212 protein-coding genes, 1 tRNA gene and 1 pseudogene (2 of these 214 cut by a window edge) are annotated in these 227,156 nt (G+C 62.7%); 78 read left to right on the top strand and 136 right to left on the bottom strand.

Features of this window, described 5'->3' with window-relative positions:
- The 4 genes from ASD07_RS14810 to ASD07_RS14795 form a co-directional block, all read right to left on the bottom strand.
- Positions 1–391, bottom strand: the 5' portion of a protein-coding gene (locus ASD07_RS14810; RefSeq protein ID WP_055931436.1) for a M14-type cytosolic carboxypeptidase. It extends 734 nt beyond the left edge of the window; 391 of the gene's 1,125 nt are visible here — the first part of the coding sequence; the start codon lies at positions 389–391; the stop codon falls past the left edge of the window.
- Positions 392–510: 119 nt separating this feature from the next.
- Positions 511–1,974, bottom strand: coding sequence for a catalase (locus ASD07_RS14805; protein WP_055931433.1), 1,464 nt, complete (start codon positions 1,972–1,974; stop codon positions 511–513).
- 87 nt (positions 1,975–2,061) lie between these two features.
- On the bottom strand, positions 2,062–3,123 hold the full coding sequence (locus tag ASD07_RS14800; RefSeq protein ID WP_055931431.1) for a patatin-like phospholipase family protein: 1,062 nt from the start codon (positions 3,121–3,123) through the stop codon (positions 2,062–2,064).
- Between the two features lie 8 nt (positions 3,124–3,131).
- Positions 3,132–3,875 (bottom strand): transporter, encoded by a 744-nt coding sequence (locus ASD07_RS14795; protein ID WP_055931429.1) that lies wholly within the window; start codon positions 3,873–3,875, stop codon positions 3,132–3,134.
- 62 nt (positions 3,876–3,937) lie between these two features.
- Here ASD07_RS14795 and ASD07_RS14790 point away from each other — a divergent pair, with 62 nt between their 5' ends.
- Positions 3,938–4,291, top strand: a complete 354-nt coding sequence (locus tag ASD07_RS14790) for a VOC family protein (protein ID WP_055931426.1) — start codon at positions 3,938–3,940, stop codon at positions 4,289–4,291.
- Here the strand turns inward: ASD07_RS14790 and ASD07_RS14785 are convergent.
- The 4 genes from ASD07_RS14785 to ASD07_RS14775 form a co-directional block, all read right to left on the bottom strand.
- The gene (locus tag ASD07_RS14785; RefSeq protein ID WP_055931423.1) at positions 4,288–5,025 is read right to left on the bottom strand and encodes a metallophosphoesterase; all 738 of its coding nucleotides are present in this window, start codon (positions 5,023–5,025) and stop codon (positions 4,288–4,290) included. The genes ASD07_RS14790 and ASD07_RS14785 overlap by 4 nt on opposite strands.
- 11 nt (positions 5,026–5,036) lie before the next feature.
- Positions 5,037–7,244 carry a LamG-like jellyroll fold domain-containing protein gene (locus ASD07_RS14780; RefSeq protein ID WP_082507323.1) on the bottom strand — a complete coding sequence of 736 codons (2,208 nt, stop codon included), beginning with the start codon at positions 7,242–7,244 and terminating at the stop codon, positions 5,037–5,039.
- A gap of 131 nt (positions 7,245–7,375) precedes the next feature.
- A complete protein-coding gene (locus ASD07_RS30835) occupies positions 7,376–7,540 on the bottom strand; it encodes a hypothetical protein (RefSeq protein WP_156397998.1) in 165 nt (54 codons plus the stop codon).
- A gap of 134 nt (positions 7,541–7,674) precedes the next feature.
- Positions 7,675–8,079 (bottom strand): VOC family protein, encoded by a 405-nt coding sequence (locus ASD07_RS14775; RefSeq protein WP_055931417.1) that lies wholly within the window; start codon positions 8,077–8,079, stop codon positions 7,675–7,677.
- A 268-nt stretch (positions 8,080–8,347) separates the two neighbouring features.
- Here ASD07_RS14775 and ASD07_RS14770 point away from each other — a divergent pair, with 268 nt between their 5' ends.
- The 3 genes from ASD07_RS14770 to ASD07_RS14765 all read left to right on the top strand — a co-directional run bounded on the left by ASD07_RS14770 (position 8,348) and on the right by ASD07_RS14765 (position 9,435).
- Positions 8,348–8,581 carry a membrane lipoprotein lipid attachment site-containing protein gene (locus ASD07_RS14770; protein WP_055931414.1) on the top strand — a complete coding sequence of 78 codons (234 nt, stop codon included), beginning with the start codon at positions 8,348–8,350 and terminating at the stop codon, positions 8,579–8,581.
- Between the two features lie 96 nt (positions 8,582–8,677).
- Positions 8,678–9,040, top strand: coding sequence for a hypothetical protein (locus ASD07_RS30830; protein ID WP_156397997.1), 363 nt, complete (start codon positions 8,678–8,680; stop codon positions 9,038–9,040).
- Positions 9,037–9,435: a VOC family protein gene (locus tag ASD07_RS14765; RefSeq protein WP_055931411.1), complete on the top strand. Its 399-nt coding sequence runs from the start codon at positions 9,037–9,039 to the stop codon at positions 9,433–9,435. The genes ASD07_RS30830 and ASD07_RS14765 overlap by 4 nt, the downstream gene beginning before the upstream one ends.
- 58 nt (positions 9,436–9,493) lie before the next feature.
- Here ASD07_RS14765 and ASD07_RS30825 read toward each other — a convergent pair whose 3' ends face one another.
- The gene (locus ASD07_RS30825; protein ID WP_156397996.1) at positions 9,494–9,823 is read right to left on the bottom strand and encodes a DUF5710 domain-containing protein; all 330 of its coding nucleotides are present in this window, start codon (positions 9,821–9,823) and stop codon (positions 9,494–9,496) included.
- Between the two features lie 140 nt (positions 9,824–9,963).
- Positions 9,964–10,040: transfer RNA gene (locus ASD07_RS14760), tRNA-Pro, on the bottom strand.
- A 64-nt stretch (positions 10,041–10,104) separates the two neighbouring features.
- Between ASD07_RS14760 and ASD07_RS14755 the strand changes: the two genes are divergently transcribed.
- Positions 10,105–10,944, top strand: a complete 840-nt coding sequence (locus ASD07_RS14755; RefSeq protein ID WP_055931408.1) for a Sir2 family NAD-dependent protein deacetylase — start codon at positions 10,105–10,107, stop codon at positions 10,942–10,944.
- Positions 10,945–10,993: 49 nt separating this feature from the next.
- On the opposite strand, the gene ASD07_RS14750 is transcribed toward ASD07_RS14755, so the two are convergent.
- Both ASD07_RS14750 and ASD07_RS14745 read right to left on the bottom strand, forming a co-directional pair.
- A complete protein-coding gene (locus ASD07_RS14750; RefSeq protein WP_055931405.1) occupies positions 10,994–11,701 on the bottom strand; it encodes a fumarylacetoacetate hydrolase family protein in 708 nt (235 codons plus the stop codon).
- A gap of 11 nt (positions 11,702–11,712) precedes the next feature.
- Entirely contained in the window at positions 11,713–12,318 is a 606-nt protein-coding gene (locus ASD07_RS14745) for a TetR/AcrR family transcriptional regulator (RefSeq protein WP_055931402.1), read from the bottom strand.
- Between the two features lie 93 nt (positions 12,319–12,411).
- Between ASD07_RS14745 and ASD07_RS14740 the strand changes: the two genes are divergently transcribed.
- Positions 12,412–12,909, top strand: coding sequence for a GNAT family N-acetyltransferase (locus ASD07_RS14740; protein WP_156397995.1), 498 nt, complete (start codon positions 12,412–12,414; stop codon positions 12,907–12,909).
- Here ASD07_RS14740 and ASD07_RS14735 read toward each other — a convergent pair.
- From ASD07_RS14735 to ASD07_RS14725, 3 genes are read right to left on the bottom strand one after another with little or no spacing between them, the layout of a single operon-like run.
- Positions 12,906–14,291 carry an efflux transporter outer membrane subunit gene (locus ASD07_RS14735; protein ID WP_055931396.1) on the bottom strand — a complete coding sequence of 462 codons (1,386 nt, stop codon included), beginning with the start codon at positions 14,289–14,291 and terminating at the stop codon, positions 12,906–12,908. The genes ASD07_RS14740 and ASD07_RS14735 overlap by 4 nt on opposite strands.
- A 1-nt stretch (position 14,292) precedes the next feature.
- A complete protein-coding gene (locus ASD07_RS14730) occupies positions 14,293–17,433 on the bottom strand; it encodes an efflux RND transporter permease subunit (protein WP_055931393.1) in 3,141 nt (1,046 codons plus the stop codon).
- Positions 17,434–17,448: 15 nt separating this feature from the next.
- Entirely contained in the window at positions 17,449–18,645 is a 1,197-nt protein-coding gene (locus tag ASD07_RS14725; RefSeq protein ID WP_082507322.1) for an efflux RND transporter periplasmic adaptor subunit, read from the bottom strand.
- Positions 18,646–19,011: 366 nt separating this feature from the next.
- Between ASD07_RS14725 and ASD07_RS14720 the strand changes: the two genes are divergently transcribed.
- From ASD07_RS14720 to ASD07_RS32080, 6 genes are all read left to right on the top strand, one after another.
- Positions 19,012–20,937, top strand: a complete 1,926-nt coding sequence (locus ASD07_RS14720) for an SPFH domain-containing protein (RefSeq protein ID WP_082507321.1) — start codon at positions 19,012–19,014, stop codon at positions 20,935–20,937.
- Between the two features lie 185 nt (positions 20,938–21,122).
- Positions 21,123–21,725 (top strand): hypothetical protein, encoded by a 603-nt coding sequence (locus ASD07_RS14715; protein ID WP_055931390.1) that lies wholly within the window; start codon positions 21,123–21,125, stop codon positions 21,723–21,725.
- Positions 21,726–21,770: 45 nt separating this feature from the next.
- Positions 21,771–22,421 (top strand): hypothetical protein, encoded by a 651-nt coding sequence (locus ASD07_RS14710; protein WP_156397994.1) that lies wholly within the window; start codon positions 21,771–21,773, stop codon positions 22,419–22,421.
- A gap of 10 nt (positions 22,422–22,431) precedes the next feature.
- On the top strand, positions 22,432–23,007 hold the full coding sequence (locus ASD07_RS14705; protein WP_055931384.1) for a hypothetical protein: 576 nt from the start codon (positions 22,432–22,434) through the stop codon (positions 23,005–23,007).
- 36 nt (positions 23,008–23,043) lie between these two features.
- The gene (locus ASD07_RS14700; RefSeq protein ID WP_055931381.1) at positions 23,044–23,313 is read left to right on the top strand and encodes a hypothetical protein; all 270 of its coding nucleotides are present in this window, start codon (positions 23,044–23,046) and stop codon (positions 23,311–23,313) included.
- A 54-nt stretch (positions 23,314–23,367) separates the two neighbouring features.
- Positions 23,368–23,496 carry a hypothetical protein gene (locus ASD07_RS32080; RefSeq protein WP_255357004.1) on the top strand — a complete coding sequence of 43 codons (129 nt, stop codon included), beginning with the start codon at positions 23,368–23,370 and terminating at the stop codon, positions 23,494–23,496.
- A gap of 6 nt (positions 23,497–23,502) precedes the next feature.
- Here ASD07_RS32080 and ASD07_RS14695 read toward each other — a convergent pair whose 3' ends face one another.
- From ASD07_RS14695 to ASD07_RS14650, 10 genes are all read right to left on the bottom strand, one after another.
- On the bottom strand, positions 23,503–23,961 hold the full coding sequence (locus ASD07_RS14695; protein ID WP_055931377.1) for a YaiI/YqxD family protein: 459 nt from the start codon (positions 23,959–23,961) through the stop codon (positions 23,503–23,505).
- A gap of 40 nt (positions 23,962–24,001) precedes the next feature.
- A complete protein-coding gene (locus tag ASD07_RS14690) occupies positions 24,002–25,378 on the bottom strand; it encodes a reverse transcriptase family protein (RefSeq protein WP_055931375.1) in 1,377 nt (458 codons plus the stop codon).
- Between the two features lie 220 nt (positions 25,379–25,598).
- A complete protein-coding gene (locus tag ASD07_RS14685) occupies positions 25,599–26,318 on the bottom strand; it encodes a hypothetical protein (protein WP_055931372.1) in 720 nt (239 codons plus the stop codon).
- A 118-nt stretch (positions 26,319–26,436) separates the two neighbouring features.
- Positions 26,437–28,323 (bottom strand): MFS transporter, encoded by a 1,887-nt coding sequence (locus ASD07_RS14680; RefSeq protein WP_055931369.1) that lies wholly within the window; start codon positions 28,321–28,323, stop codon positions 26,437–26,439.
- Between the two features lie 106 nt (positions 28,324–28,429).
- A complete protein-coding gene (locus ASD07_RS14675) occupies positions 28,430–29,482 on the bottom strand; it encodes an AbrB family transcriptional regulator (protein ID WP_055931367.1) in 1,053 nt (350 codons plus the stop codon).
- A complete protein-coding gene (locus tag ASD07_RS14670; protein ID WP_055931364.1) occupies positions 29,470–30,531 on the bottom strand; it encodes an ABC transporter ATP-binding protein in 1,062 nt (353 codons plus the stop codon). Before ASD07_RS14670 ends, ASD07_RS14675 begins: the two co-directional genes overlap by 13 nt.
- Before the next feature lie 28 nt (positions 30,532–30,559).
- Positions 30,560–32,335 (bottom strand): iron ABC transporter permease, encoded by a 1,776-nt coding sequence (locus ASD07_RS14665; RefSeq protein ID WP_055931357.1) that lies wholly within the window; start codon positions 32,333–32,335, stop codon positions 30,560–30,562.
- Positions 32,336–32,345: 10 nt separating this feature from the next.
- Positions 32,346–33,428 carry an ABC transporter substrate-binding protein gene (locus ASD07_RS14660; protein WP_055931354.1) on the bottom strand — a complete coding sequence of 361 codons (1,083 nt, stop codon included), beginning with the start codon at positions 33,426–33,428 and terminating at the stop codon, positions 32,346–32,348.
- 29 nt (positions 33,429–33,457) lie between these two features.
- A complete protein-coding gene (locus ASD07_RS14655) occupies positions 33,458–34,402 on the bottom strand; it encodes a tripartite tricarboxylate transporter substrate binding protein (RefSeq protein ID WP_055931352.1) in 945 nt (314 codons plus the stop codon).
- A gap of 13 nt (positions 34,403–34,415) precedes the next feature.
- A complete protein-coding gene (locus ASD07_RS14650; protein ID WP_055931348.1) occupies positions 34,416–35,489 on the bottom strand; it encodes a porin in 1,074 nt (357 codons plus the stop codon).
- Between the two features lie 100 nt (positions 35,490–35,589).
- On the opposite strand from ASD07_RS14650, the gene ASD07_RS14645 reads away from it, so the two are divergent.
- Complete coding sequence (locus ASD07_RS14645) at positions 35,590–36,276, top strand: response regulator (protein ID WP_055931345.1); 687 nt, start codon at positions 35,590–35,592, stop codon at positions 36,274–36,276.
- Complete coding sequence (locus tag ASD07_RS14640) at positions 36,276–37,715, top strand: sensor histidine kinase (RefSeq protein ID WP_055931343.1); 1,440 nt, start codon at positions 36,276–36,278, stop codon at positions 37,713–37,715. Before ASD07_RS14645 ends, ASD07_RS14640 begins: the two co-directional genes overlap by 1 nt.
- Here ASD07_RS14640 and ASD07_RS14635 read toward each other — a convergent pair.
- Positions 37,678–38,937, bottom strand: coding sequence for an ATP-binding protein (locus tag ASD07_RS14635; RefSeq protein ID WP_055931340.1), 1,260 nt, complete (start codon positions 38,935–38,937; stop codon positions 37,678–37,680). The two genes, ASD07_RS14640 and ASD07_RS14635, sit on opposite strands and share 38 nt — an antisense overlap.
- On the bottom strand, positions 38,937–39,575 hold the full coding sequence (locus ASD07_RS14630; RefSeq protein WP_055931338.1) for a response regulator transcription factor: 639 nt from the start codon (positions 39,573–39,575) through the stop codon (positions 38,937–38,939). The genes ASD07_RS14635 and ASD07_RS14630 overlap by 1 nt, the downstream gene beginning before the upstream one ends.
- A 142-nt stretch (positions 39,576–39,717) precedes the next feature.
- On the opposite strand from ASD07_RS14630, the gene ASD07_RS14625 reads away from it, so the two are divergent.
- The 5 genes from ASD07_RS14625 to ASD07_RS14605 all read left to right on the top strand — a co-directional run bounded on the left by ASD07_RS14625 (position 39,718) and on the right by ASD07_RS14605 (position 44,258).
- Entirely contained in the window at positions 39,718–40,362 is a 645-nt protein-coding gene (locus ASD07_RS14625; RefSeq protein WP_055931335.1) for an energy transducer TonB, read from the top strand.
- Between the two features lie 75 nt (positions 40,363–40,437).
- Positions 40,438–41,859: a HAMP domain-containing sensor histidine kinase gene (locus ASD07_RS14620; RefSeq protein WP_082507318.1), complete on the top strand. Its 1,422-nt coding sequence runs from the start codon at positions 40,438–40,440 to the stop codon at positions 41,857–41,859.
- Positions 41,849–42,397, top strand: coding sequence for a hypothetical protein (locus ASD07_RS14615; RefSeq protein ID WP_055931329.1), 549 nt, complete (start codon positions 41,849–41,851; stop codon positions 42,395–42,397). The genes ASD07_RS14620 and ASD07_RS14615 overlap by 11 nt, the downstream gene beginning before the upstream one ends.
- Positions 42,394–43,758, top strand: a complete 1,365-nt coding sequence (locus ASD07_RS14610; RefSeq protein ID WP_055931326.1) for a sigma 54-interacting transcriptional regulator — start codon at positions 42,394–42,396, stop codon at positions 43,756–43,758. The genes ASD07_RS14615 and ASD07_RS14610 overlap by 4 nt, the downstream gene beginning before the upstream one ends.
- A gap of 188 nt (positions 43,759–43,946) precedes the next feature.
- Positions 43,947–44,258 (top strand): BON domain-containing protein, encoded by a 312-nt coding sequence (locus ASD07_RS14605; protein WP_055931323.1) that lies wholly within the window; start codon positions 43,947–43,949, stop codon positions 44,256–44,258.
- 137 nt (positions 44,259–44,395) lie between these two features.
- On the opposite strand, the gene ASD07_RS14600 is transcribed toward ASD07_RS14605, so the two are convergent.
- The gene (locus ASD07_RS14600) at positions 44,396–45,718 is read right to left on the bottom strand and encodes a homoserine dehydrogenase (protein WP_055931320.1); all 1,323 of its coding nucleotides are present in this window, start codon (positions 45,716–45,718) and stop codon (positions 44,396–44,398) included.
- A 21-nt stretch (positions 45,719–45,739) separates the two neighbouring features.
- Positions 45,740–46,972 (bottom strand): pyridoxal phosphate-dependent aminotransferase, encoded by a 1,233-nt coding sequence (locus ASD07_RS14595; RefSeq protein ID WP_055931894.1) that lies wholly within the window; start codon positions 46,970–46,972, stop codon positions 45,740–45,742.
- Between the two features lie 133 nt (positions 46,973–47,105).
- Between ASD07_RS14595 and ASD07_RS14590 the strand changes: the two genes are divergently transcribed.
- From ASD07_RS14590 to map, 5 genes are all read left to right on the top strand, one after another.
- The gene (locus tag ASD07_RS14590; protein ID WP_055931317.1) at positions 47,106–47,480 is read left to right on the top strand and encodes an Mth938-like domain-containing protein; all 375 of its coding nucleotides are present in this window, start codon (positions 47,106–47,108) and stop codon (positions 47,478–47,480) included.
- A gap of 24 nt (positions 47,481–47,504) precedes the next feature.
- Entirely contained in the window at positions 47,505–47,960 is a 456-nt protein-coding gene (locus ASD07_RS14585) for a peroxiredoxin (protein ID WP_055931315.1), read from the top strand.
- Between the two features lie 237 nt (positions 47,961–48,197).
- A complete protein-coding gene (locus ASD07_RS14580; RefSeq protein WP_055931313.1) occupies positions 48,198–49,976 on the top strand; it encodes a PhoH family protein in 1,779 nt (592 codons plus the stop codon).
- Between the two features lie 156 nt (positions 49,977–50,132).
- Complete coding sequence (locus ASD07_RS14575) at positions 50,133–50,345, top strand: ParD-like family protein (RefSeq protein ID WP_055931311.1); 213 nt, start codon at positions 50,133–50,135, stop codon at positions 50,343–50,345.
- On the top strand, positions 50,342–51,109 hold the full coding sequence (map, locus tag ASD07_RS14570; RefSeq protein WP_055931309.1) for a type I methionyl aminopeptidase: 768 nt from the start codon (positions 50,342–50,344) through the stop codon (positions 51,107–51,109). The genes ASD07_RS14575 and map overlap by 4 nt, the downstream gene beginning before the upstream one ends.
- On the opposite strand, the gene ASD07_RS14565 is transcribed toward map, so the two are convergent.
- Genes ASD07_RS14565 through ASD07_RS14555 form a run of 3 tightly spaced genes read right to left on the bottom strand, consistent with a single transcriptional unit; the run spans position 51,106 to position 52,598 of the window.
- Complete coding sequence (locus ASD07_RS14565; RefSeq protein WP_055931306.1) at positions 51,106–51,528, bottom strand: VOC family protein; 423 nt, start codon at positions 51,526–51,528, stop codon at positions 51,106–51,108. The genes map and ASD07_RS14565 overlap by 4 nt on opposite strands.
- Positions 51,525–51,839, bottom strand: coding sequence for an ATP-grasp domain-containing protein (locus tag ASD07_RS14560; RefSeq protein ID WP_255357008.1), 315 nt, complete (start codon positions 51,837–51,839; stop codon positions 51,525–51,527). The genes ASD07_RS14565 and ASD07_RS14560 overlap by 4 nt, the downstream gene beginning before the upstream one ends.
- 42 nt (positions 51,840–51,881) lie before the next feature.
- Positions 51,882–52,598, bottom strand: coding sequence for a DUF4349 domain-containing protein (locus ASD07_RS14555; RefSeq protein WP_055931301.1), 717 nt, complete (start codon positions 52,596–52,598; stop codon positions 51,882–51,884).
- A 139-nt stretch (positions 52,599–52,737) separates the two neighbouring features.
- Here ASD07_RS14555 and ASD07_RS14550 point away from each other — a divergent pair, with 139 nt between their 5' ends.
- Positions 52,738–52,941, top strand: coding sequence for a heavy-metal-associated domain-containing protein (locus tag ASD07_RS14550; RefSeq protein WP_055931297.1), 204 nt, complete (start codon positions 52,738–52,740; stop codon positions 52,939–52,941).
- Here ASD07_RS14550 and ASD07_RS14545 read toward each other — a convergent pair.
- Complete coding sequence (locus ASD07_RS14545; protein ID WP_055931294.1) at positions 52,922–53,671, bottom strand: glutathione S-transferase; 750 nt, start codon at positions 53,669–53,671, stop codon at positions 52,922–52,924. The genes ASD07_RS14550 and ASD07_RS14545 overlap by 20 nt on opposite strands.
- Positions 53,668–54,546, bottom strand: a complete 879-nt coding sequence (locus tag ASD07_RS14540) for a LysR substrate-binding domain-containing protein (protein WP_156397993.1) — start codon at positions 54,544–54,546, stop codon at positions 53,668–53,670. The genes ASD07_RS14545 and ASD07_RS14540 overlap by 4 nt, the downstream gene beginning before the upstream one ends.
- 109 nt (positions 54,547–54,655) lie before the next feature.
- Here ASD07_RS14540 and ASD07_RS14535 point away from each other — a divergent pair, with 109 nt between their 5' ends.
- Positions 54,656–55,354 carry an FMN-dependent NADH-azoreductase gene (locus ASD07_RS14535; protein WP_055931289.1) on the top strand — a complete coding sequence of 233 codons (699 nt, stop codon included), beginning with the start codon at positions 54,656–54,658 and terminating at the stop codon, positions 55,352–55,354.
- A gap of 39 nt (positions 55,355–55,393) precedes the next feature.
- Positions 55,394–56,140 carry a sulfite exporter TauE/SafE family protein gene (locus ASD07_RS31700; protein ID WP_055931286.1) on the top strand — a complete coding sequence of 249 codons (747 nt, stop codon included), beginning with the start codon at positions 55,394–55,396 and terminating at the stop codon, positions 56,138–56,140.
- Between the two features lie 15 nt (positions 56,141–56,155).
- Here ASD07_RS31700 and cueR read toward each other — a convergent pair.
- The 8 genes and pseudogenes from cueR to ASD07_RS14495 form a co-directional block, all read right to left on the bottom strand.
- A pseudogene (cueR, locus tag ASD07_RS30175) lies at positions 56,156–56,521 on the bottom strand (Cu(I)-responsive transcriptional regulator); the annotation flags it as partial.
- 3 nt (positions 56,522–56,524) lie between these two features.
- On the bottom strand, positions 56,525–58,702 hold the full coding sequence (locus ASD07_RS14525) for a cation-translocating P-type ATPase (protein ID WP_200953797.1): 2,178 nt from the start codon (positions 58,700–58,702) through the stop codon (positions 56,525–56,527).
- Between the two features lie 69 nt (positions 58,703–58,771).
- Entirely contained in the window at positions 58,772–59,524 is a 753-nt protein-coding gene (locus tag ASD07_RS14520; protein ID WP_055931283.1) for a FecR domain-containing protein, read from the bottom strand.
- Entirely contained in the window at positions 59,493–64,223 is a 4,731-nt protein-coding gene (locus ASD07_RS14515) for a filamentous hemagglutinin N-terminal domain-containing protein (RefSeq protein ID WP_162246559.1), read from the bottom strand. Before ASD07_RS14515 ends, ASD07_RS14520 begins: the two co-directional genes overlap by 32 nt.
- A 10-nt stretch (positions 64,224–64,233) precedes the next feature.
- The gene (locus tag ASD07_RS14510) at positions 64,234–65,817 is read right to left on the bottom strand and encodes a ShlB/FhaC/HecB family hemolysin secretion/activation protein (RefSeq protein ID WP_055931277.1); all 1,584 of its coding nucleotides are present in this window, start codon (positions 65,815–65,817) and stop codon (positions 64,234–64,236) included.
- A 132-nt stretch (positions 65,818–65,949) separates the two neighbouring features.
- Positions 65,950–66,573: a hypothetical protein gene (locus ASD07_RS14505; protein ID WP_055931275.1), complete on the bottom strand. Its 624-nt coding sequence runs from the start codon at positions 66,571–66,573 to the stop codon at positions 65,950–65,952.
- Positions 66,574–66,701: 128 nt separating this feature from the next.
- Positions 66,702–68,957 (bottom strand): CHASE2 domain-containing protein, encoded by a 2,256-nt coding sequence (locus ASD07_RS14500; RefSeq protein ID WP_200953806.1) that lies wholly within the window; start codon positions 68,955–68,957, stop codon positions 66,702–66,704.
- Complete coding sequence (locus ASD07_RS14495) at positions 68,957–70,561, bottom strand: HD family phosphohydrolase (RefSeq protein ID WP_055931270.1); 1,605 nt, start codon at positions 70,559–70,561, stop codon at positions 68,957–68,959. Before ASD07_RS14495 ends, ASD07_RS14500 begins: the two co-directional genes overlap by 1 nt.
- A 134-nt stretch (positions 70,562–70,695) precedes the next feature.
- Here ASD07_RS14495 and ASD07_RS14490 point away from each other — a divergent pair, with 134 nt between their 5' ends.
- From ASD07_RS14490 to ASD07_RS14480, 3 genes are read left to right on the top strand one after another with little or no spacing between them, the layout of a single operon-like run.
- Positions 70,696–71,541: an MBL fold metallo-hydrolase gene (locus ASD07_RS14490; RefSeq protein ID WP_055931267.1), complete on the top strand. Its 846-nt coding sequence runs from the start codon at positions 70,696–70,698 to the stop codon at positions 71,539–71,541.
- 7 nt (positions 71,542–71,548) lie between these two features.
- The gene (locus tag ASD07_RS14485; RefSeq protein WP_055931264.1) at positions 71,549–73,906 is read left to right on the top strand and encodes a GspE/PulE family protein; all 2,358 of its coding nucleotides are present in this window, start codon (positions 71,549–71,551) and stop codon (positions 73,904–73,906) included.
- Positions 73,903–74,295 (top strand): VOC family protein, encoded by a 393-nt coding sequence (locus ASD07_RS14480; protein WP_055931261.1) that lies wholly within the window; start codon positions 73,903–73,905, stop codon positions 74,293–74,295. Before ASD07_RS14485 ends, ASD07_RS14480 begins: the two co-directional genes overlap by 4 nt.
- On the opposite strand, the gene ASD07_RS30170 is transcribed toward ASD07_RS14480, so the two are convergent.
- From ASD07_RS30170 to rpsF, 9 genes are all read right to left on the bottom strand, one after another.
- Positions 74,292–75,254: a GNAT family N-acetyltransferase gene (locus ASD07_RS30170; RefSeq protein WP_082507314.1), complete on the bottom strand. Its 963-nt coding sequence runs from the start codon at positions 75,252–75,254 to the stop codon at positions 74,292–74,294. The two genes, ASD07_RS14480 and ASD07_RS30170, sit on opposite strands and share 4 nt — an antisense overlap.
- Positions 75,242–75,802 (bottom strand): helix-turn-helix domain-containing protein, encoded by a 561-nt coding sequence (locus tag ASD07_RS14465; protein WP_055931257.1) that lies wholly within the window; start codon positions 75,800–75,802, stop codon positions 75,242–75,244. Before ASD07_RS14465 ends, ASD07_RS30170 begins: the two co-directional genes overlap by 13 nt.
- 71 nt (positions 75,803–75,873) lie before the next feature.
- The gene (locus tag ASD07_RS14460) at positions 75,874–76,884 is read right to left on the bottom strand and encodes an inorganic phosphate transporter (protein WP_055931254.1); all 1,011 of its coding nucleotides are present in this window, start codon (positions 76,882–76,884) and stop codon (positions 75,874–75,876) included.
- 16 nt (positions 76,885–76,900) lie between these two features.
- Positions 76,901–77,527 (bottom strand): DUF47 domain-containing protein, encoded by a 627-nt coding sequence (locus ASD07_RS14455; RefSeq protein ID WP_055931252.1) that lies wholly within the window; start codon positions 77,525–77,527, stop codon positions 76,901–76,903.
- A 66-nt stretch (positions 77,528–77,593) separates the two neighbouring features.
- Positions 77,594–78,985 (bottom strand): replicative DNA helicase, encoded by a 1,392-nt coding sequence (locus tag ASD07_RS14450; protein ID WP_055931884.1) that lies wholly within the window; start codon positions 78,983–78,985, stop codon positions 77,594–77,596.
- Between the two features lie 96 nt (positions 78,986–79,081).
- Positions 79,082–79,534: a 50S ribosomal protein L9 gene (gene rplI, locus ASD07_RS14445; RefSeq protein WP_055931250.1), complete on the bottom strand. Its 453-nt coding sequence runs from the start codon at positions 79,532–79,534 to the stop codon at positions 79,082–79,084.
- Between the two features lie 34 nt (positions 79,535–79,568).
- On the bottom strand, positions 79,569–79,859 hold the full coding sequence (rpsR, locus tag ASD07_RS14440) for a 30S ribosomal protein S18 (RefSeq protein ID WP_028104935.1): 291 nt from the start codon (positions 79,857–79,859) through the stop codon (positions 79,569–79,571).
- A 15-nt stretch (positions 79,860–79,874) separates the two neighbouring features.
- Complete coding sequence (gene priB, locus ASD07_RS14435) at positions 79,875–80,183, bottom strand: primosomal replication protein N (protein ID WP_055931247.1); 309 nt, start codon at positions 80,181–80,183, stop codon at positions 79,875–79,877.
- 18 nt (positions 80,184–80,201) lie between these two features.
- Positions 80,202–80,582 carry a 30S ribosomal protein S6 gene (gene rpsF / locus ASD07_RS14430; RefSeq protein WP_028104933.1) on the bottom strand — a complete coding sequence of 127 codons (381 nt, stop codon included), beginning with the start codon at positions 80,580–80,582 and terminating at the stop codon, positions 80,202–80,204.
- Positions 80,583–80,737: 155 nt separating this feature from the next.
- On the opposite strand from rpsF, the gene ASD07_RS14425 reads away from it, so the two are divergent.
- Positions 80,738–81,850, top strand: a complete 1,113-nt coding sequence (locus ASD07_RS14425) for a DUF4351 domain-containing protein (protein ID WP_055931244.1) — start codon at positions 80,738–80,740, stop codon at positions 81,848–81,850.
- On the opposite strand, the gene ASD07_RS14420 is transcribed toward ASD07_RS14425, so the two are convergent.
- The gene (locus ASD07_RS14420; protein WP_055931241.1) at positions 81,839–82,300 is read right to left on the bottom strand and encodes a hypothetical protein; all 462 of its coding nucleotides are present in this window, start codon (positions 82,298–82,300) and stop codon (positions 81,839–81,841) included. The two genes, ASD07_RS14425 and ASD07_RS14420, sit on opposite strands and share 12 nt — an antisense overlap.
- Before the next feature lie 131 nt (positions 82,301–82,431).
- Here ASD07_RS14420 and lexA point away from each other — a divergent pair, with 131 nt between their 5' ends.
- The 3 genes from lexA to ASD07_RS14405 all read left to right on the top strand — a co-directional run bounded on the left by lexA (position 82,432) and on the right by ASD07_RS14405 (position 85,965).
- Positions 82,432–83,121 (top strand): transcriptional repressor LexA, encoded by a 690-nt coding sequence (lexA, locus tag ASD07_RS14415; RefSeq protein ID WP_055931238.1) that lies wholly within the window; start codon positions 82,432–82,434, stop codon positions 83,119–83,121.
- A 246-nt stretch (positions 83,122–83,367) separates the two neighbouring features.
- Positions 83,368–84,396 carry an alpha/beta fold hydrolase gene (locus tag ASD07_RS14410; RefSeq protein WP_055931235.1) on the top strand — a complete coding sequence of 343 codons (1,029 nt, stop codon included), beginning with the start codon at positions 83,368–83,370 and terminating at the stop codon, positions 84,394–84,396.
- Positions 84,397–84,501: 105 nt separating this feature from the next.
- Positions 84,502–85,965, top strand: a complete 1,464-nt coding sequence (locus ASD07_RS14405) for a hypothetical protein (protein WP_055931229.1) — start codon at positions 84,502–84,504, stop codon at positions 85,963–85,965.
- Here the strand turns inward: ASD07_RS14405 and ASD07_RS14400 are convergent.
- Positions 85,959–86,600 carry a TetR/AcrR family transcriptional regulator gene (locus ASD07_RS14400; RefSeq protein WP_055931226.1) on the bottom strand — a complete coding sequence of 214 codons (642 nt, stop codon included), beginning with the start codon at positions 86,598–86,600 and terminating at the stop codon, positions 85,959–85,961. The genes ASD07_RS14405 and ASD07_RS14400 overlap by 7 nt on opposite strands.
- An 80-nt stretch (positions 86,601–86,680) precedes the next feature.
- Here ASD07_RS14400 and ASD07_RS14395 point away from each other — a divergent pair, with 80 nt between their 5' ends.
- Positions 86,681–87,226, top strand: a complete 546-nt coding sequence (locus tag ASD07_RS14395; protein WP_055931223.1) for a CPBP family intramembrane glutamic endopeptidase — start codon at positions 86,681–86,683, stop codon at positions 87,224–87,226.
- 144 nt (positions 87,227–87,370) lie between these two features.
- On the opposite strand, the gene ASD07_RS14390 is transcribed toward ASD07_RS14395, so the two are convergent.
- The 18 genes from ASD07_RS14390 to ASD07_RS14310 form a co-directional block, all read right to left on the bottom strand.
- A complete protein-coding gene (locus ASD07_RS14390; protein ID WP_055931220.1) occupies positions 87,371–88,600 on the bottom strand; it encodes a cystathionine gamma-synthase family protein in 1,230 nt (409 codons plus the stop codon).
- A complete protein-coding gene (gene purF / locus ASD07_RS14385; protein WP_055931217.1) occupies positions 88,600–90,123 on the bottom strand; it encodes an amidophosphoribosyltransferase in 1,524 nt (507 codons plus the stop codon). The genes ASD07_RS14390 and purF overlap by 1 nt, the downstream gene beginning before the upstream one ends.
- 39 nt (positions 90,124–90,162) lie before the next feature.
- A complete protein-coding gene (locus tag ASD07_RS14380; protein ID WP_055931214.1) occupies positions 90,163–90,651 on the bottom strand; it encodes a CvpA family protein in 489 nt (162 codons plus the stop codon).
- A gap of 24 nt (positions 90,652–90,675) precedes the next feature.
- The gene (locus ASD07_RS14375; RefSeq protein WP_055931211.1) at positions 90,676–91,608 is read right to left on the bottom strand and encodes an SPOR domain-containing protein; all 933 of its coding nucleotides are present in this window, start codon (positions 91,606–91,608) and stop codon (positions 90,676–90,678) included.
- Between the two features lie 11 nt (positions 91,609–91,619).
- A complete protein-coding gene (folC, locus tag ASD07_RS14370) occupies positions 91,620–92,909 on the bottom strand; it encodes a bifunctional tetrahydrofolate synthase/dihydrofolate synthase (RefSeq protein ID WP_055931208.1) in 1,290 nt (429 codons plus the stop codon).
- A gap of 67 nt (positions 92,910–92,976) precedes the next feature.
- On the bottom strand, positions 92,977–93,849 hold the full coding sequence (gene accD / locus ASD07_RS14365) for an acetyl-CoA carboxylase, carboxyltransferase subunit beta (protein ID WP_028104921.1): 873 nt from the start codon (positions 93,847–93,849) through the stop codon (positions 92,977–92,979).
- 89 nt (positions 93,850–93,938) lie between these two features.
- Positions 93,939–94,742 carry a tryptophan synthase subunit alpha gene (trpA, locus tag ASD07_RS14360; RefSeq protein ID WP_055931205.1) on the bottom strand — a complete coding sequence of 268 codons (804 nt, stop codon included), beginning with the start codon at positions 94,740–94,742 and terminating at the stop codon, positions 93,939–93,941.
- Positions 94,743–94,755: 13 nt separating this feature from the next.
- Positions 94,756–95,997: a tryptophan synthase subunit beta gene (gene trpB, locus ASD07_RS14355; RefSeq protein WP_055931202.1), complete on the bottom strand. Its 1,242-nt coding sequence runs from the start codon at positions 95,995–95,997 to the stop codon at positions 94,756–94,758.
- A complete protein-coding gene (locus ASD07_RS14350; protein WP_055931199.1) occupies positions 95,981–96,673 on the bottom strand; it encodes a phosphoribosylanthranilate isomerase in 693 nt (230 codons plus the stop codon). Before ASD07_RS14350 ends, trpB begins: the two co-directional genes overlap by 17 nt.
- Positions 96,674–96,684: 11 nt before the next feature.
- Positions 96,685–97,488 carry a tRNA pseudouridine(38-40) synthase TruA gene (truA, locus tag ASD07_RS14345; protein ID WP_055931197.1) on the bottom strand — a complete coding sequence of 268 codons (804 nt, stop codon included), beginning with the start codon at positions 97,486–97,488 and terminating at the stop codon, positions 96,685–96,687.
- Between the two features lie 58 nt (positions 97,489–97,546).
- Positions 97,547–100,471 carry a FimV/HubP family polar landmark protein gene (locus tag ASD07_RS14340; RefSeq protein WP_082507313.1) on the bottom strand — a complete coding sequence of 975 codons (2,925 nt, stop codon included), beginning with the start codon at positions 100,469–100,471 and terminating at the stop codon, positions 97,547–97,549.
- A gap of 249 nt (positions 100,472–100,720) precedes the next feature.
- Positions 100,721–101,848: an aspartate-semialdehyde dehydrogenase gene (gene asd, locus ASD07_RS14335; RefSeq protein WP_082507312.1), complete on the bottom strand. Its 1,128-nt coding sequence runs from the start codon at positions 101,846–101,848 to the stop codon at positions 100,721–100,723.
- A gap of 26 nt (positions 101,849–101,874) precedes the next feature.
- Positions 101,875–102,942, bottom strand: a complete 1,068-nt coding sequence (gene leuB / locus ASD07_RS14330; RefSeq protein ID WP_055931187.1) for a 3-isopropylmalate dehydrogenase — start codon at positions 102,940–102,942, stop codon at positions 101,875–101,877.
- A 14-nt stretch (positions 102,943–102,956) separates the two neighbouring features.
- Positions 102,957–103,604, bottom strand: coding sequence for a 3-isopropylmalate dehydratase small subunit (leuD, locus tag ASD07_RS14325; RefSeq protein WP_055931184.1), 648 nt, complete (start codon positions 103,602–103,604; stop codon positions 102,957–102,959).
- Positions 103,605–103,661: 57 nt separating this feature from the next.
- Entirely contained in the window at positions 103,662–103,781 is a 120-nt protein-coding gene (locus ASD07_RS30165) for an entericidin A/B family lipoprotein (RefSeq protein WP_082507346.1), read from the bottom strand.
- A 22-nt stretch (positions 103,782–103,803) separates the two neighbouring features.
- A complete protein-coding gene (gene leuC / locus ASD07_RS14320) occupies positions 103,804–105,207 on the bottom strand; it encodes a 3-isopropylmalate dehydratase large subunit (RefSeq protein ID WP_055931881.1) in 1,404 nt (467 codons plus the stop codon).
- A gap of 223 nt (positions 105,208–105,430) precedes the next feature.
- Positions 105,431–107,299 (bottom strand): chemotaxis protein CheA, encoded by a 1,869-nt coding sequence (locus tag ASD07_RS14315; protein WP_055931181.1) that lies wholly within the window; start codon positions 107,297–107,299, stop codon positions 105,431–105,433.
- On the bottom strand, positions 107,299–108,144 hold the full coding sequence (locus tag ASD07_RS14310) for a protein phosphatase CheZ (protein WP_055931178.1): 846 nt from the start codon (positions 108,142–108,144) through the stop codon (positions 107,299–107,301). Before ASD07_RS14310 ends, ASD07_RS14315 begins: the two co-directional genes overlap by 1 nt.
- 342 nt (positions 108,145–108,486) lie before the next feature.
- On the opposite strand from ASD07_RS14310, the gene ASD07_RS14305 reads away from it, so the two are divergent.
- The 7 genes from ASD07_RS14305 (at position 108,487) to ASD07_RS14275 (ending at position 113,842) form a co-directional block, all read left to right on the top strand.
- A complete protein-coding gene (locus ASD07_RS14305; protein WP_055931170.1) occupies positions 108,487–108,954 on the top strand; it encodes a universal stress protein in 468 nt (155 codons plus the stop codon).
- Between the two features lie 77 nt (positions 108,955–109,031).
- Positions 109,032–109,676 (top strand): response regulator transcription factor, encoded by a 645-nt coding sequence (locus tag ASD07_RS14300; protein WP_055931169.1) that lies wholly within the window; start codon positions 109,032–109,034, stop codon positions 109,674–109,676.
- Between the two features lie 136 nt (positions 109,677–109,812).
- Entirely contained in the window at positions 109,813–110,625 is an 813-nt protein-coding gene (locus ASD07_RS14295) for a Crp/Fnr family transcriptional regulator (RefSeq protein ID WP_055931166.1), read from the top strand.
- A 128-nt stretch (positions 110,626–110,753) separates the two neighbouring features.
- Complete coding sequence (hemP, locus tag ASD07_RS31425; RefSeq protein WP_055931162.1) at positions 110,754–110,951, top strand: hemin uptake protein HemP; 198 nt, start codon at positions 110,754–110,756, stop codon at positions 110,949–110,951.
- 71 nt (positions 110,952–111,022) lie between these two features.
- Positions 111,023–111,352 (top strand): hypothetical protein, encoded by a 330-nt coding sequence (locus ASD07_RS14285; protein ID WP_055931159.1) that lies wholly within the window; start codon positions 111,023–111,025, stop codon positions 111,350–111,352.
- 8 nt (positions 111,353–111,360) lie between these two features.
- Entirely contained in the window at positions 111,361–112,599 is a 1,239-nt protein-coding gene (locus ASD07_RS14280; protein ID WP_055931156.1) for a DUF2325 domain-containing protein, read from the top strand.
- Positions 112,600–112,837: 238 nt separating this feature from the next.
- Positions 112,838–113,842 (top strand): IS110 family transposase, encoded by a 1,005-nt coding sequence (locus tag ASD07_RS14275; RefSeq protein WP_055931153.1) that lies wholly within the window; start codon positions 112,838–112,840, stop codon positions 113,840–113,842.
- Between the two features lie 63 nt (positions 113,843–113,905).
- Here ASD07_RS14275 and ASD07_RS14270 read toward each other — a convergent pair whose 3' ends face one another.
- The 6 genes from ASD07_RS14270 to ASD07_RS14245 form a co-directional block, all read right to left on the bottom strand.
- Positions 113,906–116,674: a TonB-dependent receptor gene (locus ASD07_RS14270; RefSeq protein ID WP_055931150.1), complete on the bottom strand. Its 2,769-nt coding sequence runs from the start codon at positions 116,672–116,674 to the stop codon at positions 113,906–113,908.
- A 401-nt stretch (positions 116,675–117,075) separates the two neighbouring features.
- The gene (locus tag ASD07_RS14265; protein ID WP_055931147.1) at positions 117,076–118,443 is read right to left on the bottom strand and encodes a sulfite reductase subunit alpha; all 1,368 of its coding nucleotides are present in this window, start codon (positions 118,441–118,443) and stop codon (positions 117,076–117,078) included.
- Positions 118,440–119,480 (bottom strand): FAD:protein FMN transferase, encoded by a 1,041-nt coding sequence (locus tag ASD07_RS14260; RefSeq protein ID WP_055931146.1) that lies wholly within the window; start codon positions 119,478–119,480, stop codon positions 118,440–118,442. Before ASD07_RS14260 ends, ASD07_RS14265 begins: the two co-directional genes overlap by 4 nt.
- Before the next feature lie 4 nt (positions 119,481–119,484).
- The gene (locus ASD07_RS14255; RefSeq protein ID WP_055931142.1) at positions 119,485–120,312 is read right to left on the bottom strand and encodes a DUF4198 domain-containing protein; all 828 of its coding nucleotides are present in this window, start codon (positions 120,310–120,312) and stop codon (positions 119,485–119,487) included.
- 9 nt (positions 120,313–120,321) lie between these two features.
- Complete coding sequence (locus ASD07_RS14250; RefSeq protein WP_055931139.1) at positions 120,322–120,837, bottom strand: DUF2271 domain-containing protein; 516 nt, start codon at positions 120,835–120,837, stop codon at positions 120,322–120,324.
- 10 nt (positions 120,838–120,847) lie between these two features.
- Complete coding sequence (locus ASD07_RS14245; protein WP_055931136.1) at positions 120,848–121,495, bottom strand: PepSY-associated TM helix domain-containing protein; 648 nt, start codon at positions 121,493–121,495, stop codon at positions 120,848–120,850.
- 170 nt (positions 121,496–121,665) lie between these two features.
- Here ASD07_RS14245 and ASD07_RS14240 point away from each other — a divergent pair, with 170 nt between their 5' ends.
- Positions 121,666–123,957, top strand: coding sequence for a catecholate siderophore receptor Fiu (locus ASD07_RS14240; RefSeq protein WP_200953796.1), 2,292 nt, complete (start codon positions 121,666–121,668; stop codon positions 123,955–123,957).
- 55 nt (positions 123,958–124,012) lie between these two features.
- Here ASD07_RS14240 and ASD07_RS14235 read toward each other — a convergent pair whose 3' ends face one another.
- From ASD07_RS14235 to ASD07_RS14205, 7 genes are all read right to left on the bottom strand, one after another.
- Positions 124,013–124,249 carry a hypothetical protein gene (locus tag ASD07_RS14235; protein ID WP_055931132.1) on the bottom strand — a complete coding sequence of 79 codons (237 nt, stop codon included), beginning with the start codon at positions 124,247–124,249 and terminating at the stop codon, positions 124,013–124,015.
- Positions 124,250–124,274: 25 nt separating this feature from the next.
- On the bottom strand, positions 124,275–124,619 hold the full coding sequence (locus tag ASD07_RS14230) for a KGG domain-containing protein (RefSeq protein WP_055931129.1): 345 nt from the start codon (positions 124,617–124,619) through the stop codon (positions 124,275–124,277).
- A 129-nt stretch (positions 124,620–124,748) separates the two neighbouring features.
- A complete protein-coding gene (gene pdeM, locus ASD07_RS14225) occupies positions 124,749–125,405 on the bottom strand; it encodes a ligase-associated DNA damage response endonuclease PdeM (RefSeq protein WP_055931126.1) in 657 nt (218 codons plus the stop codon).
- Complete coding sequence (locus ASD07_RS14220; protein ID WP_082507310.1) at positions 125,402–127,933, bottom strand: ligase-associated DNA damage response DEXH box helicase; 2,532 nt, start codon at positions 127,931–127,933, stop codon at positions 125,402–125,404. Before ASD07_RS14220 ends, pdeM begins: the two co-directional genes overlap by 4 nt.
- Positions 127,930–129,564, bottom strand: a complete 1,635-nt coding sequence (locus tag ASD07_RS14215) for an ATP-dependent DNA ligase (RefSeq protein ID WP_055931123.1) — start codon at positions 129,562–129,564, stop codon at positions 127,930–127,932. The genes ASD07_RS14220 and ASD07_RS14215 overlap by 4 nt, the downstream gene beginning before the upstream one ends.
- Positions 129,557–130,579, bottom strand: a complete 1,023-nt coding sequence (locus ASD07_RS14210) for a ligase-associated DNA damage response exonuclease (RefSeq protein WP_055931119.1) — start codon at positions 130,577–130,579, stop codon at positions 129,557–129,559. The genes ASD07_RS14215 and ASD07_RS14210 overlap by 8 nt, the downstream gene beginning before the upstream one ends.
- 2 nt (positions 130,580–130,581) lie before the next feature.
- Positions 130,582–132,006: an ATP-dependent DNA helicase RecQ gene (locus tag ASD07_RS14205; RefSeq protein ID WP_082507309.1), complete on the bottom strand. Its 1,425-nt coding sequence runs from the start codon at positions 132,004–132,006 to the stop codon at positions 130,582–130,584.
- Between the two features lie 63 nt (positions 132,007–132,069).
- Here ASD07_RS14205 and ASD07_RS14200 point away from each other — a divergent pair, with 63 nt between their 5' ends.
- Positions 132,070–132,579 (top strand): GAF domain-containing protein, encoded by a 510-nt coding sequence (locus ASD07_RS14200; RefSeq protein WP_082507308.1) that lies wholly within the window; start codon positions 132,070–132,072, stop codon positions 132,577–132,579.
- Positions 132,580–132,766: 187 nt separating this feature from the next.
- Here the strand turns inward: ASD07_RS14200 and ASD07_RS14195 are convergent, their stop codons facing one another.
- Complete coding sequence (locus ASD07_RS14195; protein WP_055931113.1) at positions 132,767–133,531, bottom strand: sulfite exporter TauE/SafE family protein; 765 nt, start codon at positions 133,529–133,531, stop codon at positions 132,767–132,769.
- An 88-nt stretch (positions 133,532–133,619) separates the two neighbouring features.
- Between ASD07_RS14195 and ASD07_RS14190 the strand changes: the two genes are divergently transcribed.
- Positions 133,620–134,519: a LysR substrate-binding domain-containing protein gene (locus ASD07_RS14190; protein ID WP_055931110.1), complete on the top strand. Its 900-nt coding sequence runs from the start codon at positions 133,620–133,622 to the stop codon at positions 134,517–134,519.
- On the opposite strand, the gene ASD07_RS14185 is transcribed toward ASD07_RS14190, so the two are convergent.
- On the bottom strand, positions 134,508–135,344 hold the full coding sequence (locus ASD07_RS14185; RefSeq protein WP_055931107.1) for an HDOD domain-containing protein: 837 nt from the start codon (positions 135,342–135,344) through the stop codon (positions 134,508–134,510). The genes ASD07_RS14190 and ASD07_RS14185 overlap by 12 nt on opposite strands.
- A gap of 8 nt (positions 135,345–135,352) precedes the next feature.
- Complete coding sequence (locus ASD07_RS14180) at positions 135,353–137,374, bottom strand: methyl-accepting chemotaxis protein (protein WP_055931104.1); 2,022 nt, start codon at positions 137,372–137,374, stop codon at positions 135,353–135,355.
- Between the two features lie 234 nt (positions 137,375–137,608).
- On the opposite strand from ASD07_RS14180, the gene ASD07_RS14175 reads away from it, so the two are divergent.
- Positions 137,609–138,334, top strand: a complete 726-nt coding sequence (locus ASD07_RS14175) for an ABC transporter substrate-binding protein (protein ID WP_055931101.1) — start codon at positions 137,609–137,611, stop codon at positions 138,332–138,334.
- Here ASD07_RS14175 and ASD07_RS14170 read toward each other — a convergent pair.
- Positions 138,328–140,535: a TonB-dependent receptor gene (locus tag ASD07_RS14170; RefSeq protein WP_055931098.1), complete on the bottom strand. Its 2,208-nt coding sequence runs from the start codon at positions 140,533–140,535 to the stop codon at positions 138,328–138,330. The genes ASD07_RS14175 and ASD07_RS14170 overlap by 7 nt on opposite strands.
- Positions 140,536–140,670: 135 nt before the next feature.
- On the opposite strand from ASD07_RS14170, the gene ASD07_RS14165 reads away from it, so the two are divergent.
- The 9 genes from ASD07_RS14165 (at position 140,671) to ASD07_RS14125 (ending at position 152,945) form a co-directional block, all read left to right on the top strand.
- Positions 140,671–143,763, top strand: coding sequence for a ligand-binding sensor domain-containing diguanylate cyclase (locus tag ASD07_RS14165; RefSeq protein WP_162246558.1), 3,093 nt, complete (start codon positions 140,671–140,673; stop codon positions 143,761–143,763).
- Positions 143,764–143,866: 103 nt separating this feature from the next.
- On the top strand, positions 143,867–146,011 hold the full coding sequence (locus tag ASD07_RS14160; protein WP_229207157.1) for an ATP-binding protein: 2,145 nt from the start codon (positions 143,867–143,869) through the stop codon (positions 146,009–146,011).
- On the top strand, positions 146,008–146,610 hold the full coding sequence (locus ASD07_RS14155) for a response regulator transcription factor (RefSeq protein ID WP_055931089.1): 603 nt from the start codon (positions 146,008–146,010) through the stop codon (positions 146,608–146,610). Before ASD07_RS14160 ends, ASD07_RS14155 begins: the two co-directional genes overlap by 4 nt.
- A gap of 48 nt (positions 146,611–146,658) precedes the next feature.
- Positions 146,659–147,042, top strand: a complete 384-nt coding sequence (locus ASD07_RS14150; RefSeq protein WP_055931086.1) for a response regulator transcription factor — start codon at positions 146,659–146,661, stop codon at positions 147,040–147,042.
- A 20-nt stretch (positions 147,043–147,062) separates the two neighbouring features.
- Complete coding sequence (locus tag ASD07_RS14145; protein ID WP_055931083.1) at positions 147,063–149,174, top strand: EAL domain-containing protein; 2,112 nt, start codon at positions 147,063–147,065, stop codon at positions 149,172–149,174.
- Positions 149,175–149,183: 9 nt separating this feature from the next.
- Complete coding sequence (locus ASD07_RS14140) at positions 149,184–150,080, top strand: cytochrome-c peroxidase (protein WP_055931080.1); 897 nt, start codon at positions 149,184–149,186, stop codon at positions 150,078–150,080.
- Positions 150,077–151,885, top strand: coding sequence for a DAHL domain-containing protein (locus ASD07_RS31695; RefSeq protein ID WP_082507304.1), 1,809 nt, complete (start codon positions 150,077–150,079; stop codon positions 151,883–151,885). The genes ASD07_RS14140 and ASD07_RS31695 overlap by 4 nt, the downstream gene beginning before the upstream one ends.
- Before the next feature lie 50 nt (positions 151,886–151,935).
- On the top strand, positions 151,936–152,352 hold the full coding sequence (locus ASD07_RS14130) for an ester cyclase (RefSeq protein ID WP_055931078.1): 417 nt from the start codon (positions 151,936–151,938) through the stop codon (positions 152,350–152,352).
- 8 nt (positions 152,353–152,360) lie between these two features.
- Complete coding sequence (locus ASD07_RS14125) at positions 152,361–152,945, top strand: Crp/Fnr family transcriptional regulator (RefSeq protein WP_156397992.1); 585 nt, start codon at positions 152,361–152,363, stop codon at positions 152,943–152,945.
- A gap of 14 nt (positions 152,946–152,959) precedes the next feature.
- Here the strand turns inward: ASD07_RS14125 and ASD07_RS14120 are convergent, their stop codons facing one another.
- Genes ASD07_RS14120 through ASD07_RS14090 form a run of 7 tightly spaced genes read right to left on the bottom strand, consistent with a single transcriptional unit; the run spans position 152,960 to position 160,390 of the window.
- Positions 152,960–153,541, bottom strand: a complete 582-nt coding sequence (locus ASD07_RS14120) for an energy transducer TonB (protein ID WP_055931072.1) — start codon at positions 153,539–153,541, stop codon at positions 152,960–152,962.
- Between the two features lies 1 nt (position 153,542).
- A complete protein-coding gene (locus ASD07_RS14115; protein ID WP_156397991.1) occupies positions 153,543–157,205 on the bottom strand; it encodes a pilus assembly protein in 3,663 nt (1,220 codons plus the stop codon).
- A 15-nt stretch (positions 157,206–157,220) separates the two neighbouring features.
- Positions 157,221–157,844: a PilX N-terminal domain-containing pilus assembly protein gene (locus ASD07_RS14110; protein ID WP_057245468.1), complete on the bottom strand. Its 624-nt coding sequence runs from the start codon at positions 157,842–157,844 to the stop codon at positions 157,221–157,223.
- Complete coding sequence (locus ASD07_RS14105) at positions 157,841–158,962, bottom strand: PilW family protein (protein ID WP_055931062.1); 1,122 nt, start codon at positions 158,960–158,962, stop codon at positions 157,841–157,843. Before ASD07_RS14105 ends, ASD07_RS14110 begins: the two co-directional genes overlap by 4 nt.
- 8 nt (positions 158,963–158,970) lie before the next feature.
- A complete protein-coding gene (locus tag ASD07_RS14100) occupies positions 158,971–159,348 on the bottom strand; it encodes a hypothetical protein (RefSeq protein WP_055931059.1) in 378 nt (125 codons plus the stop codon).
- Between the two features lie 11 nt (positions 159,349–159,359).
- The gene (locus ASD07_RS14095; RefSeq protein ID WP_055931056.1) at positions 159,360–159,950 is read right to left on the bottom strand and encodes a GspH/FimT family pseudopilin; all 591 of its coding nucleotides are present in this window, start codon (positions 159,948–159,950) and stop codon (positions 159,360–159,362) included.
- Positions 159,950–160,390, bottom strand: a complete 441-nt coding sequence (locus tag ASD07_RS14090; protein WP_304438631.1) for a type IV pilin protein — start codon at positions 160,388–160,390, stop codon at positions 159,950–159,952. The genes ASD07_RS14095 and ASD07_RS14090 overlap by 1 nt, the downstream gene beginning before the upstream one ends.
- 215 nt (positions 160,391–160,605) lie before the next feature.
- Here ASD07_RS14090 and mutS point away from each other — a divergent pair, with 215 nt between their 5' ends.
- Entirely contained in the window at positions 160,606–163,281 is a 2,676-nt protein-coding gene (mutS, locus tag ASD07_RS14085; protein WP_055931050.1) for a DNA mismatch repair protein MutS, read from the top strand.
- Positions 163,278–164,228, top strand: coding sequence for a hypothetical protein (locus ASD07_RS14080; RefSeq protein WP_055931048.1), 951 nt, complete (start codon positions 163,278–163,280; stop codon positions 164,226–164,228). Before mutS ends, ASD07_RS14080 begins: the two co-directional genes overlap by 4 nt.
- A gap of 34 nt (positions 164,229–164,262) precedes the next feature.
- Here the strand turns inward: ASD07_RS14080 and ASD07_RS14075 are convergent, their stop codons facing one another.
- A complete protein-coding gene (locus ASD07_RS14075; RefSeq protein WP_055931045.1) occupies positions 164,263–164,823 on the bottom strand; it encodes a peptidylprolyl isomerase in 561 nt (186 codons plus the stop codon).
- A 57-nt stretch (positions 164,824–164,880) separates the two neighbouring features.
- On the opposite strand from ASD07_RS14075, the gene ASD07_RS14070 reads away from it, so the two are divergent.
- The 3 genes from ASD07_RS14070 to ASD07_RS30150 all read left to right on the top strand — a co-directional run bounded on the left by ASD07_RS14070 (position 164,881) and on the right by ASD07_RS30150 (position 167,050).
- On the top strand, positions 164,881–166,008 hold the full coding sequence (locus ASD07_RS14070) for a cupin domain-containing protein (protein ID WP_055931042.1): 1,128 nt from the start codon (positions 164,881–164,883) through the stop codon (positions 166,006–166,008).
- A gap of 11 nt (positions 166,009–166,019) precedes the next feature.
- Positions 166,020–166,490 (top strand): hypothetical protein, encoded by a 471-nt coding sequence (locus ASD07_RS14065; RefSeq protein ID WP_055931039.1) that lies wholly within the window; start codon positions 166,020–166,022, stop codon positions 166,488–166,490.
- A gap of 287 nt (positions 166,491–166,777) precedes the next feature.
- Positions 166,778–167,050, top strand: a complete 273-nt coding sequence (locus ASD07_RS30150; protein WP_082507302.1) for a hypothetical protein — start codon at positions 166,778–166,780, stop codon at positions 167,048–167,050.
- Positions 167,051–167,483: 433 nt separating this feature from the next.
- Here the strand turns inward: ASD07_RS30150 and bamC are convergent, their stop codons facing one another.
- The 9 genes from bamC to ASD07_RS14020 form a co-directional block, all read right to left on the bottom strand.
- Positions 167,484–168,641: an outer membrane protein assembly factor BamC gene (bamC, locus tag ASD07_RS14060; protein ID WP_055931036.1), complete on the bottom strand. Its 1,158-nt coding sequence runs from the start codon at positions 168,639–168,641 to the stop codon at positions 167,484–167,486.
- 13 nt (positions 168,642–168,654) lie between these two features.
- Complete coding sequence (gene dapA, locus ASD07_RS14055) at positions 168,655–169,533, bottom strand: 4-hydroxy-tetrahydrodipicolinate synthase (RefSeq protein WP_055931033.1); 879 nt, start codon at positions 169,531–169,533, stop codon at positions 168,655–168,657.
- Positions 169,534–169,607: 74 nt separating this feature from the next.
- A complete protein-coding gene (locus tag ASD07_RS14050; protein WP_055931030.1) occupies positions 169,608–170,165 on the bottom strand; it encodes a bifunctional 2-polyprenyl-6-hydroxyphenol methylase/3-demethylubiquinol 3-O-methyltransferase UbiG in 558 nt (185 codons plus the stop codon).
- On the bottom strand, positions 170,158–171,360 hold the full coding sequence (locus ASD07_RS14045) for a tryptophan--tRNA ligase (protein ID WP_055931028.1): 1,203 nt from the start codon (positions 171,358–171,360) through the stop codon (positions 170,158–170,160). The genes ASD07_RS14050 and ASD07_RS14045 overlap by 8 nt, the downstream gene beginning before the upstream one ends.
- A gap of 4 nt (positions 171,361–171,364) precedes the next feature.
- Positions 171,365–172,030, bottom strand: a complete 666-nt coding sequence (locus tag ASD07_RS14040; protein WP_055931025.1) for a site-2 protease family protein — start codon at positions 172,028–172,030, stop codon at positions 171,365–171,367.
- A gap of 75 nt (positions 172,031–172,105) precedes the next feature.
- Entirely contained in the window at positions 172,106–172,729 is a 624-nt protein-coding gene (locus ASD07_RS14035; RefSeq protein WP_055931022.1) for an L-threonylcarbamoyladenylate synthase, read from the bottom strand.
- 3 nt (positions 172,730–172,732) lie between these two features.
- Positions 172,733–173,602, bottom strand: coding sequence for a protease HtpX (gene htpX, locus ASD07_RS14030; RefSeq protein WP_055931020.1), 870 nt, complete (start codon positions 173,600–173,602; stop codon positions 172,733–172,735).
- A 69-nt stretch (positions 173,603–173,671) separates the two neighbouring features.
- Positions 173,672–174,505, bottom strand: a complete 834-nt coding sequence (locus ASD07_RS14025; RefSeq protein WP_055931017.1) for a 3',5'-nucleoside bisphosphate phosphatase — start codon at positions 174,503–174,505, stop codon at positions 173,672–173,674.
- A 42-nt stretch (positions 174,506–174,547) separates the two neighbouring features.
- Entirely contained in the window at positions 174,548–175,423 is an 876-nt protein-coding gene (locus ASD07_RS14020) for an alpha/beta fold hydrolase (RefSeq protein WP_055931012.1), read from the bottom strand.
- A gap of 103 nt (positions 175,424–175,526) precedes the next feature.
- Between ASD07_RS14020 and ASD07_RS14015 the strand changes: the two genes are divergently transcribed.
- Both ASD07_RS14015 and hslO read left to right on the top strand, forming a co-directional pair.
- Entirely contained in the window at positions 175,527–176,051 is a 525-nt protein-coding gene (locus tag ASD07_RS14015; RefSeq protein WP_055931000.1) for a gamma carbonic anhydrase family protein, read from the top strand.
- A 5-nt stretch (positions 176,052–176,056) separates the two neighbouring features.
- Complete coding sequence (gene hslO / locus ASD07_RS14010) at positions 176,057–177,004, top strand: Hsp33 family molecular chaperone HslO (RefSeq protein ID WP_055930997.1); 948 nt, start codon at positions 176,057–176,059, stop codon at positions 177,002–177,004.
- A 65-nt stretch (positions 177,005–177,069) separates the two neighbouring features.
- Here hslO and ASD07_RS14005 read toward each other — a convergent pair whose 3' ends face one another.
- Complete coding sequence (locus tag ASD07_RS14005; protein ID WP_055930991.1) at positions 177,070–178,200, bottom strand: hemin-degrading factor; 1,131 nt, start codon at positions 178,198–178,200, stop codon at positions 177,070–177,072.
- Positions 178,201–178,213: 13 nt separating this feature from the next.
- The gene (locus ASD07_RS14000; RefSeq protein ID WP_055930988.1) at positions 178,214–180,448 is read right to left on the bottom strand and encodes a TonB-dependent receptor domain-containing protein; all 2,235 of its coding nucleotides are present in this window, start codon (positions 180,446–180,448) and stop codon (positions 178,214–178,216) included.
- 152 nt (positions 180,449–180,600) lie between these two features.
- Here ASD07_RS14000 and ASD07_RS13995 point away from each other — a divergent pair, with 152 nt between their 5' ends.
- Both ASD07_RS13995 and ASD07_RS13990 read left to right on the top strand, forming a co-directional pair.
- The gene (locus tag ASD07_RS13995; RefSeq protein WP_055930985.1) at positions 180,601–182,430 is read left to right on the top strand and encodes a DUF885 family protein; all 1,830 of its coding nucleotides are present in this window, start codon (positions 180,601–180,603) and stop codon (positions 182,428–182,430) included.
- A gap of 46 nt (positions 182,431–182,476) precedes the next feature.
- Positions 182,477–182,992: an energy transducer TonB gene (locus ASD07_RS13990; RefSeq protein WP_162246557.1), complete on the top strand. Its 516-nt coding sequence runs from the start codon at positions 182,477–182,479 to the stop codon at positions 182,990–182,992.
- Here ASD07_RS13990 and ftsB read toward each other — a convergent pair.
- The 4 genes from ftsB to ASD07_RS13970 form a co-directional block, all read right to left on the bottom strand.
- Positions 182,989–183,297 carry a cell division protein FtsB gene (gene ftsB / locus ASD07_RS13985; RefSeq protein WP_055930980.1) on the bottom strand — a complete coding sequence of 103 codons (309 nt, stop codon included), beginning with the start codon at positions 183,295–183,297 and terminating at the stop codon, positions 182,989–182,991. The two genes, ASD07_RS13990 and ftsB, sit on opposite strands and share 4 nt — an antisense overlap.
- Before the next feature lie 48 nt (positions 183,298–183,345).
- Positions 183,346–184,629, bottom strand: a complete 1,284-nt coding sequence (eno, locus tag ASD07_RS13980; RefSeq protein ID WP_055930976.1) for a phosphopyruvate hydratase — start codon at positions 184,627–184,629, stop codon at positions 183,346–183,348.
- 105 nt (positions 184,630–184,734) lie between these two features.
- On the bottom strand, positions 184,735–185,589 hold the full coding sequence (gene kdsA / locus ASD07_RS13975; RefSeq protein ID WP_055930973.1) for a 3-deoxy-8-phosphooctulonate synthase: 855 nt from the start codon (positions 185,587–185,589) through the stop codon (positions 184,735–184,737).
- Positions 185,586–187,247, bottom strand: a complete 1,662-nt coding sequence (locus tag ASD07_RS13970) for a CTP synthase (RefSeq protein ID WP_055930970.1) — start codon at positions 187,245–187,247, stop codon at positions 185,586–185,588. The genes kdsA and ASD07_RS13970 overlap by 4 nt, the downstream gene beginning before the upstream one ends.
- Before the next feature lie 136 nt (positions 187,248–187,383).
- Between ASD07_RS13970 and ASD07_RS13965 the strand changes: the two genes are divergently transcribed.
- Positions 187,384–187,818: a PRC-barrel domain-containing protein gene (locus ASD07_RS13965; RefSeq protein ID WP_055930967.1), complete on the top strand. Its 435-nt coding sequence runs from the start codon at positions 187,384–187,386 to the stop codon at positions 187,816–187,818.
- On the opposite strand, the gene ASD07_RS30145 is transcribed toward ASD07_RS13965, so the two are convergent.
- Genes ASD07_RS30145 through ASD07_RS13945 form a run of 4 tightly spaced genes read right to left on the bottom strand, consistent with a single transcriptional unit; the run spans position 187,815 to position 193,224 of the window.
- Entirely contained in the window at positions 187,815–188,273 is a 459-nt protein-coding gene (locus ASD07_RS30145; protein WP_229207155.1) for a GNAT family N-acetyltransferase, read from the bottom strand. The genes ASD07_RS13965 and ASD07_RS30145 overlap by 4 nt on opposite strands.
- Complete coding sequence (locus ASD07_RS13955) at positions 188,266–189,144, bottom strand: hypothetical protein (protein WP_055930963.1); 879 nt, start codon at positions 189,142–189,144, stop codon at positions 188,266–188,268. Before ASD07_RS13955 ends, ASD07_RS30145 begins: the two co-directional genes overlap by 8 nt.
- Positions 189,134–190,033 (bottom strand): hypothetical protein, encoded by a 900-nt coding sequence (locus ASD07_RS13950; RefSeq protein ID WP_156397990.1) that lies wholly within the window; start codon positions 190,031–190,033, stop codon positions 189,134–189,136. The genes ASD07_RS13955 and ASD07_RS13950 overlap by 11 nt, the downstream gene beginning before the upstream one ends.
- Before the next feature lie 38 nt (positions 190,034–190,071).
- Complete coding sequence (locus tag ASD07_RS13945) at positions 190,072–193,224, bottom strand: error-prone DNA polymerase (RefSeq protein WP_055930957.1); 3,153 nt, start codon at positions 193,222–193,224, stop codon at positions 190,072–190,074.
- 221 nt (positions 193,225–193,445) lie between these two features.
- Between ASD07_RS13945 and ASD07_RS13940 the strand changes: the two genes are divergently transcribed.
- Both ASD07_RS13940 and ASD07_RS13935 read left to right on the top strand, forming a co-directional pair.
- Complete coding sequence (locus ASD07_RS13940) at positions 193,446–195,821, top strand: TonB-dependent siderophore receptor (protein WP_055930954.1); 2,376 nt, start codon at positions 193,446–193,448, stop codon at positions 195,819–195,821.
- Positions 195,822–196,028: 207 nt separating this feature from the next.
- A complete protein-coding gene (locus tag ASD07_RS13935; RefSeq protein WP_055930951.1) occupies positions 196,029–196,220 on the top strand; it encodes a hypothetical protein in 192 nt (63 codons plus the stop codon).
- On the opposite strand, the gene coaD is transcribed toward ASD07_RS13935, so the two are convergent.
- The 5 genes from coaD to ASD07_RS13910 form a co-directional block, all read right to left on the bottom strand.
- The gene (gene coaD, locus ASD07_RS13930) at positions 196,203–197,333 is read right to left on the bottom strand and encodes a pantetheine-phosphate adenylyltransferase (RefSeq protein ID WP_055930948.1); all 1,131 of its coding nucleotides are present in this window, start codon (positions 197,331–197,333) and stop codon (positions 196,203–196,205) included. The genes ASD07_RS13935 and coaD overlap by 18 nt on opposite strands.
- 29 nt (positions 197,334–197,362) lie before the next feature.
- Positions 197,363–198,703: an ATP-binding protein gene (locus ASD07_RS13925; RefSeq protein ID WP_082507342.1), complete on the bottom strand. Its 1,341-nt coding sequence runs from the start codon at positions 198,701–198,703 to the stop codon at positions 197,363–197,365.
- Positions 198,703–199,362 (bottom strand): response regulator transcription factor, encoded by a 660-nt coding sequence (locus tag ASD07_RS13920; protein WP_055930945.1) that lies wholly within the window; start codon positions 199,360–199,362, stop codon positions 198,703–198,705. Before ASD07_RS13920 ends, ASD07_RS13925 begins: the two co-directional genes overlap by 1 nt.
- Before the next feature lie 23 nt (positions 199,363–199,385).
- Positions 199,386–200,870 carry a DegQ family serine endoprotease gene (locus ASD07_RS13915; RefSeq protein WP_055930942.1) on the bottom strand — a complete coding sequence of 495 codons (1,485 nt, stop codon included), beginning with the start codon at positions 200,868–200,870 and terminating at the stop codon, positions 199,386–199,388.
- Positions 200,871–200,987: 117 nt separating this feature from the next.
- Complete coding sequence (locus tag ASD07_RS13910; RefSeq protein WP_055931863.1) at positions 200,988–201,443, bottom strand: Hsp20 family protein; 456 nt, start codon at positions 201,441–201,443, stop codon at positions 200,988–200,990.
- A gap of 178 nt (positions 201,444–201,621) precedes the next feature.
- On the opposite strand from ASD07_RS13910, the gene ASD07_RS13905 reads away from it, so the two are divergent.
- Positions 201,622–203,514: a M61 family metallopeptidase gene (locus ASD07_RS13905; protein ID WP_055930940.1), complete on the top strand. Its 1,893-nt coding sequence runs from the start codon at positions 201,622–201,624 to the stop codon at positions 203,512–203,514.
- A gap of 67 nt (positions 203,515–203,581) precedes the next feature.
- Positions 203,582–204,193 (top strand): glutathione S-transferase family protein, encoded by a 612-nt coding sequence (locus ASD07_RS13900; protein WP_055931861.1) that lies wholly within the window; start codon positions 203,582–203,584, stop codon positions 204,191–204,193.
- On the opposite strand, the gene ASD07_RS13895 is transcribed toward ASD07_RS13900, so the two are convergent.
- The 4 genes from ASD07_RS13895 to ASD07_RS13880 are packed head-to-tail and all read right to left on the bottom strand — an operon-like array spanning position 204,178 to position 208,075.
- Complete coding sequence (locus tag ASD07_RS13895; protein WP_055930938.1) at positions 204,178–204,939, bottom strand: S9 family peptidase; 762 nt, start codon at positions 204,937–204,939, stop codon at positions 204,178–204,180. The genes ASD07_RS13900 and ASD07_RS13895 overlap by 16 nt on opposite strands.
- Positions 204,940–204,968: 29 nt before the next feature.
- Positions 204,969–206,435, bottom strand: coding sequence for a DNA polymerase Y family protein (locus ASD07_RS13890; protein WP_057245448.1), 1,467 nt, complete (start codon positions 206,433–206,435; stop codon positions 204,969–204,971).
- Positions 206,365–207,051: a translesion DNA synthesis-associated protein ImuA gene (imuA, locus tag ASD07_RS13885; protein ID WP_055930934.1), complete on the bottom strand. Its 687-nt coding sequence runs from the start codon at positions 207,049–207,051 to the stop codon at positions 206,365–206,367. The genes ASD07_RS13890 and imuA overlap by 71 nt, the downstream gene beginning before the upstream one ends.
- Before the next feature lie 34 nt (positions 207,052–207,085).
- Positions 207,086–208,075: a DUF4351 domain-containing protein gene (locus ASD07_RS13880; RefSeq protein WP_055930931.1), complete on the bottom strand. Its 990-nt coding sequence runs from the start codon at positions 208,073–208,075 to the stop codon at positions 207,086–207,088.
- 112 nt (positions 208,076–208,187) lie between these two features.
- On the opposite strand from ASD07_RS13880, the gene ASD07_RS13875 reads away from it, so the two are divergent.
- The 4 genes from ASD07_RS13875 to ASD07_RS13860 all read left to right on the top strand — a co-directional run bounded on the left by ASD07_RS13875 (position 208,188) and on the right by ASD07_RS13860 (position 212,181).
- Positions 208,188–209,423 carry a putative Na+/H+ antiporter gene (locus ASD07_RS13875; RefSeq protein WP_055930928.1) on the top strand — a complete coding sequence of 412 codons (1,236 nt, stop codon included), beginning with the start codon at positions 208,188–208,190 and terminating at the stop codon, positions 209,421–209,423.
- A gap of 89 nt (positions 209,424–209,512) precedes the next feature.
- On the top strand, positions 209,513–210,043 hold the full coding sequence (locus tag ASD07_RS13870; protein ID WP_055930925.1) for a PRC-barrel domain-containing protein: 531 nt from the start codon (positions 209,513–209,515) through the stop codon (positions 210,041–210,043).
- A gap of 86 nt (positions 210,044–210,129) precedes the next feature.
- Entirely contained in the window at positions 210,130–211,191 is a 1,062-nt protein-coding gene (locus tag ASD07_RS13865; RefSeq protein ID WP_055930923.1) for a DJ-1/PfpI family protein, read from the top strand.
- Positions 211,192–211,200: 9 nt separating this feature from the next.
- Positions 211,201–212,181 carry a GlxA family transcriptional regulator gene (locus ASD07_RS13860; protein ID WP_055930920.1) on the top strand — a complete coding sequence of 327 codons (981 nt, stop codon included), beginning with the start codon at positions 211,201–211,203 and terminating at the stop codon, positions 212,179–212,181.
- A 5-nt stretch (positions 212,182–212,186) separates the two neighbouring features.
- On the opposite strand, the gene ASD07_RS13855 is transcribed toward ASD07_RS13860, so the two are convergent.
- Both ASD07_RS13855 and hrpA read right to left on the bottom strand, forming a co-directional pair.
- Complete coding sequence (locus ASD07_RS13855) at positions 212,187–213,044, bottom strand: hypothetical protein (protein WP_055930918.1); 858 nt, start codon at positions 213,042–213,044, stop codon at positions 212,187–212,189.
- A 17-nt stretch (positions 213,045–213,061) separates the two neighbouring features.
- Positions 213,062–217,126: an ATP-dependent RNA helicase HrpA gene (gene hrpA / locus ASD07_RS13850; RefSeq protein ID WP_055930915.1), complete on the bottom strand. Its 4,065-nt coding sequence runs from the start codon at positions 217,124–217,126 to the stop codon at positions 213,062–213,064.
- 56 nt (positions 217,127–217,182) lie between these two features.
- On the opposite strand from hrpA, the gene argA reads away from it, so the two are divergent.
- Both argA and ASD07_RS13840 read left to right on the top strand, forming a co-directional pair.
- A complete protein-coding gene (argA, locus tag ASD07_RS13845; protein WP_055930912.1) occupies positions 217,183–218,493 on the top strand; it encodes an amino-acid N-acetyltransferase in 1,311 nt (436 codons plus the stop codon).
- Between the two features lie 24 nt (positions 218,494–218,517).
- Positions 218,518–218,790, top strand: a complete 273-nt coding sequence (locus tag ASD07_RS13840) for an oxidative damage protection protein (RefSeq protein ID WP_055930909.1) — start codon at positions 218,518–218,520, stop codon at positions 218,788–218,790.
- Between the two features lie 111 nt (positions 218,791–218,901).
- Here ASD07_RS13840 and ASD07_RS13835 read toward each other — a convergent pair whose 3' ends face one another.
- Both ASD07_RS13835 and rpiA read right to left on the bottom strand, forming a co-directional pair.
- On the bottom strand, positions 218,902–219,264 hold the full coding sequence (locus ASD07_RS13835) for a hypothetical protein (RefSeq protein WP_055930907.1): 363 nt from the start codon (positions 219,262–219,264) through the stop codon (positions 218,902–218,904).
- Positions 219,265–219,285: 21 nt separating this feature from the next.
- Positions 219,286–219,963: a ribose-5-phosphate isomerase RpiA gene (rpiA, locus tag ASD07_RS13830; protein ID WP_055930905.1), complete on the bottom strand. Its 678-nt coding sequence runs from the start codon at positions 219,961–219,963 to the stop codon at positions 219,286–219,288.
- 68 nt (positions 219,964–220,031) lie between these two features.
- On the opposite strand from rpiA, the gene ASD07_RS13825 reads away from it, so the two are divergent.
- Genes ASD07_RS13825 through ASD07_RS13815 form a run of 3 tightly spaced genes read left to right on the top strand, consistent with a single transcriptional unit; the run spans position 220,032 to position 221,982 of the window.
- Complete coding sequence (locus tag ASD07_RS13825; RefSeq protein ID WP_055930902.1) at positions 220,032–220,397, top strand: response regulator; 366 nt, start codon at positions 220,032–220,034, stop codon at positions 220,395–220,397.
- A gap of 2 nt (positions 220,398–220,399) precedes the next feature.
- On the top strand, positions 220,400–221,029 hold the full coding sequence (locus tag ASD07_RS13820) for a chemotaxis protein CheC (protein ID WP_055930899.1): 630 nt from the start codon (positions 220,400–220,402) through the stop codon (positions 221,027–221,029).
- Positions 221,026–221,982, top strand: coding sequence for a GGDEF domain-containing protein (locus tag ASD07_RS13815; RefSeq protein ID WP_055930896.1), 957 nt, complete (start codon positions 221,026–221,028; stop codon positions 221,980–221,982). The genes ASD07_RS13820 and ASD07_RS13815 overlap by 4 nt, the downstream gene beginning before the upstream one ends.
- 14 nt (positions 221,983–221,996) lie before the next feature.
- Here the strand turns inward: ASD07_RS13815 and ASD07_RS13810 are convergent, their stop codons facing one another.
- From ASD07_RS13810 to eda, 8 genes are all read right to left on the bottom strand, one after another.
- Positions 221,997–222,347: a DUF3147 family protein gene (locus ASD07_RS13810; protein ID WP_055930894.1), complete on the bottom strand. Its 351-nt coding sequence runs from the start codon at positions 222,345–222,347 to the stop codon at positions 221,997–221,999.
- Positions 222,348–222,357: 10 nt separating this feature from the next.
- Positions 222,358–222,738, bottom strand: coding sequence for a hypothetical protein (locus ASD07_RS13805; RefSeq protein WP_055930891.1), 381 nt, complete (start codon positions 222,736–222,738; stop codon positions 222,358–222,360).
- A complete protein-coding gene (locus ASD07_RS13800; protein ID WP_055930888.1) occupies positions 222,735–223,790 on the bottom strand; it encodes an acyl-CoA dehydrogenase in 1,056 nt (351 codons plus the stop codon). Before ASD07_RS13800 ends, ASD07_RS13805 begins: the two co-directional genes overlap by 4 nt.
- Before the next feature lie 81 nt (positions 223,791–223,871).
- A complete protein-coding gene (locus tag ASD07_RS13795; RefSeq protein WP_055930885.1) occupies positions 223,872–225,128 on the bottom strand; it encodes a DUF3667 domain-containing protein in 1,257 nt (418 codons plus the stop codon).
- 47 nt (positions 225,129–225,175) lie between these two features.
- Entirely contained in the window at positions 225,176–225,466 is a 291-nt protein-coding gene (locus ASD07_RS13790) for a hypothetical protein (protein WP_055930882.1), read from the bottom strand.
- Between the two features lie 46 nt (positions 225,467–225,512).
- A complete protein-coding gene (locus tag ASD07_RS13785; RefSeq protein WP_055930879.1) occupies positions 225,513–226,121 on the bottom strand; it encodes an RDD family protein in 609 nt (202 codons plus the stop codon).
- A 31-nt stretch (positions 226,122–226,152) separates the two neighbouring features.
- Entirely contained in the window at positions 226,153–226,665 is a 513-nt protein-coding gene (locus ASD07_RS13780; protein ID WP_200953795.1) for a Rhs element Vgr protein, read from the bottom strand.
- A protein-coding gene (eda, locus tag ASD07_RS13775) for a bifunctional 4-hydroxy-2-oxoglutarate aldolase/2-dehydro-3-deoxy-phosphogluconate aldolase (protein WP_082507298.1) crosses the window boundary here: on the bottom strand, positions 226,665–227,156 show its 3' portion. It continues 129 nt past the right edge of the window; 492 of the gene's 621 nt are visible here — the last part of the coding sequence; its start codon lies beyond the right edge, outside the window; its stop codon occupies positions 226,665–226,667. The genes ASD07_RS13780 and eda overlap by 1 nt, the downstream gene beginning before the upstream one ends.

The following is a 227,156-nucleotide window of genomic DNA, read 5'->3' as shown; positions in this document are numbered from 1 at the left end:
TCGGGTTCTCGGCCACTTCGCCCAACAGGCGCAGGTGGCGCTCCCACGAGTACGGCTCGAAGTAAGCGTAGTACACGCTGTCGTTATGCGGCGTGTGTTTGATGGTCATTACATGGCCATCGAAAGAGGTCGGGACGCGGAACCAGTTTTCGCCATCGTAGCTGGCGGCAGCGTTGTAGTCTTCGAAGCCTTTGGCGTAGGTTGCATCGCCGGCGTTCAGGAACTTCATCGTCACCGCTTCGCCACGTGCGCCCTGCAGGCGGAAGTGGAACCACTGGTGGATGTCGGCGGCGTTGTCCTTGCGAAGTTTCAGTTCGATGTTCGCGGCATTGTCGGCGCGGACTACTTCGATGGCGCCAGAGTCGAAATTCTGGCTGATTTTGATGGTCATTACTGTCCCGTTCAGAGGCTTGGGTTGATCGGAAACGATATTGTACACACCCAAACCGGTAATCCGGTGCCAGACCCTTACGGCCTGACACCGGATACGCGACTGCCGCAGGCCGGTTTTCAGTCGACGTTGCGGCCCCGTGCCTTCAACGCCGCCCGCACGCCCGCGCCATAGCCCGCATCGGCCTTATCAAAATGCCCCAACTGGCGCTGGATAATCTCATCACTCACCTGGCTCAGCGGCCCGGCAATATTGTCAAACAGGTTCAGCTTCTCCTGCTCAGGCAGCAAGCGGAACAGGTTCCCCGCCTGGGTGTAGTCATCTTCCTTGCCCCGCCCATCGTAGCGCCCTGCCCCGCCGCCCAATGCCAGCTCCGGCTCGCCATGCCCCATCCCCTGTGGATTGGAACCCGCCGCCTCGGTCGCCGCATAATTCTGCTCCGCACCGCCAAAGCCCGCAGCCATGGCGCCATCGCGCTGCTGGTTATGGAAAGGACAGCGCGGCGCATTCACCGGCAAGTGCTGGTGATTAGTACCCACACGGTACAGCTGCGCATCGTGGTAAGCGAACAAACGCGCCTGCAGCATCTTGTCCGGGGAATAGCCCAGGCCAGGCACCACGTTGGCAGGCGACAGCGCCGCCTGCTCCACTTCCGCGTGATAGTTGACCGGATTGCGGTTCAGTTCCAGCACGCCGACAGGAATCAGCGGGAAGTCCGCATGCGGCCACACCTTGGTCAGGTCGAACGGGTTCCACCCGGTGCGCTGCTCCCATGCCGCCAATTGCTGCTCGCTCGCCACCTGCACCTTCACCTCCCATTGCGGGAAGTCGCCGGAAGCGATGGCGCTGAACAGGTCGCGCTGCGCATGGTCCGGATCAGAGCCGGCCAGGCGCGTCGCATCCGCCGCGCTCAGGTTCTTGATGCCCTGCCTGGTCTTGAGGTGCCACTTCACATACACGCGTTCGCCGGCAGCGTTAATCAGGCTGAAGGTATGGCTGCCGAAACCGTCCATATGGCGGTAGCCGTCCGGCGTGCCGCGATCGCTGAACAGCATGGTGACCTGGTGCAGGGACTCCGGCGTCCTGCTCCAGAAATCGAACATCATGGTCGGCGATTTCAGGTTGGTCTGCGGGTCGCGCTTCTGGGTGTGGATGAAGTCCGGGAACTTGATGCCGTCCTTGATGAAGAACATCGGAGTGTTATTGCCGACCAGGTCCCAGTTGCCTTCCTCGGTGTAGAAACGAACCGCGAAGCCGCGCGGATCGCGCTCGGTATCGGCGCTGCCACGTTCGCCGCCAACCGTGGAAAAACGGACGAAGGTTTCGGTCTGCTTGCCGATGGCCGCAAACAGCTTGGCTTTGGTGTATCTGCTGATGTCGTGGGTGACGGTGAAGGTGCCGTAGGCGCCGGAGCCTTTGGCGTGCACCACGCGCTCTGGAATGCGCTCGCGGTTGAAATGCTGGAGCTTTTCAATCAGGTGGAAGTCCTGCAGCAGGACGGGCCCACGCGGGCCGGCAGTCAGGGAGTTCTGGTTATCGACGACTGGAATGCCGGATGCGGTGGTGATAGGGGTCTGGCTCATTTACTGGCTCCTTCATGTGATCGGTGAAAATCATTCTAAAGAGACACGGTCGATTAATAAATTTGATTAAATCTATGAAATCGATAGCTAAAATTGCTCGTGAATGGCGATCCCCTCGAAAGTGTCCGCTGCCGCGGCCCACGGCTTTGCCATGAACGCCCGCTGCGCATCCGCGTAGCCGGCCTGCCAGCGCTGGCTGATGCCGGCGCTCGAAAAGTCGATATCTTTGGTATGGTCTTCGCAGCTCAAGTGCGGCGCCTTCAGCAGCACCACGTGCATCGAAGTGCCGCAGCCCCACAGCGCCAGCACGCGTACTTCCGGCGTGGCGCGCACGTCCTCTGGAAGCTTCATCGCCAGTTCGCGAATCACGCGCCGCAGGCGGTGCAGCTTGCGCTGCTGCTCAATATGGCTGGCGCGGCTGGCATACTGGATTTCCTTGTGCTTCTCCAGCACATCCAGCACGCTTTGCGGCTCGCTGCCGTCCGGGTTCCACACCTGAACCGAGAAAATCACCGAATCGCGCCGCGGTTCGTCATCCAGCACCGCCTCGATCGGCGTATTGGAATAGATGCCGCCATCCCAATACGGTTCGCTGCCGATGCGCACCGCGGGAAAAGCCGGCGGAATCGCGCCGGACGCGATCACATGCGACAGTTCCAGCGCTTCCTTGCGCGTGTCGAAGTAGCGCATCACACCATTGCGGGCATTCACCGCGCCTACGGTCAGGCGCGTGTGGCGCTCGTTCAGGTAGGCCAGGTCCACTAGCCCTTCGAGGGTATTGCGCAGCGCATTGGTACGGTAGAACGAGGCGTTCTCCACGCCCAGCGGCGCGGCGGGGTTCCACCAGGCGAGCGGGTTGGGATCGAAGAATGCCGGAATGCCTTGCGCCAGCGTGAGCGCGTTGGCAAACGCCGGCGGCAGGCTGCCGAAAATATCGTGGCGTTCCATGGCCTCCCAGAAGGCGCGCAGGCGAGGCAAACGCTGCTCGGGCGGATTACCTGCGATGATGGCGCCATTCAGGGCACCGATCGAGGTGCCGATCACCCAGTCCGGTTCCACGCCGGCTTCGTGCATGGCCTGGTAAACGCCCAGCTGGTAGGCGCCCAGCGCACCGCCGCCCTGCAGCACCAGCACTACCTGCCCTGGCATGCTCTTCTTCACAGGCGCACCGAAAGGCCAACGGTGAAAGCCAGGTCCGGCGTGCGGCGGTTCAGGCCGAGCATGACGCCTGCATCGACGTGCAGGTCGCGCGTGAACGAATAGCCGCCGCCGAAGTCGAAGCTGGCCGTGGTGCCGCCGTCGCGCGCACGCGAGATGCGCGGCGCCGCCACTTCGACGAAGGTGTAGGCGCGCTCGCCCAGGTTTTTCGCCAGCGTAATGCCGAATTGTCCAGTGGAGACATGGCGTCCGCGTTCATCGCGATCGAGGTAGTAGCCGGGCATGACGCCCAGCTCCAGGTCGTGCGGCAGTTCCCATTCGAGCGGGACGCGGAAGGAAGGCCGGGTTCCGTTGCCTTTGAATTCGCGCGATCCCGTTGCGAAATCCGACTGCATGATCAAGCCGACCGACGGAGTCCCGCCCTCCCCTTCGCGCACCTGCCATTTGAAGCTCACGGCGGCATCGCCCCAGCCACGCGTGCGCGCCGGGTCGCCGCGGTCAGTCAGGCGGCCGTCGGATTCCAGACGCAGCTCAAGATCATCGGTTACGCCGATGCGCAGCAACGTGGGCGTGCTGCGCGCCTCTTTGGATTGCAGCACACCCGTCTCCAACTGTATGCGCCCCTTGCCCACCACTTCGGGGGCATCCACAAAATCGGGACGATCGGTGGTGATCCAGCTATCGGGTTCCGCCGCCGCACAGCACAAAGGCAGCGCAAGCACACACAGTACACGTTTCGGCATTTCGCTCTCCAAAGCAATTCCGGCTTAGGATAGGAATATGCCATTAATACCGGAGATCAACAATGAAGCTTAACCATATTGATTTGCCCGTCACAGAACTCGAAGCGGCTACCGATTATTTCGAGCGCGGTTTTGGCTTTGAACGGATGCGGGCCCCGGCTGAAGGCATGGCGATCTTGCGTGGCGAAGACGGCTTCGCCCTGGTCCTGCAAGAGGCAAAGCAGGTGCATTACCCGGCCGGTTTTCACATCGGCTTCCTGCAGGCTTCCGACGCAGCCGTGCACGCGGGCTATCAGCGGCTGGCCGATGCAGGACTTCCCTTACCGCCTGCCCCGGCGGTGAGCTACGGCTGCCTGTCTTTCTGGTGCCAGGCTCCCGGCGGCATCCTGATTGAAGTCAGCCACCGCCCCGGTTAGCCCATTCGCCCGGTGCGCAGGGCGAACGCCCACTCAGGACGACCGTGGCGCTGCGCCACTTCCGCCGCGGCATGCCAGTCGTAGGCAACGGCATACTGCTCGAGCGCCCAGCCGCTGGCCGTGCGCTCGACAATCGCGTAGCGTGCGTGCGGCGAGCCGTTTTCCGCTTTGTGCGGATACGGCAGATCATCGCCATACGCCTGCAAGCCGACACTGCCGGGATTGACGATCAGCCGGCCATCGTCCAGCAATACCGAACGCGGTACGTGGGTATGTCCGCACAGGATCAGGGATGCCTGTGCATCGCCTGCCCGCTCCAGCACTTCGCCGTAGCTGGCAGTGCGCTGGCCTTCGGGATCCACGGACTCCATCCAGTACACCAGGTCCGAGCCCGGTGTACCGTGCACCATCAGCACATCGTCGTGCAAGCGCATGGCCCCGGGCAGCGACGCGATCCATGCGCGATGCGCCGGCCCGATGTGCTCGTGCGCCCACAGGTCCGAAGCTCCCATGCGCGCCGGATCATGCTCCAGCACCTGGCGTTCGTGATTGCCGCGAATGGTCGGCAACCCAAGCGCCATCAAGCGTTCGGCAGTTTCGGCCGGCAGCAGAGGGCCGGACAGGATATCGCCCAGGTTGACCGTCACTTCAACATTGCGCCTGGCGATGTCGGCCAATACCGCATCCAAAGCCCACAGGTTCCCATGGATATCCGACATCACCGCAATGCGCATCGCTTAAACTCCTAGGTGGCCAAGGCAGCGACTTCCGCCGCGCTGAGGGCACCATTATAGATCCGGAAATCGTCGATCTTCCCGTTGAAGTAAGGATCGGAGGAATACTGCGAACGGCCGATCCAGTTTTGCGTCGTGCTGCGCATGCGGAACGGTGCATGGGTCATCTGGGTATTGGTGGCAACCGCACTGCCGTTCACATACAAGGTGCCGGTGCTGCCGGACAGCGTCACCGCCACATGCACCCATTGGCCCGATGGCAGCGGCGCCGAAGTCAGCGCCTGGTCACCCCAGCCGTTGGTAAGGCTGATGGCGAAGCGCAGGCCGGCGCCCGCCGCTTGCGGCGTCAGGAACATGTTATGCGTGGTACCCGAGCCAAAGTCGAAAATGCGCGCCCAGTTACGGCCGCCGTCCCAGAACACCCAGGCAGCGATGCTGAAGTCGGCCACCCCATCCATCAATTTGGCCGGCAGCGCCACATAGTCGTCAACGCCATCGAGCAGGACCGCATTGCCTTGCTTGCCCGCGGTCCACTGGGCTCCGTTCATCAGCATTCCATGGCGGGCATTGCCGCTGGTATCCGCGGCCGTCGTGCCCTGTGTCTCGCTGAACTGGAGCAAGGTATGCGGCGCAACCGCCGTGACAACGCGCGCTTCGTTGGAAGCTTCACTATTGCCGGACGGCGTCTGCGCAGTAATCGCGTAGTAATAAGTGTTGGGCGCCATGCCACTGTCGGTGTAGGTAAGCAAACCGCTGATGCCGCTGGCAACAGTAGTGTATGGGCCGCCAGCGGCCGTCGAGCGCAAGACTGTGTAGCTGCTGGCCTTTGCGGTTCCCCACCAGGACAGCTCGACCTTCCCTCCCACCAGGCGTGCCGTCAGCCCGCTCGGCGCCACGTTCGAAGCGAGCGGGTCGCGGCTGAACGTAAGCGTTCCCAAGCCAAGCTGGTCGCCGGCGCCGCCATCGCCTTCTGCGCGCATCCTGGCTGCCATCTGCGCGCAGAACGGCGCTGCCAGCCCAAGCCGGTTGACGTAGTGGTGATTGATCATTTCCCAGACCGGCCGGAAATGCGGCAAAGCGCCTGGCGAGATGGCAGTACCCGTGCCCTGCCTGTTAATGTAGGTATCGAATGGCATCGAGGTGTAGTACGGAACACCGCTGGCATCCGACAAATTGGACTTGGCCACATACTCGGCACCCGCAAGGAAACGGTTATTGTCGTAGCCGTAGAAATCATCGCCCTGGTTCCAGGCCATTTCGCAAAATGCGCCAGCGAGGCCGATGCCGAGCGTGCAGTGCCCCTGGTCGCGCGAACTCTCCTGCCATTGCCCCAGATAGCCCGGATGGATAAAAGGCACAGTCTGGCTTGAGGCGCCGTTGCCGCGGCCAGTCAGGTAATAAGACACCGCCTCGCCGTACACGTCCTCCCGGTCGCATAGCACGCCGATGGCCAGCATGCAGGCCAGGTTGCACAGGTCCCAGTTGGCCCAAAAATTGGTGATCTCGGAGCCGTTATGCGTTGTCAGGAACTGATGGTTCAGGGGATAGAACACGGTCAGCATCATGTTCTGGAAACGCGCAAAGTCCGCAGCGGCCCACCCGGAATATGTCCGCATGATTTCAGCTGCATTGGCGAATTGGTAGCCGTAAATACCGGCGGCCAGGAAACGGTCGGAATTGCCGGTGACTGTCGTCAGCGTGGACGACCAGGCGTTCAGGAACTCCACCGCCTTGTCGGCATAAGCAGTGTCGCCAGTCACCTTCCAGCGCAACGCCAGTTGGTAGCTGCGCGCCACGTCGATAAATAACTGGCCGAAATTGCTGCCATCGCCGCCACGGATCACGGTCTGCAAGGGGCGCGGACTGGTATCCAGGTTCGAGCGTCCCGTGCGCAGCAGCGCGTTCCAGCCATCCAGCCACGGTTGCGCGCCTGCCGAGACCTTGGCGCGCATGCGCGAGAAATCCGCTTCAGTATGCAGCAGGCCGGGATGCACAAAGGTGCGCCCCGCCGTCGTCGGTGCAGGTACGGCCGGTTGCGCGGGCTGCCCGGTTTGCGGACCCGACGATCCTGCTGCACCGGACGCGCCCGGCTCACCGCTACCGCTACCGCTACCGCCACCGCAACCCGTGAGATGAAATGAGCTGACAGCCACCAGGCTCAGCGAGCCGGCGCAAAAGGTCCTGCGGGGAAGGGAAATAGCTTGGTCTTGCTTGGACATTGTCACCTTTCGAACGACGCGCGGACGGGACGCCGCGCGCACTCGATGGTAACTTACCTCAAGGCAACATTTCTATGAATACATTGATGAAATTTTGTGTATCAGATCGCAAAATTCAGCATGATTTGGAATCAGTTACCTGCCAGCGCATCCGCCACTTTGTCCATTTGGGACGCCTTGGCGATAGCATTTGCAGGTTTCTTCACGTTCTTCTGCGATTCCTTGGCCTGCGCCGGTGGCGGCACTGGCAACGTCGAGGCCACGCGGACCGTATCCATGGCGTACATGGACACCATCAGCCCTACAGTTCCAATCAATAACCAGCGTACCCATGAGGACAACACGATAACCTCCGGCAAACTTTTCTACTAATGAGTTTAGTGTCGAAATTTGCCGGGATTCTATTCTATTGTCACAGCAGCTGAAGATTTTATTGCTGAGGTTGCTGAGCCATGTAAACCAGTTCCCAGATATGGCCATCCAGGTCTTCAAAGCCGTGCGCGTACATGAAGCCATAGTCCTTCGGCTCACGCGGCGTCTTGCCCCCTGCCGCAACTGCCTTGCGCACCAGCTCATCCACTTCGTCCTTGCTCTCGCAGGACAGGCAGACCAGCACCTCGGTCGCTTCCTTGGCATTGGCAATCGGCTTCGAGGTGAAGGTGCGGAAGAAGTCCTCCACCAGCAGCATCGCGTAAATGCTGCCGTCATGGATCACCATACTGGCGGCATTTTCGTCGGTGAACTGCGGGTTGAAGGTGTAACCCAGGGCGGCGAAGAAAGCCTTCGACTTTTCCAGGTTCTTGACGGGCAGGTTGACGAAGATTTGCTTGTTCATATTGGCCTCTCAAAAAGAATTAACAAGGTGGTTGGTAATCCTATGACGCGCCAGCTTTTCTCAAATCGACATCCACCGCAAAAAAAGTTTCAGGGGCGCACGGGTGCGCGAATATAGCACTCCGTTTCCTGTAAGAAGTTCTCAGATTGTCACAAACATAAATATTAATAAAAAATACAAATATGAGACATTTGACATGTTAGATTCTTGGTTACACCTTGAGCGCGAGCGCTCCGGGTTTCAACAATCCAAGAGACAGGAAATAAGTATGAAGAAGATGATTTTTGCTGCGGTGACCGCAATCCTGATGTCCGGCTGCGCTGATTTGCCACAGAATGACCACGCGACTGCAAGCGTCAGGGAACAATCGTATGAGACCACCGGCTCGCGCATTCCGCGCAAGGCAAGCAGTACGACTCGCGCCGACGCAAGCGTTGTAGATAAAGACGAAATGGATCGCCAGGTGCGCAGCCAGGGCACTACCGGCACTCTCGGCCAGTAATATTCGCCAACTGAACCCCGAAAGCTGGAAGCCAGCTTTCGGGGTTTGTCATTTCAGTCCTGCGCCCTGACCAGGCCGGGGCAGTGCGGATGCTGCATGGCCGGTTATGTAATCGAGTTTTACACGTCGTTCGGACAATTGCGACACACCCTTCGTGCGCAACCAATTACGTCCGGCAGTTGTTCGAACAGCTTCCGGGTGGGCAAGAGCTATACCTTCGTTCGCCGGGCACATGCGGGCGCCGAGCAGGCAGGTATCGATACGCGGCGCCAGGTCAAATCAGTCGCCCCACCTTTCAACCCAATCGAGTTGCACATCCTCTCCTTCATACGGAGATGGGGGTTCGCATCCAGAAACGCTGGCTTGATTTTCGAACACATGTCGATTTTGCGCTTTGTTATTCGTCGTATGGGTGAAGCACCGATTGCCCATTCAACCCTAGCCAAGGATACGCCATGAAAAAGCAGATCATCTTCAACCTGCCCGTGAAGAACCTGGACAGCTCCAAAGCCTTCTTTTCCGCTCTCGGCTTTTCATTCGATCCCAGATTTAGCGGAGAGCATGCGGCGTTTATGAACATCGTCGACGGCGCCATACAAGCCATGTTGACGACCGAGCCCTTCTTCAAGTCCCTGATCGACAAGCCGGTCGCGAATGCCAAGGAAGCCAATGAAGTCGTCATCTGCCTGAGCTGCGACAGCCGGGAAGAAGTCGACGGCCTCATTGCGAAGGCCCTCGCTGCGGGCGGCCGCACACCACATCCGCCTGAGGATCATGGCTTCATGTACGACCAGGGTTTCGAGGACATTGATGGTCACTTGTGGAACCTGGTGTGGACGGCGCCAGAAGCTTAAGGAAAAATAGCGTGCAGTCTCGGCCTGAAGCCAGCCTAGTCCGAAACCGCGTTTTTCCTTAACTCGCCGCGACCCAGCGACTAAACGGCTCGGCGTTCAATCCTTGCGGAACGTACCATTTCTTGCGAGTGGCATCCCATTTTGCCCCCAGCTTCTTTGCCTCATCCTTCTCGGCATAAGGCACGTTGAGAATGGTGATTGCGGGTTTCTTGGAATTGGTCGAAGCAGAAGGCGATACCGCCACCATCTCCATGGAATGCAACGGCCAAGCCATTGGTGCCTCGCATGGAACCTGCGATCCGTCCTCGCGTACTTCCACCCAACGATCGCCTTCTGCGCTGTGAATCTTGATAACGTATGGTGGGTCGAAGGGCAAAGACTCGTACATATCTCTACTGTTGAATGGCAGACAGCAAATTGTAGCACTGGCTCCCTGGCTTACTGTGGCCGCTGTTTTTAACGAAGTCTCGCGCCAGCGCATAAAAATCAAAAGGGTTACAGTCAAAAACTGTAACCCTTTGATTTAATTGGTCGGGGCGAGAAGATTCGAACTTCCGACCCCTTGCACCCCATGCAAGTACGCTACCAGGCTGCGCTACGCCCCGACTCGAGCTTCGGATTATATCAGAGCAATTTGTGGTTTTGTCAAAGTTACCTCAAACTATACGAATGACGATCGAACCACAACTGGCTGCGCGTGCGGCCGAACTGATTGCGCAATCCGATGGGCTGGCCATTGCTGCTGGCGCCGGCATTGGCGTGGATTCGGGCTTGCCGGATTTCCGCGGCAATGAGGGGTTCTGGAAGGCCTACCCTGCCCTCGGCCGAGCGCGGATGGAATTCACCAGCGTGGCGTCACCGCGCACTTTTCAAGACGATCCGGCTTTAGCCTGGGGCTTTTATGGTCATCGGCTGAACCTTTATCGCGAGACCGTGCCGCATGCAGGCTTCACGCTGTTGAAGGGTTGGGGCGAGACGATGGAGCATGGCAGCTTTGTTTTTACCAGCAATGTCGATGGCCAGTTCCAGAAGGCGGGTTTCGATCCGCAGGCGGTTTATGAGTGCCACGGTTCGATTCATCACTTGCAGTGCCTGGGGGCGTGCGGCAGCAAAATCTGGGCGGCTGATGATTTCGGGCCGGAAGTGGATGCTGATGCCTGCCGGCTGCGTAATGAGGCGCCGCGCTGCCCGGATTGCGGCGGGCTGGCGCGGCCGAATATCCTCATGTTTGGGGATTGGGGGTGGATTGAGCGGCGTAGCGAGATGCAGGCGGCGCGGTTGGAGGCTTGGCTGGAGAAGGTGCGTCGGCCGCTGGTGATTGAACTGGGGGCGGGGACGGCGATTCCTTCGGTGCGCCATTTTGGGCATGGTGTGGTGCAGCGCGGTGGCAGGATGGTGAGGATTAATCCGCGGGAGTTTGCGGTTGGTAGTGCGCAGGATGTGGGAGTTGCGGCTGGGGCGCTGGAGGGATTGCTGGCGATTGCGGCGGCAATTAATCAAAACCGGTAAACCAGGGTCAGACCCGTAGGGTCTGACCCGCCTGCTCTTGAGACTGGGCTTAAGTGAACTTCACCGAGAGGCTGGGGAGGCCTTCGATGCTGGCGGTGAGGGATTGACCTCGGCCCACTGCGCCGACGCCTTCGGGGGTGCCTGTGAAAATCAGGTCGCCGGGTTCGAGGCGGAATAGCGTGGAGAGGTTGGCGATGGTTTCGGATACCGACCAGATCATGTTATCGGTGCTGCTGGACTGCTTCACCGTTCCATCCAGGGCCAATGCGATGGGGGCGCTTTCAACCCCGGTGGCGTCGGCTGCGCGGCGCAACTCCCCTACCGGCGCAGAATAATCGAAGGCTTTGCCGATCTCCCAAGGGCGGCCGGCGTCCTTCATCCTGCCTTGCAGGTCGCGGCGCGTCATGTCCAGGCCCACTGCGTAGCCGAAAATGTGCTTGGGCGCGTCTGCTACCGAAATGCCGCTGCCGCCGGCGCCGATGGCTACCACCAGTTCGCACTCGAAGTGGAAATTGCTGGTTTGCGGCGGGTATGGCAGTTCGGCCACCGTGCCTGGCGCCACCGGCACCACGGCCGCTGCATCGCCCGGCTTGCAGAAGAAGAATGGCGGCTCACGGTCCGGGTCAGAGCCCATTTCGCGCGCGTGGCCAGCGTAGTTGCGGCCTACGCAGTAAACGCGGCGCACCGGGAAGCACTGGTCGGTGCCGGAAATTTGCAATGCCGCGAGCTGGTGCGGCGCGAATACGTAATCAACCATTCTCAATATCCTCAGGTGAACAAGAGCGCCCTCATGGCGATGCGGAAGGATGAAATCAGCTCCGGAATCGGCAAGTCGGGATAATTCAGCACCCGCAATTGTAGTCCCTGGTGCAGGCAAATCACGGCCTGCATGCGTCCTTCGACGGTGGCGTCGTCGGCAGGCAGGCCATGCTTTTCTCGGCCGGCCTTCAGCAGCGCCAGCAGGCTGGTGCACATCCTGCGGTCGGCATCCTGGCTCAAGGCGGCTATTGCGGGGTTGCGCGCACTTTCCGCGGCGATTTCCAGCGGCAGCGCCCAATGATCGGGGTCGAGGTTGTTATGGACACTCTGCTCGACGTCGTCGATGATCGCCTGCAGCGGGTCCGGCTGGCTGCCGATATTGCTGATGATTTCATGCACCCGCGTCTCGTTTTCCTCCACGAAGGCGGCGATGATCGCATCTTTGCCGGCGAAGTAGTTGTAGATATGGCCGGCGCTCATGCCGGCTGCTTTGGAGATCTCGGACATGCTCGCGCCGTGGAATCCGCTGCGGCGGAAACAGGTGGCGGCGGCGTCCAGTACCTGGCGGCGGCGATTAGCGGCGCGCTCTGGGTCGATGTGGCGTTTTTCAGTCATAAGGCGATACTCTGGCCAAGGGAATGAGCTTTGTCAAATTACAACGTGCTATGATTGAAAGGCAGTTACTTCATTCTTAAAGGAAAGAGTGATATGCCCTCCCGTACCTCTCGCTCGATTGAGATGCGGCCCGCGGAAGCGGGCGACCTGGCGTTCATGCAGCAGCTTTATTCCAGCACGCGCAGCGCCGAAGTTCGGATGGGGGGCTGTGACCTCGCCACCGAAACCCTGCTGCAAGGCTTGCAGTTCAAGGCGCAGCAAACCTGGTACGAAACCCAATACCCCAATGCCGACCTGGCCGTGATCATGGATCGTGAACGCCCGATGGGGCGCCTGTACGTCGATTACGGTCCGGACGAATTGCGCATCCTGGATATTTGCCTGCTGCCCGAATACCGCAACCGCGGCATCGGCCTCGGCTTGCTGCGCAGCCTGCAGGCCCAGGGCGAGCGCCTGCGCTTGCCGGTGCGGATCAACGTTCCGCTGGGCAGTCCGGCCCAGCGCCTGCTGCTGCGCTGCGGCTTCGACATCCTGGCGGCGGACGGCATCTACAACATCATGGAATGGATGCCGCCCGCCGGCATTGATTAAGCCCAGCCTCCCAGTACTTTGTACAAGGTGACCTGGTTCGTCGCCTTGGCCAGGCGCACGCTGATCAGGCTTTGCTGCGCCGAGTAAAAGGTACGCTGCGACACCAGGGCATTCAGGTAAGACTCCGCCCCTTTCTGGTAGCGCGCTTCGTGGATGCGGTAGCTGCGGCTCGCCGCTTCGGTCAGCGCAGTTTGCGATTCGACGCGTTCGTCCAGCGTGCCGCGCTGTACCAGCGCATCTGCCACTTCGCGGAAAGCCGACTGGATCGCTTTTTCATAGCGCGCCACGGCAATGCCGTTGTCCGCCTTGGCGATATCAAGCCTTGCCTTGTTGGCGCCGGAGTCGAACAGCGGCAGCGTCAGTTGCGGCAGGAAGGTCCAGGCACCGGTACCAGCCTTGAACAGGTTGCCCAGGCTGCTGCTTGCGCTGCCTGCGCTTCCGGTCAGGGTAATGCTCGGGAAGAACGCTGCGCGCGCCACGCCGATATTGGCGTTGGCGGCTCGCAGCGAATGCTCGGCTTCCAGCACGTCCGGGCGTTGCAGCAGCACGGAGGACGGCACGCCTTCCGGCAGTTCGGCCAGCGTGGTCAGCGCGGTCGGCAAGGCTTGCGGAAGCAGGCTTGCCGGCACTTGGGTACCGACCAGCAGGGCCAGCGCGTTCTCGCCGGCCGCTACCTGGGCGGTGTACAGGGCCATGTCGCTGCGCGCGGCTTCGACACTGGTTTGTGCTTCGTACATATCGAGCCCCGAGGTGGCGCCGGATTCGAAGCGGCGCTTGCTCAGCTCATAGGTGATCTGCTGGCTTTTCAGCGTGTCCTGCGCCAGCAGCAGGCGTTCCTTGTCGGCTGCCAGGCCAAGCCAGGTGCTGGCGACTTCGGCCACCAGGCTTAGACGCTGGGCGCGCTGGGCTTCCTGCGTGCCGAGATAGGTTTGCAGGCCCGCTTCCGAAGCGTTGCGCAGCTTGCCGAACAGGTCCAGCTCATAGGCAGGAATTGCCAGGCCACCGGTGTACTGGCGGCTGATGTCGCCGCCCGGTGCACGCGCGGCGCTCTGGCTTACTTGCGCATTCACCTTGGGCAGTTGGGCGGAACGGTCTATGCCGTACTGCGCCCTCGCCTTTTCAATGTTCAGCGCCGATACGCGCAGGTCGCGGTTGTTCTTCAGCGCCAGTTCCACGACTTCCCGTAGTTGCTGGTCGCCGATGAAGTCCTGCCAGGCGATTTCGCTGGCCGGCTTGGCATCGGCCGCCGCTTTAGCTGGCTTATAGGCCTCGCCCTGCGGCCAGGCCGCAGCGACCGGCGAGTCCGGACGCTGGTAAGTTGGCGCCAGGCTGCAGCCGGCCAGCAAAGCTGCCGCTGCAAGGGTAAAGAGAGTCTTGTTCATTTCAATTCGCCTCCGAAGCGATGGCCGGTGCGGCTGGTGCGGCGCTGGCGGCCCTGCGGCCAACCCATGCGCGCACCACCACGAAGTACACCGGCACAAAGAAGATGCCGAGGAAAGTAGCCGTCAGCATGCCGCCCAGCACGCCAACGCCGATCGCGTTCTGGCTGCCGGAACCTGCGCCGCTTGCCAGCGCCAGCGGCAGCACGCCGAGGCCGAAGGCGATGGACGTCATCAGGATCGGGCGCAGGCGCAGCTTGACCGCCTGCAGCGTGGCTTCACGCAGCTCGATGCCTTTTTCCTGCAGCTCCTTGGCGAATTCCACGATCAGGATCGCGTTCTTCGCCGACAGGCCGACCACGGTCAGCAGGCCGACCTGGAAGTACACGTCGTTCGCCAGGTGGAAGCCCCAGGTGGCGAGCACGGTACCGATCACGCCGAGCGGCACCACCAGCAGCACCGAGAACGGCACCGACCAGCTTTCATACAGGGCGGCCAGGCACAGGAACACGATCAGCACGGAGATGGTGTACAGCACCGTGGTCTGCGAGCCGGAATCGCGCTCTTCCACCGACAGGCCGGTCCATTCGAAACCGATACCGGCCGGCAGTTGCGCCACCAGCTTTTCCATTTCAGCCATGGCGACACCGGAGCTGACGCCCGGTGCCGGCATGCCCTGCACGTTCATCGAGGGCACGCCGTTATAACGTTCCAGGCGCGGCGAGGCATAGATCCAGCGGCCGGTAGCGAAGGCGGAGAACGGAACCATCTCGCCCTGCGCATTGCGCACGAACCATTTGTTGAGGTCTTCCGGCGCCATGCGCGACTCCGGCGTGCCTTGCAGGTAGACGCGCTTGACGCGGCCACGGTCGACAAAATCGTTCACGTAGGACGAACCCCAGCCCACGCTCAGAACGCGGTTCACGTCTGCGACCGACAGGCCCAGCGCAGTGGCTTTCTGCTGGTCGATATCCAGCTTGAACTGCGGCGTATCTTCCTGGCCGTTTGGACGCACCGCCATCAGCAGCGGGTTCTTGGCCGCCATGCCCAGCAACTGGTTACGCGCACCCATCAGCGCTTCGTGGCCGACGCCGCCCTGGTCCTGCAGTTGCAGGTCGAAACCGCTGGCATTACCCAGTTCCATCACGGCTGGCGGAGCAAAGGCAAATACCATCGCTTCGCGGATTTGCGAGAACGCGCCCATGGCACGGCCGGCAATCGCTTTCACCTTCTGGTCCGGATTCTTGCGCTCGGACCAGTCTTTCAGCCGCACGAAGGCAAGACCGGCATTCTGGCCGTTACCGGCAAAGCTGAAGCCCGCCACGGTGAACACGGAAGCCACGGAAGCTTTTTCGTCTTCCAGGAAGTGGTGCTCCAGCTTCTCCAGCACTTTCAAGGTGCGTTGCTGGGTAGCGCCGGTTGGCAGCTGCACCATCGAGAACAGCACGCCCTGGTCTTCTTCCGGCAGGAAGGAAGTCGGCAGGCGCATGAAGGACACGGCCAGCACTGCCAGCAGCGCGCCATACACCAGCAGCGAACGGCCGCTGCGGGCAATCATCTTGCCAACCCAGCCCTGGTACTTGGTGCTGCTGCGGTCGAAGCTGCGGTTGAACCAGGCGAAGAAGCCTTTCTCGGAAACGTGGGAACCAGGTTTCAGGAAAGTCGCACACAGTGCGGGAGTAAACACCATTGCCACCAGCACCGACAGCACCATGGCAGACACGATGGTCACAGAGAACTGGCGATAGATCACGCCGGTGGAACCGCCGAAGAATGCCATCGGCACGAACACGGCGGACAGCACCAGCGCAATACCTACCAGCGCGCCGGAGATCTGGCCCATGGACTTGATGGTCGCCTCTTTCGGCGACAAGCCCTCTTCCGTCATCACACGCTCAACGTTCTCCACCACCACGATGGCATCGTCCACCAGCAGGCCGATCGCGAGCACCATCGCGAACATGGTCAGCGTGTTGATCGAATAGCCCAGCGAGAACAGTACGCCGAAAGTACCCAGCAACACCACCGGTACCGCAAAGGTCGGGATCAGCGTGGCGCGGAAGTTCTGCAGGAAAACGTACATCACGATGAACACCAGGATCACCGCTTCAACCAGGGTCTTGACCACTTCTTCAATGGACAGCTTGACGAAGGGCGTGGTGTCGAATGCCACGGCAGCCTTCATCCCTTGCGGGAACTGCTTGCCCATCACTTCAATTTTCTTCTTCACCGCGTCGGCCGTATCAAGGGCGTTGGCGCCGGTGGCCAGCTTGATCGCCACACCTACCGCAGGCGAGCCGTTGTAGCGTGCCACGGTATTGTAGTTTTCGTTGCCCAGCTCAATGCGAGCCACGTCGCGCAGGTGCACTGTGGCGCCGCTGGCCGTGGTCTTCAGCAGGATGGCGTCGAACTGCTCCGGCGTCTGCAGGCGGCTTTGCGCAGTCACGGTGGCATTCAGCTGCTGGTCCGGCATGGCAGGAGCACCGCCCAATTCACCGGCCGAGACTTCGGCATTCTGCGCCTGGATGGCGGCCGTTACGTCGGCGGGTGTGAGCTGGAAGCTTTGCAGCTTCTGCGGGTCGAGCCATATGCGCATGGCGTACTGGGAGCCGAACAGGGTCACATCGCCCACGCCTTGCACACGGCTCAGCGGATCAATCACATTGGCGGCCACATAGTCGCCAAGGTCGGACTGTTTCATCTTGGCGTCTTCGGACACGAAGCCCAGCACCAGCAGGAAGTTGCGGGTCGCTTTCGACACCACCAGGCCTTGCTGCGTCACGGCGCTAGGCAGCAACGGGGTCGCCAGTTGCAGCTTGTTCTGCACCTGCACCTGTGCGATGTCCGGGTTGGTGCCGCTGTTGAAGGTCAGCGTGATGTTGATGCCGCCGGTCGAATCGCTGTTCGACGACATATAACGCAAGCCGTCGATACCCTTCATCTTCTGTTCGATGATCTGGGTCACGGCGTCTTCCACCGTCTTGGCCGATGCGCCCGGATAGGAACCGGTGATCGAAATCGATGGCGGAGCAATACTTGGGTACTGCGAAATAGGCAGCCCTTTGATCGCCATCACACCGGCCAGCATTACAACGATGGCGAGCACCCAGGCGAAAATCGGGCGATTGATAAAGAAGCGGGACATAATTGAAACCTCCGCTTAGCGCGCCGCGACTGCTGGCTTGTCCGCAGCTGCGGCGGTGGCAGTGCCTGTGGTGTTCTTCGCCACTACGGCCGGAGCACCAGGCTTCACTTTCTGCAGGCCTTCCACGATCACGCGGTCGCCGGCAACCAGGCCGGATTTCACCAGCCATTTATCGCCGATGGTGCCGCCGGTCTGCAGCACGCGCTGTTCAACCTTGCCTTCCTTGTTCAGCACCAGGGCGGTGGCCTCGCCTTTCGGGTTGCGGGTCACGCCCATTTGCGGCACGGCGATGGCGTGCTCGCTGACGCCCGTTTCCAGGACGGCGCGCACAAACATCCCGGGCAGCAGGTCATGCTTCGGATTCGGGAACAGCGCGCGCAACGTCACATTGCCGGTGCCAGGATCAACGCTCACGTCGGAGAACTGCAGCTTGCCTGGCAGCGCATACTTGCTGCCGTCGGCCAGCAGCAGCGTCACCGCGGCCTGGCCGTCGCCCTTCTTGAGCGAGCCGCTATCCATTTCACGTTTCAGGCGCAGCAATTCTTCGCTCGACTGGGTGACGTCGACGTAGATCGGATCCAATTGCTGCACAGTGGTCAGTGCAGTGGCCTGGCCGGCCGTCACCAGCGCGCCGGGCGTTACGTTGGAACGGCTGATGCGGCCGGAGATCGGCGAAGCCACCTTGGTGTAATCGACATTGATGTGCGCAGAATCAACTGCGGCTTGCGCGGCTTCCACTTCGGCCTTGGCCTGTTCGTATGCGGCCACGGCATCGTCGTAATCCTGGCGGCTCACGCCTTCAATTGCGACCAGCTCTTTATAGCGGGCGACTTTCGGCGCAGCGGCAGCCAGGTTGGCCTTGGCCTTGGCCAGGTTCGCCTTGGCGGAGTTGAAGGCCGCCACGTAGGTCGCTGCATCGATCTGGTACAGCTGGACGCCGGCCTTGACGTCGCCACCTTCGGTGAACAGGCGCTTCTGGATCAAGCCACCAACCTGCGGACGCACCTCGGCGACCAGGAATGCTGCAGTGCGGCCGGGCAGTTCGGTGCTCATGGCCAGCGCTTGCGGCGCCACGGTAAATACCGCCACTTCCGGCGCCTGCTGGGCGCCGCCCTGCGCCGGACCAACCTGTTTGCCGCCGCAGCCGGCGACCATTGCGACTACCGCAGCAGCGGTACCTAGCAGTATGAAATTCTTGTGCATGTTTTTCATCTTTTTTCCAGAAAGACTTAGAATGAACGATCATTCTAACACGATTTGGGATTCCGACTTACCAGTCAGTAATTCTACGTAGCCCTTAGAGGCGCCACTCTAATCGCAGTGCAGCATCTTTAAGTTTTATCAATATCTGCCAGAATGAGTTCATGCACTCACTTAAGAGCAATAATAAGAACCGTGTTTGACCTCGTGTCACCAGCGCTTCGCGCGCAACCGCAGTTCCTCCCGCTGGCATATGCCAACCATCTCCCTGCCCTTTTGCCTGTCACGGCCCCGCCGCGTCGCTGACTTCACGCGCGCCTGCTTGCGTCGCCGTGACGCACATCTGTTTCCAGCTTTATCCACAACCGAAAGGTCTGTATGTCAAGCCAGCTGTTTGGCCTCATCGTAGTAGCAGCGATCCTGTTTACTGCACTGCTGTTGTTGTTGATTTCTGGTGTCATCAAGTACATTCCAAACGACCGCACCGGGGTCGTTGAAAAACTCTGGAGCCCATCCGGCTCCGTGCAAAGCGGCCTGCTCGCACTGAATGGCGAGGCAGGCCTGCAGCCGGAACTCCGGCGAGGCGGTTTCCACTTCTTCGCGCCGTTCCAGTACCGCGTCCACATACATCCAATGGTGTCCGTAACCCAGGGCACCATCGGCTACGTTTTCGCGCGCGACGGCATCGACCTGCCCGCCGGACAGACGCTGGCCGACAACTCGGGCATCGACGATTTCCGCGACGTTCGCGCTTTCCTGAATAACGGCGGCCAGAAAGGCCCGCAACGCAAGATCCTGCGCGAAGGTACGCACATCATCAACCCCGCCCTGTTTGTGGTGATGACCGGCGAAGCCACGTATTCGATGTCGCTCGACGCCAAGGAAAAGATCTACTACGAACAAATGCGCGGCCTGCTTGATGAACGCGGCGGCTTCACGCCCGTGGTGATCAAGGAAACCACCGGTTCGCACGACTCCGACCAACTCGCCGTGGTGACGGTGCAGGACGGCCCTGGCCTGCTGAAGGACGAACTGCTGGCGCCTGACGTGGGCGATACCCACAACTCCTACCAGGAACCTGAGAAATTCCTGTCAGCAGGCGGCCGCCGTGGCCGCCAGGAACGTGTGCTGGTGGAAGGTACCTACTTCATCAACCGCCTGTTCGCGACGGTGGAGTTCATCAAGAAAACCGTGATCCCGGTCGGCTTTGTCGGCGTGGTGGTGTCTTACACCGGCCGCAAAGGTCATGACTTGTCCGGTACCGACTACTCGCACGGCGAGCTGGTGGAAAGCGGCTGCCGAGGTGTGTGGCGCGATCCGCTCATGCCGGGAAAATACGCCTTCAACACCTACGCCGGCAAGATCGAGCTGGTGCCGACCACGAACTTTGTGCTGATGTGGAAATCCGGTGAAAGCGGCTCCAGCTTCGATAAGAACCTGCGCGAAATCACGCTGATTACCAAGGACGCATTTGAACCGCAGCTCCCGCTGTCAGTGGTGGTGCATATCGACTACCGCAAGGCGCCGATGGTGGTGCAGCGCTTCGGCAATGTGGCGCAACTGGTGGAGCAGACGCTGGACCCGATGGTCTCCTCATACTTCAAGAACGTCTCCCAAACCAAGACCTTCATTGAACTGATCCAGTCACGCAGCGAATTGCAGCACAACGCTTCGGAAGACATGAAGCAGCGCTTCCAGGCCTATTCGCTGGAGTTCCAGGAGGTGCTGATTGGCACGCCTAAACCGCAGCAAGGTGATAACAAAATCGAGAACATCATGGCCCAGCTGCGCGACCGCCAGATCGCGCGTGAGCAGGTAGAGACTTTCGCGCAGAAACAGATCGCAGCCGACAAGGAGCGCGAACTGAATGAAGCCGAACAGCGGGCCGCCAAGCAGAAAGAGCTCACCGGTTCCCTGGTCGACATATCAATTAAGGAAAACCAAGGTGCTGCAAACGTAAAAGCCGCCGAGAAACGCCGCCAGGAGATCGAAGCTCTGGCGCAGGCCGAACGCTTCAAGCAGGAGATGGAAGGCTCCGGCCGCGCATCCGCCATCCGCTCGGTGGGTGAAGCGGAAGCTGCCGCGATCCAGGCCAAATCAGAAGCGATGCAAGGCGAAGGCGCCGACAAGCAGCTGACGCAAACCGTGATGCTGCGCCTGGCCGAAGCGTTCGAAGTCTCGAAGGTGCCGCTGGTGCCTCAGATCCAGATGGGCGGCGGCGACAACAACGCCTTCAACACATTGCTCGGCCTGATGAGCGCCATCAAGGCAGGTGAACTGACTGCAACCACCGAGAAGGTATAACCTACAACACGGGCCGGTACTAGAGTGCCGGCCAACTTTCTCCTTTACGTGAAATGAAACGACTCCCCCAAACTACGTTTGTACCGGAACTAAGAACCTGCAGCACTTTGCGGGATGTCTGTGCTTTCCTAGGCAGGTCGCGCGGAGCACGTGCCAACGTGTGGCATTATTCGGCCCAGTACGGAATGGCCCTTGCCGCACGAGGCGCAGTTGGCAGCGCAAACGATCATGACGCCGCGTTATCAGTGGCAAACAGCCTGGCGCGCGCCAAAGCCGAAATCGACATCGTGACATGCCATTCCCACGAGGTGATTTCGGAGACCCAGTCCATTCTGCGCGCTGCCCAAGACTTCCTCGAGAAGAACACGATTCCACCCACCGAATGGCCGCTCCCGCAAGAGATTGCCGATGAGGTGGAACGCTTCGTCACACAGCGCGTCCCTGGACCTCACATGCTGAAGCACTTCCGAATAAATTGCGAGCCAAGCGGCTTTCCACCACAAGCTATCGAATCACTGGAAATGTCTATCGAGTACTCTAACGCCAATGATATCTTGCACATCTTCGACATCCTCAACGTCAAACCTGAAGCTCATGACAGCACCGGCGCATGGATCGCAGAGCCCAGGCACTGCGAGATATTTGGTATAAAGGCATACATCTCATACAACGACGGCGCAATCAAGATTACGGCCAGCCACGGGGCTTATGACATCACAGATATCGATTACAAAAATGCGGAAATCATTGAAGCCAACCTGGCAGGCATGAACCTCAAAATAAGATGAATATTCACAACCTCGCCGCACTGCTGTAAGAACATGACTCAAAATGTGAATGAAGCGAACACGCCGCACATCTGCGAAATCTGCGGGCTTTCTTGCCAATCCGAATTGACATCCTGTCCGTATTGCGGCAATCCATTGGAGGAGCCGGATCATGGATTCCCCGCCACCAGTGAGGCGTTTAGACAAACCGTTGCAGAATTCGGTTTCCGGCTAGCCGAAACCGATTCGGCCATTTTCGACAGCGCTGAAGCGCTGTTCCTCTCCCAACTATCCTCCGAAGCCGCAAAAGAGTTTGGCTATGCACGAGAACACGTACTCGAAAACGATGATGCCTTCTACATTCCGTTGGGATGGATCGGTTGCTGCGGTCATTTGATCAGCAAATTCCCCCTTCACCTGATTTCCTTCGGCTCATACATTGGTCCGGAAACGCATCTCTGGGCCTATTACCAGGGCATCAGCATGTCTCCGTTGGGCAAGGACCGCAAGAACCAGTTGAGGATACTGAGCATCTGCGACTATGAAAATACCGTGACTGTGCTGAAGACCTTCCTGGATCACCGCTGGCTGGAGCGCAAGTCGGCTCCCAGGCTGTCTTCCTTGCCAGTTGAGTTGAATGAAGTCGACCTATACTTCGGAATCAGCGGTCTGCTCCAGGCAAAGAAAAACAACTGGTTCCAGTTCGAGATTTCATAGAAAGGCGTATATGTTCGTCCCGGTTAGTCAATCACACAAATCTGTCGTCATCCAGGGGGCGCCGTTTGACACGTCGATCAGTCATCTCTCGCTCCACTCGAAGCTGGACATGGAGGAACTCAGGCTGCTTGCGGAATTCAAGCACCTCTCCTCCGCTAGTTTTTCCGGAACCAACCTGGATGACATAGGACTAGGCCACGTCTGCCGAGTCACGAGCATTGAAAACCTCGATTTGCAATTCACTGAAATTTCCAATCAAGGTTTAAGCAGTCTTGAGAATTTGCCCCGACTTGCGAAACTCCGGTTGAAGGAGAATGATCAATTGACCAACGACTGTATTGGATACTTGACCAGGCTTGACAGCTTGGTCGAATTGCAGATTCATGAAACCTCCATCGATCAGCAAGGAATCAAGCAGTTCGCATTGATGGGGAAATTGAGAAATTTTCTCATCGACTTTGACAACTGCAATGGTTCCTTCGAGACCGTGAAAGAGCTGTCATTAGAAATGGCTGATTGCGAAATCCTCGTCAAAGGGCATGGTGAATTCCGTAATGGAGAATTCTTCGGCAAGTGGCTCACCTGAAACGCGTAGAATGGCGCTTTTGAATTGGAGAGCAATATGAAAAAGACTGATTTGGCAAAGAGCGACGCGAAAAAATTGATGGGTAAGATGGCCGTACCAGGCGCTACTTCGTTCGGAACCTCCACCAATCCTGCCATCGACAAGCGCGAGCAGCGCAAACGCGATCAAGCACTTGGCCTGGTACCGTTTGCAGTCAAACTTAACGGCGATTTGGTAAAACGCCTGCACGATTTGGCTAATGAAGGTGGGCTTGACCTTAATACCGTTGTCGCGGAGCTTCTTGTCAAAGGTCTCGACGCACAGTAACCAGGGAGAACTCGATACTTGATCTCCAGTGAGACTGCAAAACCCAGGGATGACATGCGTCCGTTTCCTGGCTTTGCCAAGGGCAAGCGAATCATGCTCGCCATCGGAAAACGCCGCTACGACGCAGCCAAGAAAGAAGATGTGCTACGCGTTCACTGGCATGGCATGGTCGACGTCAAGTAAATCGAATCAGCCTCGCGCAATCTTTCTGCGCGCCAGCTCGCGGTCGAGCGCATTGGCGAAGTTCTGCCGGTCGCCTTGACTGAAGGCCGCTGGTCCGCCGGTATCGACGCCGGCGCCGCGCAGTTCTTCCATGAAGGCGCGCATCGTCAGCTGCTGCGCGATGGTGTCCTTGGTGTACCAATCTCCACGAGGATTGAGTGGGAGACCGCCCTTCTCCAGTACCAGGGAAGCCAGCGGGATATCCGCGGTAACGACAATATCACCGGCGCTCACACGCTCGACAATTTCGGCATCGGCTGCATCGGCACCCGCCGGAACTTGGAGCGCGCGGATAAAGCGCGAGCCGGGAACACGGATCAATTGGTTGGCCACCAGCGTGACATTGATCTGCGTGCGCTCCGCTACGCGGAACAGGATGTCCTTGATTACAGCGGGACAGGCGTCCGCATCTACCCAAATGTGCATGAATTACATCGAATACGATTAAAAGAATCGGACATTGTAATCAAGTTGGCCAAACTATATCGTCCAAAAGCCGCTGGAGCTTAGCTGCGCGGTCGGAATTTACCATCGCAACATAAGAAATCCTGCCTGCGAGATAGGCCTGGAAGTTGGGGTGACTCTCCCGGTTCTGGGATTCCGGCCCATGACGCACGCAATTGGTCAGCGTCGCCTTGAGTTTATCGTACTCGTCGCGAGCAATGTTCGGATGCGCATTGACGACGATGCCCGTCACTTGCTGCCGCGTTCCTTCGCGCATCAGCCGCGTTTTGCGGGTGTTCACACGGAAGCCCTCTTCCAGGGCGATTGCGGCAACCTGGATATGAAAGCGCTCTGCGCACCGCGCAAACTCGTCCCCGCCAGAAAAGGCCAGGTCGTCGGCATAGCGACTATATGACGCGCCGAGCGAGCGCGCCAGCGATTCAAGCCGTATATCAAGCCGGTAGGCGCAGAGATTGGCCAGCGCAGGCGAACAAGGAGAACCCTGCGGCAGGTGCGGCGATTTCAAGGCCTGGCGTTCGGACCAGGCAAGTGAGCCTCCGGATTGCTTGTCGCGGAACAGGTCATGGGGTGCGCGGTTAACGCAGATGCGCGCCAATGTTCCAGCGACGCTCTCCGGGTAGCCGAGCTTTTCAAACAGCGCCTGGACGCGCGCGTGCTGGATGCTGGGGAAAAAATCCTTCAGGTCCATGCGCACAACGGCGTGCTGGCCGGCGTGCCGTGCAGCGTGCGTGACGCAGGAATGCCCGCGCCGGAAGCCGTGCGCCGATGCATGCGGCGGCACCAGGTCCAGGATCTGGCGCAGTATTTTCTGCTGGATGCGGCGTAGCCGCTCTTTCGGAATTTCGATCAGGCGCAGGCCGCCGCTACGCTTTGGCACCCAGCGATAGTGGTAATGCTGGAGGCGCGATTGCTCGTCGCGCGCGATGCGCCACTGGTCTGCGAACCAGCGCAGCGCGCCGACCGGCTCGTTCAGCCATACGGCCAGGTCGCCGACAGTCGGCAGGTCCGGCAGTGCGAGTTCGGCCAGCCATGCGGGTTTTGGCGGGCGAATCGGCTGCTCGAGGCAATAGCGCCGCACATCCTGCAGCTTGATGAATGGGGGCGCATCGGCGCCGCCCTCTTCTTCATCCTCATCTTCGTCATCGTAGTCAACGTGACCGCGACCGAGGAGTTGCAACAAGATGTCGGCCAACTCGTGCCGGCTGAAGTAATGGAAGTTCTCTCCGGTCCGCATGACGAGCGCCATGCAGACGCCAGGGGCCCAGGGCTGCGTCGCGTCGAAAACGCGGTCGCACGCCGCGATCAGGTTCTCCGGGCTACCGTCCGTGGCCAGCATCGTGTCGGCAAGCGCAAGCGCGGTAAGTTTTTCGTTATCCATGAATTGAAAAGGGGCAGAGAGCCGCCAACGAGTCTCGTGAAGCGTGCGTATGGTTGCGCGAAGCGCAATGCCACTCATGCGGCGAAATGCAGAACATCAAACATCCCGCGGGGTAACCCCGCAGAGGCTGTCCCTGCACGAAGCAAAGACAGGCCGGCTTGGCGGTTCCGCCCCGCCGACACAGTAGGTTAATTTTCCGTGAAGGTCAACACCGAGGCGATTACAGCGTCGCCGGCGTCGCGTCGAGCTGAACGTTTTGCAGGTAGACCTGCGAATACGCCTCAAAGCCGGAATCGATGCCAAGGATGATCCACACCGCGCCAGTCGCATCGGTCGTCACCTTCTGCGCCTTATCGTTCTTCACTGTCTTGCTGGCATAGGAAACAGCGGTGCCGCAAGTCTGGCCATTGGCGATGTTGCCGATGACTTGCGCGTCCTTGCCGCCTTCGGCCTGGTTGCCGCGATCGATGTTCATGCGGATCGCGTTATTGGCAGTAACCGCCTTAGGCTCGGTCGCCGTGGCGCCCGCATAGACCCATACTGCTTCGCCTGGCGCACCGCCCACGCCCATGCATCCGGTTTGCGCATTGCTGGCAAATTTGAGCGAGAAGGTGATGTTGTACGTGGTGTTCTTTTCCAGGCCGGAGAACTGCTTCTTCACGAACAGGAAAAGGTCGTCGCTGCGATTGGTGCCGCCAACCAGGTAGCCCTTGCCGGTCAGCGGAGTTGGCAGCGCGCGCTGTTCGAAGACGACGTTGGTTGGTGCGGTCTCAGGTGTGTAGTCGGAGGAGCTGCCGGTCCAGCCAGTAATGCCATCCTTGTCGAAGTCCACAGCCGCCGAGACCTGCTTCGGCCGTTTGTCGTCTTCGCCGCCGCCGCCGCATGCCGCCAACACAGACAGCATGGCAACGGAGAAACCGGTTTTCAGGATTGTTTTCATTGACTGTCCTTCTCACATTAGTTTTTGGAAAACCAATTGTAGAAAGGAGCAAAGGCGCCGTGACGGCGCCTTTGTATGTAGAGGTATGTAGCCCGCTTGGACCATTAACTACATTTCTCTACTTCCAGTCGCCGCGCAGTTCTGCTACCTGGCGATACAGCAGTTCCGGGCTTACTTCGGTAGGTTCGACCGGTTGGCCCACCGCCAGCGAAAGATGCGAACGGAAGCCTTTGCGGAAAGCGCGTTCCAGCAGGCCGTCCTTGCTGCGGCTAAGCAGGTGGCCCCACAAGCCGCGCAGCGCCATCGGGATCACCGGCACTTGGGTGCGTTCAATGATCTTGCTGATGCCGCCCTTGAACTCATTCATCTCGCCGGTGCTGGTCAGCTTGCCTTCCGGGAAAATGCAAACCAGCTCGCCCTCATGCAGCGCTTGTGCGATATCGACAAAGGCTTTCTCCATCAGCCATGGGTCTTCCTTGGCAGGTGCAATCGGGATCGCCTTGGCGGTACGGAAGATCCAGCCAAAGAACGGCGTCTTGAAGATGCGGTGGTCCATCACGAAGCGGATCGGGCGCGGGCTGGCTGCCACGATCACAATCGCATCGACGTAGCTGACGTGGTTGCACACCAGGACAGCGCCGCCCTCTTCCGGAATGCGGTCGGCATCGATGGTCTTCACGTTGTGCACAGTATGGATCAGGAGCCATGCCAGGAAACGCATCAGGAACTCGGGCACCAGCGAGAAGATGTACGCCGCCACGAGGGCGTTCATGATTGCGGTTGCCAGGAATACTTGCGGAATCGTGAAACCCTGGGCCAGCAGCAGAATCGCTACGCCGGTCGCCACCACCATGAACAGCGCGTTCATGATGTTCATGCCGGCGATGGTGCGCGACAGATGCTGCGGGTCGGCACGCAACTGGATCAGCGCGAACAATGGAACGATAAAGAAACCGCCGAACACGCCGATCATCACGACGTCGAGGATGATGCGCCATGCGCCGGGCAGCATCACCATGGCGTAGGCATTCACTTCGCCCGGTGCGCTGTAGCCCTGGCTGGCCAGGTACAGGTCGATGCCGAATACGGACAGGCCAATCGAACCGAAAGGCACCAGGCCGATTTCCACCTTGCGGCCGGAAAGCTTTTCGCACAGCAGCGAACCGGCGCCGATCCCCAGCGAGAACATCGTCAGCAGCAGCACGAAGACGCTGTTATCGCCTTTCAGGTAATCCTTGGCATACACGGGGAACTGCGCCAGCACGATCGCGCCATAGAACCAGAACCAGGAATTGCCCAGCATGGAGAGGAAGACGGAGCGGTTGCCGGCCGAGAAGCGCAGGTTGCGGATCGATTCAGTGAACGGGTTCCAGTTCACTTTCAGGTCCGGCTGCGGTGCAGGCGTTTTCGGGATGCCATGCGCGGTGACCAAGCCTATCACTGCGAAGAATACGGTAGCAGCAGCCAGCCAGACGATCCCGTCAGGCTTGTAATTGACGATGATTGCGCCGAACACCTGGCCAAGCAGGATGCCGACGAAGGTACCCATTTCAACGATGCCGTTGCCGCCCGTGAGTTCCTCTGCCTTCAGGTGCTGCGGCATATAGGCGTATTTAACAGGGCCGAACAGCGTCGAGTGCATGCCCATGCCGAAGATGGCGACCAGCAGCAATACCAGCGTGTGTGTGAACCAGCCGATAGCTGCCACGCCCATGATGCCGATCTCCAGCCATTTAATAAGACGCGCCAGCTTGCCCTTCTCGATTTTTTCAGCGATCTGGCCGGAAGTGGCCGAGAACAGCACGTACGGCAGGATGAACAGGCCGGGCACCAGGTTGGTGATCAGCGACGAATCGAGGTCGGTCCAGCTGGAGGCTTCATAGGTCAGCGCTACAATCAGGGCGGTCTTGAACAGGTTGTCGTTAAACGCGCCGAGGAATTGGGTCCAGAAAAACGGCGCGAAGCGACGTTGTTTCAGTAGATCGAACTGGCTGGGATGGCTCATGTTGCGGCACGGGAATAGTGAAAATATCGACAACATACAGCACATTGCGCAAGCTCTCAACCCGGCGCGCCAAAGTATCGCATTTTAATACTTTGCGACAACTGCATCACATGCGTAGCAGGCGCCGAAATGCCGGACCGACCGCCAGGACCAGCACCACCATCCGGCACACATGGAAAGCCGTGACCACAGGCACTTCGACGTACAGCGCGCGTGCGGTCAGGGCCATTTCCGCGATTCCGCCGGGAGAAGTCGCCAGCAAGGCCGTGGCGGGGTGCAGGTTGCCGATCTTCGCAAGCAGCAGCCCGAAAAGCGCGGCCAAGCCCAGCGCGGTCGCGGTGCAGGCGGCCACTGCTGCCATGAAGCGCGGCGCGGTATGCAGGAAGCCGGGCGTGAAGCGGGTACCGAGCGAAAGTCCGATGCAAAGCTGGCCGCTGCGCACCATCCATTCAGGCACGCCGCCGACCGGCACTTGCGCCGCGGCCAGCAGCCCGGCGCCGAACAAGGGGCCGAGCACCCAGGCGTTCGGCACGCCGCGCTTCCACATTAGCCAGCCCGCCGCGCAAGTGGCCGCAGCGAGCAGGCCGAAGGCGCCCAGTGCCGCGGGCGATGCCAAAGGTGCCGCGGCGGCAACCGCAGGCAATGGCGGCATGCCATGCCCGCTCCAATAGCGCAGCACAAACGGCAGGAAGCTGACCACGAACATCAGCCGCACGCCCTGCGCCGCCGCCACGTGCTGCGCTGCCGCACCGTGGCGCTCGCCCTGCACTGCCATCTCGGAGGCACCGCCCAGCGCCATCGAGAAGAATGCTGTAGCGGCGCTGACATCGGCCAGCCGCTTGAGCAGCCAGGCGCACAAGCACCCCAGCGCCAGCGCAAACGCCACCGCCCCCGCGATATAGCCGGCACGCGCAGCCACCACCGCCAGCACCGCGGGCGTAAAGTACAGTCCAAGCACGGTTCCGATCGCCCACTGCCCTGCCGCGCGTGCCGCGACCGGGCAGCACAGGTCAACACCCGCGATGCGCAGCGCAGCACTGGCGAACAGCGGCCCAATCAGCCAGGGCAGCGGAGTATCAAGCCACCTGCAAAAAAAAGCGGCCAGCAAGCCGGCCGCCAAAGCTTGGAGGAAGCAACGGTGTCGGGTCAGAAGACCCACAGCTTGTCGGCCGGCAGTTGCAGCCAGTACTGGCCATCCTGCAGACGGTACTTGGAATGGGCGCGCACGCTGATATCGCCGCGTTTGAACAGGCATTCCCAACGGTCGCCCAGGTACATGCAGGTGATCAAAGCAAGCTGCAGCGAATTTTCAACCTGGGAGGTGTTCACACGCACCTCTTCGACGCGGATCAGCGGGGCAATCGAATCGCCGCCTTTGCCACGTGCCGTTGCCTGCAGCTTGCTGCCTGCAACATCGATCACTACCTTGTCGCCTTCGCGCGACAGCAGGGTGCCCGGCAGGCGGTTGTTGCTGCCCATGAATTCGGCCGTGAACAAGGTCTCAGGTGTTTCGTACATCGACTGCGGCGTGCCCTGTTGCTCGATCTTGCCGTTATTGAGCAGCAGGATGCGGTCGGAGATCGCCATCGCCTCGCCCTGGTCGTGGGTCACCATCAGCGCCGACAGGCCCAGGCGCACGATCAACTCGCGCAGGAACGCTCGCGCCTCTTCGCGCAGCTTCGCGTCCAGGTTCGACAGCGGCTCGTCCAGCAGGATCACCGGCGGGTTGTACACCAGCGCCCGGGCAATCGCCACGCGCTGCTGCTGGCCGCCCGACAACTGGTGCGGGAAGCGCTCGCCCAGGTGGCCCAGGCCAAGCTGTTTCAGCACCTCGCCCACGCGGCGGCCGATTTCTTCCTTGTTCATCTTGCGCAGCTTCAGGCCGTAGGCCACGTTCTCCGCCACGGTTTTGTGCGGCCACAGTGCATAGGACTGGAACACCAGGCCCAGGTTGCGCTGTTCGGCCGGCATTTCAAAACCCTTGCTGCCATCGAATACGCGGCGCTCGCCGATGTCGATCGAACCCTGGCGTGGGCTCTCCAGGCCGGCCACGGCGCGCAGCAGCGTGGTCTTGCCGCTGCCCGAAGGGCCCAGCAGCGCCACCACTTCGCCCTTCTGCAGGTGCATCGACACGCCCTTCAGGATAGGGTTGGCGTGGGCGCCGGTGCCGTAGTCCAGGTGCAGGTCTTCGACGGACAGTTCATTCATTTTGAGGTCTCGTTTCATGATCGTGGTCTCAGTTATGCAGCTTGACGCCGAAGCGCAGCGCTATGCCCAGGCCGATGCCGACCAGGGTGATATTGATAAAGGACAGTGCCGCCACCAGGTCGGTCGAACCACCCGCCCACAGCGACACGATCAGCGCGCCAATCACTTCGGTACCCGGCGACAGCAGGTACACGCCTGTCGAATATTCACGCTCGAAGATCAGGAAAATCATCAGCCACGCGCCCAGCAAGCCGTATTTGATCAGCGGCAGGGTCACGTCGCGGGTTACCTGGCCGCGGCGGGCGCCAACCGCGCGTGCCGCTTCCTCCAGCTCAGGGCCAACCTGCAGCAGAGCGGTGGAAATCAGGCGCATGCCGTAAGCCATCCACACCACGGAATACGCCAGCCACACCGCGAAGATGGTGGTGCGCAGGCTGCGCAGCGCAGGGATCGCGTTTTCCACCAGCCACACCGCCAGGCCGTTGTCGGAGCCTTTAAGCATGCCATCGAGCCAGCTGGGGACGAACAGGAACACCCACAGGAAAGCCAGGCCAGCCAGCAGGCCTGGCACCGCACGCGGCACCAGCACGCTGTAATCGAGCACGCGGGTCAGCAGGTCAGGTTTGCGGTGCATGGCCAGCGCAATAAAGCTATAGCAGAAGACCGCCAGGCCGCCGCCGATCACGCCGATCAGCACCGTGTTGATAATGCCGCGGATCAGCGCATGCTGTTCGAAGATGTCGCGGAAGTGCTGCAGCGTCAGGACGTCGGCCAGCTTTACGCCCTCGCCCCAGTACTGCACGAAGGAGCGCAGCGCTATGCCGGACAGCGGCATCACAATGGTGACCAGCAGCCAGGCGCCCAGCACGGCAAACGCCAGCCATTTCCAGCGGCCCAGCGGCAGCGCCTTGCTGCGCGCGCCCTTGCCTTTGATCGACACGTATTTATTGGCCGATTTCAGCAGCCAGCGCTGGATCATCACCAGCGGCATGGTCACCGCCACCAGGCACACCGCCACTGCCGCCATCAGGTGGTAGGACGGGGTACCCAGCTTGTTGGTCAGCTTATACAGGTAGGTCGGCAGTACCAGGTGGCCTTCCGGATCGCCCAGCACCAGCACCAGCCCGAACACCTCGAAGCCGAGGAAGAACACCAGCACGCCGGCATAGGCCAGCGCCGGCATGATCATCGGCAGCGACACGTTGAACATCACCTGCAGCGGCGAGGCGCCGGCCACGCGGGCCGCTTCTTCCACGTCCGAGCCGAGGCTCTTCAGCGCCGACGAAGCGTACAGGTAGACGTGCGGCACGTGGGTCAGGCCGGCGATGATCACGATGCTGGTGAAGGAATACACATTCCACGGGATGAAGCCGATCAGGTCTTTCACCCAGGTCGAGTAAAAGCCCACAGGGCCCATCGACACCACATAGCCGAAACCCATCACCATTGGCGACACGAAGATCGGCACCAGCAGCAGCGGGGAAATCCAGCCGCGACCCGGCAGGTCGGTACGCACCATCAGGAAAGCCAGCATGCCGCCCAAAGGCACGGCGATGGCGGCCAGGCCGGCCGCCAGCAGCAGGCCGTTCTTGAATGCCACTGCAAAATCCGGGTCATCGAAGATGAAGCGGAAGGCGTCCAACCCTACTTCCTTGCCGGGCATGAAGAACGGCGCCGACAGGAAACTCTGGTAAAAGATCAGGAACAGCGGCAGGAAGATGGCGGTGCAGGTCAGCACTGCCACGATCCAGCGCGGCCAATTGATGCTGGCGCGCCCCGTTCCCTGCAAAGTCGCGGTGGTCATTGACAGCTCCTTATTTCTTGCCGGCGGTTTCTTTCCACTGCTTCAGGAAGGCCATGCGTTTCTGCGGCCCCAGGAACTGCAGCAGGATCGGGTGCACCGGCACTGGCTTGATCTTGTCCTGGCCGATCTGCTTGACCAGGTCGGACGAAGTGGTTTCGCCGCTCACGTCGGCGCGGATCGCGAACAGCTTGGATTCGTTGGCGATGATGGTCTGGCCGCGGTGCGACAGGGTATAGTCCAGCCACAGCTTGGCGGCGTTGACATTCTTTGCACCTTTGTTGATGAAGATCACGCGCGACATCACCAGGGTGTAGTCCTTCGGCAGTTGCACGCCGATCGATGGGTCGGTCTTGGCGCGCACCAGGGCGTAGGAACCCAGCACGTTGTAGCCGATCAGGTTTTCGCCGGAGGAGATACGCTCCATCATGGTGCCGGTGGAAGACTGCACGCGCACTTTCGCTTCACCGAAGGCGTTTTCCAGCTCCAGGAACTTCGGGTATTCCTTGGCATCCTGGCTCATGAACATGAAGCCGACGCCGGATTTTTCGATGTCGTAGGTGGTGACCTTGTCCTTGAACTTCGGCTGCTGGATCAGTTTCACGAAGTCGGCGTGGGTCTGCGGCACTTCCTTGGCATCGACCAGGCGCTTGTTGTAGACGATGGCTGCCGGCTCGAACGTGGTGCCATATGCCTGGTCGTCCCACACCGCCCAGCCAGGGATCTTCGACGCTTCCACCGATTTGTATTTCAGTGCGTAGCCGTCGGAGGCCAGGCGCATCTGCAGGTCCATGGCGGACGACCACATCACGTCGGCGGTATTGCCGCCGGCTGCCATCTCGGAGATGAAGCGGTTGTACACCTCGGTCGAATTCATATCGTTGTATTCGACGGTAATGCCGGGGTACAGCGCGTTGAAGTCGCGGATCAGCGGCTGCGCAGCCTTGCTGTCAGTGGCGCCGTACACCACCAGCTTGCCCTCTTTTTTCGCCGCATCGATCACTTTCTGGTAGTCGGCAGGATAGCCTGCAGGCGATTGTGCGAAAGCGGTGCACGCGAACAGGCCCGCGGCGGCCACCAGGGTCGTCTTGATCATTTGTGTCTCCTAGAATTTTTGAGGAATGTTTAGCGCACCAGGCCCAGATGGCTGGCGCGTTTGCCGTAATCGTCCACGGCTTTATGCACATACTCGTTGAGCGCCTGTCCTGTCAGGCTGAAGGGATATAGTCCCGCTTCCGTTCGCAGTTTCGCGAATTCCGGCGTCGCCATGAGGTGCTCGAAGGTTTTCACCCACTGCTGGTAATCGGCATCTGCCACCTGGGGGCCCATCCAGACCCCGCGAATCACCGGCCAGACAATGTCGTAGCCCTGCTCGCGCGCCGTCGGCACCGCAGCCAGTTTTCCCGGCAAGCGCTCTTCCGACATCACGGCCAACACGCGGATCGTGCTGCCGGCCAGGTTGGCTTCGGAAGCATCGCCCGACACTACCTGCACGTAGTTCGCCTGCATCGCAGTAAACGACTCGCCGCCGCCCTCCAGCGCCACGAAACGCAGCACTTTCGGGTCCAGGCCGGCCTGGCGTACCAGCAGGGCCACCTTCAGCCAGTCCTGGCTGCCGATCGTGCCGCTGACGCCGATCAGCACCTTCGACGGATCGCGCTTGAGCGCCGCCACCAGGTCGGCCAGCGACTTGAACGGCGAATCGGAGCGCACCGCGATCATGCCGTAGTCCGCCCCCAGCGCCGCAACCCAGCGCACATCGTCCGCCTTGGCCTTGCCGAATTTGCCTTGCGCGAGGTTCAGCAGCGAACCGCCGGAAAAAGCCACCAGGGTGTTCGGTTCGGCGCGGCGCTGCGAAACCAGCGAGTGCCATGCCACGGCGCCGATCCCGCCCGGGCGATACACCAGCTTCATCGGCTGCCCGCCCGCCATCGTCGCCAGGCCCTTCTGGGCCAGCTTGCACGTCAGGTCCATCGCACCGCCCGGCTTGGACGGCACGATGCATTCAGCTGCGTGCACCTGACCTGCAAGCAGCAGGACAGAAGCGAAGATGGAGAGCAGGATCTTCATGGCTTCATTATTATCAGAAGCGGTGCTGGATGCCAACCATTACACCGTGCTGGCTGTCGCCGAAGGCTGCATCGTCGCGCGACAGGCCAACCAGCTGGTCATGCTTGCCCTTGGTGTAACCGACAGTCGCATACAGGTCGGTGCGCTTGGATGCGGCGTAGCGATAGCGCAGCACATACATGGTCGGATCGGCGTCCTTGCCGGCGGCCAGGTTGCGCTGGTCGATGTGGTACACGGCGCCCGTGATGGTGACGTTTGGCTGCGGTTTGTATGCCACGCCAGCCCACAAGGTGTTGCCTTTTACATCAGCCGTAGCGGCCTTGCCCGCCACCAGCTTGTAGGTACGGCCGCCGAGCCAGAATTTGAAATCGCCGGTGGCGTAATAGCCGCCCAGGTGGTATGCGGTGGTCTCGTCACGGTTGCCGGTGGCGACCACATTGTTACCGTTGATGCGCTCCGCGGTGAACATGGCGCCCAGCGACTCGGACTGGTAGCTGACCGCGCCGGCGTACTTGGCGCTGTCAGCCGAGCTGGCGCCTGCGCCCTGCTGCTCGCCCATGCCGTAGCTGAAGCCATAGTTCCAGTCGCCGGTCTTGCCGGAGTATTTGATCAGGTTATCGAAACCGGTGGTCATGCCGTACTTGCTTGGCAACGTGGCGCTGCCGCCGGTCGCCCAGGAGTAGTAAGGCGCAAAGCCCATCGGGTCGAAGCGGATAACGGTGTCGTACACGCTGGTGAAGGAACGGCCCAGGATCACGCGGCCCCAGTTGCCTTCCAGGCCGACGTTGGCCTGGCGCTTGAACAGGTTGCCATCCTGCGCGCCGGTATCCATCAGGATGCCGCTTTCGAGCTGGAACACGGCTTTCAGGCCGCCGCCCAGGTCCTCACTGCCTTTGATACCCCAACGCGAAGTATTCATGCCGCCGGAGCTGACGTGGGTTACGCTGCCGCCGCCCGCCTGGGCATTGTTGGAAATGTCGACCCCCATGTCCAGCAGGCCGTACACCTGCACATTGGATTGGGCGTGGGCGGAAGTATAGGCGGCAAACATCATCGCGACGGCCGCTGCCATCGAAGTTCTTTTCACAATCAGTCTCCTGGGTTTATAGTTATTTCAGTCATGCCTCGCTCTGGCACGGTTCAACTATAAAATCGCCAACCTTTCAAACGCCTTTCAGGCAAATGCCATGCGAATATTGTTAGTGGAAGACCACACCGAATTACAACACTGGCTTTCCAAAGCCCTGCGCGATGCCAACCTTTCTGTCGAATGCGCCGACAACGGCGCCGACGCCGACTCCCTGCTGCTGACCCAGGAATATGCCCTGGTCATCCTCGATTTGACCCTGCCCCGCATGGACGGGCTGGAAGTGCTGAAACGCCTGCGCGCGCGCGGGGGCAAGACGCCCGTATTGATCCTGACCGCGCGCGGCGGGCTGGAGGATCGCGTGCAGGGCCTGAACCTGGGCGCCGACGATTACCTCGCAAAACCTTTCGAACTGGCCGAACTGGAAGCGCGCGTGAAGGCTTTGCTGCGCCGCAGCGCGGGCAATGAATCGCTGGTGTACGAATGCGGCGCGCTGCGCTTCGATACTGTCAGCCGCATGTTTTCCTATTTCGGCGAGAACCTGCAGCTCACGCCGCGCGAACACGCCGTGCTGGAAGCGCTGATCACCAAGGGCGGCAAGCCGGTCGCCAAGGAAAAACTGTTCGACCAGGTGTTCTCGCTGGCCGATGACGCCAACCTCGACGCCATCGAGCTGTATATCCACCGGGTGCGCAAGAAGCTTGACCGCAAGGAGCCCGGCGCTGCGGCCATCACAACCCTGCGCGGCATCGGCTACCTGCTGCAGCCGGCCGAAGCGAAAGCCTGATGAAGGCCATGCTCGCCATGGGCAGCCTGCGCGGCCAGTTGCTGCGCTGGCTGCTGTTGCCGCTGGTTCTCTTGGAAATCATCAACACCATCTCTGTCTACTACAATGCGGTGGACGCGGCCGACATGGCGTACGACCGCTCGCTGCTGGCCTCCACGCGCGCGCTGGCGGAGCGCGTGTCGGTAGAAGGCGGGAAAGTGGTGGTCGACGTGCCCTACGTTGCGCTGGACAGCTTTGAGACCGACACCCTGGGCCGCATCTACTACAAAGTCACCGGCATCAAGGGCGAGACGGTTTCCGGTTACGACGACCTGCCCGCAGTACCGGCCAATGTGCCGCGCTCGGAGAACTACCCTGCCCTGGTGCGCTTTTACCACGCCAACTACAACGGCCAGCCGATCCGCATTGCTGCCCTGCTGCAGCCGGTATATGACGACAATATGCGCGGCATCGCGCTGATCCAGGTAGGCGAAACGCTTGATGCCCGCAAAGGCCTGACGCTGAAGATCCTGTACGACACCATTGCGTGGCAGGCCAGCGTGGTGCTGTTGGCCGGCTTGCTGGTGTGGTTCGCGGTCAAGCTGGTGCTGCGTCCATTGATGCAATTGAAGCACGAGGTGGAATCGCGCAATGTATCCGACCTGTCCGACCTCGATCCTGCGCTGGTGCACAAGGAAGTGCGGCCGCTGGTGCAGGCCATGAATGCCTCGACCACCCGCATCGCGGGATTGATCGCCAGCCAGCGGCGCTTCATCGCCGACGCATCGCACCAGTTGCGCACGCCGCTGACGGTACTGAAGACCCAGGCCGAGCTGGCGCAGCGCGAATTGGCGCGCGATTCCTCCGCCTCGCCGGAGCTGCGCAATGTGGTGGCCAGCATGGCCGCCACCACCGACTCCACCGTGCACCTGGCAAACCGCCTGCTGATGCTGGCGCGCATCGAGCACAGCGAAAATCGCGAGCCGGTGCCGGTGCCGCTGCGCGAGACGGTGCAGCAGGTCGCGCTGGAACTGGCACTATCCGCCGTCACCCGCGGCATCGACCTTTCGCTGGAGGGCGACGGCGAAGCCAGCGTGAATGGCCAGGCTTTGCTGCTGCATGAGCTGGTGTCGAACCTGGTCGACAACGCCCTGCACTACACGCCGCGCGGCGGCAGCGTGGTGCTGCGCGTGCTGCCGGGCGACGCGCATGTGGTGCTGGAGGTCGAAGACAGCGGCCCTGGTATTCCGCCCGAAGACCGCGACCGCGTGTTTTCGCCCTTCTACCGCGCCGCTTCCACCATGCAGGCGAATCCGGGCGGCTCAGGCCTGGGGCTGGCAATCGTGCGCGATATCGCGGTCTTGCACCACGCCGCGCTTGAACTGGACCAAGGCGTTGCCGGCCACGGCCTCTTGGTGCGCGTCAGGTTGCCGCGCGCCACGCCTCCACCGGCAGCGTAATCGCAATACGGGTGCCTGACGAGCAGTCCATCGCAAAGCTGCCGCCCAGCGCCTGCACCCGCTCGCGCATGCCCGCCAGGCCAACGCCGGCCGCAGTGCGCGCCGGGTCGAAGCCGGTCCCGTCGTCGGCCACCGAAATCCGCAGGGCGTCGCCATGCCGGGCCACTTCAACGCTGGCTGCGCTGGCGCGAGCGTGCTTCACAATGTTCGACAACGCTTCCTGCACGATACGATAGGCCGAGATCGCAGCATCGCCATCGAGTCCGCCGAAATCGCCTTCGGTATGCAGCGAAAAGCGGCAGGAAGGATGGCTGCTGCCGACCTGGCGCACCATTTCTTCCAGCGCGCCCTGCAGGCCAAGCATGTCGAGCATCTCCGGCCGCAGACGGCGCACCAGCGTGCGGCCGCTGTTGTACAAGCCCAGCGCAAGCTTGGTGATCGCCTGCGCCTTTTCGCGAACCTGGGCCGCAGGTTCGGCTGGCTGCAGCGCGCCGGCCAGGCCCGCGATCTGCTGCGCCTCCAGCCGCACGGCGATCAGCGTCGCATTCAATTCGTCGTGGATCTCGAGCGCGATTGCCTTGCGTTCATCCTCCACCACCGTAGTCACGCGTTGCAGCAGGCGGCGCTTCTCGGCATCCGCCGCACGCACTGCCTGCATGGACGCCTGCAGCGACAAGGCGAAGCCGCTGGTCATCTGCCATGCTACGCCCGCGCATACCAGCAGGCCCGCCAGCGCCACCCCTAATTCCAGCTGGAAGCGCGCGCGGGCCTTGCGCAGCAAGGCAGTCGCCGACATCCTCACCTGCACATAGCCCATCGTGCCCACATTGCGGTTTCCGCCCCCCGTCACGTAGAGCAGACGCTTGTGCACTGCCGCTTCGTAATAGCGCGCTTCGGGCGGCGCGTCGCCGCGCGCCGCAACTTCCAGCAGCGGCTTGCGCTCCGCATCGAGCAAGGTCACGCGATGAATCGCGCCGTCGGTTTGCAGCATGCCGTTGATCGTTGCCCGCAGCTCGTCGAACTGCCCGTGCACCAGGCTGATTTCGCTGCTCGCCACCAGCGCACTGGCAAGCAATTGCCCGCGCTCTGCCAACTCGGCATGCACCTCCGACTGGCGCGACTGGTAGCTGTACCAGGTCAGCGTAGCAAACAACGCCAGCACCGGCAGCAAGGTAATCGCCAGCAGCCGCCCGCGCGTGCCGACGCGCCACTTGGCCCGCATCAGGCTTGCAGCACGCCGTGGCGCACCGCCAGGCGGGTGATATCAGCCGCACGCTCAACGCCCAGTTTGTCCTTGATGGCCTGGCTGGAGTTGCTGATCGTCTTGCTGGAGACGCCGAGTTTATCGGCGATTTCGGCATTGGTCAGGCCCTCCGCCATCAGCTTGAAAATTTCCAGCGAGCGCTCGTCGAGCAGCGCTTGCGGCGATTGCTCGCCCAGCACTGACAGGCTGGCCAGGCGTTCCGCGATGGCGGGCATGAAGTACAACTCGCCCTGGGCGGCGCGCTGCACGGCGGTGAAAAGCTCGGCCGGGTCGCAATCCTTCGTCACCAGCGCCCGCGCGCCAATACGGTAGGCCTCTTTGACCAGCGCATCCTGGTCGAACTGGGTCAGGAAGATGAAGTGTGCTTTAGGGGCCACGGCCAGGATCTGGCGCGCCGCATCGAGGCCCGTCATCTGCTCGCCAAAGCGCATATCCAGGATAGCAACGTCCGGTACCAGGGCCTGGTAGGCCTCGACCGCCTCAGCCGGCGTCCTTGCCTGAGCTACAACTTCCACGCCAAAACCGGCCAGCGCCGTCGCAAAACCGCCCATTACCACGGGATGATCATCTGCCAGCAGTACCCTGATCTTATTCATAGCATTCCTCGTTTCCAGATGATGGAAGGATACCACGCTAAGACATAGCAAGAAAAATTGCTTGCTTATTTCCATCAGATGGAAGAATATCTTGCCATGGACTGGCAATTCAGCCTACCAACAAGAAGAAAGGAGCATTTCCATGAACTTCGACACCTCCCGCAAGAACTACTCCGGCCTGGCTTTTGTCGCCGTCTTGCACCTTGTTGCCGCAGGCATCGCGCTGAAGCACTCAACGATCCTGGTCAACCGTGTCACGGAGCCGGAGCCGGTCACGGTGACCCCGTTGCCGCCAGAGCCGAAAGTCTTGCCGCCCAAAATGCCGGACATCGCACCGCCAAAACTGCCGGTCATCACGCTGCCCGAGTTGCCGATCCTGATAACGCCGGTCGATCCGCCGATCACCACCGCGCCGCCCGATAGTAAGCCGCGTGACAAGACGCCGCCGGTCCCGCCAGGTCCCGACACAACGCGCGATCCGATCGAACCTGTGCGCCACAAGCCGCTGAACGTGGCCGCAGTGATCGACGCCGCAAGCTGCGCCAAGCCGTCCTACCCTGCGGCAGCCTTGCGCAACGGCGACGAAGGCACGGTCACCCTGGCCTTCCTGATCGGCAAAGACGGCCACGTGGCCAGCGCCAAGGTCGAACGCACCAGCGGTTTCCGCGACCTGGACCGGGCTGCGCTGCAAGGCCTCTCGATGTGCGCCTTCAAGCCCGGCAGCATCGATGGCGTAGCGCAGGAATCGTGGGCCCGCATGCAATACGCCTGGCGCCTCGACGGGTAAGCAATAGAGCGCGGCAGTAAAGCGAATTCCCCTATCATGCGCCGGTTAACCCTTGCGGTTGCCGGCGCATGCCCTATGTTCATCAAGCTTTCTTTCCGCCAATTATTACTGGGCGTCTTCCTGCTGATCGCCCTGCTGCTCAGCGCGACCTCGATCCAGGCCCTGTTCACGCTGGACCGGCTGGCCGCTGAAAGCCGCGAAGTCGGCCAGCACGCCGTCGTGCTGACCGCGAACGTGCAACGCCTGGCCGAACGCAGCGTGGCCATGGAACGCAGCGCGCGCCAGTTCCTGGTGCTGGACGACCCCGCCTTCCGCGACCGCTACGCCGCCGCCTGGCGCGATGGGGAGGACGCGCTCTCCGCATTGTCAGCCGGCCTGCCCTCCGTACCCAAAGCCAGTTTTACCGCCTGGCGCGACCAGGGCGAGCAAGCCTGGCATGCACTGCAGGCGCCGAACACCAAGCGCGCCCAGCGCCAGCACATGTTGAACACCGCGCTGGCCGGCCTGTCCCCGATCAACGAGGAACTGGCGGACGAGGTCAAACGCGAAGTCGACCAGCGCAACCAGCGCATCCTGCTTGGCCTGGAACACCGGCGCAGCGTCCTGGCCGGGCAACTGCTCGCCTCCATCAGCCTCGCCGCCGCACTGGCGCTCGGCTGCGGCATGTGGCTGGCGCGCCCATTGGCACAAATCGAAGGCGCCATCGACCGCCTGGGCGGCAACCGCTACGACCAGCCGATCGAGGTCGAAGGCCCGGACGACCTGCGCCGCCTCGGCCAGCAACTGAACTGGCTGCGCCAGCGCCTGGCCAGCCTGGAGGCCGACAAATCGCGCTTCCTGCGCCACATCTCGCATGAACTGAAAACCCCGCTGGCCGCGCTGGTGGAAGGCGTGGCCCTGCTGGAAGATGAGGTAGCCGGCACGCTGACGCCGAACCAGCGCGAGGTGGCCGGCATCCTGCGCCAGAACACGGCCTCGCTGCAAAACCAGATCGAAGACCTGCTGCGCTATAACACCGCCACTTTCGCCGCCCAGCACCTGCAGCGCCAGTCCACCGATATCGCGGCCCTGCTGCGCGACACGGTCGACGCCCAGCGTCTGCAATGGCAGGCCCGCGGGCTCGATGTAGCGGTGGAAGGCGGCGCCCCGCCCATTTCCGTTGATCCCGGCAAGCTCGCCATCGCGACCAGCAACCTGCTCACCAACGCCGTGCGCTACAGCCCTGAAGGCGGCACGGTGCGCTTCATCATCGGCGAACAGGCCGGCACGCTGGCGATCGACTGCATCGACCAGGGCCCCGGCGTGGCGCCGGAAGACGCGGCCCATATTTTCGAACCTTTCTACCAGGGGACGCGCCAGCCGCCCGGCGCGCGGCGCGGCAATGGCGTCGGCCTGTCCATCGTGCTCGAATACATCAGCGCCCACAGCGGCTCACTGCAATTGCTGCCGGCCAGCACCGGCGCCCACTTCCGGATCGAACTTCCTTATGAATATTAAATCGCCCTTGCTGCCGGTCTTCCTGCTAGCGCTGCTGCTCGCCGCCTGCGCTCAGCGACAGCCCATTGCACCGGCGCTGCCGCCCTTGCCGCCGCCGCCCGCTCCCGCGCCGCTGACATTGCTGGTCGCGCCGCAGGACGAGGTGGCGCCGCTGCTGGCCTATCACCAGTCGCTGCGCCGCATGACGCAAGGCGAATTGCTGAAGGAGTTGAGCGGCCTGTCGCAGCAACAGAAGACGCCGAAGGTGCTGCTGCAATCGGCCATGGTGCTGTCCCTGACGCGCGGCGGCGGCGACCTGGCAAAGGCGCAGGCGCAATTCGACGTCGTAGCCACGGCGCCGGAGCCGGAAGCCCAGGGATTGCGGCAACTGGCGCAGCTCCTGTCAGCCCAATGCGCAGAAACGCGCCGCCTGATCGATGACGGCGACCGCCTGCGCGCGCAATTGAAAGATAACCAGCGCAAGAACGAGCAATTGAACGAAACCCTGGAAGCGCTCAAAGAGATCGAGCGCGGCCTGCCTGCGAGAGCCAGTAAATGAACGCACCTATCTCCCCCCGCCTGCTGCTGGTCGACGACGACGCCGACCTCCTGCGCCTGCTGTCGATGCGCCTGAACGCCAATGGCTACCAGGTCACCGCCGTCGGCAGCGCCGAAGCCGCGCTGGCCAACCTGTCGATCGCCCTGCCCTCGCTGGTGATCAGCGACGTGCGGCTGCCGGAACGGGACGGCATGTCCCTGTTCCAGCAGATCCGCAGCCAGCATCCCGCATTGCCGGTCATCCTGCTCACCGCCCACGGCACCATTCCCGATGCGGTCGAAGCCACTTCGCTCGGCGCCTACGCCTACCTGACCAAGCCCTTCGACGCCAAGGTACTGCTCGACCGCATCGGCCAGGCGCTAAGCGTCGCCGCCCCCGAAGCCGCACCGGATGCCGGCAGCGGCACATGGCGCGCCGACATCATCAGCCGCAGCCGCGCCATGGAAGAAGTGCTGCATGAGGCGCAGCTGGTCGCAGCCTCCGACGCCAGCGTGTTAATACGCGGCGAAAGCGGCACCGGCAAGGAGTTGCTGGCGCGCGCCATCCACCGCGCCAGCCGCCGCTGCGCCGCACCCTTCATCGCCGTCAACTGCGGCGCCATCCCCGAGCAATTGCTGGAATCCGAACTGTTCGGCCACGTGAAAGGCGCCTTCACCGGCGCCGTCGCCAGCCGCGAAGGCCTGCTGCAGGCGGCCGACGGCGGCACGCTGTTCCTCGACGAGATCGGCGACATGCCGCTACTGCTGCAGGTGAAGCTGCTGCGCGTGCTGCAGGAACGCGTGGTGCGCCAGGTCGGTTCCGATAGCGGCCGCCCGGTCAATGTACGCGTGCTGTCCGCCACCCACCGCGACCTGGAAGCTGCCATGCTGGAGGGGCAGTTCCGCGAAGACCTGTATTACCGCCTGAACGTGATCACGCTCACCCTGCCATCGCTGTCAGAGCGGCGCGAAGACATCGGCCTGCTGGCCACACGCTTCCTGCAAATGCTGGCCGACAAATACGGCAAGACAATCAACGGCTTCGCCCCCGAAGCGTTGGAAGCACTGTCGCGCGCCTCCTGGCCGGGCAATGTGCGCCAGCTGTATAACGTCGTGGAACATGCGTGCGCCCTGGCCACCGCGCCGCTGGTACCGCTCTCCCTGGTGCAGCGCGCCTTGCGCGTGCCCTCGCTGGAAGTGCTCAGCTACACCGAAGCCAAGCAGCGCTTCGAACGCAACTACCTGGTGCAGCTGCTCAAGCTTACCGACGGCAACGTCGCCGACGCCGCCCGCCTGGCAGAGCGCAACCGGACCGAGTTCTATCGCCTGCTGCAAAAGCACGAATTGAACGCATCACAGTTCCGCAATGAACCTGTCGCCTAGGGGCGACAGGCATAAAGCCCGTCAAATCAGGGCCTTGCGCATCGAGGCCGGCAGCCTGTCGCTTTGCGGCGACAAACTTCATGTTGCCACACAGCTAAGTCATTGATTTCTTTACCTGGCACGCGCCTTGCAATACCAATGACAACGCACAAGCGTTGACTGCCAACTTGAAAATGGAGAGATAGACCATGAAGGATTCCAAACTGATCGCAAGCCTGTTCGCCGCCGCCGCATTCGCCCTCGCCTCGCTGTCCGCCCATGCGCAGCAGGAAGGCGCCATGGCCGGTGCCGCAGTCGCTACCGCCGACTCCACGCTGCAGGCCAAGGTCAAGGCAGCCCTGTCGGAGCAGAAAGAGATCATCGTGTCGGCTAACCAGGGCGTAGTGGTCCTGAGCGGCACTGTGGCTAACACCGACGCCGGCGCCAAAGCGATCCAAACGGCATCCGCCGTGGCTGGAGTGAAGGAAGTGAAGAGTGAGCTGACTGTCGCCGGCAAATAATGCCTTTGCTGCAGTAGTACCTCCCTTATCGGGCGACCCAGCGCCGCCCGTTTTTTTATGAAAGTCGGGGTCAGCTCCGGCAATCGGACATTTCGCTACGCGAAATGTCCGATTGCCGGAGCTGACCCCGACTTTTATTACGCGAGGTTCTCGAGGCGGATCTTGGTGACGTTGCCCACCACGCTGGTCAGCTTTTCGATCTTCTCGATGGCCGCCACCACGTTCTTCTCCTGCGTCTGGTGCGTCAGCAGGATGATGTCGGTGTGGGTCTCGCCTTCTGCCGGTTCCTTCTGCATCATGGCGTCGATGGAGATCGAAGCGTCGGCCAGGATGCGCGTCAGTTCCGCCAGCACGCCCGGACGGTCAGCCACCGTCATGCGCAGGTAGTAGCTGGTGGTGATCTCGGCCATCGGCATGATCTTGATGTCGGTCATCGCGTTCGGCTGGAAGGCCAGGTGCGGAACGCGGTGTTCGGGATCGGCTGTCGCCAGGCGGGTGATGTCGACCAGGTCGGCAATCACGGCGGAAGCGGTCGGCTCCTGGCCGGCGCCTTTGCCGTAATACATGGTGGCGCCGATCGCGTCGCCTTGCACCAGCACTGCATTCATCGCACCTTCCACGTTGGCGATCAGGCGCTTGGCCGGGATCAGGGTCGGGTGCACGCGCAGCTCAATGCCTTCGCCGCCAGTCGCTTGGGCGCGGCGCGCGATGCCCAGCAGCTTGATGCGGTAGCCCAGTTGTTCGGCGTACTTGATGTCGATCGCCTGCAGCTTGGTGATACCCTCGATATGGGCTTTTTCAAACTGCACCGGAATGCCGAAGGCAATCGCCGACAGGATGGTCGCCTTGTGCGCCGCGTCCACCCCTTCGATATCGAAGGTCGGATCGGCTTCAGCGTACCCCAGGCGCTGCGCTTCCTTCAGCACGGTGGCGAAGTCCAGGCCCTTGTCGCGCATCTCGGACAGGATGAAATTGGTGGTGCCGTTGATGATGCCGGCAATCCATTCGATGCGGTTGGCCGTCAGGCCTTCGCGCAGCGCCTTGATGATCGGGATGCCGCCTGCGACAGCCGCCTCGAAGGCGACCATCACGCCCTTGGCGTGGGCCGCGGCAAAGATCTCGGTGCCATGCATGGCCAGCAGCGCCTTGTTGGCGGTGACCACGTGCTTGCCGTTGGCGATGGCCTGCATCACCAGTTCCTTGGCGGTGTCATAGCCGCCAATCAGCTCCACGACGATATCGATTTCCGGATCGTTGACGATCGCGAATGGGTCTGCCACTACTTTGCACTGGCCTTCGGTGCGCTCTTTTGCGCGCTCCAGGTTGCGGGCCGATACGGCCACAATCTCGATACCGCGGCCGGCGCGGCGGCGGATCTCTTCCTGGTTGCGTCGCAATACACTGAACGTCCCGGCGCCTACATTGCCTACGCCCAGCAAACCTACTTTAATCGATTTCATCTCTCAAATTCCCTGGTTTTGTTAGCTGTGCCCGTGCCGTTTTCGGTAGCTTTCCATGAAGCGTGCGATGCGGCCGAATGCATCTTCCATATCGTCCGAGTTCGGCAGGAACACCACGCGGAAGTGGTCCGGGCTATGCCAATTGAAGCCCGTGCCCTGCACGATAAGGACCTTGGTTTCTTCCAGCAGTTCGTATGCGAATTGCTGGTCGTCCGCGATCGGGTAGATCTTCGGATCGAGGCGGGGGAACATATACAGTGCAGCTTTTGGCTTGACCACGCTGACACCCGGAATCTCGGACAGCAGCTTGTATGCAAGGTCGCGCTGCTTGAGCAGGCGCCCGCCAGGGGCCACCAGGTCGTTGATGCTCTGGTAGCCGCCGAGCGCAGTCTGGATCGCAAACTGCCCCGGTGCGTTGGCGCAAAGGCGCATCGAGGCCAGCATATTCAGGCCCCAGATGTAGTCCTTCGCATATTTCTTGTTTTCGCCCGAGAGCACCATCCAGCCCGCGCGGTAGCCGCAGGAGCGGTAGCTCTTGGACAGGCCGTTGAAGGTCACGCAGAACACGTCTTCGCACAGCGCGGCGATCGAGGTGTGGGTGACGCCGTCGTACAGCACCTTGTCGTAAATTTCGTCGGCGTAGATGATCAACTGGTGCTGGCGCGCCAGTTCGATAATCTGCAGCAGTACTTCGTCGGGGTACAGCGCGCCAGTCGGGTTGTTCGGGTTGATGACCACGATCGCCTTGGTATTCGGCGTGATCTTCCTGCGCATGTCGTCGATGTCCGGGAACCAGTCCTGCTGCTCGTCGCAGACATAATGCACCGGCTTGCCGCCGGACAGGCTGACTGCCGCGGTCCACAGCGGATAGTCCGGCGCGGGCACCAGCACCTCGTCGCCGTTGTTCAGCAGCGCGTTCATGGACATGACGATCAGCTCGGACGCGCCGTTGCCCAGGTAAATGTCGTCCATCGTCACGTTGGCGACTTTCTTCTGCTGCGTGTAGTGCATCACCGCCTTGCGCGGCGCAAACAGGCCTTTGGAATCGGTATAACCGGCCGCATTCGGCAGGTTGACGATCATGTCGTGGACGATTTCGTCAGGCGGATCGAAACCGAACGGCTGCATATTGCCGATGTTCAGCTTGATGATCTTGTGGCCCTCTTCCTCCATCAGGCGGGCCTTCTCCGGCACAGGGCCGCGGATCTCGTAACAAATCTCGTTAAGCTTGTTGGATTTCTGAACCGGACGCAAAATCAATCCCTTACGTATAAATGCTGCATTGCGAAAATACCCATTCTGCCGAATTAAATTGGTTTAATCAACCATCGATATGCGCAAAACGTTACAATAAGATCTCTATTGTATTTAAATATAGCGAAAAGTTATGAAGCTCCACTCCAGCACCACCGGCCAGTACCAGACCGTTTCCGGTTATTTCGAAGGTGGAGTCGAGATCAACGGCAAGCCTTACGACTACAGCCTGCTGGTGCTGCCGGAAATTGCCCCGCGCCCCTGGCCGGTGGCGCAGTTCGAGGAACTGACAGTCGAACATTTCGAACAACTGCTGGCCGAGCAGCCGGATGTGGTCATCCTCGGCACCGGCGAGCGCCAGCGTTTCGTCCATCCGCGCCTGGCCGCGCCGCTGACCGCCAGGCAGGTCGGCGTCGAATGCATGGACACCAATGCCGCCTGCCGCACCTATAACATCCTGATGGGCGAAGGCCGCAAAGCCCTGCTGGCATTGATCATTGAAAAATAACACTTCGCCCCCATATAAACGCGCATGAGCCAAACCATCCCCGACTTCAGCGCCGCCATGACCAGCGGCCAAACCTTCCAGCTTTCGGGCCGCCCCGCCAAATCCACCGTGCTGTTCTTCTACCCCAAGGACAACACCCCGGGCTGCACCACCGAGAACATGGCCTTCCGCGACCTGCACGAGCAGTTCACTGCCGCCGGCGCTGAAATTTATGGCATCAGCCGCGACTCGCTGCGCTCGCACGAGAACTTCAAGGCGAAACTGGGCCTGCCGTTCGAACTGATCTCCGATCCGGAGGAAGCGGTATGCCTGGCCTTCAATGTCATGAAGATGAAAAAAATGTACGGTAAAGATGTACGCGGCGTTGAGCGCAGCACGTTTGTGATTGACGCAAAAGGCCGATTGGTGAAAGAATGGAGAGGCGTGAAAGTACCAGGTCACGTCGATGAAGTGCTGGAATTCGTGGCAAACCTGGGCTGATGGCAAGGCCCTCGCTGCGAATGTGTTAGCTCAACGGGAGCTTTACATTTGAACGTGTCAGCCAGATTTTGAGTCGAGCAAGTCCTTCCACCCACTGTCCCCGGTGGCATGCCCACCGGCTTTCGGGCGACGCAGACGCCCGCCAGGCATCCTTTAGTTTTTCCGATTCACCCCACAGTACGTCCATGCCGGGCATTCGCCCTCGCGTGGGCGCATCTTTTTTAGATTGAGATCCTGATGCCACTGCCAAAACTGCCTAGCAAGCCAGCCACCCTGCTGCTGGCTAAAGACTACCCGAAGGCTAGCGGAGCAAATCCGGTTCCCTTCCCTACTGAAGAAAAGGCAGCACCCGCGCCGAAGAAAGCGGCGCCCAAGACTGCTGCCAAAGCAGTAAAAGAACCGGTTGCGAAAAAGACCGCAGCCAAGAAGGCGCCTGCATTGAAGGCCGTCAAGCTGCCGGACGACGTCCCGGCGCCACCGCGCACCAAGGCCGCGCCGCAAGCCCGCGCCAAGGTCACGCCGATCAAGGCCGATGCGCCGCACCCGGCCAAGCACAAAGAGCACGAAGTGGTGCTCAAGTCCGCCAGCAGCCGCAAGGCCGACGTGGTGGGCAGCACCAAGCTGTTCGTGCTCGATACCAATGTGCTGATGCACGACCCGTCTTCGCTGTTCCGCTTTGAAGAACACGATGTCTTCCTGCCGATGATGACGCTGGAAGAACTGGACAACCACAAGAAAGGCATGACCGAAGTCGCGCGCAATGCACGCCAGGTATCGCGTACGCTGGATGCCCTGGTCAGCAACACCGACGACGACGACATGGAAAACGGCATCCCGCTGAACAAGCTGGGTAACAAGGATGCCAAGGGCCACCTGTACTTCCAGACCAAGGTGCAGGTAGCCGACCTGCCGGAAGGCCTGCCGCAAGGCAAGGCCGACAACCAGATCCTGGCCGTGGTGCGTTCGCTGGAAGCGGAACAGCCGGAGCGCGCCGTGGTGCTGGTGTCGAAAGACATCAACATGCGCATCAAGGCGCGCGCCCTGGGCCTGCCGGCGGAAGACTACTTCAACGACCACGTGCTGGAAGACACCGACCTGCTGTACTCGGGCATCGTCCAGCTGCCGGACGATTTCTGGAACAAGCATGGCAAGGACATGGAGTCATGGCAGGAGAACAAGCACGGCCAGTCGAGCACCTTCTACCGCGTGACAGGCCCGTTCATCCCGTCCCTGCTGGTGAACCAGTTCGTCTACCTGGAACCGAACAACGGCGAGTCGCCGTTCTACGCGCAAGTGAAGCAGATCAACGGCAAGACTGCCGTGCTGCAGACCCTGCGCGACTACTCGCACAACAAGAACAGCGTCTGGGGTGTCACTGCCCGCAACCGCGAGCAGAACTTCGCGCTGAACCTGTTGATGAATCCGGACTGCGACTTCATCACCCTCTTGGGCCAGGCCGGCACCGGCAAGACCCTGCTCGCGCTGGCCGCCGGCCTGGCGCAGGTGCTGGAGACCAAGCTGTATAACGAGATCATCGTCACCCGCGTCACGGTGCCGGTGGGCGAAGATATCGGCTTCCTGCCGGGTACCGAGGAAGAGAAGATGGGTCCCTGGATGGGCGCCTTCGACGACAACCTGGAAGTGCTGAACAAGTCCGACGGTGAAGGCGGCGAATGGGGCCGCGCGGCGACGCAGGACCTGATCCGCTCGCGCATCAAGATCAAGTCCCTGAACTTCATGCGCGGGCGCACCTTCGTCAACAAGTTCCTCATCATCGACGAGGCGCAGAACCTGACGCCGAAGCAGATGAAGACCCTGGTGACGCGCGCCGGTCCTGGCACCAAGATCCTGTGCCTGGGTAATATCGCCCAGATCGACACGCCTTACCTGACTGAAGGTTCGTCCGGCCTGACCTATGTGGTCGACCGCTTCAAAGGCTGGGCGCACAGCGGCCACGTAACGCTGGCACGCGGCGAACGTTCCCGCCTGGCAGACCACGCGAGCGACGTGCTGTAAGCACTCCCGCCTCCCCGAAAAAGCCCCGCCCAGTGCGGGGCTTTTTTTTCTGGCGCGCCGGCTCCGAGCCAAGGGTCGCCCCCTTGTTCACCCGCGTTGCGCGGCCGCTCGAACTGATATATGATTCATATACGTTTCATATATACGGAAAAGCAAATGGGAATTGTAAACATCGAAGACGAACTGCACGACCAGATCCGCAAAGCCAGTGCAGTGTCGTGCCGCTCCATCAATGCGCAAGCAGGTTTCTGGATCAAGATCGGCATGTTGTGCGAAATGAACCCGACCTTGACCTTCAACGAAGTCGTTACGCAGGAATTGCGCGCCGCGGGCGTCGAGGTTCCGCCCCTGCGAATGACACCAGCATGACCAAGCGGCCGGAAGAAATCGCCTTGATGGCGGAATCCGGCAGGCTGCTGGCGAGCGTGTTCGGCTTCCTGGACGGGTTCATCCTGGCCGGTATGTCCACCATGCGGGTCAATGACCTGGTAGAAGACTTCATAGTGAATGAACTCAATGCACGCCCCGCAAGTAAAGGGCAGTATGGATACGCCTACGCCTTGAACTCCTCCCGTAACGCCGTCGTTTGCCACGGCGTCCCATCGCCGAGTGAAATCCTGCTGGATGGCGATATCGTGAACTTCGATATCACTCTGGAGAAGAATGGTTTTATCGCAGATTCCAGCAAAACCTACTTGGTCGGCGATGTCTCTCCATCTGCCAGGCGGCTGGTGCAGGTGACGTATGAGGCCATGTGGAAGGGGATCCAGGCCGTACGCCCTGGCGCACGGCTTGGCGACATCGGGCATGCCATCGAGCGTCACGCGCGGCGCAGCAACTACTCGGTGGTACGCGACTTTTGCGGACACGGCATTGGACGCGAAATGCACGAACCGCCCCAGGTACTACATTGGGGACGGCCAAGGACCGGGCTCGTTCTGCGCGAAGGCATGACATTCACCATCGAACCAATGATCAACGAAGGCCGCCACGCAGTCCGGACCGAGGATGATGGCTGGACTGTCGTTACAGTGGACGGAAAATTATCCGCGCAGTTCGAGCACACTGTGGCTGTAACACGAAACGGCGTGCGGGTCCTGACGCTGCGTCCCGGCGAAAGCCGCCCAAATTAGGCCACTCGGCGTGCGATCGGGTGGCCGGGATTCAGTTGCAGGAGGTCCCACAGGTTGCCGTACAAGTCTGCGAAGACCGCAACCATGCCGTAGTCCTGCTGCTTCGGCTCGCGCACGACCCGCACGCCTTTTGCTTTCAAGCGCTCGAAGTCGCGCCAGAAATCGTCCGTGTTCAGGAACAGGAATACCCGGCCGCCAGCCTGGTTACCGACAAAGGGCTCCTGCTCCGGCCTGGAAGCGCGCGCCAGCAGGATCGTGGTGCCACTGCCACCGGGCGGCGCCACCACTACCCAGCGCTTGTCCTGCTCCGCCTGATAGGTATCATCGAGCAGCTCGAAGCCGAGCGTGTTGACATAGAAATCGATCGCCTCATCGTAATCGCGCACGACAAGGGCAATGTGGACAATTGATTGTTTCATTCCATCTCCATCATGTAATCCTGGACCGCGTGGAAAATCCTCGCGGCATCAGACGCGTAAAGGCGCGATGCATTCCAGCAGTTGTATTCAATGATACGGATCCCGTCCGCGGTCTCGGCAAGATCCATGGTGAATACCGCGTGCGGCTGGTATAGCTGCGCAACCGCGCCAGCCGCGGCCATTAACTCGCCCGGGATGTTCGCGCTGAAGGTCGCCTTTCCTGCAAAACGGTACATCGATCCTCTCACAACTTCGCCCTTCACCACCAAGAAGCGGTACTCCGCGGTGACCGGCTTGCCAGCCTGGAGGATACCGGCATCGAATGCCTTTTCATCTTTGCTCGGTTTGATGAATCATTGCTTGCGCAACTTGCGCCAGACTTTGCGCACCAACAGGCCAAGCGCGAACAGGATCAGCACCCATGGCAGCATGTATGCCGTGCCGGTAATTGCGGTGGCGATTCCTTCCGACAGGTTGCTACCGAAATCGCTGAGCGAACGCTTGACCGGCGACCAGAAGCCGCGCTGGGTGCGGGACTGGATCGAGATGTTCAGCAGGTCCATATTGACCCGTTCCATCAGGCGCGCTTCGGCGCCGGTCGCGGATTCGAGTTCGCTTTGCACCGTCGCCAGTTCCTGCGACAGTTTGATCAGGGCTTCGGCGTTGCTGCCTACTTTACTCTCCAGCGCCAGCAGCTTTTCGCGATAGGAGCGCAGCATGTCAAGCCGCTTGGCGTTGTCACGGATCGGGCCTTCCAGGTCTTCCGCCGAAGTGTTGCGCGATGCGACTTCGCCGCCGGTCGCTGCCAGCGCAATCAGCTTCTCGATGCCGGCGCGCTTGACGCGTACCCGGATATGCGCGCTCGACTCCCGGCCGCCGGCCACGCCGGATGCCAGCAGCGTGCATTGGTTAGCCGCGTCGGCCTGGCAAGCCGCGACCAGTTTATCGAGCAGCGGCTTAACGCCGCCCTCCGGCGAATCGACTGTGACCGAGTGTTCATAGGCGAGATACTTGCCGCGCTGCGCTTCGACCGCCGACGCTGGCGAACCGTCGGCCGCATGCGCAGCCATTTCCCTGGCTGCGCCTGCCGATCCCGGCGGAGCATACTTCGCGGAACAGCCCTGAAGCAAAAGCAGCGCCAGCACGCTTGACCTTACAATGGCAGGAAGGATTAAAGTACGTTTACCCATATGACGAAAGGAACTCCAAATGTATGAACTGACTGTGGAAAATATGACTTGCGGCCACTGCGTCTCGGCCGTAACGGAAGCCGTACACACCGTCGACCCGGCAGCCTTTGTCGAGGTAGACCTGAAGGGCCGGCACGTCAAGGTCAACTCGACTGCAGCGCTGGAGCCGATCAAGGCCGCCATTGTGGACGCCGGCTACCCGGTCACCCGCGCGTCGGCCTGACGCGCACGCCCTGCTCCAGTTCCGGGTAATGCCGGAACACGTCATCCTCGTTGTTGGCGAGGCGGCGCTTTGATGCGAGGTAGGCGGCGATATTTGGACGCGCCGCCACTTTCGCCGATAGACGCTCCAGTCCAGGCCAGCGGCCTGCGTATGCCGCCATCGCTTTCGGGAAGGCATAACGCAAGCCGTCCAGCAACTGGAACAGCGACAGGTCGACGTAGCTGAGGCGCGAGCCAACCATCCAGCCGCCCCGGCCGCCATTGGCCTGCAGCACCGACTCAAAATAATCGAGGTATTTCGGAATACGCTCCGTCACGAAATCGCGCGACCTGGCTTTCGCCTCGCGCGCCTGCTCCTCGTAATACTGGTTGAGCGAAATCGGGTGATGCGTGTCGTGCGCCTCGCCCACGATGTCGGCGATAGTCGACTGCAGCTGGTTGCACCACAGCCGCCCCGCCTCCGAACGCGGCGCCAGCTTGTGGCGCGCACCAAGGAACAAAAGGATGTTGGCAGTCTGGCCGACCAGCAGTTCGCCGGCACGCAGCACCGGCGGCGCAAACGCTGCGCGCTCGTCGCTGCCGCCGGCAATCACCTCGTTCATCGCCTTCATGCCCCCTTTGCCGCGCGCCACGTCGACGTAGGGAACGCCCGCCTCTTCCAGCGCCAGGCGCACGAATTCGCCACGCCCCTGGATCGTCGGCCAGTAGTAAAGCTTGTAAGGCTCCATCATTGCACCTCCTGTGCCAGCAGCCATGCTTCGACGGCGCGTACTTCGTCGCGCGGATCGTCGCCCTCCGGCCGAACCACATAAAAATCGAATCCGCCGAGCACCGGGCCAACCGGGGCCTCCAGCAGTCCCATGCCTATTTCTTCACGCACCAGCGGCAATGCAGTCAGCACCACGCCCTGCCCCGCGATCGCCGCCTGCACCGCGTGCGACTCTTCGGAGAAGTGTGCACCGGCGCTGAGGTCCAGCGCGATGCCGGCTGCCTTCGCCCACTTGTCCCAGGTGATGGCGCTTTTCAGGCCGCGCTGCCAGTCGAAATGGATGAGCGGGTGGCGCGCCACGTCGCTCGCCTTGCGCAGCTTCAAGCGGGGGCTGGCGACCGGCGCGAATCCCGCCCGGAGCAATCGTTGTGCATGCAAACCCGCGAAGTGCCCGCCGCCGCCGCGTACCGCCAGGTCCGCCGCGCCGCCGGCCAGGTCGACCGGACTGTTGCTGGCCTGGATGTTGAGGGCGATCCCAGGATGGGCCGCATTGAACGACGCCAGGCGCGGCACCAGCCAGCGTGCCGCAAAGGACGGCGTGGTCGACAAGGTGACCGTGCGGCGCTGCTCCCGCCGCAGCCGCTCGACGCCGGCGGCGATCGCGTCAAGGCCATTGCCCGTCGCCTGCAGCAGAATACGGCCCTCCGCTGTCAACTCTACCGCCCGGGTTTTGCGCAGGAACAGCCGCACCTCCAGCGCCTCCTCCAGCGCACGCACCTGGTGGCTGATCGAAGTCGCGCTGACCGACAGCTCCTCGGCTGCGAGCTTGAAGCTTTGCAGCCGCGCAGCTGCTTCAAAGCTGCGCAGGGCGGACAGGGATGGCAGGCGGCGTTTCATGTTAAACACTATACATGAATCCAGTTCATCCATCCGCTGAGAATTGCTCGTTTGTCACTGGTCGCGGGCCGGCGCACAGTACGGTCATCGCAACCCAATGGAGAGAACTATGACCACCATCCTGCATATCGATTCAAGCGCCCGGCCGGGGCGTTCCGGCGAACAGGCGCATGGCTCGCATACACGCCGCCTGACGGCACGTTTCCTCGAGCGCTACCTCCAGCTTGATAGCAGAACAGAAGTCATCTATCGCGACGTTGGTGCTGAGCCGCCATCGCCAGTCACAGGCGGCTGGGTGCATGCTGCGTTCACCCCGCCTGCGGCGCGCGAGCCGTGGATGCAGGAAGCGCTGGCGCAAAGCGACACGCTGGTCGATGAAGTGCTGGCGGCCGATATCATCGTCGCCGGCGTGCCGATGTATAACTTTGGCCCGCCGGCCCAGTTCAAGGCCTGGCTGGATAACATCGTGCGCGTCGGGCGTACCTTCGGCTTCGACCGCTCGCGGGCCGGGGAACCGTATTGGCCGCTGCTGGCCGACGCCGGCAAGCAGCTCGTGATACTGTCGTCACGCGGCGACTATGGCTACGGCCCCGGCCAGCGGCTGGAAGGCATCAATCACGTCGAAGCGTCGGTGCGCAGCGTGTTCCGCTACCTGGGCGTGACCGATGCATACGGCGCGGCCATCGAATACGACGAATTCGGCGACGACCGCCTGCTGCGCTCCATTGCCGAAGCCGAAAGCGCCACCGACCGCCTCGCCGAGGCCATCGCCGCCACGCGCACCACGGCCAGCCGCCGCGTCGCCTGAGCGCAGGCAAGACTCGGGCAGCTTGGCTATAATGGCCTGATGCCCGAACTCCACACCATCTTACTGCTCGCCGCAGCAGGACTTTTCGCCGGCACGCAGAATGCGTTGGCCGGCGGCGGATCCTTCATCACCTTCCCCGCCCTGCTGCTGGCCGGCTTGAATCCCGTCGCTGCGAACATGACCTCCACGGTCGCCATGTTCCCGAGCCAGGCGACATCGGCCGTTGCCGGCCGCAAGTTCGCTGACGGCGTCAGCGGCCTGACTTTCCCCCAGCTCTTCACGATCAGCATTATCGGCGGCATTTTCGGCGCCATCCTGCTGTGGATCACACCCCCGACCTTCTTCGCCAGGCTGGTGCCATGGCTGGTGCTGTTTGCCACCACCATGTTCGCCTGGGGCGCCTTCCGCCGCCAGCCGGTGCAGGCTGCCTCCACCATGCCGAAGTGGGTGCTGGCCGTGATCCAAGCCTGTATTTCAATCTACGGAGGCTACTTCGGCGGCGGCATCGGCTTCCTGATGCTGGCCGCGCTGACCATCGCCGGCCAGCAGATCCGCGCCGCGACAGCCACCAAGAACATGCTGGCAATGGCGATGAATGCCTCCGCCACCCTGATCTTCGCCTTCTCCGGCATGATCAGCTGGCCCGCCGCCCTGGCCTTATGTGCGGGTGGTATTGCGGGCGGACTTCTTGGTTCGTGGCTGATCTATCGCCTTCCCCCGCAACTGATGCGCATCTTTGTGGTGATCGTGGGCGCAGTGCTCACCGTGTACATGTTCCTGCGCTGAACCCAGCGTTTGCAGGATCGGGCAATCCGGGCGCTCGTCGCCGTGGCAGGTTTTCGCCAGGCTCGCCAGGGAGTCGCGCATCTCGGTCAGCTCCACGATGCGCTGGTTCAGTTCATTCACATGGCTCATGGCGATAGTCTTGACGTCCGAACTGGCGCGGCCGGTATCCTGCCATAGCGACAACAGGTCGCTGATCTGCTCCAGCGAAAATCCCAGGTTGCGGGCGCGCTTGATGAAGCGCAGCGTGTGCAGGTCGTTCTCGCCGTAGATTCGGTATCCGCTGTCGGTGCGCGCGGTTTCCCGCACCAGGCCGATGCTCTCGTAGTAGCGGATCATTTTGGCGCTGACGCCCGATGCGGCAGCGGCTTGTCCGATATTCATGGCTTACTCCTTCGAAGGCTGCCAGCGGCGCAGCAGCAAGGCGTTGCTGATCACGCTGACCGAACTGAATGCCATCGCTGCGCCGGCCAGCAAAGGATTCAGCATGCCAAGCGCCGCCAGCGGAATCCCTGCCACATTGTAGATGAATGCCCAGAACAGGTTTTGGCGGATTTTGCTGAAGGTGCGTTTTGAAATATCAAAAGCATCCGCCACCAGCAGCGGCTCGCCGCGCATCAGCGTGATGCCTGCGGCATTCATGGCGACGTCGGTACCGGTGGCCATGGCAATGCCCACGTGCGCCGCCGCCAGCGCCGGTGCATCGTTGATGCCATCGCCAACCATGGCGACACGCTTGCCTTCCGCCTTCAGCCTGGCGATGACGGCGGTTTTATCGGCAGGCAGCAGGTTCGCTTCCACGCTGCCGATGCCCAGTGCCTGCGCCACCGCTCGCGCGCTACCCTGGTTGTCGCCGGTCAGCATGACGGTGGCGATGCCGCGGGCATGCAAGCGCTCGACCGCGGCGCGCGCGTGCTGCTTGGGCTGGTCGGCAAAGGCCAGCAGGCCAAGCAACTGCCTGCTGCCGGCGTCGGCCAGCCAGGAAATCGTGTGGCCGGATGCTTCCAGCTCACCCGCGCGCTGCTGCAGCGGCGCCAGGTCGATGTCCCGCTCCGCCATCAGCCGGCTGCTCCCCAGCAGCAGTTCCAGCCCCTCGACCGTCGCCGCCAGGCCGCGCCCAGCCAGCGTGGTCACCGCGTTTGCGGTAAGCGATGCCGCATCGCCGGCTGCTGCGGCGTCGGCATCCAGCACCGCGCGGGCCAGCGAATGTTCGCTGCCGCGCTGGATTGCAGCGGCAAGTTGCAGCGCCCGAGCGGTCGGGATACCGTGCGGCAGCAGCTGCGCCAGCACCGGTTTGCCTTGCGTGAGCGTGCCGGTCTTGTCGAAGACGACGGTATCGACCTGGCGCGCCATCTCCAGCGCCTCGGCATCCTTGATCAGAATCCCATGCTGCGCCGCGACGCCGGTGCCCGCCATGATCGCGGCCGGCGTGGCAAGGCCCAGCGCGCACGGGCAGGCAATCACCATCACCACCACCGCATTGATCACGGCCAGCTCGACACTCCCGCTTGCCAGCCACCAGCCGCCAAAGGTCAGCACCGCGATCACCAGCACCACCGGCACAAACACCGCCGCCACTTTATCGACCAGTTTCTGAACCGGCGCCTTGGCCGACTGCGCATCCTCCACCAGGCGGATGATCCGCGACAGCATGGTCTCGGCGCCCGTCGCGCCGGTGCGAACCAGCAGCAGTCCCTCGCCATTGATCGCACCACCGGTGACGCGGTCGCCGGCATGCTTGGCAACGGGCAGGCTCTCGCCCGTGATCAGCGATTCATCAACGTGGCTGGCCCCATCCACCACTTCGCCGTCCACCGCCACGCGTTCGCCGGCCCGGATCACCACGATATCGCCCACCCGCACCTGGCCAATCGGCAAATCGGCATCCGGTTCGCCTTCGCGGCGTACGCGCGCAGTCGCCGGCCGCAAGTCCTGCAGAGCGCGGATGGCGGAAGCGGTCTGCCGCTTGGCCCGCGCCTCCAGCCATTTCCCGAGCAAGACCAGGGTCAGCACCACCGCCGACGCCTCGAAGTACAGGTGCGCCATGCCCTGCGACGGCGCCAAAGCCAGGTAGACGCTCAAGCCATACGCCGCCGAGGTGCCCAGCGCCACCAGCAGGTCCATATTGCCGGCACGAGCTTTTACTGCCTTCCAGCCCGCGCGATAGAAGCGCGCGCCGAACACGAATTGGACCGGGGTCGCCAGCAGCCATTGCAGCGACGCAGGCATCATCAGGTGTACGCCGAACCACTCCGCCACCATCGGCACCACCAGGGGCACCGACAGCGCAGCGGACAGAATCACCGCCAGGCCTTCAGGAATGCGCGGCGTGGAATCTGCGGCCGGCGCCGCCAGTTCGCTGGCGGTGTAGCCGGCCTTGCCGATGGCCTGCTGCAGGGCGGCAAACGCCAGCGGCGAATCGGAATCGACACGCGCTGTCTCGGTGGCCAGGTTGACGGCGGCATGCGCCACGCCCGGCACGGTCGCCAGCGCTTTTTCGACGCGGCGCACGCAGGATGCGCAACTCATGCCTTCAATACGGACGGTTTGCTGGAACTGACTCATGGGATACTCCTCGCCTATGCTCTGGCGACCAGTATCAAGTATCCCATGATGGGAAGGTCAAGCGCTTTTTTACCGGACTTCGCAGTCGACTGCGCGCGGCGCCTGGTTGCTGGCCGTGGTTTTACCGCCTGGCACGGCGGTATTGAAGATGGGCGGCGGATTGAACTGCATGCCGGGGTTCTGCGGCAGCACCACCGGAGGCAGCGCCGCGCCCGGTGTAAAACCGAACTGTCCGGCATTGAAGGATAGGCTGCCGCCCCCGTTGTTGAGATGAATCATGCCATCCAGCACCTGCACGTACAGGCCGGGCGCGCGTGGCGCCTGCGCCGCTGGCAGTTTGCCGGCCGGCGCCACAATTTCCGCCACAAACAGCGTGCCGCGGATACCGATGGTGGCGGCCGGTGTCTTCAGCTCGAACTTTTCCTTGCTGCGCTTGCCCAGCAGCCCGGACACGGAGCGCAAGCCGCCCTTGACCAGGTTGAACTGGGCCCGGTCCGCTTCCTGCTTGCCGCTATCGAAGCTGAAATTTTCAATAGTCAGCGTGCTGCCGGGCCGCAAAGTGATTTCGCTATTGTCGATAAAACGCACCAGGGCATAAGTACTTTTCTCCGTCACCAGCGTATCGCCATTTTCGACCTCCGACTTGATCGACAGGACTTTTGCCGTGCCGTCGGCCTTGCGCGCCATCAGCGGTCCATTCAACTGGATCACAGTGCCGGCCACGGGGGCTGCCAGCGCCAGCGCGGCAGCCAGCCACAGCGACGCCAGTACCAGGCCATGCCCGGCCAGCTTAGTTGCAGTACATTTTTGCAGGGGCTTCATGCTGTTTCGCTCCGCTGGTTTTTTCCTGGGACAGTTTGTCGCTCTTGTCGTCTTTCTTCGCTTTTTCCTTGCCCTGGTCTGGCGCACTGGCCACTGAAGCCTGGCCGGCTGTGTCGCCGTTGCTGGCGCTATTGATCACCTGGATGGTGTGGTTGACGGCGGCCTGCACCGGGTTGCTAGGCTGCGCTTCCGTCGGCGGCAACACCAGTTGGCAGCCCGGCAAGGTCGGATCCAGCTGGCACTGGTCGATCGAAGTCGGCGGCGTAGCCGGCGGCTTTACGGTCTCGCCGTTGATCCCGATGCTGCCGCCCGGCGCCTGCACGCTCCCGGGAGGATACGTGACCTGGGTAGCGGCAAGCAGCGAAACGTTGCCCTGGCTGCTTTTCACCAAAGCGCCGCTGGCGATCAGCAAATTGTCGCCGCCGCTGCCGCTATCGCCCGCCTCCAGCAGGATGTCGCCCGAGGTGGACAGGACACTGCCGTAAATGCTGAGAGGGCTGTGCGCGCTCAAGCGGATATCGCCGCTGTCGCTGTTCACCAGGGCGCCCGGAGCCAGCGTCGTGGCTCCGTAATTATCGAGCGCGATCGCGCCGCCATTGCCGGGCGCGAGCTTCAACTGCAGGATCGTGAGCGGTGCCGGCGCCCCGGCATTGTTGCTGATGACGATAGCTGCGTTACCACTGGTCGCCGTGCTTTCGGCATCGAGCTCGGACACGAAGGTCTGCAGCGCTGCCGCGGCGCCGCCGATATTGGCGCCCGAACGCGCCACCAGCTTGTTGGCCTTGATGGCCGCCCCATCGGTCGCCAGCGCGCCATCCGCATGCAGCGTGGCCGTCCCCGCAACCTGGATGCCGTTGATATCGTAGCCGCTGCCCTTTGCCGAACTACCCCCTTGCAGCCGCACTACCGACAGTGCTTGCCCGCTGCGGAAGTCGAAATTGCCGGAGCCGACCACGGCCGCGATATGCGCCACCTGGTTGCCGCTGTGGTCCAGCTGCACATTGCCATTGGCTTCGACGCCCAGTTCCTGCACCTTCAGGGCCGCGGCCGCATTGGCGGTATCCTGCGTGATGCCAGCGGTGGTGAGCAGGCCCAGGCGCGTGGTCAGCGGGTTCAGGTTGGCCGCGCCGCCAATGTGGATGGCTCCCGCGCCAAAGTTGTTGCTGGTGCCGGTGTCGGCGCTGGTGGTACCCGCGTTTGTGCCGGGTTTGCTGCCGGGTGTACTACCGGGTATGGGTTCGCCGCTGCCGTCATCGCGGTTGCCGATGCCGACCGTTGCAGCGGCAATCCTGTTCAACTGGGTCAGCGACAGGCAAGCCGTGCCGCAGGAAGCACCGATCGTAATGCTGTGGCCGGCGGTGGCCGGCGTCAGCGAGGCCAGGCTGGCCGTCACGTCGGCTGTGAAATCCATGGCATCCGCATTCAGGTGCACGACATCGGCTTGCAGCGGCGCCGCCACCTGCAGCAGCCCCGCGCGCGCTTCCAGTTCCAGCTCCCGGCCCGGCATGCTGACTGCCCCGCCCACCTTCATGCCGTTGGCGGCCGTGATGAACAGGCGCGGCGTAGCCAGTGTCGCCAGGCCGCTGCCGCCCAGATAGGTGGTGGGCGTGCCGGTCGGGCCGTTGCCGCCAAGCTCGATGGTGCCCGAGCTATCGATCCCGATCATGTCCGCCGCCATGCCGCTGCCGGCCGCTCCGGTCAGGACGACGGAGCCGCCGCGCACCTTAATGCTCTGCGCGGTGAGCATGGCGTTATTGGTCAGCGTGCCCCCCGCCTCGGCCCCCAAGCCGGCAGCGGCCGGCAGCTTGACCGTTCCCAGCAGGTCCACATTACCGCCCGTTTGCAGTACCAGCGAAGTGAGCGCGGCAGAACCGGTGAGGTCGAGCTGGTCCGCCGTGATATTGCCGGCATTGAAAACGGGTTTGCCGCTGGGGTCGAACGCGAAGCCCCCAATCACCAGGTTGGGCGCTACCAGCCGGCCCAGGTCGGCATTGCCCAGCACCAGCCCGCCGCTCTCGCTGGTCGGCGTGCCGCCCACCCGGATGGCGGCGCCGCCAATGCTGGAGACACGAATGCTGTGCTCGGCATTTGCCTGGCCAGCCAGGCTCATCGCATTGGCCTCGAGGCCGATATCGCCCCCGCTGAGCTGGGAGCCGATTTCACTGACCAGGCTGCCGCTCGTGGCACGCAGCAGCATGGAGCCGCCGCTGACCGCGGCAGTCCGGGCCAGCCGCAGCGAGGCGCCCTCCAGCTGCACCGGTTTGCCATTGCCATTGACCGCGCCGTTGACCACCAGGTCGCTGGCGCGCACACGCAGGTTGCCAAATCCGAGGCTATTGACGGCATCGGACTGGCTCAGTGCCAGCACCTCGAGCGTACCGCCATCGACATAGTTCAGGTTGCCTACCCCTTCGGCCCGCAGGCTTCCTGCCAGGTTGCCGCCACTGGCCAGGTTGACCTGGCCGCTCCCGTCCAGCGTCAGGCTGGCGGCGCGCACCGGTGTGCCGGGATCCTGGTTCAAACTGCCCGCCTTCAAGGTCACGTTGCCGGGCGTTTGCACGCCGACCTGGCCGTTGCCAAAGGTCAGGTTCAGGTTGCCGATATTGCTGAAACTGATATCGCCGGAAGCCGAGGCCGCCAGGCCCATCACCTGGTTGGGACCGTTCAACGCCACCGAGCCGGCATTGATCAGCAGGACCGGCGCGGAGATCGACCCGTTGCCGCTGACGGCGCCGCCGCTCTGCAGGTAAAGCCCGGACCTCGGCTTCAGTGCCCCGTTCACCGCAATAGCGCTGCTGGCCAGGGTCAGCATCGCATTGCCGGCATTGCTGCCGGCCAGGTCCAGCATGCCCTCCACGCTGAGCAATCCCCCATACTGGGCCAAGCCGATATTCAGGTTTTGCGTGAAGATGGATGAAAGCTCCGCACCATCCAGGCTCAGCACCCCGGGCGTCCCATCGCTGGTTTGGCCCAGCTTGATCTCCGTGCTGGCGCCATACGGGTTGAGGGAAACGCTGTTGGCGGCCTGTATCTGGGCGCCGCTGCCGATCCGCATGCTGTCGGCCTTCCAGCGCATTTCCTGCCCCGCCAGCAAGACACCGGCGCCGACCTCGATTTCCGCACCGCTCAGTTCGATGGCACCCATGCCGGTCTCGATACCTGCCATCAGCTTCACCGCGCCGCTGCCGGTTGCGGCACCGGATGCCGGGTCATTGGCCTGCAGCCGCAGCATGCCGCCATTGGTGGCCAGCTTGCCCTTGACCATGATGTGATTGCCGGCCTGGGCCAGCAATCCCACACCCGGCGCGCCAATCGCGACCGGATCGACAAAAGTGATGTCGTGCCGCGCCTGCAAGGTGACATCGGCCGTCGCCCCGTTCAACAGCGAGGTGGCGAGTTCCGTCACGCCGGTGGAGGGCCCGGAGAAGAAGCTGGCGACATCGGACAGCGTGGCCGGCACGCCCGGCGCCAGCTTCACTTCGATATCGAAGGGATCAAGCAGCCATCGGCCGCGCCGGCCTTGCGACGCGCCCGCATCAACGCGCAGGCCGCCCAGTTCCAACTGGTGCGCCGAGGTTTCCACCAGGCCGCCATCGCCGCCCAGCGACCCGCCGCGCGCCGAAATGCTGCCCTGCACGCTGGCCCTGTCGTCGGCCCAGACGATCACCTTGCCGCCTTGGCCGCTGCCGCCGGCATCGGCCGCCAGCACCACGTCCTTCCCGACATACACCTGGCGCGCATTCGGCAGCTGCGCATTGGCGCCGCGGTAGTCGCCGCCCACCAGCACGCTGCCGCCGCCTTCCTCGCCGCTGGCGTCCACCCGCGCATCGCCCAGCAGGCCGACTTGCGGCCCCAGCACGGCAACCTCGCCGCCGCCGCGCGCCGTGGTGCGGCTGCCGCCTTCGACCATCGTGCGGCCGCTGGCGCGCAGCAGGACCTGCCCTTGCGCGCCGCGCACCGCGCTGTCGGCGCTGGCCGTGCCGCGCTGGTTGACCAGCGCGCCGAAGATGCCAATGCGCCCGCCCTGCGCCACCACCTGGCCCAGGTTCAGCGCCTGGTCGTCCGGCGCTGACACCACGACCTGCAGGGCCGGGTTGGCGCCGTCCACCAGTTGTACGCTATGGCCTGCCGCCAGCATCACGGCGCCGCCGGGCGCATGGATAATGCCGTTGTTTTCCACCTGCGGCGCCACCAGGTAGACCAGGCCGCCTTGCCCGGTGCTGATCTGCCCCTGGTGCTCCACCTTGCCGGCGCCTGTTCCGCCGCTGAAGTGCAGCCGTCCGGCCAGAAAATCGGCATCGGACAGCGCCAGGCTTGACGCCACCAGGCCCTGCACGTCAATGCGCGCGCCCTGCCCGAACAGCACGCCGTTCGGGTTGAGCAGGTAGACCTGGCCGTTCGACTGCAGGCTGCCCAGGATGCGGCTGGGATCCTGGCCGGTGATCCGGTTCAGCACCTTGCTGCCGGCCCCCTGCTGCACAAAACGCGTCACTTCGTCGGCGCCGATCGAAAAGCTGCGCCAGTTGATGATGGTGTTGGGCGTATTGGCGACGGTGAAGACATTGCCCTGCTGGCTGAAGCTGGCCTGGCCGGTCGCCACTTGCGGCGCCACGGGATTGGCCAGCGCGCCGCCGAAGCAGGAGGCGACCGCCAGGCCAAGCAGCTTGCGCTGCAGTTTGCTGTGCTTGCTGTAGTCCATGTCGATGTCCTCAATAGGCAAGGCCGAGCCGCAGGTGCAGCCTGCCGCTGCCGTCGCGCCCGGTTGGGCCGCCCTGCACCACGTGCCCATAATCAAGTTGCAGGTTGGCCTGGCTGCCCAGCAGCACGCGCAAGCCGAGACCACTGCTGGCCACCGAGGCAGCCGTCAGTTCGCCCGGCAGTGCATCATTGCGCCGCACATGGGCACGGTCATGGAAGGCCAGCAAGCGGCATTGCCAGCGCTCGTTGCACAGGTTGGGCGTGTACAGTTCCAGGTTAAGGCTGGCGCCCTTGTCGTTGGCGATTTCGCGTTCGGGCAAGCCGCGCACCGAAGCGCCGCCGCCGGCGCCGAACTGCTCGCCCGGCACCAGCGCGTCCGGGGTGTACTGGACGTTGGCGATGGCGCGCCATTGCCAGTCGCCGGGCAGCAGCCGGCTGATGCTGGCGCCCGCGCGCGCAATGGTGTAGTCATCCGGCGCCCCGGCACGCGCACGGCTGAAGTCGTCCTGGCCGCCGCGCTTGCCGCCCGGCAGGTTGCGCAGCAGCGTCAGCGACAGCCCGGCATCGCCTTGCGGCGCACTCCAGCTGCCAAGGTAACCCACGCTCAGCGGGCGTACAGTGACGTTGTTGCCGAGCTCCTGTCCCAGCAGCAGCACGCTGTTGCGGAACGCCTTGGATTCCGCGCCGAACAGCAGCTTCCCTTCATAGCCGGGATGGCGCGGCAGGTAATGGCTGTAGCGCGCGCCAAACACCGTGCCCTGGCCGCTGACCGCCACGCTGAAGGCGCCCACCGCCACCGTGCCGGAATCGATGTTCGAGTAGCTGGCGTAAAAGTCGAGCGTGTCGCCCAGTTGATACAGCGGAATGTGGTAGCCCAGGCCGTATACCTTGACCCGCCCCGGCTCTTCGGCCGAGGTGGTGTACTGCAGGCTGGCCAGGTGGTCCAGCCCGAACAGGTTGGCATGCTGCAGGCCGAACCCGATATGGGCGCGGCCGGTCTGCTCGGTGCCGCTGTTGTCGACATTGAGCATGGCCTTCCATTGCCGTTCATCGGCCACCTCCAGCAAGGCGTCGACCTCGTCCTCGCGGCTGCCGCTTTGCAGCTTCATGGTGACCTGGCGGGCGGGATGCTCATTGGCCAGCTTGAGCGCTGCCGAAATTTCTTCCAGGTTCGGCACTTCGCCGGCGCGCAGCGGCGGCAGCGCACGCCGCACATTGGCCTCGTCCACATGGCGCTGGCCGCGCACCAGGACCTGCCCGATACGGGTCTGCACCACCTCCAGCCGCACCGCCCCGCGCGCCAGTTCCTGTTCCGGCAGCGTGACCGCAACCAGGCGGTAGCCGGCTGCCTGGTAGGCCGCCGTCAGCGCCTCCAGCGCCTGCTGTACGTCGCCGAAGTCGCGCCCTGGGCCCGTGTATGGCGCCAGCACCCGCGCCACCTGGTCCGGCGGCAGCAAGGTGTTGCCCCGCACATCGTAGCGCTCGATGTCGAAACGTACGATGCCAGGATCGGGGCCGGGATCGCTGGCGGCATGGGCCGTAGCGGCCAATGTGACGGCAACAAGAAACGCAAGGCGCTGTTGAATTTTTTTCATATCAGGGGAAGGGAATGAACAACAGCCCCGGCCCAGCGCGCAGGCGCAAAGGTCGAGGCTTGCAAATGCCAAGGAAGTTCGGGAGACGCGGGAATGTGGTGTTTTGCCTGCAGTGGAGCGATGTCGGCCCGTTCACCATGCATAGCCATAACGCAGCGTCACGCGGCTTCGCGCATCGTCCGGCATGATGTCCGAACGTACCACGCGGCCAAGGTCAAGCTGCATGCTGGAATTCCTGTCGATCTTCATGCGTACGCCGATACCGGCGCTGCCCACGTTACGGCTGCGTAACTGGCCATTTGTGGCACGGTTGTAGCGCAGGGCATTGCGGTCGTAATACAGCAACGCACGGCAATGGCGGCCGGCCCCCAGGCAGATATCCGGGGAATACAGCTCGACGTTGCTGCCCAGGCCGCCGTCCCGCAGCGCATCGCGGTGGGCCATCAGGCGCAAGGCCGTCGACGCGGCGGGCGCCAGGCTGTCCTGCAGCGACACTTCGCCTGGGGTGTAATGGGTATTGACGCTGGCGCGCACCATCCAATCGCGCGGCAGGGTCTGTGTCAGCGTGGCCGCCAGGCGCGTGGTCGGGGTGGTGCCGGGCAGGCCGGGCAGGTTCGACTGCGGATAAGCGGTGGCGGAAAAATCAAAGGCAGGCGCATTTCGGTCGCGGTCGCGGTCACGGTCGTGGCTGGGCGGCGCGGCAAGCGCTCCGGTGCAGGCTGCAAGGGCCAGGATCGGCACAAGGCTAGGCTTCATGATCGTTCTCCCGGGCATGCGATTGCCTGGCAAAGGAGCAATTCTTGTTACCTTCAGTTTAGGCCATAAAAGCCCCAACCACAGCTTCATTCTACGCCTGCGCGCGGGCGCGCACCGTTGAGTGTTGCTTATTTGCTGTCGAAATTTGTGACCCCGTCCCAGCCTGGTCCGGGCGGCTGTTCCCGGTAGCGGGCGATGCGTTCCAGGTACAGCGCATACAGCATGTTTTGCGGCGATGCGGCAGCCAGTGGCGCCAGCAATGCCTCGGCCGCCAGCCATTGCTGCGCGCGCAGCAGGGCCAGCGCCTGCTGCCATTGCTGCAGTGCAGCCTGGCCCGCCGCATCGAGCTCGCCTTGCAGGCCCAGCGGCTCGAAGATGGCCACCGGCTCCAGCTTGCCCTTGACCCGTACCAGGTCCAGTTCGCGCCAGGCAAATTCAGGCGCCGCCGCCCGCGTCGCAGCGCCCGCCACGATGCCCGCCCCGTACACCTTGGTGATGCCCTCCAGCCGCGAAGCCAGGTTCACCGCGTCGCCCATCACCGTATAGGCGCGGCGGATGCGCGAACCCATGTCGCCCACGTGCATCGGGCCGCTATTGATGCCGATGCCGATGCGCAGCGCAGGCCAGCCGCGCTGCTCGAATTCCAGGCTCAGGCGCGCCGCCGTGGCTTGCATCGCCAACGCCGTCGCCACTGCCCGCCCGGCATGGTCGCTGCAGGCCAGCGGCGCACCCCAGAACGCCATCACGGCATCGCCGATGTATTTGTCCAGGGTGCCGCGGTGGCGGTCCCGGATTTCTTCCGACATGGCAGTCAGGTAGCGGTTGATGTACTCGCGCAGCTCCTGCGGCGACAGGCCCTCGGCAATGGTGGTGAAGCCGCGCACGTCGACGAACATCACGCTCAGCTCGCGGCTCGCGCCCTCCATGCTGTATTGGGACGGGTCTTCCGCCATCTCCGCCACCAGCTCCGGCGCCACGTATTCGCCGAAGCGCGACACCAGGGCGCGCCCGCGCCGCACTTCGAAGAAATAACCCCAGGCCAGGTTCAGCACGAACAGCGCCATTGCCAGCAGCAGCAAGGTGGCCAGGTTCAGCACCGCGTCATAGCGGCGGTACAACAGGAAGTTCAGGGCCACCGTACCGGCCAGCGCCGCCAGCGACAGCAGGATGCCCCAGGCCGGCGCCAGTACCGGCAACGCCAGCGCCAGCACGCCGCCCAGCACCAGCGCCTGCAGCACTTCGATCTGCGTGGCCACGTCGGGCCGCTGCTTGAAGCTGTCGTCCAGAATCGACTTGACCAGGTTGGCGTGGATTTCCACCCCCGGGTATTCGGCGTTGACCGGGGTCGCGCGCAAATCGTTCAAGCCAGGGGCGCTGGTGCCGACCAGCACGATGGTGCCGGCCAGCAGTTCCGGTTTGGCGCGCCCTGCCAGCACGTCGGCCGCCGCCACATAGCGGAAAGCGCCGCCGGCCGGGCCGCCGCGTCCGCGGAACTGCACGGTATTGGTCAAGCCTTCACCGACCGGGATGCGCAGCTTCCCTTCGCTATGGAACAGGGCAATCGCATCCAGCCCGCCGCCCTGGCGCTCGGCCGCGCTCAAGGTATCGACACTACCCTGCCACAACGGCGCAATGGCGCGCCCACCCAGTGCTGCCGACACCGTGGCCAGCGCCAGCGTCGGGTAGTAACCGTCGCCGATGCGCTGCAGCAGGGCCGAGGAACGCACCAGGCCATCGCTGTCGACCAGCGCGGTAAAGATGCCGGCGCCTGCCGCTGCCGCTTGCAAGGGCGCGATATTGGCTTCATAGCCTTGCGCCGTGTAGGCGTCCAGCGTGCGCCCGTTCAGGCTCTCAACCGTGAACGCAGGCGCCGGCAGCACGCCCTTGCGCTGGCTGCCCGACAGGCTGTAACCCAGCACCACCGGCTGGCCGCGCATGGCAGCGGCCAGCCGGCCGTCGTAATCGAGCTGCGGCTGCAGCCCGGCCAGCGCGCGCGCCAGTCCCGGCACCTGGCGCAATTCGCCCTGCGCCAATTGTTCCAGTACGCCGTAGCCGGAGCTGGTGTCGGGCTCGGGGAAGGAGATGTCGAAGCCCACCGCCGCCACCTGGTAAGGACCGGTCAGTTGTTCGACCAGGCGCGCCACCTTGTCGCGGCTCCAGGGAAAGCGCCCCACTTCGGCCAGGCTGCGCTCGTCGATGTCGACGATGACGATGCGCGGATCGAGCTCTGGCACTTCGAGCCGCATGCGCAGGCCGGCGAAAAAGCTGTCCATGCGCGCCAGCGATTCCGACGGCAGCAACTGCACCAGCTGCAGCAGCGCCAGGGCCGTGAGCGCAAGCCCCAGCAGCCAGCGCGCACCGTAGCGTCGCAGCAGGCGGCGCATCACGGCGTGTATCCGGGGATGCGCGACTCGTCGACCGCGTCGACCTGGCGCGGGTCCATGTATTGCCGTGCGAATTCCAGGTAGACCTTGCGGCGGATGAAGATATCGAACAGGTCGGGATCGATATGCCCGTTCAGGCTGAACTTGCCCAGGATGTCGAGCGATTCGGACAGCATCTTGCCCTTCTTGTATGGCCGGTCGCGCGCAGTCAGGGCCTCGAAGATGTCGGCGATCGCCATCACGCGCGCCGGCACCGACATCTGTTCGCGCACCAGCCCGCGCGGATAGCCCTTGCCGTCCATCCGCTCGTGGTGCCCGCCGGCGTATTCCGGCACGTGCTGCAGGTGCTGCGGCCAGGGCAGCGATTCGAGCATGCGCACCGTGACCACGATATGGTTGTTGATCACTTTGCGCTCGGCCTCGGTCAGGGTGCCGAAACGGATGGTCAGGTTTTCCACCTCTTCCTCGCTGAGCAGGGCTTGCTCCTGACCGTCCGGGCCGCGCCAGCGCCGCCGGGCGATCCGGCTGACGCGCTGCTGCGCTTCGGGCGCCATGCCCTCGCCGCCGATATTGGCCTGGCGCAGGAACTCACGCTCGGCGCGCAACTGCTCCTGCTCCGCCGCCAGCGCCGCCTGCAGCGCCGGGCCGTCGCCGCCATCGAGCTCGGCGCGCAAGGCGCGCAATTCGGCGTCGCGCAGCAGCACCTCATAGCGCGTGTCGAGCAAGCCGATACGGTCGTAGATGGTCTGCAGCTTGGTCGCCTTGTCCACGACGTGCACCGGCGTGGTGATCTTGCCGCAATCGTGCAGCAGCCCGGCCAGCCATAGCTGCTTGCGCTCGCCTTCCGACAGGCGGAAAGCGGCCAGAGGCCCGCTCTCGGCAGCATGCGCAGCATCGGCCAGCATCATGGTCAATACCGGCACCAGCTGGCAGTGGCGGCCGGTATACGGAGACTTTTCGTCGATGCCGATGTTGATCAGGTTGACCAGCGCTTCCAGCAGTTGCTCGAGCTGGGCCACCAGTTGCTGCTTGGTCAGCGCCACCGCCGCCTGCGCTGCCAGCGCCTCGATGAAGCGCTGGTCGGTGGCGCTGAACACGCCGTCCGCATTGCCCGCGTTGACCAGCTGCAGCACGCCCAATAGCTGTCCTTCGTGGTCGCGCAGGGGCACCGTCAGGATCGAGCGCGTGCGGTAGCCAAAGCGCTGGTCGAACTGGCGCATGCCGGAGAAATTGAATTCGCCGGCCTGGTAGACATCGTCGATGTTTACCGCGCGGCCCTGGTTGGCCGCGTAGGCGGCTACCGAATCGAGCTTGGGCATGCCGGCCCCGTCCACCAGCGGCACCGGCGCTATGTCGATGGCGCCGCCGCTGCCGCCGCCCAGGTGCAGGCCCAGCGTATCGTTGACGGCGATATGGAACAAGAGCTTGGTGCGCCCGGCATCCGGGCGGTACAGGGTGCCGCCATCGGCATGGGTCAAGTGCTTGGCCGCCAGCAGGATGCGCTCGAGCAGTACCCCGGTATCCTGCCCGTCGCCCAGGGCGACGCTCAGTTCGGTGAGCTGTTCCAGCCGCGCCGCAAGCTGGGTCGGGGTCAAGTCTTCCATGCTTGAAGTGTATCCCTGCCGCGCCGGCGCACACAAGAATCTGCCTGTAACGGGCAAAAAAACGCTATGATCACTCTTGCCAATTCGACTAGCTTTTTAACAGGCAATCAAGTCAACAACACCAGGGGCCTTCGATGAAATTCAAGTTCTGGGGGGTGCGCGGTTCCATTCCCTCCCCCGGGCCGCGAACCGTGCGCTACGGCGGCAATACCACTTGCATTGAAGTACGCAGCGACGACGGCACCTTGATCGTGCTCGATGCCGGCACCGGCCTGTTCCCGCTGGCGCAAGCCCTGCTGGCCGCCCCCCAGCGTCCGATCGAAGCCAACCTGTTCATCAGCCACAGCCACTGGGACCATATCCACGGCCTGCCCTTTTTCTCGCCCTTGTTCGTGAAAGGCAGCCGCTTGCGCATTCACGGCGCCGGCGACCCCGCCATCGGCAAGGGCATCGAGCACGTGATGGGAGTGCAGCTCCAATTCAGCTATTTCCCGGTCGGCGAAGCGCAGATGGATGCCACCATCGAGTACCGCACGCTGGCGCCGGACGAAGCGGTGGAAGTCGGCGATGCCCGCGTGCGCCACGTGCTGATGAACCACCCGGTCACCGACCTCGGCTACCGCATCGACTGCAACGGCAAATCGCTGTTCTTCACCGGCGACCATGAACCGCCCGCCGACGCCGGGCACGCAGCCGCCATCGACGCCCTGGTGCAAGGCGTCGATGTCCTGGTCGCGGATTGTTCCTACACGCGCGACGAATACCCGGCCAAGGTGGGCTGGGGCCACGGCAGCTTCGACAGCGCGCTGGCGCTGGCGCTGCGCTGCGGCGCCGGCAGCCTGTATTGCACCCATCACGAACCGACCCGCAGCGACGACGAGCTGGAAGCGGTGTTCGCCGAAGTCATGGCGCGCCACGCCGGCCAGCTGGGCGGCCTGCAAGTATTCCTCGCCTACGAGGGACTGGAAGTCAACCTATGAGCAAAGCATGAGCGAATACGATCAACAGCCCGCCTCCGGCGCCGAGACGGAGCGCCGCCTGGCCTTCTTCCGCAAGCTGCAGGCCGTCACCACCAAAATCCACGCCACCAGCAACCTGGACGAGATCATGCTCGACCTGGGCATGGAGTTCTGCGACCTGTTCGAATGCGACCGCTTCACGCTGTATGCCATGGACCACGAGAAGAACTACATCGTGTCGAAGGTGAAAACCGGCATGACCAGCTTCCGCGACCTGAAGCTGGCGCTCAATCCCTCCAGCATTGCCGGCTATGTGGCCTTGTCGCGCCAGACCCTGAACATCCGCGACGTCTACGACGCCGACGAACTGCGCAGCATCTCGCCCGAGCTGCATTTCCAGCAGGGCGTGGACCAGCGCACCGGCTACCGTACGCGCCAGATGCTGGTGGCGCCGCTGGTGTCGCTGGCGCACGACAGCCTGCTGGGCGTGGTCCAGTTCATCAACACGCGCGACGGCGCGCCGTTCTCCTCGATCGCGCTGGAAGGCGTGCGCCAGTTGGGCGACACCCTGGCCGTGGCCTTCAGCCAGCGCCTGAAAGCGACACCGCTGCCGCGTACCCGCTACGATGCGCTGGTGGCCGACAGCGTGCTGTCGCCGCAGGAGCTGGAGCAGGCCCTGCGCAGCGCACGCGAAAAAGAAACCGATGTCGAAGCCGTGCTGGTGCAGGACTTCCACGTCAAGCCCGCCGTGCTCGGCGCCGCCCTGGCCAAGTACTACACCATCCCCTACGAGCCGGCGCGTCCCGACCGCGTGCGCCCGGCCGACCTGCTGAAGAAACTGCCGCTGCAGTACCTCGAAGAATCGGGCTGGGTGCCGCTGGAGGAAAACCGCGACGGCCTGCTGGTGCTGACCATCGATCCCGACCGCATTACGCAGTCGCACATCGTCAACCAGGTCTTCCCGCGCCTGCACGTCAACTATCGCGTCACCACGCGCGCCGAATTTGCCCAGACCCTGGCGCAGTTCTTCGGCGCCGGCGGCTCGGCCAGCGTGGATGAACTGCTGTCGGGCATGGGCAACGATGGCGAAGACGAAGGCGATGCGCCGCAGGAAGTGTCGGAGGCGGTGGAGAACGAGCTGGTCAAGCTGCTCAACAAGATCATCATCGATGCCCACCGCCAGGGCGTCTCGGACATCCACATCGAACCCTTGCCGGGCAAGGGCAAGACCGGCATCCGCTTCCGCAAGGACGGCGTGCTGGTGCCGTATATCGAGGTGCCCGCCTCTTTCCGCGCCGCGATGGTGGCGCGCATCAAGATCATGTGCGACCTCGATATTTCCGAGCGCCGCAAGCCGCAGGACGGCAAGATCAAATTCAAGAAATACGGGCCGCTCGACATTGAACTGCGCGTGGCCACCATCCCTTCCGCCGGCGGCGTGGAGGACGTGGTGATGCGCATCCTGGCGGCCGGCGAACCGATCCCCCTCGAGAAGCTGGGCGTGCTGCCGGCCAACCTGGACCGCTTGCGCGCCACGGTGGAAAAGCCGTATGGCCTGTTCTTCGTCTGCGGCCCGACCGGCTCGGGCAAGACCACCACGCTGCACTCGGTATTGAATTACCTGAACACGCCGGAAACCAAGATCTGGACCGCCGAAGATCCGGTGGAGATCACGCAGAAAGGTTTGCGCCAGGTGCAGGTCAACCGCAAGGCCGGGCTGGAATTCGCCACCGTGATGCGGGCTTTCCTGCGCGCCGACCCCGACATCATCATGGTCGGCGAGATGCGCGACAAGGAAACCGTAAGCATGGGCATCGAAGCTTCGCTGACCGGCCACCTGGTGTTCTCCACCCTGCACACCAACAGCGCACCGGAGTCGGTGGTGCGCCTGCTGGACATGGGCATGGACCCGTTCAATTTTGCCGATGCCCTGCTCGGCATCCTGGCGCAGCGCCTGGCCAAGCGCCTGTGCGTCAACTGCAAGCAGTCCTGCCATCCCGGCGAAGCGGAACTGGACCTGCTGCTGTCGGAATATTGCGAAGAGCTGCAAAACACCAGCGCCTTCCAGGGCAACGCCCTGTCCGCGCGCCAGCAGGTGCTGGCCGGCTGGCGCGAGCGCTACGCCGACGCCGAAGGGCGCTTCACGCTGTACCGGCCAGTCGGCTGCGAGCAGTGCAACAAGGGCTACCGCGGCCGCGTCGGCCTGCACGAACTGATGATCGGCACCGACCGCGTCAAGAAGCTGCTGCAGGAACATGCGCGGGTGGCGCAGTTGCTGGCCGCCGCGCTGGAGGATGGCATGCTGACGCTTAAAATGGACGGGATCGAAAAGATCCTGCTCGGGATTACCGATATCAAGGCCGTGCGCCAGGTGTGCATCAAATGATTTCCCATACTTTCCTGGGCGTCGCCGACTTCGACGCAGCCTTCCGTTTTCATGGCGCCGTGATGGCGGCGCTGGGCAACAGCCTGCGTTTTCGCGACGAGACACGGCCCTGGGCCGGCTGGCAGCCTGCCGCAGGCGGCCGCCCGCTGTTCCTGATCGGCAGCCCTTACGACGGCGCCCCCGCCGCGATCGGCAATGGCCAGATGGTGGCCTTGCTGGCGCCCTCGCGCGCCGCGGTCGATGCGGCCTACGCCGCCGCACTGGCAAACGGCGGTGCGTGCGAAGGTCCGCCCAGCCTGCGCCCGCACTACCACGCCAACTACTACGGCGCCTACTTCCGCGATCCCGACGGGAACAAGCTGGGCGTGGTCTGCCACGATCCGGCTTAAAGGGCTTTCTCGAAGCAGGCCGCGGCGGGATTGCCGGCGTAGCGTCCGAAATTCTCCGTGCGCCGGTAGCCGTGCGCCAGGTAAAACCGCACGGCGCGCGTGTTCACCAGCCGCGTTTCCAGCCGCAGCGCGCGATAGCCGATCAGGCGCGCTTCCGCTTCCAGCCACGCCAGTACGGCACTGCCGATGCCCTTGCTGCCGGGCCGCGCATACATGCGCTTGATCTCCGCCACGTTGTCGTCCAGCGGCCGCAACGCACCGCAGCCGACTGCCCGGCCTTGCGCGTCGCGCGCCAGCGCGAAGCGGCCGGCCGCGCCGCGTGCGTCTTGCGCGCTGAACCGGGTGCGGCCGCTGTCGCCGGTCAGCGCCCGCAGCGTGCCGTCCAGCTCCGCCATCAGCGCGACTGATTCCGGGGCGCCCGGATCGGCCGCCGCCACGCGCGGCAGCAGCTTGTACATGAAGGTTGCTGCGCCCAGGCGGCCATCGGGCATGGTGGCGAACTGGGGGATCTCGCCGCAGCGTTGGTAGCCCAGCTTCAGGTACATGCCTTCGGCCGGTTCGCCGCTGCAGGTATCGAGGACCAGCAGCGTGCGGCCCTGTTCGCGCGCGACCGCTTCGGCGTGCAGGACCAGTGCCTGCGCCAGGCCTTGGCGCCGTGCACGCGGGTGCACCAGCATCTTCGACAGTTCGGCGCGATGGCGGCCATTCGGCATGCCGGCCAATACCAGCTGCAGCGTCCCGTCGATCCGGCCGTCATCGCCGCGCACGATGAACAGGCGGCGCTCGCCGCGCTCTGTCGCGCTGTGCAGGCCCTGCCAGAACGCGCGCGTCTCTTCATGCGGGCATGGCAGCTCGAAGCCGACACTGGCGCCGGCCAGCACGCAGGCCCGCAGTACTTCCGCCAGTTGGTCGGCGTGCGCCAGCAGGCCGGCGCCATCCAGTTCTTCTATGGTTCGCATATCGCAATCAGGTAATGGGCCGATTCGGGGCCGGGACAGGAAAAGCGCGTCGCGCCGTACAGGTGAAAGCGCAGGCAATCGCCCGGCTGCAGCCGGTGCGTGCTGCCGTCGATGGTGTAATCGAGCGCGCCGGACAGCATCCACATATGCTGCTCCAGGCCGCGCACCGGCGGTTGCGCGTAATCGATCACTGCGCCGGGCGGCAGCCGCCCCTCGATCATCTCCGCCTTGAAGCCGCGCGCCGGCGGCGATACCATGCGGCGCACGAAGCCGGTGGCAGGATCGTGCCATTGCGCCTGTTCCTGGCGGCGGATCAATTGCACCGGCGCCAGCTCGACTTCCGCGATCAGGCGCGACATCGGCATGCCATATACGGCGCACAGCTTGCCCAGCATTTCCGCCGTCGGGCTGGTTTCGCCGCGCTCCAGGCGCGACAAGGTGGCGCGGCTGATGCCGCTGTGCGTGGCCAGTTCTTCCAGCGACAGCGCACGCTCTTCGCGCAAACCGGCCAGGCGCCGCACCAGGCGGTCTTCAAATGAATTTCCCATAACTGGGAATATATCCCAATTCTGAGACACTGTCGACAAAATAAAGGGGCGCCGCAGCGCCCCTTCCGGAATTACATGATGTGCTTACCGACCCACCAGGCCACCGCCGCAACAAACGCGGAAGCCGGAATGGTGAAGATCCACGCCCACACGATATTGCCCGCCACGCCCCAGCGCACGGCCGACATCTTCTGCGCCGAGCCGACGCCGACGATCGCGCCGGTGATGGTGTGGGTGGTGGAGACAGGCACGCCCCAGAAGGACGCCATCAGCAGGGTGATCGCACCGCCGGTTTCGGCGCAGAAGCCGCCCACCGGTTTCAGCTTGGTGATCTTCTGGCCCATGGTCTTGACGATACGCCAGCCGCCGAACAGGGTGCCGAACGAGATCGCGCCGTAGCAGGACACGATGACCCACACCGGCGGCGCCGTGTCGCCGGCAGCCACGTGGCCGGAAGCGATCAGCAGCATCCAGATGATGCCCATGGTTTTCTGCGCGTCGTTGCCGCCGTGACCCAGCGAATAGCCGGCCGCGGACACCAGCTGCAGGCGGCGGAACCAGCCGTCAACCTTGCGCGGCGTCGACTTCACGAAGACCCACGACACGATCAGCATGATCAGCGAACCAAGCACAAAGCCCAGCAGCGGCGCCACGACGATGAACACCACCGTCTTGATCAAGCCGCCGGAGATCAGCGCGCCGGTGCCGGACTTGGCCACCGCCGCACCCACCAGGCCGCCGATCAGCGCGTGCGAGGACGAAGACGGAATGCCGTAGTACCAGGTGATCACGTTCCAGACAATCGCCCCGATCAGCGCCCCGAAGATCACATAGTGGTCGATCACCGTGGGTTCGATCGTACCCTTGCCGATGGTGGTGGCCACTTTCAGGCCGACCACGAAGATCGCGACGAAGTTGAAGAAGGCAGCCATCATCACGGCGGTCTGCGGTTTCAGCACACCGGTGGATACCACCGTGGCGATCGCATTGGCGGCATCGTGGAAGCCGTTCATGAAGTCGAACACCAGTGCGAGGAAGACCAGTGCCCCCAGCGCCCAGATGCTAATTTCGAGGTTGCTCATGAAATGATCTTTTTAATTATGCGTTTTCGACGATGATGCCTTCGATGATGTTGGCAACATCTTCGCAGCGGTCGGTGACGGTTTCCAGGATCTCGTAGATCGCCTTCATCTTGATCAGGTTGCGCACATCCGGTTCATCGCGGAACAGCTTGGACATGGCAGCGCGCATCACGTGGTCGGCATCCGATTCCAGGCGGTCGATTTCTTCGCAGATGCTGACGATCTTGGAGGCGTTGTCCATGTTCGACAGCAGGGCCACGGCATCCTTCACCTTCTCGCAGCAAGCCAGCACCAGTTCGGCCAGGCGCTTGGCTTCCGGGGTCACGGAATGCAGGTCGTACAGCGATACGGTCTGGGCGGCGTCTTCCATCAGGTCCAGGATGTCGTCCATGCGGGTGATCAGCTTGTGGATGTCATCGCGGTCGAGCGGGGTGATGAAGGTTTTGTGCAGCAGGTCTACCGCCTGGTAGGTGATCTTGTCAGCCTGTTTTTCAATGCTTTCGATGGCGTGGACACGGTTTTCCAGGTCGTCGAAGTTGGCCATCAGGCCCAGCATTTCTTTGGCGCCCTTGACGCAAAGTTCGGCATGCTGGTTAAACATGTCAAAGAATTTGCCCTCCGAGGGCATCAAGCGTCCAAACATTTTTGTTCTCCGTTGGTTGATTCGTTGGTACTGCAGCATGGCCACCCAGCGTGGCCCGCCTGGTAATCAGTCGCCTTGGTAGATCGACAGGTTACCGGTGTAATTGCCAAACTTGGTGTACGCACCGATCCAGGTCAGGCGGATCGCCCCGATTGGACCGTTACGCTGCTTGCCGATAATGATTTCGGCGGTGCCTTTATCCGGCGAGTCCGGGTTATAGACTTCGTCGCGATACAGGAAAATGATCACGTCGGCGTCCTGCTCGATAGCGCCGGATTCGCGCAGGTCGGACATGACGGGACGTTTATTGGGACGTTGTTCCAGCGATCGGTTCAGCTGGGAGAGCGCAATGACGGGGCAATGCAGCTCTTTGGCCAGGCCCTTCAGGGAGCGCGAGATCTCGGAGATCTCGGCCGAGCGGTTGTCGCCCGGCTGGCTGCCCTGCATCAGCTGCAGGTAGTCGACCACGATCAGGCCCAGCTTGCCGCATTGGCGGGCCAGGCGGCGCGCACGGGCGCGCATCTCGATCGGGTTCAGTGCCGGGGTCTCGTCGATATAGACCTGGGCGTCATTCATCTTCTGGATGGCGTGCGTCAGGCGCGGCCAATCCTCGTCGATCAGCTTGCCGGTACGCAGGCGGTGCTGGTCCAGCATGCCTACCGAACCGAGCATACGCATGGCCAGCTGCACGCCGCCCATCTCCATCGAGAACACGGCGACCGGCAGGCCGGCCTCCACCGCCACGTTTTCGGCGATGTTCATCGAGAAAGCGGTCTTGCCCATGGATGGACGCCCCGCCACGACCACCATGTCGCCCGGCTGCAGGCCGGAAGTCATCCTGTCCAGGTCGGTCCAGCCGGTCGGCACGCCGGTGATTTCGGAGCCGCTATCGCGCGAATACAGTTCATCGATGCGCTCCACCACCTGGGTCAGCAGGGGCTGCACCGGCAGCCAGCCGGCGGCGCCGCGCGAGCCGGCTTCGGCGATGGCAAAGATCTTCGATTCCGCCTCGTCCAGGATCTGCTTCACTTCCTTGCCTTGCGGGCTGAAGGCATTGCCCGACACTTCGTCGGCTACCGTGATCAGCTTGCGCAGCACGCCGCGGTCGCGCACGATTTCGGCATAACGGCGGATATTCGCGGCCGAGGGCGTGTTTTGCGCCATGGCGTTCAGGTAGGCCATGCCGCCCACCTCTTCCGCCTTGCCCAGCATGCTGAGCGCTTCGAACACGGTTACCACGTCAGCCGGCTTGCCCGAGTTAATCAGGCGCACCATCTGCTCGAAGATGATGCGGTGGTCGTAGCGGTAGAAGTCTTCCGCATTCATGAAGTCCGCAATACGGTCCCACGCCGCGTTGTCGCGCAACAAACCACCGATGACAGATTGCTCTGCCTCGATCGAGTGCGGCGGGATGCGGAGGGAATCGACTTGTGGGTCGGACTGGGGTGCGGCGTTCATGGCGCGCATTATACCTGCTTCGGCAACGCCGTAAGAATCCCTGGAAATAAAAAAAGCCGGGCGAACCCGGCTTTTTTGCTGTATTTACGACGCTGATTAAGCAGCTTCGCCAACAACAGCTACGGTCACTTCCGCCACGACGTCGGTGTGCAGGGCCACGGCCACTGGGAACTCGCCGGTGGTCTTCAGAGGACCGGTTGGCAGGCGCACAGCGGACTTTTCCACTGCGAAGCCAGCTTTGGTCAGGGCTTCAGCGATGTCGAAGTTGGTCACGGAACCGAACAGACGGCCGTCAACGCCGGCTTTCTGCGATACGGTCACGGTCATGCCGTTCAGCTTTTCGCCTTGGGCTTGGGCAGCAGCCAGCTTGGCGGCAGCAGCTTTTTCCAGTTCAGCGCGCTTGGCTTCGAATTCAGCAACAGCAGCAGCGGTAGCGCGGCGTGCCAGTTTCTGAGGGATCAGGAAGTTACGGGCGTAGCCGTCTTTCACTTTCACCACGTCGCCCAGGTTGCCGACGTTAACAACTTTTTCCAAAAGGATGATTTGCATATTATTTCTCCAGGATCTCTGATCTGATCGCTAATTAAGCGTGGTGCAGATCGGTGTACGGCAGCAGGGCCAGGTAGCGGGCGCGCTTGATCGCGGTGTCAACTTGACGCTGGTAGTGCGCCTTGGTGCCGGTCAGGCGTGCTGGCATGATCTTGCCGTTTTCCTGGACGAAATCTTTCAGGGTGTCTACGTCTTTGTAGTCCACTTGCTCAACGTGAGCTGCGGTGAAGCGGCAGAACTTCTTGCGCTTGAACAGTGGATTTTGTTGCTTGCGCTTTTCTTTCAGCTTGAGCTTGTTTTTGTCGAACTTTTTACCGAATGCCATTTTAGGCTCCTGTATTTAAATGTGCGCTGCTTGGGCAGCACGAAAATCAATGATGTGAAACACCAGGGTTCTGCTATTGCGGTTCTTCTTGGCCAGGAAACCGGTGAACTCGTACAAGCCTCCAAGGGGCGCCTGACTGAAGCGTTTTGACAACTCGCCTGCCGCAACGGCAGGGATCTCAAACTCGCTCAGTCGGGCAATGCCTGCCTCTGTCTGCTGCGAACTGTGCTGCAAGCTTGCATTCACAATCGGCAGGCCGGCCGGGGTGTAACGAATTTCATCCCGTTCGGCAATCAGGGCGGTAACCCGGAGCTGGTTGTACAGACCGTCTCCTGTCAGGAATTAGGCCGCTGCAGGAGCTGCTGGGGCTTCGGCGCGATGGCTCTTGGCCGCGTCTTCACGCTGGACCGACTTCATCATTGGGGAAGGAGCGGTTTCCGCTTTCTTCATCTTGACGGTCAGGTGACGCAGCACGGCATCATTGAATTTGAATGCGGTTTCCAGCTCAACCAGGGTCTCGTTGTCGCACTCGATGTTCAGGCAGATGTAGTGTGCCTTGGCCAGTTTCTGGATCGAGTAAGCCATTTGACGGCGGCCCCAATCTTCAACACGGTGCACGTTACCGCCGCGCGAGGTCACGCTGGCTTTGTAACGTTCGATCATCGCGGGCACTTGCTCGCTCTGGTCCGGATGGACGATAAATACGATTTCGTAGTGACGCATTAATAACTCCCTTAAGGACTGTGAATATAGCCCACCCCGGCGTCAAGACGGGTGTGGGAAGAGGTAAGCCCGCAAGCATAGCAGACTTTGCCGGCCGGCTCAAGCTTTACTGATGGCGCGCAAGGCCCCTTTCCCCCGGGCTGGCATGCTGGGCCATGGACCGCCCCGACCTCGCATGGAAGCTGATCGCCAGCCGTTATCCGGCCGATTTCCTGCGGCTGTTCTTTCCTGATGTCGCCGCGAGCATCGATTGGGGCCACGGTTATCGCCTTCCCGACCACGAACTGGCGCCAGCCAGCGATAGCGCGGCAGTGGCCCCGCGCCATCCCGATGTGATCATTCTTACCACAAATCGGGATGGACGCGACCTTTGCCTCCATATCGAAATCCAATGCTGCCGCCAAGCAGGATTCGACCGGCGCATGGCGGAATACCACACTGCCTTACGTGCGCGTTTTGGGCTGCCGGTCATCAGCTTGGCCTTGCTCGCCGACCCCGGCCTCCACTGGCGCCCCGAACGGTTCGACAGCAACGAGGCCGGGAGCGGATTTTCCGTTCAGTTCCGCGTCGCCAAGTTGATGGATTTTCGCGACCGGCTCGAAGAACTTGCGGCCACCGACAACCCGGCAGGATTCACCGCCCTTGTCCACTTAAAGCTGCGCCAGACGCGCCACAATCCAGCGCGACGCGAGCCAACCAAAGAATTACTGGTGGGACTGATGCACGAAAAAGTATGGCTCGTCGATGAACTTTTCGTGTTGCAGGCAGTCTTAGACTACATGATCCCGTTACCGTCGAAGTGGCAAAGGAGATTACCCATGGATATCGACGATCTGCTCAGGCTGCAGCCCACGCTGCCCAAGAACAGCCTGAATTACATGCTAGCCGAAAACATCCGCAAGACGCTTGCCAGGGAGGGCGACAGGGTGCGCAAATCAGCTGCGGCCGAAGGCCATGCCGAGGGTCACGCAGAAGGTATGGCTGAAGGTATGGCTGAAGGTAAGGCTGAAGGTAAGGCTGAAGGTAAGGCTGAAGGTAAGGCTGAAGGTAAGGCTGAAGGTATGGCCGAAGGCGAACAGCTCGGATTGAGACGCGGCAAGGTAGAGTTGCTGGCGGCGCAACTTGCCAGCCGTTTCACGCCGCTGCCTTCATCCGTACTCTCCCGCCTGCGCCAGGCGAGCCCGGAGCAGCTGGACGCCCTTGGGCTGGCAGTGTTCGAGGCCGAATCCCTTGCCGAAGCGCTGGCCAAAGCCAGGCTAAGCCCCTGACGCGTCGCCAGGCGCCGCGATCACGGCCCGCCGCGCATTGGTCGATCGCAGGATTCCGACCAGGAATCCAAGCCCCGCAGCGAACCAGACTGCGGAAGCCATGGCATCGAATGTCCATACGCGTTCAGGAAATCTGTACAAATAAGGCAACACCAGCAAGCCACGCAGCAGGCAAACAGCAGCCACGGTCCCTTGCACCATCTGCGCAAAAGGCAGCCAGCGCAGCAGGCCGGCCCCCGCCAACGCATACAAGGCGCAAACCAGCATCAGCACGCCAATTGCCATCGCACCAGTCGGTGCCAGCAACCCGCCGGCTTGTGCCGAAGCCACTACCTTGGGCGGCGCCTGCAGGAACGCATACCATTCGGGGCCGAGCAAAGGGGCCACAAAATGGATCAGGGCACCGAACAAAGAAATCCCCGCCGCCAGCAAGAAAGCAAATCGTCCCATCCCTGCCCTCCAATGGTTGTCGAATCGACATTAAGCCGAATATTTTCTGCCGATGCAACAAATTTGCTTGCAATTCGATCCACACTGTACAAAAATACAGACTGTCTATATTCACAGTTCACCATAGCGCCATGATCAAGCTCACAGCACGACAAGAACAGATTCTCAACCTGATCAAGGATGCGATCGACAACACCGGCTTCCCGCCCACTCGTGCCGAGATCGCGGCGGAACTTGGCTTCAAATCCGCCAACGCCGCGGAAGAACACTTGAAAGCCCTGCAGCGCAAGGGGGCTATTGAAATCACCGCCGGCACCTCGCGCGGCATCCGCCTGACCGGCAACTTCGGCGGCGCCTCGACCGGCACCGCCGCCCCACGCCAGTCAGCGCGCGCCAAAATCGAATTTGACGACATGCCAGCCGTACCGGCCGGCATGCTGGTCTCCCTGCCGCTGATCGGCCGCGTGGCCGCCGGCTCGCCTATCCTGGCGCAGGAAAACCTGGAAACCACCTACAACGTCGACCCCAAGCTGTTCTCGGCGAAGCCGGACTTCTTGCTGAAGGTGCGCGGCGAATCGATGCGCGACATCGGCATCATGGACGGCGATCTGCTGGCGGTGAAAAAGACTGACACTGCCCGCAATGGCCAGGTCGTCGTGGCCCGCATCGGCAACGATGTCACGGTCAAGACCTACCGCAAGACCGGCAGCAAGATCGAACTGCTGCCTGAAAATCCGGACTTCAAGATCATCACAGTCAGTCCGGAAGACGACTTCGCGCTGGAAGGCCTGGCCGTCGGCCTGATGCGGACCTGGCACTGATGCCATCCTTCAAGGCGCGGCTGATACCCCAAGTAGCAGCACTGCCATAGGCCCGATGCCGCCATGGCTGTTCTGCGCAACCAACCGCATTCGCGCCCTGCCCGGCTGGCGCCATCCTTACGGCATGCCCGGCGCCGTGACGTTTTAAGCCAGCCTGCTCCCCGATTCCTGCAGCCTGTCGCACTCGGCTGCCACGGCATGGCCCGCCCGAGTTATCCTTCTTGTATCGAAAAAAGAGGAGATAACATGCACTTCCGCCGTATCAGCTCGATCGTGTGCGCCTTCGCATTGTCGGCTTCCACCGCATACGCCGCCGCCCCGCAACAACAATTCGCCAATATGGGCGACCTGCAGCTTGAAAACAAGGCCACCATCAGCGACTGTTCGATCGGCTACCGCACCTTCGGCACCCTGAATGCCGACAAATCCAATGTCATCCTGTTCACAACCTGGCACACCGGCACCAGCCGCGATGCGGCCGGCATGCTGCAAAGCGGCGCCCTGTTCGATCCCGCACCGTGGTACGTGATCGTGGTCGATGCCCTGGGTAACGGCGTGTCTTGCTCACCATCCAACAGCAAGGCGCAGCCCGGCCCCTCCTTCCCGCAATTCACGGTACGTGACATGGTCGCCAGCCAGTACAAGCTGCTGACCGAAAAGCTGGGCATCAAGCACGTGCACGCAGTGATGGGCTATTCGATGGGCGGCATGCAGGCTTTCCAGTGGGCCGCCAGCTACCCTGGCTTCATGGACGTTGCGATCCCGATCGCAGGCACCCCGCGCCTGACATCTTCGGACATGCTGTTCCTGCGCATCGTGGAGAAATCGGTTCTCGACGAGCCGGCTTATGCCGGCGGCCGCTACGCCAGGAACCCGCCGCTGCCGATGTATAACCTGCTGTTCGCGATGAACTTCGACAGCCCGGCACATCGCAGCGCGCGCACCGCGCCGAAGGACTTCGAAAGATTCTTCCGCGAGAGCCAGGCCTCCGAGCCTGACAGCACGGACGCCAACAACTCCCTGTGGCAGATCCGCGCCGTACTGGGCCACGATATCTCCCAGGGCGGCAAGCTGGAAGAAGCGGCGCCACGCATCAAGGCGCGGCTGGTCCCGATCAACGCCGCGCAAGACCACCTGGTGAACCCTGGCCCTGCGATTGCCTTCGCCAAGTTGCGCAAGGAAGAAGCCACCGTGCTGGACACCGACTGCGGCCACGCGGCACTGCGCTGCGCCATGCCAGCCATGAAGGCAGTTGTGGAAAAAGCGCTACGCTAGCCCTGCCGCCTGTCCCGCCAATCCTGCATTTCGTCGCAGCCACGCTCCCCGGGTGGCTGCGCTGACTTACAGTCATCAAAAACACACCACCACCGGGGAGATTTCATGTTCAAGCCTTTGTGCATCGCAGCCGCGATGCTGGCAGCGCGATCCGCGTTCGCCTTCGACAACCAGACCAACCACTACCGCCTGAGCATCGACAAGGATGCCCAGCGCGCCCACGTCGAAGCCGACGTCTGGGTCGAGGGCCGTGAACTGGTGCTGTTCAATTGCATGCCGATCCCGCAACTGAAGAATGGCCAGGCCGACCTGATCGAAAAGCTGGCCGTGCGCGACATGGCCGGCAGCGCCGTCGCGCTCAACGATAAAGGCGAAGGCGAATACGAGGTCGATGGCGACCGCCGCCTGCGCTTGTCCTACGACATCCGGCTGGAACACGACAAATACCAGTGGCCGGGCGGGAACGAAGAAGTGTCCTATCACACCGACGAAGGGCTGATGTCGGTCGGCTACCCGCTGTTCATTGTGCCGGGCGTGAAAATGCACGGTGAAACCGAAGTCGCCTTCGACCTGCCAGCGGGCTGGAAAGCCAATACCCCGTGGCGCAGCGCCGGCAAGGCGGCTACCTTCGTCGTGGATTCGCGCCGCGAACTGGTAAACAACGCCTTCTTCTTCGGCACGGCGCGCTCGGAAACCTTCAAGGCCGGCGGCGTCGAAATGACGCTGGTGATGGGCAAGCAATACTGGAAGCGCCGCGACGCCTTCATCTCCATGATCGACAAACAGATGAACAGCTACCGGAAGCTGTACGGCCGCGGCCCGGTCGCAGACCGCTTCCTGATCGTGGTCAACCAGGGTGATAGCGGCGACGGCGGCGCTTTCGCCGGCTCCTTCAGCCAATACCTGAAAGACGATGGCAGCGAAGTGGCGCGCCCGATCTGGGGCAAGGTGATGGCGCACGAATTGGCCCACTTCTGGGACGGCCACTCGCTGGTGCCGAAAAACGAAAGCGAAGAGTGGTTCAAGGAAGGCGTAAACGACTACGTCACCGTGGTCACCATGGCGCGCAACAAGCTGATGGACCGCACTATGCTGATCCAGCAGCTCGAGAACCTGGCGCGCGGCCAGAACGTGGCGCGCAATGTGCAGGGGCTGACCGTCACGGTGCGCGAAGCGGTAAAGGACAAACACCGCAACTGGCTGCTGGTTTACGGCGGTGGCACCATTGCGGGCCTGGCGATGGACGTGGAACTGCGCAAGGCAAGCAAGGGGAAGGTCAGCCTGGACACGCTGCTGCACGAGATGTACAAGGAATTCGGCCAGAAGGGCAAGGTGTACGAGCAGGCCGACATCGTGCGCATCGGCAAGGTGATCGGCGGCGTCGATCTCGACCCGCTGTTGAACAACATCGTCGCCACCAGCAAGGCGCCCGACCTCGCGTCCCTGTTCAAGGACATCGGCCTGCGCCTCGAGCAGTTCGGCATGCTGGAAACCTACCTGCTGCGCGATCCGGCAGCTAGCGCCGAGCAGAAGGCCCGCTTCAGGGCCATTTTCGGCACGCCTTACTGAAGCGGCGTCGCCAGGTAAGCATATGCACAGTGCGCCGCGCGCACCGCCATCTCCTCATCGGTCATGGCCGCTGCGCCGTGCCAAAGCGACTCCTGGTCCAGGGTATAGCTCTGGATCGTACATGCCATACCCGTGACGGCGAAATGCACAGCGCTGCGCTTTGGCGTATGTCGAACCTCGGTGCGGTGCCGCATCAGCAAATCGACCATCAGTTCCACGTTCATGCGCATGATCTCACGCGCATCCTGGACGAAACCGGTGTCGGAATCGCTTTCCATGAAGCGCATCAGCGCCCGCAATAAGTGAGGATATGCGCGGTACTGCTCCAACAGCTGCGTAGCCATCTGCCCCAGGCTTTCCGCCAGGCTGGTACGCGAGATCTTTTGCGCAGCCTGGGCCTGGTTTGACTCGTTGCTGCTTCTCAGGACCTTGAGGAAGGCCGCTCGCAGCAGGGCTGATTTATCTGCAAATCGGCGATAGACGCTGGCCGGTGCCACTTGTGCCAGCTCGGCGATGCGCGGAATGAGCGCGGCATCCAGCCCCTCCTCTTCCAGTAGCTGCAACGCCGCATTCAGCAGGCGCTCCTCCGTATCGCGGCTGCGCTGCTGGCGCGCCGGGGTCATTTGCTTGTCCATGCCGCAAAGTATAGACATTTTCGGCGAAAAATGTAAAAGTGAATTCGCATTCACATTCATATTTTTAGCAAGGAAATCCCATGTCCGTGCTGTCCACCATCTACGCCTTCGCAATCTGCATCCTCCTGCCGCTGGTCGAAGCCGCCTCATCGCGCCGGCTGAAGGCCGACAGCGATAGCGCAAGCCGGCGCGCAAGCTATCGCAAGGACATCGCCATGCTTTGGCTGATGACCGGTGCAGCAGCATGGCTCAGTGCCCCGGCCAGCCTGTTCGAGGCCCCGGGCAGCGTGGATGGCATGGCGTGGCTCACTACTGGTGGCGCCATTGCACGCTGGCTGGTGCTGGGCAGCGCACTGTTGCTGGCCGCCGTGATGGCTGCGCAGGCCGTGTATTGCCTGTTCAATGCCCGGTTCCAGCGGCAATGCGAGGCCGCCGCACAGTCCTTGAAATTCATGCTGCCGGTCGGAACGCGCGAACGGCGCTGGTGGATCGTTCTCGCAGTGTCGGCGGGGGTCTGCGAAGAACTGGTGTACCGGGGCTTCCTGCTCACCTGCTTTGGAGAACTGGGGCTGGCTTGGGCATGGCTGCTCAGTTCTGCTGCTTTCGGGCTGGCGCATGCCTACTAGGGCGCCATTGCGGCCCTGCGCGCGGCTGTCGTCGGTGGGATATTGGGTTTGGTGGCGATCGCCAACGGCCATCTGGCGCTGGCGATCGTATTGCACATTATGCTGGACTTGCTACCGCTGGCCTACTACCGGCCGGCCGCGGAATCAGTCGAGGGCGCTGCGGAAGTCAGCGATCAGGTCGTCGGTGTCTTCGATGCCGACTGACACGCGGATCAGGGAATCGGCAATGCCCATGGAGGCGCGGCGCTCCGGGCCCATCTCGTAGAAGATGGTGTGCGAGACCGGAATGACCAGGGTGCGGGTGTCGCCCAGGTTGGAAGTCGGGATCGCCAGCTTCAATTTGTTCAGGTAATCGAAGCAGTCGATGCCGTCTTTCAGCTCGAAACTCAGCAGCGAACCAAAGTCCTTGAACAGCTCCGCTGCAATGCCATGCTGCGGATGCGATTTCAGGCCCGGGTAATACACGGCCGCCACGCGCTGGTCGGCTTCCAGCATCGCGGCCAGCGCACGCGCGTTGGCGGAAGCGCGGTCCATGCGCAGCGCCAGCGTCTCGGCGCCGACCGCAATATGGTGCGCGGCTTCCGGCGCCAGCGAGGCGCCGAAATCACGCAGCGCCTTGGCGCGGATCTGCACCAGGCCCCACTGCACTGAAGGGTTCTTCTTGTAGTTTTCGAAGATGTTCGGGAACCGGGTCCAGTCGTAAGCGCCGGTGTCGGTCAACGCGCCCCCAAGCGCGTTGCCATGGCCGCCAATCGACTTGGTCAGCGCGTTCACTACCAGGCCTGCGCCCACGTCCTTGGGACGGAACAGGTATGGCGACGTCATCGTGTTGTCGACGACGTACAGGATGCCGCGCTGCGCGCACAGCTCGCCGATGCGTTTCAGGTCGGCGATCTGGGTGCGCGGGTTGGCAATGGTCTCCACGAACACCATGCGCGTTTCAGGCTTGAGCGCGGCGGCCACATTGGCCACGTCGGTGGCGTCGACGAAGTCCACGCCCACGCCCTGCCCCGCCACGGTTTGCCACAGCGAGTTGGTATTCCCGAACAGGAACGACGACGACACGACATGGTCGCCGGCACGCAGCAGCGCCTGGAACACGGCGCCGATGGCGCCCATGCCCGTGGCAAAGCAGATCGTGCCCACGCCCTGCTCCATCTTGCTGACCTTATCCTCCAGCGCGGCAACCGTCGGGTTGCCCTGGCGCCCGTAGCGGAAGCCCGGCTCCTTGCCCTGGAAGACCGACGCCAGCTGGCGCGCGTCGGCATAGCCGAAGGTCACCGAAGTGTGGATCGGCTTGTGCAGCGAGCCGTGTTCGATGCCTTTCTGGCGGTCGTTGTGCAGGATGGTGGACGTGAAGCCGTAGTTCTTCATCAGGATTCCGATGCAGTGTTAAGGTTCAGCTGCGTGCGGGCCGCATCTTCAGCAACCTTGGCCTTGGTCGGGTTGTGGCGCGCCTGTTCGATGCGGTCCAGGTACTCGGCCGACACGTCGCCGGTGATGTACTTGCCGTCGAAGCAGGACGCCTCGAATTCAGTCAGCGCAGGATTGACGTCGGCGATGGATTTCTTCAGGTCTTCCAGGTCCTGGTAGACCAGCGCGTCGGCGGTGATCTCTTCGCAAATTTCCTGCACCGTGCGGCCGTGGGCGATCAGCTCGTCGCGGGTCGGCATGTCGATGCCGTACACGTTCGGGTACAGCACCGGCGGCGCGGCGGAGGCGAAGATCACTTTCTTGGCGCCGGCTTCGCGCGCCATCTGCACGATTTCGCGCGAAGTGGTGCCGCGCACGATGGAGTCGTCCACCAGCAGCACGACCTTGTCCTTGAATTCGTCGCCGATGGCGTTCAGCTTCTGGCGTACGGACTTCTTGCGCATCGCCTGGCCCGGCATGATGAAGGTGCGGCCGATGTAGCGGTTCTTGATGAAGCCTTCGCGGTAATCCACGCCCAGGCGCATCGCCAACTGGATGGCGGCCGGACGCGAGGAGTCGGGGATCGGCATGACGACGTCGATGCCTTCGGCCAGGCCTTCGCGCTTGATCTTGTCGGCCAGGTATTCGCCCATTTTCAGGCGGGTGTTGTAGACGGAGGCGCCGTCGATCACGGAGTCGGGACGCGCCAGGTAAACGTATTCGAACACGCATGGATTCAGCTTCGGTGCCGCGGCGCAGATCTGCGCGTGCAGGTTGTTGTCCATGTCGATGAAGATCGCCTCGCCCGGCAGCACGTCGCGCACGAAGCGGAAGCCCATGCCTTCCAATGCCACGGATTCGGAGGCAATCATGTATTCGGTGCCTTCCGGCCCTTCATTGATGCCCAGGCACAGCGGGCGGATACCGTTCGGGTCGCGGAACGCCAGCATGCCGCTGCCGGCGATCTGCGCCACCGCCGCATAGCCGCCGCGCACGCGCTTGATCAGCACAGTCACCGCCTGGAAGATATTCGCAGGGGTCAGGGTAACGCCGGTCGATGCCTTCTGGATTTCGTGCGCCAGCACGTTCAGCAACACTTCCGAATCGGAGTCGGTGTTGATGTGGCGGCGGTCGATCTTGAACATCTCGTCCTTGAGCTGTTCCCAGTTGGTCAGGTTGCCGTTGTGCGCCAGGGTGATGCCGAATGGTGCGTTGACGTAGAACGGCTGCGCTTCTTCTTCGCTGGAAGAACCGGCGGTCGGGTAGCGGCAGTGGCCGATACCGGAGGTGCCGTTCAGCGAACGCATGTTACGGGTGCGGAACACGTCGCGCACCAGGCCATTGGCCTTGTGCATGGAGAACGTGTTGCTTTGGTTGGTTGCGATACCTGCCGCATCCTGGCCGCGGTGCTGCAACAGCAGCAGCGCGTCATACAGCATCTGGTTGACTGGTTGGTGGGATACGACGCCGACGATGCCACACATGGTGTGCTCCTAAACTTGGTGCTGCGGATTTAAAGAATTCTAAAAATGGACATGCTCCGCCATCGCGGCGGGCAGGAATGGTTTCACGGTACGCACGCCGGATTCCGCCATGGGACTCAACAGCGCGTTCTTCCAGAATTCCTGCTTGGGCATCGTGGTCATCCCACACAATATGACGCCAACCAGCACAATCACAATGCCGCGGCCGAACCCGAACAGGGCTCCCAGGCCGCGATCGGCGAACGACAGGCCGCCCGCCTCGATCAGCGCATTGATTGCCATGGTCAGCAAGGCCATGAGGATGAGCACTCCGACAAACAGTGCAATGAAGGCAACGATCAGGCGCACTACGGCGCCCGGCAGGGCTTCCGGCAGCATGTCAGCCAGCCACGGGCCGTAAGCATTGGCGACCACGAAGGCGACGATCCAGCCGGCCAGCGACAATACCTCTTTGATCAGGCCGCGCATGGTACTAATGACGATGGATGCGATCAGCACGAAAATAACCAGGTAATCGAAAATCGTCACGTCAGCGCAGCCTCAAATCGTCAGTCAGGCCGGGGTAAGGCTGCCGCTCAGGCCCAGTTTGCCCAGTTTGGCTTTGACCTTTTCGGCTTCTTCCTTGTTCGGGAACGGGCCGACCCGCACGCTGGTCAATTCACCGTTTGCGGTATTGACCTTTTGCGCATAAGACTTGATGCCGGCCTCGCCCAGCTTGCGCTGCAGCTCGTCCACTTTATCCTTTGCGGCGAAGGCGCCAACCTTGATCACGTACTTGGTTAAGGGCGCTGCTTCGGCTGGCTTGCCCTCCAGGATAGCCATGGCGCGCGCATCGTCTGAATGGGCAGGCTTGGCTTCCGCTTTAGGCTCCGGTTTCTTTGGCTCCGGCTTCGGTTCGGGGTGCTTCACCTCGGCCTTGGCGACTTTGGGCTCGGCCGCTTTTGGCGGCTTCGCAGGTTCGGTCACGGCCGGCCTGGCAGGCACGTTGACAATTTCCTCGCCCTTATCCAGGGACGAACCGGCTGCGGCGACCGGGCCAACGGTGCGCGAGCTCGGTGCGGCAGCAGACGGCTTGGTGGTGGCTGGAGCCGGCGCGGGCGGCTGCGCGATGGCAGGCGCCGGTGCGACGGCAGGGCCGCCATTCAGCGGCTCGCCCGGCTTGTCCTTGGACGGCATATTGATCGCGATATCGGAGACCGACGATTTAGGCTCGGAATCGAGCAGCATCGGCAGGCCGATGGCAACGGCCAGCGCCAGCGCGATCGCGCCTACCAGGCGGCGGCGCGCGCGTTTCTTCTCGGGCAGTACAGGATCTTGGGTATTTTTGCTGCTGTTGCGGCGCGGCGCCGCGTCGGCGCCAGCGCTGGATGCGCGCTTGGAACGGGCCTTTTCGTCGAGAGCCCTGTCGTCCTGTGCGCGGTAGTAGCCGCTGTCTTCACCAGCAGCATCTTGCTTGTTTTTGCCAAATTTCGATAACAAGCCCATGCGGAATTTTCTCAGTGGAGTGAGGATTTTTTCGCCGCCATGACGCCGGCGACAGTCAGGAATGATCCAAAGACCACAATTCTATCATTCTCGCCCGCCCTGCCCATCGCATTTGCGAATGCTTGACCTGGGTCATCGAAAATATTAGCGGTTTTTTCGCCCATTTTCGGTTCAATTGACTGCACCTTGGCGGCCAGTTCGGAAGCGGTGGCCGCGCGCGGCGATGGCAAATTGGTAAGGCACCAATGGTCGACGCATGGCGCCATGGCCGTGATCACGCCATCGATATCCTTGTCATGCATGGAACCGAACACCGCGAAGGTGTAAGGGCTGAAACCCATATTGCCGACGTTTTGCGCCAGCGCCGCCGCAGCGTGCGGGTTGTGCGCCACGTCATAGATCACGGTCGGGCGGCCGGGCAGGACCTGGAAGCGGCCCGGCAGCTCCACCATTACCAGGCCGGTACGCACTTCCTGGGCGCCGACCGGCAGTTCCATCTTCAGCGCTTCCAGCGCTGCCAGTGCCGCGCAGGCGTTCAGCAGCTGGTTGGCGCCGCGCAGGCCGGGATAAGCCAGGGAATTGCGGCGCTGTGAACGGCCGCCGTAGTTCCACTGTTGCTTGTCGCCGGCGTAATTGAAGTCGCGGCCCATCAGCCACAGGTCGGCGCCGATTTCCATGGCGTGATCGATCAGGGACTGCGGCGCTACCGGGTCGCTGCAGATGGCAACTTTGCCAGTGCGGAAAATGCCGGCCTTCTCAAAGCCGATCTGTTCGCGCGTGCCGCCGAGGTAATCGACATGGTCGATATCGACACTGGTCACGATCGAGACGTCGGCGTCGATCACGTTGACCGCGTCCAGGCGGCCGCCCAGGCCCACCTCCAGGATGACCACGTCCAGCGTCGCTTGCGACATCAGGTGCATGATGGCCAGCGTGGTGAACTCGAAATAGGTCAGCGAGATATCGCCGCGCGCCCGCTCCACGAAAATGAAACTCTCCACCAGCTGCTCGTCGCTGGCCAGGTCGCCATTCAATCGCGCACGCTCATTGAAGTGCAGGAAGTGCGGCTTGATATAGAGGCCGACCCGGTAGCCGCCCTGCAGCAGGATCGATTCCAGCATGGCGCAGGTCGAGCCCTTGCCGTTGGTGCCGGCCACCATGATGACCGGGCATTTGAAAGCCAGCGCCATGCGTTGCTTGACAGCGCGCACGCGGTCCAGGCCCATGTTGATAACGGTTTCGGCGTGGCGCGACTCGATCAGCGCAAGCCATTCAGGGAGGGTATTCGGGAGATTGGACATTGTCGCCAGGGAGGGATTTTTGGGCGCGCAGCGCAGGAGGCTGCGCGCGCCGGGTGAAACTTGAAACTTAGGCCAGCACTTCCACGGCCTGGTTCTGCATCAGTGCCAGCAGGCGGGCGATTTCTTCGCGCATCTGGCGGCGGTCCACGATCATGTCGATCGCGCCCTTGGTCAGCAGGAACTCGGAACGCTGGAAGCCTTCCGGCAGCTTTTCACGCACGGTGTTTTCGATCACGCGCGGACCGGCGAAGCCGATCAGTGCCTTCGGTTCGGCCATCACCACGTCGCCCATGAAGGCGAACGATGCGGACACGCCACCCATGGTGGGGTCGGTCAGCACGGAGATGAACGGCAGCTTCTTCTCGGCCAGCTTGGTCAGCATGGCAGTGGTTTTCGCCATCTGCATCAGCGACAGCAGGCCTTCCTGCATACGTGCGCCGCCAGTCGCGGTCACGCAGATGAACGGCACCTTCTGCTCCAGTGCGACCTGGGCCGCGCGGGCGAAGCGTTCGCCAACCACGGAACCCATGGAGCCGCCCATGAATTCGAATTCGAAGCATGCCACGACAACCGGCAGGCTCATGATCGAGCCGCCCATCGCAATCAGGGCGTCGGTTTCGCCGGTGGCTTCCATCGCCTGCTTCAGGCGATCCGGGTATTTCTTGCTGTCTTTGAACTTCAGCGTGTCGACCGGCAGGGTTTCCTGGCCGATTTCGTAACGGCCGCCGGCGTCCAGCAGTGCATCCAGGCGCTCACGGGCGCGGATACGCATGTGATGGTCGCACTTGGGGCAGACATGCAGGTTCGATTCGAGGTCGGTACGGTACAGCACAGCCTCGCAGGATGGGCACTTGACCCACAGGCCTTCAGGCATTGTCTTGCGAGCGGCAGCGTCCGAGCGCTGGATGCGCGGTGGCAGCAATTTTTCCAACCAGCTCATATATTTCTCCTCTTGCACTAACTTAGGCCGGAAGTGTAGCCGGTTCTGCCTGTCCTGTCGAACAAAACAGGCAGAACATTGCTCTCAATTCAACGCTTTTCGTCGAGTGCCTGGCGAATGCCGGAAACGAACGATCGTACTGATTTTGCAGCATTTTCCGGGCCTGCCGCCTCGATTTCCTGGATGATGCGGCTGCCGATCACCACCGCATCGGCCACACTGGCCACCGCACGCGCGGTTTCGCCGTCGCGGATGCCAAAACCGACGCCCAGCGGGAGCTGGATGTGCTTGCGGATCATTTCCAGGCGGCGCGCCACGTCCTCGGTGTCGATATGCCCGGCGCCGGTCACGCCTTTCAGCGACACATAGTACGTGAAACCGCTGCCGACACGCGCTACTTGCTGCACGCGCTGCTCGGTCGAGGTGGGCGCCAGCAGGAAAATCAGGTCCTGCCCTGCCGCGCGCATCCTGGCGGCGAATTCCTCGCACTCTTCCGGCGGATAGTCGACCACGATGGCGCCATCGGCACCGGCGGCGCGGCTGGCGTCGATGTAGGCGTCGGGCCCGAGGCGCTCGATCGGGTTGGCGTAGCCCATCAGCACGACCGGGGTGGTCGTGTTGGTTTTGCGGAATTCACGCACAAAGTCGAAGCAGTCGCGGATGCCGACACCGTTGGCGAGTGCCCGCTCGCAGGCGCGCTGGATGACCGGGCCTTCGGCCATCGGGTCGGAGAACGGGATGCCCAGTTCGAGGATGTCGGCGCCGCCGTCCACCAGGGCGTGCATCAGTTCCACGGTCTTGCCGGGATGCGGGTCGCCAGCGGTGATGAAGGTGACCAGGGCTTTCTTGTTTTGCGCTTTCAGGGCGGCGAAGGTTTGTTCGATACGAGTCATGTTTTTTCCGGTTTTAGAACTGCAACCCGGCGCGCTGCGCAACGGTATGCATATCCTTGTCGCCGCGGCCCGACAGGTTGGCCAGGATGATCTTGTCCTTCGGCAGGGTCGCCGCCAGCTTGGCCGCATACGCCAGCGCATGCGACGACTCCAGCGCCGGAATGATGCCCTCGATATGGCAGCAATCATGGAAAGCCTGCAGCGCCTCGTCGTCGGTGATCGACACGTATTGCGCGCGTCCCGAATCCTTCAGGTAGGAGTGCTCGGGTCCGACACCCGGATAGTCCAGGCCGGCCGACACCGAATGCGTCTCGATAATCTGCCCGCCCTCGTCCTGCAGCAAATAGGTACGATTGCCGTGCAACACGCCCGGATAGCCGGCCGTCAGCGAAGCAGCGTGCTTGCCGGACCCCAGCCCTTCGCCTGCCGCCTCCACGCCCACCAGCGCCGTTGCAGCCTGGTCGATGTAGGGATAGAAAATGCCCATCGCATTCGAGCCGCCGCCGATGCAGGCCACGACGTAGTCAGGCTGGCGGCCGGTCATCTCGGGCATCTGCTGCAGGCATTCCTCGCCGATCACGGACTGGAAGTCGCGCACCATCATCGGATACGGGTGCGGGCCCGCCACAGTGCCGATGATGTAAAAGGTGTTCTCGATATTGGTCACCCAGTCGCGCATCGCTTCGTTCAGCGCATCCTTCAGGGTCTTGGAGCCGGACTCCACCGGCACCACGGTCGCACCCAGCAGCTTCATGCGATAGACGTTCTGCGCCTGGCGCTTGACGTCCTCGCTGCCCATGTACACCACGCACTCCAGGCCGAAGCGCGCGCAGATGGTGGCGGTAGCGACACCGTGCTGCCCGGCGCCGGTTTCGGCGATGATGCGCGGCTTGCCCATGCGCTTGGCCAGCAAGGCCTGGCCGATCACGTTATTGATCTTGTGCGCGCCGGTGTGGTTCAGGTCTTCGCGCTTGAAGAAAATCTGCGCCCCGCCCATCTGCGCCGACCAGCGCTTGGCGTGGTACACGGGCGACGGACGGCCGACGAAATGCTTCAGCTCATAGCGGAATTCTTCGAGGAACAGCTCGTCCTTGCTGTAGCGCTCATAGGCTTGGCGCAGTTCGGCCAGCGCGTAGCTCAGGGTTTCGGCAACGAAGGAGCCGCCGTAGGGGCCGAAATGGCCGGTGGCGTCAGGCAGGTGGTAGGACGAGGCGTGAAACAGGTGCGCTGGAGGCGCGTCAAGCGGGGTTTTCATGGTGCAGGTCTTTCTCAATAGTGGCATCTGCTGCCCGCACGCCGCGAATGAACTCCGCGATCAGGCGAGCATCTTTGATGCCCTTGGCGCGCTCGACGCCACTTGAGACGTCAACCGCGTAAGGGCGAACGCTGGCCACTGCGCCAGTCACATTTTGCACGCTCAAGCCACCACTCAAAACGGCCCGATGCGCGAGATCTTTTGGGATTAGGGACCAATCGAAAACCTTTCCTGCGCCGCCATATGCATCCACGAAGGTGTCGAGCAGGAGGCCCGAGAACAAGCCACTGGATGCGCGGCAAAGTCGCTCATATTCTAGCAGCTCAGCGCCGCTTGTGTCGGGTTTGACGCGGAATACCCGCACGAAGGCACGCCCGGCAGCGCGCGCCGCCTCGGCACATTGCCCTGCCGTTTCATCGCCATGGAATTGCAGCAGCGATACTGGCGCCACCGCCACGGCTGCCGCCACCTGCTGCGCCGTGTGGTTCACGAACAGGCCGACCGGCGTTACGAACGGCGGCAGCAGTGCAATCAGCTCGGCCGCCCGCGCCGGCGCCACGTAGCGCGGGCTCTTTTCGTAGAATACAAAACCCACCGCATCGGCGCCCGCAGCCACGGCGGCCTGGACGTCTTCTTCGCGGGTCAGGCCGCAGATCTTGATGCGGGTGCGTGGCATTGCAGGTTTCCTCAGAAGGCTGGCAGGATGCTGGGCTCTTCTTGCGGCAAGCCCCATTTTGCGTCGTATTCGATTTTGGACAGGTACAGCCCGTCCGGCATGAAGGTTGGCGCCGCCTTGGTGCGGTCCTTCCCTGCCAGCAGCTCGCCCAGCCAATCCGTGTTCTCGCGGCCCTGGCCCACATACACCAGCGCGCCGACCAGGTTGCGTACCATATGGTGCAGGAATGCGTTGGCACGCAGCGTGAACAGGATCATGTCGCCGTGGCGCTCGATCTCGATCATCTGCATCTCCTTGACCGGCGTCCTGGCCTGGCACATGGCAGCGCGGAAGGCAGTGAAGTCGTGGGTGCCGATCAGCGGCTTGACCGCTGCGCGCATGCGCTCCACGTCCAGCTTCCAGTGCGTAAAGCCGGCGCGGCCTGCCAGCAGCGGCGAGCGTATCTGCTGGTTGTACAGCAGGTAATGGTAGGTGCGGGAACGGGCGCTGAAACGGGAATGGAATTCCTGCTCCGGCGTCGGCGCCTGCGGCAGGTAGCGCGCCCAGCGCACGCCGATCGATTCTGGCAGGAAGGCATTGATGCCGCGTACCCAGGCGTGTTCGGCGCGATCGAGCCCGGTGTCGAAGTGCACCACCTGGTTCAGCGCGTGCACGCCGGCGTCGGTGCGGCCGGCGCAAGTGGTGCCCAGCTTGACGCAGGCGAAGCGCTCGATGGCTTCCTCCAGCTTGTTCTGCACGGTCTGGCCGTGCGGCTGGACCTGGTAGCCAAGCCAGCCGGCGCCGTTGTACTGAAGCCCTAATGCAATGCGTTTCAAAATAAAAAATGCCCGGTCAGATTGATCTGTGACCGGGCATTATACGGTGAAACAGGGTTTAGCCGAGTTGCGAGCGCATGGTACTGGCGCGTGCAACCTGGTCGTCGCTGCCGCCGCGGATCACTTCATCCAGCAGCTCGCGAGCGCCTTCCTTGTCGCCGATTTCCTGGTAAGCCACTGCCAGGTCCAGCTTGGTGTCCATCTCCATGTGGAGGGCGGACATCTCGTCTTCGTTCTTCGGTGCTTCGGCCACTTGGCCGGCGCCGCCGAGGTCGAGGTCGATGCCGGACAGGTCGAAGTCGGCTGCTGCCGGAGCGGCAGCGGCCGCAGGTGCCGCTTCAAGCGGCAAGTCCAGCGCGAAATCGGCAGCCGACAGCTGAGCTTCTTCAACCGGCGCAGCAACCGCCGCGCTCGCGCCAGGCAGCGAGAAGTCCATGCTGCTCAGGTCTGCCAGCGGGTCGGCCGCGACTGCTGCCGGCTTGGATTCGCTTGGCAGGTCCAGGTTGAAGTCCATGCCGATATCGGACATGGCGTCAGGCACCGGCGCCGCTTCCACCGTTTCAATCTTGGCGGCTGGGGTATCCAGGCCCAGGTCGAAGGACAGGTCCTGCACTTCTTCCGCAGCAGGAACCGGCGCCGGGGCCGCTTCAGCGACCACCGGAGCCGCAACTGCCGGCTCGTCGAAGCTCAGGCCGCCGAGGTCGAAGTCCAGGGTATTGCTGTCGGCAGCTTTCGGGCTTGGCCTGGTTTCTTCAGCAAAGGACGGCAGCGCGCCTGCGTCGCGGTCCAGGTCGAAATCCATCACGCTGGCAGCAGCAGTTGGCGCGGCATCCTGGCTCAGGTCCAGGTCCAGGCCATCAGCATTGGCTGGTGCAGCAGCGGGCTCGGCAAACATCGCAGCGAAATCGTTGAGCTCATTCGACTCGCTGGCTACGAAAGGGGCTGCGCCAGCGGCAGCTGCAGCACCAACCATGCCGCCGGCGGCTTTGGCTTGTGCGGCACTGACGTACAGCGGATTGTCAGCGTCGATGCTGACGCCCATCGCTGCGGCTTGCGCCCACTCGTCGCCCTGGCCCTTGGTCATCGAATACAGCTCGCTGGCCTGGGTTTCGAAGGAACGTGCATCCTTGCGGCCGGCATAGATTTCCAGCAGCTTCAGGCGCACCGGGTGGCGTTCCGGATGGACGCGCAGTGCTTCCTTCAGGATTTCCTCGGCCTGGGCATCGCGGCCGTAAGCAATGTACACATCGGCTTCCGCCACCGGATCGACTTCATTGGTGTCGAGCTGGCTGGCCGAAGGGGCGAAGTTGGAGTTGAACACGCTGTTGCTGGTGTCCACGCTCTGGCCGCCGGTTTCGGCGAACAGGGAATGCGCGGTGGTACCCGGATCGCCCATCACGCTGGCCGCTTCCGTATTCATCATCGACATCTCTTCGGCAGCCTTGCGGCGGCGTACCACCATCAGCGCAGCCAGGCCGAGCAGCGCAGCAACGCCAGCGCCGATCAGCTTGATGTTTTCCATGATCATGTCGACCAGGCCCGGCTCGACTTTCGCAGGCGGCGTCACGACGGTGCGCTTTGGCTTGCTTGGCTTTTCCGGTGCAGCTTCCACCGGTGCTGCCGCTTCCGGCGCCGGCGCGGCGGCAACCGGGGCGGCAGCGGCAGGCGCCGCGGCCGGCGCTGCCGCCGGCGCCGGGGCCGGCTCGGACAGCTTGACGACCGGGCTGGCGGCAGGCGCCGCAGCAGCCGGCGCCGACGCTGGAGCAGGCGCGCTGGCTTTCGCCTGTGCGCTGGCGCCAGCCTTGTTCTTCACCTCCATCAACTTCTCGAGGCTGTTGACGTTCTTTTCCAGCTCCTTCACACGGGCGCTGGCGTCGGCCATCTGGCGGTCCTTGGCGATCTTGTCTTCCACCACGCCGGTCTTGCCCGGCTTGCTGGAAGCTTCGCCTGCCTTGGACAGTTTCAGCTGGTCCTTCGACTCGCTGACGGCAGTCGGGCGTTCCTTGACCTGGGCAGTGATCTTGCCGGTCTGGCTTTGCTGGGATTCCGCTTCCTTGGACGGGGTAGCCGCAGCAACCTGGCCCGCCAGCTTGGAGCGGTAGGCGTTGAAGTCGGCGGCATGGGCCACCACCACGCCATGGGCTTCACCCTGGCTGGTCCCCTTGACGGAGCCCGCGTCCGGCACGGACAGGATGGTGCCGGACTTCAGGCGATTCATGTTGGAGCCGTTGAACGCGTCCGGATTGGCGCGGTACAGGGCCACCAGCATCATGTCCAGCGACACGTCGGCTGGCTTCAGGCGGCCGGCGATCTTGCCCAGCGTATCGCCCTTCTTGACGGCATAGCTGTCGGCGCCTTCTTGCGCTGCTGCGGCGGCGCGCGGTGCAGCTGGTGCAGCTGGCGCCGCCGGTGCACGCGACGATGCAGCCGGCGCCGACGGTGCCGTGCCAGGTGCAGCCGCCGATGCTGCGGCCGCAGGGGCGGCAGCAGGAGTCGACGTTGCAGCGGGACGCGTATTGCGCGACGCCGCAACCTGTGCGGAGTTGGTGGTACGCAGGTCGGCCGGGTCCAGCAGGAAGGTGTACTCGCGTACCAGGCGACCATTGGTCCAGGTCAATTCCAGCAGCATGTCAACGAAAGGCTCGTTGATTGGCTGGGACGAAGTAATACGGATAAATTGGCGCGAGCCACGGGCTTCGACCTCGAAACGCAGGCTGAGCAATGCCGAATTGAAGTCGATATTGGCGGCGCGGAAGGCATCCGGCGAGGCCAGCTTGGCCACCAGTTCGGACGCTTCTTCAGCGGTGACGGCCGTCAATTCGATTTCGGCACGCAGCGGCTGCCCCAGCGAGGAGAGCACAGTGAGCTTGCCAAGGCCTGCTGCGTTGACGGAAATAGGTGCGAGCACGGCACCGCTGAGCATAGCAGCGGTCAGTGTTTTCAACGCGAACGAAGCGACCTTGGAAGGTTTTTGTACAGGCATAGTGAGGACGGAAAATGGTTAACGTGGAAACAAAGTTACTTTTCCAGAGGTCTCAACATAACATCATGCTTTAAAGCATGCAAGCATTCTCCCACTATTCTCCCTGTTAAGGAACTATTCTGTTTCGTTCATGACGAAAATATTTCTTCTCCCGAAGAAAAAAGCCGGAATTTCCTTTGAAATCCGGCTTTTAGAAAATACTTCTTATCTTGTTTATTATTCAGTAGTTATTAGCTGATTAATAACAGATTATTTATCCAATACGATGCGCAGCATGCGGCGCAGCGGCTCGGCAGCGCCCCACAGCAGCTGGTCGCCTACAGTGAAGGCCGACAGGTAGTCGCCGCCCATCGACATCTTGCGCACGCGGCCGACCGGGATCGCCAGGCTGCCGGTGACGGCGGCCGGGGTCAGTTCCTTGACCGACGCTTCGCGCGTGTTCGGTACCAACTTCACCCACTGGTTGTCCTTGGCGATGATGTCGTTGATCTCGTCCAGCGGCACATCCTGGCGCAGCTTGATGGTCAGCGCCTGGCTGTGGCAGCGCATCGCGCCGATACGCACGCACAGGCCGTCGACCGGGATGGCGGAAGCGGAGAAGCCTTCGCCGCGGCCCAGGATCTTGTTGGTCTCGGCACCGCCCTTCCACTCTTCCTTCGACTGGCCGTTGCCCAGGTCCTTGTCGATCCACGGAATCAGGTTGCCGCCCAGCGGTACGCCGAACTGCCTGGTTTCTTCCGGCGACAGGCCGTGCTGGGTAGCCAGCACCTGCTTGTCGATTTCCAGAATGGCCGATGCCGGGTTGTCCAGCAGGTGCTTGACGGAGGCGTTGATGGTGCCGTACTGGGTCAGCAGCTCGCGCATATGCTGCGCGCCGCCGCCCGATGCCGCCTGGTAGGTCATGGAAGTCATCCACTCCACCAGGTCCTGCTTGAACAGGCCGCCCAGGCCCATCAGCATGCAGGACACGGTGCAGTTACCGCCGATGAAGTTCTTCACGCCCTTGGCCATGGCGTCCTTGATCACGTTCAGGTTGACCGGATCGAGCACGATCACGGCATCCTTGTCCATGCGCAGGGTCGACGCGGCGTCGATCCAGTAGCCGTTCCAGCCGGCTGCGCGCAGCTTCGGGAATACCTCGGTGGTGTAGTCGCCGCCCTGGCAGGAGATGATGATCTCGCAGCGTTTCAGTTCGTCGATGTTGGTGGCGTCTTTCAGGGTAGTCTCGTTCTTCGCCATCTTCGGCGCAGCGCCGCCGGTGTTCGAAGTGGAGAAGAACACCGGCTCGATATGGGCGAAGTCGCCCTCTTCCTGCATGCGCTGCATCAGGACCGAACCGACCATACCGCGCCAACCAACCAGACCTACGAGTTTCATTTTGCTTTCCTTTGGATGTGAAATCTTTAAAGTGCTGCGACCACTGCATCGCCCATCTGCGAAGTGCCCACCTTGGTGGTCCCAGCTTCGTAGATGTCCGGCGTGCGCAGGCCCTGTGCCAGGACCTTCTTGACAGCGGTTTCGATGCGGTCAGCCTGCTCTGCGCGGCCCAGCGAATAACGCAGCATCATGGCAGCCGACAGGATCGTGGCCAGCGGGTTGGCAATGCCCTTGCCCGCGATATCGGGAGCCGAGCCGTGCGACGGTTCGTACAGGCCCTTGTTGTTGGCATCCAGCGAAGCCGAAGGCAGCATGCCGATCGAGCCGGTCAGCATGGCTGCGGCGTCCGACAGGATATCGCCGAACATATTGCCGGTGACGATGACGTCGAACTTCTTCGGCGCGCGCACCAGTTGCATGGCGGCGTTGTCGACGTACATATGGTCCAGCGCCACGTCCGGATATTCCTTGTGCACGTCGGTGACGATGTCTTTCCAGAACTGGAAAGTCTCCAGCACATTGGCCTTATCGACGGAAGTCAGGCGCTTGCCGCGCTTTTGCGCCGCCTGGAACGCCACGTGGGCGATGCGGCGGATTTCGCCTTCCGCATAGCGCATGGTGTCGAAGCCTTCGCGCTGGCCCTTGAACGGACCATCCGGGCATTCGCGCACGCCGCGCGGCTGGCCGAAATAGATGTCGCCGGTCAGCTCGCGCACGATCAGGATGTCCAGCCCCGACACCACTTCCGGCTTCAGCGTGGAAGCGCCGGCCAGCTCAGGGTACAGGATGGCCGGGCGCAGGTTGCCGAACAGGCCCAGGTTCTTGCGCAGGCCGAGGATGGCCTGCTCCGGGCGCAGCGGACGGTCCAGCGTGTCGTACTTCCAGTCGCCCACGGCGCCGAACAGCACGGCGTCGGCCGCCTTGGCCAGCGCCAGGGTTTCTTCCGGTAGCGGGTGGCCCTTGGCCTCGTAGCCGGCGCCGCCGACCGGCGCAGTTTCCATCTCAAATTTTTCGTCGAGCGCATGCAGGACCTTGACGGCCTGGCTGACGATTTCCGGGCCGATGCCATCGCCCGGCAGGATTGCGATTTTCATGTTGATCTTATCTGTTAAATGACGTTGGCCAGCCAGGGCTGGCTTGCCAGGCGGCGTTCTTCGAACGCGTGGATCTCGTCGGCATGGCGCAGGGTCAGGCCGATGTCGTCGAGACCATGCATCAGGCAGTATTTGCGGAAGGCGTCGATCTCGAATGGGTAGGAGACGGAACCGTCGCTGGTGCTGACGCGCTGCTGCTCAAGGTCCACCACCAGGCGGTAACCCGGGAAGGCCTTGACTTCATTGAACAGATGATCGATCTGCGCTTCGCCAAGGACGACCGGCAGCAGGCCGTTCTTGAAGCAGTTGTTGAAGAAGATGTCTGCAAAACTCGGCGCGAGGATGGCGCGGAAGCCGTACTGGTCGAGCGCCCATGGCGCGTGTTCGCGCGACGAGCCGCAGCCGAAATTCTTGCGGGCCAGGAGAATCGAAGCTCCCTGGTAGCGTTGCTGGTTCAGCACGAAGTCCGGGTTGAGCGGACGCTTGCTGTTGTCCACGCCCGGTTCGCCGTGGTCAAGATAGCGCCACTCGTCGAACAGGTTGGGACCAAAGCCGGTGCGATGGATCGACTTCAGGAATTGCTTCGGGATGATCGCGTCGGTATCGACGTTGGCGCGGTCAAGGGGTGCTACCAAACCTTCATAGACGGTAAATTTTTCCATGATTCTCTGCGTTGGCGACGGCAGGCAATGCGCGGGGCATCGGCTGCCGTCCAGCTTTTATTTGCCGGCGCTTTCTACAACCTGCCCGGCCCTTTGCACATCCTTGCCGATGCCGGCAACGGTGTTGCAGCCGGTCAGGATGATGGCGGAGATAGCGATAGCGAATAGTTTTTTCATTTTGGACTCTTGCTGGTTGTTGTTAGCGGATGGATCGGACATCCACGAAATGGCCGGCGATACCGGCTGCCGCCGCCATGGCAGGCGATACCAGGTGGGTACGCCCGCCTTGGCCTTGGCGACCTTCGAAATTACGATTGGAGGTGGAAGCGCAGCGCTCGCCCGGATCGAGCCGGTCGGCGTTCATGGCCAGGCACATCGAACAGCCCGGCTCGCGCCATTCAAAGCCGGCGGCCTTGAAGATCGCGTCCAGCCCCTCGCGCTCGGCCTGCTCCTTCACCAGGCCGGAGCCCGGCACCACCATTGCCAGCTTCACGTTCGAAGCGCGCTGCTTGCCGCGCACCACGGCGGCGGCGGCGCGCAAGTCTTCGATGCGCGAGTTGGTGCAGGAGCCGATAAAGACCTTGTCGATGCGGATGTCTTCGATGCGGGTATTCGGCGTCAGGTTCATGTACACCAGGGCTTTTTCCATGGCGTCGCGCTTGACCGGGTCTTTCTCCTGGTCCGGATCGGGCACGCGGCCGTCGATCGAGGTCACCTGCTCTGGCGAAGTGCCCCAGGTCACCTGCGGCTGGATCTGCGCCGCGTCCAGCGTGACGACGAAGTCGAATTTGGCGCCCGGGTCGGAATGCAGGGTGCGCCAGTACGCCACCGCCTGCTCCCACTGCGGGCCTGCCGGCGAATAGGGACGGCCCTTGACGTAGTTGATGGTAGTGTCGTCCACCGCGACCATGCCGGCGCGCGCGCCCGCTTCGATCGCCATATTACAGACCGTCATGCGGCCCTCCATCGACAGCGAACGGATCGCCGAGCCGGCGAATTCGATCGCGTAGCCGGTGCCGCCCGCGGTGCCGATCCTGCCGATCACGGCCAGCACGATGTCCTTGGCGGTCACCCCGGCCGGCAGCACGCCGTCCACCTGCACCAGCATGGCCTTGGATTTCTTGGCCAGCAGGGTCTGCGTCGCCAGCACGTGCTCCACTTCGGACGTGCCGATGCCGTGCGCCAGCGCGCCGAACGCGCCGTGGGTCGAAGTATGCGAGTCGCCGCACACCACGGTCATGCCCGGCAGGGTCGCGCCCTGCTCCGGGCCGATCACGTGCACGATGCCCTGGCGCTTGTCGTTCATATGGAAGTAGGTCATGCCGACCGACTTGGTGTTCTGGTCCAGGGTTTCCACCTGCAGGCGCGAGGTGGGATCCTCGATGCCGTGCGAACGGTCCGTGGTCGGAACGTTATGGTCGGCCACCGCCAGGTTGGCCGACAGGCGCCATGGCTGGCGCCCGGCGCTGCGCAGGCCGTCGAATGCCTGCGGGCTGGTGACTTCATGTACCAGGTGGCGGTCGATGTACAGCAGGGCCGTGCCATCTTCCTCAGTGCGTACTACGTGGGATTCCCAGAGTTTGTCGTAAAGCGTTTTCATGATGCTGCCTGATAAGGTGATCCGTTTGATTATGCCATATTTTGTGCAATGCAAAACCCAGCTGTTTTCCGCCTCGTGAGCAATTTCGCGTAGTTTTTGGCGTATGGCGCCATCCCCAACGACCATACCAGAAAAGGTCCTTTTTCGTCGTTGGGGCGTAAAAAAGCCTGCAGCCCCTTTGTGGGAGGCTGCAGGCTGGTGTTTTCTGTATTTTTTGGAGGAGGCTTTACGCCGCCATCCTTACACTTCCCCTGCAGCCGTCCATCAGGAACGATAGGCCAACTACTAGGACCAGGTCGCCCTCGGCGGAACGTGCGGTGCCGGTAATGCCGTCCACCGACAAGGCGGTCATCGGCTTGATGACCAGGTCGGCGGTGCCATCCACGGCCGACACGGCCAGGATGTAAGGCTGCGGCGAGTTCACCACGATGCCCACGCGTTCCGAGCATGGCTCGTAGCCCAGCGCATCGGCCAGCGAACGTACCGGCAGCGGACGACCCTGGTCTTTCAGGACCGGCGCGCCGCCCACTTCCATGAAGGTTTCCGGCAGTTCGACCACGCGCTCGACCACCGCCATCGGCAGCGCCAGCAGCGCACCCGAGGTGGAGACCAGCATGGTCGGCACGATCGACAGCTCGATCGGCAGGCGGATGGCGAACTTGGTGCCCTTGCCCAGTGCCGATTCGATATGGATTGCGCCGCGGTTCTTTTCCACTGCGGTCTTCACCACGTCCATGCCGACGCCGCGGCCGGAGACCGAGGATGCCACTTCCTTGGTCGAGAAGCCCGGCAGGAATACCAGCTGGTAGCACTCGTCGTCGGTCAGGTTGGCGCTTGGCGAAATCAGGCCTTTCTCGCCGGCCTTGCGCTTCAGCGCTGCCGGGTCCATGCCCTTGCCGTCGTCCTGCAGCACGATCATGACCGAGTTGGCTTCCTGCCACGCCTTCAGGGAAATATAGGCTTTAGGCGGCTTGCCGATGGCCATGCGGGCCTCCGGCCCTTCCACGCCATGGTCCAGCGCATTGCGCAGCATGTGCACCAGCGGGTCGTACAGGCTGTCCACCACCACGCGGTCAACTTCGGTTTCCGCGCCTTCGATGGTCAGCTCGACTTCCTTGCCCAGGTCTTTCGCCAGTTCGCGCACCAGGCGCGGGAATTTCTGGAACAGGCGGCCGACCGGCTGCATGCGGGTCGCCAGGGTGGCGCGCTGCAGTTCGGTGGAATAGCGCGAAGCACGTTCCAGGGTTTCGGTCAGGGCCGACATCAGCGTCGCTGCCTGGCCTTCGAACTTGAATTGCTGCAGGCGCTCCAGCAGTACCGCGGCCTGGTTGGCAGCCTGCACGGATTCACCGGCCACTTCCAGCAGCGCGTCCAGCTTGACGGCATCGATACGGATCGATTCTTCCTTGGCCGGTGCGGAGACCGGCTTGGCTTCCGCGGCCGGGCGCTCTTTCGCCTCGGCGGCCGGTGCATGCACCGCCGCCGGAGTACCTTCGGCGGCAGCATGAGCCGCAGCCACGCCTTCGGCGCGCGCATCCACCGCGGGACGCACGTAAGTACCAGGCGGCACTACCGCTTCGTACATGCCTTCCCAGTCCAGGCCGTCGGCCGATGGCGCGGCGCCGGCAGCAGGTGGCGCTGCGGCGACCGGCGCCGCAGCCGGCGCTGGCGCGGCGGGCGCAGGCTTGGCCGCCGGCTTGCTGGAAGTCTTCTTGCCTTCGATGGCTTCCTTCAGGATCGCTTCCAGGTCGGCCGGCATCGGCGCCAGCGCGTCGGGCGCGGTACCGTTATTCAGTTCGGACAGCTGGTCGGCCACGAAGCCCGAGGCCTGCAGCGCCGCTTCAATCGACAGCGGGGTAACGGGCGCGGCGCCAGTGCGCAGGGCATCAAACAGGTTCTCGGTCAAATGGCATGCCGAGACCATGGCGCCCAGGTTCATGAAGCCGGCGCCACCCTTGATGGTGTGGAAGGAACGGAAAACCGCGTTCAGCGTTTCCTTGTTGTCGGGGTCACGTTCGAGGCGCAACAGGTGCTCTTCGACGTTGACGGCCAGGTCCATGGCCTCGACAACGAACTCCTTGAGCATATCATCCATTAGAACCCCAGGTCGGCAAGCAGGTCATCGACGCTGTCCTGATTCAGGGCTTCCGATGGAACGGATGGACCCGACATCAGCGACACCTCTTTCTGCGCAATCTTCTCGCGCACCTCAGCCGGCGCATTGTCTTTCAACAGCTGCGCCAATTCGGTTTCGACCTTCTTGGTAATGGCAACGACCTTCTTGATCAGCTGGCCGGTGATGTCCTGGAAGTCCTGGGCCATCATGATTTCCAGCAGGCGGGCTTTTTCCGCCTCCGTTGCTTGCGCTACCTTGGTGGCAAAGGCGCGCGAATCGCCCGCCAGCGCCTTGAAGTCCTCAATGCTCAGCTTGCCCGCAAACAGGTCCGCCCAGCGCTCTTCCATATCCTTGGCTTGCTTGGACAGCACCTCCTGTGCCGGCATGCCGTCGTCCAGGGTATTCAGCACCTTGTTGGCAGCCTGCTCGGTCAGCGAAGCGACGTATTCGAGGCGGTCTTGCGCGTCCACGATCTGGGTCGACGCTTCGGTCAGGGCCTTGTCGTAACCGAGTTCGCGCAGCGAATCGTGCAGCAGGCGCACGATGCCGCCCAGGCGCTCGAACATGCCTTCCGCATGCTCGCCGCCTTCTGCCGGCGCTTCGCCCGCTGCGGCAGGCGCTGGTGCCGGCGCCAGCGCTGCGGCCGGTGCCGGCGCTTTGCCCGAGGCGGCTACGGATTCAAACAGGCTTTCCAGGTCATCCGAATCGCCCGAATCGGATGCCGCAGCCGCCGGAGCAGCAGCTGGAGCCGGTGCAGGCGCATTCGCCCGTTGCGCAGATACTTCTTCAAATAATGCATCGAAATCATCAGCGGCGTCGGTCATAATTCCTGCTTCTCCATAATTTTCAAAGTTCCCGCTGCCGAAAAAAGTGTCACATTTGACGCTCGGCAATAAACAAGGCACTCACGCGAGTGTAACAGGGGCAGCCCACTCAATTCAATCTCTTAGGTGAAGCCAAATCGCCCTCCAAGTGTACTGTTGTATTTGCGGAGTGTGTGAAATTCCCGCCGCAAGCCCATGAAATAACGGGAATTTGCGCCATCTGCGATGTCCCCCTGACAGTTTCTTGATAATTATCAACTCTTTACAGCAGAACAATACTGATAAACGGGGCTACAATGAAGGCAGGAACTGGCTCTTTTAACGCTTAAAGGAGGCTGAGATATGTACCGGAAAATCCTGATAACGACGGACGGCTCGGCCGTTTCCAGCAAGACCGCCTGTGCCGGGGTCGAATTCGCCCAGCAGCTCGGCGCGGAAGTGCTGGCATTGTTCGTGGCGCCGGAATACCAGTACCCGATTTATGTGGAGATCATTCCGCCCAGCTACCCCAGCGAGGAGGAGTACCGGGCGGCAATGCAGCGCGCCGGCAATGAACATGTTCAGTCTATCCTTGAGTCCTGCGCCAGGAAGGGCGTACGGGCGGAGGGCATGACCGCCTTTGCCGAAAGCGCTGCAGTGAAGATCGTCGACGTCGCCAACCAGTGCGGCTGCGACCTGATCTTCATCGGCTCGCATGGCCGCAGCGGCTGGGGCCACCTGCTGCTGGGCAGCGTGACCAACAAAGTGCTGTCGCATACCAAGATCCCGGTGCTGGTGCACCGGCTGATCAAAGACCCGCGTCCGGCCTGAACGGCCTGGCGTTACGACGCGCTCCGGCCTGCCGGGCCGGAGCGCGAAGACAAATATTGCTAACTTTTTGAGGAACTATGATTCGAATTGTCATTGCCGACGACCACACCATCATGCGCGAAGGGCTCAAGCGCATTCTTGACGGGGCTCCCGACATCGACATCGTAGGCGAAGCCATCGACGGTTTCGAAGTCCTCAACCACATTCGCCAGGGCGGCTTCGACCTGTTGCTGCTCGACCTGTCCATGCCCGGGCGCAGCGGCGTCGACCTGATCCGCCAGATCCGCAGCGAATCGCCCAAGCTGGCCATCCTGATCCTCACCATGCATGAGGAGGAGCAGTACGCAGTGCGCGCCATCCGCGCCGGCGCCCAAGGCTACCTGACCAAGGAAAGCGCCGGCACCCAGCTGGTCGGCGCCATCCGCAAGGTCGCCTCCGGCCGTCCCTATATTTCCACTGAAGTGGCCGAGCAATTGGCGCTGAATATCATGCAGCCAGCCGAAACGCTGTTGCACAAACAGCTTTCCGACCGCGAATTCGAAGTGTTTACGCTGCTGGTGTCGGGAAAATCCATCACCGAAATCGCCAACGGGCTGCATTTGAGCGTGAAAACCGTCAGCACCCACAAGACCCGCATCATGCAAAAAATGGGCATGGCATCCCTCTCGGAAATGGTCCAGTACGCAGTAGCGCACAAGCTGCTGACGCCGTTCAAAGCATGATTGACAAGGTTGACTTTAGGATAATTCCTACATTACCCCTCTGCCCTCCTACGGGTATATTCAGCAACGACTGATATTTTTCCCACATTCACGTTGGCATACTGAAACCATTCCGTTTGGGAACCAGGAGATCAGCATGCTCTCAACGCAACCCGTGTCCCATGAGGCCGGCCGGCAGCGGCAAGGCCGTTTGTGGTCCAACCTGAAAGAAGTGTGCGAGCTGCTGCACTTGCCGCCGGTATCGCTCAATTCCGAAGAGCTGCTGTTCCAGCATGTGCAGTTCAAGACCGGCCAGCGCGTGCATACGATTGGCCAGCCGTTCGACATGCTGTACGTGGTCAACTCCGGTTTCATGAAAACGGTGCTGATTGACGAATTCGGCAACGAACAGGTGCTGGCCTTCCCGATGAAGGGCGACCTGATGGGCGTGGATGGCATCCATAGCAAGACCTACTCCTCGGAGGCGGTGGCGCTGTCGGACTGCGACCTGATCCTGCTGCCGTTCAAGAGGCTAGCCACGCTGGGCCGCACCCACGTGGAGCTGGAGAACCTGATGTACGGCGTGATGAGCCGCGAGCTGGTGCGCGAACAGGCCATGATCGGCATGCTCGGCGCCCTGAGCGCGGAGGCGCGGGTGGCGCGCTTCCTGGTCACGCTGTCGGAAAAGTTTTCGCAGATGGGGTATTCGAGCAAGCTGTTCAACTTGCGCATGACGCGCCACGAGATCGGCAGCTACCTCGGATTAACGCTGGAAACGGTCAGCCGCACGCTGTCAGCCTTCAATGAGATCGGGCTGATCAGCGTGGACCAGCGCACCATCGGCATCAAGGACGTCGACGCCCTGAAATCCCTGCGTCGCCTGCCGCCCTCGCGCACGCGCAGCAAGCTGCCGTCGCGCGCCAAAGCCGCCGCCGGCGAAACTGCCGTGCCGCTGCTGGCGACTTTGTAAAGAGTACTACTCACCCAGCTTTGGCCCGCTTCGGCGGGCCTCTTTTTTTCTCAATAATTTATTTGACAAGCATTGAGGACCTGCGCATAATGCAAATGCGAATCATTCTTATCTGAGGAAAAACAACAATGCAAACTTCTGCCACGATCGACGCCCCCAAACCCAAGGCTGCTGCCGTTCCCGCCGTGCAGCAGCCGCCCCAGCCCCTGCGCCGCTTTACCACCGCCGGCCTGATGGAAGACCAGCGCGAAATCGAAATTGAACATGCCGGCCGCATTTACCGCCTTCGCATCACGCAGTTGAACAAGCTGATCCTGACTGCCTGAGGCTTACCCTCCCCAATCGCCAGCCAGCCGTCACACCGGCAGCCAGCCACCCCTGAACTTTTGGAGTGAATATGGCTATCGACCGCAACGACCCGATCTTCACGCACAGCGCCGCTGCCCACCAGCCGGAACTGATGCTGTCCGCCGTGCTGCACCTGATGTCGCATTACACCGCCAATGCTGCCGACAATGGCGGCTGCGTCAAGCTGGCATCGGTCATCGAGCGCCACCTGAAAGCGCTGTCGGCGCTGCCTGAGCTGTCGCCGGTGCTGCGCGCCACCTGCCAACAGCTGTGCGAACAGTGGGCTGTCGTGGTCGAACAAGCCCGTCCTCCGCAGGAACGCGCCAGTTTCCTGGCGCGCCTGATCGGCCGCCCCCGCCCTGCCGCGCTACCCGCCTGAGGCCGGCCATGTGCGACAAGCACGATACCCTGGCCGCCAAGCCGGCAGCCGCCGAACCGGCGCGCCGCCGCCGCATCTGGAACCTGCCCCACACCTGCCATTGCCCGCTGGTTGGCGTCGGCCTGCCGCTCGGCGTGCTGCGCAAGATCGTCGCCAAGGCCGTGGGCGGCAAAGTGCTGGCCGACGACTACGAAGTGCACGTCGGCGCCGTCAGCGAATGCGGCAGCCGCAACCGTCTGTCGGAAGCCGTGCAGAAAGAACTGGAACGCCGCTACGCGGTAGTGATCCAGCGCTACCGCCCCGCCCGCGACGCCAAGGCGCTGGAAGCGCTATGGGAAGCCGCCGTCGCCAGCGGCGACGTACCAGGCCCGTTCTGGGCCGGCCTGAGCCACCCGCACTGCACGCTTGAACTACAGGAGCGCATGTGCCGCGACCTGCACATGATCCAGCACCAGGCCGGCGCCGCCACGCGCGCCGACATCAGCCGCCTGCAAGCGCTCGAGCAAACCAACGCCGCGCTGGAGCGTGAACTGGCGCGCCTGCAGCAACGCAGCGCCGCCTGGCAAGCCGAACGCCACGCCGAACAGGAAGCCCACGGCGCCGCCCTGATGCAGCTGCGTGCGCAACTGGTGGGACGCGACAGCGTGCTGGCCTCGCTGCGCCAGCAACTGGAAGAACTGCACGCCACCATTCCCGGCCTCGCCACGCGCGAACGCCTGGCGCGCCAGCTGGCCGACACCGAACAGCGGGTACACGAAGTACGCAGCGAAGCCGCCGCCGCCCGCGCCGAAGCCGCCGCGCTGGAACGCCAATTAAATGAAGCACGCGCTGCGCTGGCCGCAGCTACTGCGCAACCATCGCCCGCCATTGCGGCAGCCGCCACCGCCGCAACGGGCGGGCCGGCTGCCAGGGCGGGCACCACGACGCAACGTGTAACCCTGCACGGCCTGCTGGCCGAGCGCGTGCTATGCGTCGGCGGCCGCGCCGGCAACGTCGCCGGCTACCGCAGCGTGATCGAAGATGCCGGCGCCGAATTCCTGCACCACGACGGCGGCCTGGAAGACAATGTCGCCCGCCTGGAAACCAGCATGGCGGCAGCCGACCTGGTGATCTGCCAGACCGCCTGCATCAGTCACAGCGCCTACTGGCGCGTCAAAGACTTCTGCAAGCGCCACCAGAAGCGCTGCATCTTCGTCGACAACCCCAGCGTCACCACCCTCCAGCGCGAAATTCTGGGTCAGGTCTGACAATCGATCGTTTTCGCTGCGCGAAAACATCCGCTTGACAGACCTCGTATATTGAAACTGCACCTTTGGAGAAGGATATTAAGATTCTAGAGGTGGCGGGGCAAGGTCTCACCGAACAGAGTGGAAGCCATTGAGCTTGTGGGTCAGATAGGTGGCCTTGCCCACTTGTTCATCTGGACGCCGGACGGTATCTTAGGTCGCCCCTTGGGTAAGCCTGCATACGAGAAAGGTGGACGAGATGAATACGCCAGTCGTAGGAATTGATGTCAGTAAGCGTAAGTTGGACGTGGCTTTGCTGGTAGATGGCAAGGTTAAAGCCAAGGTGGTTTCAAATTCCCAGGAAGGATTCAACGAGCTGGAATCCTGGCTGATCAAGCAGAAGGTTTCTCTAACGGAAGCCCACGTCTGCCTGGAATCGACGGGGGTCTACAGCGAGCCTGTCGCCCTGTATTGTTCTGATAAAGGGATCAAAGTCAGCTTAGTAAATCCGAACTGCATCAAGAGTTTCGGCAGCAGTGAAAACATCCGCAACAAGAATGATCAAGTTGATGCTGGTTTAATTGCCCGCTACTGTGCAGCGATGGCACCGTCGTCGTGGGATGCGCCGTCGCGTGAGCAACGACAGCTGCGAGCCTGGGGCAACAGGCTGGGGGCGCTTCAAGACATGCGCCAGCAGGAGTTGAATCGGTTAGAGGTGCACGAAACAGCTAAACAGCATGATGTTGTGGCTCATGTCCTGGCGCATATCAAATGGCTCGATGCGCAAATTGCGCAAATAGTGCAGGACATCGATGATCACATCGACCGAAACCCCGGGCTTAAACAGGATGCGCAACTCATTGAAAGCATCCCCGGGCTAGGCCGCACAACGGCAGCAAAAGTATTGGCACACGTAGGCGACGTACGGCGCTTCGCAAATGCGAAAGCGCTCGCTGCATACATCGGCGTCACGCCCCGGCAGCGTCAATCTGGGACCTCAGTGCGTGGCCGAACAATGATGAGTCGTATGGGGAACAAACACCTGCGAGCCGCTTTATTCCTGCCAAGCCTCGTTGCCAAACGTTACAACCCCATCTTGAAGCAGTTTGGCCAACGTTTAGAGGCCAACGGCCTCTCCAAAATGGCCGTAGCCGGCGCAATCATGCGCAAGCTAGTGCATATGATTTACGGGGTAGTTAAGTCGGGCAAGCCCTTCGACCCGGAGTACCTGGGAAAAGGGCTTGCTATTGAAGACGGTATCTGACCCCGATAAAAAAACGCCCCGGCGCTAGCGCGCTCGGGGCGTTTCATTTCGACCCTGGGGCGATTAGAAGGAGTAATTGCCGTTCAGGTAGAAGGTGCGGCCCATTGGGTCTGCGTAGCGTGGGTCGAAGCCAACCTGGTGGCCCGACGAGTTACGCAGCGACAGCGGTGGGTTGCGGTCGGCCAGGTTCTTGATACCGGCGCGCAGGCTCAGCTGCTTGTTGACAGCCCACTTGCCTTGCCAGTCGAAGGTCAGGTGCGACGGCACGTGGATGCGCACATCTTCGGTGGCGTTGGTGCCCAGGTTCCACACGGTGGCCTTGGCATCGGTGTAGCCGTTGCGGTAGTTGGCGGTGATCGAATTGCTGAACGCGCCGGTTTCCAGGGTGTTGGTCCAACGTACAACGTGGCGGAACGACACGGCATTGTTGATGCCGAAGAAGTTCATGCTGTTGGTCCACTGGTCGCTGGTGCCTGGCTTGGTGTAGTCAGACTTGATCAGGTAGGTGCCAGCCAGGGTCGACGAGAAGCGGCCGAAGCTGAAGTTGTGGCGACCGGTCATGTCCCAGTCGATACCCTGGTTGTGGGTCTGGCCGATGTTGATCGACAGGCGCTGGAAGGCGTAGAAGGTCTTGCCGCTTGCAGGTTCGGTAAAGGTGGTGAACAGCTGCGGGTAGTCGTTGCCGTTGTGGTCAAACGCCAGCTGCTCGGAAACCGACGAAACGGCATCGCGAATCTTCACGTCCCACAGGTCGGCGCCAGCGGAGAACCAGTTAGCTGGCTCGACGCGGAAACCGATGGTGAACTGCTTCGACTTCTCAGGCTTCAGGTTCACGTTGCCACCCGACATGACCGGATATTGCTCCAGCGCGCCTGGTTTGCACAGGCCGCTGTTGCCTTGTACGTTCGGGCATGCATACTTGGAAGCGGTCACGCCTGCCGGCACCAGCGGCTGGCCGATGTTCAGCATGTCAGGCGCCTTGAAACCGGTACCGTAGGAAGCACGGACCACGGTGATGGAGTTCGGCTGCCAACGGGTGCTCACCTTGTAGGTAACCGCCGATTCCTTCTTGCCCATTTCGGTGCCGGTTACGCCATTGTCGATCGCGGTGTATGCGTCGTAACGCACAGCGCCGGTCACTTCAAAGGACTTCACCACTGGCACCAGCAACTCGGTGAACAGGCCGTAGGTCTTACGAGTCATGTCGTAAGTCGCTGGGCTGCTCAGGTTGTAGATCAGGCCGTTCTTGGCTGCATCGGTCGGGGTCTGCTCGTAGTGGTAGCGACGGACGTCACCACCCAGTGCGATCGAGCTGGAGCCGCCGCCCAGGCCCAGGTCGAACAGCTCGCGCGATGCACGGGCATCGATGCCGGTCATGGTGGTCGATGCGTTGCGGATAGCGCCACGGAAGGTCGAACCATCGATCAGCGCGCGGGTAGCGTCGCTTACCGGGCCCAGTGCTGCGAACGGATCGAAGGAACCGTTGGCAATCATGCTGCGGAACTCTTTGTTCAGCTGGTAGCCGCCAACGTAGCGCTCTTCGTACTTGTTGCGCGACCAGGTCAGGCCGCTGTTGAAGTTCCATGCGCCAATGTCGCCTTCCAGGCCGGTCACGAAGTGCTGGGTGTCGGTCACGGTCTGGCTGTCGCGGGTACCCCAGTCGAAGCTGCGGTAGTTCGCGTTCACCGGCGAGACGCCTGGCTTGGTCACAGCCAGGTTGGCTTGCTGGGCCGGGGTCAGGTAAGGCTGGACGTAGTTGGTGTAGAACGCCGAATTGACCGGCACTGCAACCGGCATCGCGTTCGGCGCGATACGTGCGGTCAGGTCGAAGCGGCCAATGACGGTTTCCGCGAACAGGTTGACGTTGTCGGTCAGCTTGAAGGTGGCGTTACCGAAGAAGGTGTCGCGCTTGCTTTGCGGGACGATTTCAACGGTCGAGCCGGAGTCGAAGCCGCAAGTCTGCTGGTTGGTCGGCACCACCACGTTCATTGGTGCGCACTTGCCGTTCTTCAGCAGGTATGGGTTGAAGGTGGTGTTGGTCTTGTCGTTGAAGTCAACGGTGACGTTGCCCGGCACAGCAGAAGTGCTGGTACGGTCCATGACGTAATTCTTGCCGTTGAAGCCGAACGGAATGAAGGAGGTCTTGGCGAAATCACGCTCGGTTGCACGCAGCTGGGTGCGCTCGTCGTGGCGGTAGGTACCCATCAGGGCCAGGCGGCCATCCAGCAGGTCGCTGCTGCCAAAAGTGATGGCGGCATCAGTCTGGCGGCCGGAGCTGCTCTGGAACGGCTGGGAGAAGTTGGCTTCCAGGTTCACGCCATTGAAGTTCTTCTTCATGATGAAGTTGATCACGCCGGCGATCGCGTCGGAACCGTACAGTGCGGATGCGCCGTCGGTCAGGATCTCAACGCGCTCGATCGCGCTCATCGGGATGGCGTTCAGGTTGACGGTCGAGCCGTCATTCTGCGGGGCGATGCGGCGGCCGTTCAGCAGCACCAGGGTGTAGCTTTCACCGATGTCGTGGATGGAAGCGGAGACGCGGCCACCGGAGTTGGAGCCGGCAGCGGTTGCTTCAACGGTGAAGCCTTGCATTGCTGGCAGGGCCTGGATCAGTTCGGCAACGGTGTTGGCGCCGGTTTTCTTGATCGTTTCGGCGGACAGGCGCTGCACTGGCAGTGCGCCCTCAACGGCGATACGCTTGATCGCGGAACCGGTAATTTCAACGCGCTGCATTGGCGCTTCTTGCGCGGCTGCGTTGCCGGCAGCGATCAGGGCCAGGGCGGACATCGCCAGGCGCACGGAACGCGCACCGATCTTTTCTTGGAATGCCATTTCTTTACTCCTTCGGGTTTCTGAAAACGTTCGAATGAGCAAAGTTTCTTTTTTGCATTTTGCTCACCGACCGCGGATTATGGGGGGAGCAAACCGGCAATTTAATGCCCTGCAATTACATTTCTGAAAGTTACAGGGAAAATTTGCAAGATTGTGAAAGAATCGGAATTTAATTTGCCAAAAAACTGAGCATTTGTCGCTTTTGAGCAACAAGACAACAAACTTATTCAATGCATATCGATTTTTGGCAACCAGAACTTGCTACCCAAGCCAAAGGTATGCTTGTAATAAATTGTATTTACTCTTGATTCAATTGTATCGATACTTGACTACAGGAAAAAAATAAACGCCCCGGCGCTGCTGCGCACGGGGCGTTTATTTTTGCTTGAGTGAAATGTTATCTAATACACATCCCGTCGGTAGCGGCCCTCAGCTGATATTGCCGCCATCGCTTCTTGCGGCAGGATTTCGCGCAAGGCACGATCGACGCCGGCAGCCATGCCCTCCAGGCTGCCGCACACGTAAATGGCAGCGCCCTGTTCCAGCCAGGAGCGAACGGTGTCGGCATGGCGCAGCAGCAGGTCCTGCACGTATTGCTTGCCATCGGGCCCGCGCGACCAGGCCAGGTCCAGGCGCGGCAGCAGGCCCGCGCGCTGCCAGCCCTCCAGCTCGGCGCGGTAAAACGCGTCATGCTCCGGGTCGCGCTCGCCAAACAACAGCCAGTTGCGGGCCTGGCCCGCCGCAGCGCGTGCTTTCAGGTGGCCGCGCAGGCCGGCAATGCCGCTGCCGTTGCCGATCAGGATCAACGGGCGCCCGGCATTGTCTTCCAGCCGGAAGCGGCGGTGCTGGCGCAAGCGCAGCCGCACCATGGCGCCCTCCTCGGCCTGCTGCGTGAGCCAGCCCGAGGCCAGGCCGTGGCTGCCGTCGCCGTGACGGTGCAGGCGCACCAGCAGGTGCACCCGGCCATCTGCCGGGATGGAGGCGATCGAGTATTCGCGCGGGCGCTGCGGGTCGGCCGGCGCCGCCACCTGCACCAGGTCGCCCGATTGCCATGCCGGCAGCGCCGTGCCGGCCATCGGTTCCAGTTCGAGGTGATAGATCGGCGCGCCTGCGCTGCCGGGGTTGAGTTTGCACCGCTGCACCAGGCGCCATTCGCCAAATTCCGGCGCATCCCAGTCCGGCGCATCGCTGGTGCCGGCCAAGTGGCTCAGTTGCTGGCGCCAGGCGGCGATGGCCGGTGCCGCGCTGCGGTCCACTTCAACGCGCGGGAACAGCGCCTGCGCGCCGCGCGCTGCCAGCCAGGCATCGAGCGTGCGGCCAAAGCCGCAAAAGCTGCTGTAGGCGCTGTCGCCCAGCGCCAGCACGGCGTAGTGCAACTGGCCCAGCGCCAGGTCGCTACGCGCCATCAGGCGCTGTGCAAAGCGTGCTGCCGCATCGGGCGGATCGCCTTCGCCGTAAGTCGAAGTCAGGAACAGCACGCGTTCGGCCGCCTGCAGCGTGGCCGCATCGAGTTCGTCGAACTCGCACAAATGGTTCGCAATGCCGGCCACGCGCAGGGTTTCACTGGTCTGGCGCGCCAGCAGTTCGGCGTTGCCGGTCTGGCTGGCATAGGCCACCAGCCATGGCGAGTCCCCCGCCGCCGCACGTGCGGCCTGCGTCGCGGCACGGGCGCGCCTTGCGCGCAGCCATGGCAGCAGGCATACCAGGCCATAGCCGGCAATCATGGCCGCTGTCAGGCCGAGCCGGGTTGGGTCGTTCGTCAGGATCATTCTTCTTCAAGCATGTTCTGGAAGCGGCTGCTGAGGATTTCGCGCAGCCCGTCCCCTTCGCGCAGCAGGAAGCGCGCGGCCAGGCCCTTGCGCTCGGCCAGCGCCAGCCCCTGCCCGGGCCCCAGCACCGTCAGCGCCGTGGACCAGGCATCGGCTGCCATCGCGCTTTCGTGCACCACTGTAACCGACGCCAGTGCATTGGCGACCGGCATGCCGCTGCGGGGATCGATGGTATGCGGGCGCCGCGCGGCATCCTGCATGAAATATTTGCGGTAGTCGCCCGAAGTGGCAACGGCCAGTCCATGCAGCGCAACGGCGACTTCGCCCGCGCGGCCTGCGCCCGGCGCCTGCGGTTCCTCCAGCGCCACCCACCAGGGCTGGCCGTCGGGTTTGAAACCGGCGCCGCGCAGTTCCCCGCCGGCTTCAACCAGGTAGTGGCGGCAGCCCTGGCCTTCCAGGTAGTGTGCCAGCTTGTCCACGCTGAAGCCCTTGGCGACGGCAGACAAGTCGAGCTGCACGCCGCCGGGCTGGAAGGCACGCTTGCGCGGAACGTCCAGTTCCACCACGCGCCCCGCCATGCCGGCGCGCACCGTCGCCACGTCGCGCGCGCTGGGCGGCACGAAGCCGGCTTCATCATGCCGGCCGGTTGGACCGAAGCCCCACAGGTTGACCAGCACGCCGGCGCAGGGATCGCAGGCGCCGCCCGTTTCGCGCGCCACATCGAGCGCGTACTTCAGGACTTCAAAAAAATCGGCTGGCAAGGCATGCCAGGTACAGGCGCCGGCGCGGTTGAAGCGGCCCAGGTCCGAAGCCGGCTCCCAATGGCTCATCTGCGCCACCACTTGCTCCAGTTGCTCCTGCAAACCGGCCTGCAGGCCGGCAGCCCGCAGCGGCACGCCGCCAGCCATGGCGCCCGGTGCGAGCGCCACCCTCGCCGACCATGTCGTGCCCATGCTGGCGCCGCCGAAATCGACGATGCCAGCCCCCGCCGGCGCTGGCTCGGCGGAGATGGTCGGTGGCAGCAATACCCGGCGCACCTGCTTACTGCGGCAGTACTTCCACCGTCGCTGCGTACGTCACGCGGCGTGGCGGCATCTGGCGCGGGCCCGCTTGCTGGCCCGGCTGCGGCGCAGCAGCTGCAGGCCAGCTGCTGGAAACCAGGTACATGCCCGCTTCAGGGATCTTGAACGCGATCTCGCCCTTGGCATCGGTCGACAAGCGGATCTCGCCCAGCGTGCCGCGATAACGCACGCCGCCAGGAATCAGGCTGAAGGCCTGGTTGGCGGCCGGTTTGCCGTCCAACAGGAACTTCCACTTCGCTTCCTCGCCCGCGCGCATATCGTTCGGGTGCGTCACCGGCACCAGTTCCAGGCCGACTCCGGTCGGCTTGAACACGGCTTCATCGGTTTTGATGGCGCTGACGAAGGTCTCCAGGCGGCTGGCCGTGCGCGATACATTCAGCTCTTCCGCATTGGCCGGTACATTAGCCGCCATTTCCGCCTCGTTGCCGCGCCAGCGCTTTACCTCGCCATTGACCTTCCAGCTGGCCATGACAGACTGGCCTACCAGCGCGATCTTGTAGGTGCCAGGCTTGGCCATTTTCACGTCAAAGGTCGAACGCAGGCGGCCGGTCAGCGCGTTCTGCATGTCGACTTTGGCGCCATCCGGGCCGGTGATGGCAATGCCGTCCAGCTTCAGCGGCACGTGGTCGATATCGAACAGGCCTTCCGAAATGGCGGCGTCCACGGTCACCCACGGCTCCTTGCCATCGACCAGCGACGACGACGGCAGCAGCCATGCCTTGTGCGCCTGGGCGCTGAAGGCAGCGCCGGCCAATGCCAGCGCGATCAGGGTTTTGCTCAGCTTCATGGCGGGTCCTTAAGGTTTGACTTGCACGGTTACGTCGCCCAGTTCTTCCTTGCCCTTGGCGGAGAAGGACTGCGCCGATTTCGGCGGCCACGCCAGCGGCACTTTCACCAGCTCGCGCCCCCCCGCTTCGCGCGCAGCTTCGACCACCAGCTGGTAATTGCCGGCCGGGAGCTTGTTCAGCGCATCTTTCGCCACCGGGAAGCCCAGCGAGACTTCGCCTGGCGCGCGGGTGGCGCCGCTCACGCCGTCCATCGGCATTTCCACGTCGCGGCCGGCTTTGCGCCACCATTGGCGCATATCCTTCAGCCACTTGGTGCCGGCATTGTCCTTCTTCTTCACGTCATACAGCACCGCCAGGTTGGCAACCACCTTCTGGTCCGCATTCTCCAGCCAGGCCGCCACGTAAGGGCGGTGGTATTCGGCCACGTTCAGTTGCGGGATATCGAATTTCAGCGTCAGGTCGGCCGCCATCGCGGACGCGCTCACCAGCGGCAAGCCGACGGCGATGGAATAACGAAGTTTCATACAGAAGTCCTTAGTGAATGTAGAGCAAAGCGATAACACATGGAATGACAACGCCGAGGCCCACCATCGGCCAGGTAAACGGCCGCTTGGCCGCATGGAATTTCAGGATCAGCAAGCCGGTAATGCAGAACACCAGGCAGGCCGCGGCAAAAATATCGATGAACCAGTTCCAGGCCGTGCCGGTATTGCGGCCCTTGTGCACGTCGTTAAGCCAGGAAATCCAGCCGCGGTCGGTGTTCTCGAATTCCGCCGCGCCGTCTTCCAGGCCGATGCGCACCCAGGCATCACCGCCCGCCTTCGGCAGCGGCAGGTAGACCTCGTCGGCCGACCATTCGGCTTCGCGCCCGCCGGCTTTGAGCGACCAGGTCTCGCGCAGCCAGCGCTCGCCCGCTTCCGGCAGCGGCGCTTTTTCGCCATCGTGCTTTTCGGCGAAGGCATGCAGCTCGCCCAGCAGTGTTCCGGGCGCCGTGGCCTGCTTGCGCACCACGGTCGGCTTGGCTTCGATCTGGCTGGCGTGGTTCAGCGTGATGCCGGTAATCGCGAACAGGAACATGCCGAGCAGGCACATGGCCGAACTGACCCAATGCCATTCGTGCAGGAGCTTGAGCCAAACAGCGCGTTTGGCCTGGCGATTTGCCTCTATTTCTGGACTGCTCAAGTGCTGACTTTCCATAAGTGAATACCAGATAATAATGCACCAGACTTGCTAATGCAATTGAGAATCGTTATCATTTACATTGCTTTACATACCCGTAACAGCCAGCCACCTCCAGTTTGACGGATGCAGCCAGCCGGAAGACATCAACTGCATCAAATCTGGAGAGAATTTTGACCATCCGTAGCCGTAAGCACACGCTGGCCGCCCAGCCGCTGCTGAACCAATCCCTGCTCGCCATGGCCGCCATCGGCCTGCCATTTTCGGTTCAGGCCCAGGCACAAGAAAAGACCATGGCCGAAGTCAAGGTCGAAGCCGCCGCCGACGTCGCCTACAAGGCCGACCGCGCGTCTTCGCCGAAGCTGACCGCACCGCTGGTGGATACGCCGCAGACCATTTCCGTGATCAGGAAGGAGCTGATCCAGGAACAAGGCGCCTCCTCCATCGTCGAGGCCCTGCGCAATACCCCGGGCATCACCCTGCAGCTGGGCGAGAACGGCAACACCAGCGCCGGCGATACTTTCCAGATGCGCGGCTTCGCCGCCCAGGGCAACGTCTTCGTCGACGGCATCCGCGACCTCGGCGCGGTCACCCGCGAAGCGTTCAACGTTGAGCAAATCGAAGTGGCCAAGGGCCCGGCAGGCGCCGATATCGGCCGCGGTGGCGCCGGCGGCTACATCAACCTGGTCTCCAAGCTGCCCACCCGCGAAGACGCCACCGGCGCCACCCTCAGCTTCACCCAGGGCGGCGTCAAGCGCCTGAGCGCCGACGTATCGCGCGCCTTCGGCAGCAGTGGTGCCATGCGTTTGAACGCGCTGGTCTCGGACGGCAGCATGAAAGGCAGCCGCGCCCTGGACCGCGAGAGCAAAGCCATCGCGCCATCGGTCGCCTGGGGCCTCGGCACGCCTACCCGCGTCTACCTGTTCTCGCAGCACATCCGCCAGGACAACGTGCCTGACGGCGGCATCCCGAGCGTCGGCGTGGAAGGCTTCTGGAACGACCTCAAGACCACCAGCAACAATGCTGCGCTGCTGGCCGCGCCGCGCGTCGACCGCAACAACTGGTACGGCCTGAACGGCGACTACGAGAAAGTCGATGCCGACATGATCACCGCCAGGATCGAACACGAGCTGGCGCCGAAAACCACCCTGACCAATACCACCCGCTACGGCAAGTCGAAGATGGACCGCATCCTGAGCGGCATCAACGCGATCAGCGCCAAAGGCACGAACTACGCCGACTGGAGCATCGCGCGCACGCGCCAGAGCGTCCTGCAGGACAACAAGATTCTGGCCAACACCACCAATGTCGTCAGCGAATTCACGCTGGGCGGCTTGCAGCACACCCTGTCGACCGGCCTGGAACTGCTGCATGAAGAACAGTTCACGCCGACGCGTGCCGGCCTGGGCACCATGGCCAACCCGGCGAACGGCTCCACCGCGGGTCCGCCAGCCAATCTGTACCATCCAAACCCGAATGACGCTCTGGTGAACTTCAAGCCCGCACTGAACGGTGTTTTCACCGATGGCAAGACCGACACCGTAGCAGCCTACCTGTTTGATACGGTCAAGCTGAACGAGCAATGGCAGGTGAATGGCGGCGCACGTTTCGAGCACTACTCCACCACCACCAGTGGCGCCGCCCTCGTCAGCAACGTGCTGACCCCGTCGCACGTCGAGAAATCGGACACGCTGGCCAGCTTCAAACTCGGCCTGCTGTACAAGCCTGCCGCGGATGGCAGCATCTACCTCGCCTTCGCCAACTCGAAAACGCCGCCAGGCAGCGCCAACTTCTCGCTGTCTTCGCAAACCTCGAACAGCATCAATAACTCCGCGCTCGACCCGCAAAAGACCACCAACGTGGAACTGGGTACCAAATGGGACGTGATCCAGAAGCAGCTGGCACTGACGGCAGCCCTGTACCGCACCGTCAACAAGAACGAGTTCCCGCAACTGGTCGACGCGGCAACCAACACCTACTCGCAACTGGGCAAGCGCGAAGTGCAGGGTATTGAACTGGGCGCGGTCGGCCAGATCAGCCGGAACTGGAGCGTGACCGCGGGCATCGCCACCATGGATACCGAAATCAAGGAAGGCCTGACCGGCAACGCAACCAGCGCACCAGGTGCGGCAAGCCGCTGGTCGCCGAAAGTCTCGGCCACCATGTGGACCACGTACAAGTTCGACGACAAACTGACCATCGGCGGCGGCGCACGCTACATGGGCAAGCAGGAACGCCTGGTCGATGCGAGCAAACTGGCAAGCGAAACCAATATGCCCTCGATTCCGCATTACACGGTGGTCGATGCCATGGCTTCGTACAAGCTGAACAAGAACGTGGCCCTGCAGCTGAACCTGTACAACGTGTTCGACAAGTTCTACGTCAACACGCTGAACAACAGCGGCGCACGCGCTACTCTCGGCGCACCGCGCTACGCGCAAGTGACCGCGAATTTCATGTTCTAAGGAAGTTGGCGTAATAAAAAGGCGGGCCAGTGCAGAACTGGCCCGCCTTTTCTATTCAAACGCCGGAACTTGCATCCGGCCCCGGCGCACCGCCTTCGGTGCCCAGCTCACTACCGCCCTGCCGCGAACCGCTTTCCGTAGCGCTTTGCCGGTTGCCGGGCAAAGGTCGGTCGGCGCGGCGGATCTGGCCTTCCGGAACCGCGGTGTTGGCGATCTCCGGATGCTCTGTATCGACCAGCACAAAGTTTTGCTGGTTCTCCGTGTCCTTACTGGGTTTGTCAGGCCTACCCATGCTGGCCTCCTTACTTTTATTGAAACTAATACTTGTCGCCACCTTGCTTGTTGCCCTGGTAGTCCTGCTGGTAGTCCTTGCCGACTTCCTGCTGGCCCTCGCTGGGCTGCTGTTCGCTGCGGCTGGCATTGCCGCGCGAACCGCTCTGGCGGTTACCATCGTTCTTGTGGCTCATGCTGCCGGCGCGGCGTGCTTCCTCGGAAGTGAACTCGTGCGCCGTGCCCTTCTGGTGGGCTGCGCGGCCGCCTTCGGAAGCAATTTCCCGCTGGCGCTGTGGGTCCATGGAGGCAAAGCCACGTGCACTTTGCTTGCTGCCGGCAGGACTATCCTGCCGGTTGCCGCGTTTGTCGCCTGGATTGTTCGAAGCCATGATTCGTCCCCCTGCTTGGTTCGGTGGAAAAGACCCCCGCCCCTTACCGTAGGCGCGGGAGAACTCATGTTAGTGCAAGCACTGTACAGGTAATATAGGACGTTCAGCGCGACAAATGTAGGATATCGCCTACCTTTTTTCAATCTGGAAAATCAATCCATCCGCAACCAGGTAGACTTTATCGCTGGCTTGCGGAATTAAAGAATGCCCGCCAGTAAAGGCGCCAAAGGCCGGCAGGATAGTCCGCGTAGTGCCAAGCAGAAAGCAAGGCAGGCGCAGCGACTCGCGCCCAGTGCGCAGGTGAAACACGGGATGCACATGGCCGGCGATGACGTAGCCTTCGCCAGCGACGTCGGGGTGGTGGCACAAGGCGAAAGGACCGCAGGCAAACGGTTCCTCGACCACGGCCACATCCAATAAGGTGGACGGGTCGCCCGCGTGCCAGTCATGGTTGCCGCGCACCAGCAGCAACTCCAGCTCCCGATGCCGCCCGCGCCAATCTAGCATGGCCTGCAATGTTGCCGTTGCCTGTGCCGCCTTCGAATGCAGGAAGTCGCCGAGAAAGACGAGACGCCGCGTGTCATAAGCAGTTACCAACGTTTCGAGCGATGCAAGGTTTTCACTGGTGGTCCCGCGCGGTACCGGCACGCCCAAAGCGCGGAAGCTGGCGGCCTTGCCGAAATGGATGTCGGCTACCATCAGGGTCCTGGCGGCGGGCCAGTACAAGGCCTTTTGCGGCAACAGCAGCACCTGCTCGCCCGCCAGTTCTGCTGCAACGGCATTCATGGGCCGGCCGCCTTTTCGAGTTCGCGCAACATACGGGCCACCCGGTCGGACAGCCTTTCCGTCGTCAGCTTTTCGCGGAAGCGTTCAACCATCAGTGCAAAGCCGAACGGCGTGGCGCGCGGCACCTGGTGGAAGCTGGCCCGGCGCCGCTGTAGATCATCCAGCGTGGCGCGCAGGCGCCCCAGTTCAAGCTCCTGTTCGAGCACCTCGCGCTGGGCTTGTGTCAGCAGCAGGTTGCCGGCATCGTGCTTGCGGAAGACTTCAAAGAACAAGGAAGAGGAAGCCTGCAGCTGCCGGTTGCTTTTCGGCTGCCCCGGATAGCCCTGGAAAATCAGGCCCGCGATGCGCGCAATTTCGCGAAAGCGGCGTTGCGACAGTTCGCTGGCATTCAGGCTCGCCAATACGTCCTCCAGCAACTGTTCGCTGCTGAAAGCATCGCCATCGACCAGCGCCTCGCGCCACGGCATCGCTTGCGGCGCCAGCAATTCAAAGCCGTAGTCGTTGACGGCAATCGAAAATGTGGCGGGCAGTGTGCGCGCAATACGGAAGGCCAGCAGGGAGGCCAGCCCGATGTGTACCGAACGTCCGGCAAAGGGATAGACGAACAGATGATGCCCTTCCCTGCTTTCCATGGCCTCGATCACAGTCGCGTCAGGCGTGGGCAGCGCCGACCAGCGCTGCTGGATTTCCAGCAGCGGCCGGATGGCCTGCATTTCCGGACCGTCGTAGCGCCCTTCAGTGGCACGCCGCAACTGCTCCAGCGCGGCACGGGCCAGTTCGGACGACAGCGGCATCTTGCCGCCCTGCCAGCGCGGCACCGCCCCCTTGGCGCCGGTGGCCCGGCGCACGAACGCTGTCATTTCATGCATGCGCACGAATTCGAGGATACGTCCGCCGAACAGGAAGTGGTCGCCCTTGGCCAGCCGCGCGATAAAGCCCTCCTCCACGCTGCCAAGCGCGGACCCATTCATATATTTCACCTGCACCGTCGCTTCCGAAACAATGGTGCCGATGCCCATGCGGTGGCGGCGCGCGATGGCAGCGTCGGGCACGCGGTAAATGCCTCCCTCGTCCGGCAGCACGCGGCGGTATTCGGGATAGGCCGACAGGCTTTGCCCGCCGCGCGCCACGAAGTCCAGCGCCCATTGCCATTCCTCCCCGCTTAGCGCGCGGTAGGACCATGCTGTGCGCACCTCGGCCAGCAGTTCCTCGCTGCGAAAGCCGCCTCCCACGGCCACCGTGACCAGGTGCTGCACCAGTACGTCCAGCGGTTTTTCCGGCGGCAGGCGTGGCTCAATGTGACGTTCGCGCACGCCTTCGATAGCGCCGGCGGCTTCCAGCAGCTCCAGGCTATGGGTTGGCACCAGCGTGATGCGCGACGTGCGGCCAGGCGCGTGTCCCGAACGGCCGGCGCGCTGCAGCAGGCGCGCAATGCCTTTCGCGCTGCCGATCTGCAGCACCCTTTCGACGGGCAGGAAGTCGACACCCAGGTCAAGGCTCGAGGTGCACACCACCGCTTTCAGCCTGCCCTGTTTCAGGCCCTGCTCGACCCATTCGCGTACTTCCTTGTCGAGCGAGCCATGGTGCAGGGCAATCAGGCCGGCCCACTCCGGCCGTGCCGCGAGCAGGTTCTGGTACCACAATTCCGCCTGGGAGCGGGTGTTGCAGAACACCAGGGTACTGGCGTGCCGGGCGATCTCGTTCGCCACCGGTTCCAGCATCTGGATGCCAAGGTGCCCGGCCCAGGGGAAGCGCGATGGATGCTCGGGCACCAGGGTATCGATCAGCAGCTCCTTGCGCAGATGGCCTTCGACAATCACGCCTTGCGGCGCCAGCACCTCGCGCGCCTGCTGCAGGTTGCCGAGGGTGGCCGAGAGGCCCCACACCACCAGCGCTGGCTGCCAGTTGCGCAGCCGGGCCAGCGCGAGCTGCGTTTGCACACCGCGCTTGTTTCCCATCAGCTCATGCCATTCGTCGACTACCAGCATGTCGAGATTCGCAAACAGCTCCTGCGCCTCAGGGCGGCTAAGCAGGACGGTGAGGCTTTCCGGGGTCGTCACCAGTGCGTGCGGCAGGATGCGCGCTTGCCTGGCTCGCGTTGCGCTGTCGGTGTCGCCGGTGCGGGATTCAATCTGCCAGCCTGGCTGCAAGTCGGCGGCCGAGGACTGCAATGCGCGCAAGGTGTCCGCAGCGAGTGCGCGCATGGGCGTGACCCAGAGCATGCGCAAGCCCGGCTTGCGGCTGGCTTTCGCACGCTGCAAGGCCGCGAGCCAGACAGCCAGTGTCTTGCCCGAGCCGGTCGTTGCGTGCAGCAGGCCGGATGCGCCGCGCCCGGCAGCATCCCATACCTCGCGCTGGAAGGGGAAAATTGACCAGCCGCGCGCCGCGAACCATGTTTCCACCGCCTCGCGCGAAGGTCCGGCAGGCGCGCCGGCGGCAAGCACCCGCACCCGCACCGGCGCCGGCGCCGGCCCGGCAGGCGGCTGGCGAGACGGCAAGGGGCGTGGCCGGGGGAAAGCCGGGCTCATGGCGGCGCCTGCACCAGCAAACCGCGCAAGGTATCGAGCGTATCGGCGTCTTCAACCGCCTTGTCATCGCGCCGCCGCAAAATGCGTGGAAAACGCACCGCGATCCCCGACTTGTGGCGCGGCGACAGTGCAATGCCTTCGAAGCCGATCTCGAATACCATGGTCGGCTTCACGCTGCGAACCGGCCCGAAACGCTCAATGGTGGTGCGGCGCACCGCATTATCCACCTGCGCTATCTCCGCATCGGTCAAGCCGGAATAGGCCTTGGCAAACGGTACCAGCTTGCGTTCGCCATCCGCGTCGCTATCCCACACCGCAAACGTGTAATCGGTGTACAGCGAAGCGCGCCTTCCATGCCCCGCTTGCGCATAGACCAGCACCGCATCAACGCTGAAGGGATCGATCTTCCACTTCCACCACGTACCCACGTCCTTGGTGCGCCCAACGCCGTACTGCGCGCCCCGCGCTTTAAGCATCATGCCCTCCACGCCGCGCGCGCGCGACTCGGTCCGGACCTGCGCCAGCTGCGCCCAGTCTTCCGCCAGCACCAGCGGCGACAGCCGCAGTTGCGGCTGTCCTGCCTGCCCTACCAATCGCTCCAGCAAGGCACGCCGCTCGTGTTGCGGCAACTGGCGGATGTCAACGCCATCCAGCTCGAGCAAATCATAGGCCACCAGCACCGCCGGTAACTCGGCCAGCAGTTTCGCGCCCAGCAGCTTGCGGCCAATGCGTTTTTGCAGTGCCGCGAACGGCGCGGGTGCATCGCCTTGTGGCCAGACCAGGATTTCGCCATCGATCACCGTTCCCTGCGGCAGGCGGATGGACACCAGCTCGGGGAAGCGCTCGGTAATCAAGTCTTCGCCGCGCGACCACAGGAAATTCAGCCCGGCCCGCGATACCAGCTGCGCACGCATGCCATCGTATTTCCACTCGACCTGCCAGTCGGCCAGCTCCCCCAGCGCGGCGGGATCGCCCTGTAAGGCGTGCGCCAGGAAAAACGGATACGGTTGCCCGCCGCGCTCCGCATGTTCAGTCGCCGAGGGCGCCGCAATCAATTGCAGGAAGCCTTGCGCCGTGGGCCGCACCCGGCCATCGGTCCAACCCATCAGGCGCTGCGCGACAAGCTTGCTGTCCACCGCTGCGATGGCACTGAGCGCACGCGTAACCAATAGGCGCGATACGCCGACACGGAAGCCGCCGCCAATCAATTTGACGAGGAGGAAGCGTTCGCGCGTCTCGAGTTCATCCCAATAGCGGAACAAGGCCGCCCGCACCTCGTCCGGAGCTGCGCCGCGCAAAGGGGCGATACGCTGTTCGATCCACTGCGCCAGGCCAACATCGCTTTCCCGCTTGGGCGCTGGCAGGATATGGGCGATCGTCTCCGCCAGGTCGCCGACCGCGTTGTAGCATTCATCGAACAGCCATTCGTCCAGTCCGGCATACGCCGTCGCATACTGGCGCAGCAGCTTGACCGGGACCGCCTGCCGCGGCTTGCCGCCGGCCAGGAAATAAACGGCCCATGCCGCATTTTCCGGCGCGGCCTTGCTGAAATAAGCCTGCAGTGCTTCCAGCTTGCGATTGGTGGACGTGGTTTCGTCCAGTTCCGCATACAGGCGCGCAAACTCACGCATCGCCCGCCTCCGCTGTCGCCCCTGCCGCCCCCGCCTCCTCGTCGCCGTATTCGGTATCGAAGGCCTTGGCATCGTAGCCGTTCTGGCACAGCCAGCGCACCATGACGGGAATCGAACCGTGCGTGACAATTACACGCTGCGCTCCTGTCGCACGGATTGCTTGCATCAGGCCGGGCCAGTCGGCATGGTCGGACAGGACGAAACCCCGGTCCACCGCCCGCCGCCGGCGCGCGCCGCGCAATTGCATCCAGCCGCTGGCAAAGGCGTCGCTCAAATCGCCGAAGCGCCGTATCCACGGAGATCCGGCAGCCGAGGGCGGCGCCAGTACCAGCGCCTGGCGCAGCGCGGCCTTGTCCACATCGCTCACCATGACGGTTGGCGGCAGCGCAACGCCTCCTTCGCGATAAATCCGGTTCAGCGGTTCCACCGCGCCATGGCAGACAATTGGGCCAATCGATGGATCGAGCCCGCTGAGGATGCGCTGCGCCTTGCCGAACGCGTAGCACAGCATGACGCTGCAGCGCTCCTCCTGCGCATTGCGGCGCCACCAGGCATTCATATCGTCGAAGATTGCCTGCTGCGGCTGCCAGCGGTAGATCGGCAGGCCGAAGGTCGACTCGGTGATGAAGCAGTGGCAGCGCACTGCTTCGAATGGCGTGCAGGTAGCATCGGGTTCCACTTTGTAGTCGCCGGAGGCAACCCACACCTCGCCCTGGTATTCCATGCGCACTTGTGCCGAGCCGAGGACATGCCCGGCCGGGTGCAGCGAAATACGCACGCCATTGTGCTCGAGCGCCTCGCCGTAAGCCATGGCCTGCACATTGATATCGCCAAGCCGGGCACGCAGTATGCCAGCCCCCGGCGCGGCGCACAGGTAATGCGCATGGCCGGGCCGTGCATGGTCGCCATGGCCGTGCGTGATCACAGCGCGTTCCACTGGCCGCCAGGGGTCGATGTAAAAGCCGCCGGGTACGCAGAAAAGGCCTTCCTTGCGTACCACTACCATGTCCGCCATGATCACGCTCCTGTGCCGATTGTCGGCGGCGACCTGCAGTTGTCGCAAGTACCGCAGCGCTCGATGCCGGTGGATTCGTCGCCGAAGTAGTCGAGCAGGAGCTTCCAGCGGCAATATCCGCTCTGGGCGTACGACACCATTTGCGCCAGCGCTTCGCGGTCATGCTCCTGCTTTTCGCGATAGCGCTCCGCCAGCCGTTCGAAGTCGACCGGGCGCGGCGCGGCGCCGGCCAGCCGGTACTGCAGCTTGCGGTCCTGTTTCAGCCAGCCGCCTTCCTTCAACAGCTTGAGCGCGACCTGGCTGCGATTGTCGCGCGGCCGTTCGCCGCTGGAAGTTGCCTGGTACGCTGCGCGAAGCAGGGCCGCGTCGGGATAGCTGCGCGCCAGGAAGAACTGCTGCACGCGCTTATCCTCGTGGAAGTACAACAGCGTGCAGTCAGCGGCTCCGCTGTCGCGTCCAGCCCGCCCCGCCTCCTGGTAGTAGGCTTCCAGGCTGGCCGGCACCTGCAGGTGGATCACGAAGCGGATGTCGGGCTTGTCGATGCCCATGCCGAAGGCGTTGGTTGCCACCATCACGCGGCGCGCGCCGGACATGAACAGCTCCTGGTTCTGGTGGCGCTCGCCCGCATGCAGTTTGCCGTGGTAGAGCGCCACGCTTTCGCCGGCCTCCTCGAGCGCCGCCAGCATATCCTGCGCGGCCTTGACGGTGGCAGTGTAGACGATGCCGCTGCCGCCTGTCTCGCGCACCAGGCGCAGCGACTCGGCCGCGCGCTCATCGGAATTGGTGACCTGGCGCACCGCCAGGTGCAGGTTCGGCCGGTAGATGCCGGTGTTCACCACGCGCATCTGCGGCGCGCCGAGCTGGCGGCGGATATCGTCCACCACTTCATCGGTAGCAGTAGCAGTCAGCGCCAGCACCGGCGGGCGGCCCAGCGCGTCGAGCGCAGCCCCGATATCGAGATAGGCGGGACGGAAATCGTGGCCCCAGCGCGAGATGCAGTGGGCTTCGTCGACCACCACCAGACCGATATCGGCCTGGTGCAGCAGGGACATGAACTCCGGCGTCGCCAGCCGCTCCGGCGTGCAGAACACGATGCGGTCTTCATTATCCTGCAAACCCTGCAGTGCCTCCTGCTGTTGCCCGGCCGGTATTTTGCTGTTGAGCTGTGCGGCTTCAATGCCAATGCCGTCGAGCTTCTCCGCCTGGTCTTTCATCAGCGAAATCAGGGGCGATACCACCACGGTACTGCCCTTCAATATTGACGCCGGGATCTGGTAGCACAGCGACTTGCCGCTTCCGGTTGGCATGATGGCAAGCGTGTCGTGGCCCGCCAGCACGCTGTCGATCACTTGTTGCTGGCCGGCGCGCAGGCGCTCGACGCCGAACACCTCGCGCAACAGCCGGTGGATTTGAGGATGAGTAGCCATGCCCGCAACTTAGCGCGATTGCTGGTAACATGTCGGCGTCCTAAGTAACATACCGAGCGGCAAATGTCTTTCTCCCTCAGCGAAAATACCTACAGCACCGATACTCCCGAAGCCAAGCGCGCCATGTATCAAGACTTGCGCTCGCAACTGGGCGGCCTGGTGCACGGCGAACATGACTGGATCGCCAACACGGCCAATGCCAGCTCGCTGGTGTTCAACACCATGCCGGGCTTGAACTGGGCGGGCTTCTATTTCATGCAGGGCCCGGATGAACTGGTGCTCGGCCCGTTCCAGGGCAAGCCGGCCTGCATCCGCATCAAGAAGGGCCGCGGCGTATGCGGCAGCACCGTTGAAAAGCGCGCGACCAGCGTGGTGGAAGACGTGCATGCCTTCCCTGGCCATATCGCTTGCGATGCCGCCTCGCGCTCGGAACTGGTGGTGCCGATTTTCGGCAAGGATGGCGCGGTGATCGGCGTATTCGACCTCGACAGCCCACTGCCAGGACGCTTCGATGCGGTCGACGCCGAAGGCATCGAATCGCTGGTCCGCATCCTTGAACAATCCCGCACCTGACCTGCCTCACATCTTGCCCCGCTCGCGCTTGACTGGGGCAAGTGCCAGCGCCAGGCTTCGCGGCGGCGCTGCCGTTCACTGTTGATGAGCTGCTCGATGTCGCTTTTGAGCCTTAGGCAAGCTTGCGCGGACCTTGACTGCGATACTGATCAGGACACCAAGTGTCCCGATTGTTTCCAGCAATGCGTTAAGCATGATTCCCTCCGAAGTAAGTCTTCCAGAAAAACACCAGCGTGATACAGGATGTCGCGACCAGCGTGATGGCGCGGATCACCTTGGGCGGCGTGCGGCGCCCCAACTTTGCGCCGCCGTAGCCGCCGGCCACGGCGCCGGCCAGCATCGCCAGCGTCACCGGCCAGTGCACCGCATCCGCCATGCTGAACGCCAGCACCGCCACCGCATTGGCTGCACTGACCAGCAAGGTGCGCGGCGCATTCAAATCCTTCAGGTCGCGCTTGTCGATCAAACCCCACGTCGCCATCATCATGATCCCGACCGCACCGCCAAAATAGCCGCCGTACACGCCCAGGAAGAACTGGACCAGCAGCACAGCCGGCGACCTCACCTGAAAGCGTGCGCGCAAGGCTTCGCCAAGGCGCCGCCCGAAGGCCAGCGCAATCGACGCCGCCAGCAGCAGCCATGGCAGCGCAAAGGTGAAAGCCGTCGATGAAGTCCGCAGCAACAGCCAGGCGCCAGCCAGGCCGCCGCACAGTGTAGTCACCAGCAAAAAACGCAGCGGCACCCCGCCAACGGGCCGCAAGCCATCGCGGTAGGCCCAGGCACTGGCCAGGCCGCCCGGAAACAAGGCTACCGTACTGGAAGCATTCGCCTGAACCGGTGGCACCCCGACCGCGATCAGCGCCGGCAGGCTGACGAAAGATCCGCCCCCAGCCAGCGCGTTCATCGCCCCGGCCAGCAAGCCTGCGGAAAAAGTCAGAATCATTGAGTCCATGCCAGCGATGTTAGTCGCCAGGCCACAGTCCCGCAATCTGGCAATTCCGGTGCTACACTTCGGAAATTCCGAATGCTGGAGACCATAGATGCGCTTCGACCTGACCGATATGCGGCTTTTCCTCACCGTCGTGGAATGCGGCAGCCTGACCCAGGGCGCGCGCACCATGCACCTTGCGCTGGCATCGGTCAGCGAGCGCATAGCCGGCATGGAGGCAGCATTGGGGGCGCCGCTGCTTGAGCGCAACCGGCGCGGCGTGCGCGCCACGGCGGCCGGCGAAGCCCTGCTGCGCCATGCACGCTCGATCCTGGGCCAGGTTGAGCAGATGCGCGGCGAACTGCGCACCTATGCTACCGGCCTGAAGGGGCGCATCCGCCTGCTGTCGAATTCCGCTGCCCTGGCGGCCTTCCTGCCGCCGCACCTGTGCCGCTTCCTGGCCGCCTATCGCGACCTGTCGATCGACCTGCTGGAGCGCCCCAGCGCAGAGATCGTCCAGTCCTTGGTGGACCGGCGCGCCGACCTCGGCATCGTGGCGGACATCACCGATTTCGGTCCGCTCCAGACGCACCTGATCGCCAGCGACCAGCTGGTGGTAGTGGCCAGCCATGCACACCGCTTGGCGCAGAAAACCGCCGTAACGTTTGCCGATATCCTGGGCGAACCGATCGTCGGCATCGCCGATACCGCACTCGAAACGCACCTTGGGGAACGCGCCTCGCGCCTGGGCCACCAGCTCGACTACCGCATCCTGCTGCGCAGCATCGACCATGTGGCAATGCACGTCGAAGCGGGCATCGGCATATCGATCATGTCCGGCGCAGTGGCGCGCCAGCTGCGGCGCGACCTGGCCATCGCGCCGCTGGCTGAAACCTGGGCGACGCGCCGGCTCTACCTGTGTGCGCGCGACTTTGCAGTGCTGACGCCGCACGCCAGCCTGCTGGCCGAACAATTGCTGGAAGATGCTCCGCCTGCTGCCTCAGGCCAGTAGCGCTACGCCCATCGAGCGCGCCTCGGCGGCAGCCAGGTCGAGCAGTGCGGCAAGGTCCGGGAAGTTTTCCAGGCATTGCACGATATCGGAGCGCCGCACCAGGTAGTCGTCCTGCGGCGCAGGCAGCGGCGACAGCACGGGGCACAGGTGGCGCGCCAGCAGCAGCGTATCGCGCAGGCCGGATGGCGGCAGGCTGATGGCGCCATCGCGCAGCGTCATGATGGCAGCGCCAACCGCTTCCGGCACTTCGAGCCTGCGCAGTACTGCGCGCGCCACGATTTCCTGCACCGGCCCCAGGCGCGGGCCCATTTCATCCAGCAAGCCGGGCACCTGGTCGGCTTGCGACAACAGGAAGAAATTGCCGGCTTCATGCACGATGCCGGCGAACAGCGCGGTATCGGGATCGGTGCCGGTGATATGGCGCGCCACCTGGTAAGCGATGGCTGCCACGTGGGCAGAGTACTTCCATAATTGATCGGCATGCTCGCGCAGTTGCGCATCGCGGATACGGGCGCCGAACTGGCGCACCACCATGGCGGCCGCCAGCGAATACAGGTTGCGGTAGCCAAGCCGCATCACCGCGGCGCGCGCGCTGGTGATCGCCGCAGCGCCATGGCGCCGGAACACGGCGGCATTGGCCAGCGCAACGGCACGCGCTGCCAGGACCGGTTCGCCCAGCACCTTGCGCGCTATTTCATCGTCGTGGCAATCAGGGTCAGCCAATGCAAGCTGCAATGCCAGTGCGGCATTGACGCTGGTGGGGAATACCAGTTCCCCACGCTGCACTTCCGAGATAATGGTGGCAAGGTCCCTGAGCTTTTCCATGCAAGAAATTATACCGACGCCGTCCGCAATGCGCGCACATTGCCTGGCAGGCGGCGCGCAGCGGGAGCCTTGCGCACAACGGGCGCGGCCTCGCCTTCATTCCCCAGCGTGAAGATGCTGATCGATTTCACCAGCATCTGCGCCTGGTCCTGCAGGCTGGCCGACGCGGCCGCGGTCTGCTCCACCAGCGCCGCATTCTGCTGCGTGGTGTCGTCCATCTGCGTCACGGCCATATTGATTTGCTCGATACCGTTGCCCTGCTCGGCCGACGCGGTGGCGATTTCCTGCATGATGGCCGTGATACCCTGCACGCTCTTCAGCACCTCCTGCATCGCATGGCCGGCTTCGCCCACCAGGCGGTTGCCGGTTTCGACGCGGTTCACGCTGTGGTTGATCAAGTCCTTGATCTCCTTGGCTGCCGAAGCCGAGCGTTGTGCCAGGTTGCGCACTTCGGAAGCCACCACGGCAAAGCCGCGCCCTTGCTCGCCGGCGCGCGCCGCTTCCACCGCGGCATTCAGGGCCAGGATATTGGTCTGGAAGGCGATGCCATCGATCACGCCGATGATGTCCACGATCTTGCGTGAGCTATCGTTGATTTCACCCATGGTCTGCACCACTTGCGATACCACTTCGCCGCCCTTGCCGGCGACGGTGGAAGCGTTGTGCACAAGCTGGTTGGCCTGGCGTGCATTATCGGCGTTCTGCTTGACGGTGGAAGTCAGTTCTTCCATCGAGGAAGCGGTTTCCTCCAGGTTGGATGCCTGCGCTTCCAGGCGCGAAGAGACGTCGGCGTTGCCGGTTGCGATATCGCGGCTGGCGGCATTGATCTGGTCCACGCTGGCGCGCACGTCGGACACGATGCCGCGCAGGCTTTGACTCATGGATTTGAGCGAGCGCAGCAACTGCCCGACTTCGTTGGGCGGGCCGACGTCGAAGTCGTTATCGAGTTTTCCCTGCGCCACCTCGTCCGCCACGGCGATGGCGTTTTTCAGCGGCAGCGTCACCGAACGCGCGATCAGGACGCAAATCCAGGCCGCCAGTGCAAACAGCGCCACCATCGAGACCACCATGATCCAGCGCTGCTCGGTGAAGCCGGAGATTTTTCCGGAAAGCATGCTATCGATTTCCTTCGCTGCCGCTTCATTGACGGCAAACTGCATATCGATTGCCGCCGTGGTCTTGGCCACCCACTCTTCACCGGAATAGGTCAGCGGATCGGCTTTCACGATCTGCTCCGTGCCCAGGTCCACGATCTTGCGCGCCGCCTCGCCCGCCTCGCGCAGCTGCGCGCCGAGCTTGGCCTCGATGGCCGGATTCGCCGCGGCCGCCTTGCCAAAGGCAGTCAGGGTCTGGTCCAGGCGATCGGTCACGCGCGACATGATGGCCGCCTGCTGCATACGGTCTTCAGGCGTCGCTTCCTTTTTCGCCAGCAGGCCGGCGCCTTTGGCACGGGTCTTACCGGTCTCTTCAGTCAGCCATGGCAGCTGGTAGAACATCGACTGGATCAGCTGGTACGTGTCCTTGTCGGGATCGAGGCTCAGACCATAGGCATCGCCGATCAGTTCATTCACCTTGAGCAGCTTCGGCACCAGGCCGGTATGTCCAGCATAGCTTTGCGGCACGGTGATCTTGCCTTCCGCCACGTTGCTGCGCAGCGCTTCCCATTCCTGCTTGGCGGCGGCGAACGCATCGATGATGGCCTTGTCGCCCAGCGCGGCAGCCGCTTTTTCCAGCCGGCCGTAGGCCGCATCGGCCTCGGCTTGCTTGGCGCGGCGCTTTTCCGCCACGCTCGTGACACCGCCCAGCACCAGCGCCGACAGGCCACGGTGCTGCTGCGTGTATTGCACGACCTTGAGGCCGTCGACCACGATCGGCAAGCCTTCATGCTCGCCCTTGTAAGCGTCGAGCACCTTGCCCGCCTCGCTCAGGTAGAGGAAGGCAGGAATGATCGCCAGCAGTGCCGCGATCAGGCCGAGGATCAGGAACTTGTGAGCCAGCTTGAGTTGACCGAGAAGCGAGGTAGGATTCATGGCAATTTCCTAAAGACAAGTTTGGCAAAAAGTGCGTTGCGGCACCGCGATACCTCTTGCTTTGATCTTATGCCGAATTAAGGCCTGGCGTTACAATTCGTGAGAATTTACTACTTAAATCACTTTCTCCATCACCATTTCTGTTGCGGCGGCGCGAAACAATTGCTAATGAAGAATTTAACTTTCATGATGCATGTTTAAGGGCTTTGCTATAGTGCGTCTATGAAACTTTTAATGCCGTTATTGACGCTGCTTGCTGCGTTGCTGTCGCCGGCCGTAATGGCGGAGACAGTTACCGTGTACACCAGCGCCAATTTCGCGCCCCTTGTAATCGACGGCACGCGCGGCATCTATTACGAAGCCATCGAGTACCTGAACAAGCAGGCCACCGACGGCACCAGTTTCCGGCTGGCCTACCTGCCGCGCAAACGACTGCAGATGCGGCTGGAAGACGGCACGCTGGACGGCATCGTTATTGGCATGATGCCCCAATGGTTCGATGACGTCGCACAGAAGAAATACCTGTGGACCACGGCCTTCGCTGTCGACCACTTCGTGCTGGTGTCGCGCAGCGAGCATCCGGTGCAGATGGATGTTCCGCAAGGACTGGCTGGCAAATCGATAGGCTTGACGCTTGGCTATGTCTATCCGGGAATCGATGAATGGATCCAGCGCCACGGCCTGCAACGCCAGGATGCCATCAGCGAGGAGATCAACCTGGAGAAGCTGCGCCGCGGCCGCATCGATTGCGTGGCAGTGTCGGAATCGACGGCGCGCTATTTCGTACGCCAGCACGGGCTGCATGGCAGCCTGACCCTGGTGGACTTTCCGGGGCGCGCAACGGAACGCCGCTTCCTGGTGCCGATGGGGCGCAACGACTTGTTCGACAAAGTCGCGCCGATCATCAAACGCATGCGCGAAGACCCCCAGTGGCTGCGCATGACATCGAAATATCAGTAATTGAATTTCAGCTGGATGCCGTAGCTGCGCGGTTCGTTGACGACACCGGTGAAGTTGTTGAAATCGATGGCTGCTACCGCCACCACTTTATTGGTCACATTGCGCACGAAGGCAGCCACCTCGAAGCGCTCGCGCCCATCCTTGTAGCCAAGCCGCAGGCCGCCATCGAGCAAGGGGCGCGCCTTGTACTCCACGGCCTCGTACAGGAAGAAATTGTATTGGCCGCGATAAGCCCAGTCGGTGGCCGCAAACAGCGCGCCGCTGCGCCAGGGCCGGCTGTAGCGCAGCGTGGCATTGGCGATCCAGCGCGGTGAACGCGGCAGCGGATTGCCATCGATGAAAACGTTATTGGGCGCCGTACCGCGCGGGTCGAGCACCGTGCAGCCATTGCCGCAGGGGAGCACGAACAAGCCGGCATCGCGAATCCTGGTCGCGTTATAGCTGGCGCCCACGCTGGCTGTCCATTCGCTGTTGGGGCGCACCAGCCCTTCCACTTCGATACCCTGCCCGCGTACCTTGGCCGCGTTGACCAGGCGGTTCTGGTTGACGACGCCGCTGCCGGCGGTGAGCTGCATATCAGCGACCGTGTAGCGGAACAGCGCCAGGCCAAGGCGCGCACGGTGCTGCATGAAGTCCTGCTTCCAGCCCGCCTCCCAGCTCACGGCCTGCTCGGCGCGCGCCACGGAAATGCTGTTGCCGAACAGGATGCGGCCCTGGATCGATGGCGCGCGGTAGCCGGTCGCAACCCGCGCATACACGTGGCTGTCGGGCGACAGGGCTTGGGTCGCGCCAAGATCCCAGCTGAGATCATTGCCGCGCGGCGCCGCTGCCAGTCCCGCAATCGGCTGCGCCCCCGGCGCCGGTTGCGGGCGGGCGGCGAAGAAGTCCTTGCGGTCCTTGGTATAGCGCAGGCCCGCGCGCAGCAGCAGGCCCGGACGTGCACGCCACGCCAGGGCGCCAAAGGCGGCCAGCGAGCGGCTGTCCTGCTCCTGCCAGGCGTAGGCATTCTGGCTGTTGCCGTTGAAGGTGTCGAAACCGAAGCTGTCGATCCTGATCTTTTCGCTGAAACCATACACGCCGGCCAGCCAGCTCCACTCGCGGGCCGGGTCGGATTCCAGCCGGACCTCCTGCGTCAACTGCCTGTGCCTGGGCAGCGCATCGGCAGTCTCGGACGGGAATGGTATGCGGCCCGGCCCCATCGGCAAATGCGACAGCGAACCATAGCCCGCATCCACGTCGGCGCGGCTGTAAAAGCGCGCCCGCTCCCAGCCCGAAATGGCATGCAGGCTCAGGCCATCGAACTGCCAGCGCAGGCGCAGGCTGGCGCCGCCCGTCTTCAGGTGCTGGTGGTTGATGCCGTCCGTCGGCAGGCTGGCGTAATCAAAGCCCGGCACCAGCGCGTTGCTGCCCTTCTGCATGATATTGGCGCGGAACAGCGTGGCGCGCCCTCCCATGCGGCGCGCATGCCCGTTCAGCAGCGCACTGAAGGCCGGACCCGGCTGGTACAGCAGTTGCACCCGCGCGGCGTTGTCGTGGTAGCCCTCGAATTCCGTGGTGGCGGCATTGGGGCGGTCGTTGAAGACGCGGTTGGCGCGGTGCTGGCTAAGCAGCGAGACGCGCAGTGCCAGCGTTTCTCCGAGCGCCGTATTGAACGCCCCGTCCGCGTTGCGCATGCGGTCCTTGCCGATGCCGGTGTTCAGGTAGCCCTCGCGCCGGAATGCCGGCCGCACCGCATCGAACTTCACCACGCCGGCCGGTGCATTGCGTCCGAACAGGCTTCCTTGCGGCCCGCGCAGCACTTCCACCTGCTGCAGGTCGAACAGCGGGAAGGACTTGAGCAGCGGGCTTTCCTGCACCACTTCGTCATACACCACGCCGACCGGCTGCGCCGCATTCAGGTCGAAGTCCGTATTGCCCAGGCCTCGCAGGTAGAAGCGCGGGAACGACCGGCCAAAGTCGGATTCGATGTGCAGGCTCGGCATGCGCGCGGCAAGGTAGCGCAGGTCGCGGCCACTGGCGCCCAGCAGGCCGAGCGCTTCACCGCCCAGCACCGAGACATTGAACGGCACCTCCTGCAACGGCTCCGCGCGGCGCTGTGCGGTGACATAGACGCTGGGCAGCCCACCTTCCTGCGCCGGCTGCGCCCTCGCCTGCGGCAATACCGCCAGTCCCGCCACACCGATCGCCCACCATGCGCGCATGCTGCCTCCTGTGTGGTTTCATGCTAGCAGAGTTAGCTGAGCGTGGCATAATGATAGTTTCAATTTAACCATCCCCGGGCAATGGGTTCTTTGCTGCGCACCTCTGTGTTGGCCTGCCTGCTTGCAGCAGGCGCTATGGCATCGGCGCAACATCGGCCGGGCGTCGTGTCGTTCCAGCGCATTGCCATGCCGGACCAGGTGCCGGCGCACCTCAGTACCGCCATGGTGCAGGACGCGCAGGGCTTGCTGTGGATCGGTACCCAGGATGGCCTGGTGCGTTACGACGGCTACGGCTACAAGGTGTTCCGCCCGCAGCCCGGCGATTCGTCGGCGCTGGGCGGCAGCTATATCCGCGCCCTGCACGCCGCGCGCGATGGCCGGCTGTGGATCGGCACCATCAGCGGCGGCCTGTCCGTATTCGATCCGCGCACGGAACGCTTCGCGCAATACCGTCACGACCCGCAACGCAAGGACAGCCTGGCCAACGACCGCGTGGAAGGCATCGTGGAACTGGCCGGCGGCATGCTGTGGCTGGCCACCGATAACGGCCTGTCGGTGCTCGATCCCGCCAGCGGCCGGTTCACCCATTACCGCCACGTCGAAGGCGACAGCAGCAGCCTGGCCAACAACCAGCTGCGCGCAGTGCTGCTGGACCGCGAAGGACGATTGTGGGTCGCCGGCGATGCCGGCTTGCAGCGCTGGCTCGGCGACGGCCGCTTCTCGGCGCCGGTGGGACCGGCCAATGCGATCCGCCTGTTCCAGGACAGCCAGGGCCGCATCTGGATCGGCAGTTCGCGCCAGGGGGCCGCCGTATACGATCCGGCCAGCGGCAAAGTGCACGCCCTGCCGGGCCTGGGCCACTTCTGGATCTACAGCATTGCCGAACCGCTGCCAGGCGAAATCTGGCTTGGTACTTTCGGCAAAGGCATCGACGTGGTCGACGGCGCCAGCCTGGCGGTGGTCGACCGCCTGCAATACGACAGCACCAGCACTTCCAGCATCGGCAACGATCGCATCGGCGCCCTGCTGGTGGATCGCTCAGGCCTGGCCTGGACCGGCACATGGGGCGGCGGCATTGCCCACCACGATCCGTCCAGCCGCGCCTTCCTGAAGCTGCGCCACAGCCCGGCCAACCCGCTGGGTCCCAGCCATCCCGCCATTGTGCGCGCGCTGGAAGCGGCCGACGGCAAACTGTGGCTGGGCACCAATGGCAATGGCGTCGACGTGCTGGATGCCGGCGGCAAACTGGTGGCGGGCCTCCGGCCCGACGCCCGTCGCAGCGATGCCCTGGCCGACAGCGCCGTCACCTGCCTGGCGCAAGGACCGGATGGCAGCATGTGGGTGGCGACGCTGGACGGCACACTGCACCGCCAGCGCCCCGGCCAGCAAGGCTTCCAGCGTTTCGGCAGCGCGCAAGGAATGCCCGGCGGCCCTGTGCGCGCCATGGTTTTTGGCACCGACGGCGCACTGTGGGCCGGTGCCCAGCAAGGCCTGGCGCGCATCGGCAAGGATGGCACAGTGAACGCCTGGCGCCACCAGCCGGACGACCCTGGCAGCCTGTCGGGCCGCGAAGTCGAAGCGCTCGCCTTCACGCCGGACGGCACGCTGTGGATCGGCACCAATGACGGCCTGAATGCCTTCGATACCAGGTCCGGCAAGGCGCGCCGCATTTACCGCGACCCGGCACGGGCCGACAGCCTGCCCGACAACTGGGTGCCGGACCTGATGGTCGACAAGGACGGCCAGCTCTGGCTGGCCACCCAGTCCGGCGCCGCCATCCTGCGCTCCTTCGACGGCACGGCGGCGCACTTCGACGTGCTGTCGGCGCGCCTGAAGCTGCCGCCCCACCCGCCCGAATCGCTGCTGCAGGATGCGCAAGGCCAGGTGTGGCTCGGCAGCCGCGTGCGCATCGACCCGCTGACCTGGCGCTGGCGCAGTTTCGACCGCGCCGACGGCAACGAGTTCCGCACCCTGTACTATGCCAGCCGCGCACGCATGCGCAGCGGCGACCTGCTGTTTGGTTCGCCGGAGGGCTTGCTGCGCGTGCGGCCGCACATGCTGCGGCGCTGGGAATACCAGCCGGCCGTGACGGCCACCGCACTGACGATCGATGGCGTCGAGCAACCCGGCGCCGGCATCCTCCCCGAGCGCACGCTGGCTCCCGGCCAGCGCGACCTGCGCCTGGAGTTTGCCGCACCCGACTTCAGCGCGCCGGAACAGCAGCAGTACCGCTACCGCCTGGACGGCTACGATGCCGGCTGGGTCAGCGTCGATGCCCGTCAACGCGTAGCCGCCTACTCGCACCTGCCGCCGGGAGACTACCGGTTGCGGGTGCAGGCCAGCAACCGCGCCGGCCAATGGAGCCCGCAGGAATGGGCGCTTAAGCTGCACGTGCAGCCTGCCTTCTACCAGACCTGGTGGTTCCATGCTTCCATGTGGGTGCTGGGCGCGCTGGGCGTCGCCTTCCTGTTCCGCCTGCGCCTGCATGCCCTGCGCCGCCGCGGCGAACGGCTGGAGCGCCTGGTGGCGGAACGCACCGCCGAACTGGAAGCGGCTTCGCGCCGGCTGGAGCAAGCCAGCCTAACCGACCCGCTGACCGGCCTGCACAATCGCCGCTACCTTGAGCAGACCATCCAGGCCGACTTCGACCTGGCCGCGCGCCGCCATCGCAACGTGCCGCCGGAACCGCATTCCGACCTGGTGCTGTTCATGCTCGACCTCGACCACTTCAAGTGCGTCAACGACCAGCACGGCCATGCCGCCGGCGACGCCGTGCTGCAGCAGACCGCCGGCCTGCTGCGCGACTGCATGCGCAGCTCCGACCACATCGTGCGCTGGGGCGGTGAGGAATTCCTCCTGGTGGCGCGCTTCATCGACCGCGACGACGCGCCCGCGCTGGCGGAAAAGATTCGCCTGGCTGTCGCGGCCCATGAATTCCATATCCCCGGCGGCCAGATGCTGCGCAAGACCGTATCGATCGGCTTCGCCGCCTTCCCCGGCATGCCGGGCCGCCCCAGCGCGCTGACGCCGGAATCGCTGCAACGGCTGGCCGACGCCGCGCTGTACGCCGCCAAACATACCTGGCGCGACGCCTGGGTCGGCGTGCAGGCGCGCAGCGGCGAGGCCGGCCTGTCGCGCTTCCTGGCCGATCCCACCAGCGCGGTGGCGGCAGGCGACGTCTCGCTGCTGGTACCGCAGCAGCGCGGCCGCGTTGTGAATTGGCACTAGTTGACCATTGCGACGTGCACGTAAATTGCCTTTGCTACATTTTTAAATAGAATAGCTGCAATGGCCGCCGGGCCGCCACGCAAGGGAGCGGGCATTGTCTGCAGTGAATCGGGTGCTGGGTGTCAGGGCCAGGCTGGCGATCCTGGTATTGGGCTGCGTGATCCCAATGGCGACGGCAGCGGGCTTCCTGCTGGCCGACTATTACCAGCGCGGGCGGCAGCAGCTGGTCAACAGCACGTTAACCCGTGCCCAGGCCATGGCCGCGGAACTGGACCGCGAGTTCGATCACAACGCGGCCGCGTTGCAGGCGCTCGCCACGTCGCGCGAGTTGCATGACGGTGAGCTGGCCGCCTTCCACACCCGCGCTACCGAGGCGCTGGCCAACCTGCGCGCCGACAGCCTGGTGCTGGTCGGCCTCGATGGCAGCCTGGCATTGTCCACCCGCCGGTCTTATGGCTCACCCCTGCCCAAACTGCCGCGCACCCCGCTGCTCGCGAAAATCCTGGCTACTGGCAAGCCCGGCGTGTCGGCCCTGTTTCCCGGGCCGCTGGCGGGCAAGCTGATCTACACTGTTGGCGTACCGGTGCGCCGCGATGGGCAGATTGTGATGACCCTCAATGCGACAGCGGCGCCCGAGCAGCTTGACGCCTTGCTGGCGGCGCAGCAACTCCCCGGCAGCTGGCGCGCCGGCATCCTCGACAGTCAGGGCAAGATCGCGGTGCGCAGCCATGACAGCGCACACTATGTCGGAAAAGAGGCAACGCCTGCACTGATGCAGCATATTGCACAAGCGAGCGACGGCGGCTTCGAGGCGCACACCCTGGATGGCATCCCGGTGTACACGGTATACAGCACGGCGCCGCGCAGCAGATGGGTGGTAGCGATGGGCATCCCGCTCGATGAGCTGACAGGCGCCCTGCGCCACGCTTTGGCTTGGCTGGTAGCCGGAACCGTGGCCGCGCTGGCACTGGGTTTGGCACTGGCTTGGCGCATGGGAGACGCCATTGCCGGCAGCGTGCAAGCCCTGATGGAGCCGGCGCGTGCCGTGGGACAGGGCCAATTGCCCGTCATTCCGTTGCAGCCGCTGCGGGAAGCCAACGAATTGCGGCAAGCCCTGCTCGACGCCGCGCAGCAATTGCGCAGTGCCCAGGCCTCGGCGCAGGAAAGCGCCGACCGCCTGGCGCTGGCCGCTGAATCGGCCGAGCTGGGGCTGTGGGTACGCGACCTGGAGCACAACCAGGTATGGGCTTCCCCGCTATGGCGCAAGCTGTTCGGCTTCCAAATGGAAGAAACCGTGACGGTGCATGCCGTAATGCAGCGCGTCCATCCGGATGACCGGGCCAGCGCAGGTGCCGTGCTGACTGCGCCGCGCCAGCGCTATCATACCGAATTCCGCCTGCTGCTGGCCGACGGCAACTTGCGCTGGATCAGTTCGCGCGGCAGTGTCGAGGCCGGTAGCGGCGGCCAGCCACGCCTGGTACGCGGCGTGTCGCTGGACATCAGCGAGCGCAAACAGGCAGAGCTGGCAATCTTGCAAAAGCAGCAGGAAGTCACCCACCTGTCGCGCGTCGCCATGCTGGGCGAACTGTCCGGCGCGCTGGCGCACGAACTGAACCAGCCGCTGACAGCCATCCTCAGCAACGCGCAAGCGGCCCAGCGCTTCCTGCGCGCGCCGCAGCCGGCACTCGACGAAGTAACTGAAATCCTGGCCGACATTGTGGCCGCCGATCGCCGCGCCGGCGACATCATCCGCCGCCTGCGCAGCCTGTTCGGCAAGAAGGATACTCAGCAACACCCTATCCTCGCCAGCGCGCTGGCCACCGAAGTCGCAGCGCTGCTGCGCAACGATTTCATCAACCGCGGCGTGGCGCTGCGGCTGGATGTGCAAGTGGCCGATGCTGAAGTACTGGCCGATCGCGTGCAAGTGCAGCAAGTGCTGATCAACCTGCTGGTCAATGCCTGCGACGCCATGGCCGGCTGCGCCCCGGGCACGGCCAGTGTCACGCTGCACTGCCGGCGTGAATCGGACGGCATGCTGGGCTTCGTGGTCAGCGTTTGCGGTCCCGGCATTGCCGACGGCCAGCTGGAGCGCATCTTCGATCCCTTCTTCAGCACCAAGGAGCATGGCATGGGCCTCGGCCTGTCAATTTGCCGCAACATCGCCACCGCCCACGGCGGCAAGCTATGGGCCGCCAACCTGGCAAGCGGTGGCGCCGCCTTCCACCTCACCTTGCCGGAGGCTGCTTGAGCACGCGCCCCTGGGTCAACCTGGTGGACGACCAGCCGGAAGTGCGCAAGGCCCTGCTGCGCTTGCTGGCCGCGGCGGGCTACCAGGCGCGCGGCTTTGCCAGCGCGGCCGACTTCCTTGCTGCCGGTGCGCCACAGGAAGCGGGCTGCATCGTGCTCGATCTGGAAATGCCCGGCATCGATGGCCTGGGACTGCAGCGCCTGCTGGCCGAGCGTGCCAGCCTGCTGCCGGTGATCTTCCTCAGCGGCCATGGCGACTTGGCCTCCGGTGTGCAAGCAATGAAGGCTGGCGCCACCGATTTCCTGACCAAGCCGGTCGATGAAGCCGCCCTGCTGGCGGCCGTCCAGGCGGCGCTGCAGCGGAACCAGGCGGCACACGCCAGCCAGGCCAGCCAGTCGGACCTGCGGCAGCGCCTGGACAGCCTGACGCCGCGCGAACGCGACGTCCTGCCGCTGTTGGCGGAAGGTATGCTCAATAAGCAGATTGCCGCCACCCTGGGCACGGCGGAGCAGACCATCAAGATCCACCGCGCCCGCATCCTGCAAAAAATGCAAGTGCGCAGCGTGACCGCCCTGGTGCGCCTGCTCGGCCAGGCATAGCACCAAGGTGTAATAGCCACCTTGCCGCCGGCAGCCTAAGCTGGCTGCATGGATACCTTAATTCCCTGGATAGCAGTAGTCGACGACGAAGAGCCGGTGCGGCGCGCCATCCTGCGCCTGCTGCGCGCGTCCGGCCTGCCAGCCTACGGTTTCAGCGGCGGCGCTGACCTGCTGGCGGCGCCGATGCAGCAACCGCCCTACTGCGTAGTGATGGACTTGCACATGCCCGGCATGGACGGCTACCAGCTGCAACAGCACCTTGCCGCCAGCATGCCGCGCAGCGCCGTGATCGCCGTGACCGGCTCACATTCGGCGGACACCCGGGCTCGCATGGAGCGGGCCGGCGCGCTGGCCTTCCTGCCCAAGCCAGTCGATGCAGAACAATTGCTGGCCGCCGTCGCTTCGGCGTGGGCGCGCTGGCACCAACAATAAGCCTGAACAGGAGAACAACCATGGTCACCCCCTCCGATTTGATGAACGCCCGCATTCTGGTAGTCGACGACCACCCGAACAATGTGCAATTGCTGGTGACGGTACTGCAGCAGGCCGGCTACCGAGAGATCGACAGCACCACCGACCCGCTGCAGGGTTTCGAAATGTTCCGCCGCCAGCGCCATGATCTGGTCCTGCTGGACCTGAACATGCCCGTGATGGACGGTTTCACCATGCTGGAACGCATGAAAGCCTTGGCGCCGGACGATTACCCACCGGTGCTGGCCATTACCGCCGCCCACGACTTCAAGCTGCGCGCACTGTCCGCCGGCGCACGCGACTTCATCGGCAAGCCCTACGATTTTGCGGAACTGCTGCAGCGCGTGCACCACTTGCTGGAAGTGCGGCTGCTGCTGCAGGGGACAAGGGCCCGAAGCCTGCACCTGGCCAGCCACGACAGCATTACCGGACTGCCCAACCGCGAAGCGTTTACGCGCCAGCTGGAACAGGCCGTGTGCAGCAACGAAGCCGGTGCCCTGCTGCTGGTCGGGATGGAGGGCTTCACCCGCATCAACGATGTATTGGGCTACGAAATGGGCGACGCAGTGCTGGGACAACTGGTGCAGCGGCTGCAGGCTTGGGCACCGCCTGGCACCAGCCTTGGCCGTATGGGCGCGGACGAATTCGCCATGCTGCTGCCCGCTGGCGTCGCCGCGCCGGCCCTCGCCGCGGGCGAGGTGCGCCGCGCCTGTTGCCTGCCCGTCGCCCTGCAGGACAGCGACGTCGTGCTGGACGCCAGGGTGGGCGTCGCCCTGTATCCGCAGGACGGCAGCGATGCTTCGAGCCTGCTGCTGCATGCCGGCACGGCGCTGCAGTTTGCCCGGCGCCAGAGCAGCCAGCCAGTGTGCTGCTATACCGACACCATTGCCAGCGAAGCCCAGCACGGCCTCGCATTGTCGGCAGCCTTGCGCCGCGCCTGTGAACAGGGCGAGTTCGAGTTGCACTATCAGCCCAAGGTCGATCTCAGTAGCGGCCGTATTGCCGGCGCAGAAGCATTGCTGCGCTGGCGCCGCCCCGGCCACGGCCTGGTGTCGCCTGCCGAATTCGTGCCATTGCTCGAGGAGAGTGGCCTGATCGTCCAGGTCGGCGCCTGGATCATCGACGAAGCCTGCCTGCTGGCGGCGCGCTGGACACAGCTGGCACCGGGCCTGAATATCGCAGTCAACGTGGCCAGCCGCCAGTTTGCCGACCCTCAGTTCCAGCATTCAGTCGAACAGGCAATGGCCCGTCACGGCGTGCAGCCCGGCATGCTGGGCCTGGAGGTCACCGAGAGCGCCCTGATGGACGACACTGCGCGCACCGCAGGCGTGCTGGCCGCACTGCGCCAGGTGGGCGTCAAAGTGGCGATCGACGACTTCGGCACCGGCCATTCCAGCCTGGCCTACCTGAAGCATTTCCCGGTCGATACGCTGAAGATCGACAAGTCCTTCATCGACGGTATTGCCAGGGACCCGGGCGATGCCGCCCTGGTCGACGGGATCCTTGGCATGGCACGCAACCTCGGCCTTCAAGTCGTGGCCGAAGGCGTGGAAACCGAATCGCAACTGGCCTGCCTGCTGCGACGCCGTTGCGACCAGATCCAGGGTTATTACTTTTCCCGCCCGCTCCCGGCGGCACAGTTCGAAGCCTTGCTGCGCGAGGGCCGGCAACTGGCGCCAGCGCAGGGTATCCCGGCGCCGGTCCAGCCCACCGTGCTGCTGATCGACGACGAGCCAATGGTGCTGGCTGCATTGGAACGCCTGCTGCGCCAGGACCAGTACCGCATCCTGTCGGCCTCCAGCGCCGCGCAGGCGCTGGACCTGCTGGCGCAAAATCCGGTACACCTGGTGCTGTGCGACCAGCGCATGGACGGCATGAGCGGCACCGAGCTTCTGGACCGCATCAAGGACCTGTACCCAGCCACCTTGCGCATCATCCTTTCCGGCCAGACCGAACTGGCCACGGTCATGGAGAGCGTCAACCGCGGTGCCCTGTACCGTTTCTACACCAAGCCATGGGATAACCAGGTACTGCGCGATAACATCCGCGCCGCCATGCGTCATTACTGGCAAGCCCACGGTTTGGCCGCATAAGGGGCCGTCATGCGCACGCTGCTATTGAGCCTGTACCTGGCCGCCGCCGCTGTGCTGGCCGAAGAACCCATCAAGCCAGTGCCTGCTGCGCAGGTGCCGAATCCGGGTCGCGTCGCGCTGGGTCGCCTGTTGTTCAACGAGCGCCGTTTATCCGGCAATGGTCGCCTGTCGTGCGCAACTTGCCACCAGTTGGCGCACGCCGGGGCCGATGGCCTGGCACGCGCCACGGGACTGGACGGCAAGCCGCTACCGCACAACACACCCACCATCCTGAATGCCGCGCTTAATTTCCGCCAGGGTTGGAATGGCGCCGCCGCCACGCTGGAACAGCAAGTCGCCCGTGTGGTGGAAAACCCGCAGGAGATGGGCGCAAGCTGGCCAGCTGTCGTGCGCGCCATTGCGGCCGACCCGGCTTACCGGCGCAGTTTCAACAGCCTGTACCGCGAGGGGGTGACGGCAGCCACTATCCAGGATGCGATGGCAAGTTATCAGCGCACCCTGTTGACACCCGGTTCCCGCTTCGACCGCTATTTGCTGGGCGACAAGACGGCTCTGAACGAAGACGAGCTGGCAGGCTACCAGCGTTTCAAACGCGCCGGCTGCGCCACTTGCCACCAGGGCAGCAACGCCGGCGGCAATATGTACCAGCTGTTCGGCGTGATGGCCGAGCTGCTGCCCGCCACCGCACGCCAGCGCAACGGCATCGGCCAGCGCTTCAAAGTGCCGGGCCTGCGCAATGTGGCGCGCACCGCGCCCTATTTCCACGACGGTTCGGTCGCCACGCTGGAGGATGCAATCGACCAGATGTTCCTGTTCCAGCTTGGCCGCACTGCCAGTGCCGAAGACCGCAAGCTGATCGCAGCTTTCCTGCGCACGCTCGATGCCGCGCCTCGGAGCCTGCCATGAGCCGCTATTCGCGGGCGCTGCCGTTGCCGTTGTTGCTGGTGGCGTTGGCACTCACTTCTGCCCTGCTGTTCTTTTACCTCCGCAGCAGCGACTACCATCCAGCCGACCATTTCTCTGATGTCGCGACCCTGCGCCAACTGCGGGAAGTCGACGAAAATTGGGACGAAGCCATGATGAAGTTGCGTATCGGGATGCTGCGCAACTACGACAGCCTGTCCCCCACTGCGGCGCAGGCGACAGCCCTGCCGCGCCAGCTCGACACGCTAACCAGTGTCCACTCAGCGTCGGAGGTGCCCGGCCTGCTCCAAGCCATTGCTGGCTATCGCTTGGCCCTGAACAGCAAACTACGCCTCATCGAGGCATTCAAGACCCACCATGCAGTGCTGCGCAGCTCGTTGAGCTTCCTGCCCCAGGCAGCCTGCGACCTCGCGCCCCTGCTGCCGGCAACCGCCGAAGCGGCCGTGCAACAGATATTGATCCCCACCCTGGTCTACGGTGAAGGCAACAGCGAAGACGAATTGCCGGACGTAGCGCACGCCCTCGAAGTACTTCAGGCAATGCGCCCTCGTATGGAACCAGTGGCAGCACAGCGCCTTGATATCTTCACGGCTCATGCCCGCGCCGTGCTGCGCGAAGCCTACCAGGTCGGACTCATGATGCAGCGCTTCGACGCCGTCTCTACCGCCCCGCACCTGGAGCGCATCGAATCGCTCCTGAACACCCACCAGCAAATAGCCGCGCGCCAGGCGCAACTGCATCGCCAGCTTTTGCTGCTATTTGCAGCCGCGCTGACAGGCCTGCTACTTTACGCCGCCTGGCGCCTGATACACAGCCACACGATCATTGGCCGTTTCAACCGCCAACTACAGCACGCCAATGACCAGCTCGAAATACGCGTCGCAGCGCGCACGGCGGAACTGGAAAGTGCGAACGTCCGCCTGCAGGCGGAAATAGCCGAACGCTGTGCGTTGGAAGGCCGCCTGGTTCATTCCGAAAAATTGGCCTCGCTCGGCCAGCTTGCCGCTGGCGTCGCGCATGAGATCAACAACCCTTTAGGCTTCCTCTCATCCAACTTCGGCATGCTGGATGAATATTTGCGCAAGCTATTCGACATGCTGGACAGCTATGAAGCCGCCGAACGCGCAGGTTTCGCACCGCAATCTACGCGAAGTTTGGTGGCCCGGCGCGCCGAGCTGCAACTCGACTTCCTTCGCCAGGATATCCCGCTCCTGATGGAGCAATCGCACGACGGCATGAGCCGAGTCAGCAAAATCGTGCAATCGTTGAAGGACTTTTCGCGCGCCGGTCCACGCAACGATTGGCAGTGGGCCGACCTGCATCAAGGTATCGACTCCACCCTGCACATCATCGCCAGCGACTTGCGCAAGGTGGCCGAGGTACGCAAGGAATACGGCAGGCTGCCGCAGGTCGAATGCCGCCAGTCGGAGTTGAACCAGGTTTTCCTTAACCTGCTGGTCAATGCCGGTCACGCCATCGGCTCCGGGCGCGGTGTCATCACCATTCGCTCTGGCCATGATGAAGAGGAAGCATGGGTGGAAATAGCAGACGATGGCTGCGGCATCGCGCCCGACGTACTGCCGCGTATCTTCGACCCTTTCTACACCACCAAAGCAGTCGGCAAAGGTACGGGGCTGGGACTTTCGGTGTCGCATAATATTGTCCGCAACCACGGCGGCCACATCGATGTGCAAACCGCGCCGGGTTGCGGCACGACTTTCCGCGTGGTGCTGCCGGTAAAACAAAGCGCTCCGTGCGAATTTGATGCCTGCCTTAACCCGGGTTAATTACGCAGCCCGCTCGCCTCGCTAAGCTGTCTTCTTTCAAGGAGGAAGACATGACACTGCAAGCCAACGCACGCCTGATCGAACGCTATTTCGAAGAAGTCTGGAACCAGGGCAAAGTCGATGTGCTCGACGAGCTGCTGACCAGCGATTACCGTAACCACAGCCCCGGCCTGCCCGATCCGCAGCCCGGCCCCGACGGCCTGAAACCCATCGTGCTCATGATGCGCCAAGGGATTCCGGACCTGCACTACAGCATCGAAGACCTGGTGCTGGCGCCTGACCGCGTCGCTGTTTACGTTCATATGACCGGCACCCAGAGCGGCAGCTTTTTCGGCATCGAACCAACCGGCAAGGCCATCGACGTGCGGCAGATGCAGATCGAATGGATCCGCGACGGCCGCATTTGCCAGCACTGGCGCATCACCGAGGACTTGAAGCTGATGCGCCAGCTCGGTGTCGTCCTATAATCGACTGCATGGAACCTCTGATGCTGGTGCGCGCGCTGCACCGCCTGGAACAGGCTACGGGCCTGCAACTGCCTGAAGTGGAAACGCTGGCCGCGTCCGTGCGGCTGGTGCAATTGCGCGAGCGCGAATTTGCCTTCCACCAGGGCGACCATTGCCCCAGGCTGTTTGGCGTGCGCTCAGGCTTGCTCAAACAGTTCTACACAACGCCTGACGGCAAGGAATGGATCAAGAGCTTCACGGCGGAGGATGAACTGTTTGCCTGCCCGCTCGGCTTCCAGCCCGGAGGCCGCACCAGCTTTGGCACCGCGGCGCTGGAAGCGAGCGTGGTGGAGGCGCTTGATTGGCGCCTGGTCGATGACCTCGGGGAGCGCCACCTGGCATGGCAAAAGGCCATCCGCTTCGGCTTCCAGGCCTTGTCCGGATTGAAGATGGTGCGCGAACGCGACCTGCTGATGTACACGCCGGAACAGATGTACCAGCACTTGCTCGACAGCCGCCCCGGGCTGGTGCAGCGCGTGCCGCAAAAGGAATTGGCTGCCTACCTGGGCGTTACGCCCGTCGGCCTGAACCGGATTGCGCGCCGGCTCGCATAAAACGGTATCGGACTTTACAGCCCGGCTGCGCGGACCACGCGCAACTCCATCTCCAATTCACTGGGCACGGCGGCGTGGCCGATGCGGGCCGGCAAGAAGCGCACTTGCCGCAGTGCCGCCAGCAGCTTTTCCTCATCGTCCTCGTTGCCATCGACACCGACAATTTTTGCGCGCACGACTTCGCCCAGCGCATTGATCCAGAAACGCACGGTGATATAACCACCTTTGGTGCCCGGCAGTTCGAGCAATTCGCCACGCGTCAGTCCATCGGCCACCGCTGGCGGAGTGGTCAACTCATGTAACTGGAAAAACTGGGGAGGTGTCTCCGATTGCTCCGGCACGGCCGGCGGCTCGGGAGTGGAATGGGGCGCGGGAGAAAGCGCCGCAGGGGGCGGCAGGACTGGTTCGGGAAGTGTTGCGGGTTCGGCAGGCGCTGCTGCCGGCTCAGGCAGCAACGCAACCGTCAGGACAACGGGTGCAGGCTGTGGCAACGCCTTTGGGGCGCTGCCATGCTGGCGAACACCAAGCAGCAGGGCCAGGTGCACCAGCACCGTCAGGGCCAAGGCGCCGGCCTTGCCCCACGGTGCACGCCGCATCTTACCTGCCCAACTCACGCCACTGCAGGCGCGTAGTCGTGACCCCGCCGCCGTTTCCGCCGCCACCTTGGGTCGGCTTTTTCAAGCCGATGGTTTTTGGACGCTTGCCATCGGCAGTAACGGCAACGACCACTGGCTTGCCGCTTGGCAGCAGGCTCACTGTCATACCAACGATCGGCGAGGTCAGCCTGGTGCCCAGCGAGGTATTTCCAGCAGGTTTGCCGCCGCTCGTCGTGAACTGGTACATCCAGCTGAAGCCACCCGGCTGGCAGGCCGAAGCCGAAGGCACCACAGTCGGTACGACAAATGTATCTTCGAACACTTGCGGATCGACGGCAACGCGCTCGCCCGCGCCAGGCAGTTCAAAGTACCAGCCAACGGTGCTCGTTCCACCCGCGTCTGAGATGTCGCGGCTGGTGTCGGAGCTGCTCATGGTGCGCCTTGAGAACGCATCCAGCGACAGCGTCGTTGTACTTTGCAGGTCATCCTTGAACGCGCCGACGATTTGCGAAGTCACCGAAGCAGAAGGCACAACCAGGTCGCTCGTACCCAGGAAGCGGCCGGTTCCGAAGTACACCGTCACGCTGTCCGGTGTGCCCGTCAGGTCCGGTGCGGCCATGATTGGCCGGCTGCTGTCCAGCGCCAGAATTTTCGTAGCGGTGCCGGCCGTCAGGTTGAAGCGCCACATATTACCCAGCAGGTCGCCGCCCCATGCTGCAACTCCCGTGTTGCTGATGTTGAAATCGGGCGCAGCAATATTCAGGCGGGCCAGCCCGCTTGGATTTTCCTTGGTACCGGCTGTAGTGGCAATATCAATGACGTGTGCTTTCATACTTGCGTCACCCAGGTCCAGCAAGAACACGTGGCCCTTGCCGTCGCCGTCGTACCTGCCACCTTCGGCAACATTGTTGTAGCCGGAAGTCAGCACCGCCATCCATTTGTTATTGACCTTGGTGACATGGGCCGGACCAAAGCTATAGCCGAGATTTGGATTGTCTGCAGCCGTGTACGTCCACAATGCCCGTGGGTTCGCAGGATCGGTGATATCCAGCGCGTAATAACCACGACCGCCCTTGCCCATGGCACCGATCAGGATAGTTTTCCAGTCATTTCCAATCTTAACGTCGGAGACAGTAAGCGCGCCGTCCAGGAAGAAACGGTGGCGATCGGCATAATCGTTGTGTGCCAATTGCCAAAGGTCCGGCAGCACCATTGGCGGAATGTAGGCCCAGCGCTCGTCGCCGGTTTGCGCATCAAAGGCATGCAGCATGCCGTCATTGGCAGCGGCATAAACCGTACGGGAACGAGCAGCCTTGGCGGTGACAAATGCGTCGTAGCCGCCATCCTGGAACTTGAACGGGGGAGCCCCGACGTGTACCGGCTGGGAGTGAACGAAATCGCCCAGCAGCTTGTCGCGCTCACGGTACAGGCGCTTGTTTTCCCGGTCCACCGTCACCATCGGGTCATGCCCGCGCAGGAAGCGCACCAGCGTATCGGCATTCGCGGCGTTCTTTTGCTCGGTACTCCACGAATTGAATTGGCTCAGCGATTGCTGGACAGTCGCATTGAAGTAGGCTTTCTGGGCATCCGGCAAATCAGTGGTCGTGAAGGGCACCAGGTTATTGTTGGCGTCGGAAGTCCAGATGGTGCGGGTGTCAGTGCCATCGGCTGCCACCTTGAGGCGCAACCTCACCGCAGCCTGCCAGCGCGGATCACCGATAACATCGCCCGTTGTAGTGTCCATTCTATAGGCGCTCAATTCGCCATCCCACGCCTGGGTGCGATAGTTCGCGATAAAGATGTTGTCATCACCCGGCGTCGGCTGCAGGTTACTGGTAGCGGCGGAGGCGCCGCTACCATCGGACTGGCCAATGCTCCCCAAAGCCTGGTGCAGGCTATCCTGCAACGCAGCCGGATCCTTGGCACTGAAATAAGTACCTCGGCCGCTGACGGCAGCGTGCCACAAGTCGTCGATGGTTTCCGCGGTGTTTTCCCTCGGCGCTGGCCAATTCCTTGTGCCCTGCAGGATATTGTAGTATTCACCCGCCTTGGCCGTCTTGTAATCCTTACGGAAAGGCAGCGTGCCGTCAACGCCCAATCCCAGGGTGAACGTGGTCATGTGCTGGTGGTTAGCCACGTCGCCAATATTCGCCGCACCACCCGCGCTCGGGACGATGTTCTCCATATCAGGACGCAGGTCATTGTTGTAATAGTAGAAGGCAACGTCGGCCAGCGAAACCACGTCGGCAGGTACGCCGCGCGAACCAGCCTGGTACGGAGCATACGATGGCCGCGGCGCCTTGGTGATATCGCCGTCCTGGTCCTGCATCACGGTGTCCCGCGCATCGTTAATATGCAAAGGGTCATTGCCGTTCCAATAACCGTCCGTTGCCAGGATCGCAAAGTTGCGCTGGCACGCCGCCTGGATCGGATCAGGTCCATTCGGGAAGGCTGCGTTCTTGCCAAACTTAAACAAACGACCGACCTCGTTCAACGCGGCACGCAAAGGCGTGCTGGTGTCCGGGTTGAGTTTGTACAACTCAGTGTAGAACGACTGCTTATGCGTGCCTTCAAAAGCCTCGATCGGGACCGTGATGGTGGAGTTATCGATGGTCATCAAGCCCATGCGGGCATGGAAATAGTTGCCGTCAGTCCGGTCTACCGTGACATCCTTTGGCGTGCCGCGCACATCCTTGAATGCCAGGCCGATCGATGACTTCGCCATTTGCGAACGGGTCCGGTACCACGCGTACCAGGTCGCAAAATTGCTGATCTCTTCTTCAAAATTACAGCTGGTGGCGGCAGTACAATCGGTACGCGTCGCAGCCTTCGGGTAGCTGTTACGGGACGGGACAATATCAACCCGCTCCCATTGGCTGTAGTTGACCCTGGCATGGGTGTTGTCGCGGTTCGCCTGGCAATTGCTGCCGGCGCTGTCACACCACCTCACTGTCACGTTGTAATAGTACGGTGCGCCAGTCGCGAGCCGTGGCGAATCGTACCTGTCGTTCGGGTAGGAATAGTTGCCTCCGTCAATTGCGCTGACGCAGGTCGACGAGGTGGATGACCGGCACCAGACGCGGTCAGGGAAATTGGCTGTGACGCTGCCGATCGTGGCCAGGTTAACGGTGTCGTTCGGCAGCTTCTTCGGGCAGCCAAAAGCGCGTCCGCACGGGTCGTCCATTGACGTCTGCTCATAAGTGTATTCAACCCGCTGTTGGCCGAAACCGTCGCTCGGAATCCCGGACCATGGCGAGCCATAGGCCGTCCGGTGCGAGCCAGTGGCGTCACCCACGCGCGAACCGTCCGGGTTGACCGGCCATTCATAACGCACGGCAGGGTTATAGTAGATCTTGTTGAAAGCGCTGGCCGCATAGGGCGGGTCGCCTTGATTGCAAACAGCGTTGATGCTGCCGTCCGTGTCGCGGCAGTACTTCTCCCAGGTATTGCCGGACTTCATGCGAACATAGTCCGGCATATAGCTCCAAAGCATGCTGCCGGAGTTGTCCAGGTCGAGCATGATGTTTGGCAGCAGCACCGCAGTGGTGGAGTTTGCCAGCGGCTTGTCGGCCAGGTCGGTGGTGGCAGCGCGCGACAAGGCGGCTCCCAACACGCTGCCGGTCAACAGTGCCGCCAGCATCAATTGTTTAAAGAGTGGCCTCATTGATAGGTCTCGCATTTATTGTGAAATAACTGCCTGCACGAAGCTGACATTGGAACGTGGGCCGACCACCCGCACAGTAATGCGGTACATTGCAAGCGTGCCGTTGGCAGTGGTACCCGGCAGAGGCTGGTAAGTCAGCATGGGACGCAGAATGCCGATACTGTTGGTCGTCTCCTGGCCCGACGCTGGCACAGTCGCGCACTTGGCCGGATCGAATTCGCCTGCCACATCGCACATGCGGTGGATCACGTAAGACACCTGGTTGCCTGCGGCATCGACTGCCAGCTGGGCCACGCTCGATGCATCGCTCCAGTCCAGGTCGTCGGTCGCATCAGCAGTATCATTCCCTGTCAGGTCAAGCGCAGCCTGGCTGCTTGCCCAGTAGCCGAATGCGCCGGCGTCCTGCTCCAGTTCGGTCGGACGTCCCTTAACCCAGCCCATGGCGGCCTCCACACCGGCGTCGGCGCTGATGGCAGCGCTTTGCTTGAACGCCAGGTTGCCCGCGATCAGGGATGAGGTGTCGACCGAACGCATCATGGCCAGCCCGGCCAGGGTCATGGCCACCAGCACAATCAGCGCCATGACCAGCGCGACACCTTGTTGCCGGCGGCGCCAGCCTGCTTTCACTACCGATTTCATATGTGCCCCCAGATCACGTTACGCAGCGGGATGACCGTTTCAAACACCCGATAGCGATAGCAGCCCCAATCGTTGGGATAATTTGCAGTGCTGATGGCACCCCAGCTGGTCGCGAGCGAGGTGGTTGCCGAGCAGTTTGCACCGGTGGCCGGACGCTCATATTGGCCCGAGCGCGTGACCAGCGCCAGGCGAATTGCCTTGATGCGCCGCCAGTCGTTCGGCCCCGGATTGGTCCAGCCGGCGTCCGCTGGATTGACCCAAGCGCTGATTGCATCAGTACTGATTGCCGCAGAAACGCCATATTGGGCCTGCATGTCGACGACATCCGTCATCACCAGCTCGTTGACCGCCGCCGGGTTCTGCGAGTTATCGCTACGCTGCAGTTCACGCGATGCGCTGTTGACGGAATAGACCTTGCGGAAGATCGGGCCGCCGTTGGCCGGCTTGAAACAGGACACGGTGGAATTGGCTTCGTAAACCGGCCAGGTATTAGTGGTGTAGAACTCCGGCGCCGGGTTGTATTCACCATTCGCGTCAGCAGTGTGCTGTAGCTTGGCCGCTTGTTCCTGTACCTCGGTGATTTTCATCACGGTACAGTTACCACCCGTCGGTGCCGCCACCAGGGCGAGGTCGCCGTCCATGCAGGCCGAAGCGGAAGCAACATCCAGTTCGGCCGATGGACTCTGCATCCTCCTGCGCAGGACGGTTGTACCGGAAGGCAAACCCGATGCCACGTTTGGATCGGCAAAGTATTGAATCGTCAAAGTATCCGGATTGCTGCCACCATCCGTGATCAACACAGGTGCAAAGTTGATACCGCCCAGTGGGCCGTTCGTGCCGCCGCACGTGGCACTTCCATTGCAATAGGCATGGATAGTGGTACAACCAGGGTAGGTGGTATTAGTGGCAGTCATGCCCCACCCCGCCGCCTTGGCATCGCGCTCCAGCATGTACAGCGCGATACCGCCGTTGGCCTGGGCATCCGCAGTTCCGGTGGTAGCACGCTTGCGCGCTTCATTATTGGTAAATGCCTGCGCCACAATCACTGTGCCCAGCAAGCCGATGACCAGGCCGACCATGACCTCGATCAGCGTGAAGCCTTTTTGTGAGTCGTACATAATTGTCCTCAACCGTTGATCTGGGCCACGGCCTGGTAGCTATGGGCCCTGCTCTCGCCGGGAAGCTGCCAGTTGATAGTGACTGTCACCTGGCGGCCTGCGACCACTACCGTACGCTTGCCGTTCGGCAGGGTGGCCACCGCCTGGTTAGTGACTGCATAGCTATCCAGACCGGTGCCGGCGCTACGCGCCCACATGTCACCCAACATCTGGTTGGCCAGGAAACTGGCCTCCAGGCGATATTTGGAATCGGTCACCTGGCGTGTCGCCGAGGCCTGCATCCACAGGAAGGCCAGAATGCCGAACGAGAAGATCAGGATGGACGCCAGCGCTTCGAGCAATACGATGCCATCCTGGCGGCCAGGTTTTTTTAACTTGCGAATCATGGGATTGCTCCTTAAGAACAGCCTTGGGGCGTGCCGCCCAGCCTGGTGTCGGGGTCACACATGCGAACTTGACCGCCCTGCCCAATAGTCACCACATAACGGCGCGCGCTATTGGACTGGGCATTGGTGACGTCAATCCGGACGATCTCGGTACCGGCGGCGGCAGGAGCCCGGCCAAAGCTGTCGAACGTGACAGATGCGGGCTGGTCGAGGCCTGCGCCAGCTGTCAGCACGGTGGCGAACGTGGTGGCCGTGAGCGGTTTCGACAGTGCGGCCTTGCTGATGCCAACCCGCGCATTACTACCGCCCTCATCGGGCGAGCGCTCTTGCAGCGAGGTGGAACAGATAGCCGCGTTCGCACAGCCAACTGTCCAAGCCACTTTGCCCTCCGCGTCGGTCAGCTTGAAGCGAACCGGCGTATTGCGCCGCAGGGCTTCCGCGCGCGCCAGTTGCAGGCCGTTCAGCAGGGATTCCGCGGCAGTGCGGTTCTGCGCATCCTGGATCATGCGGGCAAAACTCGGCACTGCGAGTGCCAACAGCACGCCGAGCACGCTGATGGCGACCATCAGCTCGATCAGGGTCACACCACGTTGCTTACGCATCAGCAGCGCCCGCCCTTGCCAATCACCCAGCAGGTGTTCGAGGTACCCCAGCCGCTTGGCGAGGCAAATGTCTTTTTGACATTCGCCTCGTTCAACTCATAGGTAAAGCCGGTCATGGTGCCGATTCCTTCGGCCTTCAAGCCGTAGCTCATGCCGTTGGCGGCTACGTTGCAGGTGAAGGTGAAATCGGGATTGGTAGGCGGCGCAGCTGGGGCGCCGGCTGCGCAGGCACCGGCGTAAGTGCGGTTATCCTGGAAGAACTGCTCCAGTTTGATGCGCATGTCCGACAGGCCGTTGGTCGCCTGGGGAATGTGGCCACGGATGATGTAGTCTTTATACATTGGCAATGCCACTGCCGCCAGGATCGCAACGATAGCGACCGTGACCATGACTTCAATCAGGGTAAAACCGCTGCTGCGAGGCTTGAGTATTTGATTCACAAGGGTTCCTTTACCAGCAATATTAGTCTTGCCGAAAAATAATTTGACGGAAGTTTAACTGCATTTGGGAAAGAAGTCTCGCACAATTCGTTGCTACGAAGCATCATTAGAGCGGTCTATCTAGGTATAGAGGTGACTGTCGCCCGCCAGCCACGTGGGGTAAAATGCAACGTTTTACCGCGCGCGGCGCGGCGTCCCGACCGAAATTCCGAAAAATGACCACCCTCCCCTCCGAAATCAATCCCGACGCCGTCAAGAACAGCCCGGCCGAAAAGGTCACGCCGATGATGCAGCAATATTTACGCATCAAGGCCGACTACCCGAACATGCTGGTGTTCTACCGCATGGGCGACTTTTACGAACTGTTCTTCGACGATGCCGAAAAGGCGTCGCGCGTGCTGGGCATTACGCTGACGGCGCGCGGCAGCCAGAACGGCGTGCCGATCAAGATGGCGGGCGTGCCTTTCCATTCGCTGGATGGCTACCTGGCCAAGCTGGTCAAGGTCGGCGAGTCGTGTGCGATTGCGGAGCAGATCGGCGACCCGGCGCTGGCCAAGGGGCCGGTCGAGCGCAAGGTGGTGCGCGTGGTCACTCCGGGCACCCTGACCGATTCGGACCTGCTGCCGGAAAAATCGGAGCGCCCGCTGCTGGCCATGACCATGATCAGCAACCGCAAGGTGGTCACCTGCGGCCTGGCCTGGCTGTCGCTGGCGTCCGGCGCGCTGCGCCTGATGGAATTCTCCGGCGACCAGCGCAGCGTCAACACGCGCCTGGGGCAGGAATTGGAACGCATTGCGCCGGCTGAAATCCTGCGCGGCGATGATGCCGACATGTTCGACGAAGTCACCTTCTGCCACGTCAACAACGTGCCGGCCTGGCACTTCGACGTGGTGCACGGACACAAGGCGCTGCTGGACCAGTTGGCTGTCGCCACCCTGACCGGCTTCGGCGCCGAAGGCCTGGGCGCGGCGTTCGGCGCGGCCGGTGCCCTGCTGCGTTATGCGCAATCGACCCAGGGCCGCGGCCTGCAGCACGTCAAGAGCCTGTCCTGCGAAGCGGAAAACGAATACATCGGCCTGGACGCCGCCACGCGCCGCAACCTGGAACTGACGGAAACCATCCGCGGCCAGGAATCCCCTACCCTGTTCTCGCTGCTGGACCACTGCCGCACCGCCATGGGTTCGCGCCTGCTGCGCCACTGGCTGCACCACGCCAAGCGCGACCAGTCGGTGGCCCGTTCCCGCCACGATGCCATCGCCGCGCTGATGCAGCACGACACTACCGGCTCGCTGGCCTACCACCTGGCGCAAGTGCCCGACATCGAACGCATCACCACCCGCGTGGCGCTGCTGTCGGCCCGCCCGCGCGACCTGTCGGCCCTGCGCGACGGCCTGCAGCAACTGCCCAAGCTGCAGCACGCCATGCAGCGCGCCCTCAGCCACGACAATGCGCAAGGCCTGCTGGCCAAGCTGCACTTCGGCCTGAACGAGCCGCAGGAATGCGTCGGCCTGCTGGTGCGCGCCATCATGCCGGAACCGGCCACCATGGTGCGCGACGGCGGCGTGATCGCCCGCGGCTACGATGCGGAACTGGATGAACTGCGCGGCCTGTCCGAAAACGCCGGCCAGTTCCTGGTCGACCTGGAGACCCGCGAACGCGAACGCACCGGCATCGCCAACCTGCGCGTGGAATACAACCGCGTGCACGGCTTCTACATCGAAGTCACCAACGGCCAGGCCGACAAGGTGCCGGAAGACTATCGCCGCCGCCAGACGCTGAAGAACTGCGAACGCTACATCACGCCGGAGCTGAAGGCCTTCGAAGACAAGGCCCTGTCGGCCCAGGACCGCGCCCTGGCGCGCGAGAAGATGCTGTACGACGAGCTGCTGGCCGCACTGGCGCCTTTCATCGGCCCGCTGCAAGCCATCGCGCAGGCCCTGGCGCAAGTGGACACCCTGTGCTCGCTGGCCGAACACGCGCTGCGCAACAACTGGTGCGCGCCGGACCTGGTGGCCGAGCCCTGCATCAATATCGTGGAGGGCCGCCATCCGGTGGTGGAAAACCAGATCGAGCGCTTCATCGCCAACGACTGCAAATTCATGGCCGAGCGCCGCCTGCTGCTGATCACCGGCCCGAACATGGGCGGTAAATCGACCTTCATGCGCCAGGTAGCCCTGATCACCCTGCTGGCCTATGTGGGCAGCTACGTACCGGCCGCCAGCGCCACCATTGGCCCGATCGACCGCGTATTCACCCGTATCGGCGCCACCGACGACCTGGCCGGCGGCCGTTCCACCTTCATGGTGGAGATGACGGAGGCTGCCACCATCCTGAACGGCGCCACCGAGCATTCGCTGGTGCTGATGGATGAAATCGGGCGCGGCACCTCGACCTTCGACGGCCTGGCGCTGGCGTGGGCGATTGCCCGCCACCTGATCGAAACCAGCCGCAGCTTCACGCTGTTCGCTACGCACTACTTCGAACTGACCCAGTTGCCGGAAGCGCATCCAACTGCCGCCAACGTGCACCTGTCTGCGGTGGAGCACAAGGATTCCATCGTCTTCCTGCACGCGGTGCAGAATGGCCCGGCCTCGCAAAGCTACGGCTTGCAGGTGGCGCAGCTGGCAGGCGTTCCGCAGCCGGTGATCAAGGCAGCCCGCAAGCACCTGGCGCGCCTGGAAGCGCAGGCGCTGGACGCAACGCCGCAATTGGACCTGTTCGCAGCGCCGGTGGCCGACGCCAATGACGACGAGGCGCCATCGGCCGCCCCGGTCGCCGATCCGCGCGCCGAGGAGCTGCTGGCGGCACTGGGCGATATCGATCCGGACGCGATGACTCCGCGCGAAGCGCTGGACCGGCTGTACCAGCTCAAACGCCTGGCGCAGGCATGAAACGGCGGCTCGCCTTCGGCGCGCTGGCCATGGCGGCCACGCTGGCCGGCGCCATGCTCGCCGCGCCGCCCGCCCTGGCTCGCAGCGACAAGGCCGTGCCGCGCAAGGGCGAATTCAGTTTTGCCCTGCTCGGCCACAACTTCCCCAAAGGTGAAGGCGATGCCGAATTCCGCCGCATGCTGGCGGAAGCGAGCCGCAACGAACCGGCCTTCCTTATCGCCAACGGCATCAAGTCGCCGAGCGAGCCATGCACGGACAGCCTGTACCAGGAACGGCGCGACCTGATGAACAGCGCCGAACGCCCGCTGGTGCTGCTGCCGGCCGGCGGCGACTGGACCGAATGCCGCAACTCCAACGGCAAATCGAACGCCATCGAACGCCTCAACCGCATTCGCGAACTGTTCTTCCTTGCGCCGGATACGCTGGGCAAGGTCAAGCTGCCGCTGAACCGCCAGTCAGGCATCGCCAAGTTCCGCGACTACGCCGAGAACACCTACTGGGAATACGAGAACGTCCTGTTCGTCACGCTCAACGTGCCGGCCAGGAACAACCACTACCTGACCGAAGCTGGCCGCAACAGCGAATATGAAGATCGCATGGTGGCCAACCGCGGCTGGCTGCACCGCGCCTTCCTGCACGCCAAGCGCAAGAACATCGCCGGCATCGTGCTGGTGATGGATGGCGACATCGGCGCCCATGTGGAGCAAGGATTCTTTGCCCGCCTGGCGCAAAAACGCGACGGTTTTACCGAGATCCGGCGCATCGTGCGCTCGCAGGCCGACAAATACCCGGGGCAGTTGCTGCTGGTGGATAACCGCAAGCAGGGCAAGGCCGCTCCCGTCATTGAATGGAACAAGAACGTCGGCCACCTGGCGCTGGGCGCCGAATGGACTGCGCTGCGCGTGATACCAGGCAGCGCCTCGCTCTTCGTCCTGGGCAGCGAGTGATATAAAAAAGCCCCGCAGTGCGGGGCTTGGGATCTTAGTGGATCGGGTGGGTGCGGAAGTGATCGCCTTCCTCGCCTTCCTCGCCATCGTCACCTTCCTCATCGCCGTCGTGGTGGTGATGGCCATGCGGGCCATGCACGTGCTCATGGGCGATTTCTTCTTCGGTGGCGGCGCGCACGTCGACCACTTTCAGTTCGAAGCGCAAGGCCATGCCGGCCAGCGGATGGTTGCCGTCCAGGACCACTTTGTCTTCGGCGATTTCGGTCACGGTGAAAATCATCGCGTCGTCGTCTTCGCCGCCTTCAGGCAGGCCTTCGAACTGCATGCCGATTTCCAGCGGCTCCGGCAGGCGCGCACGTTCTTCCACTTTCAGCAGGTTCGGGTCGTAATCGCCAAAGGCGTCTTCCGGTTCAATCTGGAGCGTGGTGGCGTAGCCGTTTTCCTTGCCGTCCAGTTCTTCTTCGATTTTTGGCAGGGTGTTCTCGTAGCCACCGTGCAGGTAGACCATAGGCTGGCGACCGTCTTCGATCAGATTGTTCTGTGCGTCGGACAGTTTGTACTCCACCGTCACAACGGTATTCTTGGCGATCTTCATTGAGCTTCCTTTCTTTTCTAAGCTGGAGGGGATTATACCGCTTGCTATAATCGCGCCATGAAAAAACTCACTCTCCTGGGCGATATCACGCCCGAACAATTCCTGCGCGATTACTGGCACAAGAAGCCGCTGCTGATCCGCCAGGCCATCCCCGGCTTCAAGCCGCTGCTGCCTTTCGACAAGCTGGCCGAACTGGCCACCAAGGACTACGTCGAAAGCCGCCTGGTCACCAAGACCACGGAAGGCAGCTGGGACATGCAGCACGGCCCGCTCAAAGAACTGCCTGCGCGCAAGCAGCGCGAGTGGACCATGCTGGTACAAGGCGTCAACCTGCAGGACGACAATGCCGATGCGCTGTTGCGCCAGTTCCGCTTCCTGCCCGATGCGCGCCGGGACGACCTGATGGTGAGCTTTGCCACCGATGGCGGCGGCGTCGGCCCGCACTTCGACTCCTATGACGTGTTCCTGCTGCAGGCCGAAGGCCAGCGCCGCTGGAAAATCGGCGCGCAAAAGGACCTGACCCTGATCGAAGGCCTGCCGCTGAAGATCCTGAAGAAATTCAAGGCCACCGAGGAATTCGTGCTGGAGCCGGGCGACATGCTCTACCTGCCGCCGCATTACGCCCACGACGGCGAAGCAATCGGCGATTGCCAGACTTATTCGATCGGTTTCCGCTCGCCGTCTTACCAGGAACTGGGCGAGGCCTTCCTGCAATTCATGGCCGATTCGATCGACCTGCCCGGCCGTTATGCCGATCCCGAACTGGAGCCGACCAGTAAGCCGGCTGAAATTCCCAAAGCCATGCTGGGTAAATTGGCCGACGAACTGAATAAGGTCAGCTTTACTGAAGACGATTTCGCGATTTTCCTCGGTGAATACCTGTCCGAGCCAAAGCATAATGTCTTCTTCCAGCCGCTGGAAAAACCGCTAACTGCCGGCAAATTCCAGCAATCGGCAGAGAAAAATGGGGTTTCCCTCTCGCGCAAGACGCAAATGCTGTATCGCGGCAAGAATGTCTTCATCAATGGCGAATCCTTCGCCATGAACAAGGCTGATAAGGCGACGCTGGAAACCCTGGCCAACACCCGCGGCCTGAATGGCGCGACGGTGGCAGGTGCGTCCGAAGACGTATTGGAAGCCCTCTTCGCCTGGTATGCGGACGGCTGGCTGGAACTGAACAAATAATCGGAGATAGTATGGAGAAGCAGCTTTTTGACAGCCGTACCGAATTCCAGGCCCTGCTCTTGGACTGCATCTCCCAAGCCCGCCTGACACTGCAGATGTTCGACCCGGACTACGCCTGGTGGCAGCTGGGACACTCCAGGACGGATGCCCTGCTGCGCCAGTTCCTGCAGCACAAAGGGCGCATCCAGCTGGTCGCCCACAGCAATGCCCACCTGGAGCGCAATGAGCCGCGCTTCCTCAAGCTGCTGGAGGACTTCGGCCACCAGGTCGAGTGCCGCCTGACCAGCCGCAGCATCAACACCCTGACCGACTCCTTCCTGGTTGCCGACGGCATCCACATCGTGCGTCGCTTCCATTCCGATCATTTCCGTGGGGAAGCAGATTTTGATGCTCCAACGTCAACCCAAACCAGTTTGGAGCGTTATGAAGCTATCTGGGCTGAAACACAGCCGGGCCTGAGACCAGGAACGACTGGATTGTGAGCCGGAAAAATGTAAAATGCTGCGGTTCGAGGTAAGACGGTAATCGCTGCAGTTGCAAGCAGTTCGACGCGGGAAAAAAATATTGCGTTTTCGCAAAATAGTTGTGTAAACCGCTTGAATTGCTATTGCGACGCAGCAGAAAACGCTATAATATCCGGTGTGTTTCCGTGTCTGGTCGACCTTTTTCTGAAGGTTGGAAGGGCCGACGAAACGCCGTACGAGCGATAATTACCGGTAATTATTCATCGCAACATTGTTTAATTTTTGTTGTTATTTAAGGAAAACAAATGAAAAAATCCCTGCTGATCGCCTCCCTGCTGGCTGTTGCTCTGGCTGCTTGCTCCAAAAAAGAAGAAGCTCCTGCTGCTCCAGTAGCTACCCCAGAAGCAGCTGCTCCAGCAGCTGCTCCAGCAGTTGACGCAGCTGCTCCAGCTGCTGCTCCAGCCGCTGACGCTGCTGCTGCTGCCGCTTCCGCTGCTACCGACGCTGCTGCTGCTGCTTCCGCAGCTGCTTCGGCTGCTTCGGCTGCTGCTTCGGCTGCTTCCGCTGCTGCTAAGTAATTCCCCGCAGGGAAAAGAAACCAGCCTTCGGGCTGGTTTTTTTTTGCCTGAAAAATGGGGACGTACCCCATTTAAATTTGTTCATCGCGAATCACCGGAAATCCCAACAATTGCCGACGTCAGAGGAATAGGCGGGTCTGACCCTTGGGTCGGACCCTGGTTTATCGGGTTTGGATTTTCTCCCGGCAATGGAAACTCAATAGGGAGAGACGAGTCCGACCGAGGCAATCCTGCACTCAGCGTTTTTTGCCGGTTTGGCATCTCTTCCGATTTTTAAAGCAAACCCGGTAAATCGGGGTCAGACCCAAGGGTCTGACCCGTCTGCGCTACCGCTACTGATCATTTAAATGGGGTACGTCCCCATTTTTCACCCCGAATTGCAAGCAATAAAAAAGCCGGCTTGCGCCGGCTTTTCTTATTTGAAGACTGCCCCTTATTTCAACTGCTCTTGCAGCAGGGTCAGGATCTTTTGGCCAACTGGAGACGTTTCCGGCTTATTCTGGTTATTCCACACCGAAACCTGGGTGGTATTAACCGAATCGGAACGGACCGAGATGCGGTAGCGCTGTGCTTCCTTCTCTTTATCCGAAGCGCCGAAACTGAACAGCTTGCTGAACCAGCCACGGGTATCGGTCGCATCGTTCACGAAGCGCACGAAGTACACGCCCTGCACGCGGTCACGGTCTTCCACGGTGAAGCCGGCACGGTCCAGTGCCAGGCCGACGCGGCGCCAGGTGCGCTCGAAGCCTTCATCGGTCTTGATGTAGGCATCGGCACCCTCGCCCACCATGGTGGCGTGCTGGGCCTGCACCGCTGCATTGTCGACCGAAGTGCGCGCCGTCGCCTCATCGGTGGTGCCGCCAAGCTTGGTCATCAGCTTGGCCAGGAAGATCGCTTCCAGGTTCGGGTCGCTATTGCGGTTGGTCCACATGGTCGACTCGTTCTGCGTGCCGGTCACCACTTCCTTGGTGCCGCGGTGGCTGATGTAGACCTCGGTACCGCCGGCTGGATTGCGCTCCAGGCGGGTACGGTACTTGTCACGCTCGCCGCTTGAGTACAGGCCGTCGAACACCTTGCCGATCGTATTGCGGATGAAGTCCTGCGGGATCTTGGCGCGGTTTTCATTCCATTCGGTTTCCATCACGCCGGCCGTGGCATCATCCACCGCCAGGGTGAAGCCCGATTCTTCCCAGAAGGACTTCAGCTGCGGCCACAGGTTTTCCGGGGTCTGCTGCACCACCAGCCAGCGCTGGTTGCCGGAGCGCTCGACGCGCACTGCGCTATTGCCGGTGCTCGCCACTTCATTGCTGCTGGCGGGCGCCGCACCCGGGGTGGTGCCGCGGGCCGCCTGGTAGCCGGAGGCGGTCGCCACGCCGCGGTCATTGCTTGGCAGCGAGTAGCGGTTGTCCTTCGACAGCTGGGTCAGGTCCGGCGGCACGTCCAGCGTGCTGGCCTTCTTGGCCGATTTGTAATCCACCTTGGTCTCGCCCACTACGGACTGCACCATGCCGCAACCGGTCAGGCTCAGCATCAGGGCGCCAACGACGATCCCGCGCTGCGGGGTCTGGGAAACGATCTTGCGAATAGTCATGTGAAAAAGAAGATTAGTTCAGCACACCGGATTCACGCAGGGCTGCGCGGACGGTCTCGTGATACTGCTCTGCCAGCGGAACCAGCGGCAAGCGGATACCTTTCGGCATCTTGCCCATTTCCGCCAGCGCCCACTTGACCGGCACCGGGTTCGGTTCAATGAACAGGTGCTGGTGCAGCGGGAGCAGTTGGTTGTTGATGGCAGTTGCCTTGGCAACATCGCCAGCCATCGCGGCTTCGCACATTTCGTGCATCTGGCGCGGCGCCACATTGGCCGTCACCGAGATATTGCCCTTGCCGCCGGCCATCATCAGCGCGATGGCAGTCGGATCGTCGCCGGAGTACACGGCGAAATCGGAAGGCGCGCGGCGCAGCAGGTCGTAGCCGCGGGCGATATTGCCGGTCGCGTCCTTGACACCGATGATGTTCTTGATCTGGGCCAGGCGCAGGATGGTGTCGTTGCTCATGTCGGCAACCGTGCGGCCCGGCACGTTGTACAGGATGACCGGCATGTCCACCGCTTCGGCGATCGCCTTGAAGTGCTGGTACATCCCTTCCTGGGTTGGGCGGTTGTAGTAGGGAACCACTTGCAGCGAGGCGTCGGCGCCGGCGCTCTTGGCAAAGCGGGTCAGTTCAATGGCTTCCACGGTGGAATTGCCGCCGGAGCCGGCGATCACCGGGATGCGGCCGGCAACGCGTTCCACCGTCGCCTTGATCAGTGCACAGTGCTCGGCCACGTTGACAGTGGCCGATTCGCCGGTGGTGCCGACGATGACGATGGCGTCCGTACCTTCGGCGATATGCCAGTCGATCAGCGCGTTCAGGCCTGGATAATCCAGGGTGCCGTCGGCATGCATCGGGGTTACGATTGCTACAATGCTACCCTTAATCATAGGAAACCAATTGCAATAAGAATTAAAACGACGATTGTAGAGCATACCCTGCACCCGTGGTGCATTTTGGTCGCTCAAAATGACGGCAACAGCGCCGCCTCCCTTGGAAACTCTCCTTTGACGGCGCAAATCCTCTGCACCATGGCCGGTTTCGGCGTATTAACGACGCCATCCTCGAATGCGATGACACGCAGCCCATGCATTCTAGCCAATTCCAGCAATTCTCCCGGCTGCAACAAAAAGGCCGGATTGGATGGTTTGCCGAAGGCGGCGTTGCCGTCGGCGAAGGTTTCATAAATCAGCATGCCGTTCGGCGCCAGGCTGCCCAGCATGTCCGCCAGCAAGGGGCGATGCAGGTAGTTGGTGACGACGATGCCGGCAAAGCGCGCCGGACCGAAGGGCCAGCAGGCGCCCTCCTCTTCCAGGTCGATCTGGCTGGTGACAATACCGGCGCCGGCAGCCGCAGCCAGCGCGTCGGCGTCGCGGTCCACCGCTACCACGGCATGGCCCAGCGCGACCAGGTGGCGCGAATGGCGCCCGCTGCCGCAAGCCAGGTCCAGCACTTCCCCGTTTGGTACCAGCGGGGCAAAACGTTCCACCCAGGCCGAGGGTGGGGTCAAAACATCAGCCATAACTCATTCCCATTGCTTCGCGCACATCGCGCATGGTTTCCTGCGCCAGCCTGCGCGCTGCTTCATTACCATCCGCCACGATGGCGCGCACCAGGGACGGGTCGTCCAGGTAAGGTTGCGCGCGCTCGTGCATCGGCTCCTGCTCCTTGACGATGGCGTCAATCACCGGCTGCTTGCACTCGATGCAGCCGATGCCGGCCGACCTGCAACCCTTCTGCACCCATTCCTGGGTCGGGCCGTCCGAATACACCACGTGGAATTGCCAGACCGGGCAGCGTTCCGGTTCGCCGGCATCGGTGCGGCGCACGCGCGCCGGGTCGGTCGGCATGGTGCGTACCTTCCTGGTGACCGATTCCTTGTCTTCGCGCAGGGCAATCGCGTTGCCGTAGCTCTTCGACATTTTGCGGCCATCGAGGCCCGGCAGGCGCGAGGCCTCGGTCAGCCTGGCTTGCGGCTCGACCAGGATCAGCTTGCGTGCACCTTCCAGGTAGCCGAACAGGCGCTCGCGGTCGATCATCGACAGGTTCTGCGCATCATCCAGCATGGCCTTGGCCTGCTCCAGTGCAGCATCGTCGCCTTCCTGCTGGTAGGCGGTGCGCAGTTCGTGATACAGCCTGGCGCGTTTGCTGCCCAGCTTCTTGACGGCATCCTGCGCCTTTTCCTCGAAGCCCTTCTCTTTGCCGTACAGGTGGTTAAAGCGGCGCGCGATCTCGCGCATCATTTCCACATGCGGCACCTGGTCGTCGCCCACCGGCACTTCGCTGGCGCGGTAAATCAGTACGTCGGCCGCCTGCAGCAGCGGGTAGCCGAGGAAGCCGTAGGTCTGCAGGTCCTTGTTGGCCAGGTTGTCGATCTGGTCCTTGTAGGTCGGCACCCGTTCCAGCCAGCCCAGCGGGGTGGCCATCGACAGCAGCAGGTGCAGCTCGGCGTGCTCCGGGATTTTCGACTGGATGAACAGCGTGGCCTGGGTTGGGTCGATGCCGGCCGCCAGCCAGTCCACCAGCATGTCCCAGGTCGATTTCTCGATGATGGACGGGTCGTCGTAATGCGTGGTCAGCGCGTGCCAGTCGGCCACGAAGAACAGGCAAGGCTGCTCGGACTGCATCCTGATCCAGTTCTTCAGGGCGCCGTGGTAGTGGCCAAGGTGCATGCTGCCCGTCGGGCGCATGCCGGAGACGACGCGGTCAGGGTACATGGTGTCAGCTCAGGAATGGTCGGAATGGCAGTTCGATCAGGGTCATCACAATCCCCACCAGAGCACCGACCATGGCGCGGAATGGACCAGTGTTCAGCAGCAGGATAATGCCGATGAAGATGAACGGTCCCAGGCGCTCGATGCTGGCGAATTTGTGCGCAAGCTCGCGAGGCAGCAATGAGGTCACAATACGGCCGCCATCCAGCGGTGGGATAGGGATCAGGTTAAAGGCGCACATGACGGCATTGGCAATCACACCGGCCCGGCACACTTCAATGAAGAAGCGCTCCGTCACGCCAAAATTGATCATCAACACCAGCAACAGCATCCACCCCAGTCCCATCGCAAAATTTGCGGCCGGGCCGGCGGCGGCCACAAAGCCCATCTGCTTCTTCGGATTGCGCAGGCGGTTGAAATCGACCGGCACCGGCTTGGCGTAACCGAATGCCATGTTCAATGGCGACAGCAACAGAAGAATCGGCAAAATGATAGTGCCGAACAAGTCGATATGCCGCATTGGGTTTGGGCTCAGGCGACCCAGCTTTTCAGCGGTGTTGTCGCCAAAATAGCGGGCAACGTAACCGTGCGCAGCTTCGTGTAGGGAAATCGCAAAAAGGACGGGAATCGCGTAGACCGCAATGTTGCGGATAACCTGGTCAAAATCGTTCATAACTGGGATTCTATCAGAGGGCTTCGACCGCCCCGCCGGGTGCCTGTTGCGCGGGCGGTGCGATGAATAAAGGGGTCAAAGGCCGAGGGCGGCGGGGTCGCCGCGGCCGGCGCGGACCAGTTCCGGCTCGTCGCCGGTCAGGTCCACCACGGTGGTGGGTTCAAGGCTGCAGGCGCCGCCGTCGATCACCAGGTCGACCTGCTTGCACAGGCGCTCCAGCACGATGTCGGGATCGGTCAACGGCTCTTCGTCGCCCGGCAGGATCAGGGTGGTGCCGAGCAGCGGCTGGCCCAGTTCGGCCATCAGCATTTCAGTGATCGGGTTTTGCGGCACGCGCAGGCCGATGGTTTTGCGCGAAGGGTGCGACAGGCGGCGCGGCACGCAGCGCGTCGCTTCCAGGATGAAGGTGTACGGCCCCGGCGTAGTCGCTTTCAGCAGGCGGAATTGCTTGTTGTCGACCCGGGCGTAGACGCCGATTTCACTAAGGTCGCGGCACAGCAGCGTCAGATGGTGCTTCTCGTCGATGCCACGGATGCGGCGCAGCTTCTCCACCGCCGCCTTGTCGTCCAGGTGACACACCAGCGCATAGCAGGAATCGGTCGGCAGCGCGACAATGCCGCCGCCATGAATGATCTGCGCCGCCTGCTTGATCAGCCGAAGCTGCGGATTGTCCGGGTGTACCTGGAAGAATTGGGTCATGTTTTAACGTAGCTGTTGCAAGGCTGCGATGCGTTCTTCAATCGGAGGATGGCTGGAGAACAGCGCCGCCCAGCCACTCGGCGAGGTGATGCCGGATGCCGCCATCCCTTGCGGCAGTTCGCCCGGATGCACGCCGCCAAGGCGCGCCAGGGCATGCTGCATCGGCACCGTGGAGCCCAGCAAGCGCGCCGAGCCCGCGTCGGCGCGGAATTCACGCTGGCGCGAGAACCAGGCAACAATCATCGAGGCAATCAGGCCAAACAGCAGTTCGCATACGAAGACGGTGACCATGTAGCCAATGCCCGGGCCACGGCGCTCCTCATCCTTGTTCAGCATACCATCGACCACCGAACCGACGATACGGGCCAGGAACACCACGAAGGTATTCACCACGCCCTGGATCAGGGTCAACGTCACCATGTCGCCGTTGGCGATGTGCGCCACCTCGTGGCCCAGCACAGCCTCGACCTCTTCCTTGTTCATCGACTGCAGCAAGCCGCTCGACACCGCCACCAGCGCATCGTTCTTGAAAGCGCCCGTCGCGAAAGCATTGGCGTCGCCCTCGTACACTGCGACTTCCGGACGGCCGATACCAGCCTTGTCGGCCAGCGCGTGCACCGTGCCAACCAGCCACTGCTCGGTCGAATTCTGCGGCTGCTCGATCACGCGCGCTCCGGTCGACCACTTGGCCATCGGCTTGGACATCAGCAGCGAAATGATGGAGCCGGTAAAGCCGACTACCACGGAAAACGCCAGCAAGCCGCCCATGCTCGTCCCCGAGCCAGGCCGTCCGATACCCAGAAGGGACAGGACAATCGAGAGCACCACGACAACCGCCAGGTTGGTGGCAATGAACAGGATGATGCGTTTCATAGAGCGGCCTCCGGTCAGCTTTACCGAACGTTAATCTATGGCCGGCAGCAGGGTTTTACAAGTCCCCGGTCAGAACCAGTCATGCCAGACCGGCGTCACATTGCCCGGCAATGGCGGCAGCAGGCGGAAATCAACCCTTGCTTCGCCCGGTGCGTGGAAATCTGTCCCGCGCGAGGCCAAAAAGCCGTAGCTGTTAGCCAGGTTAGCGTACTTCGGATACTGGTCCGGCGTATGCGACCCGGTCACGACCTCGATCGCCGTCCCGCCGAGCTGCTTGAATTCGTCGAACAGCACGCCTTCCTGCATCGGCGTGAACTTGTAGCGCCCCGGATGGGCAATCACCGCAATCCCGCCAGCGCCGAGAATCCAGCCCACGGCATCCTGCAACGATGCCCAGCGATGCTCGACAAAGCCAGGCTTGCCCGGCGCAAGGTACTTGCGGAACACTTCCGACACCGACGCGCAAACGCCCTGCTCCACCAGGAAGCGGGCAAAGTGCGTGCGCGACATCAGGGAAGGGTTGTCGACGTACTCCAGCGCACCCTCGTAGGCGCCCGGAATACCGGCCAGTTCCAGCTGGCGCCCGATTTCGCGGCCACGGTTGTCGCGCCCCGAACGGGTATCCTCCAGCCCTTTCAGCAAACCGGCATTGTTCTCATCGACCTGCAGGCCGACAATGTGCACCGTCTCGTTTGCCCAGGTAATGGAAATCTCCACGCCCGGCACAAAGCGCATACCGTAAAGCTGCGCCGCCGCGCGCGCAGCAGCGACGCCGCCAACTTCATCGTGGTCAGTCAGGGCCCAGACATTCACACCCGCCTTGTGGGCATGCTCGGCCACTGCCGCAGGGGGCAGCACGCCGTCGGACACGTTCGAATGGCAATGGAGATCTACGTTCAGCATACAGGTTGCAATATTGCGAAGCTTTCATTGTACGCTGAAAGCTCAGGCCAGGAATTCCTCCAGCATTTGCGCCAGCATTTCCGGCTGGTCGTGGTGCAGCATATGGCCGGCGTCGGGCATCATTTTCGGCGTGACCTTGGCCAGGTGGCCCAGGCGGCGATTGATTTCGGCGCGCGCCTCGTCCTTGGGGCCCATCCACAGCCACATATTGGTGTCTTCCGCTTCCACCCACAGCACCGGCGCCGTGATCTTCTTCCAGCAGGCCAGCACTTCCTCCACGCGATATAGCGAAGGCCCCGGACGCTTATGCACCGGGTCGCCCAGGATCTCCCAGCGGCCATCGGCGTTTTGCGCCGACCAATGGCTGGCAAGGAACGCGGCCCGCTCGTCGGACAGGCGCGGATTGGTCTTTTGCAGGCGGGCGGCGACGGCAGCCTGCGAATCGTAGGTGCGCATTTCCGGCTCCACCAGCAGTTCGTCCAGCCACTTGCGCATGCGCGACGGCGCCTGCTGCGGCACGGTTGCCTTCAGGCCGAAGCCCTCCAGGTTGATCAGGCGGCGGATGCGCTCCGGGCGCACCCCTGCGTACAAACTGACAACATTGCCGCCCATGCTATGGCCCAGCAGGTTGACCTCGCCCTCCGGCTGGTAATGGCGCAGGATGGCGTCCAGGTCGGCCACATAGTCGGGGAACCAGTAAGTATCCGTGCCATTGCGCTCGGTCAGGCCGAAACCGCGCCAGTCCGGGGCGATCACATGCCAGTCGCCCTTCAGGCAATCGACCACGAACTGGAAGCTGGCGCCCACGTCCATCCAGCCATGCACCATGAAGACCTTGGGCGCGCCTTCGCGGCCCCAGTGCAGCACGTGGGTGCGCTTGCCGCGCACATCGATGAACTCGGAACGGGATGGAATCATGGCGCCTGCCTTAAAATGGGTGAATCAGAATAATAGCACGACCGTTCTAAAATCTGCTTGACGTACAATAGCGCCACTTCCCCTCCCCCTTACCGGACCGTCCATGACAATTTACCAGCTTGGCGAACACGCGCCAGAGATTGATGCTTCCGCTTTCGTGGCGGAGAATGCGACCTTGATCGGCAAGGTGACATTGCAAGCGAACAGCTCCGTCTGGTTCGGTGCAACCATCCGCGGCGATAACGAGCGCATCACAATTGGTGAAAACAGTAATGTGCAGGAAGGCACGGTAATGCACACCGACATGGGCTACCCGCTCACGGTGGGCAAGGATGTGACCATCGGCCACCAGGCCATGCTGCATGGCTGCACTATCGGCGACGGCTCGCTGATCGGCATCCAGGCCGTGGTCCTGAACGGCGCCAGGATCGGCAAGGGTTGCCTGGTCGGCGCCGGCGCCCTGGTCACCGAGGGCAAGGAATTCCCCGACAACTCGCTGATCGTCGGCGTACCTGCCAAGGTAGTGCGCCAGCTGACAGCGGAAGACGTGGCGCGCCTGGTGGGCAGCGCCGACAGCTATGTCAAACGTGGCCAGCTGTTCAAGTCGCAACTGAAAAAGATTGGATAAAAACAATGACGAACACCCCGGATACCCTGCAGAAGTTTGTTTTCGAAGATGCCGCCGTGCGCGGTGAGCTGGTCGACATTTCCGCCACCTGGCGCGAAATCGTGGCTCGCCACCACTACCCGGTTGCCGTCAAACGCCTGCTGGGACAAATGGTGTCGGCGGCCGCGCTGCTGTCGGCCAACCTCAAGTTCAACGGCTCGCTGATCATGCAGTTGCATGGCGACGGCCCGGTGCGCCTGCTGGTGGTGGAATGCGATTCCGACCTGCGCGTACGTGCCACCGCCAAGATGAATTCGGAATTCGCAATTGCGGAAGACGCGGGCCTGCAGGCGCTGGTCAACGCACAGGGCCAAGGACGTTTCGTGATCACGCTGGACCCAGCCGAGAAGGTGCCTGGCCAGCAGCCTTACCAGGGCATCGTGCCGCTGGACGGTGAAGACGTCGCGACCGTGATCGAGCACTACATGCTGCGCTCCGAGCAGCTCGACACCAAGCTGTGGCTGGCAGCCAACGATGAAGTTTCGCGCGGCCTGCTGCTGCAAAAATTGCCGCTGCATGGCGGCAAAGCGGAAGCGACTGCGCACGCTGCCGAAGTGGCGCAGGAAACCTGGACCCGGGTGGGCATGCTGGGCGATACGCTGAAGGAAGCGGAGATGCTGGAGCACGGCATCGAGGAACTGCAAAAGCGCCTGTTCTGGGAAGAGACCCTGCGCGTGTTCGAGCCGCTGCATCCAACGTTCCACTGCTCCTGCACGCGCGAGAAGGTAGGCAATATGCTCAAGATGCTGGGCCAGCAGGAAGTGGAAGACGCCCTGTCCGAACAAGGCAAGCTGGGCATCAACTGCGACTTCTGCGGCAAGCACTACGAATACGACGCCGTCGACTGCGCCCAGCTCTTCGTCACCGACGCCCCCGCCGAAGCCCTGATCCACGGTTCCGAAGCCAAGCACTAACCACAGCCCGGCCCGTGTCACACCATGGGGTCACACCCCATGGTGTGACACGGGCTCAACTGCAATTAAAGACTGCGCGTCAGATCCACCCACGCTTGCGTTTGCGGTTTTGCGCGCTCGCGCACGCCGAAGAACGTCACCACCAGCTCGCCATCCTTGTCGAAGAACTCGACCGACGTTACACCCGCGCGCTGCACCACGTAGCCGCTCTTCAACGCACTTTCGCGAATGTGCAGGTTGAACTCCGGATCCAGCACGTTGTACCAGTCGCCGCTGACAGCCGTCTTGGCGATCTTGCCGCTGTAAATCTGCGTTGCCGCCCCATTCCCCAGGAAGGCCATGATCGGCATCTGCTGCTTCGCCGACTCATCGAGCAGCTTGCGCAGCGCCTGCGGACCGGTCTTCTGCACCACGCCTTGCGGCGCCAGGCGCATCGCCTGCTCGCGGGTCAGCTTGAACTCGCTGACGATGCGGTTGAACTGGTGCACATCAGTCATCTCCTTCCACGCGAGCTGGAACTCTTTGACGTCAATTGCGCTGTCGGACAGTTCCGGTGTTTTCGGCGCGGCGGCAACAATCTTCAGGTCGCCCGCCTGCTGCGGATGCTTGAAGTCCGCCACGATCTTGTCGAATACCGCCACGCCTGCCTCGCTCCTCACATAGACTTTGTGCGCGGCTTTACCTTGCGCGTCAAAGAACTGCAGGCTGCGGCTGGTCGTGCCATCGCGCCCCGGCTGAACCACCGCAAACGCATGCTTCCAGTTGGCGAAGTGGAAGCGCATGTCGATCTCGCCACCCAGGTAGCCGCCAGCCACCGCGCGCAAGCGCTCCTTGTCGGTGAACGATTCCGGCTTGGCCCTGGTTGCTACGCCGGTGCGCTCCAGCACGCCGTTTTCATTGCGGGTCAGCGCCAGCACAGTGCCCAGGTCCAGCGCACGGATCATGATGTCGTTCACCGCGTATTCCGCATCCGATAGCCGCGTCACTGTCTTGCCGAGACCTGTTGCCAGCAGCTCCGCTTCAGAGCTGCCCAGCGTGCGCGCCGCATCGCGGATCTGCAGCTTCGGCTGCTCGGCGCGCAGTGTATTCCACCGGTCCGCCAGCGAAGTGGCCGGCGACGCTGCGCTCACGGTGCCGGCTGCGATTGCGATGAGGCCAGTCAGTACCAGCAATGCATAAATCTTCTTCGTCTTCATATTCTTCTCCTTATCAGTACGTCAGTTTGAAATTGACTGCCAGGTGGCGGCCAGGGCGAGCCTGGCGTTCGATCTCGGCCTGTGCGATGGCCGTGGTGCCGGCGGCCAGCGTGCGCACGGCGGCGTAATCCCAGTACTTCTTGTCGCCCAGGTTGTAGATGCCGGCGTTCAGCTCTGCGTGCTTGCCGATCTTCCAGTAGCCGGCCAGGTCGACAACAGTGGCGGAGGGCACGGCGAAATATGCTGCCGGCTGCGCCTGGGCCGCAGCAACCTCAGGCTCCGCCTGCTTGCCGCGCGTATGGAAAGCCGTCAGCGCGGCGCCACCCCGCTTTTGCGGGTCGTCCCAGGCCAGGCTCGCGGTGGCCTTGTAAGGCTGGATGGAGTTCATGCCGGCCTTCTTGCCGGTGCGCTGGTTCTGCAGCGTGCCGCGCGAGGCGCCGGCTGCCAGCGAGGCGCTGAAGCCTTGCAGCTCGGGGGCGACCTTGCCCAGGTCCGCCACCGCCGAAAGCTCGCCGCCCCAGCTGCGGGCATTGCCGATGTTCTCGGGGCGGAACAGGCCGAAGGTGATGGTCGGGAAGTTGACCGGGTCGGCCGGCTGCGCCGCGTATTCGATGAAGTTCTTATAGCGGTTATAGAAAGCCGATGCGCTCACCATCAGCCAGCGCGATGCATGGCCGCGCAAGCCAAGCTCGAATGCATTGCTGCTTTCCTTGCCCAGGTTCGGGTTGCCCAGCGTGGCGTAGCCGTTGCCGGCGCCGGTGTAGCTGAACGAGTCATAGGTACCGGTACGCTCGGCGGCTGTCGGCATGCGGTAGCCGCGCGTGAACTTGCCGTACACGTCGAAGTCAGGCGCCAGCGCCACCGTCAGGCCGAGGCTGGGCGACAGGTAACTGTCGCTGCCCTCCTTGACCTCCTTGGCCGCGCCCGGCACGGCGATTACATAGTTCTTCAGGTTTTTCGGCTCCAGCTTGCGATATTCGGCACGCAGGCCAGGCGCCAGCGTTGCGCGCAAGCCAGCCAGGGGGAACACGTATTCGCCGCGCACGAAGGCAGACAGCTTGAGCGTGTCCATATCCGCCATGCGGTTCTTATTGGTGACCTGGTGCGCGCCGCTTGCCAGTACGGTGCGGTCTTCACGCCAAGGGCGGCGTGATTCCTGGTCCTCCACTGTCGCGCCGAACGCAATGCTGTCGGCCCCGAATTGGCGTATAGCGCTGGCTGCCAGGCCCTTGCTCTTGTTGAGGAATGCGGTGTCGATGCTGCGCGCGTAGCGCTGCGGGCCAACGACGTAGGCCGCATTGGTGTGATCCTCGACTCGCGCGTCCTGCACATAAGCACGGCTCTCGACCAGCCAGGGGCCGGCTGCCAGTTCATGCTCCACACTGAAGCGGTTGCGCCGCGTGCGGGAAGACTGCATGGCGCCTTGCGGGTAGGCGGTGCCCAGCTTGTTGTCAAACCCGCGTTCGTGCTCGGAGCGGAAAGCGTCGAACGTGAAGCCCAGCTTCTGCCCGGGCGCCAGCCCCCACGCCAGCTTGGCCAGCAGGGCGTCGGAATTCCAGTCGTCCGGATTGGGCGCCGCGCTTCCTTCGCTCTCCACCTGTTCTCCGCTGCGATGCACGGCCACGGCCAGCGCTTGCAGTTTGCCTAACTGCGCGGCGCCGGTCAGGGCGTGCAGGCGCGCATGGTTGGCGCCGTGGTAGCCCGCTTTGTACTCGGCGTACGTTGGCTTGCCGGCGCTGACGTAATCCGACGGCGCCTTGGTCACGAACGACACCTTGCCGCCCAGGCCCGCACTGCCGCTATCGGCCGCCGTACTGCCGGCGCCAATGCGCACTTCGCGGAACGTCTCGGGATCGAAATAGTCGCGCCCGACGCCGAAGCTGTTCAGCGTTGAGCTGTCCGGCCGTGGCGCAGCATCAGGCAGCGCAATGCCATCGAGGTCCAGGCCGATGCGGTTGCCTTCCACGCCGCGGATATTGAAACCGGTATTGCCCGCACCGTCCCAGATATTGGCGCCGCCGCTCAGCGCCGAGGGAACGGTAACCAGCGTTTCGTAGCGGGCGATCTGCGACATATCGGTCACGCCGCGCTTATCCAGCTCGCGCGTGTCGATGGTTTTGGTTTCTTCAGGCTTGGCGGTGACGAGGATTTCGCCGAGGCGAGCCGCCTCTTCGGCGTGGGCGTGCGCGCCCAAGGCGGCAGCCAGCAACAGCGCCAGGCGCTGCGGCCGCAATACGGTTGCAATCATGATGGTCCAGTCGAGAGTCAGTCAATTGCTGGCTCAAGGCTGGCACGGGAATACCATTTTAATGCGAATAATTCTCATTCGCAAGAGCTTCTCTCCTGGCGCAGGAGATTTGGAGTATGCTGGGCGCCTTCTGTTTTTGCCCAGGATACCCAATGCTGCCTTCCCGTTTTTCGACCGCAGTCCTTGCCGCCAGCCTGCTGGCCTCCCCACTCGCTTTCACCCAGGCCCTGGCAGCACCGGCCGCAAAACAGCAAGCCAGCCAGGCCAGCCGCCAATTGGCGCAATTGGCCAATGATTTCCACGTTGCGCGCGCCCGTTTCGATCCGCTCCTGTTTGCGACCGCTAACGGCGACCCGCGCTACAACGACCAGATCGGCATGGCGATTTCGCCGGCAGTGCGCGCCAGGCAGTTCGCTACGTACCGCCAGATGCAAAAGCGCCTCGCCAGGATCCCGCGCGTCCAACTGGCGGACCAAGAGCAGATGACGCTGGACCTTCTGGCCTATGAGCTCGACGCAGCGCTGGCATTGGCCCCCTTCCCCGAATACCTGCTGCCGCTGAACCACTTCGATAACATTCCAAGCACCTTGGCCAATTACGCCGGCGGCACCGGCTCGCAGCCACTGGGCACGGTCAAGCAATACCAGGACTACCTGAGCCGCGTGCGCCAGCTGGCGCCGTGGGTCGACCAGGCCATCGCCAATATGCGCCAAGGCATCAAGCAAGGCATCGTGCAGCCTAAGCCGATCACGCAAGCGATGCTGCCGCAGATGACTGCCCTGCGCAGCGCGACCGCTGAAGCCAGCGTCTACTACTCGCCGATCAAACGCATGCCGGCCAGCTTCAGCGACGACGACAAGCAGCGCCTGGCGCGCGACTACCGCGCCGCCGTCGAGAAACTCAATCCAGCGCTGGAGCGCCTGGTGAAATTCCTGGAAGCGGAATACCTGCCGGCCAGCCGCGACAGCACCGGCTGGAGCGCCCTGCCAAACGGCGACGCGTGGTACAAGGCCCGCATCAACGACAGCACCACCCTGCCGCTCACGCCGCAGGACGTGCACGAGCTTGGCCTGAAGGAAGTGGCCCGCATCAGCGCGCAAATGCAAACCCTGATGGGCAAGCTGGGTTACGACGGCCCGGCGCAAGCCTTCCCTCAATGGGTGCGCGACCAGAAGCAGTTCAAGCCTTTCACCAGCGAAGCGGAAGTGCTGGCCGAGTACCGCAAGATCTATGACACGGTGCAGGCCAAGCTGCCGGCCTATTTCACCCTGGTTCCAAAATCCAGACTGGTGGTCGACCTGGAGCCCGAGCTGACCCGCGCCACCGCCTCCGACCATTACACCCCGCCCGCGGCCGACGGTTCGCACCCTGGCGTGTTCTGGGCTGTCGTCAACGATCCAAAAGATTACAGCCGCACCGGCATGGCCAGCCTGCTGCTGCACGAAGGCGTGCCGGGCCACCACTTCCATGCCGCGCTGCTGAAGGAAATGCCGTTGCCCGACTTCCGCATGTTCAGCACGGAGAACCAGAACAATGCCGCCTACACCGAAGGCTGGGCGCTGTATTCGGAAACCCTGGGCAAGGACTTCGGCCTGTATGAGGATCCGGTATGGTACTACGGCCACCTGAACGCGGAAATGCTGCGCGCAGTGCGCCTGGTGGTCGACACCGGCATGCATGCGCTGGGCTGGAGCCGCGAAAAGGCCATCGCCTACATGGTCGAAAAACAGGGTGTATCCGAAGCGCGCGCCAAGAACCAGATCCAGCGCTACATGGTCTGGCCGGCGCAAGCCTTGAGCTACAAGGTCGGCTCCTTGAAAATCCTGGAACTACGCGACAAGGCGCAGCGTGAGCTGGGCGACAAATTCAACTACCCGGCCTTCCATGCCGTGGTGCTGGGCGACGGCACCTTGCCTCTGCCGCTGCTGGAAGCGCGCGTCAACGCCTGGATCGCACGCACCCGGAGCGCCCAGGCCAAGTGAGAATCTGCGTATCTGTTGGCCAGGTGCAAGTGTTATGCTCCGCGATATGAAAACAATAATCTGTTCTCTCGCCCTTGTGCTTGGCAACGGCATCGCAGCAAGCTGCATGGCGCAAAGCAATCCGTCGGATTACACCATCAGGGAGGACGAGCCCGGCGTCAACTCGCATATCCGGCGCACGCTCATGGAATCCAAAACGATTGCGGTTAACAAGCGCTATCATGAACTGAGCGCCGAAGACCGGGCCGAACTGCATTCATGGTGGGAGTCGATGCCCGAGGGGGATGAACCTCCCTTCCCAGCCTACGGGCTCAAGCCGGTTCATTCTGCCATGCTGGAGGCCCAGTCGATGCTCAGGGTCGAAGGGGAGCTGTATCTGGTTGCGACTGTCGACAGCAATGGAGAGGTGATCCAGGTGAAAGCGGTTGGCTCGCCCAGCCCGGAAATGACCAAATTCGCCGCATCGGTCATCGGGGTGACAAAGTTCAAACCGGCCATTTGCGGCGGCAAGCCATGCAAGATGGACTACCCGTTCTCCTACAAGTTCACAATGGGACCTTAAGGCCGGGCATCGGCGGGGGCCGGCCTGGCCTGGTCCTTGCCGAGGATCTGAACGTAGATTTCGTTCTGCTTGATCATGCTTAACTCGAAGCGCGCCCGCTCTTCGACAGCACCGGTGCCGTCTTTCAGGTCGTTCACTTCAGAAGCCAGCTTGGCATTGCGCTGGCGCAGGCCTTCATTCTTTTCCTGCGCAGCCGCGACCTCTTTCTCCAGCTCGGCCACACGCAGCCAGCCGCCCTTCCCCAGCCAAAGCGGGTATTGGATCAGCAACAGCAACAGGGCGAGGGCAACAGAAATCAGGCGCATTGGGTCAAAACTGAACCGGCCGGGGAGTCCCGGCCGGTGGGATTGCAATTACTTCAGATTATAGAACGCATCGCGGCCTGGGTAGGAAGCGATATCGCCCAGATCTTCTTCAATGCGCAGCAGCTGGTTGTACTTGGCCATGCGGTCCGAACGGGACATGGAGCCGGTTTTGATCTGCAGCGCGTTGGTGCCGACAGCGATATCGGCGATGGTCGAATCTTCGGTTTCGCCGGAACGGTGCGAAATCACGGCGGTGTAGCCGGCGCGCTTTGCCATTTCGATGGCGGCGAAGGTTTCGGTCAGGGTGCCGATCTGGTTGATCTTGATCAGGATCGAGTTGGCGATGTCCTTCTGGATGCCTTCTTTCAGGATCTTGGTGTTGGTGACGAACAGGTCGTCGCCTACCAGCTGCACTTTCTTGCCCAGCGCGCCGGTCAGGTGCGCCCAGCCGGCCCAGTCGCCCTCGTGCATCGCGTCTTCGATCGAGATGATCGGGTACTTGTCGCACCAGGTAGCCAGCAGGTTGGTGAATTCTTCAGCCGACAGCACCATGCCTTCGCCTTCCAGGTGGTACTTGCCGTCCTTGTAGAACTCGGACGCTGCGCAATCCAGGCCGATGGCGATCTGGGTGCCCGCTTCATAGCCGGCTTCTTCGATTGCCTGCATGATCAGCTTGATCGCGTCTTCGTGCGAAGCCAGCGAAGGAGCAAAGCCGCCTTCGTCGCCGACGGCGGTGTTCATGCCGTTCTTGTGCAGGATCTTCTTCAGGGTGTGGAACACTTCGGCGCCGTAGCGGATCGCTTCCTTGAAGGATGGGGCGCCCACCGGGATGATCATGAATTCCTGGATGTCCAGGTTGTTGTCGGCGTGCGCGCCGCCATTGATCACGTTCATCATCGGCACTGGCATCTGCATCGCCCCGGAGCCGCCGAGGTAGCGGTACAGCGGCAGGCCGGCTTCTTCAGCAGCGGCTTTGGCAACAGCCATCGAGACTGCCAGCATGGCGTTGGCGCCCAGGCGGGACTTGTTCTCGGTGCCGTCCAGCTCGATCAGGGTACGGTCCAGGAAAGCCTGTTCATTGGCGTCCAGGCCCATGATGGCTTCCGAAATTTCGGTATTGATGTTTTCGCAGGCTTTCAGCACGCCCTTGCCGAAGTAGCGCTTGGCATCGCCGTCGCGCAGTTCGATCGCTTCGCGCGAACCGGTGGAAGCGCCGGACGGCACTGCGGCACGGCCCATGACGCCGGACTCCAGCAGGACGTCGCATTCCACGGTCGGATTGCCGCGCGAATCAATTACTTCGCGGCCGATGATGTCAACGATTGCACTCATGTGTTTTCTCCAAAGTTAAAGCAAATATCTGGGGCAAAATTGCTGCAAGAATAACAGACGTGACCAAAAAAAGGCCGCAGATAAAGCGGCCCTTTTGGATATGACTTAGTTGAAGTTGGACTCGAGGAAGCCAGCCTTCTTGGTGACGCGATCCAGTTCGATCAGAACGGACAGCAGTTCTTTCATGCGGCCCAGCGGCACGGCATTTGGGCCGTCCGACAGCGCTTGTGCGGGAACCGGGTGGGTTTCCATGAACAGGCCGGCCACGCCTACTGCCACGGCAGCGCGCGACAGCACAGGCACCATGTCGCGCATACCGCCCGACGAGCCGCCCTGGCCGCCCGGCAGCTGCACCGAGTGGGTTGCGTCGAACACCACCGGTGCGCCGGTTTCGCGCATGATGGCCAGCGAACGCATGTCCGACACCAGGTTGTTGTAGCCGAAGGAAGCGCCACGCTCGCATGCCATGAAGTTATCTTCGTTCAGGCCCTTGGCCCTGGCGGCGGCGCGTGCCTTGTCGATCACGTTCTTCATCTCGTGCGGCGACAGGAACTGGCCCTTCTTGATGTTGACCGGCAGGCCGGATTCGGCGCAGGCGGTGATGAAGTCGGTCTGGCGGCACAGGAAGGCCGGAGTCTGGATCACGTCGACCACGGACGACACGGCGGCGATTTCTTCCACGGTGTGCACGTCGGTCAGCACCGGCACTTCCAGTTCGCGCTTGACGTCGCCCAGGATTTCCAGGCCCTTTTCCATGCCCGGCCCGCGGTACGAAGTACCGGAGGTGCGGTTGGCCTTGTCGAAGGAGGACTTGTAGATGAACGGGATGCCCAGTTCAGCGGTCATTTCCTTCAGCGCGCCGGCGGTGTCGAACGCCATCTGGCGCGATTCGATCACGCAGGTGCCTGCGATCAGGAAGAACGGTTTGTCCAGGCCTGCTTCAAAACCAGCGAGCTTCATGCTGCATTCTCCAAACGAGTGCCGGCTGCTTTATGCGCCAGGGCTGCCTTGATGAAGGACGTGAACAGCGGGTGGCCGTCACGCGGGGTCGATTTGAACTCTGGGTGGTACTGCACGCCCATATACCATGGGTGCGAATTGGCGCCGGTGCGCGGCAGTTCCATGATTTCGCACAGGTTCTCGTTCGGGGTGCGCGCCGCCACCACCAGGCCGGCTTCTTCCACGCGGGCCAGGTAATGGTTGTTCGCTTCATAGCGGTGACGGTGACGCTCGGTCACCACGCTGCCGTAGATCTCGGAGGCCAGGGTGCCCGGCTTCACTTCGCAGGTCTGCGCGCCCAGGCGCATGGTGCCGCCCAGGTCGGAGTTGGCGTCGCGCTTCTCGACCTTGCCGTCTTCGTTCTGCCATTCGTCGATCAGGGCCACCAGCGGCTGCTCGGTGTCCGGCTCGAACTCGGTGGAGTTGGCCTTGCTGAAGCCGGCCATGTGGCGCGCGTATTCGATCAGCGCAACCTGCATGCCCAGGCAAATGCCCAGGTAAGGCACCTTGGATTCACGGGCGAATTGCGCCGCCTTGATCTTGCCTTCCACGCCGCGCTTGCCGAAGCCGCCCGGTACCAGGATGGCGTCGAACTTTTCCAGTTCGGCGGTGCCCTTGCTCTCGATCTCTTCCGAGTCGATGTATTCGATGTTCACGCGCGACTCGGTGTGCAGGCCGGCGTGACGCAGCGCTTCGGTCAGCGATTTGTAGGATTCGGTCAGTTCGACGTACTTGCCCACCATGCCGATCGACACTTCCGCTTTCGGGTTTTCCAGGTTGTGGATCAGCTTTGCCCACATGGACAGGTCGGCCGGTGCCGGGTTCAGGTCCAGCGCCTCGCAGATGATCGCGTCCAGGCCCTGGTCGTGCAGCATCTGCGGCACTTTGTAGATGGTGTCCACGTCCCATACCGAAATCACGGCGCGTTCTTCGATGTTCGAGAACAGCGAGATCTTCGCCACTTCGTCTTCCGGGATCTTGCGGTCGGCGCGGCACAGCAGCGCGTTCGGGGAAATACCGATCTCGCGCAGCTTCTGTACCGAGTGCTGGGTAGGCTTGGTTTTCAGCTCGCCGGCCGATGCGATGTACGGCACCAGGGTCAGGTGGACGAAAGCGCAGTTCTTGCGGCCTGCGCGCAGCGACAGCTGGCGCGCGGCTTCCAGGAATGGCAGCGATTCGATATCGCCGACGGTGCCGCCGATTTCGCACAGGGCGACGTCGTAGCCTTCCGCGCCGCGGCGGATGTAATCCTGGATTTCATTGGTGATGTGCGGGATCACCTGCACGGTCTTGCCCAGGTACTCGCCGCGGCGTTCCTTGCGGATCACGGATTCGTAGATCTGGCCGGTGGTGAAATTGTTCACCTTGCGCATGCGGGTGGAAATGAAACGCTCGTAGTGACCGAGGTCCAGGTCAGTCTCAGCACCATCATCGGTAACGAAAACTTCACCGTGTTGCATTGGGCTCATGGTGCCTGGGTCCACGTTGATGTACGGGTCCAGTTTGAGCATGGTGACTTTGAGGCCTCGCGATTCGAGGATCGCGGCGAGGGAGGCGGCGGCAATCCCTTTACCAAGGGACGACACAACGCCACCAGTGACGAAGACAAATTTGGTCATTGCGAGATCGGCGCCGTGAAGGCGCGCAGCGGGAAATTGAAATTATAGCTCATTTTGGAAGCAAATGCGTGCGGCACCGAACAGACCCCTGCCCCGCCAAGCAGCAACAATGACTTTATTTCAACAGGAGGCCACCATGAGTCTTGATCGCGACGAATATGGCAACTATGTCGACACCGGCCACCAGGGCCCAGGTCCCCGCCTGATGGGCGCGGACACCCTGATCGGCGACCATGTCCATAACCTGCAGAATGAACACCTGGGCACGGTCAAGGAGATCATGCTCGACATGCAGACCGGTCACATCGCCTATGTGGTAATGGCATCCGGCGGCGTGCTGGGCATCGGCGAGAAACTGTTTGCGGTGCCGTTCGAAGCGCTATCGCTCGACACATCCAACCACCGCATGACGCTGAATATCGACAAGGAGCGCATCGAACAGGCGCCCGGCTTCGATAAGAACCATTGGCCGGATATGGCCAACCAGACCTGGGCCACTGAGCTGCACAATTTCTACGGCACCAGCAGCTCGACCAGCGGTCCAAGCCACCTTGACCAGAGCTCTCGTTAAAGCTCCAGGCGCATCGGGATAAAGCGTATCCCATGCATTTCCGCCACCGGGCCGGTAGCCGTGAAGCCCAGGTGGCGGTACATTCCTTCGGCGAAGGTGGATGAATTGACGGTAAAGTTGCCCGCATTGCCGCGCGCCAGCGCGCCAGCGCGGGCGCTCTCCCACAAGCGCTTGCCGACGCCCTGCCCGTGCCACGGCGAGCCGACGTAAAGGCTGAACAGGTGCGCGTTGTCGCGCACTGCAACGACACCGGCCAGCGCCTCACCGTCGAAGGCGAGCTGGTAGCGGTAGGCTTCGTCTTGCAGGTTGCGGCGGATGATATCGGGCGACAGCGATACCAGGAATTCTTCGGCGCCGCTTCCATCCGGCTCAATGGTCAGGTAGGGCTGCAGCGACAGGATCAGCGCACTGATCGCCGAAGCGTCGTCCGCTACTGCTGGCCGGATTTCAAACACCCGGAACAATGTTCTCTCCCTCGACCAGCACATAGCGGCCGCCATCGAATTTGTAGCGCGCCATGCCGCTTACGTCCTTGCGCTTGCGCGATTCTGTTTCCGGCGCGCTCTCGGCACGCTCCTCGTCGTAACCGGTAAAGTGCAGCACCAAGTCGTCATATGGCGCGCCTTCGCGCTTTTCGAATTTCCATTTACCGTCGACCGACCAGCAATGCGAGGTTTCCTCCCCGCAAGCGCCCTCGTTTTCCGAAGACAGCGACAGGTCGCCAGCCAGGTCGTGCAAGGTGCCATCTGCAAGGTCAAATACGGAGATCAGGTTGATCGAATAACCCTGCCAGATGCCGCCATGCTGCACGATGAATCCCGGCTTGCCTTCACCCAGCGTGACCCACTCCACCTCACCAAAGGTACCGCTGGAGCCAAGTGATGCAACGTTCTCGTGACGCGCATCGGTCTTCCATTGGCCTGCCTCCTTGTGGAGGATGTAGGCGCTCAGCAGGCCGGTCGTGACGTGGTAAGCCATTGCCTCTCCATTCGTATCCACCATCTGCGCATTGGCAACGACGACGACCCGGCCATCCGGCAGTTCGCGCATTGCGACCGGTTCCAGGCGATAGAGGCTCAGTTCGTCGCGCTTTTCCACATCCGGCAGCTCAACGTCCAGGTAGTTTTCGTGCGCAGCCTTGTCGCCATATACGGCCCGCAGAAGCTCCATCATGCGGGCGGTCTTTGGGTCGACCACCTGCTTCGCTTCCACCGCCACCGCTGTCGCTGATGCCGACGCTGGCTCGCCAAGCGCCGGCGGCTGCGCTTTTTTGCTGCAGGCAGCGAGCATCAGCGCTGCGCCAAACATTACCCATTTATTCGCCATCTGATGTCTCCGCAGGATTTTCGCCGCTGGCGAGGCGAATGCCCTTCTCGCTCAAAGCGTAGCGCGCTGTTGATTTGACTTTGCGCTGGTCGCGCGGGCCAAGGGCGGCTAGGTATTCGTCATAGGACGGCTCGGCACCGGCGGCATCTGTCAGCGCGTCGGCTTTTTGCTTAGCCTCCTCCGACCTTTGTTCAACGACGCCGCTGAAGGCGATCTCCAGGTCCGCATAGGCCTGCCCCTGGTTCTGCACAAGGCGCCATTCGCCGCTGATATTCCAGCAATGCGGGCGTTCGCCTTCGCAGTCGCCGTCATTGTCCGAATGGACGAGGACCGGTTTGCCTGCCAGGGCGCGCATGTCTTTCGCTGTCAGGTCGAACAGCGCCAGCGACTTCACCGACTGGCCACGGTTGCCGCTCTCGTCGACGATCGCAAAGCCAGGCTTGCCGGCACCCAGCGTCACCCAGGTCAATTCTCCGGCATTGCCATTGCTGCCCATGTCGGCGATCGATTCGTGCCGCCGGGTGACAGTCCATTTCCCATCAACCTTATCCAGCAGGAAGGCGCTGATGGTCGCCTGCAGCGCCATATCGCGCATACCGGGCTCTGGACTGCCTTGAGGAATTTCGCTGATAACCAGCGCCGCCTTGCCGTGCCCCAGATCTTTAAAGCCAAGCACCTCGCGGCCGTTGACAAGCGCGGCGTTGCCGAACACGGCACGCGTCAAGGCTTTCTCAAGATCCTGTTCTTCTTCGGGAGCGGCAACTGCCACGTCTTTCTGGGCAGCCGGTCTGGTTTCGGGGGTTCGTTGGCAAGCAGCGAGCAGGCATACAGCAAGAAGTGCTATTAATTTTCCATTCATGCAAAAAATTTTATCACCACCGACCCGCACACATTGTCATCAAAACTCACGGGCGCGCCATCTTGTCCTTATTGGAAGTCGCGGCTGGCCGTTGGCAGGCGGCCGAGCAAGTGCGACAAGTCGACCAGGCGGCGCGCGACGAGGTGGCGCACGATGCCTTCCTGCTGCCACACGCCGTACACCCCGAGCAATGAAGAGCCCAGCACTTCGCGCCGGTATTTTTCCACCAGGTCGGGCCAGACGATCACGTTGACGTAGCCTGTCTCGTCTTCGATGGTGACAAACAGCACGCCCTTTGCGGTGCCGGGCCGCTGGCGGCCGGTGACGATGCCGGCGCCCCGCGCCAGCTGGTTGTTGCTGAAGGTGTTCAGCACATCGGCCGGCAGGAAGCGCTTGGCCAGGAGCGCGGGGCGCAGCAACGCCAGCGGGTGGCGTCCCAGCGTCAAGCCTTGCGAGCGGTAGTCGCCGAGGATTTCTTCGCCCTCGGTTGGCGGCACCAGTTGCGGAGTCTCCTCCTCCATTTCGGTCGGCCGCAGCAAATCCTTGTCCGGCACCGCGCCCGCTGCATCCCACAGCGCCTGCCGGCGGTTGCCCGCCAACGAGCGCAAGGCATTGCCGCCGGCCAGCACTTGCAGGTCGTGACGATCCAGGTCGGCGCGCCGCGCCAGTTCAGTCACGCTGGCAAAGGGCCTGATCGCGCGCGTCTCTTCAATGCGCAGTGCGGCTTCAGCCCGCATGCCGCGCAGCAGCGCCATGCCAAGCCGCACCGCAGGCTGCCCTTCGCCCCCACGTTCTTCCAGCGATGATTCCCAGCCGCTGGAAGTGATATCCACCGGCCTCACCTCGATGCCATGCCGCTTCGCATCCTGCACCAGTTGCGACGGCGAATAGAAGCCCATCGGCTGGCTATTCAGCAGTGCGCACAGAAAGGCGGCCGGTTCGTGGCACTTGATCCATGAGCTCACATACGTCAGCCATGCAAAACTGGCCGCGTGCGATTCGGGGAAGCCGTACTCGCCGAAGCCTTGGATTTGCTGGCATATCTGCAGCGCAAAAGCTTCGTCATAGCCGCGATCCACCATACCCGACACAATGCGCGGCTGGTATTTTTCCAGGCCGCCCTTGCGCTTCCAGGCAGCCATCGAACGCCGCAACTGGTCGGCTTCGCCCGGCGTGAAGCCGGCAGCGTCGATCACTACCTGCATCACCTGCTCCTGGAAGATCGGTACGCCCAGCGTGCGGCCAAGCGCTTTCTTAAGTCCCGGCGGGTAGTCGACCTTCGCATTGCCCATGCGCCGCTGCAGGTAGGGGTGCACCATGCCGCCCTGGATCGGTCCGGGCCGCACGATCGCGACTTCGATCACCAGGTCGTAAAACACTTGCGGCCTCAGGCGCGGCAGCATGCTCATTTGTGCCCGCGATTCGATCTGGAACACGCCGATGGTGTCGGCCTGGCAGATCATTTCGTAGGTGGCGGGATCTTCGCGCGGCACGTCCTGCATGGTGAAGATTTCACCGCGGCGCACGCTGACCAGGTCAAAGGCGCGACGCAGCGCAGACAGCATGCCCAGCGCCAGCACGTCCACCTTCAGCAAGCCCAGTTCTTCCAGGTCGTCCTTGTCCCACTGGATCACGCTGCGATCTTCCATGGCCGCGTTTTCGATTGGAACCAGGCGCGATAGCTTGTCCTGCGAAATAACGAAGCCGCCCACGTGCTGCGACAAATGGCGCGGGAAACTGAGGAATTGCAGCACCAGATGGGCCCACTGGTGCGCCACCGGCGATTCCGGGTCCAGCCCGCATTCTGCGAAGCGCTCCATCAGCTCGTGCTTGCGGTCGAACCAGCGGTGCGATTTGGCGACCTTCTCGACGATTTCCAGGTCCACGCCCAGCGCCTTGCCGCTATCGCGCAGCGCGCTCTTGGTGCGATAGCAAATGACTGTCGCCGCCAACGCCGTGCGATGGCGGCCGTATTTGCGGTAGATGTACTGGATCACCTCCTCGCGGCGCTGGTGCTCGAAATCGACGTCGATGTCGGGCGGCTCATCGCGCTCGATCGACATGAAGCGCCCTACTACGCTGTTGCCGAGCGCGGGATCGACTTCGGTAATTCCAAGGCAGTAGCAGACGGCCGAATTGGCGGCCGAGCCTCGCCCCTGGCACAGGATTTCCTGCGAGCGCGCATAGCGCACGATGTCGTACACCGTCAGGAAAAAATACTCGTACTTCAGTTGCGCCGCCAGCGCCAGCTCTTCCTCGATCTGTTTCTGCACATTGGCCGGCACACCGGCCGGATAGCGGCGGTGGGCGCCGATATAGGTTTCCTGGCGCAGGAAGCTGGACGGCGTATGCCCCGGCGGGATCAACTCGTTCGGATATTCGTAGCGCAGCTCTTCCAGCGAGAACTGGCACAGACCGGCAATACGCACCGTTTCTTCCAGCACTTGCGGCGCATAGACGTTGGCCAGGCGCAGGCGCGAACGCAAATGCTGCTCGGCGTTCTGCCCCAGTTCATAACCGCATTCGCTGACCGGCTTGCCAACCCGCACCGCCGTCAGCGTGTCATGCAGCGGCTTACGGGAACGCACGTGCATGCACACGTGGCCGGCGGCGACCATCGGCAAGGCATGCTGCAGCGAGACTTCCTCGATCGCCGTGCCGTGCGCTTCGTCGAAGGCGCGGCCCAGCATGGTTGTGGCGAGCCAGGTGCGTTCGCCAAAGGTGGCTGCCACCCAGGATGCCTGCCGGTGCAGGCGCTCCACCTCGGCCGGGTACTCCGGCAGCAGGAGCAGCAGGCAATCCGGCAGGCCGCGCAAATGTTCGCGCTCAGGCGGCGGGTTGGCGAAATCGTCCGGATGCAGCTCATAACTGCCCTTGCCGGCGCGCATGCGGCCGAGGGTGATCATCTCGGACAGGTTGCCATAGCCATTGCGGTTGGTCGCCAGCGCCAGCAGCGAAAGCGCGGGACTGCCGTCGGCATGGGTCAGGTGGAAGTGGGCGCCGATCAGCAGCTTCAGGCCAGCCTGCTTGGCCTCGCCATGCGCCCGCACCACGCCGGCCAGCGAACACTCATCCGTGATGGCCAGCGCGCTATAGCCGAGTTTTACCGCGCGCTCCACCAGCTCTTCAGCATGGGAGGCGCCGTGTAAAAATGAAAAGTTTGTCAGGCAAAACAGCTCCGCATAGGCGGGCAGCCCGGCGCGCGATAACTGTATATCCATACAGTATTCTACACCGTTTCCAGCCCACCGCGCCACCCCGTTGTCATGCCCTGCTGCGCACCAGGCTCGACGGCGGCCAGGTCCTGATCGGCGGCGCTGCCGAATACGTATGATCCGCAGCACCGGGCGTGGCGTGGTTGCAACGTAAACTTGTCATTTGTGAACGCTGCATAAATGTAGTTCGGCTAGAATCAAAGACAATTTTTCCTAGGAGCAAAAAATTGTCAAGTCATTCGATTCTGCGTAAAGCCGTCCTGACCGCGCTGTATGGCGCCGGTGCCCTGTCCGCCCTGCCTGTAGCAGCACAAACCCAATCCTCTTCCAGCGACATGACCGTGGTGAACGTGGTTGGCTCGCGCCGCGCCACCAGTTCCCTTACCGATACCGTAGCACCGGTCGATGTCATTTCCCTGAGCAAGGCCTCCGAACAAGGCGCTCAGTTCGACCTGGCCCAAACCCTGACCTTCATTTCGCCTTCGTTCAATTCGACGCGCCAGAGCGGCGCCGACGGCGCCGACCTGGTGGACTCCGCCGCGCTGCGCGGCCTGAGCTCGGACCAGACCCTGGTGCTGGTGAACGGCAAGCGCCGCCACACCTCCTCGCTGGTCAACATCTTCGGCGCGCGCAACCGCGGCGCAACCGGTACCGACATGAACGCCATCCCGGTGATGGCGATCAAGGACGTGCAAGTGCTGCGCGACGGCGCCGCCGCGCAATATGGTTCCGACGCGATTGCCGGCGTGATGGACATCGGCCTGAAAAAGAACGTGGGCTGCGAATCGGCAGTCGGCTACGGCCAGTATGGCGCGGGCGACGGCAAGAACTGGCTGGCCTCGGCCTACTGCGGCTTCGCGGTCGCCGGCGGCACTGTCGGCATCACCGGCGAATTCCTGGACCGCGGCCGCTCCAACCGCGCCGAAGAAGGCAACCCGCGCATCATCGGCGACTCCAAGACCAGGAACAAGACGCTGTACGTCAACGGCGAAATCCCGGCCGGTCCGGGCCGCGTCTACTTCACCGGCGGCGTGCAGCAGCGCGACGCATCGAGCGGCGCCTTTGCCCGCAATGCCGACACCGACGTCCCGGCCAAGAACTCGGTCGCCATGTACCCGAACGGCTTCGTCCCGTTCATCAATGGCGACATGGACGACCGTTACGCGATCTTCGGCTACCGCCAGAAGGTCGGCGAATGGAATGCCGACCTGTCGCAGACCTACGGCTACAACCGCCTGAAATACGACATCAGCAACACGCTGAATGCGTCGATCGCCAACCTTGACCTGCTGAACGGCGGCAAGGGCGTGAGCGCCGACCACTTCGACGCGGGCGGTTTCTCGTTCCAGCAGTCGACCACCAACTTCGACATGAACCGCTACTTCGAAGGCGTGGCGGGCGATGGCCTGAACGTGGCATTCGGTGCCGAGTACCGCGCCGAGAAATACAAGATCTTCGCCGGCGAGCCGGGCTCCTACATCGACGCCGACGGCGCCGGCGGCGGCAATGCCGGCAGCCAGGGCTTCCCCGGCTTCCAGCCGGCCGACGCCACCAGCGCCAAGCGCCACAGCAGCGCCGCCTACCTCGACCTGGAAGCGGACCTCAACAAGAACACCAAGCTGCAGGGCGCGCTGCGCTGGGAGAAATACAGCGACTTCGGCTCCACCGTAACCGGCAAGATCGCCGGCAGCTACCGCGTGGCCGATCCGGTGCTGCTGCGCGCCTCCGCCTCGACCGGCTTCCGCGCGCCGTCGCTGCAGCAGGCCTACTTCTCCTCGACCTACACCGACTTCGTAGCCGGTGTCGCCACCAATATCTCGATCAGCCCCGCCGTGGGCCCGGTCGGCAAGATCGCCGGCCTCGATCCGCTGAAGGAAGAGAAGTCGCGCAGCTACACGCTGGGCGCAACCTGGACCCCGAACGACGCGCTGTCGGTGACCGCCGACCTGTACCACATCAAGATCAAGGACCGCATCGTGCTGTCCGGCCAGTTCAACGAGGACAACTACCCGGCCCTGGCCGCCAAGCTGGCAACGCTGGGGGTGGGCGCCGCCCAGTTCTTCGTCAACTCGGTCGACACCAAGACCCAGGGCCTGGACCTGACCGCCTCGCACAAGGCGACCCTGTTCGGCAACAAGCTGACCACCTTCCTGGCCATGAACTTCAGCAAGACCGAGGTGACCGACATCCACACCCCGGCCGCCCTGCAAGGCTTCGAAGACGTGCTGCTGTCCGAGCGTGAACGCCTGTTCCTGGAACAGGGCGGCCCGCGCCGCAAAGCCACGCTGGGCTTCGACTACGCGACCGGCGCGCTGGAGACCAACTTCAAGATCATCCATTTCGGCCCGCAAACCCTGGGCACCTGGAGCGGCACCGCAGCAGGCGTGCCGAACCAGAAATATGAAGCGAAGACCTCGGCCGACCTGGGCTTCACCTACGCCTTCAACAAGACCACCAAGCTGAGTTTCGGCGCCGCCAACATCTTCGACGTGCACCCGACGCCGCAAGACCCGCTGGAAACCGACAACGGCTTCAAGTACGAGAGCGTGCAATTCGGCCTGAACGGCGTAGCCTACTTCGCACGCCTGCACTTGAAGTTCTAAGCGCCGCCACGGCCCAGCCCGTGTCCCACCATGGGGTCACACTCGAAATGAGACACGGGCTCTGCTGCAAGACGGCCGAGCCCGTGTCTCAAAACCGGTGTGACCCCATGGCGGGACACGGGCTCTTGCGTATGGCTTGATATAGCGCAAAGTCTCGTCCGGTCAATTGATGCAATGTGGAATCACAACCCACTCGGAGGAGGTCATATGGCTGCAATGACGATTCACCTGGCTGGCGACGTTATTTCCGCAATCGCCAAATGGGCGCCGGTAGAGCAAATGTCGGCGGAAGAATTCATCCTCAGCGCCGTTTCCGAAAAGTGCGCCAAAGCGAACGCACTGGAGGAAGTGGAATGCTTCTGGCGCGACCTCGCGCTTCCCTTACCCCTTCGAAATTAGCGCCAACTCGGCGCCCATGTTCGCAATCGCCGCGGCAGTGTAGTTTTCGGTGAAGAACGGGTCAGCGAACAGCGTGCCCGCTTCAGCCTTGCCGCGCAAATGCGCCAGGACCTGGGCGCGCTGGCTGTTGTAGCGCCCTTCCGGCACATGGGCGTATTCGGCACGGATGCCGCGCGCATAGGCCTGGTACACCTCGGCCTCCTGGCCAAGGATGGCCAGGTCCACCGACAGCATGCTGTCCTTCAGCGGGTGCACGATGGCCCCGCCCTGGAAGTGGTCGGTGGCGCGGATCAGGGTCGCCACCTCGTCGGCGCGCACTGCATCCGGCTCCAGCCCGCTGCCCAGCCACATCCGGGCGCTGGCTTCCTCATTCGATACCTCGCCGGCGCCATGGGCATACACGGCATCGTGGAACCAGAAGGCGGCTTTGACCAGGGCCACGTCGGCCGGCGCAGCGCCGGTATTGGCGGCCCAGGCGCGGATCTCGGCCAACCCGTGCACCAGGTGGTCGAGGTTGTGGTAATGGCGCCCGGCGCCGCCGTAGGCCACCTCGCCGGTCACGCGCTCGAACCAGTCGGCCGCATGCGGGCGTTCGCGCCACAGGCTGTCCCACTCCTTGCGCAGCCAGGCCAGGATCCACGCCTTGTACGCCGGCGCGGGAACAAATTTCTTCATGGTCCAGTTCCAGCCTACCGGGCCTTCCAGCGCCTTGACGAAGCTGGAGCTCACCGAACCCAGGTCGCGCGGCGGCATCACGAACAGCGTCTTGGCGCCGCCGATCACTTCCACATTGGTTTGCTGGATCAGGTTTTCGTAATCGAAATCGGCGGTGCTGCGGATGCCGCGGATCAGGTAATCGACGCCGTTGCGCTTGGCCACGCGCGCCGTGTATTCGCTCTTGACGATCTGCACGCTGACATTGCCCCAGCCACGCTCGGCGCAACTGGCCAGCACGATGGCCTTGCGCTCCTCGGCCGAGAATTTAGGCGCCTTGGTGGAGTTCTCGGACAGGAAGACCACCACTTCCTCCGCGAGGGAACGCGCTTCGCCAATCACCCACATATGGCCGTTGGTGATGGGATCCAGCGTCCCCGAGAAACCGATCTTCCGCATGCCCTGCTCCGATTGTCAAAAACGACATTCTAGCGCGGGGCAAACTCCACCGTCACTTTCAGGCCTCCCAGGCGTTCCGAGGCGTCCAGCGCCAGCCTGGCGCCGTGCCGTTCGGCGATGGCCCGGATAATGGCCAGGCCAAGGCCGCTGCCCTGGGCTTCACTGCCCGGCACGCGGTAGAAGCGGTTGAACACGCGCTGGCGTTCTTCCGGCTCGATGCCCGGGCCGCTGTCTTCCACCACCAGCCGCGGCCCGGCGCCGCCCGCCGCGCCGGCGCCAAGCACCGACACGTCGACCGTGCCGCCGGCCGGCGTGTACTTGACCGCGTTGTCGACCAGGTTGCGCAGCAGGATTACCAGGGCGTCGCCCTGGCCCTGCACTGTCGCCTCGTCGGCCTGTTCCAATCCCAGGTCGATACTGCGCCCCTGCGCGGCGCCGGCCATGTCGCCCACCGCGCGCTTGGCGAGATCGGTCAGGCTGACCGGTTCCATCTTGGTATCGGCCGCTTCGGTACGCGCCAGCACCAGCAACTGTTCGACCAGGCGCGAAGCCCGTTCCACGCCTGCCGACAGGCGGCCAATCGCCACGTCGCGCGCTTCGCTGCAATCGGCGCGGGCCAGGCTGAGGATTTGCAGCTTGAGCGCCGCCAGCGGCGTGCGCAGCTCGTGCGCCGCATCGGCCACGAAGTTCTGCTGCGCTTCGAACGCCGTCTGCACGCGCGAGAACAGCAGGTTCAATTCCTGCACCAGCGGCCGCACCTCGTCCGGCAGGTCGGCATCCGACACCTCGGACAGATCGTCGGCCTTGCGCGAAGCCAGCTGCCGCTGCACGCGCGCCACCGGCGCCAGCGAGCCGGAAACAACCCACCACACCACGATCATCAGCACCGGCGCCATCAGCGCGATCGGGCCGACCGTACGCAGCGCCAGCGTGCCCGCCATGCGCTTGCGCACGGCCAGGTCCTGGGCGATCTGGATGGTCTGGGTCGCAGTCTGCGCCGAAAATACGCGGTAAGTCGTGCCATTGGCGCGCACGTTGGAGAAGCCCAGCACCGCACGCTGCGGCAGCTCCGCGCGCGACAGCGAGCGGAAGACCTGGATGCCGTCCGGCGTCCACACCTGCACCACCATCTCGTCGTTGCCGGGGTCATTCGGGTCGCGGTTGCCGGTGGCCGCCATCGGCGCATTCGAGCGCAGCGACATGGCCATCTGCTGCATGTGGTAGTCGAAGATCTGGTCGGCGTCGCTCAGCGCCGAACTGTAGGCGATCATGGCCTGCGCCACGGCGGCCATGGTGATCGCCGCCAGCAGGAACCATAGCAGGCGCCCACGCAGCGAGTGCGTGACGTTGACCTTCGGGACCGCCATCATCATGCCTTCGGCACCATGTAGCCGAGGCCGCGCACGTTCTGGATAAGCTCGGAGCCGAGCTTCTTGCGCAAGCCGTGGATGTACACTTCAACCGCATTGGAATTGACTTCATCCTTCCAGCTGTACAGCTTTTCTTCCAGCTGGGCGCGCGACAGCACGATGCCCGGGCGCGCGATCAGCGCTTCCAGCACCGCCCACTCGCGGGCCGAGAGGCTGACCGGCTGGCCGTTGGCAATCACTTCGCGCGTCTGCGGGTTGATCGACACGCCCTTGTGCTCGAACACCGGTTCGGCGCGGCCGGCGGCGCGGCGCAGCAAGGCGCGGATGCGGGCCAGCAGCTCGTCCAGGTCGTAGGGCTTGAGCACATAGTCGTCGGCGCCGGCATCCAGGCCGGCGATGCGCTGCTCCACCGCGTCGCGCGCGGTGGCCACCAGCACCGGCGTCAGCTCCTTGCGCGTACGCATCGAGCGCAAGACTTCCAGCCCGTCTTTCTTCGGCAGGCCCAGGTCCAGCAGCACCAGGTCGTAGGTCTGGGTTTGCAGGGCCGTGTCGGCCATCGCGCCATCCTTGACCCAGTCGACGGCGTAGTGCTCTGCCCTCAGCAGGTCGAGCACTACCTCGCCGATCATCGTGTCATCTTCTACCAGCAGGAGGCGCATTTCTTACTACCTTTCTTGTTATGTTAGCCGAGGCGCACCGGGATAAAGATGCGGTCCTCGCCGCGCTGGATCAACAGCGCTACGGATTTGGTCGATTTTGCCACGAGGTCGCGCACATCGTTCACGGAAGTGACAGCCCGGCCGTTCACCGACAGCAGCACGTCGCCCGGCTGCACGCCGGCGCTGGCGGCGGCGCCGCCGGCATCCTCGATCAGCAGGCCCGATGCCAGGCCGGATTCACGGCGCTCCAGCGGGTCGAGCTGGCGCAGCGACAAGCCAAGGCGCAGCTTGGCGGCAGCTTCATCGTTCTGCACCGCCGCCACATTGCGCTCGGAGGCGTTACCCAGCTTGCCTTCCAGCGTCAGGGTCTTACCCTGGCGCCAGACCTCAAGCGCTACTTTATCACCCGGCATGGCCAGTCCCACCATTGCCGGCAAATCGCCCGAGGCAACGATCTTCTGGCCGTTCATCTTGCGGATCACATCGCCCGCCTTCAGGCCAAGCTTGTCGGCCGGGCCGCCGCGTTCCACGTTCGACACCAGCGCGCCTTCCGGCGACTCCAGGTCGAAGGAGTCGGCGAAGCCCTGGTTCACTTCCTGCACCATCACGCCCAGGCGCGCATGCACCACCTTGCCGGTCTTGACCACCTGGTCGCGCACGCGGGTCGCCACGTCGATCGGGATCGAAAACGACAGGCCCTGGTAGCCGCCGCTCTGGCTGTAGATCTGCGAGTTGATGCCGATCACTTCACCCTTGGTGTTGAACAGCGGGCCGCCCGAGTTGCCGGGGTTGATCGCCACGTCGGTCTGGATGAAGGGCACGTTGGAATCGTCTGGCAGGGAACGGCCCTTGGCGCTCACCACCCCAGCGGTCACCGTGTTTTCCAGGCCGAACGGCGAGCCGATGGCCAGCACCCACTCGCCCACCTTCACGTCGCTGGAACGGCCCAGCGGCACCACGGGCAGGTTCTTGGCCTCGATCTTCAGCACGGCCACGTCGGTTTTCGGGTCGGAGCCCAGCACCTTGGCGCGGAATTCGCGGCGGTCGGTCAGCTTGACCGTCACCTCGCTGGCGTCGCGTACCACGTGGGCATTGGTCAGGATGATGCCGTCGGCGCTGACGATGAAGCCGGAGCCAACGCCGTGGGTCGGGCTGGGAGCGCCGCCGCGGCCGCGCTGGCCAGGGGCCTGGAAGCGGCGGAAGAATTCGTAGAACGGGTCGTTCTCGGCATCATCGTCCGCGCGGAATTGCGCCTTGGTGGTACCGGTGGTGCTGATGTTCACCACAGCCGGGCCGTTGCTCGTTGCGATCACGCTGAAGTCAGGCAGGGAGATCATCGGCGCGGGCACCGGCGCCGGCGCGCCCTGGGCGGCATTGGCCGGGGCGCTGGCGGTAAGCACGGGATGCGGCGATGCGAAGGCCTGGCTCTGCTGGACAGCGATGGCTGCACCGGCACCGATAACACCGGCGGTGGCCAGGGCGAGGAACATGGTGGTGGCGTTGCGCATGATTAAACTCCTGAAGAAGATTGCTTTCTCAACGGCTCTAATATGCGGCATCAAACTTAGACGCGTCTTAATGCAAAAAAGGCCGGAAATCCGGCCTTTTCATGGGGCTGCGCGCAATCAGGCGGCAGCTTGCTGCTCCAGGGCAGTGTGGTTGACCACGCCGTCAATGGCAATCTTGCGGGCCTTCAGCGCCTCCGGCACTTCGCGCACCAGTTCGATGCTGAGGATGCCGTTGTCGAAGGAAGCGCCGGTCACCTTGACGTGGTTGGCAAGCTGGAAACGCTGCTCGAAGTCGCGGAAGGCGATGCCACGGTGCAGGAAGGTCTTTCCCTGGCTGTCTTTCTGCTTGCGCCCAATCACCACCAGGGAGTCGCGCTCGGAAGTAATGTCGATTTCGCTGCGGTCAAAACCGGCCAGCGCCATCACGATACGGTACTGGTCTTCGGAAACCAGTTCAATGTTGTACGGAGGGTAGCTAGGCTGGTCGCTGCGATTCGAATCATTCAGCATCTGGGCCAGGCGATCAAAACCGATGGCGGAACGATACAGTGGGGTCAGGTCAAAAGTACGCATTTTCATATCCTTTCAATTTAAGCGATATAAGGTCAGGCGGTCCCCGGCTGGGCAACCGCTGAATCCGATATAGGTGCCGCAAAAAGGATTTCAAGGGTTTTTTTCACGTTACGTTCCGAAACATTTTGCCTCCCCCTGCGTGCTAAACTCGCCCGTCGCACTTTCCACGTTGAAATAAATGAAACTGTTCACCAACACTGCCCTCGCCCTGCTGCTGGGCACCGCCTTCAGTGCCCACGCCGGCCAAGCCATCCCTGCCCCGGCCGACCAGCCTTACCCAGGCACCATCGTGATGAAGGTCGATGCCTCGAATACCGCGCAGAATATCTACCGCATCCAGCAGACCATCCCTGCCAGGCCGGGCAAGATGACGCTACTGTTCCCGCAGTGGGTGACGGCCCAGCACGGCCCGACCGGTGCGCTGAACCAGTTCGCCGGCTTCAAGGTATCGGTCAATGGCAAAAGCCTGCCATGGCGCCGCGACAACGTGAACGTGTACGCCTTCCACGTTGAGGTACCGGCCGGCGCCAAGTCGATCGAGGTGGAGTATCAGCACCTGGCCCCGACCGAAGCAGCGCAAGGCCGTACTTCGATTACGCCTGACATGCTGGGCATCCAGTGGCAATCGCTGACCATGTATCCGGCGGGCTACGCGACCCGCCGCATCCCGATCCAGGCCACGCTGACGCTGCCGGCCGGCTGGCAGTACGGCTCCGCGCTGGAAGAAGCGGAACGCAAAGGCGACGTGGTCGCCTTCAAGACCACCGACGTGGAAACCTTTGTCGACTCGCCGCTGTTCGCCGGCCGCCACTTCAAACGCTTCGACCTCGACCCGGGCGCCAAGGTGCCGGTGCACCTGAACGTGGTGGCCGACACCGCGGAAGCACTGGAAGCCAAGCCGGAGCACATCGAACTGCACCGCAACCTGGTCAAGCAAACCTACAAAGTGTTCGGCTCCCAGCACTACAAGCACTACGACTTCCTGTTCGCGCTGAGCGATGAATTCGGCCGCGTCGGCCGCGAGCACCACCAGTCCAGCGAGAACGCGCTGAAGACCGACTACTTCACCGAGTGGAACAAGACCGAGTCCGAACGCGGCCTGCTGCCGCACGAATTCACCCACTCCTGGAACGGCAAGTTCCGCCGCCCGAAAGGCCAGGACGTGCTGAACTTCAACCAGCCGCTGCAAAACGACCTGCTGTGGGTGTATGAAGGCCAGACCACCTACTACGGCGAAGTACTGGCTGCGCGCTCCGGCCTGATGAAGGCCGCCAGCATCAAGGACATCATGGCGTCCACCGCCGCGCGCTACAGCATCCAGAAGGGCCGTGAATGGCGCTCGGTGCAGGACACCACCTACGACCCGATCATCAACGCCCGCCGCGCCATCCCGTGGTCGAACTACCAGCGCAGCGAGGACTACTACACCGAAGGCATGCTGATCTGGCTGGACGTGGACACCAAGATCCGCGAACTGTCAGGCGACAAGCGCTCGCTGGACGATTTCTCGGCCAAATTCTTCGGCGTGGAAGACGGCCGCGTGCAGGCACTGCACTACACCTTCGAAGACGTGGTCAAGGTACTCAACAGCGTGCAGCCGCACGACTGGTCCGGCTTCCTGCGCACCCGCGTTGAAGACCTGGGCCCGGTGCCGATGGACGGCATCAGCCGCGCCGGCTACAAACTAGTCTTCGCCGAAAAGCAGACCGACTTCCTGAAGGCAGCCGAAGAGCGCAGCAAGTCCGCCGACTTCACCTACTCGCTCGGCTTCAACGTTGGCAGCGAAGGCAAGATCGAAAGCATCCAGTGGGACGGCGTCGGCTTCAAGGCTGGCCTGTCGGGCAACACCACCCTGCTGGCAGTGAATGGCCGTGGCTACAAGGCCGAACTGCTGCGCAAGGCGATCACCGAAGCGAAGACCAGCAGGAAGCCGATCGAACTGCTGTTGAAGCACGGCCAGCAGTTCCGCACCGTCGCGCTGGAGTACTACGAAGGCTTGAAGTATCCGCGCCTGGAACGCGTCGAAGGCACGCCTGACCGACTGGAAGCCATCCTGTCGCCGCGACAGTAGATCACTTCCGAAAGGGCGCACTGCGGTGCGCCCGTTTTCTTTTGGCCGCGCTAGAGTGGTGGCCATCATGTTCACCGTCTACACCTGGACCACACCCAATGGGCGCAAGCCGCTGATCCTGCTGGAAGAACTTGATCTTCCGTATGAAGTGGCGCCGGTCAACCTGCGCGAGCATGAGCAGTTCGCCCCCGAATTCCTCGCCATCGCGCCCAACAACAAGATTCCCGCGCTAAAGGACGACTCGCTGACGCTGTTCGAAAGCGGCGCAATCCTGACTTACCTCGCTGAAAAATACGACCGTTTTCTCCCACAGCAAGGGCCGGAACGCTACCGCACCTTGCAATGGCTGTACTGGCAGGTCGGCGGCCTGGGCCCGATGCTGGGCCAACTGGGCTTTTTCTCAAAATCGGACCTGGCGCTGCCGAAAGAGCATTTCACCGCCGAGGCGGAGCGCTTGCTGAATGTGCTCGACCGCGCCCTGGCCGGCAACACCTACGTCGCCGGGGACCACTACACGATCGCCGACATCGCCTGCTATCCATGGACGCAGGCTGCCGCCTCCCACCTGGAACTGAACCTGTCCGGCAAGCCTGCGGTACAGCGCTGGCTCGAGCAGGTCGGCGAGCGCCCTGCCGTCCAGAAGGCGATGGCCTGGACGCCTGCTCAGTCCTTGAGGTAGCGCGCGCTCCACGCAGCGATCATGTTTGCTACATAGCTTGCATCGTCCCGGCTGGTGAGCAGGTGATCCGCCGTATCGAGAGAGATGAAGCTCTTCGGGTGCTTGGCCGCCGTGAAGATTTCCAGCGCATTATTGATGCCGACCGTCGTGTCGCCCGGCGCGTGCATGATGAGCAAAGCCTTGCGCATATTGGCGATCTTGTTGCGCAAGCTGTTTTCCGCCACGTCTTCCAGGAATTGGCGCTTGATGCGGAACGGCCGCCCGGCCAGTTGCACCATGGCTTCGCCCTGGGCCGTGATCGCATCGATCTGGTCGCCGAACAAATGGGTAACGTGTACCGGATCGCTCGGCGCGGCAATGGTGACCACGGCCTGCGCTTCCGGCACGGTAGCGGCAAAGGCCAGCGTTGCCGCTCCGCCGAGGCTATGCCCGATCAGGATACGCGGCGCCTGGAACTCGCGCCGCAGGAAGTCGGCAGCGGCGTGCAAGTCGGCCACATTGGATGAGAAATTGGTGTTGGCAAAATCGCCCTCGCTGGCCCCCAGTCCGGTGAAGTCGAAGCGCAGCACGGCAATACCGTGCTCTGTCAGCGCCTGCGCGATGCGGCTGGCGGCAAAAACGTCCTTGCCGCAGGTGAAACAGTGCGCAAACAGGGCGTAGGCCCGGACGCCGGTCTCCGGAGAGTCCAGCCGTGCTGCCAGCAGTTGCCCGTCTGCGCCAGGGAATTCGAGTCGTTGTGCGTACATACGTGCCCCCTTTCGCAAACAATGATACTTCAGGCGAACAAACCATGCAGGTACCAGCGCGTTTCCTCGGTGCCGGGCGTGCGTTCGCGGTAGACCCAGTAATAGGCATTGTCCTCGCCTTCGGCGATGAAATAGTCGCGGCTTTGCGTTTCGCTCCACCAGCCGGCTTCGATACGCTCGGGGGTAGACACCATGCGCAGCGGTGAGCAATAGAACGGGCGGTGGTCGCGCATTAAAAGCGGGATGGGCTTGGGCAGCAGGAAGGCGGGACGCGGCAAGGGACGCGGCGGCATCTGGGCCGCGACGTCGGCCGGGCGCACCTTCTCGTGCAGCGGCACCCAGCGGTTGGCGTGTTCAGGCCGATAGTCGGCCTTGGGATAGGGCTGCAGCACGTTCTCGGCACCGAGGCGCGCCACCAGCACTTCGAACAGGCGCTGGCGATCCTGCGGGCTGCCGCCTGGATCGGGGAAGAGCGAGTCGCTGAGCGGCGCCATCGGCTCGACCTGGGCCGCTTCCAGCACCAGCCCGATTACCGGCGCCGGCAATTCCACTTTTGCCAGGCGCTCCTTCAGCAAGCGCACGATATGCTCGTCGCGCCAGGTGGGTTCGGCCAGCATGACTTCCACAGGTGTCGGTGGGCACGCTTCGCGGCCGCGCTCATGTTCCAGCAGCAGGTGGATGCGCGAAACGGAAAACTGGCGTGCACACAGCCAGCCAGTCAGCTGTTGCAGCAAACGGCAGGCGCCGGCCAGCAGCAGGTCGGTATTTTCGATGCGGCCGAACAGTTCCAGCTTGGCCCTGAAGCTGGGCGGCGCTTCCAGCCATTCGTGCATTTCGGGCGCCAGGCCTTGCGCGGCATCGAGCATCTCCAGCACTTCGAGACCGCAGCGGCGCTGCAGGCCGGGTCGCGGCAGGCGCACCAGGTCGCCAATATTGAGGCAGCCGATGCCGTCCAGCCAGCGCTGGTGGCGCTGCAGTGGCGGCAGCAAGCCGACCGGCAGGCGGTGCAGCCGGCGCAGCAGGCTATCCAGCTTGAGCGCGCGGCCGCCGCCGGCGCGCGCCAGCAGCCAGGCACCGCGCGCAGTAGGCGCTACGCCCAGCACGCCGCTGAAGCCGAGTTTTTGCAGGCTGTCCCGCACCAGGCGGCACAGGCGGCGGATGCCGCCAAACAGGCGCAGGCTGGCGCCCACGTCCAGCAGCAGGGTGGCGCCCTCGCCTTCCGCCACTTGCGGCGTGTATTGCAGCATGGCCATGGCGACTGCGTGCAGGGCTTCCCTTTCCTGCTGCGGGGCGCGTTCGTGCATCTGCGCTTCGGGCGCCAGCATCAGGGCACCGCTGCGGCGCATGCCCGGACGCACGCCCATCACATGGGCGCGGTACGACACCGCGAGTACGCCCTCCTGCTCCAGCACGACGCTGCACAGGTCATCCGACCAGTTCGGACAGAACACTTCGAGCGGTAGCCGGGGCAGGTAAAGGCCGATCCACAGACGCATGGCGTTGCAACAGGGTTGGGGTTAATGGGAGGAACAGCGGCGTGTCGCGCTGCGGTCCCCGGCGTTTGACGAATTCGATATTGATGCCGCCGGGCGCCGGCCGCAGCGCCAGCCGCAGCGGCGCCGGCGAGGAATCCTGGGCGGCAGCAATCGGCCGCAGCAGGAAGAACAGCGTTTCGCCGCATTGGGCGGCCAGGTGCAGGCGGCGCAGCGATTCGTTGCGGATGTGCTGCTGCCATAACAACACCGCGCCGCAACTGCCGCTGCGCAGGATCTGCTCGGCCGCCCACAAGCCGTCGGCGGCCTTGCCGGTGTTGCGGATCCACAGCAGTTGCTGTGGAGGCAAGTCGAGGCCGAGCGCTTGCGGGGCGTATGGGGGCTGCAGCAAGGCCGCCGGGCGTTTCAGGCTGGCCAGGGTGGCTTTCAATAAACGCAATTCACCGATACCGGGTTGCTGGAGTAGTAACTCCGTCAGGACACCCGTGGGCCATCCGCCTCCCGGCAGTTGGTGGGAAAGCACTGGAATGCCGGTATCCACACAGGACGTGGCTCCCCTGGTGAGTTGGGAGGCCAGCCAGAGGGCCGGGTGCAGGGGTTGTGGGTCAAAAAGCGCCATGGCGGAAAATACTGTACATACATACAGTATAATCCTACAAACGCGCGGAGAAAACCTGTTTCAGCGTCTGGGCATCCAGCACTGCCTCGCCCCACTGGGCAAGCTGCTCCGGGGACGCTCTGGCAAGCCTTTTTTGCACCGTTGGCGACAACACGCCAAAGCGGCGATAGAGTAAGCGCTCAAGGACTTTCGCGGCCCCCGCTTGCAGCCCTTCTTGCAGCCCTTTTTGCAGCCCTTCTTGCCGCCCTTCTGCGAGACCAATTCGAATACCCCGCTTCTCGCGCTTTTCCAGCCGGAGCTGATCAAATTCGCTAAGCCATTCCACGCTGTACCTCCTTTCAAGCCGCCCGATGTTACGCCTTAGCCGTCGCTCCAACTCGACGGACAATGGCATCAGCCAGTGAACCACCGTGAATAAATCGATGATACGCCGCTTGTGCCATCCCCGTTCGTACAGCAGCCTGACGAGCCGCCACTTTGCAGCGTAACGCGCCTCCTGCCTGGCATGTGTCTGGCGCGCCAACAGGTGGGCAGCCGTCACCCAGGCAAACACATTCCGTTCAAGCAAAAGTTCATCAACGAGTTCAGCGTAGGCCGACAATTTTGCTACTGCAAACCTGATACCCATTTGCGTGCCAAGCACCTCATTGTGAAACGAATCCTGGCGCCAACGCTTACCTGTATCAGCCAGCACGACCAGGCTCGCGACAGGCAGCATGTAATCCTTGTACAGGCCATAGTTATAATCGAGAATGCGCTTGGCCAAGTTGGGGTCACGCTGCGCCTGCACTTCAATATGCAGCAGTATCTCGCGACCATCGAGGAGGAACACGCTAGCCAACAAATCCGCGATCAGGGAATGCGGTCGCCCATCGCGGCGCGATTGCTCCAACTCCTTGTCGCGCATGCAGGGATGCAGCAGCCAGTCGATCAGCTCACAATATTGCGGGAAGAAGAACGCGATGAAATCGCGCAAATCATGTTTGAGCGCCCTCTTCCAGGGGGAATCATAGTTATCGGCCATGAAGCCAGCCTAGCGGCCCAGACGATGTGCAGGTAGCGGTTTCCGCAAGAGTCTGGCAAGTAAGGGCTCGCCTGATAGAATCGGCAATATTGCCAACTAAAAACCAACTGCCATGCAACTGATCGGCGCCATCCTGTTTGCCCTCGCCTTAGTCCATACCTTTAGTGCCAAAGCGTTCGAGCGCATGTCGCACAAGTCCGCGCGCCACGGCGGCTTGCTGCATTTGCTGGGCGAGGTGGAGGTGGTGTTTGGTTTCTGGGCCATGGTGCTGCTGGTGGTGATGGCCTTCGTGGCCGGGCCGCAGAATGCGATTGCTTACGCGGAAACGCAGCAATACACCGAGCCGCTGTTTGTCTTCGTGGTGATGGTGGTAGCGGCCTCGCGGCCGGTGCTGGACTTCGTGCAGCGCATGATCAATGTGCTGTCCGGCGGCCGCCCGCTGCTGCAGGCGTGGCTGGGACTCGCGCTGGTGCCGCTGGTCGGCTCCCTGATCACCGAACCCGCAGCCATGACGCTGGCCGCCCTGATCCTGGCACCGCAAATCTTCCGCGATGGCGTGCCTGAATGGCAGAAGTACGCCGCGCTCGGCGTCCTGTTCGTCAACGTGTCGATCGGCGGTACGCTGACCGCTTATGCCGCGCCGCCCGTGCTGATGGTCGCCGCGACGTGGCAATGGGATAGCGCCTTCATGGCCGCCAACTTCGGCTGGAAAGCCACGCTGGCGGTGCTGGTCAATGCCAGCGCCGTGACCTGGCTGCTGCGCGAGCAACTGCGCAGTGGCATCAAAAGCGATGCACCGGCACTCACCACGCGCACGCCGGCGCCTATGCTGACCAGCATTATCCACCTGAGCTTCCTGGCGGCCGTGGTCTTGCTGGCGCACCACCCGGTGCTGTTCCTCGGCCTGTTCCTGTTCTTCATCGGTTTCACCACTGCCTATCCGCAGCACCAGTCGCCGCTGATTTTGAAGGAAGCCCTGTTGGTCGGCTTCTTCCTGGCGGGCCTGGTAGTGCTGGGCAGCATGCAGCAATGGTGGCTGCAACCAATTGTCGAAAGCCTGCAGCCACTGGCGCTCTTCTTCGGCGCACTGGGCTTGACTGCCATCACCGACAACGCCGCCCTCACCTATCTCGGTTCGCTGATCGACGGCATCTCGCCGCACGCGCAGTACATGCTGGTAGCAGGCGCCGTTGCCGGCGGCGGCCTGACTGTGATCGCCAACGCGCCAAATCCTGCCGGCGTTGCTCTGCTGCGAAAAGGGTTCCGCGATGAATCAATCAGCGCACTGGGCCTGCTCGCAGGAGCCCTTGCGCCGACTGCAGTTGCTGCCATTGCATTCTTCTTGTAGGACTACGCCGCGCTAGCGTAGCGCGCGCCTTGAGCACGCGCCTTGGGCTATTCTGGACTCACCCGTTCACACTAATGAGGAGAGGCAGAATGAGCTATCTTGACCGCGACAAATTCGGCATCTATCGCGACCGTGACGAAAACGATGGTCCAGGTCCACGCCTGATGGGCGCTGACACGCTGATGGGTGAAGACGTCTACAACCGCCAGGAGGAAGACCTCGGCGACATCAAGGAAATCATGCTCGACATGCAGACCGGCCAGATCGCTTATGCGGTGCTGTCCTTCGGCGGCGTGCTGGGCATGGGCGACAAGCTGTTTGCCGTGCCATGGCAGGCATTGCAGCTTGACACGGTGAACAAGCGCTTTGTGCTTGACTGCACCAAGGAAAAACTGGAGAACGCGCCGGGCTTCGACAAGGACCGCTGGCCGGACATGGCAAGCCCCGAATTCGGCACGCAGATCCATAATTTCTACGGCACCACCGGCACCGGCATGCGCACCTCGACCGGCAGCGTCATGGGCGCCGGCACCGGCACCATGCAAAGCGACTCGACCAGCGGCGGCAGCTATAGCGGCGGTTCGACCGGCAGCGAAAGCGGCAGCAAAGGCAATTATTGATTGGCAGGATTTGACTGTTTTCTGACAGTCCCGGGCCTGACCAGGCGCAGATAATCGGCTGCTGATCCACCAGCCGGTTATCTGCCATGCGTCTACTGCTTTCCCTCCTCCTGTTCCTGCTTTCCTGTGCCCACGCTGGCGAATTGCCAGCCTACCAGCCACGCCCCGGCCACGAACGTCCCGTGATCGCCGTTCTCGGCGACAGCGTTTCGACCGAAATCACCGACTTCATGCTGCCCTATGGCGTGCTGCAACGTGCGGATATTGCGCAAGTGCTGGCTGTCGCCACGGAGGGGGCGTCCATCACCATGAATACCGGCCTGCGCGTACAGCCCGACCTGGACACCACCGCCTTCGACCAGCGCTATCCCGACGGTGCCGACTACGTGATCGTGCCGGCCATGCGCCGCGCGCAATTGGCGCCCATGCTGGCCTGGCTGCAAGCCCAGGCGGCCAAGGGCGCCACCGTCGCCAGTATCTGCGATGGCGCTCTGGTTGTCGCCAACAGCGGCTTGCTGAAGGGCCGGCGCGGCACGGCACATTGGGCCACCCACGCTTACCGCCTCGAAAAGTATCCCGACACCGAATGGCTGCGGAACGTGCGCTACGTGGCGGACGGCAAGGTGATTTCCAGCGCCGGCATCAGCGCCGCGCTGCCGCTTTCACTGGCCCTGGTTGAAGCCATAGCCGGCCGCGAAAAGGCCGCTGCCGTCGCCGCAGGCCTGGGTGTTGAGGACTGGAGCAGCCGCCATGACAGCGCCGTCTATGCGCCGAAGTTCGGCCATAACCTGAACGTCTGGCTTACGCATTACACCGACCGATGGCTGCACGGGGTGACCGAGGTCGGCTTGCCACTGGCAGAAGGTTTCGATGAAATCGCCCTGGCGTATGCCAGCGACGCCTACACCCGCACCCATCGCAGCCGCGTGCTGGCAGTGGCTTCCAGCGCAGCGGCGCTGGCCAGCCGTCATGGCCTCAGGGTTCTGCCTGACCGCGTAAGCGGCAGCGCAAACCTGCCCGCCGCGATGCTGCCCACCCTCGACAGCTCGCTGGACCGGGTGCTGGCCGGCATCGCCGGCGCCTTCGGTGCGCGCACCGCCCACCGCATCGCGCTGGAGCTGGAGTACCCCGGTTATCCGGTGAGGTAAACTGCGGGCATGCCGCCCACTCGCCCGCTTCGCATCGTACTGATCGCGTATGAAGACATGAACCTGCTGGACCTGAGCGGTCCACTGCAGGCCTTCGCCAGCGCCTCCCGCCGACATTCCGCCGGCGGGTCGCCGCTGTATGAACTGGTCGTTGCCTCTGCCGAGGGAGGACTGGTGGCCAGCAGCGCGGGCCTGGCCTGCATGACCGTTCCAATCGGCTCGCTCGAAGGCAGCAAAATCGACACCTTGCTGGTGGCAGGCGGCTGTGCCGGCGACATCTACATCACGCCGCCGGTACTGGTGAACTGGATACGCCAGCGCGCGCCGTCGGTGCGACGCCTGGCCTCGGTGTGCACCGGCGCCTTCATGCTGGCCGCTACAGGCCTCCTGGACGGTCGCCGTGTTGCGACGCACTGGGAATGGGTGGAGCGCCTGCGCAAGCTGCATCCGCAGGTGCACGTGGACCAGGACAAGATCTATATACGCGACGGCGAGGTATGGTCATCGGCGGGCGTCAGCGCAGGTATCGACCTCGCACTGGCCCTGATCAACGACGATTATGGCCACCGCGTCGCCATCGAAACCGCACGGCAGATGGTGGTATTCATGAAGCGCGCCGGCGGCCAGTCGCAATTCAGCGCGCCGCTGGCGGCGCAGGCGCGCGACAACGGGAAATTTTCCGACCTTCACGCCTGGATCGCCATGAACCTGCAATCCGACCTGCGCGTGGAGCGCCTGGCGGAGCAGGCAAAAATGAGTCCTCGCACCTTTGCCCGCAGCTACGCCAGCGAAGTCGGATGTACACCTGCGCGCGCCGTGGAAACGATGCGCGTCGAAGCTGCACGGCGTGCATTGGAAGAGACCACGCTGCCGCTTAAGGCTATTGCCGGCAACACCGGGCATGGCACGGAACAGAACCTGCGCCGCACTTTCCAGCGCCTGCTGGGCGTCAGCCCCGGAGAGTATCGCCAGCGCTTCTCAGGACGCTAGTCCGCTCAGCAGCCAGCCTCGTTCGGCGCGAGGTAGTCAAAACTGCCGGCCATCCCCACTATCTCGCCGGGAGCTGCCAGCGACGAGAGGTAGAGCGTCAGTTTCGTTGCGACAGCGCCGGTCGCGATGATGAAATCAGGCTTGCCGTCACGATCCAGGTCGCCTGCCCAGCGCACATACGCCGAAGGCTCCAGCGTGCTGCCTTCGCCCCACATGATGTCGAATTCGAATTCGCCAATCCGCTGCTTTTTGCCGCCCGCCTGCAGCTCCAGCCAGAATTCCGGCGCGATCCCGGCCTCCGCCGCAGCCTTCGACGGCCGTTCCTGGCGCGGCACGAACAGGAATTTTTCGCCGCCAGGCAGGGTCAGCTCACCACCCATGATATGTCCGCCCCCATGCCGTATCCCCTTTTTCGGCTTGCACTCCCGGCCGGGAATCCAAGATGCCACCGGACCCGCCTTCAGCTGCAGCTTGTCCAGCGGTGCGCGGAAAGGCTTGAAGACGGCGATGACTCCGTCGGCTGACAAGCGCGGCGAGAACTGCAGCAGCTGCCCCTGCATCGGGGTGTCATCATACCGATCATGGTCTTTTGAGGTGACGCTCAAGCTCAATGGAAGCAGTTCGCAAGCGTCGTTGCAGCGTAACGCCCACCATCCGGAACCCGTGCGATACTCGCGCCCGGCCAGGTGCAGCCAGACGGCATCGCCGCCAGTGGCATCGTAGCCGGCATGGGCCGGCAGGATGATCATGGCGCCGCTGGACTTACTGTCGTAAGCGTCGTTATAAGGCCGGTCGTCGGCAACTGCGCCAAACGCGGCGATGCCGAGCAAAGAGATGGCAAAACAGCGTTTCCAGTTCAACATCAAACGAAATCCTCTCATTAGCGCTGCATCGATTCCCACACCTTGGTCAGGCGCTTGACCGAGACCGGCATCGGGGTCCGCAGCTCTTGCGCGAACAGCGACACGCGCAGTTCTTCCAGCAACCAGCGGTATTCGACCAGTTTCGGGTCGGTGTTCTTGCCGGCCGACTTGTCCCGCATCAGGCGCTGGTACGGCGCTGCGGCCTGGTTCCATTCGGACATGCTCTTGGTGTCGCGCGCGGCGTCGGCACGCAGCTTCTCCAGACGCACGTTCATCGCCTTCAGGTAGCGCGGGAAATGCGACAGCTGCGAAAACTCGTTCTCGATCAGGAAGCGCTTGTGCACCAAGCCTTGCAGTTGCTGCTGCATGTCCTGCGCCACCTGCTGGTTGATGCCTTGCAGGCGCTTGGGCAGACCGTGGTACTCGGTCAGCACTTGCGAGACCAGGCGCGCGATCTCGTTCACCAGCAGCACAATGCGCGACTTGCCTTCGTCCTTGCGTTTGTTGAAACTCGTTTCGTCGGTCGGCAGCGGGTCCTGCAGGCAGGCGATGTCGATGGCCTTGGCGACGATCTGGTCGCGCAATTCTTCCTGCGTACCCATGGACATGAACTGCATGCCCATCTGCTGCAGGTTCGGAATCGATTTCTCGACGAACTTGATCTGGTCGCGCATCTGCAGCATGAACAGGCGGCGCAGGCCGATGCGGTGGGTGCGGGCGGCGAGGTTCGGGTCGTCGAACACTTCCAGGTCGCAATGCGTGCCTTTGTCCACCAGGGCCGGGAAGCCGATCAGGCTAAGCTTGCCTTGCGTGATTTCCAGCAGCTCGGGCAGCTCACCAAAGCTCCACGTCGTGATGTTGCTGTGCTGCGCAGCAGCGCTGGCGCCGGCTGCGGCCTGGGCGGCGGACGGCAAACTTGCCGGCGCACGGGACGGGCTAGCGCTGCGCGCAGCATCGGCTGCAATGCCACCATGCTTTGGCTTGGCGCTGCCGCCGCTGCCGATGCCGCCGCCAGCAAGTTGTGCGAGCTGCGCGGCGGAGGCAGGTGCGTTGCCGCCTTCCGCCATGCGCTGGAAGCTCTGGCGCGCCTGCAGGCCGTATTCCGCCTGCAGTGTGGCCAGGTTGCGGCCCATATCAAGCTGGCGGCCATGTTCGTCCACCACCTTGAAGTTCATGAAGTGGTGCGCCGGCAATTGCTCCGGCTTGAAGTCCGAAGTCAGCACGCTGATCGTGATCTGCTTGCGGATGTCCGCAATAATCGCGTCGATCAAATCGCCGCGTGCAAACTCGGCGCGCTCGCAGAACCTGGCGGCGTAATCCGGCAGCGGCACCATGTGGCGGCGCTGCTTTTGCGGCAAGGTCTTAAGCAGCAGGTGCACCTTCTCCTTCAGCATGCCCGGCACCAGCCACTCGCAGCGTTCGCGCGCGAGCTGGTTCAGCGCGTACAGCGGCACGGTGAGAGTAACCCCATCGCGCGGCGTCCCCGGTTCGAAGTGGTAGGAGAGCTGCATCTCCAGGCCAGCGGCCATCATCTTTTTCGGGAACAGCTCGGTCGTGATGCCGGCCGCTTCGTGGCGCATCAAGTCGTCGCGAATCAGGAACAGCAGCTTCGGATCGTCGGCCGAGGCGTCCTTGTACCATTTTTCGAAACCGGCGCCGTTCACCACGTCGGCCGGAATCTCCTTATCATAGAAGGCCTCGATCAACTGGTCGTCCACCAGGACGTCCTGCCGCCGCGATTTGTGCTCGAGGTTCTCGATCTCGCGCACCAGCTTGTGGTTGTGGGCGAAAAATGGCGCACGGGTGTCATAGTCGCCGCCAACCAGCGCGTCGCGGATGAATATTTCGCGCGCCTCAACCGGGTTCTTCAGGCCGTAGTTGATGCGGCGCTGGCTATAGACCACGAGCCCGTACAGCGTGGCACGTTCGGACGCGGTGACTTGCGCCGGACGCTTTTCCCAGCGCGGTTCGCCCCAGGATTTCTTCAGCAGGTGGCCGCCGATCTTCTCGATCCACTCCGGCTCGATGCGCGCCACGCAGCGCGCATACAGGCGCGTGGTTTCCACCAGCTCGGCGGAGACGATCCACTTGCCCGGTTTCTTCGACAGGTGCGAGCCTGGCCAGATATGGAACTTGATGCCGCGCGCGCCAAGGTAGGCGCCGCCCGGCTCGTCCTCTCCCTTGAAGCCGATATTACCCAGCAGGCCGGTAAGCAGCGCCATATGCAGCTGGTCGTCGGTGGCCGGCAATTCGTTGGTGCGCCAGCCCTGCTCTTTCACGATGGTGAGCAATTGCGAGTGCACGTCGCGCCACTCCCGCAGGCGCAGCTGGTTCAGGAAGGTGGCGCGGCAGGTGTCCATCAACTGGCGGTTGGACTTCTTGTGCTCGATGGCGCCCTCAAACCACTTCCAGATTTTCAGGTAGCTGAGGAATTCGGACTTCTCATCGGCGAACTTCTTGTGCGCTTCGTCGGCAGCCTGCTGGTGTTCGACGGGGCGGTCGCGCGGGTCCTGCACCGACAAGGCGGCCGCCACGATCAGCACTTCGGTCAGGCAGGCGAATTCCTGCGCAGCCAGGATCATGCGGCCCACGCGCGGATCGAGCGGCAGCTTGGCCAGCTTGCGTCCCAATGGCGTCAACTGGTTGTCGTCGTCCACCGCACCCAGCTCCTGCAGCAGCTGGTAGCCGTCGGCGATCGCACGGCCCGGCGGCGGCTCGATGAAGGGGAAGCTCTCCACGTCCGTCAGGTGCAGGGACTTCATGCGCAGGATGACGGAAGCCAGCGAAGAACGCAGGATTTCCGGATCGGTGAACTTAGGACGCTGCAGGAAATCCTGCTCGTCGTACAGTCGGATACAAACGCCGTCGGCTACACGCCCGCAACGGCCGGCGCGCTGGTTGGCGGCCGATTGCGCCACCGCTTCGATCTGAAGTTGCTCGACCTTGTTGCGATAGCTGTAGCGCTTGACGCGCGCCAGGCCGGCGTCCACCACGTAGCGGATGCCCGGCACGGTCAGCGAAGTCTCCGCCACGTTGGTGGCCAGCACGATGCGGCGCGCGTTGGTGGTGCGGAACACGCGGTCCTGCTCTTCGACCGACAGGCGGGCGAACAGCGGCAGGATTTCCACGTGCGGCGGATGATGCTTGCGCAGCGCTTCGGCGGCGTCGCGGATTTCGCGCTCGCCGGGCAGGAACACCAGCACGTCGCCGCTGCCGATGCGGCAGACTTCGTCGACGCCGTCGACGATGGCTTCCATCAGGTCGCGTTTGTCGCGGGCGGCGGCGGTGCGGGCGCCCTTGGCGTCAGCGCCCTGCTGGGCGCCGGGCAGCGTGACCTGGTCGCGTTCCACCGGACGGTAGCGCACTTCAACCGCATACAGGCGGCCGGAGACCTCGATCACCGGCACCGGCGGCTTGCCTTCCTGCGTGAAGTGGCGCGCAAAGCGTTCAGCGTCGATGGTTGCGGAGGTGATGATCACCTTCAGCTCCGGGCGGCGCGGCAGGATCTGCCTCAGGTAGCCAAGCAGGAAATCGATGTTCAGGCTGCGTTCGTGGGCTTCATCGATGATGATCGTGTCGTAAGCCTTCAGCAGCGGGTCGGTCTGGGTTTCGGCCAGCAGGATACCGTCGGTCATCAGCTTGACCGAGGCGCCCTTGCTCAGGGTGTCGTTGAAGCGCACCTTGTAGCCGACATGTTCGCCCAGCGGCGAGCCCAGTTCGGCGGCGATGCGTTTCGCGGTCGACGAAGCGGCGATCCGGCGCGGCTGGGTGTGGCCGATCAGGCCTTTCTGGCCGCGTCCCAGTTCCAGGCAGATTTTCGGCAACTGGGTGGTTTTACCGGAGCCGGTTTCACCGGAGACGATCACCACCTGGTGCTTGCTCAGGGCTTCGGCGATTTCCGCGCGGCGGCCCGAGACCGGCAGCTCCTCAGGGAAGGTGATCGGCGGCAGCGGGTTGCGGAAAGCGCGTGCAGCCTCGCGTTCGGCGCGCTGCTCCGGCGTTTCCCGTTCGCGGCGCTGCCCGCCTTGCGCACGCTGGCCGGATGGTTGCTGGGGAGGATTCTTCTTGCTTGCTTCAGACATCGTTTTTTACATAGTTTGGGCGCGAAAACCGCGCAGCGCATTATAATGCGCGGATAATGGAAAACCCTATCCAATTCGTCTCCTGGCTGCGCTCCGTAGCGCCTTACGTCCACGCTTTCCGCGGCAAGACCTTCGTGGTCGCTTTCCCTGGTGAACTGGTTGCCGCCGGTGCCCTTTCGGTGCTGGCCCACGACCTGTCCCTGCTGCACGCGCTGGACATCAACGTTACCGTGGTCTACGGCTCACGGCCCCAGGTCGCCGAGCAGCTCGCCCTGCGAAACGTGGAAGGCCGCTTCCACAACGGCGTGCGCATCACCGACACGGCGGCCATGGAATGCGCCAAGGAAGCCGCCGGCGAACTGCGCCTCGACATCGAGGCCGCCTTCAGCCAGGGCTTGCCGAACACGCCGATGTCGCATGCCGCGATCCGTATCATTTCCGGCAACTTCATCACCGCCCGCCCGCTCGGCGTAATTGACGGCGTCGACTTCGAACTGACCGGCCTGACCCGCAAGGTGGACGCGGAAACCATCCACTCCATCATGGGTTCGGACGGCGTGGTGCTGCTGTCGCCGCTGGGCTTCTCCCCGACCGGCGAGACCTTCAACCTGACGATGGAAGACGTGGCCTGCACCGCCGCCATCGCCCTGCACGCCGACAAACTGGTCTTCATCACCGAAACCGACATGATGACCGACGCCGGCGGCACCGAAATCCGCGAACTGTCCTCGCACCAGGCTGAAGCCGTGCTGCAGGCGGGCTTCCTGCCCGATGCCACCGCCTACTACCTGAAGCACTGCATCAAGGCTTGCAGCAATGGCGTCGAGCGTGCCCACATCGTACCGTTCGCGATGGACGGCTCGGCCCTGCTGGAACTGTTCACCCACGATGGCGTGGGCACCATGATCTCGCATGAGAACCTGGAATCGCTGCGCCCTGCCACCATCGAAGACGTGGGCGGCATCATCAAGCTGATCGAACCGCTGGAAGCCGACGGCACCCTGGTCAAGCGCGGCCGCGAACTGATCGAACGCGAAATCGAGATGTTCTCGGTCATCGAGCACGATGGCGTGATCTTCGGCTGCGCAGCACTATACGTCTTCCCGGAAGAAAAAATGGCCGAAATGGCATGCCTTACCGTCAACCCCGACGTGCAAACCCAGGGCGACGGCGAGCGTATCCTGAAGCACATGGAAAACCGCGCCCGGGCGCAGGGCATCAGCAAGCTGTTCGTACTGACCACCCGCACCGCGCACTGGTTCATCAAGCGCGGCTTTGCCCCTGCCACGGTCGACGCGCTGCCGAAAGACCGCCAGCGCCTCTACAACTGGCAGCGCAAGTCGCAAGTCTTGATCAAGACCTTATAATCGATTTTTTTAGGAGCACCGAAGATGGCACGTACCGTCCACTGCATCAAACTGAACAAGGAAGCCGAAGGCCTGGATTTCCCGCCATACCCGGGCGAACTGGGCAAGCGCATTTATGAATCCGTTTCCAAGGAAGCCTGGGCCGCCTGGATCAAGCACCAGACCATGCTGGTCAACGAAAACCGCCTGAACCTGGCCGATGTGCGCGCACGCAAATACCTGGCCGCGCAGATGGAAAAGCACTTCTTCGGCGAAGGCGCCGACCAGGCAACCGGCTACGTACCCCCTAGCGCCTGAAAATAAATGGGGGACGTCCCCATTTAACTTCTTCGGCGAAGGCGCCGACCAGGCAACCGGCTACGTACCCCCTAGCGCCTGAAAATAAATGGGGGACGTCCCCATTTATTTTCAGCGGCTCGCTACATCCCCATTCATAGGCGCGCACTGGCGCAGCTCACAGCGCGCCATGAACACTTTCCCATTGCTGCAAGTCATCCGGTAAATTTCCACCGGACCACGTTCAGTCACCAGCCCGGCACCGCGTCCGCCGCGGCATTCTTCCGCATTGGCCAGGCGCTCCACCGTTGTCGACGAAACACCTGGGCGGAACTCCACCTTCTCTACAGGCACGCCATCGATCATGGAGCGCTTGGCAACAGCCTCCGCCTCCAGCACAGCTTTACGCTTCACAGGCGCCTGGGCCACCTGTTTTTTAGTAGCGCAAGCACTCAGCACACCAGCAGCAAGCAACAGCAGGAAAAATCGTTTCATGGGCTCTTTCTAAAGGATGAATCAGTATTTGACGGTACGCACGCCGTCCGGGGTACCCAGCAAGCACACATTGGCGCCACGCGCCGCAAACAAGCCGACGGCAACTACGCCGACGATCTGGTTAACCCGGGTTTCCAGCGCGACCGGGTCAGTGATCGACAAGCCGGACACATCGATGATATTGCCGCCATTGTCGGTCACGAAAATCTCGTCGGAACCGGCCTTGGTTCGCACTTTCGGCTGGCCGCCGAGGGCTGCCAGCTGGCGCATCACCGCATTGCGCGCCATCGGCAGCACTTCAACCGGCAGCGGGAACTTGCCCAGGGTCTCTACCAGTTTGGAACCATCTGCGATGCAGACGAATTGTTTCGACACTGAAGCCACGATCTTTTCGCGGGTCAGGGCTGCGCCGCCGCCTTTGATCATGTGACCTGCCGCGTTGATCTCATCGGCGCCGTCAATGTACACCGCGATTTCCGAAACCTCGTTAAGATCATAGACAGGAATGCCGTGACCGGCCAGGCGCGCTGCAGTCGCTTCCGACGAGGCAACAGCACCCTTGATGCGGTGCTTGATCTTGCCCAGTTCATCAATGAAGAAATTCGCAGTGGAACCGGTGCCAACGCCGATGATTTCGCCGTCGATCACGTACTCGATCGCCGAAATAGCAACAGCCTGTTTCAATTTGTCTTGCGTCATAGTTACAATGGATTCAATAAAGGTTGCCTATTTTATCCGAACTGTCAACTGACCCGGGAAAAACGCCAATGAAGCCAAGTACCGTATTGATCGTGGATGACAGCCGCGTGTCGCGTATGCTGACCCGCCAGCACATCCAGGTGCGCCACGCCGACTGGGTTGTAGAGGAAGCTGCCACCGGCGATGAAGCCATCGCCAAGGCCGAAGGATTACAGCCCGACCTGGTGCTGCTGGACGTGAACATGCCGGGCATGAATGGCGTCGATGCCGCCGCCGCGCTGCGTGCGATGCTGCCCAATGCCCACATATCCCTGCTGACCGCCAACGTCCAGGCCGCGACCCGCCAGCGCGCCGAAGAGATCGGCGTGGGCTTCATGGAGAAACCGATCACCGCCGAGCGCATTGCGCAACTGATTGCGCCGCTGGAAGCCTGACCATGGTCCGGCTTACCGAACTGGAGCACGACGCCCTCGTCGAGCTGTTCAATATTGGCGTCGGCCAGGCGGCCTCCGCCATGAGCGAGATCGTCAACGAAACGGTCACCATGTCGGTGCCTGCCATCAGCTTCCTCACCCGTGCCACGGCCGCCAAACTGCTGACCAGCCGCAGCGGCGGCAATGGCCGCCTGTGCGGCATCAGCCAGCATTACAGCGGCGCCTTCGAAACCGAAGCCATCCTGATGTTCCCTGAGGAAAAGAGCCAGGAAATCGTACGGCTGATGGTGGGCGAAGCCATGCCGCTGGCTGAACTGTCGGCCATGGAACAGGAAGCGATGAGCGAGATCGGCAATATCCTGCTGAACAGCTGCGTCGGCTCGCTGGCCAACCTGCTCGGGCATGAGCTGCATGGCTCGCTGCCGGACTACCACCTTGGCTACAGCGAGGAGATTCTTGCCCTGGCCGGCAGCGGCGAGACCGCGGTGCTGATGCTGCATATCGAGTTCGTCATCGAGCGCCAGCAAATCGCCGGCGATATCGCCTTCATCATGGACGTGACAGCACTGCACGGCCTGAAACAGCATGTGGCCGAATTCCTCGACCGCTCCGTCGGCGGAGCGCAGCCATGACATCTTCAGTCGAATCCCTGCCGCTGCTGCAGGGCGTTATCGATTGCATTGACGTGGGCACGCTGGTGCTCGATACCAAGGAACGCGTGGTATTGTGGAACCGCTGGATGGACCGCCACTCCGGCGTGCTCGGCACCGAAACGCTGGAGCGCAGCTTCTTCGACCTGTTCCCCGAACAGCGCGGCAAACGGCTGGAAGCTGCCATCGGCCAGGCGCTGCGCAGCAACCTGCCCTCCTTGCTGTCGCAGACCCTGAACCGCTGGCCGCTGCCGCTTTACGTCAGCAAGTCCGCCGCCGAAAAGGGCGAACGCATGCAGCAGCAGATCACGGTCACCCCGCTCAACCTGGGCAATAGTGAACGCTATTGCCTGATCCAGGTCAGCGACGTAACCGCCGCCGTGCAGCGCGAAAACCTGCTGCGCGAACAGGCCGTGGCCCTGCGCTCGCAAACCTTGCTGGACGACCTGACCGGTGTCGCCAACCGCCGCCACTTCGACATGGCGATCGACCGTGAAACCCGGCGCGCGCGGCGGGTCGGCACTCCGCTCTCGCTGATGATGCTCGATATCGATTACTTCAAGGCTTACAACGACCACTACGGCCACCAGCAAGGCGATGCCTGCCTGGAAGCAGTGGCGTCCGCACTATCGACCATGCAGCAGCGCCCGGCCGACCTGTTCGCGCGCTATGGCGGCGAAGAATTCGCCGTAGTCCTGCCCGACACCCCGGCCGATGCCGCGGTGATGATGGCCAACGCCATGTGCCGCAAAGTGCGCGACTTGCGCATCCCGCACCAGGCATCGCGCACGGACGAGCGCATCGTCACCATCAGTATCGGTGTCGCCAGCAGCGACAGCAGCAATGCCGGCGAAGTATACGACCTGATTAACGCCGCCGACCGCGCCCTCTACCAGGCCAAGGCCTGCGGCCGCAACCGCGTGCACTCGATTTGAGGCTGTGCTCCTCGTCAGAGCAATTCGATCCCAAAGCGCCGCACGCACATCGCGAACAGGGCGAAACAGGCGATCGTCAGCAGCACGCAGGCGCCCAGCGTCGGCCAGAAACCCAGGCGCGGCAGCAGCCATGGAAAAAACAGGAACATCGGCAGTGTCGGTAGCACGTACCAGAAGGTGTACCAGGCGTGGTTGGCAATCTTCTGTTGCGGCTGCCGTTCAACGTAAAGCCAGATCAGCGCCAGTACCGTCACCATCGGCAGCGCGGCGATCAAGCCGCCCAGGCGGTCGCTGCGCTTGGCGAATTCCGACACCGCGACCACGACGCCGGCCGTCACCAGGTATTTGAAAATCAGCCAGGTCATCGTTTACCTCCTAGTGCGCAAAAACAAAACGAACCAGCGCCAGCGACAGCGCGAATACATAACCATAAGCGAAACGGTCGATACGCAGCACAGCGTCGCCGCGGCGCGCGCGCCATGCGCCCATCAGGCACATCATGCCCCCGGCAGCCAGCGGCGTAAGCAGCAGGTTAAGCTTGCGCAGGACTTCATTTCGCACCAGGTGATCCGGCAGCAGCCAGAGTGTAATCGCGCCCGCAACAACGCCGAAAAATGCATAGCCGACGCCCGCCACCAAAGGGTTCAGCGGCCGGCGAGGCGATTTTTCGAACGAATGAAAGCCCAGTTCCACCAGTGCTTCCACCACCACCTGGATCAGGAACTCGCCGATCAGCTCAAACAGGAATTCAATCATGGTGTGAACAAGGCATGCTGGCTGGCGGTATGAAAATCGCGCCAGACACGGTTGATCTCAGAATCTTCTTGCGCAGCGCGCAGGCCGCAGTACGGGTAAATCTCGCCCACGCTCCGGCGTGCCGCCAGCACCAATGCCATAGAAGCTTCGCGCAACTGCGCATCAAGCGCGTCGTCGACGCAACCGCCATTGCCCTCGCCCCCAGCCTGCGCCCAGGCCTGGTCGAGCAATGCGTACATGCGTTCACGCGCTCCCTCCAGCGCCACGGCAGCCCGCGCCAGCGCATCCGGTGCACTGGCAGGCGGCTGGCGGCGCGCCGCAACGATTTCCCGCGCCAACGACAGGAAGTGCCGCGCCATGCCGGACAAGTTGGCTGCCAGCGTCACCCATGCCAGCAACATGAACGGGAAGCGATACAGCGTGCCCGGCGCCGTTGCATGGGCAGGGTCAATCATGAATCCATGGCGTGCCGGCACCCACGCGCCTTCAATACGGTAGGCGTGCGACGCAGAGCCCTTCATGCCAAAGCTGCGCCAGGTCGGCTCAACCACCACCAACGCCGCCGGTACAACGAAAGCCCGAATCCTCGGTGCGCCATCCGGCCCGGCCAGCGGCTGGCCGTTCTCGCGCAGCACCGCATTGAGTGTGAAATGCGTAGCCATCGGCGCACCGCTGGCGATGTCCCAGCGGCCCGTAATCCGATATCCCTCGCCTTCCTTATCAGCGAAACCGGTCGGCGCCCCGCTGCCTGCCAGGCAAACCTGCGGCGTCGAAATGACTTCGCGCGCCGTATCCGGCGCCAGGAAACCCGCAAACCAGCCGGCGCCCGCGCACAGGGTTACAACCCACCCCATGCTGCCATCCGCCTCCGCGATAGCTTCCTCCAGCCGCACCACTTGCGGCAGCGGCAGCTCCGCCCCGCCTGCGGCACGCGGCGCCAGCATTTTCAGCCAACCCTGTTGATGGATCAGTGCCTGCTGGCCAGCGAGCAGGAAGCCCGCAGCTTCCGCGCCGGCCGCATCGGCCCGGATAGCGTTGAAGTCAACTTTCATTTGCAACCTGCTTCAGAATTGCGGGCATTCTAACCTTGGAGACTCCAATGCCGTGAACCATCCCGCTTGACTCGGCCAATCTTAAGTGGCTGACAGCGCCAGCACCGCCAGCGCGTACGTGGTCAGCACGATGATCGTCATGAACAGCAGGAAGCAGGTGCGCCACAAGGCGCCGTAGCGCGACAGGCTGTAGGTGCCGCGCAGTTGCAGGAACATGTGCACCGGCGGGATAAAGACGAACAGGAATGCAGCCAGGCCACCGTAGTCGAAGTAGCTCAGTGTCGCGACGATGGTGAACAGCAGCGACATGAACGACAGCGAATACAGCGAGAACACGGCATGGTCGTACATCGCTACACCGCGGCGCCAGAAGAACATCAGCCAAAGGAAGGGCATCGAGATCGGCACCAGCAGGAAGGAGTATTTGTAGGCCGCGTTCTTCAGCTTGTACTGCGCCAGTTCCGGGTTACTGACCGCGTGCTGGATGCCCTTGCTGATCCAGCCAACTTCGGAATGTTTTGCTTCCTTGCTGCCAGCCATGTCCTGGTCTGTCAGCCCCTCGGTGACATCATGCAGGATTTCCTGGATGATGCCCGGTTCCTTAGTCTTCGCGCTTTCCGCCGGGGTTACGGCCTCCCTGGAAGCTTCCTTGGCAGTTTCCTTGCCTGCAGCTTTGGGCGCCGGCTTGATCGTTTCGGTAAACTTGGCGGTGCCGGTCATGGCAATTTTCCCGGATGCCAGGGCGATATTGAGCCCGTCCAGCGCCTTCTTTGCTTCATCCAGCCTGTGCTGCGCTTTCGGGACTTCCGACGTGCCGGGTTCCGCATCCTTGAGGTCCGACTCCGCCTCGGCGATCGCTTTTTTCTGCTCAGCGATCTTCTCATTCATCGTTTGCTCGAAGGCGGCCTTGCCGTTCTTGCTATCGGTGACCTTGCCCGTACTCGGGCCCGAGCTGGTGCCCATCGTCAGCGAGAAGACGAAGAACATGAAGAACATCATGAAAAGGAACAGCGCCAGCGGCGAAACGAAGCGCGTGCGCTGGCCGTCGATGTAGCGGCGGGTAAGCTGGCCCGGGCGTGCCACCAGCAGCGGCAAGGTGCGCCAACCCTTGGTATCGAAGTGCAGCAGGCCGTGGACCAGCTCCTCGCCCAAGTGCAGAACCGACTTGTGCAAGTGGCCTTTCTGGCCGCAGCTGCCGCAATAATTGGCGGGGACTGGCGTGCCGCAGTTGGCGCATGAAGCGCCGTGTGCGTGTTCGCCGGGCTTGCCGGCATCGCCTTCGACCTCTTTGGCCACCAGGCTGGCTGTCACCAGGTCGCCTGCTACCTCAATCTCCATCCCCATCGCCGCTACTCCGCCAAATGCAAAGCTTGGATGTTAGCAAATTATTGATCTTTATTGCTAAGCAAGCCCACAATTCCTCCGAGGACGGCGCCAATCCCTGCCCATGGCAGTACGACCAGAGATGCCGGCGGACCTTTGCCGGACACGGATACCAAGTCGACAAAGAGAAATATTGGTGCGGACACCATGCCGAGCAGCGCAGCGGGCAAGGCCAACACACCCTCGCCCTGCTCCCAGCCGATCGTTGCGCCCTTGGCCATCGCGCCAAGCAGGATCCCCAGCAGTACGCCAACCAGGGCGCCGGCTAGAGGTGACGGACGGCGCCCAGGCATTTGGCTTCGAGCCCGGAAAATACAGCAGCGCCTTCTCGGAAAATGCTCACAGCGTTTTGCTGACATTCACGACGACGGTGCCGGCCAGGAAGTCATGCACGGCGCGGCGGCGCTTGTTAACCAGCATGACAATGACACCAACCCAGGTCCAGACATTAATCAGCAAGCTGATCGCAGACACCCAGCCTGGTCCCGACGCTGCCAGCACCGTGCTGCGCTCAAAGAAGCCGTAAGCGTGGTAAGCCGCATCATCCATGGCAAGTGCAGCCAGGCCGAGTCCGAAACTGCTCGCCGCCCCCATCAACATCATTGGCGCTTCACGAATCAGGGCCGCCATGAACGTGACTGGCGAATGGTCCTTCATCTGGACGCGCAGCTTCAACACCAGTTTGCCAGGAGTACCGCCGTAGCGGCGCACCAGGTAAACCGAATAGAACAAGGCGAACAGCACGGATGGAATGACCGACCACAGATAGAAGGAGCGGGACAGGGAACTGAGCCAATATGTCAGGCCGATAATCGGCGACATTACCAGCAGGTCAATGATTTTTGCGCCGACGCGCAGCCAGAAGCCGCCAACGTTCGGGATTGCATTGCCGTCTTCCGGCGCAGGAACATCCAGGTCGGCAACGGGGGCCTGATAAGGGTTATGCATGGGAGTTCACGAAAAATGTGCTTTAAAGCAACTACGATATCACACCATTAGCAAAAAATATACGTGGCAGGTTGGCTGGCGAGGATGGGTCGCGCAAGAAGTCGCGCAGCATATCGTTATACAGGCCGGCATCCAGCTTCTGCAGGTAGACCACCGCGAAGTAGTCGGCCAGCACTTCGGCCTGCGCTTCCATATTGAAGTCGCATAGCCGCAATTCGGGCGCAAGCTCATAGTCGTAGCTCAAGCCAAGGCGGATGGCGCCGCGCCACATCACGGGATAGCCAAGCTGATGCTGCCAGACATGGACCATCTCGTGCATGAACCAATGCTTTTCACTTTCGGTAGCGAGGGAAAAGTCCGGACGGTAGCGCGAAATGTGGAAATACAGTTCGCCGTTGGGCGTGATGCAGACGTCTTTGCGCTGCAGGAAGGGAATAAAGCGGGTGTTGTGAATGCGCACCCGCTGGTAGTCGATCGCGCCGCCGAACACCAGCCGGGCCAGCGCGATCTCACCCGACGTTAGCGGCCGGGCGATGACTTCCATCAGTGGCGCAGTGCGCTTGCCGCTTTGGCGATGGCGGTAATGCGGCCCCAGTCGCCGGCTTGCATGGCGTCTTTCGGCGTCAGCCAGGAGCCGCCCACGCAGGCCACGTTCTTCAGCGACAGGAAGGCTGGCGCGGTGTCTTGCGAGATGCCGCCGGTCGGGCAGAACACCACGTCCGACAGCGGACCGGCAATCGCGTTCAGCATGCCGACTCCGCCGGCAGGAACGGCCGGGAACAGCTTCAGCTGCTTGAAGCCCTGCTCGCGCGCCTTCATCACTTCCGATGGCGTCATGACGCCAGGCAGCAGCGGCAGGCCGCTCGACTTGGCAGCGCCGATCAGCGCATCGGTCAGGCCCGGCGACACGCCGAACACCGCACCAGCATCGCGCGCGGCAGCGAATTCCTCGGGCTGGGTCAGCGTGCCGACGCCGACGATCGCGCCCTCCACCTGGCTCATGGCGCGGATCGCGCCCAGGCCGTGCTGGGTGCG

Source organism: Duganella sp. Root336D2 (assembly GCF_001425005.1).
GTDB lineage: Bacteria > Pseudomonadota > Gammaproteobacteria > Burkholderiales > Burkholderiaceae_D > Rugamonas.
The sequence above is the reverse complement of the archived record's forward strand: the minus strand, read 5'-3'. Positions and strand labels throughout refer to the sequence as shown.

Bases quoted from the DNA above. Each gene is read 5' to 3' on its own strand.
- ASD07_RS14805 (WP_055931433.1), bottom strand. From the start codon at position 1,974: ATGAGCCAGACCCCTATCACCACCGCATCCGGCATTCCAGTCGTCGAT.
- ASD07_RS14800 (WP_055931431.1), bottom strand. From the start codon at position 3,123: ATGCCAGGGCAGGTAGTGCTGGTGCTGCAGGGCGGCGGTGCGCTGGGC.
- ASD07_RS14795 (WP_055931429.1), bottom strand. From the start codon at position 3,875: ATGCCGAAACGTGTACTGTGTGTGCTTGCGCTGCCTTTGTGCTGTGCG.
- ASD07_RS14790 (WP_055931426.1), top strand. From the start codon at position 3,938: ATGAAGCTTAACCATATTGATTTGCCCGTCACAGAACTCGAAGCGGCT.
- ASD07_RS14785 (WP_055931423.1), bottom strand. From the start codon at position 5,025: ATGCGCATTGCGGTGATGTCGGATATCCATGGGAACCTGTGGGCTTTG.
- ASD07_RS14780 (WP_082507323.1), bottom strand. From the start codon at position 7,244: ATGTCCAAGCAAGACCAAGCTATTTCCCTTCCCCGCAGGACCTTTTGC.
- ASD07_RS30835 (WP_156397998.1), bottom strand. From the start codon at position 7,540: ATGGTGTCCATGTACGCCATGGATACGGTCCGCGTGGCCTCGACGTTG.
- ASD07_RS14775 (WP_055931417.1), bottom strand. From the start codon at position 8,079: ATGAACAAGCAAATCTTCGTCAACCTGCCCGTCAAGAACCTGGAAAAG.
- ASD07_RS14770 (WP_055931414.1), top strand. From the start codon at position 8,348: ATGAAGAAGATGATTTTTGCTGCGGTGACCGCAATCCTGATGTCCGGC.
- ASD07_RS30830 (WP_156397997.1), top strand. From the start codon at position 8,678: ATGGCCGGTTATGTAATCGAGTTTTACACGTCGTTCGGACAATTGCGA.
- ASD07_RS14765 (WP_055931411.1), top strand. From the start codon at position 9,037: ATGAAAAAGCAGATCATCTTCAACCTGCCCGTGAAGAACCTGGACAGC.
- ASD07_RS30825 (WP_156397996.1), bottom strand. From the start codon at position 9,823: ATGTACGAGTCTTTGCCCTTCGACCCACCATACGTTATCAAGATTCAC.
- ASD07_RS14755 (WP_055931408.1), top strand. From the start codon at position 10,105: ATGACGATCGAACCACAACTGGCTGCGCGTGCGGCCGAACTGATTGCG.
- ASD07_RS14750 (WP_055931405.1), bottom strand. From the start codon at position 11,701: ATGGTTGATTACGTATTCGCGCCGCACCAGCTCGCGGCATTGCAAATT.
- ASD07_RS14745 (WP_055931402.1), bottom strand. From the start codon at position 12,318: ATGACTGAAAAACGCCACATCGACCCAGAGCGCGCCGCTAATCGCCGC.
- ASD07_RS14740 (WP_156397995.1), top strand. From the start codon at position 12,412: ATGCCCTCCCGTACCTCTCGCTCGATTGAGATGCGGCCCGCGGAAGCG.
- ASD07_RS14735 (WP_055931396.1), bottom strand. From the start codon at position 14,291: ATGAACAAGACTCTCTTTACCCTTGCAGCGGCAGCTTTGCTGGCCGGC.
- ASD07_RS14730 (WP_055931393.1), bottom strand. From the start codon at position 17,433: ATGTCCCGCTTCTTTATCAATCGCCCGATTTTCGCCTGGGTGCTCGCC.
- ASD07_RS14725 (WP_082507322.1), bottom strand. From the start codon at position 18,645: ATGAAAAACATGCACAAGAATTTCATACTGCTAGGTACCGCTGCTGCG.
- ASD07_RS14720 (WP_082507321.1), top strand. From the start codon at position 19,012: ATGTCAAGCCAGCTGTTTGGCCTCATCGTAGTAGCAGCGATCCTGTTT.
- ASD07_RS14715 (WP_055931390.1), top strand. From the start codon at position 21,123: ATGGCCCTTGCCGCACGAGGCGCAGTTGGCAGCGCAAACGATCATGAC.
- ASD07_RS14705 (WP_055931384.1), top strand. From the start codon at position 22,432: ATGTTCGTCCCGGTTAGTCAATCACACAAATCTGTCGTCATCCAGGGG.
- ASD07_RS14700 (WP_055931381.1), top strand. From the start codon at position 23,044: ATGAAAAAGACTGATTTGGCAAAGAGCGACGCGAAAAAATTGATGGGT.
- ASD07_RS32080 (WP_255357004.1), top strand. From the start codon at position 23,368: ATGCGTCCGTTTCCTGGCTTTGCCAAGGGCAAGCGAATCATGCTCGCC.
- ASD07_RS14695 (WP_055931377.1), bottom strand. From the start codon at position 23,961: ATGCACATTTGGGTAGATGCGGACGCCTGTCCCGCTGTAATCAAGGAC.
- ASD07_RS14690 (WP_055931375.1), bottom strand. From the start codon at position 25,378: ATGGATAACGAAAAACTTACCGCGCTTGCGCTTGCCGACACGATGCTG.
- ASD07_RS14685 (WP_055931372.1), bottom strand. From the start codon at position 26,318: ATGAAAACAATCCTGAAAACCGGTTTCTCCGTTGCCATGCTGTCTGTG.
- ASD07_RS14680 (WP_055931369.1), bottom strand. From the start codon at position 28,323: ATGAGCCATCCCAGCCAGTTCGATCTACTGAAACAACGTCGCTTCGCG.
- ASD07_RS14670 (WP_055931364.1), bottom strand. From the start codon at position 30,531: ATGAATGAACTGTCCGTCGAAGACCTGCACCTGGACTACGGCACCGGC.
- ASD07_RS14665 (WP_055931357.1), bottom strand. From the start codon at position 32,335: ATGACCACCGCGACTTTGCAGGGAACGGGGCGCGCCAGCATCAATTGG.
- ASD07_RS14660 (WP_055931354.1), bottom strand. From the start codon at position 33,428: ATGATCAAGACGACCCTGGTGGCCGCCGCGGGCCTGTTCGCGTGCACC.
- ASD07_RS14655 (WP_055931352.1), bottom strand. From the start codon at position 34,402: ATGAAGATCCTGCTCTCCATCTTCGCTTCTGTCCTGCTGCTTGCAGGT.
- ASD07_RS14645 (WP_055931345.1), top strand. From the start codon at position 35,590: ATGCGAATATTGTTAGTGGAAGACCACACCGAATTACAACACTGGCTT.
- ASD07_RS14640 (WP_055931343.1), top strand. From the start codon at position 36,276: ATGAAGGCCATGCTCGCCATGGGCAGCCTGCGCGGCCAGTTGCTGCGC.
- ASD07_RS14635 (WP_055931340.1), bottom strand. From the start codon at position 38,937: ATGCGGGCCAAGTGGCGCGTCGGCACGCGCGGGCGGCTGCTGGCGATT.
- ASD07_RS14630 (WP_055931338.1), bottom strand. From the start codon at position 39,575: ATGAATAAGATCAGGGTACTGCTGGCAGATGATCATCCCGTGGTAATG.
- ASD07_RS14625 (WP_055931335.1), top strand. From the start codon at position 39,718: ATGAACTTCGACACCTCCCGCAAGAACTACTCCGGCCTGGCTTTTGTC.
- ASD07_RS14620 (WP_082507318.1), top strand. From the start codon at position 40,438: ATGTTCATCAAGCTTTCTTTCCGCCAATTATTACTGGGCGTCTTCCTG.
- ASD07_RS14615 (WP_055931329.1), top strand. From the start codon at position 41,849: ATGAATATTAAATCGCCCTTGCTGCCGGTCTTCCTGCTAGCGCTGCTG.
- ASD07_RS14610 (WP_055931326.1), top strand. From the start codon at position 42,394: ATGAACGCACCTATCTCCCCCCGCCTGCTGCTGGTCGACGACGACGCC.
- ASD07_RS14605 (WP_055931323.1), top strand. From the start codon at position 43,947: ATGAAGGATTCCAAACTGATCGCAAGCCTGTTCGCCGCCGCCGCATTC.
- ASD07_RS14600 (WP_055931320.1), bottom strand. From the start codon at position 45,718: ATGAAATCGATTAAAGTAGGTTTGCTGGGCGTAGGCAATGTAGGCGCC.
- ASD07_RS14590 (WP_055931317.1), top strand. From the start codon at position 47,106: ATGAAGCTCCACTCCAGCACCACCGGCCAGTACCAGACCGTTTCCGGT.
- ASD07_RS14585 (WP_055931315.1), top strand. From the start codon at position 47,505: ATGAGCCAAACCATCCCCGACTTCAGCGCCGCCATGACCAGCGGCCAA.
- ASD07_RS14580 (WP_055931313.1), top strand. From the start codon at position 48,198: ATGCCACTGCCAAAACTGCCTAGCAAGCCAGCCACCCTGCTGCTGGCT.
- ASD07_RS14575 (WP_055931311.1), top strand. From the start codon at position 50,133: ATGGGAATTGTAAACATCGAAGACGAACTGCACGACCAGATCCGCAAA.
- map (WP_055931309.1), top strand. From the start codon at position 50,342: ATGACCAAGCGGCCGGAAGAAATCGCCTTGATGGCGGAATCCGGCAGG.
- ASD07_RS14565 (WP_055931306.1), bottom strand. From the start codon at position 51,528: ATGAAACAATCAATTGTCCACATTGCCCTTGTCGTGCGCGATTACGAT.
- ASD07_RS14555 (WP_055931301.1), bottom strand. From the start codon at position 52,598: ATGGCTGCGCATGCGGCCGACGGTTCGCCAGCGTCGGCGGTCGAAGCG.
- ASD07_RS14550 (WP_055931297.1), top strand. From the start codon at position 52,738: ATGTATGAACTGACTGTGGAAAATATGACTTGCGGCCACTGCGTCTCG.
- ASD07_RS14545 (WP_055931294.1), bottom strand. From the start codon at position 53,671: ATGATGGAGCCTTACAAGCTTTACTACTGGCCGACGATCCAGGGGCGT.
- ASD07_RS14540 (WP_156397993.1), bottom strand. From the start codon at position 54,546: ATGAAACGCCGCCTGCCATCCCTGTCCGCCCTGCGCAGCTTTGAAGCA.
- ASD07_RS14535 (WP_055931289.1), top strand. From the start codon at position 54,656: ATGACCACCATCCTGCATATCGATTCAAGCGCCCGGCCGGGGCGTTCC.
- ASD07_RS31700 (WP_055931286.1), top strand. From the start codon at position 55,394: ATGCCCGAACTCCACACCATCTTACTGCTCGCCGCAGCAGGACTTTTC.
- ASD07_RS14525 (WP_200953797.1), bottom strand. From the start codon at position 58,702: ATGAGTCAGTTCCAGCAAACCGTCCGTATTGAAGGCATGAGTTGCGCA.
- ASD07_RS14520 (WP_055931283.1), bottom strand. From the start codon at position 59,524: ATGAAGCCCCTGCAAAAATGTACTGCAACTAAGCTGGCCGGGCATGGC.
- ASD07_RS14515 (WP_162246559.1), bottom strand. From the start codon at position 64,223: ATGGACTACAGCAAGCACAGCAAACTGCAGCGCAAGCTGCTTGGCCTG.
- ASD07_RS14510 (WP_055931277.1), bottom strand. From the start codon at position 65,817: ATGAAAAAAATTCAACAGCGCCTTGCGTTTCTTGTTGCCGTCACATTG.
- ASD07_RS14505 (WP_055931275.1), bottom strand. From the start codon at position 66,573: ATGAAGCCTAGCCTTGTGCCGATCCTGGCCCTTGCAGCCTGCACCGGA.
- ASD07_RS14500 (WP_200953806.1), bottom strand. From the start codon at position 68,957: ATGCGCCGCCTGCTGCGACGCTACGGTGCGCGCTGGCTGCTGGGGCTT.
- ASD07_RS14495 (WP_055931270.1), bottom strand. From the start codon at position 70,561: ATGGAAGACTTGACCCCGACCCAGCTTGCGGCGCGGCTGGAACAGCTC.
- ASD07_RS14490 (WP_055931267.1), top strand. From the start codon at position 70,696: ATGAAATTCAAGTTCTGGGGGGTGCGCGGTTCCATTCCCTCCCCCGGG.
- ASD07_RS14485 (WP_055931264.1), top strand. From the start codon at position 71,549: ATGAGCGAATACGATCAACAGCCCGCCTCCGGCGCCGAGACGGAGCGC.
- ASD07_RS14480 (WP_055931261.1), top strand. From the start codon at position 73,903: ATGATTTCCCATACTTTCCTGGGCGTCGCCGACTTCGACGCAGCCTTC.
- ASD07_RS30170 (WP_082507314.1), bottom strand. From the start codon at position 75,254: ATGCGAACCATAGAAGAACTGGATGGCGCCGGCCTGCTGGCGCACGCC.
- ASD07_RS14465 (WP_055931257.1), bottom strand. From the start codon at position 75,802: ATGGGAAATTCATTTGAAGACCGCCTGGTGCGGCGCCTGGCCGGTTTG.
- ASD07_RS14460 (WP_055931254.1), bottom strand. From the start codon at position 76,884: ATGAGCAACCTCGAAATTAGCATCTGGGCGCTGGGGGCACTGGTCTTC.
- ASD07_RS14455 (WP_055931252.1), bottom strand. From the start codon at position 77,527: ATGTTTGGACGCTTGATGCCCTCGGAGGGCAAATTCTTTGACATGTTT.
- ASD07_RS14450 (WP_055931884.1), bottom strand. From the start codon at position 78,985: ATGAACGCCGCACCCCAGTCCGACCCACAAGTCGATTCCCTCCGCATC.
- rplI (WP_055931250.1), bottom strand. From the start codon at position 79,534: ATGCAAATCATCCTTTTGGAAAAAGTTGTTAACGTCGGCAACCTGGGC.
- rpsR (WP_028104935.1), bottom strand. From the start codon at position 79,859: ATGGCATTCGGTAAAAAGTTCGACAAAAACAAGCTCAAGCTGAAAGAA.
- rpsF (WP_028104933.1), bottom strand. From the start codon at position 80,582: ATGCGTCACTACGAAATCGTATTTATCGTCCATCCGGACCAGAGCGAG.
- ASD07_RS14425 (WP_055931244.1), top strand. From the start codon at position 80,738: ATGGACCGCCCCGACCTCGCATGGAAGCTGATCGCCAGCCGTTATCCG.
- ASD07_RS14420 (WP_055931241.1), bottom strand. From the start codon at position 82,300: ATGGGACGATTTGCTTTCTTGCTGGCGGCGGGGATTTCTTTGTTCGGT.
- lexA (WP_055931238.1), top strand. From the start codon at position 82,432: ATGATCAAGCTCACAGCACGACAAGAACAGATTCTCAACCTGATCAAG.
- ASD07_RS14410 (WP_055931235.1), top strand. From the start codon at position 83,368: ATGCACTTCCGCCGTATCAGCTCGATCGTGTGCGCCTTCGCATTGTCG.
- ASD07_RS14405 (WP_055931229.1), top strand. From the start codon at position 84,502: ATGTTCAAGCCTTTGTGCATCGCAGCCGCGATGCTGGCAGCGCGATCC.
- ASD07_RS14400 (WP_055931226.1), bottom strand. From the start codon at position 86,600: ATGGACAAGCAAATGACCCCGGCGCGCCAGCAGCGCAGCCGCGATACG.
- ASD07_RS14395 (WP_055931223.1), top strand. From the start codon at position 86,681: ATGTCCGTGCTGTCCACCATCTACGCCTTCGCAATCTGCATCCTCCTG.
- ASD07_RS14390 (WP_055931220.1), bottom strand. From the start codon at position 88,600: ATGAAGAACTACGGCTTCACGTCCACCATCCTGCACAACGACCGCCAG.
- purF (WP_055931217.1), bottom strand. From the start codon at position 90,123: ATGTGTGGCATCGTCGGCGTCGTATCCCACCAACCAGTCAACCAGATG.
- ASD07_RS14375 (WP_055931211.1), bottom strand. From the start codon at position 91,608: ATGGGCTTGTTATCGAAATTTGGCAAAAACAAGCAAGATGCTGCTGGT.
- folC (WP_055931208.1), bottom strand. From the start codon at position 92,909: ATGTCCAATCTCCCGAATACCCTCCCTGAATGGCTTGCGCTGATCGAG.
- accD (WP_028104921.1), bottom strand. From the start codon at position 93,849: ATGAGCTGGTTGGAAAAATTGCTGCCACCGCGCATCCAGCGCTCGGAC.
- trpA (WP_055931205.1), bottom strand. From the start codon at position 94,742: ATGACTCGTATCGAACAAACCTTCGCCGCCCTGAAAGCGCAAAACAAG.
- trpB (WP_055931202.1), bottom strand. From the start codon at position 95,997: ATGAAAACCCCGCTTGACGCGCCTCCAGCGCACCTGTTTCACGCCTCG.
- ASD07_RS14350 (WP_055931199.1), bottom strand. From the start codon at position 96,673: ATGCCACGCACCCGCATCAAGATCTGCGGCCTGACCCGCGAAGAAGAC.
- ASD07_RS14340 (WP_082507313.1), bottom strand. From the start codon at position 100,471: ATGCCTGTACAAAAACCTTCCAAGGTCGCTTCGTTCGCGTTGAAAACA.
- asd (WP_082507312.1), bottom strand. From the start codon at position 101,848: ATGAAACTCGTAGGTCTGGTTGGTTGGCGCGGTATGGTCGGTTCGGTC.
- leuB (WP_055931187.1), bottom strand. From the start codon at position 102,942: ATGAAAATCGCAATCCTGCCGGGCGATGGCATCGGCCCGGAAATCGTC.
- leuD (WP_055931184.1), bottom strand. From the start codon at position 103,604: ATGGAAAAATTTACCGTCTATGAAGGTTTGGTAGCACCCCTTGACCGC.
- ASD07_RS30165 (WP_082507346.1), bottom strand. From the start codon at position 103,781: ATGAAAAAACTATTCGCTATCGCTATCTCCGCCATCATCCTGACCGGC.
- ASD07_RS14315 (WP_055931181.1), bottom strand. From the start codon at position 107,299: ATGGATGATATGCTCAAGGAGTTCGTTGTCGAGGCCATGGACCTGGCC.
- ASD07_RS14310 (WP_055931178.1), bottom strand. From the start codon at position 108,144: ATGACCGACGCCGCTGATGATTTCGATGCATTATTTGAAGAAGTATCT.
- ASD07_RS14305 (WP_055931170.1), top strand. From the start codon at position 108,487: ATGTACCGGAAAATCCTGATAACGACGGACGGCTCGGCCGTTTCCAGC.
- ASD07_RS14300 (WP_055931169.1), top strand. From the start codon at position 109,032: ATGATTCGAATTGTCATTGCCGACGACCACACCATCATGCGCGAAGGG.
- ASD07_RS14295 (WP_055931166.1), top strand. From the start codon at position 109,813: ATGCTCTCAACGCAACCCGTGTCCCATGAGGCCGGCCGGCAGCGGCAA.
- hemP (WP_055931162.1), top strand. From the start codon at position 110,754: ATGCAAACTTCTGCCACGATCGACGCCCCCAAACCCAAGGCTGCTGCC.
- ASD07_RS14285 (WP_055931159.1), top strand. From the start codon at position 111,023: ATGGCTATCGACCGCAACGACCCGATCTTCACGCACAGCGCCGCTGCC.
- ASD07_RS14280 (WP_055931156.1), top strand. From the start codon at position 111,361: ATGTGCGACAAGCACGATACCCTGGCCGCCAAGCCGGCAGCCGCCGAA.
- ASD07_RS14275 (WP_055931153.1), top strand. From the start codon at position 112,838: ATGAATACGCCAGTCGTAGGAATTGATGTCAGTAAGCGTAAGTTGGAC.
- ASD07_RS14270 (WP_055931150.1), bottom strand. From the start codon at position 116,674: ATGGCATTCCAAGAAAAGATCGGTGCGCGTTCCGTGCGCCTGGCGATG.
- ASD07_RS14265 (WP_055931147.1), bottom strand. From the start codon at position 118,443: ATGATCCTGACGAACGACCCAACCCGGCTCGGCCTGACAGCGGCCATG.
- ASD07_RS14255 (WP_055931142.1), bottom strand. From the start codon at position 120,312: ATGAAGCTGAGCAAAACCCTGATCGCGCTGGCATTGGCCGGCGCTGCC.
- ASD07_RS14250 (WP_055931139.1), bottom strand. From the start codon at position 120,837: ATGAAACTTCGTTATTCCATCGCCGTCGGCTTGCCGCTGGTGAGCGCG.
- ASD07_RS14235 (WP_055931132.1), bottom strand. From the start codon at position 124,249: ATGGGTAGGCCTGACAAACCCAGTAAGGACACGGAGAACCAGCAAAAC.
- ASD07_RS14230 (WP_055931129.1), bottom strand. From the start codon at position 124,619: ATGGCTTCGAACAATCCAGGCGACAAACGCGGCAACCGGCAGGATAGT.
- pdeM (WP_055931126.1), bottom strand. From the start codon at position 125,405: ATGAATGCCGTTGCAGCAGAACTGGCGGGCGAGCAGGTGCTGCTGTTG.
- ASD07_RS14220 (WP_082507310.1), bottom strand. From the start codon at position 127,933: ATGAGCCCGGCTTTCCCCCGGCCACGCCCCTTGCCGTCTCGCCAGCCG.
- ASD07_RS14215 (WP_055931123.1), bottom strand. From the start codon at position 129,564: ATGCGTGAGTTTGCGCGCCTGTATGCGGAACTGGACGAAACCACGTCC.
- ASD07_RS14210 (WP_055931119.1), bottom strand. From the start codon at position 130,579: ATGGCGGACATGGTAGTGGTACGCAAGGAAGGCCTTTTCTGCGTACCC.
- ASD07_RS14205 (WP_082507309.1), bottom strand. From the start codon at position 132,006: ATGGCTACTCATCCTCAAATCCACCGGCTGTTGCGCGAGGTGTTCGGC.
- ASD07_RS14200 (WP_082507308.1), top strand. From the start codon at position 132,070: ATGTCTTTCTCCCTCAGCGAAAATACCTACAGCACCGATACTCCCGAA.
- ASD07_RS14195 (WP_055931113.1), bottom strand. From the start codon at position 133,531: ATGGACTCAATGATTCTGACTTTTTCCGCAGGCTTGCTGGCCGGGGCG.
- ASD07_RS14190 (WP_055931110.1), top strand. From the start codon at position 133,620: ATGCGCTTCGACCTGACCGATATGCGGCTTTTCCTCACCGTCGTGGAA.
- ASD07_RS14185 (WP_055931107.1), bottom strand. From the start codon at position 135,344: ATGGAAAAGCTCAGGGACCTTGCCACCATTATCTCGGAAGTGCAGCGT.
- ASD07_RS14180 (WP_055931104.1), bottom strand. From the start codon at position 137,374: ATGAATCCTACCTCGCTTCTCGGTCAACTCAAGCTGGCTCACAAGTTC.
- ASD07_RS14175 (WP_055931101.1), top strand. From the start codon at position 137,609: ATGCCGTTATTGACGCTGCTTGCTGCGTTGCTGTCGCCGGCCGTAATG.
- ASD07_RS14170 (WP_055931098.1), bottom strand. From the start codon at position 140,535: ATGCGCGCATGGTGGGCGATCGGTGTGGCGGGACTGGCGGTATTGCCG.
- ASD07_RS14165 (WP_162246558.1), top strand. From the start codon at position 140,671: ATGGCATCGGCGCAACATCGGCCGGGCGTCGTGTCGTTCCAGCGCATT.
- ASD07_RS14150 (WP_055931086.1), top strand. From the start codon at position 146,659: ATGGATACCTTAATTCCCTGGATAGCAGTAGTCGACGACGAAGAGCCG.
- ASD07_RS14145 (WP_055931083.1), top strand. From the start codon at position 147,063: ATGGTCACCCCCTCCGATTTGATGAACGCCCGCATTCTGGTAGTCGAC.
- ASD07_RS14140 (WP_055931080.1), top strand. From the start codon at position 149,184: ATGCGCACGCTGCTATTGAGCCTGTACCTGGCCGCCGCCGCTGTGCTG.
- ASD07_RS31695 (WP_082507304.1), top strand. From the start codon at position 150,077: ATGAGCCGCTATTCGCGGGCGCTGCCGTTGCCGTTGTTGCTGGTGGCG.
- ASD07_RS14130 (WP_055931078.1), top strand. From the start codon at position 151,936: ATGACACTGCAAGCCAACGCACGCCTGATCGAACGCTATTTCGAAGAA.
- ASD07_RS14125 (WP_156397992.1), top strand. From the start codon at position 152,361: ATGGAACCTCTGATGCTGGTGCGCGCGCTGCACCGCCTGGAACAGGCT.
- ASD07_RS14120 (WP_055931072.1), bottom strand. From the start codon at position 153,541: ATGCGGCGTGCACCGTGGGGCAAGGCCGGCGCCTTGGCCCTGACGGTG.
- ASD07_RS14115 (WP_156397991.1), bottom strand. From the start codon at position 157,205: ATGAGGCCACTCTTTAAACAATTGATGCTGGCGGCACTGTTGACCGGC.
- ASD07_RS14110 (WP_057245468.1), bottom strand. From the start codon at position 157,844: ATGAAATCGGTAGTGAAAGCAGGCTGGCGCCGCCGGCAACAAGGTGTC.
- ASD07_RS14105 (WP_055931062.1), bottom strand. From the start codon at position 158,962: ATGTACGACTCACAAAAAGGCTTCACGCTGATCGAGGTCATGGTCGGC.
- ASD07_RS14100 (WP_055931059.1), bottom strand. From the start codon at position 159,348: ATGATTCGCAAGTTAAAAAAACCTGGCCGCCAGGATGGCATCGTATTG.
- ASD07_RS14095 (WP_055931056.1), bottom strand. From the start codon at position 159,950: ATGCGTAAGCAACGTGGTGTGACCCTGATCGAGCTGATGGTCGCCATC.
- mutS (WP_055931050.1), top strand. From the start codon at position 160,606: ATGACCACCCTCCCCTCCGAAATCAATCCCGACGCCGTCAAGAACAGC.
- ASD07_RS14080 (WP_055931048.1), top strand. From the start codon at position 163,278: ATGAAACGGCGGCTCGCCTTCGGCGCGCTGGCCATGGCGGCCACGCTG.
- ASD07_RS14075 (WP_055931045.1), bottom strand. From the start codon at position 164,823: ATGAAGATCGCCAAGAATACCGTTGTGACGGTGGAGTACAAACTGTCC.
- ASD07_RS14070 (WP_055931042.1), top strand. From the start codon at position 164,881: ATGAAAAAACTCACTCTCCTGGGCGATATCACGCCCGAACAATTCCTG.
- ASD07_RS14065 (WP_055931039.1), top strand. From the start codon at position 166,020: ATGGAGAAGCAGCTTTTTGACAGCCGTACCGAATTCCAGGCCCTGCTC.
- ASD07_RS30150 (WP_082507302.1), top strand. From the start codon at position 166,778: ATGAAAAAATCCCTGCTGATCGCCTCCCTGCTGGCTGTTGCTCTGGCT.
- bamC (WP_055931036.1), bottom strand. From the start codon at position 168,641: ATGACTATTCGCAAGATCGTTTCCCAGACCCCGCAGCGCGGGATCGTC.
- dapA (WP_055931033.1), bottom strand. From the start codon at position 169,533: ATGATTAAGGGTAGCATTGTAGCAATCGTAACCCCGATGCATGCCGAC.
- ASD07_RS14050 (WP_055931030.1), bottom strand. From the start codon at position 170,165: ATGGCTGATGTTTTGACCCCACCCTCGGCCTGGGTGGAACGTTTTGCC.
- ASD07_RS14045 (WP_055931028.1), bottom strand. From the start codon at position 171,360: ATGTACCCTGACCGCGTCGTCTCCGGCATGCGCCCGACGGGCAGCATG.
- ASD07_RS14040 (WP_055931025.1), bottom strand. From the start codon at position 172,030: ATGAACGATTTTGACCAGGTTATCCGCAACATTGCGGTCTACGCGATT.
- ASD07_RS14035 (WP_055931022.1), bottom strand. From the start codon at position 172,729: ATGACCCAATTCTTCCAGGTACACCCGGACAATCCGCAGCTTCGGCTG.
- htpX (WP_055931020.1), bottom strand. From the start codon at position 173,602: ATGAAACGCATCATCCTGTTCATTGCCACCAACCTGGCGGTTGTCGTG.
- ASD07_RS14025 (WP_055931017.1), bottom strand. From the start codon at position 174,505: ATGCTGAACGTAGATCTCCATTGCCATTCGAACGTGTCCGACGGCGTG.
- ASD07_RS14020 (WP_055931012.1), bottom strand. From the start codon at position 175,423: ATGATTCCATCCCGTTCCGAGTTCATCGATGTGCGCGGCAAGCGCACC.
- ASD07_RS14015 (WP_055931000.1), top strand. From the start codon at position 175,527: ATGACAATTTACCAGCTTGGCGAACACGCGCCAGAGATTGATGCTTCC.
- hslO (WP_055930997.1), top strand. From the start codon at position 176,057: ATGACGAACACCCCGGATACCCTGCAGAAGTTTGTTTTCGAAGATGCC.
- ASD07_RS14005 (WP_055930991.1), bottom strand. From the start codon at position 178,200: ATGAAGACGAAGAAGATTTATGCATTGCTGGTACTGACTGGCCTCATC.
- ASD07_RS14000 (WP_055930988.1), bottom strand. From the start codon at position 180,448: ATGATTGCAACCGTATTGCGGCCGCAGCGCCTGGCGCTGTTGCTGGCT.
- ASD07_RS13995 (WP_055930985.1), top strand. From the start codon at position 180,601: ATGCTGCCTTCCCGTTTTTCGACCGCAGTCCTTGCCGCCAGCCTGCTG.
- ASD07_RS13990 (WP_162246557.1), top strand. From the start codon at position 182,477: ATGAAAACAATAATCTGTTCTCTCGCCCTTGTGCTTGGCAACGGCATC.
- ftsB (WP_055930980.1), bottom strand. From the start codon at position 183,297: ATGCGCCTGATTTCTGTTGCCCTCGCCCTGTTGCTGTTGCTGATCCAA.
- eno (WP_055930976.1), bottom strand. From the start codon at position 184,629: ATGAGTGCAATCGTTGACATCATCGGCCGCGAAGTAATTGATTCGCGC.
- kdsA (WP_055930973.1), bottom strand. From the start codon at position 185,589: ATGAAGCTCGCTGGTTTTGAAGCAGGCCTGGACAAACCGTTCTTCCTG.
- ASD07_RS13970 (WP_055930970.1), bottom strand. From the start codon at position 187,247: ATGACCAAATTTGTCTTCGTCACTGGTGGCGTTGTGTCGTCCCTTGGT.
- ASD07_RS13965 (WP_055930967.1), top strand. From the start codon at position 187,384: ATGAGTCTTGATCGCGACGAATATGGCAACTATGTCGACACCGGCCAC.
- ASD07_RS13955 (WP_055930963.1), bottom strand. From the start codon at position 189,144: ATGGCGAATAAATGGGTAATGTTTGGCGCAGCGCTGATGCTCGCTGCC.
- ASD07_RS13945 (WP_055930957.1), bottom strand. From the start codon at position 193,224: ATGGATATACAGTTATCGCGCGCCGGGCTGCCCGCCTATGCGGAGCTG.
- ASD07_RS13935 (WP_055930951.1), top strand. From the start codon at position 196,029: ATGGCTGCAATGACGATTCACCTGGCTGGCGACGTTATTTCCGCAATC.
- coaD (WP_055930948.1), bottom strand. From the start codon at position 197,333: ATGCGGAAGATCGGTTTCTCGGGGACGCTGGATCCCATCACCAACGGC.
- ASD07_RS13925 (WP_082507342.1), bottom strand. From the start codon at position 198,703: ATGATGGCGGTCCCGAAGGTCAACGTCACGCACTCGCTGCGTGGGCGC.
- ASD07_RS13920 (WP_055930945.1), bottom strand. From the start codon at position 199,362: ATGCGCCTCCTGCTGGTAGAAGATGACACGATGATCGGCGAGGTAGTG.
- ASD07_RS13915 (WP_055930942.1), bottom strand. From the start codon at position 200,870: ATGCGCAACGCCACCACCATGTTCCTCGCCCTGGCCACCGCCGGTGTT.
- ASD07_RS13910 (WP_055931863.1), bottom strand. From the start codon at position 201,443: ATGCGTACTTTTGACCTGACCCCACTGTATCGTTCCGCCATCGGTTTT.
- ASD07_RS13905 (WP_055930940.1), top strand. From the start codon at position 201,622: ATGAAACTGTTCACCAACACTGCCCTCGCCCTGCTGCTGGGCACCGCC.
- ASD07_RS13900 (WP_055931861.1), top strand. From the start codon at position 203,582: ATGTTCACCGTCTACACCTGGACCACACCCAATGGGCGCAAGCCGCTG.
- ASD07_RS13895 (WP_055930938.1), bottom strand. From the start codon at position 204,939: ATGTACGCACAACGACTCGAATTCCCTGGCGCAGACGGGCAACTGCTG.
- ASD07_RS13890 (WP_057245448.1), bottom strand. From the start codon at position 206,435: ATGCGTCTGTGGATCGGCCTTTACCTGCCCCGGCTACCGCTCGAAGTG.
- imuA (WP_055930934.1), bottom strand. From the start codon at position 207,051: ATGGCGCTTTTTGACCCACAACCCCTGCACCCGGCCCTCTGGCTGGCC.
- ASD07_RS13880 (WP_055930931.1), bottom strand. From the start codon at position 208,075: ATGGCCGATAACTATGATTCCCCCTGGAAGAGGGCGCTCAAACATGAT.
- ASD07_RS13875 (WP_055930928.1), top strand. From the start codon at position 208,188: ATGCAACTGATCGGCGCCATCCTGTTTGCCCTCGCCTTAGTCCATACC.
- ASD07_RS13870 (WP_055930925.1), top strand. From the start codon at position 209,513: ATGAGCTATCTTGACCGCGACAAATTCGGCATCTATCGCGACCGTGAC.
- ASD07_RS13865 (WP_055930923.1), top strand. From the start codon at position 210,130: ATGCGTCTACTGCTTTCCCTCCTCCTGTTCCTGCTTTCCTGTGCCCAC.
- ASD07_RS13860 (WP_055930920.1), top strand. From the start codon at position 211,201: ATGCCGCCCACTCGCCCGCTTCGCATCGTACTGATCGCGTATGAAGAC.
- ASD07_RS13855 (WP_055930918.1), bottom strand. From the start codon at position 213,044: ATGTTGAACTGGAAACGCTGTTTTGCCATCTCTTTGCTCGGCATCGCC.
- hrpA (WP_055930915.1), bottom strand. From the start codon at position 217,126: ATGTCTGAAGCAAGCAAGAAGAATCCTCCCCAGCAACCATCCGGCCAG.
- argA (WP_055930912.1), top strand. From the start codon at position 217,183: ATGGAAAACCCTATCCAATTCGTCTCCTGGCTGCGCTCCGTAGCGCCT.
- ASD07_RS13840 (WP_055930909.1), top strand. From the start codon at position 218,518: ATGGCACGTACCGTCCACTGCATCAAACTGAACAAGGAAGCCGAAGGC.
- ASD07_RS13835 (WP_055930907.1), bottom strand. From the start codon at position 219,264: ATGAAACGATTTTTCCTGCTGTTGCTTGCTGCTGGTGTGCTGAGTGCT.
- rpiA (WP_055930905.1), bottom strand. From the start codon at position 219,963: ATGACGCAAGACAAATTGAAACAGGCTGTTGCTATTTCGGCGATCGAG.
- ASD07_RS13825 (WP_055930902.1), top strand. From the start codon at position 220,032: ATGAAGCCAAGTACCGTATTGATCGTGGATGACAGCCGCGTGTCGCGT.
- ASD07_RS13820 (WP_055930899.1), top strand. From the start codon at position 220,400: ATGGTCCGGCTTACCGAACTGGAGCACGACGCCCTCGTCGAGCTGTTC.
- ASD07_RS13815 (WP_055930896.1), top strand. From the start codon at position 221,026: ATGACATCTTCAGTCGAATCCCTGCCGCTGCTGCAGGGCGTTATCGAT.
- ASD07_RS13810 (WP_055930894.1), bottom strand. From the start codon at position 222,347: ATGACCTGGCTGATTTTCAAATACCTGGTGACGGCCGGCGTCGTGGTC.
- ASD07_RS13805 (WP_055930891.1), bottom strand. From the start codon at position 222,738: ATGATTGAATTCCTGTTTGAGCTGATCGGCGAGTTCCTGATCCAGGTG.
- ASD07_RS13800 (WP_055930888.1), bottom strand. From the start codon at position 223,790: ATGAAAGTTGACTTCAACGCTATCCGGGCCGATGCGGCCGGCGCGGAA.
- ASD07_RS13795 (WP_055930885.1), bottom strand. From the start codon at position 225,128: ATGGAGATTGAGGTAGCAGGCGACCTGGTGACAGCCAGCCTGGTGGCC.
- ASD07_RS13790 (WP_055930882.1), bottom strand. From the start codon at position 225,466: ATGCCTGGGCGCCGTCCGTCACCTCTAGCCGGCGCCCTGGTTGGCGTA.
- ASD07_RS13785 (WP_055930879.1), bottom strand. From the start codon at position 226,121: ATGCATAACCCTTATCAGGCCCCCGTTGCCGACCTGGATGTTCCTGCG.
- ASD07_RS13780 (WP_200953795.1), bottom strand. From the start codon at position 226,665: ATGGAAGTCATCGCCCGGCCGCTAACGTCGGGTGAGATCGCGCTGGCC.